This window comes from Halopseudomonas bauzanensis (genome assembly GCF_900114735.1).
Taxonomy (GTDB): domain Bacteria; phylum Pseudomonadota; class Gammaproteobacteria; order Pseudomonadales; family Pseudomonadaceae; genus Halopseudomonas; species Halopseudomonas bauzanensis.
Genome location: NZ_FOUA01000003.1, coordinates 1 through 230686 on the forward strand (window position 1 = coordinate 1; position 230686 = coordinate 230686).

A 230686-nucleotide genomic window follows, 5' to 3' on the forward strand; every position below is an offset into this window, starting at 1 on the left:
TTCGCTTGCCTGTCAACCCTCAAGTTATCGCTAACTTATTGATTGGCCTGGGCTTTTGGAAAAGCTCAGCGACTTGCGAGGGGCGCATTATAGGCCCCTCAGCGATGCCGTCAAGAGGGTTTATCAACTTTCTCGGATTCAGTTGCCGAGGCTTCCCGACGCCGCCAGCGCCAGACGGCCTGAATGGGGCCGGAAACGCTGTAGGCAATGAAGATGAACCACAAGATTCGGGACGGATCGGTAGAGATAATGGCAAATACCAGGACTACCAGCAGGATGACGAAGAACGGCACTCGGCCGCGCATGTCGAGATCCTTGAAGCTGTAGTAACGTACATTACTCACCATCAGCAAACCGCCAAGCGCAGTCAGTACTCCCACCAGGAACGAGATATCGCCGCCATCAATACCGAAGTCGTTGAGCGCCCACACCATCCCGGCCACCAGACCCGCAGCCGACGGACTGGCCAGACCGGTGAAGTAGCGTTTGTCCTCCGAGCCGATATGGGTATTGAAACGCGCCAGGCGCAATGCCGCACCCGCCACATAGATGAATGCGAAAACCCAGCCGACCTTGCCCATATCGTCCAGCGCCCAGGTGAAAGCAACCAGCGCTGGCGCGACGCCGAAGGCGACCATGTCCGACAGGGAGTCATATTCAGCCCCGAACGCACTCTGGGTATTGGTCAGGCGGGCCACCCGGCCGTCCAGCCCGTCCAGCACCATGGCCACGAAGATGGCAATGGCGGCGTGGGAGAAATTGCCATTCATGGCACTGACGATGGCGTAAAAGCCGGAAAACAGGGCTGCTGTCGTAAACAGATTGGGCAATAGGTAGATACCGCGATGGCGCACCTTCTTGCCGTCCGGTCCTGGCATTTCCTCGATATGCTCATCAATCGGCAACAGGGTATGCGGGCTGTCGCCATCGAAATGTGGATCGTGCTGCTGCTCGTCTTTCATATGCTTACCTTGACACTTTGCCGGACTGCACAGTGTGGCAACTTGATCGCCAAATAACCAGTCCCGGCCAGGCCCGCCCATAAAAAAACGCGGCCTTGGCCGCGTTTTTCAAAGAACTGAAATCAGTTCTTGCTCTTATCAACGATCTTGTTGGCAGAGATCCACGGCATCATGCCGCGCAGCTGCTCACCAACCTGCTCGATGGGATGCGCCGCGTTGTTGCGACGGGCAGCTGTCATCGACGGGTAGTTGTGCGCGCCTTCAGCGATGAACATCTTCGCGTACTCACCGGACTGGATGCGCTTCAGAGCGTTGCGCATGGCAGCGCGGGACTCATCGTTGATGACTTCAGGACCAGTCACGTACTCACCGTACTCCGCGTTGTTGGAGATGGAGTAGTTCATGTTGGCGATACCGCCTTCGTACATGAGGTCAACGATCAGCTTCAGTTCGTGCAGGCACTCGAAGTAAGCCATTTCCGGCGCGTAACCCGCTTCGGTCAGCACCTCGAAGCCAGCCTTGACCAGCTCAACCGCGCCACCGCACAGAACTGCCTGCTCACCGAACAGGTCGGTTTCGGTCTCGTCCTTGAAGGTGGTTTCGATGATACCGGTACGACCACCGCCCACGCCGCTGGCGTAGGACAGCGCGACGTTCTTGGCGTTGCCGGAAGCGTCCTGGAAGATCGCGATCAGGTCAGGGATACCGCCACCCTTGACGAACTCGGAGCGTACGGTGTGACCCGGCGCCTTGGGAGCAACCATGATCACGTCCAGATCCTTGCGCGGCACGACCTGGTTGTAGTGAACGGCAAAACCGTGGGCGAAGGCCAGGGTGGCGCCCTGCTTCAGGTTCGGCTCGATCTCGTCACGGTACAGCTGGGACTGGAACTCGTCGGGGGTCAGGATCATGACCACGTCGGCAGCAGCGACGGCAGCCGGTACGTCGGTGACTTTCAGACCATGGGCCTCGGCCTTGGCAATCGAGGACGAACCCGGGCGCAGGCCCACAGTTACGTCAACGCCGGAATCCTGGAGGTTGCAGGCGTGGGCATGGCCCTGCGAGCCGTAACCGATGATGGCAACCTTCTTGCCTTGGATGATGCTCAGGTCGCAATCTTTGTCATAAAAAACGTGCATGTAAATCCCCTTTCTATGCGGGTCCCGCCGGACCACTGCTCAATTGTTTAAATGCTCAGAACCTTTTCACCGCGCGCAATGCCGGACACTCCGGTGCGCACGACTTCCAGTACTGTCGCCGGGCCAACCGCTTCGATAAAACTATCCAGCTTATCAGACGTACCTGCCAGCTGAACGGTATACACACTACTGGTCACATCGACAATCTGGCCGCGGAAAATATCGGTGGTGCGCTTGATTTCGGCGCGCTGAGCACCGGTGGCCTTGATCTTGACCAGCATCAGCTCACGCTCGATATGCGCCCCTTCGGACAGATTGACCAGCTTCACCACCTCAATCAGCTTGTTGAGGTTCTTGGTGATCTGCTCGATGACATCTTCCTGACCGATGGTGGTCAGCGTCAGACGCGACAGCGTCGGGTCTTCCGTCGCCGCCACGGTCAGCGTCTCGATATTGTAGTTGCGCTGGGAAAACAGACCGACCACGCGAGACAGTGCACCGGGCTCGTTTTCCAGCAGTACGGAAATGATGTGTCTCATGTCAGGTACGCTCCGTCTTGCTCAACCACATGTCACGCATGGATCCGCCTGCAATCTGCATCGGATAGACGTGCTCGGCATTGTCCACGCGGATATCCATGAATACCAGCCGCTTGGTCTGGGCGAATGCTTCTTCCATCGCCGGCTTGAGATCATCCAGCTTATCAACCCGGATACCGACGTGGCCGTAGGACTCCGTCAGCTTGATGAAGTCAGGCAGCGACTCCATATAGGAATGCGAGTAGCGGCTGTTGTACTGCATGTCCTGCCACTGACGCACCATGCCCAACGCCTGGTTGTTCAGGGTGATGATCTTGACCGGCAGGTCGTACTGCAGGCAGGTCGACAGCTCCTGAATGTTCATCTGGATACTGCCTTCGCCAGTGACGCAGGCAACCGTGGCATCAGGGTGATGCAGCTGCACACCCATGGCCGCCGGCAAGCCGAAGCCCATGGTGCCCAGGCCACCGGAGTTGATCCAGCGATTAGGCTTGTTGAACGGATAATACTGGGCCGCGAACATCTGGTGCTGACCCACATCGGAAGTCACGTAGGCATCGCCCTTGGTGACATCCCACATGGTCTCGATGACCGTCTGCGGCTTGATGATGGAACCGTCACCCATGTCGTAGGGGAACAGCTTGCCGTCACCACGCCATTCATCGACCTGCTTCCACCAGGCGGCCAGCACATCGGCATTCGGGCGCAGCTTGTGCTCGCGGGAGATGGCCAGCATCTCGGTCAGCACGCTGTCGACCGGACCAACGATCGGAATGTCCGCCTTGATGGTCTTGGAAATGGACGCCGGGTCGATATCGACATGAATGATCTTGGCGTTCGGACAGAACTTGGTGGCGCCGTTGATGACCCGGTCATCAAAGCGGGCACCGATACACATCACCACGTCGGCATGGTGCATGGCAACGTTGGCCACGTAGCTGCCGTGCATGCCGAGCATGCCCAGGCACTGACGATCACTGCCTGGAAAGCCACCCAACCCCATCAGGGTATTGGTGACCGGCACGCCCAGTTCCTTGCCCAGGTCGGTCAATTGCTTGGCCGCACCACCCATGATCACGCCGCCACCGGCATAGATGATCGGGCGACGGGCCTCAACCATCAGTTCCAGCGCCTTGCGGATCTGTCCGGAATGGCCGCGGACCGCCGGATTGTAGGAACGCAGCTTGACCTTCTTCGGGTAGCTGTATTCGAACTTCTCGGCCGGGTTGGTCATGTCCTTGGGAATATCGATGACCACCGGACCGGGACGGCCAGTCTGGGCCAGATAAAAGGCCTTCTTGACGATCTCCGGAATCTCGCGCGGGTCCTTGACGATGAAGCTGTGCTTCACGATCGGCCGGGAAATACCGACCATGTCGGTTTCCTGGAACGCGTCAGTGCCGACCATGTGGCTGGCCACCTGACCGGAAATGACCACCATCGGAATGGAGTCCATGTAGGCGGTGGCAATACCGGTGATGGTATTGGTTGCGCCGGGACCCGAGGTCACCAGCACCACGCCGGGCTTGCCGGTGGCGCGCGCGTAACCGTCAGCCATGTGCGCGGCGGCCTGCTCATGGCGCACCAGCACATGCGTTACATCATCCTGGCGGAAGATCGCGTCATATACATGCAACAGGGCACCGCCGGGGTACCCATAGATAAATTTCACACCCTCGTCACGCAAGGAGCGGACGACCATCTCAGCGCCGGATAAAAGTTCCACTTTTGAATCACCTCTAGCATGCCGTTCACCCCAGGCGAGCGGCAGGATACCTGTTTTACTGCTCGGCAGTGCATTGGCAACGGTGGTTGTCATGCAACAGCTTGACTGCGTGCAATGGAGACACATCCCTGCAGGTAGCCGGACGGTCTCACCCAGCGCGAGGTAGCGCGTGCGGGGCCAGGCCAGGAGCATGCGGGATTCCGCCTCCCGGATTGAGCAACAAAGCGTGCCGCCCCGAATGCCGAGTAGGCTCCGATAACAGCGCGCTTATGAGAACCCCGAATTGTTTACACTCAGCGGCGACAAGTCAAGCCAAGTTGTACAAAAGTCTGACTCGCCCGCATCTTCACAGATGGGCTGTATCGCCCGCCCGGTGATTGGCTATAGTAGCCAGGCCGCTGACCGGTGGATGCACATAACAAGGATGACAATGACATGCAGAGATTATTGACGGCCCTGACACTGGGATTGCTGGCCACCAGCACCATGGCCCAGCAGATGTATCAATGGCAGGATGAACGCGGAGTGATGCAGTACGGCCAGTTGCCGCCGACCGGCAGTAATTACCAGCAGATCAGGGTACAACCCTCGCCACCACCAGGCGGCCAGCTGCGCGCGCCCGCGCCATTGCCCCTGAAAGCCGATACCAGCGCCGCGGATGCTGCAGCCGAACAGCGCCGGCAAGAACGCGCCCGTGCTGAACAACGTACTGCCGCCTGCGAGAAGGTACGCAGCAATCTCGAGACCCTGCTCAACAATCCGCGCCTGCGCCGGACCAATGAGGCCGGCGAAGTAGAGCGAATCGGTGAAGATGAGCGCCAGCAGCTGATCAGCCAGGCGCAGGAAGACCTGCAGGAAAACTGCAGCCGTCAGCCCTGAGCGGCAAGCTCAACGGCCAACTGATCGATGCGCCCCAGGGTCGCCCGCAAACCGTGACCGCGACGGCCGAGCGGAGCGAAAGCTTCTTCACCCATCGGCAGGATGTTGCATCCCGCCGGCATGGGTCCGTTGTTCTCGATAATGCTCAGCATGCGGGGAATGAAGATCCACTGCAGCCACATCTCGAAATCCAGCGTATCGACACAGAAGGGCTGCTGACTGGACAGCGCAGCAGCCGAAGGTGCCTGCGCCGACCACCGGCTCAGTGCGCGCAGCTCCTGCTCGAGTTCCAGCAAGGCGTCCGCCAACGCATGCCATTGATGCATCACAGCGCCACCTTGGCCCGCTCACGCGCCTGGGCTGCACCCGCACTGTTACCCTGACGCTCACGCGCATCGGCCACCAGCCCCCACAGGCTGGCTTGCAACGCGGGGCGCCCCGAAGCATAAGACAAACCGCGCTGGGCCAATTGCTCGGCCTGCGCCGCATCACCCTGCTCCAGACGCACCTGGGCGAGGCGGAAAAGCACCTGGGGCTCGCGCGGAGCGATGCGCAGTGCCCGCTCCAGGCTGGCGGAGGCGCTGCTCAGGTCACCACCGCTTTCCTGTTGCCGGGCCGAGGTCAACAGCGCCAGCACCGGACCGGCCAGTTGCTCGTCCTCCTGCAGCCCCCCGCTCGATGCGGGAGTCTGCGTGGACGGCTGACTGCTTATCGGCGCACTGTCCAGCGGATAAGATTCGACCGCGCTGGAGCCACCCTCACCGTCTGGCACCAATACCACCACACCGCCATCCGTTTGCTGCGGCTGCGTTTGCTGCTGCGTTGGCGCCGGCATGCCGGCGCCGCTCTGCATATCCTCATTGGACACCGGCCGCCCCGAGTCCACCACCGGAATGGAGCCTCCCGAACCGGCACAGCCTGCCAATACCATGATGCAACCAGCCAGCAGTCCAATTCGCTTACTATCCATTGCCTTGCTCCTCATGTTCATTGCAGCCATCCACGGATGACATCCATCACTCGACCAGCCCCCTCTTTCACTGGCGCGGTGTCAATCAGCGGCCGGCAGCCAGGGCCCGGCAGCGGCTCGTAGCCGGCGCGGAAGGGCATCTGTACCGTATCCGGGCAGCTTGGGTCACTGCCCTCGCCCGTCAAGCGGTTGACCCAGGCATAACCGATATCACCCGGTGGCACCTCGGACAGACTGTTCGGATGCGCCTCGGCCATGAAGGCGCTCCATATCTGCAGCGCCCCCGTGGCGCCGGTAAGACGCGTCTGGCCGTTATCATCACGGCCCAGCCAGGCCACTGCCAGCAGATCATCCGAGAAGCCGGCGAACCAGCTATCGCGCAGATCGTTGGTTGTACCCGTCTTGCCCGCCAACCGGATGTCGGACGGTATCTGATTATAGGCCGAGCGCCCGGTTCCTTCCGCCATGACCCGCGACATTCCTTCCTGCATGAGGAAAATAGTTGCCGAGTCGAAGCGCTGCTGCACCTTGAACGGGTAGCGGCTGAGCTGCTCACCCTCGGCGGTCAACACGTTGCGAATCGCCCGCAGCGGCGTATTGAAGCCACCGCTGGCCAGGGTCTGGTACATGTCAGTGACCTGCAGCGGCGTCATCGCCCCCGAGCCCAGCAGCATGGCCGGGTACGCTGGCCAGTTATGCTGCACGCCCATGCGTTCAACGGTCTGCAGCACCTTGTCGACGCCAACGTCGACACCGAGACGCACCGTGGCCTGGTTGTAGGAACGCGACAGGGCCTCATGCAGGGGCACCAGTCCATGGCTTACACGGCTGTAGTTCTGCGGCGACCAGGTTTTGCCCTGCTCCGCTGGCAAGGTAATGGGCGAGTCGTCCACCGGGGTAATTAGCGAATAGCGCTGCGGCTGCTCCAGCGCGGTGAGGAATACCGCCGGCTTGATCAGCGAGCCAATTTGCCGTGACGCATCCAACGCCCGGTTGAAACCGGAGAAACGCGGATTGCGGCCACCGACCAGCGCCAATACCTCACCGGTCTGCGCGCCGGTGACCACCATGGCGGCCTCCATTTCCTTGCCGGCGCGATCACCCAGCCGCTTGAAGGCCGTTTCCACCGCCTGTTCCGCCTTGAGCTGCAGCAACGGATCGAAGCTGGTGAAGATGCGCAGCCCCTCGCTGGTCAGATCCTCGTCCTGATAGTCTGCACGCAACTGGCGCTTGATCAGGTCCATGAAGGCCGGGTAGCTGGTATCCGCCATGGTTCCCCGTACCGTGACATCCAGTGGCTTGGCGATGTTCAGACCCGCCTGCTCCTCGGTGATCACGCCCTGCTCTTCCAGCATCTGGATGACCAGATCACGGCGCTTCTTGGCCCGCTCCGGCTGGCGCCGCGGGTTGAAGAGCGACGGCCCCTTGACCATGCCGACCAGCAGTGCCACCTGGTGCAATTCCAGTTCGTGCAACGGCTGGGCAAAGTAGTACTGACTCGCCAGGCCGAAGCCGTGCACCGCGCGCCGGCCATCCTGGCCGAGGAATACCTCGTTCAGATAAGCTTCAAGAATCGCTTCTTTGGAGTAATGCAGTTCGAGCAGCACCGCCATGATCGCCTCGGTGCCTTTGCGGATCAGACTGCGGTCGCTGTTCAGGTAGAAGTTCTTTACCAACTGCTGGGTCAATGTGCTGCCGCCCTGCACCACACCACCGGCGCTGACGTTGACATAGGCTGCCCGGGCAATGCCCTTTGGCGAAACACCGAAATGCTGGAAGAACTCCCGATCCTCGACCGCCACCAGCGCCTCCACCAGATAGGGCGGCGCCTGGTCCAGGCGAATGAGAATACGGTCTTCGTTGTGCGCAGGATAGATGCCGCCGATCATCAGCGGCTCGATCCGGGCCATCACCACCTCGCCATTGCCCGACAATCCCGTGACCTGCTGACCGCTGAAACGGACGCTGATGCGCTGTGCCGGCTCCGACCCTTCAAAGGACTGGAAACCGCGGGTATATACATCCACCCGGCTGCCGGCCACGGACATCTGCCCCGGTTGCTTGACCGCCGATACCGAGCGATAGCCCAACGCCGACAGCTCGGTCACGAAATCATCGCGACTGAGCTTCTGCCCGGCATACAGCTCCAGCGGCCGGGCAAAGACCTTGGCCGGGACCGCCCAGCGCTTGCCGGAGAATTTCTCCTGCACCACGGCGTCCAGATAAACGGCCAACCCGGCAAACAGTACCAGTCCGACTATCGCCAACTTCCACAGCAGGCCCGACCAGCGTTTCCAGAAGCCAACCTTGCGCACAGCTCGTTTACTGCGTTTTCTACCCATAATTCCCTGATCACTCCACGTCTCGCTTAGCCGCGCCCGCTCCAGCGAACGGCGGCGATGGTTGGCCTCGCTGCGACCAACCCGCATAATGCCCGCATTGCCAAGCCACTACAGGACCCAATGTGAGCCAGACACTGCTGACCGCCCTGCAAAACCCGGCCTTGTACGACCATCCGGTTACCGGTTTCACGCTGATGGAAACCCACATTTCCTGGGTAATTCTCACCGGCGACTTCGTTTACAAGATCAAGAAACCGGTCAATTTCGGTTTCCTCGATTATTCCACCCTCGATAAGCGCGCGCATTTCTGCGCTGAAGAGCTGCGCTTGAACCGGCGCCTCGCCCCGGAACTCTACCTGGACGTCGTTGCCGTCCGGGGCAGCGAAGCTGCACCCCGCCTCGATGGTGACGGCCCGATCATTGAATACATGGTCAAGACCCGTCAGTTTCGCCAGCAGGACCTGCTCGGGAATATGCAGCGTGCCGGTGAGCTGGCTCCATCGCACATCGACTCCCTGGCGACGACGCTCGCCACCTTCCATGGGCAGATCGAGCACGCGCCCCTGGAGTCTGCCTGGGGTCAGCCGGATCAGGTGCATGCCCCGGTGGCCCAGAATTTCGAGCAGATCCGGCCATTATTGAGCGAACCGGCCGATCTGGCGCAACTCGAACAACTGGAACAATGGGCGCATACTACCTTCCAACGGCTGATTCCCCAACTGGCACAACGCAAGGCCGACGGCATGATTCGCGAGTGTCACGGCGACATCTACCTGGACAACGTCACTATATTCGCCGGACAAGTGACCCTCTTCGACTGCATAGAGTTCAATGACGCCTTCCGCTGGACCGATGTCATGGCCGACGTCGCCTTCATGGCCATGGATCTGGAAGACCGTGGCCTAGCCGAGCTGTCCCAGCGCTTCGTCAACGGCTGGCTGGAACACACCGGTGATTATGCCGGCCTCCCCGTGCTCAGTTATTACAAGGCCTACCGCGCCATGGTACGGGCCAAGGTGGCATTGCTGGGCCTCAACCCCGACCTCAGCGACCAGCAGCGCGCCGACGTCATGGCGCGCTACCGGAGTTATACCGCCCTGGCCGAAAGCTACACCGAAATCCCACGCCGCTTCGGGTTGCTCACCCACGGTCTGTCCGGCTCCGGCAAAAGTACCTTGAGTCAGCAGTTGGTCAGCCGTCTCGGTGTGATCCGCGTGCGCTCCGATGTCGAACGCAAGCGGCTGTTCGGCAGCGACCGCTCCGATACGGACCTGTACTCCACCGAGTTGGGCCAGCAAACCTACACCCGTCTGGCCCAGCTGGCTGCGCAGATCCTGGCAGCAGGCTATTCGGTGGTGGTCGACGCCACGCATCTGCAGCGGGCACAGCGCCAGCAGGTGCGCCAGGCAATCGAGGAACAGGGCGCGCCCTGCCTGATCCTGCATTGCCAGGCATCGCTGGATACCATCGAGATCTGGCTGAACGAACGGCAGCGCAAGGGTGGCGATCCGTCCGATGCCGACATTCATGTCGTGCGCCAGCAGCTGCAACAACTGGAAGCACTGGAGGAAGACGAGCTGCAGATTACCCTGACCGTCAATACCGAACAGCGCGACAGCATCGATCAGCTCACAGAACAGCTCCGCGCTCGCATATGACCCTGACGCCGGCTGTACGGATCAGCTGGCGCCCACTACACTGATTTTCGGGAACCAATAAAAAGAAGCCCGAAGCCATGCCAGAAACCAGACCGATGCCGGCCACACCAGCCGGCACCCGTATTGTGCTCATCATGCCCTCCGCGTCCCGGCGTATCGGGAGGTGGTCATGACCGATAATGAACTTCTCAGCTTGCGCAACCTGGGCAAAACCTCCGTTCAATGGTTGCGCGCCACCGGTATCCACACTACCGAGGAGCTACGCCGGCGTGGCCCGGTCGCCGCCTATTGCGCGGTCCGCTCGCGCGGCTTCGGCGCCTCCAGGACATTGCTGTTCGCCATCGCCGGCGCCCTGCAGGATGTGCACTGGAACCAGCTCGACCCCACCTATAAACAACAGTTGTTGCAACAACTGGAAGAGCAGCAGAAGTGATAGCCACGCGAGGATCAGCCAACCGCCGAATTTGCCAACGGCTGCGCGTTTTCCATTGGCAGAAGCAAAAGGAATTGCAGTATGGTAACGACAATTCAGGACTCGCGAAAAAAGGAATTAGTCATGTACCTCATCGGCGACCAGCCCCCCTATGCAGAAAAGCTGATCAGCACGCTGCAACGCATCCCGGCACAGCTGCTCGACGGGCTTGCCCCCTGCGCTGCGCCGATTCGTCTGGGCGCGATCGATGACCTCTACAGCCATGTAGGCAGCAAGAACCTGTACCTGTTGAAAAGCGGCCTGCTGCACGCCCTGATCGATGGCAAGCCGTTGTTCTATATCCAGGAAGGCGATCTCATCGGATTGCGTCAGGGGCTCAATACCGCACCCTGCGTCTACATGAGCGAAGAGCCGCTGGAACTGGTGCCCTATGATCGCGAAGCGCTGTTTCGTCACATCCACGCCAGCAATACCCGCCAGGAACAGTTTACCCAGTACATTCTCGGCCAGGCCGCATTGATGTCCGACGCGCTCGCGCGTAGCAAGCCGCTGGAAGTACGACCGGTCACCGGCTTCCAGCACTTCGCTCCGGGCGATGAACTGATCCGCCAGGGCGATGAGGCCGGCCATGTGTTCATCATCACCGAAGGGCATGCCGAGGCGTTTGTCGAGGGGATCAAGGTAGGTGATGTGCAGCAGGACGAGATATTCGGCGCGATGGCGCTGTTCACCCGGGAGAAACGCTCAGCGACGGTTATCGCCAGTGCGCCGACCACGGTGATGATGATTCCCAAGGAGCAATTTCTGGCGTTGATGCAGAGCAATCCGCGCATCGCCCATAGCCTGATTGAAAGCATGGCGCGACGGATCGACCTGATGAACCGGGAACTGACCTACTACAAACAGCTGGCAGTGAATTAAATTTAGTCAATTTGCTTGACATGCAAATGATAACGATTATTATTAACCACAAGTCGCCGCAAGGTGGCTTGGATAACAGAACGTCGTGAGACGGACGGTTATCTCCTCATCAGGCTAATCACGGATTTAGGCCCGCTCTCTGAGCGGGCCCTTTTTTTGCCTGTCAGCCTGCCACTGCGCATCAGACCGCAACCGCCGGCCTGATGCGAGACGGCCGGTCAGGCCTCCGGCACCGCCGAAGCCGCTGCCGTATCACCCACCTGCCAACCACCGCCCAGCGCCTTGAACAGATTGACTTCGCTGATCAGCTGATTGCGTCGATCATTCACCAACTGCTGCTGAGCCATCAGCAATTGCCGCTGCGCATCGAGCAAAATAAGGTGACTGTCCACTCCGGTCCGGTAGCGCTGCTCGGCTATCTGGTAATAGCTTTCGCTGACTTCCAGCAGATTGCGCTGCGCCTGTACCTGGTCGGCATAGGTCTCGTGGGCCGCCAAACCATCCGCGACGTCGCGGAACGCGTCCTGGATCGTCTGTTCGTATTGGGCGACGCGAATATCCCGGGAGATTTCCGAGTAGTCCAGATTCGCCCGCAGCCGTCCGGCATTGAAGATCGGAACGCTGATGCTGGGCATGAAATTCCAGTAGCCCGTACCACCGTCAAATAGCTCCGACAGGTCATTGCTCGCGCTGCCCGCCGCGCCGGTCAACCGGATGCTCGGGAAGAAAGCCGCCCGCGCCGCGCCGATACTGGCATTGGCAGCGCGCAACTGGTGCTCGGCGGCAATCACGTCGGGGCGCATGAACAGCAGCTCGGACGGCAAGCCGACCGGCAGATCGGCCAGCAGCTCCATGTCCAGCCCACCCATCTCCAGGTCTTCCAGCGGTATGCTTTGGCCAAGCAGCTGGGTCAGGGCATTGCGATCCTGCGCCACCAGTCGGCGATATTGCGCCAATGCCGAGCGCGCGGTTTCCACCGCTGTACGCGCCTGGGTCAACTCCAGCGTCGAAGCCACACCGACATCATAGCTGCGCTGCACCAGCGCCAGACTGTCTTCATAAGCCTTCAGCGTCTGCGCGGTAACGGCGAGCAGTTCGCGGTCTGCCTGCCAGGTCATATAGCTGTTGGCGACGCTGGCGATCAGGCTGATCCGCACACTGCGTTGGGTCGCTTCGCTAGCCAGGAACTCTTCCAACGCCTGTTCGCTCAGGCTGTCGAGGCGGCCAAACAGATCCAGCTCCCAGGCTACGCCCAAGGTCGCGGAATACTGGCCACCCGTGGTCGCCTCACCGGTCGGGCTCAGCCCTTCGGGGGTGCGCGTGCGGTTGCCGCTGCCATCGGCAGTGACATCCGGAAACAGCGCGGCGCGCTGGATACCATACAGCGCCTGGTAGGCTTCCACATTCAACGCGGCGATGCGCAGATCACGGTTGTTTTCCAGCGCAATCCCGACCAGGCGCTGCAGCGCTGGGTCGCGGAAGAAGTCCCGCCAGCCCAGCTCCATCGCCTGGGTTTCCGAGTTCAGCGGGCCATAGGCTTCACCGGTCGGCCAGACATCGGCCACCGGCGATGCCGGGCGCTCATAATCGGGAATCATCGAGCAACCGCTCAAGACTCCCAGCACAGCCAGACACATCAATGAACGTTTCACTGTGCTTCCTCCTTATTGTCGTAACTGATCTTGCGCGAGAACAGCGAAGATACCATTACGTAGAATAACGGTACCCAGAAGATCACCAGCACGGTGGCCGTGAGCATGCCGCCGATCACACCGGTACCAATGGCATGCGAACTACCGGCGCCAGCGCCACTGGCGAGCGCCAGCGGGACCACGCCCAGGGTGAAGGCCAGCGAGGTCATGATGATCGGCCGCAGACGCATGCGACAGGCCTGGATTGCGGCATCGACCCGGGACATGCCCTGCTCGTGCAGGTCCTTGGCGAATTCGACGATCAGAATCGCGTTCTTCGCCGTCAACCCGATGGTCGTCAGCAGACCAACCTGGAAGAACACGTCGTTGGACAGGCCGCGGCCCATGGTCGTCAACAGCGCACCGATCACACCCAGCGGTACCACCAGCATCACCGCAAACGGAATCGACCAGCTTTCATACAACGCCGCCAGACACAGGAACACGACCAGCAGCGACAACGCGTACAATGCCGGTGCCTGGTCGCCGGACAGGCGCTCCTCGTAGGACAGCCCGGTCCAGTCCACACCGATACCGGCTGGCAGTTGCTGGGCCAGGCGCTCGATTTCCGCCATTGCATGCCCGGTACTGTAGCCCGGCGCAGCCTCGCCCTGAATCTCCATGGCCAGTACACCGTTGTAACGGGCCAGTTTCGGCGGACCGTAAACCCACTCGCCGGAGGCGAAGGCACTGAACGGCACCATTTCGCCCTGGTTGTTACGTACGAACCATTTGTCCATATCCTCGGGGTTCATCCGCGCATCGGCTTCGGCTTGCAGGTAAACCCGCTTGACCCGGCCCCGATCGATGAAGTCGTTGACATAGCTCGACCCCCAGGCGATCGACTGGGTGCTGTTGACATCGCTGAGCGCGACCCCCAGCACCTGGGCTTTCTCATCATCAATGATCAGGCGGTATTGCGGCTCGTCATTCAGGCCATTGGGGCGCACGCCAGTCAGCACTTCGCTCTGTGCGGCCATGCCCAACAACTGATTGCGCGCTTGCATCAGCGCTTCGTGCCCCACGCCTGCATTGTCCTGCAGGAAGAAGTTGAACCCGGTGGCGTTACCCAGCGCCATGACTGCCGGCGGAGCAAAAGCCATGACCGCCGCGTCACGGAAGCCGGCAAAATGCTGCTCGGTCCGCTCGACCAGGTCGAAGACGCTCATACCTGCCTCGCTGCGCTCGCCCCACGGCTTGAGACCAACGAAGGCAATGGCCGCGTTCTGGCCACGGCCAGCAAAACTGAAACCGGTCACCGTGAATACCGACTGGACGATATCGCTTTCCTCGGTTAGCAGCTTCTCACGCATGCCGTCCACGGTCTGCTGGGTACGCTCCATGGTCGAGCCGGCCGGCCCCAGAACCTGAACGTACATCACCCCTTGATCCTCATCCGGCAAGAAGGAGCTCGGCAGTTTGCCAAACAGCATGACCATAGCGCCGACGATCACCACGTACAGCAGCAGATACGGTGCCTTGCGCTTGAGAACCGCTGCCACCCCTTTTTCATAGCGGTTGACACCACGCTCGAAGGTGCGGTTGAACCACCCGAAGAAACCGCGCTTCTCGTGCTTATGCCCTTTGGGAATCGGCTTGAGAATGGTGGCGCACAGGGCCGGAGTGAAAATCAGCGCCACCAGTACCGACAAGGTCATGGCCGAGGCGATGGTGATGGCGAACTGACGATAGATCACACCGGTGGAACCACCGAAGAAGGCCATCGGCACAAATACCGCCGACAGTACCAGGCCGATACCGATCAGCGCGCCCTGGATCTGATCCATGGATTTACGCGTCGCCTCCACCGGCGGCAGGCCATCCTCGGCCATTACCCGCTCGACGTTCTCCACCACCACGATGGCATCATCCACCAACAAGCCAATAGCCAGCACCATCGCGAACATGGTCAGGATGTTGATACTGAAACCGAACGCCGAGAGCACGCCGAAGGTACCCAGCAGTACCACCGGTACCGCCAGCGTCGGAATCAGCGTGGCACGGAAGTTCTGCAGGAACAGGTACATCACCAGGAAAACCAGCACGATGGCTTCCATCAGGGTATGCACCACCCCGGTGATGGATTCGGATACCACCGGAGCGGTCTCGAACGGATACACCACTTCCACACCCTGCGGGAAATAGGGCCGCAAGTCGGCGATGGTCTGCTTGACCGCCTCAGTGGTATCCAGCGCATTGGCGCCGGTAGCCAGCTGGATCGCCATGCCGGTGGCCGGCTGGCCGTTGTACAGCGCCCGGAAAGCGGAATTCTGCGCGCCGAGCTCGACCCGCGCCACGTCACCCAGACGCACCTGCGAGCCGTTGTTGTCCACCTTCATCAGGATGTTGCGGAACTGCTCAGGTGTCTCGAAACGGGTCTTGCCGATGATGGTCGCATTGAGCTGCTGACCAGGCACGGCAGGCGCACCGCCCAGCTGGCCACCGGATACCTGCACGTTCTGCGCCGAAATGGCGTTGCGCACGTCGATCGGCGTAAGCTGGAACTTGTTCAGTTTGGCCGGATCCAGCCAGATCCGCATGGAGTAGGCCGAACCGAATACCTGGAAATCACCCACCCCGCTGGTACGGGAGATCGGGTCCTGGATAGTGGAAATGATGAAGTCGGACAGGTCCTCATTGCTCATGCTGTCGTCAGCTGAGATCAGACCGACAACCATCAGGAAGTTGGAGGAAGCCTTGGTCACCCGGATACCCTGCTGCTGCACTTCCTGCGGCAGCATCGGCGTGGCCAGCTGCAGCTTGTTCTGCACCTGCACCTGAGCGATATCCGGATCAACGCCCTGGTCGAAGGTCACAGTGATCCGCATGCTGCCGTCGGAGCCACTTTCGGACCTCATGTAGCGCAGACCGTCGATGCCGTTCATCTGCTGCTCGATGACCTGCGCGACGGTGTCCTGCACGGTCTGAGCCGAGGCACCGGGGTAGTTGACCGCGATGTTGATCGCCGGCGGCGCGATGCTGGGGTACTGGTTGACCGGCAGGCCGAGAACGGCCAACCCGCCCATCAGCATCACCAGGATGGCCAGCACCCAGGCAAAGATCGGGCGATCGATGAAATAGTGTGGCATGGGGGCTTATCCTTCCTGTTCGGCAGTATTGGCCGCACCGGCATTATCGACATTGGCCGCCGGTACCGGCTCAACCTGCATGCCCGGTTGCACCATGTGCAGTCCTTCGGTGATCAGCCGATCACCCACATTCAATCCATCGCTGACCAGCCAACGATTGCCGACGGTACGTTCGGTCTGGATGATGCGCTGCTCGACCTTGTTGTCATCCGTGACCAGCATCGCCACCGCTAGCCCGCGCGGGTTGCGGGTCACGCCCTGCTGCGGCGCCAGGATCGCGTCGCTGCGCGAGCCGGCAACCAGTTGCGCATGCACGAACATGCCGGGCAGCAGAATCCGGTCAGGGTTGGGGAATACGGCGCGCAGAGTCACCGAACCGGTGCTCGAATCAACGGACACCTCGGAGAACTCCAGGCGGCCTTCATGTTCGTACTCGGAACCGTCTTCCAGCTGCAGGGTAACCTTGGCGGCGTTGTCGCCGGCGCGCTGCAACCGACCGGCATCCAGATCCCGGCGCAATGCCAGCAGATCACGCGACGGCTGGGTCACGTCGACATAGATCGGGTCCAGTTGCTGGATGGTGGCCATCGCCTGTGCCTGGCCACTGCTCACCAGAGCGCCTTCGGTCACCGCAGACCGGCCGATGCGCCCGGAAATCGGCGCCAGCACGCGGGTGTAGCGCAAATCGATCTTGGCCCGCTCCAGCGCCGCCTCCGCTTGCAGCCGAGCCGCCCGCGCCTCGTCGTAGGCCTGCTGGCTGACCGCGCGATCCTTGACCAGAATCTCATAGCGGTCGGCCAGGGTGCCGGCGGACAACCGCGTGGCCTCGGCACTTTTCAGAGCAGCCTCGTAGACCGACGCATCGATCTGGTACAACTGCGCGCCGGCCTTGACCTCGGAGCCTTCTTCGAACAGACGCTTCTGGATGATGCCATTGACCTGGGGCCGCACTTCCGCCACCCGGAAGGCCTTGGTACGCCCCGGCAGCTCAGTGGTCAGCAGAAAGTCCTGCGCACTGATGGTAACCACGCCCACCTGGGGGATCTTGGGCGCCTGTGCGGTGGGTTCAGCCGAATCACCGCAGGCACTGAGCAGCGCCGTTACCGTGAACAAGGGGATCAGGGCAGCGCGAACTGACTTGACAGGCATGGGCGGGGCACCTCTACGGAACAATGGGATCAATAGAAAAGACGATGACTAAACAAGAAACCGACTCATTTGGATAACGCACAATAATACTTACATCCACGAATGTTTGTAAGTTGTTTTCACATTGGCTAACATCTTCGCGCTTGCCGGCTTTGCGCATCAGCGGACCTCCCTTGTCAAGCATATTTCCAGTTATTCAGAGGGCTAAATGGCCAGACGCACCAAGCAGGAAGCCCAGGAAACACGTACGCAGATCATCGATGCGGCAGAGCTGTGCTTCTTCAAAAAAGGGGTTTCGCACACCTCACTGGCCGAGATAGCCAAGACTGCCGGAGTGACCCGCGGCGCCATCTACTGGCACTTCGAAAACAAAGGCGAAGTGCTGGATGCACTGCTGCTGCGCGCAAAAACGCCCATCCAGCACCTGGATGAAGCCAGCCGGGCCGATGATGAACCCGATCCGCTGGGGCGTCTGCAGACCATGGTAGCGGAAGTGTTCCGCCAGGCCGAACGCGATCCTTCCACGCGACGCATCAACGAGATCATATTTCACAAGTGTGAATATACCGATCAAATGTGCGATCTGCGTGAACATATGCGCCAGCTGCGGTTGCAGTCCGACCTGAAACTGGAAACTGCGCTGCGCAATGCGATTTCGAAAGGACAGTTGCCGCCGCAGCTGGATGTACTTATCGCCGCCCGCTGCCTGCATGCCTTTGTCGCCGGCATGCTTGATCTCTGGCTATTGCGCCCAGAGGATTTTTCTTTGAGCGAGCGCGCCGACCAGCTTGCCAGCGCGGTCATCGACATGCTGAAAAACGGCACCGCTTTGTCGGCTGGGTCAGCATAACCAGTCGACTGAATCCGCTTGCGCCCTGCCCCCTCTGCGCGCCAGCATCAGCGGCGCCCGGAAAATGCGCCTGGAGATAAAGATGTCGAATCAGCCAACCGACAAACTGCCTGTTGCACTATGCCAACTGGATGACCTCGCCGACCCCGGCAGTCAGGGTTTCGTGGTGCAAGGGCGGCGCATCTTTGCGGTGCGTCAGGGGCAGCGGGTATTTGCTTATCTCAACAGTTGCCCCCACCGGGGCATTCCCCTCGAATGGGTGCCGGACCAGTTTCTCGACAGCTCCGGACGCCTGATCCAGTGCGCCAGCCATGGCGCGCTATTCCTGCCCGAGACCGGGGAATGCGTCGCCGGCCCCTGCAGCGGCGACCGTCTATTGCCTCTGCCCTGCCGCATCGAAGAGGGTCAGGTCTGGCTGCTCCCCTCACCCTGAAGCAGCACCGGTAACTGCCCGGCCACCTCCAGCCCCAGCGGCGTCGGTATTATCGACCAGGCCAGCACCTGCACTCCCGCCGCCACAGCTTCACGCAACAATTGCCCGTACACCGGATCGATGTGATCGGCAGGTCGCACGCAGGCGATACCGCTGTGCATGACACAGAACAGCAGACAGGCTCGCTGCCCCGCCTGCGCCAACTGCGTCAGCTCCCGCAGATGCTTCTGGCCGCGCAGGCTGACCGCATCCGGGAACGCACCCACCCCACCACCCAACGCCAGGGTCACACTCTTGACCTCCAGCACACAACTGCCCGTGGCGCCCTCGAGCAGAAAGTCGAAACGGCTGCCACCCGGCGTCAGGGTGACCTCACGGCGCGCCACCGGATAATCCGTCAACGGCGCAATCAACCCGGCCGTCAGCGCGGCGGCAATGACGCTGTTGGCGCGGGCGCTGTGAATGCAGGCCAGCTCACCAGGAAGGGTTTCCACCAGTTCCCAGGTGCCGGGCAGCTTGCGCCCCGGCCGCTGCTCCAGTTTGACCCAGACTCGGCTACCCGGCTCACCGCAGTTCTTCATCGAACCGGTGTTCGGGCAATGCAGTGTCAGTTCGCGCCCGTCAGCCAGGCGGATATCGGCAAGAAACCGCTTGTAGCGCTGCACCAGCGTGCCGGCGACCAGTGCCGGCTCGTAAGGAATCAGCATCCCGGCCAGCGGTCCAGACCGCGAGCGATACGCTCCACTGCCTGTTCGAGGCGCTCCAGGGAGTTGGCATAGGCAAATCGCACATGTTCAGTGGCGCGGTGGTGGCCGAAGTCCAGCCCCGGGGTGATCGCCACATGCTCGGTTTCGATCAGGTGCTGACACAACCGCTGGCTGTCGGTAGTGAACGCCGTGGCATCGGCATACAAATAGAACGCGCCATCAGGCGTATGCGGAATGCCGAAGCCCAGTTCACGCAGCGCCGGCAACAGAAAGTCCCGACGCCGGTGGAAAGCGTCGCGGCGCGCTTCACAGATGGCCAGGCTCTCCTCGCTGAAAGCAGCCAGCGCCGCCCGCTGCGACAGATGTGGGGCGCAGATGTAGAGATTCTGCGCCAGTTTTTCCAGCTCAGGTACTGCGGCCTCGGGCGCAATCAACCAACCCAGACGCCAACCGGTCATGCCGAAATATTTGGAAAAACTATTCAACACCCAGGCATCCGGGGCCACCTCCAGCACCGAAGTGGCATCGCAGCCATAGGTCAAACCATGGTAGATCTCGTCGACAATCAGTTGTCCGCCCAGCCGTCGGGTGGTATCGGCCAGTGCCGTGAGCTGTGCGCGGCTCAGCACGCTACCGGAGGGGTTGGCCGGCGAGGCGCAGAGTACGGCAGCGCTAGCACTATCCCAGTGCTGCTCGACCAGCTCTGGCGTCAGCTGATAGCCGCTCTGCGCATCCGCCGGGATCAATGTCGCCTGGCCTTCGACCAGCCGCAGGAAATGCCGGTTGCACGGGTAGGCCGGGTCAGCCATCAGCACCTTGCTACCGGGGTTCACCAGCAGGGCGCTGATCAGCAGCAAGGCCCCCGAGCCACCGGGGGTGATCACCACGCGGCGCGGGTCCAGATCGATACCGTAGCGCTGTTGATAGAAACCCGCTACGGCCTCGCGCAATGCCGGCAGTCCCAGCGCTGGCGTGTACTCGGTAAAGCCTGCCGCCAGTGCGGCCTGGCCGGCACGTATGATGGGGTCGGGCGTACCGAAATCCGGCTCGCCGATTTCCATGTGAATGACGTCGCGCCCCTGCGCTTCCAGTGCCTTGGCCCGCTCCAGCACGGCCATGACATGGAAGGGTTCGATCTCCCCGATCCGCTGTGCCCAACGCTGCCCCACCATGATTTCCTCCGCTGCCACCGCAGACAAAAAACCGCCATGATACCTGTGGCGACGGATGCTCGGCCAACCAATTCCCAGCTATGCTGTCGAAGTAGAAATATCTTAAGTTGGCAAAAAGTAGCTTCGCAGATCGGGTTCTGGTAGTTTTGCCCGCTTGCAGGCCACAGGCTGCACCCCCGCCGGTGTCGACCTGGCACAGGATGATTGAGCTAAAAGTGAGGCTGTTCTCATGCCCAGCAATACCAAAGAAAAGAATGCATTGTTGATTCGCGGCTTCGTTCCCTATAAGGAAGAGAAAGGCGAGGAGTATATGAACGAGCGTCAGCTCGAGCATTTCGCCAACATCCTCAATGGCTGGAAACGCGAACTGATGGAAGAAGTGGATCGCACCGTATCCTATATGCAGGACGAGGCAGCCAACTTCCCCGACCCGGCCGACCGGGCCAGTCAGGAAGAGGAATTCAGCCTGGAACTGCGTACCCGCGATCGCGAACGCAAGCTGATCAAGAAGATCGATCAGACTCTGCAGCGCATCGAGGATGAAGACTACGGCTTCTGCGATTCCTGCGGTGTCGAAATCGGCATCCGCCGCCTCGAAGCCCGTCCCACGGCCACCCTTTGCATCGATTGCAAAACGCTGGCCGAAATCAAGGAAAAGCAGATCGGCGGCTGACTGTCAGCGACCCGGTGGCAGACAGCACCTGTCTGCCACAGTCCGATTCACTCGCAAGGCCCTGTCGCCATGCTCTCCCCGTATGTCGGGCGTTTCGCCCCCACCCCCAGCGGTTACCTGCATTTCGGCTCGCTGTTGGCTGCGGTCGCCAGCTATCTGGACGCACGTCAGCATCAAGGCCAGTGGTTGGTCCGGATCGAGGATCTGGACACCCCGCGCAATCTGCCCGGCGCCAGCGAACATATCTTGCGCACCCTGGACGCTTACGGTCTGCACTGGGATGGCGAGATCATCTATCAGAGCGAGCGACTGCCGCTGTATCAGCAGGTAATTGATCACTGGCTGGAAACCGGCCAGGCTTATCACTGCGACTGTTCACGCCGGACCCTTCTCCAGCATGGCGGTGCCTACCCGGGAACCTGTCGTGAGCGTCACCTGCCCGCTGCGCCTGATCATGCGGTACGGGTGCGAGTCGCCGATCAGCCGGTGGTATTCCGGGACCGCCTGCAGGGAGAGTTTCAGCAAACCGCCGATGGGTTGTCCGGTGATTTCATCATTCGCCGGCGCGATGGCATCATTGCCTACCAGTTGGCGGTGGTGGTTGATGATATCGCCCATCGGGTGACTGATATCGTACGTGGCGCCGACCTGCTGGATTCCACGCCCCGCCAATTATGGCTATACCAATTGCTGCAGCAACCAGCGCCGCGCTATCTGCATGTGCCCCTGGTGATGCGCGAGGACGGCGAGAAACTCAGCAAACGACTGGGCTCGACTCCGCTGGAGCCCAGGCTGGCGACCGCCACTCTGCACCGGGCGCTCACGGTACTGGCCCAGGAGCCGCCGCCAGAACTGGCCGACGCCCCGGTCGATGAACAACTCGCCTGGGCTGTGGCACACTGGCAACCGCAGAGACTACCGGCAAAACGGCAGATCCCGGAGCCAAGGACATAAACCATGTACATCTACCGCCTGGTATTGCTGCTGGTCATCGGCATCTACCTGTTCTCACCAGCCATCATGGACTGGTGGATCGAGCCTATGGGCGCCTGGTATCGCCCCTACGTCCTATGGCTCATTCTGATCATCGCCGGCATGCTGTTGCAGAGCCCAAGGGATACCGATGAGCTTTGAACTCAGCCTGCTGATCCTGCTCAGCGTCGCCTACCTGGTCATCCTGTTCAGCGTGGCCTGGGCCACCGAACGGGGATTGCTGCCAAGCGCCGTGGTCCGCCATCCAGCGATTTACACCCTGTCCATCGGTGTATACGCCAGCGCCTGGGCGTTCTACGGTACCGTTGGCCTGGCCTATCAGTACGGCTACGGTTTCCTCACCTATTATCTGGGTATCTGCGGCGCCTTCCTGCTGGCGCCGGTGCTGCTCAACCCGATTCTGCGTATTACCCGCACCTACCAGCTGTCATCCCTCGCCGACCTGTTCGCCTTCCGCTTTCGCAGCACCTGGGCCGGCACCCTGACCACCATCTTCATGCTGTTGAGCATGCTGCCGCTACTGGCGCTGCAGATCCAGGCCGTCACCGACTCGGTGCAGATCCTAACCCACGATCCGCGCCAGCGGCCGGTGGCGCTGGGCTTCTGTCTGCTGATCGTACTGTTCGCCATCCTGTTCGGCGCCCGGCATATCTCGGCCCGGGAGAAACACGAAGGGCTGGTGATCGCCATCGCCTTCGAGTCGCTGGTCAAGCTGCTGTGTCTGTCCGCGGTCGGCCTGTACGCGCTGTTCGTGGTGTTCGAGGGCCCTTCCGGCCTGGAGCTGTGGCTGAGCCACAACCAGGAAGCACTGAAAACCCTGCACAGCCCGCTGCAGGAAGGCCCCTGGCGCACCCTGCTGCTGGTGTTCTTCGCCGCGGCCATCGTCATGCCGCATATGTACCACATGGCCTTCACCGAGAACCTCAACCCCCGTGCCCTTAGCGCGGCCAGCTGGGGATTGCCGCTGTTCCTGCTGCTGATGAGCCTGGCCATCCCGCCCATTCTCTGGGCCGGCCTGTACCTGCAGGTGCCCACCAGCGCCGAGTACTACACCCTCGGCCTGGGCGTCGCCGCTGGCGCCGACTGGCTGACCCTGGTCGCCTTCATCGGCGGGATCTCTGCCGCCAGCGGGCTGATCATCGTGGTTACCCTGGCGCTGTCCGGCATGGTGCTCAACCATCTGGTACTGCCGGTATACCAGCCAAGCGCCGATAACAACGTCAATATCTACCGCTGGTTGTTATGGACTCGGCGCAGCCTGATCGCCGCCATTATCATGGCCAGCTATGGCTTCTACCACCTGCTGGACTCGGACCAGCCGCTGACCAACCTGGGCATCACTTCCTTCGTCGCCACCGTGCAATTTCTGCCCGGTGCGCTTTCGGTGCTGTACTGGCCGCAGGCCAACCATCGCGGCTTCATCTGTGGTTTGATCGCCGGCATGAGCATCTGGGCCTGCACCATGCTGCTGGTCATGGTCACCGGTATCGACACGCTGCACATTCTGGGTCTGCAGGTGACCCTGGATTCGGAGTCCTGGCATATCGCCGCGATCGCCTCGCTGACCGCCAATATTGTGGTATTCACCCTGGTCTCGCTGTTCACCCGGCGCTCGCCCGATGAGGTCAGTGCCGCTGAAGCCTGCCTGGTCGATAACGTCAGGCGCCCCCAGCGCATGGAACTGATTGCCAGGTCGCCCCAGGAATTCGCCCAGCAGATGGCCAAGCCGCTGGGTAACAAGGCCGCCCAGCAGGAAGTCGAGCAGGCTCTGCGCGATCTCAAACTGCCCTTCGATGAGCGCCGCCCCTACGCCCTGCGCCGCCTGCGTGACCGCCTGGAGGCCAACCTGTCAGGCCTGATGGGCCCGGCAGTGGCGCAGGAGATGATCGAGACCTTCCTGCCATTCAAGCTGGCGCGCAACGGCTACGTCACCGAAGACATCCACTTCATCGAAAACCGCCTGGAGGATTACCACTCGCGGCTGACCGGACTGGCCGCGGAACTGGATGCCCTGCGCCGCTACCATCGCCAGACCCTGCAGGATCTGCCCATGGGCGTATGCTCGCTGGCCGAGGACAATGAAGTATTGATGTGGAACCGGGCATTGCAGACACTCACCGGCATCAATGCCGAGAGCGTGATCGGCTCGCGCCTGGAGAACCTGCCGGCGCCCTGGAATGAACTGCTGGAGCGCTTTGTCAGCGATGAATCGGCGCACCTGCACAAGCAGAAGCTGGTCAACCGTGGTCAGACCCAGTGGCTTAACCTGCACAAGGCAGCGATTGACGAACCCGGTAATGCTCGCGGCGGCCTGGTCTTGCTGATCGAGGACCAGACCGAAACCCAGATGCTCGAGGAAGAGCTGATCCACTCCGAGCGCCTGGCCTCAATCGGCCGTCTGGCCGCTGGGGTGGCCCATGAAATCGGCAATCCAATCACCGGCATCGCCTGCCTGGCGCAAAACCTGCGCGAAGAGTCTGCCCAGGCCGAAACCCTGGAAGCAGCTGAGCAGATCATCGAGCAGACCCGCCGGGTATCGCGCATCGTGCAGTCCATGGTCAATTTCGCCCATGTCGGCAGCCGGCACAACAATGCCAACGATGAAGTCGATCTGGTCGCCTGCACCAACGAGGCCATTCACCTCCTGTCACTGAACCGCAAGGGCCCCGAGGTCAATTATGTTAACCTGTGCGATACCGCTCACCGGGTAGCCGGTGATAGCCAGCGTCTGGTACAGGTTCTGATCAACCTGCTAGGCAATGCCCGCGATGCCAGCCGCAGCGGTGACAGCGTCACCATCCACACCGCCGCGGATGAACACCAGATATTGCTGATGGTTGAGGACCAGGGCAGCGGCATCGAACATGAGCTCAAGGATCGGTTGTTCGAACCCTTTTTCACGACCAAGGAGCCAGGTGCAGGTACCGGACTCGGACTGGCGCTGGTGTACTCAATCATCGAAGAGCATTATGGTCAGATTACGGTAGACAGCCCCATCGATGATGTAACTCAGCGGGGAACCCGGTTCACCATTACGTTACCCCGCTATGGCGTCTTTTAGTTACGGCAGCGCCTGACTTCGTCGGACGCTGTCGCATAGAGGTAGATATGTCGCATATTCTGGTTGTTGAAGACGAACCCATCATTCGCACCGCACTGCGGCGGCTGCTGGAACGCCACCAATACCAGGTCAGTGAGGCTGGCGCTGTACATGAAGCCGTCGAGAACCACAATCTGGACGACTTCGCGCTGATCATCAGCGACCTGCGTCTGCCTGGCGAGCCCGGCACAGAACTGATTCGTCGCGCTCCCAATACCCCCGTATTGATCATGACCAGCTACGCCAGTCTGCGCTCGGCGGTGGACTCGATGAAACTCGGCGCCGTAGACTACATTGCCAAGCCCTTCGATCATGAAGAGATGTTGCAGGCCGTGGCCCGCATCATCGAAGCCAGCCAGCAATCGCGCGCCGCAGCGGGTGTCGCTGATCCGGCGCCAGCCGCCGATACCGCCAGCGACAACACCGATGATACCCAGTCCATGGGCATCATCGGCGCCAGCCCGGCGATGCTCACCCTGTTCAAGCGTATCCGCAAGGTCGCCCCGACCATGTCCACGGTGCTGATCCAGGGTGAATCCGGTACAGGCAAGGAACTGGTCGCCCGCGCCCTGCATGAAAACTCACCGCGCGCCCGCGCCCCGATGATCTCGGTCAACTGCGCGGCGATCCCCGAGACCCTGATCGAATCCGAACTGTTCGGCCATGAAAAAGGTGCCTTCACCGGCGCAGTGGCCGGGCGTACCGGGCTGGTCGAAGCGGCGGATGGCGGCACCCTGTTTCTCGACGAAATCGGCGAACTGCCGCTGGAAGCCCAGGCCCGCCTGTTGCGGGTACTGCAGGAGAGCGAAATTCGCCGGGTCGGTTCCGTACAGTCGCAGAAGGTCGATGTGCGCCTGGTCGCGGCCACCCACCGTGACCTCAAGACCCTGGCCCGCCAGGGCCTGTTCCGTGAAGACCTGTACTACCGCCTGAACGTCATCGAGCTGCGCCTGCCACCGCTGCGGGAGCGTGGTGACGATGTCATGCTGATCGCCGAGGCGTTACTCGCCCGGATCGGTCGCAACATGGGCACGCCCGCCCTGCATTTCAGCAAGGAGGCGACCAACTCCATCCGCCATTATCAGTGGCCCGGCAACGTGCGCGAACTGGAAAATGCCATCGAGCGGGCAGCCATTCTCTGCGACGAAGACGAGATTTCCACTGACTTGCTGGGCATCGAGCCAGACCTCGAACAGGAACGCACCTCCCAGGCCACCAGCGCCCTGGAATCCATGCGCTCACCCAGCTCACAGAGCACCGAGCCGGCTGAAGACCTGTCGCTGGAGGATTATTTCCAGCATTTCGTGCTTGAGCATCAAGAGCACATGACCGAGACCGAACTGGCCAATAAGCTGGGCATCAGTCGCAAATGCCTGTGGGAACGGCGTCAGCGCCTGGGAATCCCACGCAAGAAAACCGCCAATTCCTGAATTTGCGACGGCCCTCCTCCATATGGAGGATTCCCCAACAGCTTGGCCAGTGCAAAGTGTTACCTGTTACCTTCGAGAAACTGTTACCCCTCACCCGCAAGGGGTAACACTTTAACGGGACATAAGGTAACGAATCCCTCCCCCACTCCCGCCTCACTTTTCACTGAAAACGCTAACCATCTGTTTTTAAAGACATTTAAAAACATGGCACGGCAAATGCTTTATTACAGACACAACAAGAATAAAAACCAGGCAAGACCCCATAACAAAAACAAGATTCAGCTCCACACCTAACAAAAACAAAACGTGCGAGTGTAGCAAACTGATTTTTTTGGAGAATAGGAAGCACCGCTGGCGAACGTAATGTTCGATTGGAAACCGAGAAGAATAAAAGTTGCCTGAGCAACCGACCGGTACCGATGCCAAGCTTGGCCAAAGCAGCTTCCCGAGCATCCAAAGCAATCCGCTTGCTTTAGGCAACCCGGGATGGGTTTAAACGGGGTGACACTGTCGCCCAGCCCAAAAAAACAAGAAACAGCTCAAATAACAACAACAAAAAACCATTAGGGGGAGTGAATACTCCCCTTGAGCTTTCCCGCAATACTCCCAGCAGTATCTTCCCGCATCGCTTCCCTACAATTTCCCCGCTATTCAAGCTAGAATGGATGTCTGTTGATACAGGCAACACTGTATTCGAAACCGACCTTACGTCTATCCAGTGCCTTGCCCATGACATTCATGTTGACTTCGGGCTTTTTGAAGCCTCTGTAAAATGTAGCTGCCAGGGACATCCAGCGCCGCCGTTTTTCACAGGATTCGAGGTCTGGGTTGGAGACGCCGGTGGACTACCCACTCATATGATTCGCAAGCTACTGAAAAAGATACCCTCTCCCTTCGGGCGACCCGCCCATAGGCGTACCACGCCCGCTATTATTCCGCCCAGCCAGCACGCGTTGCAGCGCCGTCAGATCAGCCGCAACGCGGTGACGGTGGTCGAGCGCCTGCAGCAAGCCGGCTACCAGGCCTTTGCAGTGGGCGGTTGCGTTCGCGATCTGCTGCTGGAAATGGACCCCAAGGATTACGACGTCGCCACCAGCGCCACGCCAGAGCAGGTCCGTGCCACCTTCCGCAATTGCCGACTGATCGGCCGGCGATTCAAGCTCGCCCACGTCTACTTTGGTCGCGAGATCATCGAGGTGGCAACCTTCCGCGCCGGCCATGCCGATGACGACGAAGGCGACCTGGGACGCGAGCAGTCGCTGCAGAGCGAATCGGGTCGGTTGTTGCGGGACAACGTCTACGGCACCCTGGAGCAGGATGCCCAGCGCCGTGATTTCACCATCAACGCCCTGTATTACGATGTCTGTACCGGCAATATCCATGATTACGCCAATGGGCTGCAGGACATTCGCAATGCCCGGGTACGCTTGATCGGCGATCCGGTGCAGCGTTATCAGGAAGACCCGGTGCGCATGCTGCGCGCGGTGCGCTTCGCCGCCAAGCTGGATTTCGAGATCGAGCCACACAGCGCCGCACCCATCGCCGAGCTGGCCGAGCTGCTGTATGACATTCCCGCGGCGCGGTTGTTCGACGAGGTGCTCAAGCTGCTGCTCAACGGCCAGGGCGAACGCACCTTCGATCTGCTGCTGGAGTACGACCTGTTCGCGCCGCTGTTCCCGGACACTGACGACGCCATCGAAGATAACCCCGGCTATACCCTCAAGCTGGTTCGCCAGGCCCTGCGCAACACCGATGACCGTATTCACCAGGGGCGCCCGGTCACGCCGGCGTTCCTGTTTGCCGCGCTGCTCTGGCCGGCATTACCCCAGCGTACCCGCGAGCTGGAGGAACAGGGTATTCCGTTGATTCCTGCCCAGCAGCAGGCGACCCACGAGCTGCTGGCCGAACAGTGCCGTCACACTGCCATTCCCAAGCGTTTCAGCATTCCGCTGCGGGAGATCTGGGATATGCAGCCACGGCTGGAGCGGCGCAACGGCCGCCGCGCCGACCAGATGCTGGAGCACCCGCGTTTTCGGGCCGCCTACGACTTCCTGCTGCTGCGTGAAGAGGCCGGCGAGGATACTGGCGGCCTGGGCCAGTGGTGGACCCGCTATCAGGATGTAGGTGCGGATGAACGGCGCCGCATGATCCAGCAATTGAGCAGCCGTGATCCGGCCGGCAAGCGTGGCCGCCCCCGGCGCAAGCGCAAGCCCCAGGGCGGGTCAGACAATTGATGCAACGCTGTTTCATCGCCCTGGGCAGCAACCAGGCTGATCCCGCCGCGCAGGTCACCCACGCCTTCACCGAGCTGGAGAGGTTGCCGCAGTCGCACTTGCAGGCGTGCTCCTCGTTATACCGCAGCGCCCCCCTGGGGCCACAGGATCAACCGGCCTTCGTTAATGCCGTGGCCATGCTCGACACCAGCCTGGAGCCGGAGATGCTGCTGGATGCCCTGCAGGATATCGAGCACCGTCGAGGCCGGGTACGCAAAGCCGAACGCTGGGGACCGCGCATTCTGGATCTTGATCTACTGCTATACGGCGACCGGATAATCGACACGCCGCGCCTGCAGGTGCCGCATTATCATATGCATGCCCGTTCCTTTGTGCTGTATCCGCTGGCAGAATTGGCAGCGGATCTGACCCTGCCCGATGGCACATCGCTACAACAGCTGCTGGCGGCCTGTCCGCCGACGGACCTGGAACGCCTGCCGGGCAACGCTGCACAAGGTTGAGATATGTATTTTCTGGAGCATCATCGTTCAAGTCAGGAAGACTATACTGCTGAGGCTGTTATCAACCTGAGCAATCGGAGCGACAGACAGTCCGCCTGCCTGCCGATCACAGCCATGTTGCCTCTTGCGAGGCCGAACTACTGGAATCTGCCATGCCTGACATTACCCTGACCACGCTGAACAAGCTCAAGCAGAACGGCGAGAAATTTGCCTGCCTGACAGCGTATGACGCCACCTTCGCCCATCTGGAAAGTACCGCTGGGGTGGAAGTGCTGTTGATTGGTGACTCCCTGGGAATGGTTCTTCAGGGACACGACAGCACCCTGCCGGTGACTGTCGAGGAGATGGCCTACCACACCGCATCCGTCAAGCGCGGCAATCGTGGCGCCCTGATCATGGCTGACCTGCCGTTCATGTCCTACGCCACCCTGGAGCAGGCCATGGCCAACAGCGCGCGGTTGATGCAAGCCGGAGCGCACATTCTCAAGCTGGAAGGCGCCGGCTGGCTGGCGGATATCACCACCACCCTCACCCGTAATGGGATTCCGGTTTGCGTGCATATGGGCCTGACCCCACAGACCGTCAACGTACTGGGTGGCTATAAGGTACAGGGCCGCCAGCAGGACCAGGCCGAAGCCATGCTTCAGGATGCCATTGCCCTGGAGGCAGCCGGCGCCGCCATGCTGCTGCTCGAATGTGTACCCAGCGAGCTCGCCAATGCCATTACCCGTGCCGTGAGCATTCCGGTCATCGGCATTGGCGCCGGCAGCGGCACCGATGGTCAGGTGCTGGTGGTGCACGACATGCTCGGCCTGTCGATCAGCGGTCGCCTGCCGCGCTTCGTGAAGAACTTCATGGCTGGCCAGGCAGATATCGCCTCGGCCATCACCGCGTATGTCAGCGCGGTGAAAGCTGCCGAATTCCCCGCGGCCGAGCACGAGTTCTGACACCATGAACACATTGCATTCCATTGCCCAGCTGCGCGCTGCCCTGGCGCGCGCGCGCCAGGAGAACAAACGCATCGGCCTGGTACCGACCATGGGCAATCTGCATGACGGGCACATTGCCCTGGTGGCGAAAGCTCTGCAGCGTACCGACTATGTGGTGGTAAGCATCTTCGTCAACCCGCTGCAATTCGGCGCCAACGAAGATCTGGACAGCTATCCACGCACCCTGGCGGAAGACCAGCGCAAACTGCTGGACGCCGGCGCCCATCTGATCTTCGCCCCGAATGTCAGCGAAATTTATCCCGAAGGGATGGATGGACACACCCTGATCAGCGTGCCCGTCGTCTCCGAAGGCTTGTGCGGCGCCAGCCGTCCTGGCCATTTCAACGGGGTATCGACGGTGGTGGGCAAACTGCTGAATATCGTCCAGCCGGACCTGGCCGTCTTCGGTGAGAAGGATTTCCAGCAGCTGGCGGTAATCCGCAAGATGGCCCACGACCTGTGCCTGCCGGTGCAGATCATGGGCGCGCCTATCGTACGTGCCGAGGATGGCCTGGCACTGTCGTCGCGCAATGGTTATCTGGGCGAGGAGCAGCGCCGCATCGCACCGCGCCTGTATCAGACCCTGCAGCAGATACAGCAGCAGCTGGAAAGCGGGCGCCGCGATTTCCCGGCCATCATCGAAGAAGCGCGCCTCGCGCTGATCGAGGCCGGCTTCCAGCCTGATTACCTGGACCTGCGCGAGGCCGAAACCCTGCAACCGGTCACCTCAGCAAGCCAGGATATCGTCATCCTCGCTGCCGCCTTCCTTGGTGCCACTCGCCTGATCGACAACCTCCGCGTCAGCCTCGCCTGACGCTTCCCCCAGCCGGTCCCTAGCCGATTGGTGTCTGTCCGACATAGACCAAAGAAGGGTTGAATTGCCCTTCGTTCTGATCAACGCTTGACACAAACAGAACAAGTAGAAACCGCGTGCTCGCGCGCGGTATTTCTAAAGTCGACAATAACAACAGAGGACCACGCCATGTACAAGACTGAGCAACATCAGGTTTCTGAGGCCGCCCGGCGCAATACCCATCTTGATGCCGACGGCTACGAACGACTCTATCGCCAGTCCATCGAGCAGCCGGATACTTTCTGGGCCGAGCAAGCCAATCGCTTCGTCGAGTGGATGCAGCCCTGGAGCAAGGTTCAGGAAAGCAACATGGCGCGCGGCGAGGCGGCGTGGTTCATCGATGGCAAATTGAATGTCAGCGCCAATTGCATCGACCGGCATCTGGCCAAGCGTGGCGACCAGACCGCGATCATCTGGGAAGGCGATGATCCGGGCCAGGACCGGCGCATCAGCTACCGCGAGCTGCACGAACAAGTCTGCCGCCTGGCCAACGTCCTGAAAGCGCGCGGCGTGAAGAAAGGCGACCGCGTCTGCCTGTACATGCCGATGATTCCCGAAGCCGCTTTCGCCATGCTGGCCTGCGCCCGCATCGGCGCGGTGCATTCGGTGGTATTCGGTGGCTTTTCGCCCGATGCCCTGCGCGACCGCATTCTCAATGCCGACTGCCGGGTGGTCATCACCGCCGATGAAGGCGTACGCGGCGGCAAGAACGTGGCGCTGAAAAAGAACGTCGAAAAGGCCCTGAACGACTGCCCCGACGTACATACCGTGGTTACCGTCAAGCGCACCGGCGCGGATATCGCCTGGCATGAACACCGTGACGTCTGGTATCACGAGGCTTGCGCCGCAGTCAGCGCCGACTGCGAGCCGGAGCCCATGGACAGTGAGGACCCGCTGTTCATTCTCTACACCTCCGGCTCCACCGGCAAACCCAAGGGCGTACTGCATACCACTGGCGGTTATCTGCTCAGCGCCGCGCTGACCCACCATTATGTGTTCGATTATCACGACGGCGAGGTCTACTGGTGTACTGCCGACGTCGGTTGGGTAACCGGTCACTCCTACATCGTCTATGGCCCGCTGTGCAACGGCGCGACCACGCTGATGTTCGAAGGCGTGCCGACCTATCCGGACGCCTCGCGCTGCTGGCAGGTTATCGACAAGCACCAGGTGAATGTCTTCTATACCGCGCCCACTGCCATCCGCGCGCTGATGGCCCTGGGTAACGAGCCGGTAAAATCCTCGTCCCGGGCCAGCCTGCGACTGCTTGGCAGCGTCGGCGAACCGATCAACCCGGAGGCCTGGGAATGGTACTACCATGTCGTCGGCGATAGCCGCTGCCCGGTCGTCGATACCTGGTGGCAGACCGAGACCGGCTCGATCATGATCGCCCCCCTTCCCGGCGCCACCAACCTCAAGCCAGGTTCGGCCACCCGCCCGTTCTTCGGCGTCGAACCGGCGCTGTTCGACAATGACGGCAACGAAGTGCATGGTGTCGGCGATGGCAATCTGGTGATCAAGCGCTCCTGGCCCAGCCAGATTCGCACCGTCTACGGCGATCATCAGCGCCTGATTGATACCTACTTCAGTACCTACAAAGGTGTCTACTTTACCGGCGACGGCGCACGCCGCGATGAGGACGGGTATTACTGGATCACCGGCCGGGTGGATGATGTATTGAATATCTCCGGCCACCGTATCGGCACCGCCGAGGTGGAAAGTGCGCTGGTGCTGCATGATGCTGTCGCCGAAGCGGCAGTGGTCGGCTGCCCCCATGACATCAAAGGCCAAGCCATCTATGCCTACGTCATGCCGATGCGTGGTGTAACGCCGTCTGACGAGCTGCTGGTCGAGCTCAAGGCCTATGTCAGCGAGCAGGTTGGCGCCTTCGCCAGACCAGACTTCATCCAGTGGACGCCGGGATTGCCGAAGACGCGCTCGGGCAAGATCATGCGCCGGATTCTGCGCAAGATCGCCTGTGACGAGCTGGACACCCTGGGCGACACCTCAACCCTTGCCGATCCAGCGGTGGTCGAGGAGCTGATAGAGCACCGTCTGAACCGAGCCTAGCGGCACAATGGCGGTTGTTGAATGTGGCGCGGACCTCTATTCTTCCCGCTGTTCCAGATAAAAGCTGAGGAAGTAAGCATGCAAGAGGTCGTGATTGTTGCAGCCACCCGAACCGCCATTGGCAGTTTCGGTGGCCAGTTTGCCAATGTGCCTGCTCATCAGCTCGGCGCGACGGTTATTCGCGCCCTGCTCGAGCAGACCGGTGTCGACCCGGCCAGCATCGATGAAGTGATTCTGGGCCAGGTACTGACCGCCGGCTGCGGCCAGAACCCCGCTCGCCAGGCCGCTGTGCACGCCGGACTACCGCACAGCGTGCCCGCGCTGAACATCAACAAGGTCTGCGGCTCCGGACTCAAGGCGGTCCATCTGGCAGCCCAGGCCATCCGCTGTGGCGATGCCGATATCATGATCGCCGGCGGTCAGGAGTCCATGAGCCGCTCGCCGCACCTCTTGCCGACGTCCCGCACCGGGCAGCGCATGGGCGACAGCAAGCTGATCGACAGCATGATTCATGATGGCCTGTGGGATGCCTTCAATGACTATCACATGGGCATTACGGCGGAGAATCTGGCCGAGCGCTACGATCTCAGCCGCCAGCAGCAGGATGCCTTCGCCCTCGCTTCGCAGCAGAAAGCCGTAGCAGCGCAGGCCGCCGGCCGCTTCGAGACGGAAATTACCCCCGTTGTCATTCCCCAGCGCAAGGGCGATCCACTAACCATCAGCCAGGACGAGCAGCCCCGGGCCTCCACCACCCTGGAATCCCTGGGCAAGCTGCGCCCGGCCTTCAAGAACGATGGCACCGTCACCGCTGGCAACGCCTCCAGCCTGAACGACGGCGCGGCAGCGGTCATGTTGATGAGCGCGGACAAGGCCCACGAGCTGGGCTTGCCGGTACTGGCACGGATCACCGCCTATGCCAGCTCCGGCGTGGACCCGGCGGTCATGGGCATCGGTCCGGTCAGCGCGACCCAACGCTGCCTGAGCAAGGCCGGCTGGAAGGTCGAGGAACTGGACTTGATCGAAGCCAACGAAGCTTTCGCCGCCCAGGCGCTGGCCGTCGCCAGCGAGCTGCGCTGGGATCTGGACAAGGTCAACGTCAATGGTGGCGCCATCGCCTTGGGACACCCCATTGGCGGGTCGGGCTGTCGGGTCCTGGTGACCTTGCTGCATGAGATGCAGCGCCGCGATGCACGCAAGGGCCTGGCCACGCTGTGCATCGGTGGTGGTCAGGGTGTTGCCCTGGCACTCGCGCGCGACTGATGCGGGCAGCTCAGACCAGCTGGAAACGTTCGAGCACCTCGTAGCGCACGCCCTGCTCTGCGCCACCGCTGAGAAACAGGCAAATGTGGTCTACCGTAAAAGCCGGTAGCGACAAGCTCGCATGCCGCTGCAGGAGCGCCTGCAGCGGTAGACCTTGCCGGACCCGCGCCAGGGTGATGTGCGGCGTATAGGGCCTTTCGTCCAGCCGCAGCCCGAGCGGCAGCAGTCGCGCTTCCACGCGCTGCTGCAATCGGTACAACGGCGGAGACTCGGCCACCCCAGCCCAGAATATCCGTGGCCGCTCAGGACTGCCGAAGTAGCCCACTCCTTGCACTGCCAGCTCGAATGACGGGCCGGGCACGCCTGCCAGCACCTGTGCAATATTGCGGGCAGCCTCTTGCTCCACCGGGCCGATGAAGCTCAAAGTCAGATGCAGATGCTCCGGCTCATGCCAGCGCGCCGCGGGATGCGCCTCCCGCACCTCGGCCAGCGCCTGCCTGACCGCTTCCGGCAATTCGATGCCAACAAAGAGCCGCAACATGAACACCTCATGACAAACCGTCGATAGGCTTATAATAGCCCGATGCGACTCGATCGATTCCTAGCCCTGCATACCCAACACAGCCAGCAGACTGCCCGACTGCTGATTGCCGCTGGCCGGGTGTCAGTCAATGAACGGATCGTGCGGGATGGACAACAGCGCATCGACCGCTTTACCAGGGTGCAGCTGGATGACGCTGTGCTGCAACAGCACAACGCGCTGTATTTGATGCTCTACAAGCCAGGCGGCTATCTCAGCGCCACCTGCGACCCGGTTCATCCCACCGTGATGGAGCTGCTTGCGGAGCCGCTGCGCCAGCAGTTGCATCTGGCCGGGCGACTGGACCGCAGCACCACCGGCCTGCTGATTCTCACCAATGACGGCCTCTGGTCCCGCCGCCTGACCGAGCCCGGCCGGCGCATCCCCAAGGTGTATCTGGTGGGCACTGCCGAGCCGATCGCCGCGCATGCCGCTGAATGTTTTGCACAGGGCATTCATCTGGCCCGCGAGGGTGTTGATACCTCCCCTGCGCAGTTGCAATTGCTCGCTCCCTGCCAGGCCCGACTGACCATCCATGAGGGCCGTCACCATCAGGTGAAGCGCATGTTTCACGCCGTGGGTAATCGGGTGACGTCATTGCATCGCGAAAGCATGGGCATCATCGAACTTGACCCGGCGCTGCGTCCCGGCCAGTACCGATTACTGACCCCCGAGGAGATCGCCAGCGTACCCACCGCCGGCAGCCGCTTGGTTTAGCCGCGGCTGGATTGCTATTCTGTGGGGACACAGGCAATCCGCAGGTCAAGCTCATGCATACCATCATTGCGGGACGATATGAACTCCAGGACCAGGCAGATGCCGCTGTGGCGGCGCTACAGCAGGCCGGCTTCCAGCGGGACGCGTTGGCGGCCTTCTATCTCAACCCCAACGGCCAGCATGCCATCTACCCCATTGGCGGAGATGATGAAAGCTCACCCGGTGCCCGCCACTCCGGTACCGGGGCTGCGAAGGCTGGCGCCGTCGGCGCAGTGGTCGGCGCGGCTGCCGGTGCGGCAACGGCCCCCGTCATCGGTCCGGTCGGCATCGCTATCGGCGCCGGCATCGGCGCTTATACCGGCTCACTGATCGGGGCAGTCAGCAGCACCGACCAGGAGTCGGATGTGGATGAACAGACCGGCCAACCCGCCGAGGTACAGCCCAAGGTCACCGAACGGGAACCGGGCGTGCTGGTGGCGGTGCGGGTCGATGACCACTCACGGCAACAGGCAATAGATACTTTCAGAGCCACCGGCGCAGAGGACATCGAACACGCCCAGGGCGAATTGCGCGATGGCCAATGGAAGGACTTCGACCCCCATGCTGTAGTGCAGTGTGTATGACTAGCCAACCAGCCAGGCCAATGCATCAGCTTCCCGCTCGGGCCGGAAGGATCTGACTTCCAGCCCCGGAATGATGGCGCCTTCGATCTCTCCCATCTTCCTGATCCAGTCCTTGCTGCTGATGACCGCACATCGATCGAACTGTCGTGTCAGCCGAAACAGCTCCGGCAGGTTCGACAGCTCCACACCAATCGCGCCTGCAGTAGGCATTTGCAGCTCACCGATACGCATCAGCAACTGGCCATGCTGAATGCCCTGCGCCTGGGTGAAGAGCGCGCGCAAGCCACTGCGCATGCCATCGCTGTCAACTCGCCCGGCGATATCCATCTCCAGCCGGTCATTGCCGATACGCATTACCTGAAACATGGGTATCTCCTCTGCCTGCCCGTGTGCCCATCAGTATAGACAACTCATCGATCCCGGCTGCTGATGATCAAACATGGAATCTTTTTGCCCGCGTCCGGCGTCCATTGCTAAGACAGAGATGCGGAGGTGAATGATGAGTGATGATCAACACGAACCCGACGAGCAGGCGCTGACCGACGCCGCCAGACGACAGGCGGAAGAGGACAACCGCGAGGCCCCCGATGACCGGCCCATGGGCCCAATTGGCAATACTCCTTCCCGCGCCGAGTCCGTGGAGCGGGCTGGCGAAGCCGGGTTGACCGAAGCGTCCATGCCAGGCCAGGGCCCGACCGCTGACGAGGCCACCCCGGAAACGCTCAATCCTGATGATGGCTCTCGCTCGGCCGAGGAAGCGGGAACGGCCGCCACACCTGCCGACACCGAACTCACCGATGTCGGCAAGGCTGGCGCAGGTGGCCGCTACGGCCTGGATGAAGCGGAACTGGGCCGGGCCAAGCCGCTGGACGGCAAGCCCTGGGATGGTGATCCCAACGAGCCTCTGGAGCCGGAAACCGCTACCGACCGCAACCTCACGGCCGATCCCAACAGCGAGCCCGATCGGACCTGAGCAACTGCGGCGCATAAAAAAACCCCGGCTCAAGGCCGGGGTTCTTCATTGCACCGCCGCAAGGACGGTACGACAGGACTCAGACGCCGCTGTTTTCAGCCGCCTCGACATCCTTCATGGACAGCTTGATCCGGCCGCGGTTGTCCACGTCCAGTACCAGTACCTTCACTTCCTGACCTTCCTGCAGTACGTCGGTAACCTTCTCGATACGCTGATTGGCGATCTGCGAGATGTGTACCAGGCCGTCCTTGCCGGGCAGGATGCTGACGAAGGCACCGAAATCAACGATGCGCTCGACCTTGCCAGTGTAGACCTTGCCGATTTCCGCCTCAGCAGTAATACCGTCAACCCGTGCCTTGGCAGCATTGGCGGCATCTTTGCTGGCAGCGAAGATCTTCACGGTACCGTCATCGGTGATGTCGATGGAGGCGCCGGTTTCTTCGCAGATACCGCGGATGGTTGCGCCACCCTTGCCGATCACGTCACGGATCTTGTCGGAATCGATCTTCATGCTGATCATGGTCGGCGCGTTGGCGGACAGTTCCTTGCGCGAGGCCGGCAGCACCTGGTTCATCTGACCGAGGATATTCAGACGAGCATCGTGAGCCTGGTGCAGAGCCAGTTCCATGATCTCTTCGGTGATGCCCTTGATCTTGATGTCCATCTGCAGCGCGGTAACACCCTTCTCGGTACCGGCAACCTTGAAGTCCATGTCGCCCAGGTGATCTTCGTCACCCAGGATGTCGGTCAGGACGGCAAACTTGTCGCCTTCCTTGACCAGACCCATGGCGATACCGGCAACCGGCGCCTTCAGCGGCACACCGGCATCCATCAGCGCCAGGGACGCACCACAGACCGAAGCCATGGAGCTGGAACCATTGGATTCAGTGATTTCCGAGACCACACGGATGCTGTAGGGGAACTGATCCATATCGGGCATGACCGCCTGAATACCACGGCGGGCCAGACGACCGTGGCCGATTTCACGGCGGCCGGTGCCACCCATGCGACCACACTCACCTACCGAATAGGGAGGGAAGTTGTAGTGGAACATGAAGGGGTCTTTCTTCTCGCCTTCCAGGGTGTCCAGCAGCTGCGCGTCACGGGCGGTACCCAGCGTGGTCACGACCAGCGCCTGGGTTTCGCCACGGGTGAACAGCGAGGAGCCGTGGGTGCGATCCAGCACGCCGACTTCGATGTTCAGCGGGCGCACGGTCTTGGTGTCGCGACCGTCGATGCGCGGATTGCCGTTGACGATGCTCTCACGCACGGTGCGGTATTCGATCTCACCGAAAGCGTCCTTCACTTCAGCAGCGGCAGGCTTGCCCTCTTCGTCACCAGCCAGGGCCGCGATAGCCGCATCACGCAGCTCGCCCAGGCGGGTGTAGCGCGATTGCTTGTGGGTGATGGTGTAGGCTTCGCTGATACCAGCGCCGAACTGGGACTTGATGGCGTCCAGCAGCACGGTGTTTTCCGGAGCAGGCTGCCAGTCCCAAGCCGGCTTGCCAGCTTCAGCAGCCAATTCCTTGATGGCCTCGATGGCCGGCTGGAATTCCATGTGGGCAAACAGGACCGCGCCCAGCATCTGGTCTTCAGTCAGTTCCTGCGCTTCGGACTCAACCATCAGCACGGCGTCTTCGGTACCGGCAACCACCATGTCCAGGCGCGAGGTCTTCAGTTGCTCGTAGGTCGGGTTCAGCACGTAGCCTTGCACGTCATCGAAACCAACCCGGGCACCGGCGATCGGGCCGTCGAACGGAATACCGGAAATGGCCAGCGCCGCGGAGGTACCGATCATCGCCGCAACATCCGGATCGGTGGTCTTGTCGGTGGACACCACGGTGCAGACGACCTGAACTTCGTTCATGAAGCCTTCGGCAAACAGCGGGCGGATCGGGCGGTCGATCAGACGGGAGGTGAGGGTCTCCTTCTCGGTGGGACGGCCTTCACGCTTGAAGAAGCCGCCGGGAATACGGCCCGCGGCATAGGTCTTCTCGATATAGTGCACAGACAGAGGGAAGAAGTCGCGGCCGGCGTCGGCGTTTTTTGCGCCCACCACGGTGACCAGAACGCTGACTGCATCATCAATGCTGACCAGAACCGCACCGGAAGCCTGGCGCGCGATGCGGCCGGTTTCCAGGGTAACGGTGTTGTTGCCCAATTTGAACTGTTTGATAACCGGTTTCACGGTGTCTTCTCTCTCTGTTTTTTGCCTTGGGGGAAACTCTGGGCACAGCCGGGTTTCGGACCCGGCCATGTCCAAACGGGGCTGGTCTTAGCGACGCAGACCCAGACTGCTGATCAAGCTGCTGTAGCGGCCGAGATCCTTGGACTTCAGGTAATCCAGCAGCTTACGACGCTGGTTGACCATGCGGATCAGGCCACGACGGGAGTGGTGGTCCTTCTTGTTGTCCTTGAAGTGACCCTGCAGCTTGTTGATGTTAGCAGTCAACAGAGCTACTTGGACTTCAGGAGAACCGGTATCACCTTCACCGCGGGCATACTCGGATACGATTGCAGCTTTTTCTTCAACGCTCAGTGCCATGACAGCTTTTCCTCTGAGGTAACAGGCCGGAACCGGGGTTCCGTGTTTTGAATCGAGCAATGACCGTGCCTGTTGACAGCCACCCTCGTTGCGACCCTCATGGGTCAACTTCCAAGCGGGCGTGATACATCACGCCCGCAAAATCATTCAACCATTGAAACGCATCAGACGCTTGGGTGCTACCCGTGCATCATCAGTCATCTCACCGATACCGATGAACCGGCCTTCGTGGTCGCGCAGCCGGACCATACCGAACGCCGGACTGCCGGGAACCCGCACCGCCTGACCATGATTGAGGTAGAAGGCGGTCTGCTCGGTAAGACTCACCACCGGCCAGTCCTCCAGCCCGCTGTCGATCGGCAGCAACAACTGATCCAGCGCCCCGGCACCGCCCTCGGCATGCATCGCCTCGAGGGTCTCCAGCGTGACCGCCTGACTCAGGTCAAACGGGCCAGCACCGATGCGGCGCAGTTCAGACACATGCGCGCCGCAACCCAGTGCGGCGCCCAGATCCTCGACCAGGGTGCGAATATAGGTACCCTTGCTGCAGTGTACTTCCAGCCGCAGCCGATCACCCTCCAGCCCCAGCAATTCAAGTCGGCTTATGGTAACAGATCGCGCCTTGCGCTCCACCGTTTCCCCGGCCCGGGCCAGCTTGTACAGCGGCTGACCTTCATGCTTGAGTGCCGAATACATGGGCGGGATCTGCTCGATCTCCCCGGTGAAGCGTGGCAGCAGAGCTTCTACCTCAGCCAGGGTGACCTGACAAGGCCTCATCTCCAGCACATCACCCTCGGCATCGCCGGTGGTGGTGGTCATCCCCAGCCGCGCTTCGGTGACGTACACCTTGTCCGCGTCGAGCAGATACTGGGAGAACTTGGTCGCCTCACCCAGGCACAGGGGCAACACGCCGCTGGCCAGGGGGTCGAGACTGCCGGTATGGCCGCCCTTGCTGGCATTGAACAGCCAACGCACCTTCTGCAATGCGGCGTTGGAGGTCATGCCCAGCGGCTTGTCGAAAATCAGTACGCCGTCGATATCACGGCGCTTGCTACGTGGTGCCGACACGTCTACTCCTCACCATCCTCGGAACGCTGACGATCCTGCGCTACGGCGCGCTCGATGAGAGAAGACAAATGCACCCCGCGGCGCACACTCTCATCGTAATGGAAATGCAGCTGCGGAATGCTGCGCAACTTCATCACCCGCCCGAGATGCACTCGCAGGAAGCCCGCAGCATCCTTCAATGCCGCCAGATTGAGCGCGATATCTTCATCACTGGCGTCGCCCATCAGGGTGATGAAGATCTTGGCGTGAGCCAGATCGCGACTGACTTCGGCAGCAGTGACGGTGATCATGCCGACCCGCGGGTCACGCACCTCACGCTGGATCAACACAGCCAGCTCGCGCTGCATCTGATCGGCGACCCGCTGGGTACGACTATATTCTTTGGCCATATATACCTCTGGCTGCACGCTACCAGCTGTTGGCTGCAAGCGCATAGCTGTTCGCTTGCGGCGATATGTTCATGCCTGGCTGGACAGACGACAAACGGCCCTTTCGGACCGCTTGTCACTACCGCCTGGCGCTTGTCGCTGGATTACAGCGTCCGTGCGACCTGCACCCGCTCGAACACTTCGATGCGGTCACCGACACGCACGTCGTTGTAGTTCTTCACGCCGATGCCGCACTCCATGCCGTTACGCACTTCGCCGACGTCATCCTTGAAGCGACGCAGGGATTCCAGCTCACCCTCGTAGATGACCACGTCTTCACGCAGCACGCGAATCGGCCGGTTGCGGTACACGGTACCCTCGATGACCATACAACCGGCCACCGCGCCGAACTTCGGCGAACGGAACACATCGCGCACTTCGGCAACGCCCAGGATCTGCTCGCGGACATCGCTGCCCAGCATACCCGACAGGGCCTTCTTGACGTCTTCGATGATCTCGTAGATCACGCTGTAGTAGCGCAGATCCAGGCCTTCGCCTTCGATCACCTTGCGCGCCGAGGCATCGGCACGGACGTTGAAGCCGAAGATCACCGCGTTCGAAGCCAGCGCCAGGTTGGCGTCGGTTTCGGTGATACCACCCACGCCACCGGAAACGATCTTGACCTGAACCTCGTCGTTGCCCAGCTCGTTGAGCGAGCTCTGCAGGGCTTCGAGCGAGCCGCGCACGTCGGCCTTGATGACGATGTTGAGTGTCTTCTTCTCGCCCTGGCCCATGTTCTCGAACATGTTTTCCAGCTTCGCGGATTGCTGGCGAGCCAGTTTGATCTCGCGGAACTTGCCCTGACGGAACAGTGCCACTTCGCGGGCCTTCTTCTCGTCGGCGACCACAGTCATCTCGTCGCCGGCTTCCGGCGTACCATCGAGACCCAGGATAGCGACCGGAATGGACGGGCCGGCTTCCTTCACCATGTTGCCGTTCTCGTCGAGCATGGCGCGAACCCGGCCATGGTTGAGACCGGCCAGCACCACGTCGCCCTGACGCAGGGTACCGTTCTGCACGAGTACGGTGGCGATCGGGCCGCGGCCCTTGTCGAGGCGCGATTCGATGACCACACCACGTGCCGGAGCCGTGGGCTGGGCGGTGAGTTCGAGTACTTCAGCCTGCAACAGGACTGCTTCGAGCAGCTCGTCGATGCCAGTACCGACCTTGGCCGATACATGCACGAACTGGGTGTCACCACCCCACTCTTCCGGAATGACATCACGCGCGGCCAGATCATTCTTGATACGGTCCGGATCAGCGTCTTCCTTGTCGATCTTGTTCACTGCCACAACCAGCGGAACACCGGCGGCCTTGGCATGCTGAACAGCTTCTTCGGTCTGCGGCATGACGCCGTCATCGGCCGCCACTACCAGGATGACGATATCCGTGGACTGGGCACCACGGGCACGCATCGCGGTAAACGCAGCGTGACCGGGGGTATCCAGGAAGGTCACCATGCCACGGTCAGTCTGCACGTGGTAGGCACCGATATGCTGGGTGATACCACCGGCTTCGCCGGAAGCCACCTTGGCACGACGGATATAGTCCAGCAGCGAGGTCTTGCCGTGGTCAACGTGACCCATGACGGTCACGACCGGCGCGCGGCTGACTTCTTCACCTTCGTGGTGCATGGCCATGACCAGACGATCTTCCAGGTCGCTTTCCTTGACCTGCTTGACCTTGTGGCCCATGTCTTCAGCCAGGATGGTGGCGGTGTCCTGATCCAGCACCTGGTTGATGGTCACCATGTTGCCGTTCTTGAACATGTACTTGATAACTTCGGCAGCCTTCACCGACATTTTCTGAGCCAGTTCGGCTACGGTGATGGTTTCACCAATTACCACTTCACGCACTATGGGTCCTGTCGGCTTCTCGAAGCCGTGCTGATTGCGTTTCTTCTGCGCCTTGAGCTTGCCGGCACCACCGCGACGACGCGACACTGCGTCCTCGTCATCGCCACCGCGTGGCGCACCACGTCCCTTGCCGGGACCGCCAGCGCGCTTGCGGCTGCGTTCGTCTTCCTCGGCGCGGGCCTTGCGACGCTGCTCGTCCTTCTTCTTCGCGGCCGCGGCCGGTGAAGGTGCAGCCTCGACATCGGCTTGAGCAACTGCGGCGGCCTGAGGGGCCTGGGGCGCCGCTACCGGCTCCGCTGCAGCCGGAGCTGCCGGAGTGTCCGGCTGGGCCTTGGCAGCCTCAGCTGCGGCAGCCTGACGGGCCGCTTCTTCAGCCTGCCGTGCCTGTTCTTCCTCAGCCTTGCGCTGGGCTTCCGCTTCCGCGGCTGCCTGACGCGCCTCTTCGGCAGCACGCAGCTCTTCCAGCTCGCGCTGACGCTCGGCTTCCACATCCACTTCGTCGCGCTTGACGTAGGTCCGCTTCTTGCGCACTTCCACGTTGACAGTCTTGCTGCCCGCCACTTTCAGAGTGCTTACGGTTTTACGCTTGAGGGTAATCTTGCGCGGCTCCGAGCTGGAGTCGCCATGGGTGCTCTTCAGGAAAGTCAGCAGGCGCTGCTTCTCGTCGTCCGATACCTGCTGCTCCGCACTGGTGTGCGACAACCCGGCTTCCTGCATCTGTTGCAACAGGCGCTCTACCGGCGTCCCTGTTACCTGAGCCAATTCTTTGACCGTCACTTCCGCCATTCACTTTCTCCTCAGTCGGTACCCTGCATCGCTGCAGGGTGATACTGCCAGCCGACCGGTTTATTCAAACCAGGGCGCCCGAGCTGCCATGATCAAGGCGCCGGCACGGGCTTCGTCGATTCCATCAATGTTCAGCAGGTCGTCCACGGACTGTTCGGCCAGGTCTTCCATGCTGATGATACCTTGGGCCGCCAGCTGGAATGCCAGGGCGCGATCCATGCCCTCCATGTTCAGCAGATCATCCGCAGGCTGAGCTTCGTCCAGTTTTTCCTCGTTGGCGATCGCCTTCGTCAGCAGGCGATCCTTGGCCCGGGACCGCAGTTCATTGACGATATCCTCGTCAAAACCATCAATCTCCAGCATTTCTTCCATGGGCACGTAGGCAATCTCCTCCAGCGAGGTGAAACCTTCGTCGACCAGAATCTGAGCCAGCTCCTCATCCACATCCAGCTCTTCGAGGAAGTTGCGCAGCACGTCACCGGTTTCGGCTTCCTGCTTGGCGCGGATGTCGTCCTCGGTCATGACATTGAGCGTCCAGCCAGTCAGCTGACTGGCCAACCGAACGTTCTGGCCGCTACGGCCGATTGCCTGGGCGAGGTTGTCCTCGGCCACGGCGATATCGATGGCGTGGGTGTCCTCATCCAGAATGATCGAGGCCACTTCGGCTGGCGCCATGGCGTTGATCACGAACTGAGCCAGGTTGTCGTCCCACAGCACGATGTCGACGCGCTCACCGCCCAGTTCACCGGATACGGCCTGGACTCGCGAACCGCGCATGCCGATACAGGCGCCTTGCGGATCGATACGCTTGTCTTTCGAGCGCACCGCAATCTTGGCACGGGAGCCCGGATCACGGGCCGCACCCATCACCTCGATCAGTTCCTCGGCGATCTCTGGAACTTCGATGCGGAACAGCTCGATGATCATTTCCGGGCAGCTGCGCGACAGCACCAGCTGCGGGCCGCGATTTTCGGTGCGGATATCCTTGAGCAAGGCGCGGATGCGCGTTCCGGTACGGAACGTTTCACGCGGAATCATTTCCTCGCGCGGCAACACCGCCTCGGCATTGTTGCCCAGGTCAACGATGACGCTGTCACGGGTGACCTTTTTCACGGTGCCGCTGATGATTTCGCCCAGACGGTCGCGATACGCGTCCACCACCTGGGCACGTTCGGCTTCGCGAACCTTCTGGACAATAACCTGCTTGGCGATCTGCGCGGCGATACGACCGAACTCGACCGACTCGATCTTCTCCTCGACCACGTCACCCTCGTTCAGGGCCGGATCGCGGGCGTGGGCCTGATCCAGGGCCAGCTGCATGCCTGGCTCTTCGAAGTTGTCGTCGACCACCACAGTCCAGCGGCGGAAGGTGTCATAGTTGCCCGTCTGGCGATTAATCGCCACCCGCACATCCACCTCGTCTTCATAGCGCTTTTTCGTGGCCGTTGCCAAGGCCATCTCCAGCGCCTCGAAAATGACTCCGGGCGGCACGCCCTTCTCATTGGAAACGGATTCCACAACCAGCAGCACTTCTTTGCTCATCGTATGCCTCGCCTAACGCCGTCCATTGGGGCCACTGGAGCCCGAAAAATGCTCAAAACCGCGGGATGATGTTACTTTTATCGATGCTATCGATGGGCAGCAGGTACTCGTGGTCTTCCACCTGCAGCACAACCTCATCACCTTCCACACCGCGGATGACACCTTGAAAATTCCGCCGGCCTTCATAGGGCACGCGCAACCTGATCTTGGCCTGCTCGCCGACATAGGCGGCGAACTGCTCAAGCGTGAACAGGGGTCGGTCCATTCCCGGAGAAGACACTTCCAGCGTGTAATCACCACTGATAGGGTCTTCCACGTCCAGCACCGCACTGGCTTGCCGGCTGATCGTCGCACAGGCTTCCACGCTAACGCCATCGGGATGATCGATATAGACGCGCAGCAGGCTATGACGCCCCTGCGACAAAAACTCGATCCCCCAACAACGATAGCCCAGAGCTTCGACAATCGGGACCAACAGGCTCTCCAATTCGGTAACTTTGCCGGACAATTTCACCGCCTATCTTTGATGAATAAAAAATGGGCCTTAAGCCCATCCTTGGTTCCGGCCACTTCAGATGAAGTCCGGAGTTAACAAAAAGCCCCTGAAAAGGGGCCTTTGACTGGTTGCGGGGGCAGGATTTGAACCTACGACCTTCGGGTTATGAGCCCGACGAGCTACCAGACTGCTCCACCCCGCGTCGAATCTAGGGCATGAATTATACGCGCGGCCATCAAACAAGACAACCTGGCATATTGTGCCCGAAAAAAACAAGGGCCTGCGTGCTGCAGGCCCTGTTTGAATGGTGCGGAAGATGGGACTCGAACCCATACACCCTAAGGCACTACCCCCTCAAGATAGCGTGTCTACCAATTCCACCACTTCCGCAAAACTGTTGGCTTACTCTACGACAGGAACATCATCTGCCGCAGGAGCCTGAGGGACCTGCTCTTCAAGCACAGGAACATCTTCACTGATCGGTGCCACCGGCACGCTTTCCAGGACCGGAGCAGGCAGACCTGCATCACGAATCTCGGTCGCCTTGTGACTGGCATAGAAAGCCAGGCCCAAGGAGGTCAGAAAGAATACAGTGGCCAGCACAGCTGTCAAGCGGCTGAGGAAAGTTGCCGAACCCTGGCTGCCGAAAACCGTACCGGACGCACCGGAACCGAAGGACGCGCCCGTCTCCGCACCCTTGCCTTGCTGGATCAGAATCAATCCAACCAAGCCTATGGCGACCAGGAGATGTACTACCACAACTACGGTTTCAATCATTGAGCTTGTCCCGCGGCACGAGCGATCGCACCAAATTCATTCGCATTGAGAGAGGCTCCACCCACCAGCCCCCCATCGATATCCGGCATCTCGAACAGCGCATGCGCATTCTCCGCCTTGACGCTGCCGCCATAGACGATCTGCACACATTGAGCCTGTTCATCATCCAGTACGGCCAGTCGTGCGCGAATCATCGCATGCACGTCCTGGGCCTGCTCCGGCGTAGCTGTCAAACCGGTGCCAATGGCCCAAACCGGCTCGTAAGCCACTACACCCTGGGCCAGACCACCAACACCAAAGGTATCCAGCACGGCCTGCAACTGCCGACCAACCACATCCGCCGTTTCACCCGAGTCATACTGCTCGCGCGTCTCACCGACACAGAGAATGGGGCGAAGACCGCAAGCCAGCGCCGCGGCAAACTTGCGACAGACAACCTCGTCGGTCTCACCGAACAGGCTACGCCGCTCGGAATGCCCCACGAGTACAAATTCACAACCCACATCACGCAACTGAGCTGGAGAAATCTCGCCAGTCAACGCCCCGGACTCAGCCTGGAACGCACAACTCTGACCGGCCAACCGCAGCGGCGAACCCTCAAGGGCTTCGCGGCACTGCTGGACATATAACGCCGGCGGCGCAATCAACAGGTCGACTTCGTCCGGCCAATGCTGCTCATTCAATCCGATCAGCAACTCATCAACGGACTGCCGAGTACCGTACATTTTCCAATTTCCGGCGACCAGCGGACGACGCATGCCTAACCTCTCAGCTCAAGCGGGCGCCAATGTTAACCAAGTTGCCCAACCGACACAACCGCCTTTTCAGTCCGTACCGAACATTTTTTGCACCTGTGCCGCCAGCGCTTCAGCTTCCTTCACAACCTGTTCTGCATCCTGCCCTTCAACCATCACCCGGATCACCGGCTCGGTACCGGAAAGGCGCAGCAGCACGCGGCCGGTATCACCCAGCCGCGCCTCGGCTTCAGCGACGGCAGATTGCAGCGCTGGCGCTTCCAGGGGCGAGCTGCCATTACTCTGGTAACGCACATTGATCAGTTTTTGTGGGCACTTGCTCATACCCTCACAAGCTTGCGCCAGGGTCTTGCCCGACATGCGCAACGCGCGCAGCACCTGCAGCGCGGCAATGATGCCATCGCCGGTGGTGGTGTGCCGCAGGCAAACGAGATGCCCCGAGGACTCGCCACCCAGATACCAGCCGCGCTGCTGCAGCTCGGCCATGACGTAGCGATCACCCACCTTGGCACGGACGAAGGGAATATCACGCTCGCGCAATGCCAGCTCCAGCCCCAGGTTGGTCATCAAGGTACCGGCCACGCCGCCTTCCAACAGGCCACGCTCGTACAGATCCAGCGTCATGATGTACAACAGCTCGTCACCGTCGACCGGGTTGCCCTGTGCGTCGACCATCATCACCCGGTCGCCGTCGCCATCAAAGGCGATGCCCAGATCAGCCTGACGCTCAACCACCGCCTGACTCAGCGCCGCCAGATCGGTAGAGCCGACGCCAGCGTTGATATTCAGCCCGTCCGGCGTCACGCCTACCAGGCTGACGTCCGCACCCAGCTCGGCGAATACGCTGGGCGCGACCTTGTAGGTTGCGCCGTTGGCGCAATCCAGCACGATCTTCAGCCCCTTGAAGCTGGTGCTCGTCGGCACGCTGCTTTTGCAGAATTCAATATAGCGACCCGAGGCATCCTCAACCCGCGCCACTTTGCCCAATTCGCCGGACTCAACCACCTGCATGGGGGTATCCACCAACCGCTCGATCTCATGCTCCAACGTGTCGGGCAGTTTGGTGCCCTGAGCAGAGAAGAACTTGATGCCATTATCGAAATAGGGATTGTGCGAGGCGCTGATGACGATACCGGCATCCGCCTGGAAGGTTCGCGTGAGATACGCAATGGCCGGAGTGGGCATGGGACCCAGCAGGCGCACCTTGGCGCCAGCGGCAGACAACCCGGCCTCCAGCGCTGACTCGAACATGTACCCGGAGATGCGGGTGTCCTTGCCGATCACCACGCTACACTGGCCGTTATGCTTGAAGGCCATGCCGGTTGCCCAGCCCAGCTTGAGCATGAATTCGGGGGTGATCGGGTGAGTGCCAACGTGACCGCGAATGCCGTCGGTGCCGAAGTAGCGCTTTTCCATGTAGGGGTATCCTGAAATTAGATCGCCGAAATTCCTGCGGCAACGACCGCGTCCACCATACGTACCACGTCGGCGGTTTCCGCCACATCATGTACACGGATGATACGCGCGCCCTTGGCCACCGCCAATGCTGCCAGCGCCAGGCTGCCAGACAGGCGCTGATCGACTGGCCGATTCAACGCCTGACCAATCATGCTCTTGCGCGATACGCCGATCAGAATCGGCAGATCCAACGGTCGCAGACGCTCCATGCGGGCAAACAGCTCAAGGTTGTGCTGCAGGGTCTTGCCAAAACCAAAACCGGGATCAAGCACCAGTTTGCTGCGCTCAATACCCGCTTCCAGGCACGCTTGGACCCGCGCTTCGAGAAAAGAGTTCACCTGCTCCAGCACTGATTCGTACGCCGGCGCCTGTTGCATACTCTGGGGCTCACCCTGCATATGCATCAGACAGACCGCCAATCCCGAGTCCACCGCTGCCTGCATGGCACCGGGACGCGTCAGCGCACGGATATCATTGATCAGCCCGGCACCCGCCGCCGCCGAACCACTGATAACCTCTGGAGTACTGGTATCGACGGAGACCACCGTATCGAAGCGCGCCTTCACCGCTTCGACCATTGGCACCACCCGATCAAGCTCTTCCTGAACACCGACCAGCGCGGCCCCGGGGCGGGTTGATTCGCCACCGATATCGATCAGCGTCGCCCCTGCGGCCAGCATTTGCTCCACTCGAGCCAATGCCGCATCGCGGTCGTTGTAGCGACCACCGTCGGAAAAGGAGTCTGGGGTGATATTGAGAATACCCATGACATGGGTACAGGAAAGGTCGAGCACCCGGTCGCCACATGGCAACCGGGTGTTATTACGTGCTTCCGTCATGCTGGTCTCAGTGTTCGCCTGCCGGTCCGCCGATGATGCCATCGTCACGGGGCGCATCCTGCGGGTCGGGCGAAGCATCCGGATCGGATGCTGCCGCGCCGGGGCCACGACGATCATCGTCAGTCCAACCCTTGGGCTCACGGGCAGGCTTGCCGAGCATGATGTCGTTGATCTGCTCGACATCGATGGTTTCGTACTTCATCAGCGCTTCGGCCATCAGATCCAGCTTGTCACGATTCTCTTCCAGCAGGCGCTTGGCGGTGGCATAGCAGCCATCGATGATGCTGCGTACTTCTTCATCGATCAGCCGTGCGGTTTCACCGGAAACGTTGGTGTGCTGGCTACCGGCACTGCGGCCCAGGAACACTTCACCCTCTTCCTCGGCATACATCAGCGGACCGAGCTTCTCGGACAAGCCCCACTTGGTCACCATGTTCCGCGCCAACTGGGTGGCGCGCATGATGTCATTGGAGGCGCCAGTGGTCACACCATCGAAACCCAGGGTCATTTCCTCGGCGATACGACCACCAAACAGCGAGCAGATCTGACTGGTCAGGGCGCGCTTGGACAGACTGTAGCGATCCTCCTCCGGCAGGAACATGGTCACGCCCAGAGCGCGGCCGCGGGGGATGATCGATACCTTGTAGACCGGATCGTGCTCGGGCACCAGACGACCAACGATGGCGTGGCCGGATTCGTGGTAGGCAGTGTTGAGCTTTTCCTTGTCGGACATGACCATGGATTTGCGCTCGGCGCCCATCATGATCTTGTCCTTGGCCATCTCGAATTCGTTCATCTCGACCAAGCGCTTGCCGGCGCGGGCGGCGAACAAGGACGCCTCATTCACCAGGTTGGCCAGGTCGGCGCCGGAGAAGCCGGGCGTACCACGGGCGATGGCAGAAGGCACCACATCATCACCCAGCGGGACCTTGCGCATGTGTACCTTGAGGATCTGCTCGCGACCACGGATATCCGGCAGGCCAACGACCACCTGACGGTCGAAGCGGCCCGGGCGCAGCAGCGCCGGGTCGAGCACGTCCGGACGGTTGGTCGCGGCAACCACGATAATACCGTCGTTGGCTTCGAAGCCGTCCATCTCCACCAGCAATTGGTTCAGGGTCTGCTCGCGCTCGTCATGACCGCCGCCCAGGCCTGCGCCACGATGACGGCCCACCGCATCGATCTCGTCGATGAAGATGATGCAGGGCGCATGCTTCTTGGCCTGCTCGAACATGTCGCGCACCCGGCTGGCGCCGACACCGACGAACATTTCCACGAAGTCGGAGCCGGAGATAGTGAAGAACGGCACCTTGGCCTCGCCGGCAACCGCCTTGGCCAGCAATGTCTTACCGGTACCGGGCTGACCGACCATCAGTACGCCGCGCGGGATATGCCCACCCAGACGCTGGAACTTGCCCGGGTCGCGCAGGAATTCAACCAGTTCGCCGACTTCTTCCTTGGCCTCGTCGCAACCGGCGACATCAGCAAAGGTGGTCTTGACCTGATCTTCGGACAGCATGCGCGCCTTGCTCTTGCCGAAGCTCATCGGCCCGCCGCGGCCACCGCCACCGCCCTGCATCTGACGCATGAAGAACATGAAGATGGCAATGATGATCAGGATCGGGAAGCTGGCAATCAACAGCTGAGTCCAGATGCTCTGGCGCTCCGGCTGCTTGCCTTCAACCACCACATCATTTTCCAGCAGGTCGCCGATCAGGCCGTTGTCCTGGATCGCCGGGCGTACGGTCTTGAATACTTCACCATCCCGGCGCTTACCGGTAATCACGAAGCCATCCACGGTGACGCGCTCAACCTGGCGATCATTCACCAGCTCGAGGAATTCGGTGTAATTCAGTGCTCGCGGTTCGGTAGGACTGCTGAAATTATTCATCACAGTCACCAGCACTGCAGCGATGATCAACCACAGAATGAGGTTTTTCGCCATATCGTTCAAATTGCTATCCTCTTGCCCGCCAACAGGTGGTCCGGGCCTGGCTGTATTCGTCTGTTTATCCGGCCTGCCTACCTTACACCAGAATCCGGCGCGGCGGCAGTTATGCCAGTGTAACGCCCTGTGTCGCCGGCTCCGCCGTCAGCCCTTGAAGCCCCGCGCCAGCAGGTAGGTCTCCCGCGACCTGTCCCTCGACGCTCCCGGCTTGCGCGTCACCATCTTGTCGAAACGGCTACGCATGTCCTTGAAGTATTCGTCGAATCCTTCGCCATGAAACACCTTGATCAGAAAATCGCCGCCCGGACGCAGTACCCGCGTGGCCATGTCCAGCGCCAGCTCGCACAAATACATGGCGCGCGGCTGATCAACAGCGGGCGTACCACTCATATTGGGGGCCATATCGGAAATAACAAGATCAACCTGTCCGTCACCGATGGCCGCCAGGATCGCTTCGAATACCGCGTCCTCGGTAAAGTCGCCCTGGATGAAGTTCACATCCGGAATGCTGTCCATCGGCAGGATGTCGGAGGCAATGATCCGGCCTTTCTCGCCGATCACCCGGCTGACCACCTGCGACCACCCGCCCGGGGCGGAGCCGAGATCCAGTACGGTCATGCCGGGTCGCAGCAGACGATCCTTTTCCTGGATTTCCAGTAGTTTGTAACTGGCACGGGAACGGTAGCCGTCCTTCTGCGCCAGTTTGACATAGGGGTCATCAAAATGTTCTTTCAGCCAACCTTTGCTGGTCTTTGATCTTGCCACGGAATACCTCATGCAGCGGATCGCGCCGCCGGTTATACTAGTTTCCTTTCTCGACATTCATCGAATACAGGAACTCACACGGATCATTATGGCGCTCAGCTCTGAACAGAAGAAAGCCTACAAACGCATTGGCCACCATCTCAAGCCGGTGGTAATAGTCAGCGAGCAGGGTGCCAGCGAAGGTGTGCTGGCGGAACTCGATCGCGCCCTGAATGATCACGAGCTGATCAAGATTCGCATCACCGTCGGTGATCGCGACACCAAGCAGGCACTGATCGACGAGCTGTGTCAGGCCAGTGGCGCAGAATTGGTTCAGGTCATCGGCAAGATGGTCATCCTGTTGCGTCGCAACAAGAAAGCCAACCCCAATCTGTCGAACCTGGCCCGCTTCAAGGACTTCTGACGTCCTGCCAGCCCTGACCGGGATTTCTGTGGAGGCGCCCAAAGTCGCTCCCACAGACTTCCCACCAACAAACCTGATCAGCGCCCGGTAATTTCATCCGGCCGCGGCTGCAGTATCAGCACCAACCCGGCGAATGCCACCACCAGATAGCTGAACATCTGCCAGTACTCGCCGCGCGGCAAGCTACCAACCAGGAAGAACACCGCCGCAGCCAGCAGCACCACCAACAGCAACTGCCCTCGCAGATCCCGCCAGACGGTCCATCCCAACACCAAACCAGCCACCAGACACTGCAATAGTGCGCATACTGCGGCAAAGCCGACCAGCAGTGGCCGCATGAAGCCGCCGATCTCATCGATCAGCAACGGCGCCAGACCGAACCGCTCCAGCGCCGGCAGCATGACGAAGTGCAGCATCCACACGCCGCCGACCCACAACGTCTGGGCCAGCTGCCAGGCTACCCTGCCGCTACGCATTGCCGGCAGAGCAGCAGACTGGCTCACAGGTGTTGAACCTCGACGATTTCATACTCGACGACGCCACCGGGGGTTTTGACTGCCACGATCTCGCCTTCCTCTTTACCGACCAGCGCCCGGGCAATGGGCGAGGTGACGGAGATCTTGCCTTCCTTGATCTCCGCCTCGTCCTCACCGACGATCTGGTAACGCACTTCCTCATCGGTATCCACATTGGCAATGGTCACCGTGGTGCCGAAGATCACCTTGCCTGTACGGGCAATGGCGGTGACATCGATCACCTGGGCATTGGACAGACGGCCTTCGATATCACGGATACGCGCCTCGACCATACCTTGCTGCTCGCGCGCGGCATGGTACTCGGCATTCTCCTTGAGATCGCCCAGCTCACGCGCCTCGGCAATGGCCTCGGTGATCTGCGGACGCAGCACTGTTTTCAGGTGCTTGAGCTCTTCTTCCAGGGCCAGTGCGCCCTGCTTGGTCATCGGATATTTCATGTCAGATTCCCTCGTGCAGTTCCTGAAGGCGGCGCACTGCGCGCTCAGGGCCGAATTTCAATGCCATGCATACCGCCTGACCGCCGGCCAGAGTGGTGGTGGAGTACACCTTGTGCTGCAAGGCATTGCGACGAATGGAATAGGAGTCGGCGATAGACTGCCGGCCTTCGGTGGTATTGATTACCAGCCGGATCTGGTCGTTCTTGATCATATCGACGATATGCGGGCGACCTTCGGTGACCTTGTTCACACGGCGCACCGGCAAACCAGCCGCCTCGATGACCTTGGCGGTACCGGCGGTGGCCACCACTTCGAAACCGAGTTCAGTCAGATCACGGGCCACGTCGGCGACGAAGGGCTTGTCGTCCTCACGCACGCTGATGAACACGGTACCCGAGGTCGGCAGCACCTCGCTGGCGCCCAGCTGCGACTTGGCAAAAGCCTCGGCGAAACTGTCGCCAATGCCCATCACCTCGCCGGTGGATTTCATTTCCGGCCCAAGGATGGGATCCACACCCGGGAACTTGGCGAACGGGAAGACCGCTTCCTTTACCGAGAAGAACGGCGGAATCACCTCTTCGGTGAAGCCCAGCTCCTTCAACGTCTTGCCAGCCATCACCCGCGCAGCGATCTGCGCCAGGGAGCGGCCAATGCACTTGGAGACGAAGGGCACGGTACGCGAAGCCCGCGGATTCACTTCGATTACGTAGATGGTGTCGCCCTGCAGCGCCAGCTGCACGTTCATCAGACCGACCACACCCAGCTCCAGCGCCATGCGCTTGACCTGGTCGCGCATCTGGTCCTGAACCTCGGCAGACAGCGAGTACGGCGGCAGCGAGCAGGCCGAGTCACCGGAGTGCACGCCCGCCTGCTCGATGTGCTGCATGATCGCACCGATGACCACATCGGTGCCGTCGGACACCGCATCCACGTCAATCTCGATCGCGCAATTGAGGAAGTGATCCAGCAGCACCGGGCTGTCATTGGATACCTTCACTGCGTCACGCAAGTAGCGCTTGAGCTCGTCTTCCTGGTAGACGATCTCCATGGCGCGACCGCCCAGTACGTAGGATGGGCGCACGACCAGCGGGTAGCCGATCTTGTTCGCGGCCGTGATGGCCTCGTCTTCGCTGCGCACAGTGGCGTTCGGCGGCTGACGCAAGTTCAGGCGCTCGACCATCTGCTGGAAGCGCTCGCGGTCCTCGGCACGGTCAATGGCCTCGGGGCTGGTACCGATGATCGGCACGCCAGCCTCTTCCAGGGCACGAGCCAGCTTCAGCGGAGTCTGCCCGCCGTACTGCACGATCACACCCTTGGGCTGTTCGACACGGACGATTTCCAGCACATCTTCCAGGGTCACCGGCTCGAAATACAGACGATCGGACGTGTCGTAATCGGTGGATACGGTTTCCGGGTTGCAGTTGACCATGATGGTCTCGTACCCGTCTTCACGCATGGCCAGCGCCGCGTGCACGCAGCAGTAGTCGAACTCGATACCCTGACCGATGCGGTTCGGACCGCCACCCAGCACCATGATCTTGTCACGGGTCGACGGATTGGCCTCGCACTCTTCCTCATAGGTGGAGTACATGTAAGCGGTATCGGTGGCGAACTCGGCGGCGCAGGTATCCACCCGCTTGTACACCGGGAACACGCCGAGCTTCTGGCGCTGCGAACGCAGGTTCTTCTCGCTCACGCCCAGCAGCTGTGCCAGGCGGGTATCGGAGAAGCCCTTGCGCTTGAGGCGGAACATCAGGTTCTTGTCGAGATCGGCCAGGCCCAGCTTGCTGACACGTTCCTCGTCCTTGATCAGATCCTCGATCTGTACCAGGAACCAGGGATCGATCTTGGTCAGATCGAAGATGCGCTCGACACTCATACCGGCGCGGAAGGCATCACCGATGTACCAGATACGCTCGGCGCCCGGCACCGTCAGCTCGCGGGTCAGGTCGGTGGCCGCATCCGCGGCACTCAGATCCAGCTGCGGGTCGAAGCCGCAGGAGCCCACTTCCAGGCCACGCAGCGCTTTTTGCAGCGATTCCTGGAAAGTCCGGCCAATGGCCATGACCTCACCCACGGATTTCATCTGGGTGGTCAGGCGCGCATCGGCATTGGGGAACTTCTCGAAGGCGAAACGCGGAATCTTGGTAACAACGTAGTCGATCGACGGCTCGAAGGACGCCGGGGTACGGCCGCCGGTAATGTCGTTCTGCAGCTCGTCGAGGGTATAACCCACCGCCAGCTTGGCCGCGATCTTGGCAATCGGAAAACCGGTGGCCTTGGAGGCCAGCGCGGAAGAACGCGACACCCGCGGGTTCATTTCGATGACGACCATGCGGCCATCCTTCGGGTCGATACCGAACTGCACGTTGGAGCCGCCGGTTTCCACACCGATTTCACGCAGCACCGCCAGCGAGGCGTTGCGCATGATCTGGTATTCCTTGTCGGTCAGGGTCTGGGCCGGGGCCACGGTGATGGAGTCACCGGTATGCACACCCATGGGATCGAAGTTCTCGATCGAGCAGACGATGATGCAGTTGTCCTTCTTGTCGCGGACCACCTCCATCTCGTATTCCTTCCAACCGATCAGCGATTCGTCGATCAGCAGTTCCTTGGTCGGAGAAAGATCCAGACCGCGGTTGCAGATTTCCTCGAACTCTTCGCGGTTATAGGCGATCCCGCCACCGGTACCACCCATGGTGAAGGATGGGCGAATGATGCAAGGAAAGCCGACCTTGTCGAGGACGCCGTAGGCTTCATCCATGTTGTGAGCGATGCCGGAACGCGGGCATTCCAGGCCGATATCACGCATGGCCTTGTCGAACCGCGAACGGTCTTCGGCCTTGTCGATGGTATCGGCATTGGCACCGATCATCTCCACGCCGAACTTCTCCAGCACGCCGTGCTTTTCCAGATCCAGCGCGCAGTTCAGCGCAGTCTGGCCGCCCATGGTCGGCAGCAGCGCGTCCGGGCGCTCCTTCTCGATGATGCGCGCTACCGTCTGCCACTTGATCGGCTCGATATAGGTGGCATCAGCCATGGCCGGATCGGTCATGATGGTGGCCGGGTTGGAGTTCACCAGGATCACCCGGAACCCCTCTTCACGCAGCGCCTTGCAGGCCTGGGCACCGGAGTAGTCGAACTCGCAGGCCTGGCCGATCACGATGGGACCGGCGCCGAGGATCAGAATACTTTTGATATCAGTACGTTTTGGCATAGTGTGCTTTTAATCCTTGGGATAGACCGACGACTCAGGCGCTCTTGTTCATGGCTGCGATAAACCGCTCGAACAGCGGTGCCACGTCGCCCGGACCGGGGCTCGCCTCAGGGTGTCCCTGGAAGCTGAAGGCCGCCTTGTCGGTGCGCTCGATGCCCTGCAGAGTGCCGTCGAACAGGGATTTATAGGTAGCGCGGACGTTGGCCGGCAAACTGGCCTCGTCCACCGCGAAGCCGTGGTTCTGGCTGGTGATCATCACCACACCGCTATCCAGATCCTGTACCGGGTGGTTGGCACCATGGTGGCCGCTGGGCATTTTCACCGTGCGCGCACCGGAAGCCAGGGCGAGCAGTTGGTGACCCAGACAGATGCCGAGGATCGGGGTATCGGTTTCCAGCAACTCCTGGATGGCCTTGATTGCGTAATCGCAAGGCTCCGGGTCGCCCGGACCGTTGGCCAGCAGCACACCATCGGGATTCAGCGCCAACACTTCCGCCGCCGTGGTCTGGGCGGGTACGACAGTCAACCGGCAACCGCGGCCGACCAGCATGCGCAAGATGTTGTACTTGACGCCGAAATCATAGACCACCACATGGTAGGGCAGATCGGCCGCGTCAATCTCAGGGTGGCTATCAGTGGCCAGATTCCAGGGAGCGGAACGCCATTCGTAGGCTTCTTTGACACTGACTTCCTTCGCCAGGTCCATGCCCTTCAGACCAGGGAAGTCGCGCGCCAGCTCCAGCGCTTTTTCTTCAGTCGCGTCCTCACCCGCCATGATGCAGCCATTCTGCGCACCTTTCTCGCGCAGAATGCGCGTCAGGCGACGGGTATCGATGCCGGCAATGGCCACAGTGCCATTTTCCTTGAGGTAATCCGGCAGCGATTGCTTGTTGCGCCAGTTACTGGCGACCAACGGCAGGTCTCGGATCACCAGGCCCGCCGCCCAGACTTTCCAGGACTCGGCATCTTGCGGCGTGGTACCGGTATTGCCGATGTGAGGATAGGTCAACGTGACGATCTGCCGTGCATAGGAAGGATCGGTAAGGATCTCCTGATAACCGGTCATGGCTGTGTTGAACACGACCTCGCCGACACTGTGGCCGTCGGCGCCGATGGCCTCACCGCGGAAAATGCTGCCGTCGGCAAGGGCGAGAATGGCGGGCTTGGACAAGAAAACCTCCGAAAGACTGACACGTTTTTGCCAAACGCGGGCTGCACAAAAGCGGGAATGATGTGTTTACCACTTCATTCCACTGCAAAGGCATTGGTCAGATACGCGCTGATATAGACTGATTAGCGCGATAGTTTACCGGTTTGATCAGTAAATATCCACACCGACCATCTCGCCCACGACCATTGAACGGGACGATTTCGGGCTCTGTTTCATAATCGCGATGAACATGCTAAAACTGCAGGGGATGAAATCCTTGGCCGCAGAGCCTGGGAAGTTCTGCCGGTACGCGCCTGTCGCGACCGGATCAGGATCAAAAAACAAAAAACAGGGACTCCAGACAATGAAGATGCATCTGAAATACCTCTTGGTTCTGCTGCTGCTCGGCTTCGCCGGCCAGACCCCAGCCGACACCGACGCGCAATTGGCGCAGAACATCCATGAACTGCGCAGCGAAGGCTACCGGGCCGCCACCTACCTGTTGATCGATAACAACCTGTTCGAACGTGTACGGGAGCCCGGCAACCGGGAGACCTACAACGACGCCCTGGGCAACATGGAAAAACTGCTGCGCCTGATGGACAACCCTCAGGATCTGCGCACCCCGTTCAACGAATTTGTCGGCCTGATTCGCGAACTGGAGAACCAGAGCCTGGAAGAGGCCCATTACCACCTGGCCACGGTCAACCGCATCATGATGGCCCATGGCAAGCTGGACAAAGCCGCCGGGGCACAGTATTCCGGCCTCGCTGGCACCATCAGCGAACATCTTCACGCGCTGCATCAGCAGAGCCTGGAGACGAGCCAGATCCTGCTGCTCTACCAGAACAGCATGTTCAGCTCGATCGGCATCTACTTCATCGAACCCGGCGAAACCGTGTTTCAGAATATCGATGCCAGCATTGTCCAGCGCTCAGCCACCCTGAAAACCCTTTTGCCCGAGCTGTCCGGCACACTGAACGACCTGGACAAGCAGTACAGCTTCATCCAGCCGCGCCTGCTCAACCACCGGGCCGACTGGGTACCGACCATTGCGGCCTTCTACCTGCAGCGCAATACCGAGACCCTGAACGACCTGGCACGCGAACAGGTGCGCCAGAACAAGGCCAGCTGAGCCGGCGGGCACAAAAAACCCGGCCTCGAAGGGCCGGGTTTTTTGTTGTCACGCATAATTCAGTCACGCAGCGCCAGCACATCCTGCATGTCGTACAGACCACTGGTGCGCCCACCCAGCCAGATCGCTGAACGCACCGCGCCCTTGGCGAAGGTCATGCGGCTCGACGCCTTATGGGTAATCTCGACCCGCTCGCCTTCGGTGGCAAACAGTACGGTGTGGTCACCGACCACATCACCGGCGCGCACGGTGGCAAAACCGATGGTGTTGCGGTCGCGTGCGCCGGTCTGGCCTTCACGGCCATACACCGCCACGTCCTGGAGGTTGCGACCCAGCGCATCGGCAACCACTTCCCCCATGCGCAGCGCAGTGCCGGACGGCGCATCGACCTTGTGCCGGTGGTGCGCCTCGATGATTTCAATGTCCGCCTCGTCACCCATGACCCGGGCCGCCATATCCAGCAGCTTGAGGGTCAGGTTGACACCCACGCTGAAGTTCGGCGCGAACACCACCGGTACCTGCTGAGCCGCATCGGCAATCTGCTGCTTTTCCGCGTCGGAGAAGCCGGTGGTGCCGATTACCAGGGCCTTGCCCGCCGCACGACAGATATCGAGATTGACCAGGGTGCTGGTCGGATGAGTAAAGTCGATCAGCACATCGAATTCGCTGAGCACCTGATTCAGATCACCAACGATATTCACGCCGAGCTTGCCGACGCCGGCCAGCTCACCGGCATCGGCACCGATCAGACTGCTCTGCGGCCGCTCGATCGCCGCCGTCAGGCTGGCTCCTTCTGCTTGCTGGATGGCCTCGATCAGGGTCTTGCCCATCCGTCCGGCTGCGCCGATTACCGCTATTCTTCTCATGCTTGCCCCGGTCAGAACTTCATGTCTTCAAAAAAATTCTTCACACCTTCGAACCAGCTCTTGGCCCGCGGCGACTGATTGCTGCCCTCGGCCTGCAGCGTATCACGCAGTTCGTCGAGCAGCTCGCGCTGACGTTTGGTCAGGTTCACTGGCGTCTCGACCACCACCCGACACAGCAGGTCACCGGCCGAGCCACCGCGCACCGGCACCACGCCCTTGCCACGCAACCGGAACAGCTTGCCAGTCTGGGTACCGTCGGGAATCTTCAGCTTGACTCGGCCGTCCAGAGTCGGCACTTCCAGCTCACCACCCAGGGCAGCATCGGCAAAGCTGATCGGCACTTCGCAGTACAGATTCTTGCCGTCACGCTGGAAGATCTTGTGCTCGCGTACCGAGACCACCACGTACAGGTCGCCCGAAGGACCGCCGTTGACACCCGCCTCGCCTTCACCGCCCAGCCGGATGCGATCACCGGTATCGACACCAGCCGGCACCTTGACCGACAGAGTCTTGTGCTCTTCGACCCGGCCCTGGCCGTGACAATCCCTGCAGGGATCGCTGATCATCTGACCGGTGCCATGACAACGGGGGCAGGTCTGCTGCACAGAGAAGAAACCCTGCTGCATGCGCACCTGGCCGTGGCCACCGCAGGTGGTACAGGTCACCGGACTGGTGCCCTTCTTGGCACCGCTGCCATCGCAGGTATTGCAGCCCACCAGGGTCGGAACCCGGATGGTTACAGACGTGCCGCGCACGGCCTCTTCCAAATCGAGTTCCAGGGTGTAGCGCAGATCACTGCCCCGCTGCACGCTGGAGCGACCACGCCCGCCACCACCACCGAAGATATCGCCGAATACATCGCCGAAGATGTCGGAGAAGTTGCCGCCGCCAAAGCCGCCGGCACCGGCCCCCATATTCGGGTCGACGCCCGCGTGGCCATACTGATCATAAGCCGCCCGCTTGTTGGCATCGGTAAGAACTTCGTAGGCCTCGTTGGCCTCCTTGAATTTCTCTTCCGCTTCCTTGTCATCCGGATTGCGGTCCGGGTGATATTTCATTGCCAACCGGCGATAGGCCTTTTTCAGCTCGGCTTCACTGGCGCCGCGCTCCACGCCCAGCACCTCATAATAGTCACGCTTGGCCATATATCCTGTTTCCTTTAGAAAGCCTTACGGCACAAACAGCAACGCGGGAATAGCTCCCGCGTTGCCCTGCCGCGATGTGTACCGGGCCTCAGGCAAAGCCCGACACCCGGTCACGCAAGGACTACTTGTTGTTGTCCTTGACCTCTTCGAACTCGGCATCCACCACGTCATCGGCATTGGCATCACCGGCGTCCGCCTGGCCTTCCGCCTGAGCCGACTGCGCCTGCTCGGCGTACATCTTCTGTACCATCGGGCCGGACGCTTCGGACAATGCGTTGATCTTGGCTTCGATCTCGGCCTTGTCGTCGCCCTTGATCGCCTCTTCCAGATCGGCCAGCGCCTTCTCGATAGCGGCCTTCTCTTCCTCGGTGGCCTTGTCGCCCGCCTCGGTCAGGGTCTTGCGAGTGGCATGCACCAGCTGGTCACCCTGGTTGCGCACGGTCACCAGCTCTTCGAACTTGCGATCTTCCTCGGCGTTGGCCTCGGCATCACGCACCATCTGCTCGATTTCTTCATCGCTCAGACCGGAGTTGGCCTTGATCACGATCGACTGCTGCTTGCCGGTGGCCTTGTCCTTGGCGGACACATTGAGGATACCGTTGGCATCGATGTCGAAGCTGACCTCGATCTGCGGTACGCCACGCTGCGCCGGCGGGATGTCGGCCAGGTCGAAGCGACCCAGCGATTTGTTCTGCTGCGCTTGCTTACGCTCACCCTGCAGTACGTGAATGGTCACTGCAGTCTGGTTGTCGTCCGCGGTCGAGAACACCTGCGACTTCTTGGTCGGAATGGTGGTGTTCTTCTCGATCAGCGTGGTCATCACGCCGCCCATGGTTTCGATACCCAGCGACAGCGGGGACACGTCCAGCAGCAATACGTCTTTCACGTCACCGGCCAGTACCGCGCCCTGGATAGCTGCACCCACGGCAACCGCTTCATCGGGGTTGACGTCCTTGCGCGGCTCCTTGCCAAAGAACTCGGCAACGGTCTTCTGCACCAGCGGCATACGGGTCTGACCGCCCACCAGGATCACTTCGTTGATGTCGGAAACATCCAGACCAGCGTCCTTCATGGCCACACGGCACGGCTCGATGCTGCGCTTGATCAGCTCTTCAACCAGCGACTCCAGCTTGGCACGGGTCACTTTCACCTGCAGGTGCTTGGGACCGGAGGCATCGGCGGTGATGTACGGCAGGTTGACATCGGTCTGCTGGCTCGAGGACAGCTCGATCTTGGCTTTCTCAGCGGCTTCTTTCAGGCGCTGCAGGGCCAGCGGGTCGTTGTGTAGGTCAACGCCGTTTTCCCGCTTGAACTCATCCGCCAGATAGTCGATCAGGCGCATGTCGAAGTCTTCACCACCAAGGAAAGTGTCGCCGTTGGTGGCCAGCACTTCGAACTGGTGCTCACCGTCAACTTCGGCAATCTCGATCACCGATACGTCGAAGGTACCGCCACCCAGGTCATATACCACCACGGTGGAATCGCCACGGGCCTTGTCCATCCCGTAGGCCAGCGCAGCCGCTGTCGGCTCGTTGATGATGCGCTTGACGTCCAGGCCAGCGATGCGACCGGCATCCTTGGTGGCCTGACGCTGGCTGTCATTGAAGTAAGCCGGTACGGTGATCACCGCCTCGGTGACGGCCTCGCCCAGATAGTCCTCGGCGGTCTTCTTCATCTTCTTCAGCACTTCCGCAGAAATCTGCGGCGGCGCCATCTTCTCACCCTTGGCCTCGACCCAGGCGTCACCGTTGTCGGCCTTGATGATCTTGTAGGGCACCAGCTTGATGTCCTTCTGCACGACGTCTTCGTCGAAGCGACGACCGATCAGACGTTTGACGGCGTTCAGGGTGTTCTGCGGGTTGGTGACCGATTGGCGCTTGGCGGACTGGCCGACCAGCGTTTCTCCGTCGTTGGTATAGGCGACGATCGACGGCGTGGTACGACCACCCTCGGCGTTCTCGATCACCTTGGCCACACCATTTTCCATGACAGCGACGCAGGAGTTGGTAGTCCCCAGGTCGATACCGATGATTTTACCCATGTGCTGTGTCTCCGAATATGCTGGCCGCTGTTGGTGCAGCGGCGCTGTTTGATCTGTGTATGGACCCTAGATGGGGTCACGGAAAATCTTTTTCAAGCCTGCTCGTTGATCGAACCTGCTGCCCCACCGGCACCCGCCTTACTCACCACCACCATTGCCGGGCGCAGCAGGCGGCCGCTGAGGGTATAACCCTTCTGGAATACCTTGATCACGGTATTGGGCTCGACATTGTCGCGCTCTTCCATGGTCATCGCCTGGTGCAGTTCGGGATTGAAGGGTTCACCGTGGGGGTCGACCGCGACGATCTGATGTCGGGCCAGGGTATCGCTGAACAGCTTCAGGGTGAGTTCCATGCCATCACGCATCGGCTTGATGGCGGCATCTTCGTCACTGGACAGCTCCAGGCCGCGCTCCAGGCTATCAACCACCGCCAGCAGATCATTGGCAAAACGTTCCAGAGCGAACTTGTGCGCCTTTTCCACTTCCTGTTCAGCGCGACGACGGGCGTTCTGCACATCGGCAGCGGCACGCAGAGCCTGATCCTGGGCCGTGGCCAGCTGCTCTTCCAGGCTGGCGATCCGGGCTACCAGGTCCTCCTCCACAGCAACGGTCTCCTGCCCCTGATCGGCTACAGACTCCTCGTCCTGCAGCTCCTGTCTCGGTTCGTCCACCATGTATATCTCCTGTCTGACAAAATAAGGCGACACGGCCCAGCGGCCGGATTGAACTTCACTGCACCCTATATGGGGATCGCCTTCCCAGGTTCAAGGGCAGTTTTTCACAGCGGGTGAACAAGGGGTTGAGGAACCCCACAGCACTACTGTATAAATAACCAGAACAACAATCTTCGGAGAGCGACTCCATGTTGGTGCATCTGGCGGTGAACAACTACGCAATTGTCGATCATCTCGAGCTGGAACTCGATCGGGGCATGACCGTGATCACCGGTGAAACCGGCGCCGGCAAATCCATCATGCTCGACGCACTGGCGCTGACCCTGGGCGACCGCGCCGACAGTGGCGCCGTACGCCCGGGTGCCGACAAGGCAGACATTCTTGCCACCTTCGATATCAGCGAGATCCCCGAAGCGGTCCAATGGCTCAACCAGCGCGACCTGAGCAGCGACGAATCACAGGTCATCCTGCGCCGGGTGGTCACCGCCGAAGGCCGCTCACGCGCCTACATCAACGGCAGCCCCTGTCCGCAGCAGGATCTCCGCGCCCTGGGCGAAATGCTCATCGATATTCACAGCCAGCATGAACACCAGTCGTTATTGAAAGCTGATACCCACCGCCGACTGCTGGATGACTATGCCGGCGCCAGCGACCTGGCCCGCCAGGTCCAGCTCGCTGCGCAGCGTTGTCGGCAGACCGAGCAGGCGTTGCAGCAGGCCAGTGACACCAACGATGAGCAGAACGCGCGCATTCAGTTGCTCAGCTATCAATTGGAAGAACTCGACAATCTGAGCCTGCAAGATGGCGAACTGGAACAACTGGAAGCGGAACAACGTCAGTTGGCGAACGCCGAGCTGATCATGCAGTCCTGCCAGCAGATCATCAATATCTGCAGCGAAAGCGACAGCGGCAGTGTGCTGCAGGCACTAACCTCAAGCCTCAACCGGCTGGGCGGTCTGAAGGAGCATGGCCGCAGCCTCGATGAGGCGCACAACCTGCTGTCCGGTGCGCAGATTCAGGTGGAAGAAGCGGTTGGCGAGCTGACCCGCTATCTGGACCACTTCGAGGCCGACCCGCAGCGCCAGCAGCAGGTCGAAGAGCGGCTCGGCGTGATTCATGACCTGGCCCGCAAACATCGGGTCAACGCCGATGAATTGCCCGCCTTGCAGCAACGCCTGATCGACGAGCTGGAAGGCATCCAGCAGCAGGACGCCGACCGGGAACGACTATCTGAGGAATTGGTAGCCTACCGCGAGCACTTCCAGAGCCTGGCCAGCCGCCTCTCGGACACCCGCCGCAAGGCCGCCACCCGCCTGGCCAAAGCCGTTACCGGCGAGATCCAGCAACTGGGCATGCCCGGCGGCCAGGTCAAGGTGGAGCTGCATCCGCTCAAAGCTGAACAGACGCCGCTGCAGGGTCTGGAGAATGTCGAATTTCTAGTCAGTGCCAACCCCGGCCAGCCGGCCAAGCCCCTGGCCAAGGTGGCCTCGGGCGGCGAACTGTCACGTATCAGCCTGGGCATCCAGGTCATTACCGCCCAGACCTCGCGAGTCTCGACGCTGGTATTCGATGAAGTAGACGTGGGTATTGGCGGGCCAACCGCCGAAATCGTCGGCAAGTTGCTGCGCCAACTGGGCGAACGCGGCCAGGTACTGACGGTGACCCATCTGCCGCAGGTGGCCGCGCAGGGGCATCAACATCTGTTCGTACGCAAGGAGCAGAAGCGCGACTCGACCCGCACCTGTATCGACCGCCTGGATCAGGAAGGCCGCGTGCAGGAAGTGGCGCGCATGCTGGGTGGAGTGGATCTTACCGAGGAGTCCCTGGCCCATGCCCGCAAACAATTGGCGGGCAATCAGCCATGACTGGCTGACGGCTTGCCCGTCAGCCAGCGCAGGTCAGGCGAGTGCCTGACCTGCCGATGCATCAACCTTTCTTCTTCACATACAGCACGAGATTGTGATCCACCATCTCGTAGCCGTGTTCCTTGACGATTTCCTTCTGACGACGCTCGATCTCTTCATCGAAGAACTCGATCACTTCGCCGGTATCCACGCACACCATGTGGTCGTGATGCTCGCCATCTGCCAGCTCGAATACCGCATGGCCGCCATCGAAATTGTGGCGCACCACCAGACCGGCCGTCTCGAACTGGGTGAGTACCCGATAAACGGTAGCCAGACCAACGTCTTCACCCGCTTCCATCAGAGCCTTGTAGACGTCCTCGGCACTCATGTGGCGGTCTTCTGTGTTGTCCAGCATCTGCAGGATCTTGACGCGCGGTAAGGTGACCTTGAGGCCCGCTTTGCGCAGTTCGTGATTTTCAACCATGGTCAGTTTCTCTCTCAACGCTTCGCAGCGCTGGATCAGTCGGGTATGATTCAGGGCCATTCAGCCAACTTTCGATAGTGGATGTTACCACGCGATGCCAAATAGTCTGAACCGTCTCATTTGTATCCTGCTGTTTTGCGCCGCGGGCGCTGGTCTTTCCGGTTGCGGTTTTCCGGGTGTATATAAGATTGATGTCCAACAGGGCAACGTCGTCACCCAGGAAATGGTAGACCAACTGCGTCCCGGCATGACCCAACGGCAAGTACGTTTCATCATGGGCACGCCCCTGCTGCAGGATACCTTCGAGCCCAACCGCTGGGATTACCTGTATAGCCTGCAGGCCGGGCACAGCCCCCGCGAGCAGGAACGCATCAGCCTGATGTTCGAGGACGACCTGCTGGTTGGCCTCGCCGGCGATTTCGTTCCAGGCACCAGCCGGGATGAAGAAATCATGAGCGGCGATAGCGCCACAGAGCCTGCGGCCACCCCCTATCCGATCGATCTCGGCGCACCGCTGGGCACTGGCGAATAAATCGACGGGCGGCGCTGGCGCCGCCCAGATTCAATCCGCTCTGGCTGCCTCCTTGTTTCTGGCCGCCCGCTGCTTGCGCACCTCCTTGGGATCGGCAATCAGCGGGCGGTACAGTTCCACGCGCTCCCCTTCCCTCAGCTCCCGCTCTGCCGGCTGGGCCACCAGCTTGCCGAAAACGCCCATATCGCACGCCTCCAGATCCACTCCCGGGAAATGTTCGGTAATTCCCGACAGCCGCGCCGCCTGCAGAACCGTGGTTCCTGCCGGCACGGTCAGGCGAATGATGCGCTGCTGATCGGGCAGCGCATAGGCCACTTCCACAGTGATGGCCGGCTCACTCACCCGTATAACTCCTGGGCCCGCTTGGAAAACGCCTCAACCATGGTATTGGCCGCGTGATTGAACAGGGGGCCCAGGGTGGCGCGCACCAGGGCTCCAGAATAGTTGAATTGCATGTCCAGAGTAATCTTGCAGGCTTGCTCGTTCAGCGCCTGGAAAGTCCAGACGCCATTGAGTTCAGTGAAAGGACCGTCTTCCAGGCGCATCTCGATGCGCTCACCGGGTACCAACTGATTGTGGGTGGTAAAGGACTGGTGCAGTCCAGCCTTGCCCACCGTCAGCCGGGCCTGCATGGACTCGTCGGTTTCACTGATGACCTCCGCCTTGGTGCACCAGGGCAGAAATTCGGGGTAGTGCTCGACCCGATTCACCAGGTCGAACAGGCGCTCCGCCGGGAAAGGCAGCAGAGCCGAACGCTTGATGTGCGTCGTCATAGGTTATTCACTTGAACAGTTCGGTTATGAATCATCAAGAATATAGCGTACCAGTGAACGACCCACCGGGAACAGGCGCGATTTACCCGCTCCGGCCACACCCACGGCGCATCGATTCGGCGCTTCGGCCACGATAGAGACTGCCAGCCCACCATCAGAGATAGCAGAAGGCAGCGGCAACCCCTATAATACGCCGCCTATGAGCAAGCAAAAGAAACCCCAGGCCAACGGCGGCACCATCGCGCTGAACAAACGGGCCAAGCATGAATATTTTGTCGAGCAACGCTTTGAAGCGGGCATCTCCCTTGCTGGCTGGGAAGTGAAAAGCCTGCGCGCCGGAAAGGCACAGCTGGTTGATAGCTACGTGTTGCTGAAGGACGGCGAAGCTTACCTGTTCGGCGCACATATCACCCCGCTGCAAACCGCCAGCACCCATGTCATTGCCGACCCGATCCGCACCCGCAAACTGCTGTTGCACACCAAGGAGCTCGACAAGATCATCTCCGGTGTCGAGCAGAAGGGTTACAGCTGCGTAGCCATGGCGTTGTATTGGAAGAAGCACCTGGTCAAGTGCGAGATTGCCTTGGTCAAGGGCAAGAAGGAATACGACAAGCGCGAGACGGAAAAGAATCGCGACTGGGACCGTGAGAAACAGCGACTGGTCCGCGAAAGCAACCGCTGACCAATCTGTTGCCAAAGATGTCGCTGCTGTACGCTGGAGAACCTTTGGCGTAGAATAGCCTCTGATGTAATAGCACCAGGGTTTTGGGGCCGATCAGGATTCGACGACGGTTACAAAGCTTGAGGGGCATGCCGAGTTGGTAACAGAACTCGTAAATACACTGTTGCAAACCTATATAATTGCCAATGACGACAATTATGGTGCACAACTAGCTGCGTAAGCAGCCAAGTAGCACTTCTGGTAGCTTCGGCTCCAGCAATCATCAGAGGATGTCTGTAAACTCGAAATGATTGTCATATAGAACAGAATCGCCGCCAAGTTCGCTGTAGACGTAACGGCTAAAACTCATACAGCTCGCTCCAAACACCCTGCCACTCGGGCGGTGAGGAGTTAACTCAATAGAGATGGCTAAGCATGTAGAACCGATAGTGGCGGACTGGCGGACGGGGGTTCAAATCCCCCCGGCTCCACCAAATACACATCTAAGGGCGTCCACGGACGTCCTTTTTTGTGCCTGAAATCCAGTAAATACGGGGCTTTCAGCTCTACTGGTGTCCATGGGCGTCCACCTGCAGCCACGACCTTTGGTATACCAGATGGTATTCCAAAGGTTGATCTGGTATTTTTTGGAATACCAAGACCAGCTGTGGAATACCAAATGCGTGCTCAAGCGATTCGCCTGACAGAAGCCAAGATCAAAAATGCCAAAGCCCAAGAGAAGGACTATGTGATGGGCGATGGCGACGGCCTTCAAATGCGAATACGAATCAATGGCTCTAAGCTATGGAATTTTAACTACTACCATCCCGTAACCAAGAAACGCCTCAACATGGGCTTGGGTGCTTACCCCGAGATATCGCTTTCTCAAGCGCGGAAGATGACGATAGAAGCCAGAGAGCTGATCGCAACTGGGATAGATCCAAAGGAACACCGTGATCAGGTGCGCCAAGAGCAAAGAGCAGCCACTGAGCACACCCTCGAAAAAGTTGCTGAAGCCTGGTTCAACCTGAAGAAAGAAAACGTCACCGTAGCCTACGCTGAGGACATCTGGCGCTCCCTGACCCTGCATGTATTTCCGGATATTGGTGAAACCCCTATCTCCAAGATCACCGCTCCGAAGGTAATTGATCTTCTACGCCCCCTGGAAACCAAAGGCAGCCTGGAGACGGTCAAGCGCGTATCCCAGCGGTTGAACGAGATCATGACCTATGCCGTCAACTCCGGCCTGATACACGCCAATCCGCTCAGCGGCATCCGTGCCGTCTTCAAGAAGCCAAAAAAACAGAATATGGCGGCCTTACACCCAGATGAACTCCCGGAGCTCATGGTCGCCTTGGCAAACGCCAGTATCAAGCGAACCACACGCGCCCTGATCGAATGGCAACTACACACCATGACTCGACCGGTAGAGGCAGCAACCACCCGCTGGTCTGATATCGACCTAGAGAAAAAGACCTGGACGATTCCTGCTGAACGAATGAAGAAGCGCCGACCGCACACCATCCCACTAACCCCACAAACCCTGGCTATCCTTGAGACAGTCAAACCCTACAGCGGACACCGTGAGTATGTGTTCCCCGCCGACCGTAACCCTCGCGATCATTGCAACAGCCAAACTGCCAACATGGCCCTAAAACGCATGGGGTTTGCTGGCCGCTTGGTCAGTCACGGCATGCGCTCCATCGCCAGCACTACCTTGAACGAACACGGCTTTGAGCCAGAGCTGATTGAGGTCGCCTTGGCTCACGTAGACAAGGATGAGGTTCGCAGCGCCTACAACCGCGCTGATTACGTCGAACGCCGCAGACCGATGATGGAATGGTGGAGCAAACATATTCAGCAGGCAGCCACTGGGAACCTCTCGGTAGCTGCTATCGCCGAGGGCAATGAGAAAAAGGTTGTGTCGATTAGGTGATTTAGAGGCAGCTTTCTGCCAAAAGCGGACAGTCATGGCGTCTACGATACTATGCGCGACTCACACAGCACGTCCGCGAACGTCAGGGTAGGGGTAATTGGTGTCAGGTGAACATAACTCGTCTGATCGTCCGCCGTTAACAATTTTTCTGCCTTGATCCGCCTATCGGAAAGGCCATGCCAGCTGCCTGTTTGTCAGAAATTTTCATCTGAACCCAGTTTTGCCGGAAAGGCAGTCGCCCTGCTCAAGAAAACCAATGGTCGGCATGCCCTCGCCAAACAGTGTATTGGCGGCTATCAAGGCGTTGCCACTGTCTTGGACCGGCTATGAACCAGTGCGGCTAGCGGCTCATCCTGACTCAGGAACAAGCTTGTCAGACGACACCAGGACAAGGGGTTGGTACTGCACTCGCCCGCCTCGATGGCCTGTTTAACCGCACCCACATCCACCCGGTTCATATAGCCCACCGCATCATCCATGCGCTCGGCAGTGCCAAAGCCACCTTCAAGCATTTCGGCCATGGCCTGTTCACGACTCCAGCCATCATAAACGATGCGGTACATCGCGCTGATCAGCCCGGTGCGATTCTGGCCGTGCTTGCAGTGCACTAAAACACCACCCTGCTGCTCGCCTGCGCGAATGGCGCGCAGCACGGAAATGACCTGGGTATCGGTAACACGGTCTCCGCGCAACGGAATGTGGATACGACGGATTGCATCGTCACCGAGCCATAACGCATCACTTTGCTGATGAAGATTGATCACGGTGCGGATGCCCCGTTGGTGCAATTGCGCAAGATCGTCAGTTTGCGGCAGCGCACTTCGATAGAGCGAGGGGCTCAACGCATACAGGCGAAAGCCGGCATCCAGCGGAGTAGCCCAGGTTGTCGGTCGCTCCTGTTGTTCGCTCAGCATAGGCGGCGGGACATCAACATGGCTACTGCGTAGTACATCCGGACGCCATAGCGCCACGATGGCCAAAATGCACAGCGGTAACAACAACCAAGCCGCATAACGTAGCGGACGTTTAAACAGCGCCATGCTGAACATCTCCGTAAAGGCTTCTGGAGGCATCAAGGCTCGGCGGTTGCCGGTACAGGATCAGTCGATAGCAAAGCAGACTGATGCACCAGTCAAACAGCAGTGTCCACAGGTTGTGTGACATAAAGTGCGCACCTTGCATGGTGCGGCCGATTGAGAATATCGCCCCCAGCGTCAGCGCCACGATCAGGGCTGTGCGAGCCGCACGGGGACGACGGTCGCGCAGCAAGAAAAACAGCGCCAGCAAGGAAAATCCTGAGGAAGCATGGCCGCCCGGCCAGCAACGTCCAGCCTTGTCGCTCGGCGGGCGCACGCCCAATAATGGTGTGTGCACCTGATCACCACCGTATTGCTGAAGGCTCCAAGGGCAGTGCACATTGGTCAGCGCCTTGAGGGGCGTCACGAGACTGGTGCATAGCGCCATGGCCAACACCAGATAACCAAGCGACCGCCGGTAGACCCGCAGCCGCGTAGGTAAAAGGCTAAGCAGAAACCCCACGATGGCCAACACACCGATCACTATGACCGCCTGCTTGGCGCGGTCATGCAGAATATCCTCCAGAAAGAAACTGTGACGGCCAATGAAGCCCTCTCCTGGCTGATAGAACAGGTTGGAGATGGCCACATCCAGCGGGCCCGGATCAACCAGCAGCATCAGAGTCATCACGATGAACGGTAGCGCCAGCCAAAGTCGAAAATTGAATGGTCTGGAAACCTGTATTTGCGCCTTCATCTCTGGCTGATCCGCGCTTTGGATGCTATCGGTGCATGCCAGGCCAGCAAATCATGCCCGAAGGCATAGCTGGATCCCTCGTAGTAAGCAATGCTCCGCGCGATCAATGGATCGCTCTGGTCGGCCGTACTTTCAAGACTGTCACCCAAGGCGTCGTCGTGCAGACGCATCAATTGACGCGGGCTGAGAATCGCCAGATTCTCGCCATCAAATAGTCCCAGATGCTGATAATTGCCAATCAAGGCGCGCCCCGGCGCGGCATCCTCGCGCAGTACATTGCGGCCAAAGAAGGTCGAGGTGTAATCCATATTCAACAAACCGAGCAGCGTAGGAGCCAGGTCAATCTGACTGGTCAGAGTGGTCACCTCAGCTGGTTTTACCAACTGCGGCGCATAGATGAATAACGGAATGTGATAGCTGCTGACAGGCAGATCTTCCTTGCCGGCACTACCCGCCGTATGGTCCGCAATAAACACAAATACCGTGCTATTAAACCAGGGCTTCTGCCGCGCTGCCCGCAGGAACTCGCCGATAGCATAGTCCGTGTACTTTACAGCGCCTTCCCGACCACTGCCTGACGCAATATCGATACGGCCTTCCGGGTAACTGTAAGGTCGGTGATTGGAGGTCGTCATCAACTGCAGCAGGAACGGGCTGCCCTTGGCAAAGTCGGCATCAGCTACTTTCAGGGCCTGGGTATACAGGTCTTCATCACTCATGCCCCAGGCATTGGTAAAGGTCACTTCACTGTCTGGCACACTGGCCTGATCAACAGTGCGATAACCATTACCCTCAAAGAAAGCGTTCATGTTGTCGAAGTAGCCGCGCCCGCCATACATGAAGACGCTGTCATAACCCTTAGTGGTAAATTGCTGTCCCAGGCTGGCGAAACCGCTTTCGCGACCAACGCGCTTGACGATCGAGCGGCCTGGGGTTGGCGGGATCGACAGAGTAATTGCCTCCAGGCCTCGCGTGGTGCGGGTGCCGGTCGCGTACAGATTGCTGAAATACAGACTCTGCTGACGCAGCGCGTCCAGCTCAGGCGTTAACCCACGGGTATCGCCTTCACTACCGAGGTATTTGGCACTCAGGCTTTCGATGGTCACCAGAATCACGTTCATGGGCAGCGGATGGCCAGGGTTGTCGATAAGCCGGCGAATGCTCAAGGGATTGCTGTCCAAAAACACTGCATTAGGCTCACGCACTTCATCGCGGATGCGTTCGGCGACCTGCTTCAACGGCAGCAAGGGGTAGAACTGTTCGTAATCCAGCTGATTGTTACGGAATGCTGCAAAAAACTGGTAGGGCCCATTGGCTGATAATTCGTGCTGGTAGGCGTTACCACCGGTATTACGCGGAAAGTCCTGTCCCACCATGCTGACACTCAGCGCTAACAACAACGCCCAACTGCCAAGGGCCATACCCCGCTGGCGCCACGACAGCAGAGGCGCCAATGCAACACGGCGCATGGCACCACGCAGGCTCAAGGTGATAGCGACGGCAATCAATGCCAATACACCCAGCAGTGGATAAACCGGATAGGATTCGAGAATGTTGTTGAGCACTTCATCGGAGTACACCAGATAATCGACCGCGATGAAGTTGAACCGCACGCTGAACTCATCCCAGAACAGCCATTCGGATATCGCCGTGAACAGCATGATGAAAATGCTCAGGGTAAGTAAGATCTGCAGCATTAGCTGATTCCAGCGGCTTTGCCAGACCTGCCTTGAACACAACAACAGGTAAAGGGCCATTGGAGCCAGCGCATACAGCAGAAAGACCAGATCATAGACGCCACCCTGGCCGTAAAGCGCCAGGGTGCTGACCACGCCTAACTGCGCCTCATTGAGGTGAGTCGATAGCAACAGGGTGCGAGTTAGGATGAATATTGTCAGCCAGACCAGGGAAATAATGGCGAGATAACGTGCTTGCGCAAACTTGAACAGGTGCATTGTATGATCCGCATTGATGAGACTGGCGCAAGTGTGGGCATACTGCTGTCAGCAGCTCGTCAAAGCGCTGTGAAAAAAGTGTTAGTCAACAGGTTCCATTTAATGAGGCCGATGGATGCGTATTCTGGTAATCGAAGACAATCGTGACATTCTGGCCAACGTGCTGGATTACCTGCAGGGCAAGGGCTACACGGTGGACTGCGCCCAGGACGGGCTGTCCGGGCTGCATCTGGCGGTCAGCGAGCATTACGATCTGATCGTGCTGGATATCATGCTGCCAGGCATCGACGGTTATCAGTTGTGTCAGCGTCTGCGCGACGATGCCCAGCGCGACACACCGATCATCATGCTGACCGCGCGCGACCAGCTGGACGACCGCCTCAAAGGCCTGAAAAGCGGCGCAGATGATTACCTGGTCAAGCCCTTTGCCCTGTCCGAACTGGTAGCGCGCATGGAAGCCATACTGCGGCGCAGCCAGGGCGGCGCCAGACATCGACTACAGGTAGCCGATCTCAGCTACGATTTGGATACCTTGCAGGTAACCCGTCAGGGCAAAGCACTCAAACTCAACCCGGTAGGTCTGAAGCTACTGGAGGTATTGATGCGCAAAAGCCCGGCTGTGGTTCGTCGCCCGGTATTGGAGGAAGCCCTGTGGGGCGAGGAGCTACCCGACAGCGACAGCCTGCGCAGTCATGTGCACCAGCTACGGCAAGTGATCGACAAACCCTTTGCCCGGCCCCTGCTGCACAACCTGCATGGCATGGGCTACTGTCTTGCCGAGCGCAGCAATGAAAACTAAGCAACCACTGGTTCGACGCATCATTATCGCATTTACCTTGATGACACTCATCGTCAGTGGCGGCTTCTCCCTGGGTATTGTGGGGATTGTGCATTTTATTGAAGAACACCTGGTTACCCAGCACATGGCGGAGGAGCTGGACAGTATTCTCCAGAAGGATCTGGCCCAGGGCCTGCCTCCCAGATTGGATGCCAAGACCCGACTGTATGCGTCGCACATACCTGGCTATGAAATCCCAGCGAACTTTATAGGCCTGGAGGAAGGGTTCGTCGAGATCGTCGATGAAACCGGTGACTATTACCTGTTCATCCTTGATACACCCCAACAACGTTTCATACTGGTGCAGGAACAAGCTGAATTCGAGGCGCGCGAGAATGCACTCTTCAACGTCGTCTTTGCAGGTTTCATTCTCAGCGGTCTGGTGGCCTGGCTGCTCGGCTGGATGATGGCACGTACCGTCATAGCGCCTTTGGCACGCTTGGCTCAGCAGGTTCGACATCGCGGTCAACTGCATACCTTGGCACCCAATCTTGCACCAGACTATCCGGATGATGAGGTAGGTCATGTTGCCACCGCCTTTGATGAAACGCTCGGACAACTCCGCAGCTCGCTGGAACGGGAACGCTTTTTCACCAGCGACGTCAGCCACGAGCTGCGCACTCCGCTGATGATTATCGCTTCTTCTGCAGAATTGCTTGAAACCGCTGAGCTGAACGAACGTGAGCACCGTCAGCTGGATCGTATTAAACGCGCCAGTGCAGAAATAAGCGAGCTGGTCGAAACCTTTCTGTTGCTGGCCCGAGCCAACACCAAACAGAACCCATTAAGCGGCAACGCCACGCTTGAGGAGGTCGCGCACGAGCAAGCCAAGCGCTGGGCACCGCGCTTTGCTGACCAGGGTCTGAATTTCCGCCTGATTGTAGAAGAGCCCAACGATATGCTCTTCCATGGAGGGTTTCTCAGCACCGTCATGTCCAACCTGATCCGCAATGCCCTGCATTACACCGCAAAAGGCGAGATACGCTTGCTGCTGTCGGCCAACGGCTTTCGGGTGGAAGATAGTGGCCAAGGGGTACCCAGCGCGCAGCAGGACGATATCTTCAAACCCTTCGTGCGCGGCTCAGAAGCACAAGGCGAAGGATTGGGCCTGGGTTTGTCACTGGTCAAACGGATCTGCGCGCACCAGGGCTGGGAAGTGCGGATGTATTCTTTGCCTACCGAAGGAAGCTGCTTTGAGGTAACACTGAGCTAGCCAGCTTTCACGAAATTTTGACACTCTTTTGACAAGCGCTTGACCGACCTTTGCATATTCTGGCCCGGATAAACCTATCCGAGAGCCCTTCGATGTCCAAAGCCAAAGCGATCAAGCTGGAATTTTCCGAGAAGTACGACCAGCAGCATGCCTATCAGTATCTGCAGAAACACCAGGCCGGCCTGGCTCGTCGCCTTTCGAACTGGCGCGATATGCAGCTGGCGCGGCATGCACTTAAAGATGCCGGCGAGCCTAACCTCGTGCTTGATCTGCCCTGTGGTGCGGGTCGATTCTGGCCGCTACTGGCAAAGGCCCCCAATCGCGTAATACTAGCGGCCGACAACTCTGCTGACATGCTGCAAACAGCGATAGCCGGCCAGCCGCCTAAAATAGTTGAAAGGGTCAAAACATTCCAGACTTCAGCCTTTGACATCGATCTGGGTGATAATTCGGTGGACAGCATTTTCTGCATGCGCCTGATCCATCACGTTGCCGACCCCGAACACCGTCTGGCAATGCTGCATGAGCTTTGCCGCGTCACCCGCGACACGCTAATCATTTCCCTTTGGGTCGATGGCAACTACAAGGCGTGGAAGCGCAAGCGGCTGGAGGCACGTCGCACCGCTCGGGGCAATCGTTCAGAGAACCAGAATCGCTTTCTGGTCAACCGCGACACCATCGAGAGCGAGTTTGAACAGGCCGGCTTCAGCATTCTAAACCACCATGATTTTCTGCCCGGTTACGCCATGTGGCGCGTCTATGTTCTGCGTAAGGTGCGCCCATGAGCAGGGCAACCTGGAAGCCCAGCGGGCTACTTTCCAGGTTCAGTCAGTATGGCTTTGAGCATTGGTGGAGTATGGACGGTGAATGGGTCGAGGAGCCGAACCAGCGCCGCGGCGGTGAGAGTGGTGTCAAGCTGCTCCCTCCGCTACAGCTCGGCCAGCCCCCGCTTTACAGTAAGCGCCAGATCGGCCATCTGTTTCGTTCCTGGCGCCATCCCTTTGGCCTACCTACCGTATTACGTGAGGAGCAAGCACTGATCGCATGCGAGCAGTTGGGAGTCACGGTCCCCAGGCGCGTTTTCTGTGCCGCGCGTAAACAGCATGGCCGGTGGCAGGCACTGCTGATTACCGAAGAGCTGAGTGGCTTTGTCAGCCTGAACCAATGGTATGCCGAGTACGCGCCCAAGTTAGACGACAGCAGTCGTAAAGCAGTGCTTCGTCGGCTCGCGCTGGTACTGCAACAACTGCATCGCGGGCGCAGACAACACGGCAGTTTGTATGGCAAACATATCTACATCAGTTTGACTGCAAATGTGCCGGAAGTGGCTCTTCTGGATCTGGAAAAAAGCCGTATCAGGCTCCTGCGTAGCAAGGCACAAAGCCATGACCTTTCCCAGCTGCGCCGCCGCCGTGGTGAGATGCCTGAGGCTGACTGGAACTATCTGCTGGAGTGTTATCACAACCCGCAACTGGAATGTCAGGTAGCTACACATGAAGCCTGATTCCGTATCCAGCAGCAACGCACTGGCGTTGAAAAGCCGTGGAGGTATCGGTCGGGTGTTCAAAGCCACAGGTTATTCAGTGGCCGGGCTGCGGGCGGCCTTCACTGGAGAAGCGGCGTTTCGCCAGTTGCTGGCGCTGAGCGCGGTACTGGTTCCGCTGGCCGTGGTATTGGACGTCAGCGCGATCGAGCGCGCGATACTGCTGCTGGTGGTATTTGCGGCGCTGATCGTCGAACTGCTCAACTCGGCTATAGAGGCTGTAGTTGACCGTATTTCATTGGAACTGCATCCCCTATCCAAGCAGGCCAAGGATATGGGCAGCGCTGCGCAGCTTGTCTCGCTACTGATGATTCTTACCGTCTGGCTGGTGATATTGATCTAGCCGACAGCGCCTGTTGCGACTCCACCTGAATGGAAATCCCCAAACTCATGCGTACTTCTCTTGGTACCGCTGAGCTGCCTCGGTCGACCGTCGGCCTGCGTAGCCAATTACTCTTTGTGCTTTCGACACTGTTTGCGCTCACCCTGTTACTAACATGCCTGCGTGTGGCATTGCTGGCCTTCAACTGGGTGCTGGTCGCAGACGCCTCCTGGAGGGATCTGGCCGAGGGCCTCTACAACGGCCTGCGCTTTGACATGCGCGTGGTAATGATTGCAGGGGCACCGTTGATCCTGACTTTCCTCAGCTCCAGGCTCATGCAACTACGGACATTGCAGTGTATCTGGCTAACACTGGCAGCCCTGTTGCTGAGTTTGTTGGGTGTGATAGAGCTGAACTTCTACCGAGAATTTCATCAGCGCCTGAACGCACTGGTGTTTCAATACCTGCAGGAAGATCCCACTACCGTGCTGCGCATGCTCTGGTACGGCTTTCCTGTAGTACGGCTGATGCTGGCCCTGGCGATTGTATCGCTACTGATGTACCGGTTTTTCCGCTGGCTTGACCGTCACACCCGCCAGCCAGCAGATGCCAACAGAATAAGAATGACCCAACGGGGTGCGATGACGGCCCAGCTGGGCGTGCTGGTTCTATTGCTGCTCAGCGCTACCGTATTGGCCCGAGGCACGCTGCGCCAGGGTCCGCCGCTGCGATGGGGTGATGCCTTTACTACCGACTCGATGTTCGCCAACCAGCTGGGACTGACGCCCTCCTTGACCCTCTATGGCGCAGCCAAAGCTCAGTACTCGGAGCACCGCGACAACGCCTGGGTCGACTTGATGCCTGCGGAGCAGGCGACTGGAATCACCCGACAGATGCTGCTCGGGGTCCACGACCAGTTGGTAGAACCTGAGCTGGCTCCGGTGCGCCGCGACTATCAACCGCCCGAGGACGCTACCCTGCCGATCCGCAACGTGGTCGTGATTCTGATGGAAAGCTTTGCGGGCTACTACACTGGCGCGCTCGGCTCCTCGCTGCAGATAACCCCCGAGTTCGACAAACTCAGCAAGCAGGGGTTGTTGTTCACCCGTCACTTCTCCAGTGGCACCCATACTCATCAGGGCATGTTCGCCACCATGGCGTGCTTTCCCAACCTACCCGCGTTCGAATATCTGATGCAGGAGCCGGAGGGCGGCAATCAGTTTTCAGGCTTGCCTCAGCTTCTTGGCGCACGGGGTTTCAACGATTTGTACGTCTACAATGGCGACTTCGCCTGGGACAACCAGCGCGGATTTTTCGGCAATCAGGGCATGACACGCTTCATCGGCCGTAATGACTATGTAGACCCGATTGTGTCTGACCCCACCTGGGGCGTTTCCGACCAGGACATGTTTGATAGAGCCGTCATAGAGCTGCGCCAGCTCGATCCCAACCGCCCCTTTTACGCATTGCTGCAGACCCTGTCGAACCACACGCCCTATGCTCTGCCCGATACTCTGCCCGTGGACGAGGTCACCGATCAGGGAAGCTATGCGAACGAGCACCTGAGTGCTATGCGCTATTCCGACTGGGCGTTGGGCCGCTTCTTCGAACAGATCAGGGATGAGCCGTACTACGACCAGACACTGTTCGTCATCGTCGGCGACCACGGTTTTGGTACCCCGCAGCAGCTGACTGAACTGGATCTGCTGCGCTTCCACGTACCTTTGCTGCTGATTGCTCCGGGCATGGTCGAGCGCTTTGGCGAAAAGAACAACGTTGTCGGCACCCAAGTAGATATCGTACCTACCATCATGGGCCGACTGGGTGGCGAGGTTCGACACCAATGCTGGGGCCGCGATCTACTTAGCCTTCCAGCAGACGATCAAGGTATGGGTGTGATCAAGCCATCCGGTGGCGGCCAGACCGTGGGCATCATCCGCGGAGATAACGTACTGATTCAACCGCGCGACGAAGAACCCAGGCTTTACCAGTATCAATTAGGCGCCGAGCCGAAGGCCATGCTGCAACCAGCGGTGCCAAAGCCAAAGCACTTGCAAGAGGAGCTTGAGGCCTATGTGCAAGCTGCAACACAGGCCCTGTTAGATGATAAAGCTGGGGTTGAGGTATCGAAAAACCGAAGCTCAACCGAGGCGACGGTGCCCTAGCGAATGACTTCTATCAGGATCTGCCGCAGACCGGTCATCCTCCATAACGTGCAGGAAAAGCCATGAACACCAATGTTCCTCGTGAACCCTGGAATAAAGGCAAGCTAGTCGGGCAGAAAGCACCGCTTCGGCTCAGAGATATTTGGTCCATTCGAGTAAGGCTTCAGATTTCGGAGAAAACCCGAGATCTAGCTCTTTTCAATCTGGCCATCGACAGCAAGTTGCGGGCTTGTGATTTGACGAAGCTCAGGGTCCGCGACATAGCCCATGGTATGCAAGTGACGCCCCGGGCCATTGTGATGCAGCAGAAAACTCATCGGCCAGTCCAGTTTGAAATCACTGACCAAACCCGGGCTGCGCTTGAGGCCTGGATACATCAAGCCCAGCTGCGAAATGAGGATTTCCTGTTTCCGAGCAGGCTGCACAGGTCAGATCATCTCTCCACTAGACAATATGCTCGGATCGTCAAGGCTTGGGTAACTTCTATTGATCTTGATCCCGCCATGTACGGCACCCACACGCTTCGACGCACCAAAGCGTCACTGATCTACCGTAGGACCAAGAACCTAAGGGCAGTGCAGCTTTTACTCGGCCACACCAAGCTGGAAAGCACGGTTCGCTATCTGGGAATCGAAGTGGAAGACGCTCTTGATATGGCAGAGCATACTGAAGTTTGATCAGCAATAGCGGCGGCTAAAGCCAGGCCGGTGCTATCCCGCCAGAAGCCGCCGGTGAGGAGCGGCTGCTTTTGGCCGGAAGCAGTCACTCTGAATTGCCCTGGGTTGAGCGCAGCCGCATAACAACTTCCAGCATGATAGCCATATCACTTCGATGTTTATTTTAACTGCAAGGCCCGCTTCCACTCCGGCGCCTGCCATTCCCACACGTAAATTTCCTCAAATGTCTTAGGTAGCAACATTCGACCAATCTCGATGCTCACCGACAACGGGATCGCAGGATATATGTGCACCACACGAGCTCCCGCTCCTGTCAGTCGCTGAAGGAAGCCATCGAACTCACGCCGGAAGCTCAATAGGTGTGCTTCCTTACGTATGATGCCGCGGCTTGGCAACTCAGCACGGAACTCGACGACCTCGCGACCAACAGGAAATGCGACCTTACCTGAGATGCTGACGACCACCGAAACCTCGCGCGGCAGCACTTCTGGCACGTCGTAGATATAGCTGGGCTCGGGGCAGGTCACGCTCTTGTCCCAAAGCCAGCCGTCGTTGGGTAGGTCCATGACGTTGGCACGGGTCTTGTCGCCAATCAGTGCGCCAAGCTTCATCAGCATCGGTATCGGCGCAAATCCGGCAATGGTCAAGTGCGTGTCGCCATTACGGTCGATGAGCGCTGGCTGAATACGTCGATCGTAGTGATCGGTCAAAACCTTTTCCGCTCGTGGCCAGAAGTCCAGATCGTTGTCCTGGAAGTCGAAGTCGCTGCGGTTGATGTGGATATAGCTGTCCAGAGGGAACAGCTTATAGTCGCTGTTCTCCAGCATCGCGAAGTGAATCTGCTCCACGTCGATGTTGGTTACGTGCGGACCAATGGGGAACGTCATCAGAACCGGCAAACTTTCAACCACGCCCGTGGCACAGTAGATACGCTGGATACGAGCTTCATGCTCACGCTTCATGGCTTGAAGCTGCGGCGTGGTGAATTTGTTCTTCCTTCCATGCCGGTCGATACGAGCATGGCAGTCATAGCAAGCCAACATCAGGTTATTGACGTCCTTGGCTAAACGCTCCGACTCGCCCTTCACACCCCGTGCGCCTCCAGGACTGTCCGCTATGATGTGCGCGTGCTCGCCCGTGAAGGCCCTTTCCTTGGTCAAGAAGTCACGCCCCACCGGCTTGCAGCAGCCACGGAATTCACAACGACCTGCAGCCGCTATCCAAAGGTCGCGCCGCACATCTACAGGAATACGAGCGCGGTCCTGAGTTCGAGTTTCTTTCGTCTGAGCAGACGCTTTTACCTTCGCGTTAGCCTGTGCCATTGTTTTCTTCGCTGCCAATCTTCTTCTCCAGCTTCAGCTCTCTAAACGTGCCTCGGCGGCTCAGTGTCCAAATACGGATGCTGCGCGTGCCAATGATGGGAAAAAACAGGCGATCGCCTTCAAACGTATCCCCCGACACAGCCTGCTCCCAGTCACGTCGGTCAATAATGCTGGGCGTTGGATCGAGTTCGGGGTGCGTGTGCCATAGTCCGAGGTACGCTGATGTGCTCCCCTGCTCTAGCCAACGCTGGCGCGCGATGCACTCGTGTGTGGACGATCTGAAAAAACTGAACCTACTGCGGCGATCGCTGCTCTGGGGCGTGGACACCTCGTCGACGACCACGTCTTGTGAGTCCAGTAGGTGGCGACCTAGTAGGACGCCTCCCGCCTCGCAGTGCCACCAGCGTCGCTGTGTGAACGCTTGCATCTTCAGTAAAGCATGCTCGACGATGATGAGCTGCTGGGTCGGCGTGACACGGTAAACCAGCCTCATGCCGAGACTTCTGGCGCACGACAGTGGCGGCACGCGCGGCCAAATACTTGCCGCGTCGCGTCTTCATGAAGAGTTGTGCGAGCGGCCTGAAACCAAGGCGTTGTGCGTAGCCCATGCTCGACAGCGACTCGGCCCTCTCCTACCCAAAAGCGATAGGATGGATCTCGGTCTTGATCGCCAGCGGCTACCGCAGTCATCGCCGAAAGGATGTGCTCGGTCGCAAGCAACCCGGTACGCCTAGCCTGGATGGGGCCGAACGGAACGAAAGCACCAGCACAGCCCGTGAGATTGCGTGTGACGGACTGGTTTGACTCCAGAAAGGACGTGCGCGCAGCTAGGGATGGCAGCCCCTCATCGTCACGATAGACACAGTCTAGGCAGCCTTCACCTTGAGTCCACATCAACACTGAGTGCCCACCCAAGTCCAGAGCTTCCAGCCAAGTAAATACGATAGGCAGGTCAAAACGCTTGTCCTTCAGCACTCGCGAAAATGATCGCTCGATTGACGGCGCACCAAATGCGAGAACGATGCCGTCATATTTGCTGATATCGGCAGTTTTGAGCCAGTTTTGAGCTGTAGCGCAGACCGAAGTGATATTTAGACCCGGGTAACGCCGCTCCAGTGCCAACTTTAGCGCTGCCGTTTTGCTAACGTCGATGAATAGGGGCTCCAGAATGTGCCGAAAAACGTTATCTTCCGAATACTCATCGTGGTCTACCACAGTGATATTGCCAACTCCCGACGCCGCTAGGGTATCGACTACGACACATCCGATGGCTCCTGCACCCAATACGAGCACGTGCTTGCCGAGGAAGTCCTGAGACGCGCCACCCCGCTCGCGCATATAGCTGGGAGTATGTCGACGCATGGTCAACGGCGTGACTGGTGATTTCTCGTCAACTATCCCGCGGTGCGCATCAAAGGTAATACCGACCAACGAGCGACCGCCTGCCTGGCGAGGCACGGAAACCAGCAGGGCCAAGCGTTTGGGCGCGTTCTTAGACGGCCCGAACAGCTCGCCCCATAGCTTCAACTGGCCGGGCGACAAGCGCTGATGAACATCTTCGACAAACTCAGTCGTGAGCATGTCTGGCTGCGCGGGCGGCAATGCCAGCGAGTCGACGTGAAGGTACAAGGCCCGCTGCCCCGCGAGCTTGTTGCTACGCACTTCCCAAGGCAACTCAGCGTCTCGCTCCACGAAGTACCACTTCGGCTGGCCAAGTTTTGAATTCACAAACCCTTTGACCATGCGCGAGGTGCCGTCGACCTCGAAGTAGGCGCGAGAGCGCAGCGACCCCGGCAGGTGCAGCCAGTACCCCTCAAGCTCGTTGAAGAACTCCACGTGGCCAGTGGTTGCATCCACTGCTGAGCGCTCTAGCAGGTGATATGCCTTGAGGATTGTGTGCGCCACAATGTCAGCGCGACGGCCAGGGTCAAGCGACAGTCCCTGGCCGTCGTCAATGCACACTACACCGGTGTAGCTAACATGTGCGAGCGGCTCCTTAGGGGGCAGGGTCCAAACCTTCGGCAGGCGCAACTGCTCCTCGTCGCAATCGACGTACACAGGCCAATTGCGCGTTGCGCCGGTGAGCTCGACCCCTAGGCAATTCGGTGCTGATTCGCCTAGGCGAACAACCTTGATGCCGTGCAAGCCGCAAACGGCCTTGACAGCCTCAAATGCGTCCTCGACCTTCGAGGGGGTGGCCGCTTCGATGGAGGGCTCAGTCATGCCGAGTTCCCGGTGCTGATTACTGCAGGAGAGACAGCCCTTGCTGTCTCGGACTTCTCAGGCACCTTGAAGTCGTCGCCGAACTGCTTTTTCAAGTGTTTGCAGGCATCTTCAGGCAGGTCCTCGTCGTAAGCTTTCTGCAGTGCATCGCGCAGCGCTTCGAGCTTCTCCTTGAAGTTCGTCATCTGTGTGGCCGTTCGCATTGCCATCAGGTCGGAATACGGCTCAACCGGCAAGACGACCTTCAGACGCGGGTGTAGGCCATCGTCCTGACTGAATTCGTAGGTGAATTGGCCCAGCATCGCATTGACCCAATCAAGCATCGCTAGCAAGTCGACCGGCTTGCCGGAGGTACCGAAGCTTGGCTTGAACCAGTGAAATGCAGCCATTGTGAGAGCAATGCTCAGCGGTGCGCCGGTGCTCGGAAACTGAACCTGCCGCCAGCGTTTAAGGTAGCGGATGCAACGGCGGTACTGGGCCAGCTTGGCGGAGTCTTCGAACACACTGCAGACTCGTTTGGTCAGCTCCTTCGGGTCGGAGATCTCCCAAATACGGTGCTCCTCGGCCGAGTTCTCCTTGCCCTTCGCCAAGTAAAGCTCGCCGTCATCGCCTCTGGTGTAGACGGCCAAGTCGACGTGGTATGCAATCTCACCATTGCTAATATAGTTGACGGTCACGCACGGCCGACGGATGACTACGGTGCGAAAGTTCGAATTTACCGCATCGCGCACCTTCTTCTTAAGTGTCACCGGGTCGGGGTATTCATCCTTTGTGCAGTCGAAGATGAGGCCGACGTCGATGTCAAAGTTACCATCCAGCGGCACTACACCGGTGTGCATGGAGTAACTGCCCTGATTGAAGCTGACGAATGATGGCACGTCGTCGCCGAGCTTCTCCCTCAGCGCCGTAACGATGGTATCGCGCTTCTCGCGGAGGGTCGCCTTCTCATCATCCTCGTCGAAACAGATGGCGCTGTGAAAATCCTCGAACTGTTTTTGCACTGACGGCATGCGCCCTCCTAAATGATGGCTTGTGGCTGCGTTGGACAGGTGCTTCTGTGGCTTACCTATACGCTTCAAGATTACGTCCACCCGCACACCAAATCAACATATAGATAATATGGTAGTGAAAAACACAACATAATGTGCATTTAGACTACGAGGAGCACACGTATCCGAACTGCTCAGGGTCGGTGCAATACCCATACTTGATGGCGTTCGTAGTTTCGCAACCGTGGACGCCAGAAACCCTGCAAAATGCAGAGTGTTGAAGTGCTAAGACGGCTCGTGAGCCACGGCTGAAGAACGACCGCTTCTGGCCGATAGCAGCCGGTCATGTACGGCTTGGATCCTCACCAAGTCGTTCAGGGCTGGGGTACGAAGGTTGCTGACCGCTTGTCCTGGGATCTGCGTGCCCCGTTTCCTGAGACAATAAGCGTGCAGGGTTTCTGCATGACGAGGATCGATACCAAGGCTGCACACCCACAAGACAGCCCCACCATCGGTCTGCTGCTGCCTAAAAGCAAGAGCAGGTGGCAGACTATGCAGGCCCAACACATAGGAGCGAGCAGTGACCTCTCAAACACTCAAAATCGCCCGTATCTACATGCGTGTCAGCACAGATTCGCAGGATCTTGAACGCCAAGAAAGCCTCATAGAGACGGCCAAATCTTCCGGCTACTACGTGGCCGGCGTTTATCGAGAAAAGGCCTCCGGAGCCCGGCCAGACCGCCCTGAGCTGTCGCGCATGATATCCGATCTGCAATCTGGCGAAGTTGTCGTTGCCGAGAAGATTGACCGGATAAGTCGCTTACCCCTGCCCGAGGCAGAGCTCCTGGTGGCCTCTATCCGTGCCAAAGGTGCCCGGCTTGCTGTGCCTGGTGTAGTCGACCTCACCGATCTGGCGGCAGAATCAAAAGGGGTGGCCAAGGTGGTGCTGGAATCCGTTCAGGATATGCTCCTGAAACTGGCATTGCAGATAGCCCATGACGACTATGAAGACAGGCGTGAGCGCCAGCGGCAGGGAATTGAGTTGGCGAGGAAGGCTGGTAAATACGCTGGCCGAAAGACCAACCATGACATTCACAACCGCATCATCGCACTGCGTTCGGCAGGTCACAGCATTGCAGCGACTGCCAAGCTGGCCGGGTGCAGCGAGAGCCAGGTCAAGCGAGTATGGGCGATGCATCGCAGCTCTGCTCGCCCGAGCAGCGACCGCTAGCCAGTCATCGCAATCAAGTTGGACTTTGGAGCGGAGCATGCAGTCCGACGAGCCCGCGGCGATTTCCTGGCTGCACGAAATTGCGCGGGCGGACCACGCATACCCACCTCCCCCGCTTGATTTCAATTGACGACCGCATGCCACAGGAATACTGTGTTTATATACAGCAACCCCGTGGCAAGAAACATGAACACTGCAATCATTTTAGGCCCGCTCGGTCAGTCGTCCACTGAGCTGCCTTTCTACTCCTACCGTGTACCAGCCGGGTTCCCGAGCCCGGCACAGGATCACATGGAGCAGGCTTTATCGCTCGATGAGTTACTGGATATCCACGCGCCTCACATGTATCTGGTGCGGGCTATTGGCAGCAGCATGATCCAGGCCGGTATTTTCGATGGCGATATTTTGGTGGTTAGCCGTGGCCGGACGGCAGCGCATAACGATATCGTTATTGCGGCCGTCAATGGCGAGACCTGCGTCAAACGACTGAGCAAGCAGGGCGAATCAGTCGTGTTGCTGTCCGAAAACACGAAATTCCCGCCCCGCTATATCATGGAAGGTGATGAGCTGATGATCTGGGGCGTGGTCGTGGCCAGCCTGCGCAGGCATGCAGTCCATGGTTGAGCGTGCCATCGCGCTCATCGACTGCAACAGCTTTTATGCAAGCTGCGAGCGCGTGTTCCGGCCTGACCTGCAACGCACCCCCATTGTCGTCTTGAGCAATAACGACGGCTGCGTCATTGCCCGCAGCGCCGATGCCAAACCATTCATAAAAATGGGCGAGCCTTATCACCAGGTCAAAGACACGCTCCAGCGCCATGGCATCCTCGCATTCAGTAGCAACTACGCACTCTATGGCGACATGAGCCAGCGGGTAATGACGGTTATTGAAGGTATGGTGCCGGAGCTGGAGGTCTATAGCATCGACGAAGCATTCGCCGACCTGACTGGCATCCTGGACCACGAGCGCACCTGCCGGAACATACGGGCGCAGGTTCTACAAAAGACTGGTATCCCAACTGGAATAGGTATCGCTCCGACCAAGACCCTAGCCAAGCTAGCAAATGCAGCAGCGAAGAAATGGCAGACCCAGACCGGAGGAGTGGTGAGCATCTGCGACCCGATCCGCCGCGATAAGCTACTAAAGGTCATGCCGGTAAGTGAGGTTTGGGGTGTCGGCCGCAAGCTGACCGGTCACCTCGAAGCGATGGACATTAAAACAGCCTGGGATCTGGCTAAAGCTGACGCATGGACATTACGTAAGCAATTCAGCGTGGTACTGGAGAAGACTGCCCGTGAGCTGTGCGGTACGCCTTGCCTGGAATTGGAGGTAGCTCCTACTGCGAAACAGGAAATTTGCAGCTCCCGCGCGTTCGGCAAACGTCTTTATGAAATAGAGCCCATCCGGGAGGCTGTAGCGACCTACGTTACCCGGGCATGCGAGAAACTGCGCGCCCAAGGCTCGCTTTGCAGAAAAGTACGCATCAGCATCAGAACCGGCATGTTCAACCCCGATGAAGCCAAGTTTGCCCGAGGCATTGTTTGTCACCTGCCGTTCCCCACCGATGATACGCGGTTGGTTATCAAGGCCGCTCAGAAAGGCTTGGAATCAGTATTTCAGTCAGGGTATGCCTATGCCAAGGCAGAAATCCTGCTCCTTGATTTGTGCCAGCGAGGGGAGTTTACCGATGATCTTTTCGCCGCTGAGCAGCCGGTGGAAGCAGAGCGGGTGATGAGCGTGCTGGATCAGATCAATGCCCGCTGGGGTAAAGGGACCTTGCGGCCTGCCCGGGTGCCGGTGGAGCCTGGGTGGGGGATGCGGCGGGAGTTGATGAGCCCGGGGTATACGACGAGGTGGGATCAGCTTTTCAATGTGTGGTGCCGTTAAAACAACAATCGGGCGCCTAACCAACACTGGTCTCGGCGCCATGATCCTGTTCGTCTCTCTGCTATGAACGGCCGCAATTTGTGCCTGTGCCTACCGTGGTGACAGTCCAGCCTGCTGAGTCAGCATCTTCAAAATCACCAACGCAAACGCCCGGCTCTTTGTCTCGTTATCCAGCACCTCCAGCGACAGCTTCTCGTGGTCGGTCATGGCGTCCAGCACGGTATCCAGCACCCGCTTGGGGAACAGGCCATGCATTACCTGATCGACCGAGTGATTGTTGACCTGGGCCATCACATCCTCCTGGCGGCTGATGCGGTTGGCGATGCCGGTGAGGAACTGCAGCTGGTCTTCATCGCTGACCTCGGCACCGAAGATCTCGTTCAGTGCCTCGATGATCTCGGACAAGCGTTTCTTTTCCGGGTCATGGGCCTTGCCGCTGCCGACCCCAGTGAGCGGATCGAGCGTGTAATCGCCACCCTCGTTATCCAGCCGCAGCTTATGCTCGGCCCGCTTGGTCAGGCGGTAATGACTCAATTGCAGCTCACCCAGATCCACTTCCTCTTCCAGCAGCCGGTCAGCCCGCAGTAGCGGATGCAGGTGCTTGGCATACACGCAGAGTTGTTCCAGCTCGCGGTCTTCGTACGGGATGATCTGTGACAGAAACTCGTACAATCGTACGAAGCTCTGCAGGTTCTTGCGGAACAGGTCGAGCTGATCAATCTGCTCCCCCGCTTCCTTCAGTGCATGTTCGGCGTTTTTCAGGCCGGCACTGTCACCGTTGGCTTCGGCGGTGCGCTTGTAGTCCAGCGCTTGCTGTCGGGCCTCGACGCTGAAGGCATAGCGTTTGGCAAACCGCTCCCGGGCGGGCGCGCAGTAATAGCTGAGTTTGCTGGCCGCTGCCTTGGGATCAAAGAAAGCAAAAGCAAAGGCTTCGACTTCTGACCAGTAATAGACACCCTCGGCGTCCAGCTTCTTCTGCAGATCGTAGATGAGCTGCGGGTCGGTGACGTCGGTCAGTTCCGCTCTGGTGTAGTACGGCAGAAAGGCGTCGAGAATATCCTGAGCGTCATTGAAGAAGTCGAGAATGAACGCCTGTTTGCCGGGGAATATGCGGTTCAGCCGCGACAGGGTCTGCACACAGTCCACGCCTTGTAGCTTCTTGTCTACGTACATGGCACACAACTTGGGCTGATCGAAGCCGGTCTGGTATTTGTTGGCGGCGATCATCACGTTGAAGTCTTGAGTGTCGAAGGCATCCGCCAGATCACGTCCGTTCAGGCCCTGGTTGAGCAGACTGCTACCTTCGGTCACTTCCTCCGGGATCACCCCATCAGGCAGTACGCTACCGGAGAACGCCACCAGCGGGTGCACATCGGTGTAACCCATCTGCTTGACGTAGGCCATCATCGCCAATTGGTAGCGCACAGCCTCCTGCCGGCTGCTGGTGACCACCATGGCCTTGGCCTGACCATCGAGCAGGTGGCGGATGTTGGCGCGGAAGTGCTCGACGATCACCTCAACCTTCTGGCTGATGTTGTACGGATGCAGACGCACCCAGCGGGCGAGTTTCTGCCTCGCTTTCTTTGAGTCCACTTCATCGTCGTCGCCATCCGGGTGGGCGATTTTCCAGGCGGTGCTATAGGTGGTGTAGTTCTGCAGCACATCGAGAATGAAGCCTTCCTCAATGGCCTGGCGCATGGAGTACAGATGAAAAGCCTCAGGTTTGTTGTCAGGGCCACGTGGCTGAGCTGGATCTGGCTCGCGACCGAACAGCTCCAGGGTCTTGGCCTTGGGTGTGGCGGTAAAGGCGTAATAGCTGATGCGCTCGGTGGGTGCCCGTGCGGCCACGGCGGCGTCCAGCAACTCTTCGGCGCTGATCTCTTCCGCATCCGGGGCATCACTGCCGAGAATCTGCTTCAGCTTGCTGGCCGATGAGCCGGTCTGCGAGGAGTGCGCCTCGTCAGCGATCACCGCATAGCGCCCGCTGGCCAGCTGCGGGTACTTGTCCAATGCATCGAACAGTGCCGGGAAGGTCTGGATGGTGACAATGATGATGCGCGTCTGCTCGGCCAGCGCCTCGGCCAACTGCTCGGATTTGCTCTGGTTGCCAATATCCCGGGTGATGCACTTGACCACGCCCTGGGCGTGTTCGAACTGGTAGATGGTGTCCTGAAGCTGCTTGTCCAGCACGGTGCGGTCGGTAATCACAATCACTGAGTTGAACAGCTTCTGACCGTCACCATCGTACAGGGCCGCCAGTTGATGCGCGGTCCAGGCAATGGAGTTGGACTTGCCGGAACCGGCGCTGTGCTGGATCAGGTAACGCTGGCCGGGGCCTTCGGCGCGGGTGGTGTCGATCAGCTGATTAACCACATCCCACTGGTGATAGCGCGGAAAGATCATGGTCTCTCGGGTGATCTTCTTGCCGTCGAAATCCTCCTTCACAGTCTTCTGCAAGTGCAGAAAGCGCCCCAGCACCTTGAGCCAGGCATCCGGCTGGAACAGCTGGTTCCACAAGTAGCCGGTCGCGTACTGACTGTCGTCCGGTGGTGGCGGGTTACCGGCGCCGCCATCCAGGCTGCCCAGGTTGAATGGCAGAAAGAAGGTGTCCTTGCCATCCAGCTTGGTGGTCATCGCGACCTCGCTCTGCCCAACAGCGAAATGCACCAGCGCGCCGCGCTTGAAGCTCAGCAGAGGCTCCGGTTTACGGGTCAGCGGGTCTTTTATCGGGCGGTCATAACGGTACTGACGCTTGGCGTTTTCCACGCTCTGCTTGAACTCGCTTTTCAGCTCCAGCGTGGCAGTGGGGATGCCGTTGACGAACAACACCAGATCCAGACGCGGGTTGTAGCTTTGGCCACTGCTGCCGGCCTCACGGGCATTCGGCGAGTACGACACCTCCGGCACCACGCGCAGGCGGTTGCACTGGTAGCGATTGAGGGTGTCCGGGTTCATGCCGTGGTCGGGTTTGAAGCTGCAGGTCTCGATCTTCACCCCCGGTAGTTTGAAACCATGGCGCAGTACATCCAGGGTGCCGCTCTGATCCAGCTCACGCACCAGCCTCTGCACCAGCACGCCGTCTGGGTTGTTCGGGTTGGCTTTGGCAAACTTCTCCCAGCGTTCTGGCCAGGCGTCTTTGAAGTAGCCGAGAAAATCCTCGGTATACAGGGCTGTGGCGCGGTCGTAGCCGCTGCCCGGGCCGGTAAGCCAGCCTTGGGCGGTCATGGCGGTGATGATGTCTTGTTGGAATTGGGCTTCCTTGCTGTCTGCCATTACACGACCTCTGCTACGGCTGATTCGGGGGCTTGGGTGCTGGCCGGTGGCTGCCAGCCGCGTACGTCGATTTTGCCGGTGACGGCGGCGGAGATCAGGGCGGAGCGGCGTTCAGATAGGAGTCTGATTTGCTCTGAAGCAATCTGGCTAAGAGAGTCAAACTTGTCTTCCATCATCTCAATAAAATCAACAATTTCTTCTTGTTCTACTAATGATGGAAACGGCATTGAGATCCGACCAAGCTCGTCAAAATAAAGACGTAGGCGCATCTCCATAATTCCACGAGACCAGCGCTTAAACTCTTGCTGCGCTGGCTTTCCTCTAAAAATGTAGTGGTAAAACTTCGGTGAAAGGCACCGGGTGGGCCTGAGTATGTCGTAAGCAGGACTTGTTACCCCGTCGTAATCTGAATACCCAACCGCTCCCATCCAAGCTAACAGCTTGTTAACAATGATATCTCCCCTTTTTACCCGCCAATATCCATCTGTTGTAGAGGCCTTGTTTCCTTTCTGCTCCAAATCCTTGCGTGGCCTAACTCCAATTTCGGTATAAACGGAAAGCAACTCAAAGTCGTTGTCGTCAGGAGCTGGGTCAGTAACCATCCTGAAAAATCGCTTGGTAGCCAATACTTCCCAATGCTGTGGCACCTCACCCAGCCACTCCACGCCAGAGTCTTTCATCGGCACCGACGGGTCGAGGCCTTTGGTGACGGCGTGGGAGATAACGGCCTGGCGCTTTTCCTTGAGCAGTTCGATCAGGCGCTGCTGCTCTTCGATCAGCGCGTCGATGCGGGCGGTTTCGTGGTCGAGGAAGCGGGCGATTTGGGTTTGTTCGACTCGCGTAGGAAAGCAAAAACGCTCCTGCAAGTAGGACTCGGCATCAAGATTCTGGATACCAGTAACTTGCTTTACCGAAGGGTAGTTAACCCGGCCTTGGTAAAGATTGCCGAAGGCATAACAAAGAAACTGGCTATCGAATTCCGCTAGCGGTCGCATTCTCGCCACGAAGTTTGAAGTGATAGCGTCAAACTCATGTGTGAACAAAACGACGCAACCAACCAGCGTTTTTTCTCCGCCTCCAGACTTCTCAATCAGCAAATCACCTGATTTGATCAGTCGCGACTGTCTTTCTTTAGGCGTGATGCTTCTGTAGGTCAGCTTATCTAGCCCAACAGTGGAAAAAGAGCGCTCGAAGTCAGCAACCCGAATGACCGCAATGTCATTCTCGCCGTCAGGCTCATCACCCCACAAGCCGTTTACGCACCCATCCACCGTACGTTTGAGCGAGTAAACTGACCAATTTTGCGGCACCTCGCCCAGCCACTCAACGCCAGAATCCTTGTATGCCGGATAGTTTGGAAAACTCATGTCCTCTCTCCCTCACGCGCATTCTTTACCGCCTCGCGCCAAAACGGCTCAGTATCCCAATGTCCGGGGAATCCCATATGAGGGCGGGATACTTGCGGGTACTGATCCAGCAAGGCCACCAAGCGCTCAGTCCACTGGCTGGTAGGTGACACTATCTGCATCAAAGTTTCGATGACCACCAGTTGCAGGTAAAGCCTGCGACGAGGGTCAAGCCGTTGCTCAGGAGATTCATGTGAGCCTGTTTCGATACGATCCGGAATGTTTGGCCATCCGACCGGGGCCTTGCGGGGCATTTCAGGGCGGCTGCCGAACTCGCGATTCCAGACTCGTCCGTGATGGGCGCAGGTGTTGCGTAAATCTGAGAGGCTGCGGAACCATGAGCGCAATACCGGCATCTTTAAACCAAAGTTGCGCTCAATACGCTGGGTATCCTCGGGCAGCCGCAGCTGTGAGAACAGCGTCGACACCTCTTTGAACGTCAGTAGTTCCACTGCCATCCAGATGGGGGGTTGATGGGGGGCAGCGTGATATTTCCGCCGGTAATGAGCAAGGAAAGCCTCCAGCTCACGCGCCTGGCCTGCCCGCTCCAGTTTATCCAGAAGCCAGCAATGGTTGTAGCGGGTATCAAAAATAGCCGCATTCAGATAACCATGGGGACCATGATGTTCGGCAAGGGTATTGCCCAGCTGAGCACGCAGCGCGATTTCTATTCGCTCGATGGCATCCAACAGAAGTAGACGCAGTTCCCGATCAAACACATACAACTGCAACACGTCATCAAAGTGAGTGTTCTGCAGAAACAGGTGGTCCGTTGAACCCGGCTGGTAGAAAGGCCGCGTATAGGCGGAAAACCGGAAATAACTGATATTGGCAAGGTAGTGGCGGGCACGGACTTCGTCGTCGATGACCAGCCCGCGACTGCGAAGCGTAGCAATTTGCTCATCAATGCTATGGGCGGGCTTGTGGTAACCACTCATTCGCGGCCCCCAGAAACAAAAAACCCGCCAAAGTGTGCTTCCGAGAGAGGCATGGCGGGTGTATTGCTGACAAAGGTAGGCAAAAGGAGGGCACATGTCAACTGTCGCAACAACGCCGCGATTTCGGCGTTCGCACTGACCAACAGTGACAGCGGTGCTGACACTTTCTCTGCCGCGAGCGCAAATAGTCTCACCACTGGTGCGACTATTAAGCACTTCCATACCGGCTGGTTCTCTAAACTCATGCCGACAGCCCCTCAATCATCTGCTTGATACGGTCAGTACAGGCTTTCAAGTCGCGGTCGATTTCTTCCAGCGGACGTGGTGGCTGGAACACATAGAAGTGGCGATTGAAGGGAATCTCGAAGCCGACGATGCCGACTTCGCCGTCCAAAGCGTCGGTCTTACTCTCGTCGATCCAGGCATCGGGCACATGGGGTTTAACTTCACGCTCGAAGTAGTCGTACACCGACTCACCCAGCGGCACGTTCTCGTTGTCGCGCAGGCCACTGTCGGCTTCTGGCTTGCCCTTAACCATGCAGATATCCGCCTCGGGGTCTCGCTCGCTCAGGGCATTGAGCAACGCCTTGAGTTCCGGTGTGCCGGGGAAGACGTCATGGTTGTTCAAGGTCTTTTTCAGCAACTTGCTGAACTGCTCGCGGTTGCGGTGCAGCAGACTAGCGTCCATAGACCGCAGCGCGGCAAGCAACCGCTCCTGTGCGGGAGCATCCAGCTTCTGGATGGCCTTTTCCTCCAACACTTTTTCGATGCGCTCGGGGCTGGTCTGGAAGTTCAGCTGCAGCGGGCGTTCCACGGTGATGCGACGGTAACCGAAGGCGTCGATAGGGAAGATCTTGCTCTGCGGGGTTTCCTCAAAGCGGCCGTAGAGCCGCACCAGTTCGTCGATCTGTTCGTCGGTGAGGTACTGGCGCTTGCTGCCCAGAGACTTGCGCATCTTGGCAAAATGCTGGCTGCCGTCGATCAGCTGCACCTTGCCCTTGCGCTCGGCGGCCTTGTGGTTGGACAGCACCCACACATAAGTGGCGATGCCGGTGTTGTAGAACATGTCGGTGGGCAACGCGACTATGGCTTCGACCAGATCGTTCTGCAGCAGGTAGCGGCGGATCTCCGACTCGCCGGAGCCGGCTCCACCGGTAAACAGCGGCGAGCCGTTGAGGATGATACCGATGCGCGAGCCGCCTTCACGGGTATCACGCATCTTGCTGACCAGATGCAGCAGGAACAGCAGGGAGCCGTCAGATACCCGCGGCAGGCCCGGGCCAAAGCGGCCGTCGAAACCCTTCTGCTTGTGCTCATCGGTGATCTGCTTCTGCACTTTCTTCCACTCCACACCGAACGGCGGGTTGCTGAGCATGAAGTCGAAGCGGTTCTCGGCCAGTTGGTCATCGGCCAGGGTGTTGCCGAGCTTGATGTTGGTAACGTCCTGGCCCTTGATCAGCATGTCCGCCTTACAGATAGCGTAGGACTCGGGGTTCAGTTCCTGACCGTGCAGCGATACGGTGACCTTGTCGCTGATGGACTGAATGTATTCATCGCCCTCAGAGAGAAAACCGCCCGTCCCGGCTGTTGGATCATATATGGTGACGATGTTGTTGGGCTTGAGCTTATCGTCCTGGCCGGTGATCACCAGCGAGGTGGTCAGGTGCACGATGTCACGCGGAGTGAAGTGCTCCCCGGCGGTTTCGTTGGAGCTTTCGGCGAACCTGCGGATCAACTCTTCAAAGATGATGCCCATGCCGAAGTTGCTGATGCGTCCGGGGCTCAGATCCGTGGCGGCGAAGCGTTGCACCACCTGATACAGCAGGTCAGCGTTGGCCAGCTGCTGAACGAAGTTCTCGAACTCGAAATGCTCGAAGATCTCACGACCATCCTTGCTGAAGGACTGCACATAGCTCATCAGGTCTTCGCTGGTCTGGGTGTCAGACAGCGTCGCCATGCTCAACGGCGAGGCGTTGAAGAACTGCTGGCCGGAGGCACGCAGTAGAAGACGCTCACGGACCAGGTCGGGCTTGTTACTGTGCTCCTGCGCCTGGGCCAACACCGTGGCCTTGCTCGGCTCCAGTACACATTCCATGCGCCGCAGCAGCGTGAACGGCAGAATGATGCGGCCATACTGGGACTGCTTGAAGTCGCCGCGCAGCAGATCGGCAATAGACCAGAGAAAGGCGGCCGTCTGGGAATGATTTTCCGTGTTCACGCAACAACTCCTAGCTGGGTGGTAAAAGCGAACACTTTAACCCGTGAGAGCCGGTAGGTCAGCCTTATGTAAACTAATGTCCCCATCCGCCAGCATTTCAGATGGCGCTGCCAACCCTGGGCGGATGGGTTGTAATGATCTTTTTGTCCTCACCCTTTAGGCTTCCTGTAATGAACCTTTTCAGGTAAGCCCCTTATCCCTTGTTCTTCCCTTCCCTTATTGCCTTTTGCGCCTTTTGAGGTCCAGCCATCCGAGCTAACCACCGATCGTTTGGACGCCTGAAGCTTTGGCTGCTACCTTTTGGATAATAATGCCCGTAAAGCTCTGGAGAAGGATATGGCCTTCAACATTTACGGCGAGCCCATTCCTGACCTCGCTGCTACCAGTCCCCCAGCGGAGCTGCCACAGCGCGCCGATGGGCAGCCATGCAATATTTTCGGGGAAATCATTGATGATGCTCAGGCCGTTGCAGAGAAAAACCGGCTGCTGCCTGCGACACCCAAGCGGATGCTGCTGACCCAAAGCTCTGTCGATTCAGTCTTAGCGGGCCTTGGTGCATTTGCTAGTCTGATTGCCGCTTCCGGTGACTCTCTAGACATTGCACTTGAAGACCGGGCTCGCGGTTTCTGCCTCGATTACGTTGATCACGATGGTGAGATTAACGGACCTGGAGAGCCTGCATACTTCCTGGACGACTGACTTCATCTCATCGTGCAATGATTCCAAGCTGTTACCGCATTCTTCCCTTGGTCGCTGCGCTGGCTACTGCGCTTGAAGCTGAATCGCCTGCTGTTTTTGTGCTTTCCGCACCCTTGCCCAACTGTTGGCCGAACTGACTGCCCGCTTTAAACCCAGCCCACGCCATTACTGCCATCCAGATCATCGGCAACAGCAAGAACATCGCCCATTCAATCATGACCAACAACGATTTGTCGTACAGGTTGACCAGCCCAAATGCCGTTTCCAGCGCACCTGTGGTTGAAGCGCCGCCACTGTACAGCATGGTAATCAGGTTATTGCTCAGCCACCTGGCCAGTTCCCACCAGAAGGTCAGAAACCAGATGGCAAACAGTCCGAAGGTCGCTGTGCCAGCGACAGTCAAGCTGTAGCCGGACATGACCATGATCAAGGGCAAAGGGATAATCACCGCCATAATCAGGACTGCCTGGACCATAGGCAACGCCATCTTCAGCATATCCATACCGGCTTTTCCTTTGGCCACGTACACGCCGCCGCCTACGCTTCCTACCATGCCAGAAGCGACACCTGTTACTGCATCAATGGCATTCTCCACTCGACCGCCACCGCCGATATCCCGATAGCCTGCCACCGGTCGCAGGTGCCTGCCGTTAGCCGCCCCTTCCCGGGGGCTGACCATACGCCTGATGACGGCCTCTTCGGCAGAGGCGTGCACCCCTACCGCAGCTTGGATACTCGTCCACAAGCTGGGATTGACCTCATCATATAGGCGCTGGCGCAAACCATGGACGCTGTCTGACCACCATTCCGAGCAACTGGGGTAGCCGGGCTGTCCCGGGCCGGTATTGCTTCTGGCAGAATCACGCGCCTCGACATACGGGAAGCCCTGGATAGGTCGAGGCGCATAGAATGAGTCGTATAAGCCAGGCGTATTCAGCAAGTGCTGAGAGCCCAACCATGCGGTGTCCTTGGCCAGAGCGCGGTCCATGTTGGGTTGTTCTCTGAACAGTTTGTTACGCGCAGCGCCGTAACATGCCAGCTGAAACTCGCTGACTTCTAGCTGTAGCACCTGATCCTCGATCTCCTGCAGATCGACTTCGGTAGCGATCGACTGCCAGTCAGGTGTACAAGGGATTGCCGCGACAGCTGTATTGGTCAGCCCCTTTGACAGGATGTGCACAAACGCCCACCAGAGCGGAATGCTTGCGGTTTGTCCGGCCATCGAATTTAGCGTAGCGCTGCCCCATTCACCTTCCCCGACCACCGCGACGGAGCAGACGTTTCCGCTATCGTCGAGCCGAGGAATGTTGTTGGCTGGGTTGATTGAGACATCGAGCAGGGGCAAGCACGTAAATGCGTAACACAACACCATGGCATACAGCCCGGTCTCAATCCGGTTGATTGCCACCTTACCCCGGTTGCCTTCGTCATCACCTTCCCGGCGTGCACGGAACCATTCAGAGACCATCATGGCAATAAAGGGCACTGCTGCCAGCCCGGTCATCATCAAGGTATTCCACAGGGAGTTGTTGACGATCCAGGCCAACAGCAGCAAGGGCGCTTCCATGTAATCGGTGACAACCAGGTTGGCGTTCATGTGTGGCCCCATGCTGCATACAGGTTGTACATCTCAACGACCACGGCGAGCATTACGACGGCGCACTCCAGGCGATGTAACCGAGCCAGGCTTTCAGCCCCACCATCCGCATCCTCCTTTAACCATCGCACGACCCGCTTGCGCAGTTGGCCCATCCACGCCAGTACCAGCAGGGCGTACATCAATAAGCGCCAGGCTAGAAAGGCGGGGGCAGCTGACTTAAGTAGCTGCCCATAACCGTCGATTCCGCCGGCCATCCGCGACCCCAGGTACACCATCATCAAGCCAACGGTAAGCATGACCAGAGTTGCAATGGTCGCAACCAGGGTCAGGCGCTTGAAGTTACCTTTGTGACTCATCAGGGAGTTCCCGGGCTGGGTTTAGGCCGGCCACGACTATCGAGCAGCGAATCAGGCGAGAATGTTTCTGCTTGGCTGGCACCCTCTGATCTGCCAGCTGCGCGCTCAAGCGCGATCATGGCTGTGTTGTTTGCCATCGCAGTACGGATCTCCAGTTCTGTCTTGAGGGCGTCGATATCCCGATCCAGCGAGTCGAACTTTTGGTTCAGCGCCGGCGCGATGGGTGACTGCACGCTGGCCGAAACCTCGGCTATTGCTGGTTCAGTCATTCCGGCCAGTAACGTGCGCCGGGCCCACATGGCTTTGATCAAGGTACGTGACAGTGCCATTTCGCTTGCCAGCCGGTGAGCCAGCAGCTCCGAGTCCGGGTCCGCCCGGATCGCTTCGATGACGCCGCGGGAAACAGCTAAGCCCTCACCACCTGATACCTGTCGCAGGTTCTCGGGGTTGATCTCCAGGGACCCGGCAAGCAGCTGGGTCAGAATATCCAGGATGTTTTGCTGTTCTTCCTCCAGATCCTTGATCAGACCAGTCCCGGCACGGCCCGCTCCGCGCTCGCAGTTATCACAGGTCTGCAGCCGTGTTTCGCCAATAACCTTGGTAATCCAGATCGCTGCATCTTCAGGAGTGCCCCATAAAGTACACATGCCACCCCGGCAGACCCCGGTAGCCGTCGCCACGCTACCTGCCTGGCTGCCACCACCAGGCCAAGAGCCGCTGTTGGTGGGTGCAGCTCCCCAGCCGGTGCCTCCACCGCTGATCGGCTGGGTTTCCAAAGAGCTACGCTCATGCAGCAAGTTATAACCAGCCACCACAACATCGGTGACGACATTGATCGGCTCCTGCCCCTGGCCACCGCGCTTGCTGCCTCCCACCCAAGTAACGCCGTCATTACCGGCCGTTTGCTCCACCTGTGCCTGAGCCTGGACGGGGTCACGAGTGCTCGCTGCCGCATTTGACCAGGCCTCACCCGCAGCGACCTGCTGCAATCTTGAGCCCATCATCCAGTCGCCCATCTGGCCGGCCATGCTCTGGCATGACAGCTTGCCGCGGTCAAAGTCCAGCCTGCCCTGCAACACCCCGTTGCTCAGCAGCTCATACAGCTGTGGGTAGGAACGCTGGATGATCATGGCCGGCAGCGATGCAACGGCCCCCTGGGCGTTCTGAATCACGTTGCCCATCAGATTCTGGAAAGTATTGGTCACGCCATTGAGTGAATTTGATACCGAGTATCCGAGATCAAAGTTGCCGCATGATGCGTCCATGTTCCAACGCACCCCCATGTTGACCAAGGCGGGCGACTGAGGGATGCCGGAGGACGCGGCAATGGAAATCGGGTTGGCACCACCAATGCGGTAGTAGACCTCATCCGCTGCGCTGACAGTCAGGCATGGGGCCAGTAGCGCTATCGCGCAGAACAGGGTTATTCGGCGCTTCATTTCATCCTCCGGTGTGCACGAGCAATACCTGGCCACGCCGCTCACAGCAGCTGTAAGGCCGCCACAACGCCCAAACATAATCACCACTGCCATCGGTACGGTCGCCATACGAGGCCAAAGGCCCGCGATCCGGCCAGACAGAGCAACTGTTTTCGAGGCTGGGCGCCAATGCCTGCCATGTATGAGTAGACGCATCACCCTCCACGACTGCCGATAACGGCGGCCACCAGCCGTCGCGGGCGGCGGGTGTGAGCGGCTGGTAGACATGCGGCGAATTACTACGGGTGACCAGGTCGGCTACGCGCTGTGCTGCCAGCGCCCCGCCGCGATAGTCATCGGATTGAGAAACGAAGCCACTACGCGGATAGATATTTCCCCAGTTATCCCCCAGCCGTCCCAACTCGCGCATACCGGGGATATAAGCCTGGGGATACAGCCGTTCAACCAACGCATGCCGCCAGCCCACAGTGTCCAGCGTGGACAAGAAGTGCGGGTTCATGGAGAAGATGCCCGACGCGCAAATCATGCCCGACATGTTGTTCAGCGCCGAGAACATAGAGGTGGCCGGGTGGCCGATGGCATCAACATTCTTGAACCGCAAAATATCCCGTGCATTGGCATGCCGGCCGGTCATGTTGCCGCCGCCTTCTGCCCGGCCGCTGACGGGCGGACTCATAGCAGCAACATCTGTCCAGGGATTCGCTCCGGTGCTGTTGTAGCTGGAGACCACCAGCTCCGGGACATAATGTTTGACCTTTACTGATGTTCTTACGGTGCAGCCATACGAGCAGAACAGCCAGGCACATATACCAACCGCTTGATAATCCACACAGGCCGGTGAAACCGCTGAAGACACAATCTCCGCCGTGGAGATCTCACCAGCCTGCACCGGTGTTGTCGCCAGCACGGTCAGACAGAGTCCGATGAGTCCGTTAAGAAGCGCTCTACTCTGCATGGGACATGGCCTCCTCAATGAGATAGACGGCACGCGCCACGTCCGTTTCGCCATATACGACATTGCCGTCGACCACCACCGCCGGGATCTTCTCAACGCCTAACACCCAGGCTCGGGATACGGCCAGAGCCGCGTGCTCGTAACGCTCCAGCATCTCTGCCCAGCGCTCGCCCTGCATACGCTCCAACGCAACAGAGCCGGCCTGATCCGGGTTGGCAGGCAGGCCCAGAGATAACACCTCGTCCAGCCCCACCAGGGCATCCAGCTCGACCACCACCGCGTGCGGTGGGACATTGCTCAGCGTCAGGTGTGAGGCGCTGAACACTTCGATACCTGCAGAGGCCGGAGCGGACAGGAGCATACTGATACTCAGGGTATTCAGGGCAATGACCGAGGTTTTGATCCAGCGGCGGGTTCTCATCGACCTATTCCCCGCTTTTCATCCAGGCGCCGGGCTATTTCGATGGCGGCATCCAGTTCAGAACAACCGGCTTCCTGCATGATCCGGCGGCGCTCGGCCTTTTCCTCACCTTCGGTGCCAGCGAGAGCCAGATACAGGCTGGGCGGCACCACCCGAAACAACGATTCAAGACGCCCGCCCAGCACCACTCCTTCGGTATATTTGCGGGTGACCTTGGTCGCCGACTGCACCAGCTTGCGCTGATCCTCCGAGAGCTCCTTGAAACGCATGACCTTGGCCACCTCATCCGGCGGCATGGTCAGCAGCACCCACCACTCAATCATGTTCAGCAGTTTGCTTGCCACTTCCGGGAAGTCTTCCAGGTTCTGTGTAGCCATCCACAGCCAGTGCGATAACTTTCTGCCCATCTTGCCTACGGATACCAGAAACGGGGCCAGCAGCGGATTGGTGGTCAGCAAGTGGGATTCATCGATCACCTGGACAATGGGACGACCATCGTACTGATCGCGCTCAGCCATAGCGGTAATGACGTTGGTGATGGAGATGATGGACAGCGCCAGCTGCGCGGTATATCCGCCGTCAGCGTAATGGGCCAAGTCGATAATGGTAACGTCGCACTCAGGCCACGCTTCTCCAGGCCGGTTGAACACCTCCCCATCAAAGCCATCAACGTAGAGCCCCATGGCTTCGCCCATTTCGTAAGCTCGACTGCGGCCATGCTCAGGTGTATCGGTAAGAAGGGCTATCTCACGAAAAGCGGCCCGGACATCTTCAGTCAGACACTGCCGGCCTTCGCTGACCGCGCTGCGTGCCGCGCGGAAAATCGCATCTCGGACCGTGCGCTGGTCACTGCGGCGAAACAACGCCTCCTCCTTGGGGTCGCCGCCGGTGATCATCAGCCTGGCGGTGATCTCCATTTCACCGAGGATATTGCGCTCCTCCTCCGCCTCTTCGTCAATCTCCAGGTCCGCCGGCTCGTCTTCCAATGCGGCACGCGCCTCAATATCCTTCAGCTGCCTGCGACGCAACTCTTCCGGCTCCAGCAACCGGTGAGCCTCGGCAAAGGGCGGCAGGCGAACACCGCTGCCAGGTGACAAGCGCACTTGATTAACCGACAGTCCGAGGCGCTCAAAATACTGGCCTAACAGCCCAAAGCTGTTGCCCTTCTCAATAATGAACAGGCGGGGCCTGCGCACCGCCATCAGTTGAGCCAGCATGGTATTTAGCGTCGCTGATTTGCCCGCGCCGGTCGGTCCGAAAATCAACATATGCGCGTTAGCCTGCCGATCATCCAGGTTCAGCGGATCAAAGCTCAGGGTTTCGCCCCCGCGATTGAAGAAGCTCAGCCCCGGATTGCCGGTGCCCCGGGCTCGACCAAAAACGGGAGCCAGGTTAGCGAGGTGCTGCACAAACTGAAGCTGGGTGTACCAGCGGTTTTTTCGGTCCAGCTCCGGCTGGAAATTCATTGGCACCCAGCGCAGGTAGCTGTTCAGCGCCGCGACTTCATCTTCCAGTTCGGTCGGTTTGAGATTCGCGTTGATGAGCTGGGTACAGAGCTGCAGCAGCCGGGTATCCAGCTCTGCATCGGTACAGCCACGGACAAAGAACACTAGGTTTCCCTGATACAGCTTGTGGCTCTCGCTCAGCATATCCCGTGCTTTATCACAGTCATGACGAACACTGGCAGCCAGTACCGAGTCGCCAATGGCTTTCTGACGCAAGGCATTGATATGGGCTTCCAGCGGCTCCTGCGGTGTGGCGATAATCGTCAGGCAGGCCACCGTGCCCTCCGGCATATGATCAAACAGAGCATTGCGCGCGTGAGAGTCACCACGGGGTAACTCACCGGTCAAATGTCCCAGTTTCGGCGGCGTTCTCAATTCCTCAACCGGCACTACACAGTGCGGCATTCCATCGAAATACCACAGGCCCGCATCCGCATCACCACGGGGGCTGGACGCCAGTAAACCTTCCGCCAGGTCATATGACCAGGAAGGCTGCTCGGGGTATCTGAAGCAGTCATGGAATGCTCTGGGGTTGTCCGGCGACAGTCGCGGACGCGGATTGAACCAGGGCATCATCCAGCTGTGGAAGTCCGCACCGTTGTAGCGTTTCATACGCAAGCCGGCGGCCCCCAGACTGCCTTTGAGCCGATCATAGACATGGTTTGCGGCCGCCTCGGGATTCAGCGAGCGCTTGCGGTCACCAATGCGCTTTTTGCCTTTTTTGGTGTGCTCCGGCAGCCAGCGATACAGCACCAGCCGAGTTCTTCTCGTATGTCCGCGCCACTCCGCCTGGGTGACGATCTCATCGACAAAAAGACCACCTGGCCGGGAAATAGCCGTCAGGTGCCGCTCCATATTTTCCAGCCAGTCCTGCGTGAAAGGACTCTGACGCACCGCCGGCTTGATGTATGCCTGTATTGCAGCAATATCTGACCGGGGATCGGTATCGTCACTGACATACATCTGCAGCACCCAGGGGTAGTCATCCTCTTCCGGCAGACTGTCCTGCAAGGCAGCCTCAATCTGATCGCGCAGCTGCTCCAGTGATTCCGGCGAACGGCCTTCCGTAGGGATGGGAACAACCTCAGCGACTATTCCCACCGACTTGCCATCTTCCAAGAGAAAGCACCCAGACTCCTCCAGATACTCAACCCATGGGAGTCGACTGGCGAAGCTGGGAGCACGCCGGTACATCCGGCGCAGTGCCTCCATGGTCGTGGGTTTGCCACGTGGCAGTACCAGCCGCTGGTTCGCTTCATCGGTCAGCAGGCCCTCAACCTGGCTCATGTTCACTGAAGCGTCCGGCTCCGAGCGGGCTTCCTGCCGGTCTGTCCTGGACGAGTAGAGTCTCGCCATGATCCCATTCAGTCCGGTCATCAGGGCCTCCTTATCGGGCGGTCGAGTGTATCCATGTCCGGGATGGCCATCTCACCCGGCATGGCGTATTCAGGCATGGTGTACAGTGGAAACACCGTGGAGTAACCCGGTACGGGAACCGGTTCCCCTCCGGCCACGTGAGGAAAGACGTACATGACCAGGTCTGGATTGGGCAGTCGTGCAAACTGACTGTAGATTTCATTTGCCGCATTTCGGGTGTACTGAATACGCTGCTCCACCATAGGCTGATCACCGATGGGGCGACGCAAATCTGACCGGGCATCCAACAGTGCTTGCTGACTCAGATTGTCACCACTATCACCGCCAGCGGATTGGCGCCAGATATCCTTCATTGTCTGGCCACCATGCGGCATCAGCTCTTCCTTGGAGGTGGCGCATCCAGTCAGTGTCACCACCAACAAGATCACGACAAGGCTATTAGGGAAGTTCATTAAAGCCCCCCGCAGGTATCTGATGGCGTACCTTGCGGCCCGCCTGGTCATAGTCGATTTCCAGAGGCTGTTCGATATGCACAGCAACCTGGACGCCGGGCTGTACGTACACGGCGGCGAATGCTTCGCCGTATAACCGGTTAACCCAATCGGAGATGTCAGAGATACCGTTGGTCAACACTGAGGCAGCCGCCTGATTTCCGCTGATAGCAGTGGATACCGAGCCATCAGTGTTAATAGTGGCGACGCCAGTTGACTCATCAATCAGGCTTGATGCGACAGCCGCACCAGCCGCTGTAATCAGTGCACGGCTACCCAGATACTCCTTGGCATTGCTGCGGCGGATGCCACTGACACACGGAATCCCATAGGGATCAGAGATATAACCCAGAACGTCATCACTGGATTGTGTTCGTGAGAGGTTACCCGTAGCCGGCTGGGGAATGGTGCGGACAGTTCCATCCTCAAAGACAAAGGTCATCGAGGTAATGGCTCCTCTCACACACGACAGCGTCCAGTCGCCCGTTGCCGTACCACTGACAATGGCCGAGTGCACCTCGGGAATTTCAATATGGTTTGCCGTGAGGTTATCCTTGCCGATGATCACCTTGAACGGATACGGATCACTGACGGTGCCGTTCACCGGCACGCGACCAATCAATGCCGTCATGCCGAGCGACCCCATCAAAGTGGCGTTGGCCGGTACAGTGTAAACCGGCTCCAGCAGCGCAGCATCAGGCTGGCCGGTAGCCTTGGACTCCAGGCTTGATGCACCTCTACTCACAGAATCGGCGAGCAGTCCTGCCTCGTCAGCGAAGGAAGATGGGAACGACCACTTGCCCTGGTTTCGTCCTGTCTGAGCTTGCTCCCCATCCATGGGTTTAACCCAGACAACCGGGCTTGCTGAACCCTGACCGGTATCATCCCATCCGCTACCAATCGGCATACGTCCATGTTCGCCAGTACCGGCTTCTCTGGAGTAATTGTTCTTCAACTGATCAAATTGCTGCTCGAAACGGCTCAGCAAGGACTGCTCGCTGATACGCTGGGCATCTTCCATCCGACGCCGTTCCTGCTGCATCAGCGTTTCGAGTTTTCGGTCAACATGTCTGTTCTGCTCGGTCAGCTTCCGGTTCTGATCTGCCAATTGCTGGCTTTCAGATCGCGTGCCCTCCAGGTCCTGCTCCATCATCCTCACCCGACCTACGAGGGTGGCGACGGTATCCTGTGGCGTATCACCCTCCACACCCAGCAGTTTCAACTCTTCGGGTTTGAGTTCCAGCGTGGTGTCGGAGAGCTGATGCGACCGCCCTGCGTCGTTATCGCCACCATTGGCCATAACAACGATCAGCAGAACAATCACCAATACAGCCGGAACCAGAATTTTCAGGAAGCCGTTGCTTTTCAGTGCCATGGCCATCTCAATCCTCCTTACCGACAGGCTGGATGCGAGGAAGGTGCAGGCGCTCTGCCAGGGAACCCCGGGTGACGATGATCACGGTAGTCGTATCATCCATCTGCCCATGCACGCCAATGCTTGGATGCATGAACGTCGCCGCCACCAGCGCACCTTGCAGGTAGCGTGGATCAAGGGCGAATGCACGGTGCGGGTCCTGGTTACGCAGTTCAATTGCAGTAACATGCAGCCCGTCCAGGCTCCATGCTGCGATGGGTGTAGCGGCTACAGGCAACGCGGGTAACAGGGTGCTGAGTGACTGCGGCAGCTGCATGGCAACCCGGTTGATGCCCGTTACCGGCTCAATCACTCGCAACGGCGAATACAGTGACTGGGCAGCGAAACGCGTCAACAACACCGGCAGCGGTGCACGTTTTTCTTGAATGGACTTATTATCTTCACCCCGATCCGGGTCAGCGTTACGAGGTTCAGCATTGATCACCTGAATCTGCTCTGCTGAGGCGCCGGCCTTTGCCGTGAGGTCTACCAGCAGGATTTCTCCTGTCGACTCATCTCGTAATTGCACCCGCTGGGTATCAAACGCCTCCTGCGCCCTGAGGTAGAGCACCCCGCCTGTTGACTGCACGCGCAACACATCGCTTTGTGCAATGCTCAGCGGCAGACCAACCGATACGTTTCTATCCAGCACCACCAGCCGTTCAGTACCTACCGGCAGATCAATGGCCAAGGGTGTTCTATCCCACACCATCAGTTCGATAGCATTGGCCATCGGGGAAAGTAGCAATACCCCGCACAGCGCTTTGCTCAACAAGCACCAGGCTTTCATGGCGTGTCTCCCGGCATGGTCAGACGCTGCGGCTTACCCTCAAAGCAATCAATCTGCAGCCCGAATGGGTTCTGCTCGCGATCCATATCCGCGCGCACCACGCGCAGCGGGTAGCGGATATACACATCCCGTACATCCACGCCGCCGTACTGCTCATTGATAACCAGATCCAGATCCGCAACCCAGGTATCCTGCCCCAGGATCTTGATCGCTTCGGCACGGTATCCTCTGCCGGGCACCTCAAAAACGCCCCGGACACGCCCACGCAATTCGCCACGATTACGGCGTGCGTCATACTCGCTGGACAGCGCGATACGGCAAGACGGAGTAAAGAAGGCCTGTAAGCCATGAATGTTGCGCTGATAGTCAACCTCCCCGTTGACTGTCCAGCGGTTGAGCTGCTGCCAGATATAGAAGCTGAAGGCGTACACGGTAGAAGGTGGTACTTCCCACCACTTCTGTGTGGAGCCACTACGCAAATCTGGCGGGATACTGATGGTCAGGTCTTTGGGAGCCTGATACCAACCCCACCACATGGCGGCACAAGCTAGAACAAGTACGGCACAAAGCGCCCTCAGAGTGGTGATATGCGCGTCTCGCGAAGCATTGGCGTTACGGTAGCGAGACATCACAGTTTCCTCTGCCCAGGCTTGAGCGTGGGGTTTCTCCGGATGCTGTAGTTCGTAGAATGCGTGATCAACTTCTCCATCGTTGGAAACCCCTTGCCCGCCAGTTTGAATTGCAGCTGTCGGTACATGAGCGATGTCGGTCTGCCCCGGCGCAACCGCCGCATGATGGTGCCACCGAAGAAGAGCGTCACTCCGGCGCCAAAAAATGCCACGGTAGGCACCATCGCAATAGCGCCCGAGAGCACTGCTGCGATAATGCCCAGTGGCGTAAATACGCCGAGACCAGCCAGTGTCACCGTGACCACTTCCTTCCCGGTCATACCCCTGAACACCACCGGCGCAGCATTCAAACGCTTGGGAACCCAGCTGATGTTATTGGCCATGTTGGTCTCCGGCTCTGTTACTGGGACAGAATGGGCGCTGCTACTGTCGCCAGCCAGACCACCGCAACGATCAACACCACACCAACCATGGCTGTCACTGCAAATTTGCCCCAGGTTTCCCGCTCCCGTGCCTCCTTGAAGGAGGCGACTGAAGATGAGGCCACGACCATGAACGCCACCACACACAAGACCAAGCCAATCAGGATTGCGCCGTCATAAACGTACCCCTGCGCTGTTGCCAGGAGTCCGCCACCACCGACCTGACTGGGTGCATCCATGGTCGGTAAGCCTTGAGCGAAACCCTGGCCCACACCTGCACCAGCCAGAATCAGGCTTTGTGAAACTTTCACACCAACTTGTTTTAATTTTCGGTCAAGTTTCATGAACTACTCCTTACGGGTCGTATCAGAGTTGAAAAAACGATTCTCAAGACAGCAGAATCCAGAACGTCACCACAACGATGAGCGTCGCCTTGATAGCCGCATGCACGGCTTCATCTCCGCCCAGATTGCTCTTGGCCCAGCCACGATATGTAGAAACAAGAATCCAGCCGGCAATCATCAAAACCACGACGCAACCAACGCCAACTATCAGTCCCCAGACATCGACCGAGTTAAAGCCGGAACCTGCCTTGAAGGCCTCCTCAGTGGTCATGGCCGCCTCTCCAGGTAGTTCCCAACCACGTCACCTTCAATAGCGCCGAGGTGACGAGGTGGCATACGCCTGGGTGACAGGTAATCATCCAGTCCACGCTGAATAGCACGCACATCATCGCGAGCCCGCGGTACGTCCAGATACACGTCCACACCCCCTGCCTGGATGGCCTGCCTTGCTTCCAGACGCTCCAGCACAGTCACAACCTGTTCGAGCTGAATCTGGATCAGCGCAAGGTCGCGACGCTGGATCTCGTCATAGGGCTCTGATGCCCAGGCCGGACTGGCCATCGCGAGCGGCGTGGCCAGTAACAGAAAAAACGGTTTGATAAGGGACATGTGCCAAGTAACCCCCGGCGTTATGCTTTGCGACAGTGTCAAAGCTCAGGGGGAGCAATGCGATAGAGAACATTAAGCGCGGAGCAAGGGGTTTTAATGGGAGCCGAAGGCAGTCTGAAGAACACCGGTTTTTCCGGTCAGAGGTATTTCTTGAAGGTGCTGGTCGCAATCGCAATGAGCAGGCCGAACAAGGCGGCGCACGGCAACAGGAACAGGTTGGGGTGGATGGCAAACGGCAGGCTCAGGTAAACCAGCCAGCCGAGCAGAAACACCGGAATCACGGTGCGCTTGGCGTGGTGGTAGATGAAAGCGCTCTCCCGGCCAGCACCGAAGCGCCGCAGATCGCGAAGCACAAGCCCGTCGACCAGCCCCACCAGCGCAGCCAGCAGGAACAGCGGGCTGGTCAACAGGAGAATGACACAGCGGGTCAGGGTCATCAGGGTGACGTACATGGCTGCCAGGGCATACTCCTTGAGCCTGCCAACCCAGCCCGAACTATCAGCATTCAATGCCCACTCGGCTATGCCACTTCGGACAAACAGCCACTCATTCACTGCCGCCAATGCCTGACCGGAAAAGATGACCGGGTCCGACACCAGCAAGGAGCGGGAAAAGTTGCTGTCCAGCCAGCGCATCTCCTGCCGCATCACGTATTCGGCATGATCCGCACCGGGCAAGCTCCACCATGCAAAATAGATCCCGGCCCACTCGATCAGTACCGAGATGAAGATCGAAACCAGCACCACTCCCAGCACCTTGAACGGCAGGGAAAGGGTTCTGGAAAGCAGCCCTGTCCGTTTCTTTTCAGCGGCCCTGACACGCGGGTCGTCAGCCATCAGCCGGGTACTCTGCCGGATCATCCGGCGCGACCTGTTCCCTGGTGCTTTGTACCACTCCCTGGAACAGGCCATGCGTGTCCTGCGGCTGTGGATTGGCTATGGCGAACCCATCGAAAGCCTTGCGTAACTCAGGATCAATTTCCATTGGTGGCGGTGCGACTGCTTCCCACCAGCGCTCACCCGCGCTGAATTGTTTGCGCATGCCGACCGCAATGTCCGACACCGACTGTGGTACATCCTTTCCCTTGTCCGGCAGCGGCAGGGGCATACGGATTTTCCATAGCTGACCGCCTTCCATCAATACGAACGCCTGTCCCTTGGGTAGGTTGACGATGTCGGCAGGCTCCAGCATAGGCACCGCTACGGTGCTGATCCGATCCCCACCCGAGCTGGTGAAGTCCACGTCAGAATCCGGGTTGCTGTTATCCGATGCCATGGAAACCAGCATGCGGGTCTGCACGTTTACCTGGCGTAGCTGGTTGGTCAACAGCTCGGCGGTCTTGTCCTCCCTGACTCGTAACATGATCAGGTTGTTAAAGTTACCTATCACCTGACCCGCCTTGGCAGCGCTACCAATCCTGGCCTCGATGTCCGAGACCGTCTGGGTGTACGCCGTTACCTGGATGCCCGCACCACCGCCCTTGTTTACCAGCGGAATGAACTCGGGCCCCATCAGCTCGTTGAACTCATCGCAATGCAGGTTGATTGCCACCTTACCGCTGACCGGGGCAGGCAATCCGTCATCCACGCCAAATTTATAGATATGCCCAGCCACGCTCACCAGATCGGCAAACATGGAGTTGCCTATTGCTTGAGCTACCTCGAAATCGCTCAATGCATCAAGACCCACATAGACAATGCCGCGCTTTCGGATTACCTGCAGCCAATCGAATATCGGCCGGGTATCTTCGAGATCATCGTAGTCTGGCGATAACAATTCATTGATACGCCCACTGGTCAATTTCTCCAGTAGCGGCAGCAATGACGCCACTATCTTGTCAAAGTAGGTCTTGTCGTAACGCACTGCTGAGAGCAACCCTTCGAGTACAGGGTCCTTGATCGACACGTCTGGCGACTGCAGGTACTGAATGAGGGCCACCACCCGCTTGTCACGGCCAAGCATGTTTCGTGGCCAGTTCCTGTCGTTCAACCGCCCCTCGAACTCGGCCACATGCGCCCATGCCCCGGGCAACGCCGCTTCCAGCCGTTGCTCGGCATACTCCACGAGCAGGCCATCAATATTCACCACATCCGCGAGAATCTGTTCATAGCTTGGCCGGTGCCCAAGGGCATGACGCGCGCGATTGACGATATTCACAAAGCGCCAGGCGAACTCCCTGAAAGCGGCACTATTGCCCTCGTTGGGCAACGCATTGGCAATCCGGGTAGCGACCTCCGAGAGCCGACCGAACCGGCCTACTGCGTTATAGCGCGCCGACAATGCCGGCCATCCGAGATGAAACACATAGAATTCATTCTGGCGTCCCGCGCGAACCGCCTCGATGTACATGCGCACCAGCAGGTCCGCATCCCCTTTTGGATCAAAACAGATCACTACATCCTGGCTGGACCGATGAATATCCTGGGTAATCATTACCTCGGCCATGCGCGTCTTGCCAACCCGGGTCGTGCCCTCCACCAGGGTATGGCCAACGCGCTCACCCAATGGCATCCAGGCGTCCTGCTCTTTCCACTCAACAGCATGTATGGCCGGGTTCCCGCCAACCGGGGGTAACGGCCTGACGGGATTGAGTGGCGAGTCCACCCCCAGCAGGCGAACCAGTAACCGCGCTGCACGATACCGGTCCAGCCGGATTTCCATGCGCCGAGCTAATCGATACCCCCGCCTGGATTGCAGATAAACCTGTGTCTCTGGCTGCTGCGCTTCATGCAAGCGCTGAGTGTGCCTCGCCTCCCAGCGAAATCCCCTGCCAAGCCAAAGGTACCTATTGCTGACCGGGATCTGCTGGCTACGCATGGCAAAGCGCGGCAAGCGACGCATATTCCGGCGATACCGCAATACGACCCATGCTTGTCTACCGCGATGCGCGGCAAATACCAGAAAGCCAGCGGCCATGCCCAAGCCAATTGATGGCGTCAAGGCTACCGACCAGGGCGCCCACAAACAGAGTGCCGCACAACCAATACAAACCCATGCCGTTTGCAGCTCGACTGCCGGGCGCAGCATGGATTCCATTGGGTGTCTCTGTCTCATGCCCTCTCCGCTCCCTTAATGCCATACCGCTCGCCGGTCGAAGCAGCCAAAGCTGCTTCAGCAACAGCCAGACCATGCTGCGCGAGCATGGCCACCAGCGAGTCGAAATGATCGGGATCGAAGTCGCACAAAGCTGTAAGGCCGGTAAGTACAGGGTCGGCCTTGATTGTCGATGCGTGCTTGCCGACGTATAGCTTCAGAGCCGCGATCCGCCGATCTCTGTATTTGAACCGAAGCGGTAATGATGGTGCTGCCAGAGCCTCTGCCGACCGTATTATTTCAGCCCAGGCACCCTCTGCGCGCAAGCTGGACTGGGCGTATTCCAGGCAGAGCTGATCCAGTTTTTCATGTGTATGCACGCGCTCTACGAGTGCGCGAGGCAATACCTGTCGCTCCTCCTTCATTGCGTGCAAGGCAATCCACATCACACGGCATAACCAGAACAAATGGCTGTGTTCGCCAACCACCACCGGCTTGCCCAGGCTTGGTAGTTCCATACTGGAAAACGCATTCACCGGCATCATCAGTCCAACTTGCTCACTCACTGCTCCACCCCCGCATGGGTAATCAACGCCGGGTAATGTGACAGCCCCAGCAAGACGGCCAGGTCGTCGCCTGCGACAGGGTCAATACGCAACCCGGGCACGGCATCCAGCAACAGCTGCAATGTTGCGGCCGACTGCGCATTCACCGCCAGGCCAGTGGCTCCTATCTCCAGCAGGTGTTGGCTTCTTGCGGCCAGCCAGCTGAGGCTCAGCGGATCATCGCCGACAATGAACAGTGGCTGGAAGCCGGCAGGCAGGCTCAGGTCCCTTCGCTCCACTGGCCCAGGGCTCAGGGTTTTTGTCACCACCGGCAACATATCTTCGATGCTATAGGGAGCTGTACGGGCCACCTGAATTCCTTCATGTTCTGGCACCCCTGCGCCGCCAATAGCCACGTAATAAGGACGGGCAGACTCCCCCCCGATATCCGCCACCACTTGCAGCGACATCTGATTGTCCGGAGCGGCTAGCGTTATCTGCGACCAGCCCATTGCCACCACCAGACTGCCTGCAGCCAGCGGCCAAACTGTTCGGCTCATGAAAAACATATCAACCTCCGGGAGTAATCCAGACCATAACCACCGGCTCAATCCAGGAGACCGGCGCTGACTTGAGTGGCTGGGAATGAGGGGAGCGCGAACGACCAGCAGGGCGCTGAACTGAAGCAATGACGGGATAATCCATGCGCGCGGCAACCAGCTCTGTATAGCGTCTGGCAGCATCCCCGCCAGCCGGTCGGTGATAACGGCCAGCGGCGGTCAGCCAGTCACCAGTAGTATCAAAGTGTGCGCGCAAGATAGCTGCTGCAGCGTCCATATTCTGAGCCGGATCCAGTGCAGCGCAAGGGTCCGCAAAGCGTCCAGTGAGACCAAACAGATCCGGGTTCCAGCGGACATTCAGCTGGGCCATACCCACATCTACCAGCGAGGTCTGCCCCAGCGCCTCATTCAGTGCAATGCACGCCTGATCGCGGGTATCGTAATACCGGCCCTTTCCGGCAACGTTCAGTGTCCAGGGCCAAGGCTTGTGCTCGCCCTGGTACGCTCGACCTGACTCAGTGCGAGCCATTGCATAGAGAATTACTGCCGGCACGCCATGCCGGTCTCCGACCGATACAAACAGGTCAGGAGCTTCGGGCTGCGCTGCCAGATCCGGCACCACAGAACCTATCAAGAAGGCTATTGCCATGACTTCTGGAAGAGGCATGCGCATGCGGTTCACCGCGAGCGAACAAGAGGCAGAGTCAGGCCAGCACCTAAGCCCGCACCATGGTTGAGCGTGATCGCGCCGCTGGTAACCCGTTCAGTCGGTATCCCCAACTCAGAAGCCCAGCGCCTGATCTTGCCGTCATCGCCATCACTGTCTGTGACCCAGACATTCAGTTCGCGCCCCTCAGCCACCAGTTCCATCACCGTCTTGCCGCAGGCATCACAGCCAGACAGTGCCACCACGACATCATGTCGTGCCGGCGCGGCGAGGAGGCTCAAAAGCCCAGGGTCAGACTTTCCTGACATGGGCGGCCGTATCGAGAAAGTAGAAACTCGGGGCTGGTCGCCTGCTATGCGCGCTATGGCCTCATCATAAGACCGCTGGTAAGCAAGTTCGCGCTCGATACGCTCATACTCGAACCGGGCCTGCAGCTCTGCATAGCGACGTCGTTCCTGCTCTGTCCGGGCCTCAACACCCAACGCAGTAAGCGGATCCAGGCCAGGCGACAGAATACCCCGCCGCCCCGCCATCAAGGCTTCGTATCGATCCCATTCCAACGCCGAAAGACCCCACTCGCTGGCCCTGACCTCGCTGCGTTCCACTCGACTCTCGACCTGCTCGGGTTGATCAATCATCAGTGCTTGCTGGTTGGTTTGTGCTTCTTGCGCATTGGCCTGTAACACCATGCAGGTCGCCAGCAGGGCTACCAAATATTGGGCCTTCAACAGGTTAATCATGAGACCTCCTATTGCACTGCCAGCTCAACCACACCGCTGTCAGAAATAAATTCCGCAGACCGGTCGCCCACACGGGAAACCCGCCACCCGGCAAAAGACTCACCCTCCTCCAACAGCCGGACCTGATTCAGTGCCTGTGCACCCTGCGACGCCACAGCCACAAAAAGACGCCCGCCACGAAGCTCTATGCCTGTCACATCGAATGAGGGTGCGACCGGTTTGATTGTTGGCACTGAACTGGCTGGCTGGACGCTGCGTCGTACCGGCCTGGATTGAGCGGCCTGTAACTGGTTGATTTGAACCGTCATGCGCGCTACGTCCTCTTTCAAGCCACTGAGCACTGCATCCTGCATCCCTTGCAACGCACCCAGCTCGGCCACCAGCTCCTGCAGAGCCGTCACCTGGTCAACGACGTCGTTATGCTGGCCTCGATATTCCATTGCCAGCTTTCGCAGACTGTTATTTGCCACAACCAGACGTTGATCAACGCCGTCTTTGGCATCCAGCAGTCGAGTTTCCATTTCATCCAGGCGTTCCTGGTGCTCAGCCAGCCGGGACAACAGCATGTCTGTTTCCGAATCTGAACAAGCGCCCAGCGTCAGTACCAGGCACGCCAGCATCGCTCTACGGATCATGGTTAGTCTCCAGCTTGATCCAGCTTGGCAACTCGCAGGCTGAAGCACACTTCCCGTGTCACCGGCTCAACCTGCAATTGATAACTCGGCCCACTGAGCAGCTGAAGTGCGGCCTGCAGCGGCATGGGGCCTAACTCGTAGTGCGCCGCCGGCAATGGGCGGCTGAACAGGGTTTCAATGACCGGTTTCCCTGTCTCTGAACACAGCTGGTAACCGGACCTATCCAAGGTATGTGCAAGCCCATCACCGACAGTGGGATTGAGCCTTGTCGGTATCCTGACCTGGACCATTTGCTGCATCAGATTGCTTTGGCCTGCGTGGGCCGACGTGGACACCAGCGTGTATCGCCCTGTGCGCAGGACTTCTATCGACGTGGGATTGAATTCGTCATTAAGCTCGGCGGCAACAGGCTGGTAATTGAGCAGATCAAGTTGCTGAGAATCCGGATATTGATCTGCCAGGTTGTGCTCAACCGGCTGCTGCACGCAACCGCTCAGAGCACCTGTGGCGCTCACAACAGCAAGCAAAAGAACATGCGGCAAGCGATAAGACATGATGGGTGCCCTCCTGATGAGTCGTTGCGGAGGCACAATGCTGGAAGTCGTACAGGACAGCGATGGAGAATGTTAATTGAGTTCAGGTGTTTTCTGCGAACCCGGCTGGCCTTCCTCGATTGTTGGTCGCGCCACACTCAATGATTCAACGTTGACCGACCGCTGATGCTGTCTGATAATGAAAGCTAACCCCGCTGGCTACTGACGGTTTCAGTAGCGCCCTTTGAGTCCTTGTGGCTCATTGCCCTATAAGTGCCTGCGACTGGTGAAAAGGCACGGCTCAACGTCCAAGACGTCCACGGTGTTGCTACCAGAGCCCAGTCTCCCTGTACGTCGCCCTCTTGGTCGAGGGCCTCATTTTTTGCTTGAGATTGGCCAATCATGACGCTTCTTCGAGGCAACATGATTGGCCAATCTTCAGATAGCTTCACCCCGGCAGGACCCACTGCCTGAACCCTGGGCTCCCTTTGTGCGGGAATCGTGCATACATACTACCGAGACACGCTGCAATCAGACTCGGGTACGACACGACGCATGGCTTGCCGGACATGCATGGCGTATAGCAGCTTTCATACTCATGCTACCTGGCCCATAGCCTCCCATTACGCTCAAACTGCTTTCACAAAGAAAACAACGCCAGCTTTGAAATCGCTGGCGTTTTTTATTTGGGTATACGGATTTAATGGTTGATGGGGCACCTTCACCCCATCAATCTGATACCACCCTCAAATGGTTGATAGATCGACCCCGTAGTTGAGTTTCTCTGCAAAGTCCGGCAGTCCGTAACCGATGGTTTTCTTGTAGAAAGGAGAGTCTTTCGTAGTCGGTGCCTTCTTCTTGTGCTTCGTGGTGTAGAGCATTCGTGCCCGCATCACCTCGAAGGAGTAACCGCGCCCTTCACGGTTCTTATCCTTGGCCAGTCGGCTGATGGACTCCGTGTAAGCGTTGGTGACGGGTATGTCCGTCTCGAAGTAGGTCATGATCTCTTCGCGCCAGTTTTCCCACTGCCCTGACCAGATCGCTCCAGACTTTCTTTTGGCCCTTCCGGATGGTGGCTATCCACTCGTCCAGGGCGGCTTCTGCCTGGAGCCGTGTGGTGGTATCCCAGATGCCGTAGAAGCACTCCTTGTGCTCGTAGGTGGCCAGCAGTTGCGGAAACGCGCCTGTCCAGGTCTCCATGATGAGGCGCTCCCGGTCTGAGACTTCGTGAGCGCGTTTCAACAGGATTTCCCGGTCTCCCTTGAGAGTTCGGCTCTGGGACGGTTTCAGCTCCTTTCTGAGGCCCTTGCGCACCCTTTCTATCGCATCGTTGGCCATGCGCAACTTATCGACCACGATACGGGTTTGGGGCAGCACAGCCTTGACCGCTGCCTGGTAGGGCATACGGCGAGAGCTTTTTGCCAATAATGAGCATTATTTAACCCTTCAACGCCAGAATGCGTCTGGCACCGTTAAGTACAATGACCCCCGCGATGGTGCCGATAATCAGATCCGGATAATTGGACCCGGTCCACGCGATCAGGGCGCCGGCGGTGATGACCCCCAGGTTGATCACCACGTCGTTGGCCGAAAATATCCAGCTAGCCTTCATATGAGCTCCGCCCCCTCGATGTTTGGATACCATCAGTAGACAGGCGGTATTGGCAATCAATGCGACGAATGCGATGGCTATCATCACCAGCGATTCAGGCTCACTACCGAATACAAAGCGCCTCACGACCTCTACGAGTACGCCAACAGCCAAAACCAGTTGGACCACACCAGCAACGTGCGCAACACGGACCTGCCTTTTCACGCTATGCCCAACCGCATAAAGAGCGAGTCCGTACACTGCCGCATCGGCAAAATTGTCCAGGGACTCTGCAATGAGGCCAGTTGACTGAGCCATCAGACCGGCAGTAATTTCCACCACGAACAGAAGTGCATTGATGCCGAGCAACCAGCGCAGGGTCCCGGATTCTTGCTCAGCAGAAGCTGCCGAGAACTCGGCGGCCTTGATGGTCTCCGGATTTGCAGCAACGCTTTCCTGAAGCGCGGCTCCTAGCCCCAAGGTCTTCAGTTTCGATGTGACGGGCTCGACCTCGCCGTCATGCACGACCTTCAGCCGGCGGTTCGACAAGTCGAAGGACAGCGCTCGAATCTCCTCAAAGCCGCTCAGGGCTAGGCGAATCATTCGCTCTTCTGACGGACAGTCCATCTTCGGCACGGCATAAACGCTGACCCATCTCCCCGGCACTTCGGAGGAGGTCTGTATATCGGTATCCGCTGCGGACGTAGCATCACCGCCACGGGCGCCTCCACAGGATTTGCTCATGATACGACTCCACTTGAACAATGTTGTGGCACCATTTAAATCTATAAAGCTACTATAAGGTCAATAGAGTAAAGAATCCGTTGGGGGAGGAGGCTGATGCGTATTGGTCAGTTGGCGCAGTTGGTAGGGGTCGAAACACAGACGATCCGCTTCTATGAACAGCAGGGCTTGTTGCCGCCGCCTAGTCGGCAGGACAACGGTTACCGTGTCTATACCGAGAAGCATGGTGAGGGGCTGGCCTTCATCCGTCGCTGCAGAATCCTGGGCCTGTCACTGGCTGAGATTCACAAACTACAGAGCTATCAGGACGACCCTCATCAGCCTTGCACCGCCGTCAACGCCTTGCTCGATGATCACATCTCTCATGTGCGGTCGCAGATAACCGCTCTGCAGGCGCTTGAGAATCAACTTGTTTCACTGAGAGCGAGTTGCAACGATGACCGGGAAATTGAGGCGTGTGGGGTTCTTACTGGAATTAGCGAAGGAAACACGCATCCAGCAGTAGGTGAAACATCAACCATTTAATCCGCTTACCCTTATATTTATGGGCGTACGGCCATGGGTTGAAGCTCTGCACAATCTCAACCCTGTATGTTCTGTCGTTTTTCTTTAATTTGGAAAGACAAGTAGTGCTTACTTTCCACTCCTTTCAGCCATCTAGCGCAGGGCGCGTTGGTGATCAGCAGAGGGAATTCCTTTTCCTTTCCTCTGATAAGGGTTTTTACCTCGCGGAGTGTTACGAAATTCAGTTTGATCCCCATCTTGTCCAAGTGCGCCAATGTCGGGCGTGTCCACTGGGTCGGTTTGCCGGCTAGAAGGTTTTCAGTGAACCGTTGCAGCCACTCCAGTGCCGACCGCTCTTGCTGTGTTAATCGCATAGTCATCACATCTGTCCTCTATGTTTGCTGCCCCCAGACGCAAAAACGCTTTATGCATGCGTAACAACCCATCAGTTGATTAACCGGTGTTGGGGATACCGTTAGCATTTTCAAACGACGCCTTGCACTTCGGAAACCCACTGCAGGCCCAGAAGTCATAAGCCCCTTTCCTGCCCGTCCCAATTCGATGCAGCAAGGGCTTGGTGCATTTCGGACAGGCATGCGCGCTCGGTTCCGGCTGCGGGGTGCGTGCTCTGGCTTTGCCCGGTTTGCCCTTGGCATCCGGCAGTGCGGTTTTGCACTCCGGATAGCCCGAACAGCCCCAGAAGAAGCCTTTGCTACCCTTGCGACGCCGTAGCGCTGAGCCGCATTGCGGACAGGCATGCTCGGCTGCAGGCAAACTAATCTGATTCTGCCGCAGACCTCCCAGCTCCTTGTCCAGCAGTGCCCAGGTCTGACTGATAACCTGGTCATAGGTCATACGTCCCTCGGCGATCAGATCCAGCTGGTCCTCCAACTCGCGGGTGAAATCCAGATTGGCAAAGGCAAAGGTGCCCACCAGCGCATCCCGGATGAGCTCGCCGGTCGGTGAAGGCGACAGAAAGCCCTTGCTGTCCTCCAGCAGATAAACCCGACCGGTGATGTTCTCTAGAATGGCCGCATAGGTACTTGGCCGCCCGATGCCCTGTCGCTCCAGCTCCGCTACCAGAGTGGATTGCTTGAAACGCACCGGTGGTTTGGTCACCTTATCCAGGACCCGCGCATCCACCGCCTGAATATTCTTCCCCACGTCCAGCCACGGTATCGGATTGACCGGTTCGGCCTGCGCGCCGTCCTCCGGATCATCCTGCCCATAGACCCGCATCCAGCCGGGATCGACCAGCTTGCGGCCACGACCGATAAAGCGCACCGGCAAACCCTCAGCATCCCCGGTCAACAATACCTTGCGCACCGCATAGCGCGCATCGGCCAGCTGCGAGGCAACCGCCCGCCGCCAGATCAGCTCATAGAGTGCCTGCTGGCTCGCATCCTCACCCGCCTGCAACGCCGCGACATCCGCAGGCCGGATTGCTTCATGCCCCTCCTGCGCACCCTCCTTGGCTTTCCAACTGCGTTGTTTCTCGGCCAGCTGCAAGCCCGCCGACAAGGCATACGCTCGAATCGCCTCGATGCCCGCAGCGTCCAGATTGGGGTTGTCGGTACGGTGGTAGGTAATGGCGCCCTGCTCATACAGCTTCTGCGCCAGATCCATCACCCGCTTGGGCTTCATCTTCAACCGTTTGCCGGCCTCCTGCTGCAGCGTGGAGGTGGTGAAGGACGCGGCGGGTGCGCGGTTGGCGTAGGCACTCTCGAACCGTGCCACCTGCACATCCCGCACCTGCGCCACCCGCTCGGCCAGAGCCCGGTCGAGCAGATACTCTTCACCTTTGAGCAGATGCGGGCGGGTATCCCATTGAGCCCGCCAGAGCGCTTTGGGGTTGTCCGGCCAGTGTCCGGGAATCGGCAGGGACAGCTCCACGCCAAAATGGGTGACCGCCTTGAAGTTGGCAATTTCCCGCTCACGATCCACCACTAGCCGCACAGCAGGGGACTGCACCCGACCAGCGGAGAGCGCGTGACCGGCGCTATTGGACAACGCCGGGCTGACCTTGTAACCCACCAGCCGATCCAGCACTCGCCGCGCCTCCTGAGCGCGCACCCGGTCATGATCGATGGCCCGCACCTGCGACAGCGCCTCGCGGATCTTGTCTTTGGTGATGGCAGTAAAGGTGATGCGCTTGGGCTGCTTCAGCCGCAGGGCATCGGCCAGATGCCAAGCAATGGCTTCGCCTTCACGATCCGGGTCAGTCGCCAGAATCACCTGATCAGCAGCCGCCACCTCCTTGCGCAGCTTGGCCAGCACGCCCTTGCCCCGGTCGGTCGGCACATAGGTCGGCTTGAAACTGGCCGGATCCACACCCAGCTCACGCCCGGGCAGATCGCGGACATGCCCGACACTGGCAACCACCTTGTAGCCGCGGCCCAGGATCGAGCTGATTTTCTTGATTTTGCCCGGCGACTCCACGATCACCAAGGTCGTCATATGTCTCGCCCCCAGGGCCGCTCAATGGATTGCGTAAATCAATAGCCACACGGCCAGATCGTTTAATGCCTGGCTGTCAGCGCAGAGCATCATTTGCTACGCGTTCGACACGCTGCATCACGGCCGGCACGCTCGGCCCCTCATTGCGGCCATACACGCTATAGGTAAGCAGAACGTCCGCTCCGCTTTTGCCTTTGCTCACCAAAGTGGTCAGGCTTCCATCGAAATAGACACGTGTCATCGAGTATGTGGTGCCAGGAACCGCGCTGAATGTGTAGCCACCACCGTTGAACATCATACCTCCCGCCATGGTCCCGTGCTGAGCCACAGCCTCTTGTGGTGTCAGGTAGCCAAACGCATTCTTGAGCAGCGCCGCTGCCGAATCCACATCTCCGGAGTAACTCATGCGTAACTCATCCCGTTCACTTACACCCGGAAGGGTGGCCATCCCTGCATCCGCTCCCGATGTTCTGGATGCCACTGGCCGAGAGCTGTCCATGGCCCCTGCAGGCAGCGTATCTGGGTCATAGTTAACCGGTTCCCCGGTCATGGGATTATTCATGCAGCTAAGGCATTTCCCCTGATAGTAGACGTGTTGATCGTTCGCACAGCCGACCAGAATGAACGCAGCAAGGCCAGCAGTCAGCAAGGTAATGTTCTTCATGTGTTTTCTCGTTGTCATGGTGATGGCATACCCAACAAGAGGGCTGATAGAAACCTTACGCCCTTGCGCAAGACCATTCCGGAACAAGGTCTCATTCAGACGTCAGACAGCTACCCTCATTTTCCATGAAGGAGTCTTCCGGTACAGCAGGTTCGAGTGGCTCTGATGGCTGCACGACCTGATCAGACACGCTCGACTTCTGGGCCATGACCACATCGTCAATTCGATACGGCAAGATACCAACGGATCGCGCGCGCACCTTCATTGCAGACCGCTCTTCATTGTTAACACCGGTCCATTGGTCGCGGATCATTCGGCCCGCCACCATCACGCGCATACCTCGCTGATAGAGCTGTGACCACTGCTCACAGGTATCAGCATCACGGGAGATCTCAACCGGTGCCCAGAAACCGCCTCGATCTTCAAAGTTGCCTTCGCCAACCGCGACTGGATTATCAAAAAAGACATTCAAGCGCAGAATGCCTCTGGGTGGTGAGTTGTCACTGGTGGGGAATACCTTGACCTGCGGATCAGACCCAATATTACCTTCACCTTCGAAATGTGTACTCATGAGAAGCGCTCCACTTCTTGCTATTGTGAGTACACACTGCCGCAGACAGATCGAGCTTGAAACGCTGAATCAGATTTCAGACTGACAGGTATTCTGCGACAGCTTGCCCCTGTCTAAGTGAACACCTATCCCAGTCGGTTTGTGAGCTCATCAATATGTTCCAGCGACTGCAATGTTGTTCGTAACCTGCGCATGGTTGCGTTCACTGTGCCTGCCTGGTTGTTGATCAAACAGCGCTCCACCTCAATGTCATATAACACTCGGCGCTCTCCCTCCGACTGCACCTGGTTAAACACCTGGTCAAACTGCGCCATGCCCATCGACCGGCTACCTACACTTCTCCAGCGCACCATCGGCACTCGATCACCTCGTTTGGATTCGGTGTGCGGGGTAAGGACGATCCGGTATGCCTTCAGTAATAGATTGTGCTGTTGGGCAAAATCATGAGCAGCCTGCTCCAGGTGCCGTGCGTAGACTTCGATCTCAGCCATATACTTCAGCAGCCCCCCCTTACCCTTAAAGGGGTAAAGGCCCTTTACCCTTTGGTAACAAGTTCGTGGCAAGTCGCAGCTGTCTGGTGGTAGACGCTCAACGGTCACAGTTGGGTTCTTTCGCATACCACCTCGACTCCTCTTGACCCTGATGGCACTGCCATCACTGCGTGACTAAAACCCTCGATCCAGTCATCCGTTGATGGCACTGCCATCACTGCGTGACCAAAACCCTCGATCCAGTCATCCGTTGATGGCACTGCCATCACTGCGTGACCAAAACCCTCGATCCAGTCATCCGTTGATGGCACTGCCATCAAAATGAGAAAACCAACCTAGACCTCATCCGCACCCAACAGACCACCTCCTGCTACAGGCTCTGGCTTGGTCGCCTGGTCTATTAACTGCTCCAGGTTGTCTGCATCCGGATCTTCATGAGTGTTTCTATCTGCAACACCATCACGCTGTCGAAGGGGCGGTGCGTAAGGGCTTCGGCGAATGCCGCTCAGTACATCGGGTGCAAGTTCGCCATATTTCGCTACGGCATCACGGGCACGGGCATTGGCTGCTGCAAAATCATCACGGGTAGCACCGCTCAGCCCCGGGTATCGCTGCGGAGCAGAACAGAGTCCGCGAATGGCATTTGCGCTGATGCGCAGCGCCTCATGAGCATCACTTCTCACGATCATGGCGATATGCTGGGCAAGCAGAATGTTGCGCACTATTCGGTCATAGCGAATCAGCTGATGGATTCCCTGCCAGCCCTGTTGTCCACCCGGGTACACGCCCGTGCGAAACGGCTTCTGTGAGATGTTCTCAGCGATGGACAGCTCTTCAGGAACCGAAGCCAGCAGTGCTTCGGACTTTGCATACATGGGGTCCAGGATGTTTTTGACGTCATGCAATTTGGCGTCGATGCGCAACATCCAGTCGTCTGAATAGGGGTCATCTTTGGCGGCGTTCTGCTGAATGCGGCCTACCAGAGCCAGGAACTGACGCATGCCGATAATCTGGGGTTTACCGGACTCAACGTCTCGTCCCCACCAGGTCCGCGTTGCGTGGTAAGTATGCAGTGTCAGCTCTATTTTGCTGCGCAGCGCTCCAACATCTATATCAGCCATGGCATCCAGCTCCTCAACAGTTCATCTGTGGTCAGGAACTCTGCGCATCTGGCTGGCTTCAGGACATAGATAATAAGAATCCCGGCGGGGATTGTTTCGTGTTTATCTCATTAAAGGATCAGCGTCTCAGACCTAACGAGTCGAGCAATTTTTTTCTGCTCGCTGCGGCTTGAGCTTGCGTTAATTGCGTCGCCGGTTGGGATAGTCCTTGCCCTGCCATCTCAGAACCGTGTCGTGCTTCGACCTCAAGCCCTATCGCAACACCCTCGCCACAACGCATGTCGCGTATGTTTTCGGCGTAACGAGTGATAACGAACTCACCTGCCTGAGCGCTTTTGATCAGGGATCGCAACAGACCCTTCGGTGTACGAACTTTACCTGCCAACACTCGTCCCGCCGTTTCATCGAGCACAGCTTGAGCAACCTCTGAGCCTAGGCGTTGAAGAACGGCCAAGAGCTCTTGGCGCTCTTGCGGTTCTATCCGCAATTGCTCATGCCAGATCAATCCTGGATCCGCCTCGGTACCTGTACTTGTTTTTAAATAAATACCATTACGTACTGGTACTGTATTCGCTTGGTTCTCAGAGCGAACTTGGCTAGATCTTCCGTAAACCATTGATTTACCACTTAGTTCTCTCTGCGAACTTGGGCGGTTCTCCGTTTGGCTGCTACTTGGTTCTCTCCCGAAACCCGGTATTACTGGGGAGTTCTCTGACGGTGACTGATGGTTCTTTCTGTCTTGCTTGGTGCTGCCACGCCGCTGGTCACGCATTTCAACAAAGCGTTGGGCTCGCTGATTGAGGCGCGTTTGCTGCCCTCCACTCTCCATCGCCGAATGAACGCGCTCAGCTACAAACCGGACTGAGCTGTTGTTATGCGACAGGCACTGGACTACGAACGCGTTGTAATCCGAATCGAGTAATGCCGCTTCTTCAAAGCTCAACGGCTCATCATGCAATGCATAGACATTGCCCATGATGCGTCCGGTATCATGACGGGCCTTATGACATAAGCTCATCCAGCGGGTGAGCCTGAGTACGGCAATCACCCGCGCTACCGTCCCGCGTGACGCTGACGTTCCAGGCGAAGCTCGCAACAACGGTTGCAACTGGTCGTATGTTGGAAAAGCGGTGCTGCGATCAGCCTCGGTCATCAGGCGGATCATTTGCCACCCCAGGACATCCACAGCACCAAGATACTCATCAAGTAGCAGGCCTCTGGGTACTGTTTCGTGGGGGTTTCCGAAAAACAGTAATCCATCCAGTTCGCCCGCATGTGAAAGCTTGCTGTCGGAGAATCTCTGGGTAATGGAGGACGTTGCACGCCCAACCAGTACCTGCCAGTCCTCTATCGAGCGCATACCTTTCTCCCATCAGCCAGCTGGAGCTTGCTGCGAGAGCTGGAGCTGACCGTTTGCGCCCAAGTCTTTACCAGTTGCCAGACCACGCCCAAGGGTATGCAGGTTTCCTCACAGAGCACGATCATGCCTTGGATGTCATCCGCGGCATCGGGTGCGGTGGGAGCGGCGCTGATATCTTGCCAACGCCGAAAGGCATCATGCTCTTCTGTTTCCGTCGGCATCGCCACACGTCCCTGACGGGATTCCAGTCCAAGCAGTGCACGCCGGGTCGAGCAATCGTTTCCTGTCAGCCCAAAAAACGAAGACATCATCTGAACAGACGCTCCGAGCTCCAGGCATCGATCAATGGTCTTCTCGCGATCCATGTCAGAACTGAGCCGGCGAAATACTCCGCCCAAAAGATCATGATCAACTGAAAGGCGGCACACCACAGGATTGCTGGTGGCGAGCGCATCAATATCGGTCGCGCTAAGCCGACGCAGTTCGCGAAGCTCGTCATCATTGAACCCGAGAGCTCGCGCCCTGCGCATATTTCCTTCGCGGACATAGGTTATGGCCTGACGAAGGATCGCTAATGTCACAACAGTATCCATATCAGCTATCTCCCCTGGTGGATTCCTGGGTGCGTAGAACACGGACCAGCCGGATCAGCCTGAACAGGCGAATCAGCACCTCATCCGGCAAGTGCTCGGCTTCACCTGCCGTGCCAAGCAAATCACCAATCAGGCTGATATCGGATGGGTAAGCCGGTTGCACTTCGCCAGATAGAGCCGCCAGCAACTGCCAGACTTTTTGAGCGGCAGGGTCCTGCTCAAGATCTCCAGACAGAGGCTGCAAATGATATCCCAACCCCTCTTCCTGATTGAGCTGCAATGGAGCTGGATACAGTTCCGTGTCCGAAAGCGGGAATCCAGCCCACTGGCCTAGTGACTGGGCAAGGCGATAAATCACATATCGGAGTTTCTTTGGTGTCTGTACATGGGCGTCGACCCACCAGATGTCGGTGACAGGTGTCAGCGGCCCAGCCGACATCAGCGGTATGGATTGGACGGCAAAGTCCTGAAAATCACCTGCCTGGCCTCCGTGCATGGCGGCAACGGCGTGACGTAGCTTACGCTTGCCTTCCGGCTCATCAATCACCGACAAGGTCAGACTGTTGATACGTTCTTCGTCCGTTCGCAGGTCAGCTTCTTCTTCCGCCTCCGGGATTGCCAGATCATCATCTGAACGCAGCACGGCAATGCTGTCCTGATCGGTTACCTGTTCATGCTCATTAATAGGTAATACCGACTCTTCAGAGGCAACGGCGGCCTGCCTGCCTTCAAGGAGTTTGCGGTTCTGTGCCCGCAACGCATTAAGCTCCTGACGTAGATAGCTGTTCTCATCACTAAAGGTTGGCTGGTCATCTGTGGTACGGGGTGGGCTTTGTGATGGACCCGAGGGTTCGAATTCAAGTGGCTCGCTGGTATCAACCTCCTGCCGAGGCCTGCGCTCGCGCTTCGATGGCTCGTCCTCTTCACCCGGCAGAGGCGGGTAAAACTTCAATGGGTGGGCTTCTGGATTACGAACCCGTTCCATTTCTACCTGCAGGGGCTGCCATATTTCCGGGTCATCAATGTCCTGCCGACGCTGACGATACTCAAGGACCCGCTTCAGACACCAGTCCAGGGTATGCAGGTGCGCGCCGCTATGATCCTCAAGCATGCCGAGCAAGCGATCTTCCACTATCGACCAAGGCAGCTCCGTCTGCTCCTCATAGTCAAACTGCGATACGACGTCATGCCAGGCTACAGAGAAGTCAGCCTCCTGCCTGGAGTTACAGCGCTTCCATATCTCCAGACATGCCTCGCGATACGCAATCAGCTTCTTGATCTGCGGTTGTCCAATACCACTTCTCAGCGTTGCCGGTAATGTCGGCCAGAAATGCTCAACCGTATAAAGCATCCTACTGATCTGGCTTTGACTGACTGAAAAACCCAGCTCACTGAAACGACGGGCCAGTTCGCGCTGGGAAAGCACCTCGCCTTCATGCTCCTCCAACAATCGTTTCAGCTCTGCCACACCCAATGCCTTCTCGATCCAACTGAGATCCGCACGGTTTTCGTTCTCGGACAAGTGCCCTGCCAGCACCTGTTCCTCGGTTACCCATGGCCGGTAAACACACCAAAACCGATAAAATCGGTCGTCGCCGGTTTCCTCATACAGCTCGTTGAGAATTGCCAGCCGGGTGTTTCCGCCGTCACTGATCATGAACTTGTCGTCACCGGGACGCTGGGTTATCGGTGGCGAATGCTTCAAGCCAACCTGGCGGATGGACTCCTTGATTTCATCGTATCGGGGGTTTCGTTCCGTTCGCGGGTTGTGGTCGTACGGCCGCAGCTGGTCCAACGTGACCTGCATGCCCATCTCGGCCAGCGGCGCAGTCATCTTGTCGACACGCTGGCTTCGTAGAGCAGGCCCCGGCTTCTGCAGCTGCGCCGTCATTTCGGCGATCGAAAGGCTACGCTTGCTCATGACTCCCTCCCCCCGTGCCGTGTTGGGTGCGGCGCAGTTTTGCACGTGCATTCAATGATGAACGGGGATCGCTGGGCGTGGATGACGTGTAAACCGGCGGGTAGCCCGGCTTGGTGAAACGTATGTGACCGCCGCTGGTGCGGCTGATGCTCCAGCCATGCCTGGATGCGTACTCGGCCAGATCCTGAAGGGGCTTCTTGAGCTTGCCAACTGTGCTGATACTGTTCATGCGCGCACCTCCCTGCCGCAGCTTTCCAGTGCATCAAGCCAGACATGTAGCACCGCGGCCCGTTGCTCTATAACGCGGGGCCGGGCCTCTGCGACTCTGGCAACGAGCGAATCGAATCCTGCTTGAACGTCGCAGTCGTCTAACTCATAAACGATGTAGTCCTGAACGCTGCGAAGAATCTCAATCGCCATATTTCTTACTTCATACTGCAGAGATGCCTCAGCTGTTTTCCATGCGGACGGAGCCTGTCTGGCCTGTGCAATCAGCTTCGCGGAGAACTCCTCTGCAGGGTAAAAACCTTTCATCACTTGGAGCTGGTTCAAGATCAGCGCGACACGGACAACCTCAATACACTCGGCAGTGGAACCTGTCGGCAGCGTAAATGCATTCTTTGCAATGCGTAAGGCTGACTTTGCCCGAGCATCCAGATTCGCTTGACGCTGTTTCTCATCGCGCTGTTTTTTTTCCTTTGCTGTGGCGACTCGTAAATTCACCGCTCCGACTATCCCGGCAGCGCTGCGCAGTAACTCTTTTTCCTTCTCGCTCAAGAGATGGCTGTACACAGCGGTGTCGGCGAGTTTAATCAACTCACCCTTGGCTGCGGTCAGCTTTGTCTGGACGGACCTGAGGTTCTGCGAACTAAGGAAGCGGGTATTGTCGAGGACCTGCTGGGTGGTAATGGATTTCGATGTCGTTAGCCTGGCCATGTCAGTTCCCCTGCGACTGTTTGAACTCAAGGGAGTCGAACCGGGTACAACGGCCATTGAAGGCCAGCCGCACCACTCCGATAGGGCCGTTGCGCTGTTTCCCAATAATGATTTCTGCCACGCCCTTGTCAGGACTGTCGGTGTGGTACACCTCGTCCCGGTATACAAACATGATTACGTCGGCGTCCTGTTCAATGGCACCTGAGTCGCGGAGGTCGGCGTTAGAGGGGCGCTTGTTGGGGCGCTGTTCAACCGATCTGTTGAGCTGCGATAGCGCGACCACCGGCACTTGCAGCTCCTTGGCCAGTGATTTGAGCGCCAGGCTGATTGACGCAATTTCGAGGTTGCGATTATCTCGGCCAGGCTCCTGAAGCAGTTGCAGATAATCCACCATGATGATGGAAGGCTGACCAAACCGCCGTGCCAACCGGCGTGCTCTGGCTTTCAATGCAGTAGCCGAGATACCAGCCTCATCTTCAATGATCAGACGATCATCCAGCGCCTTGATCTGCGCAGCCGCCAGGGTCAATTTTGGCCAGTCCTCATCCTCTATATCACCGTTGCGCAATCGTTGAAGATCCACCCGGCCAATACTGGCGAGCAGGCGCATGACCAATTGTTCCCGGGGCATTTCCAGGCTGAAGAGGAAGGCAGGCCGGTCGTCCCTGGCACGCAGTGCATTTTCGACCAGGTTCAGCCCGAAGGTGGTCTTGCCCATGGAAGGTCTGCCCGCCACGATGATCAGGTCAGAGGGCTGGAGCCCCGCTGTTTCCTTGTCCAGATCCGCGTAGCCTGTGGAAAGGCCGGTGACGCCTTCGGAGTTAAAGGCGATGTCAATCTGATCGATCGTTCTGGCCAGCGTTTCCGAGACGGGGATATAGTCCTTACCGCGTAGCTCGACCAGCGCACAGAGTCGCTTTTCCGCCTGCTGCACCAAGGCTTCGCCCTGTGCTCCGTCACTCAAAGCCTCGTGATTCAGATCTGCGCCGATGAGTGAAAGCTGCCTGAGCTGATAGCGATCCCGCACGATCTGCGCGTACACCCGGATATTGGCCACCGAGGGCGTGTTTCGGGCCAGCTCACCCAGATAATCGAGGCCGAGAAAGTTTTTCTCCTCTTCCGAAAACTGGTCGGCTACCGTCACCACATCGAATGGCAGGCTTTTAGTACTCAGAGTCTGAATCGCTTTCCAGAGCACTCGATGGGCTGGGACGTAAAAAGCGTCAGCACAGGTAACCAGCTCGCAGATATCGTCCCAAGCTTCGTTAGCGAGCATGACTCCACCCAATACCGCCTGCTCTGCCTCCACGGAGTGGGGCGGCAAGCGCCCAACTTCCTGAGCGCCGGTAATCGCTTTCTTAATGGCAGACATGGGCGGCACCCTCCCTGAGCTGAGGCTGCAGGATGGATACCCACATGGGATTCAACTCCATGGCCACCGCCCGTATCTGATCAGCGCCGGCAGGTGATTTGCGGCCTGCAGGTTTGACTGGCTCGAAACGGTGAATAGGCAGCCCAAGCGCAGCGGCCTGCCGGAATGCTGTGAGGTGCCGAAGGTGGGCGGACATAACAGAAACCCGCCTGTTATTGCCGCCTTCAGGGAACATCTGCCGAAGACTCTCTGCTACGCCATTGGCATCTCGGGTTTCATCCAGCCGATTGATCAACAGCGACACCCGGGGAACAGTCAGGTTGGTGTACTGAGTGAGAGCTTCCAGCTCTTCGAGCATGCCCAATGTGCCGCGCACAAACTCTCTGGCCGACAACAGCTCAGGTGTTATGGGTGACAAGGCCTGGTCGGATGCCAGGACTGCGGCTTCGAGGGTGATGGAACGGGCGCCCTGGGTGTCCATGATGACCACGTCGTAGTCATTTTCGAATTGACGTATGAGATTGGATAACCTGAAGCGGCCATCCGGGGCAGACAGCAGCAGCTGCGGTAGGTGGGCGTTGTAGTCATTGGACACGATGATGTCCAGACCCTGGATCACGGTACTGGATATCACTTGCTCCGGCCGGGTCTGGTTGAGCGCAATCAGCTCATAGATGCCGCCAGGGGCTTCGGTCTGGATCTGGTAATAGCTTGAGAGGGTGGGTTGGTTATCAAGGTCGATCAGAAGGACTCTGAGACCCGCATCGGCGAGAAGACCACCGAGATGCGCGCAGGTAGTGCTTTTTCCTACGCCGCCTTTCGTCGAAATAACAGTGTATGTGTGCATGTGACACGTACTCCATGGGGGTGGATGGTGTACGTGGATCTGTCAGCTGCGAACACATTTAAGATGGTGCCGGCACCAAGAGTCGAACTCGGGACCTACTGATTACAAGTCAGTTGCTCTACCAGCTGAGCTATACCGGCATGGGCACGCATTATATAGGGATGGGCAATTCTGTAAAGCACTGAGGGGAAGCGAGGCATGAAATTCTTTTTCTCCGGCCTCAAAAAGCCCTTCTGTCACTTGTGAATTGTTTCTCTCGCTTCACTTGACATTGCGCTCCTAACTCCTTGTTTGTATGAACTTATTCACGCTGTACATTTTTTGACCTGATCTCTGGAGGCCGCGCCACAGAAGGTTCCCGACCACTTGCCAAGGGGTCATCAACATCTTTATGCACAGCAGTCGGGGATAAGTGTGAACAACCGATTCCTGTGGATAACTCTGTGCGCAACCCGTTCACAGCATGGGTGTGCTTTGTGGGCGGATTTTTTCTGCGGTCAGCAGCAGGTTGCGCGGAGTGAGCTGGTATTCACAGAAGTGGCCAAGGCGAACCTGGTAACCCGCCTCCTGGAGATAGAGTGCACGATCCAGTAGCAGCCAGATTTCCAGCGGGCGGCGGAACAGGCCGGGCAGTAGTTCCAGATTGCGCACCTGGGCCAGGCGCTGCCAGCCTCGGCGCTCCAACTGCTCCCAGCTCGCGGGATCTGGAAGCTGCAACTGATGATGTGCCGCCAGGTCCCGGCAGAAATGGGCGATGCCTTGGCTCAGGGCGCTTTCCGGACGCGAAGGGGTGGGCAGATAGTGATCGACACCGCGGGTTTCGCGCTGCCAGAGGTCGAAGGCCAGTCGCCAGGCCATGGATTGATCGCGCAGACGGCGCACCCGTTGGCCGGCGGTGATGCTTTCCTGAAGGGGCAGACCGAGATCGTCCCGTGTCAGGCGCAGCTGGGCGTACCGAGCCGCGGTCGACAGCGGTTGGTATTCCCGGCCCTCAATACGGTTGTAGCAGCAGGGCGAAATGGCTATTTGTGCACAGCCCTGGGCAGCGGCTTGCTGTAGCAGGGTCATGTGCAACTGCCCACAGGCATGCAGTGCCACCACGCTGTGCTGCGGCTGCAGTCGTTGCCAGGCGGCTGGAGTCAGTACATCGGCATCCACATGACGACTGCTGATACCGACCTCTGCTCCCAGGACTTCCCCTGCCCGGTTGAGCGCGGCATCACGCTCCAGGCAGAGCAGCGACTGACCACCCTGCCAGGCCAGCAGGCGCCCCAGGTGGCCCTTGCCGGCGCACCAGTCCAGCCACTCGCCGGTGGGCTGCTGCCACTGGCGGGTGGTGCAATCCGCGAACCGGGTGATCTGCTGCCATTTGCGTCCGGGAATATGTCGCGTCAGCCGCTCTGGAATCTCTGCCGGCCCTGCCCCGCTCCAGTCCGGCAAACGGGTCAGCTCGCGCGCCTGCCGGGCCAGATTGGCAAATGGCTCGGGCGCGTTCAACAGCTGAGGGTGATTGTGCGCCGCCTCGGCTTGTTCCAGAGTGCGTGCACGGAGCCAGGCGGCCAGTTCCGGCAACTCGGCTTCCCAGGGCAAGACTGGAGTGGTAAAGGGTTTGCCGCGCCAGAGCGCCTGATGTTCATGCAACCAGGCGTCCAGCTCGGCGAAACGGGCAGCGTAATCGATGCCCGCTTCAGCGGTTGCGGCTGGCATCCACTTTCAGCCAGCGTTCGACCAGCTTGAACAGCTGGGTAAATAGCAGGGTGATGACCAGGTAGATCAAGCCGGCGATGAGGAAGAACATCTCGTACTGGTAGGTGCGCGCGTTCAGGGTACGCACCACGCCCATGATGTCCAGCAACGTGACGGTATACACCACGGCGCTGGCCTTGAGCATGAGGATGACCTCGTTGCCGTACGCCGGCAGGCCGATGCGGATCGCCCGCGGCAGGATGATGTGCTGCAGCGCCTGGCGCTTGGACATGCCTAGCGCCCGGGCCGCCTCCACCTCACCCGGCGGCACCGCCTGGATCGCGCCCCGCAGGATCTCGGCAATATAGGCCGCGGTATGCAGGGTCATGGTGATCAGCGCGCACCAATAAGGCTCACGCAGGTAGGGCCACAGAACACTGTCACGCACCACTTCAAATTGCGACAGGCCGTAATACACCAGAAACAGCTGCAGTAGCAGGGGCGTACCGCGGAAGAAGAAGATGTAGCTGTAGGGCACCGCACGGATGTACCAGTGCCGCGACGCTCGACCCAGGCCCAGCGGAATGGCGAAGAACAACCCGACCAGCACGGCAATGCCGACCAGTTGCAGGGTAACCAGGGTGCCGTCCCACAGCATCGGCGCCCAACGGACGATCAATTCCCAGCGTTCGGCCCAGCTCACAGTTCGGTCCTCACGTAGCCACGGTTGGCGCGGTGTTCAAACCAGTGCAGCGCCCCCATGATGATCACGGTCAGGCCGAGGTAGATCAGTGCCGCCATGAAATAGAAAGTGAAAGGCTCCTTGGTCGAGTTGGCCGCCACCTGCGCCTTGCGCATGATCTCTTCAAGGGAAATCAGCGACACCAAGGCCGTATCCTTGAGCAGGATCAGATACAGGTTGCCGAGCCCCGGCAAAGCCACGCGCCACAGCTGCGGCAGGGTGATGCGCCAGAATATCCGCAGCCGCGACATACCCAACGCCAGCCCGGCCTCACGCTGGCCCGGCGGAATCGACAGCAACGCGCCACGGAAGACCTCGGTGGCATAGGCACCAAAGCACAGCGCCAGGGCAATGGTGCCCGCGGCGAAGGGGCTGAGCGTCAGATAGGGGTTGCCGAAATGACTGCCCAACCAGTTCATGATCGAGGTGGTGCCGTAATAGGCTATCAGCACCCAGAGGGTTTCCGGCACGCCCCGCACCACCGAGGTGTAGAAGCCGCCGACGCCGCGCAGTGCGATGCTGTTGGAAATCTTGGCGCTGGCACCCAGCAGGCCCAGCAACAGCCCCAGGGCCACCGAGGCCAGGGACAAACGTATGGTCATCCAGGTCCCTTCAATCAGGGCTGGACCGAATCCGTGCAAATCGAGCATGAGGGTCAGAGTCAGTTGGTCAGCGCAACCGGGCCCCGCAGGGCCCGGTCAGTCATCAGTAAATGCTGAAGGGGAAGTATTTGGCGTTGATCTTCTCGTAGGTACCGTCTTCGACGATTTCCTTCAGCGCCTTGTTCAGACGCTCGCGCAGCGGGTCGCCCTTGCGCACGGCAATACCGATCTTGTCATCATCGAATACCGGGTCACCCTTGAACTCGAAATCGGAACCCGCGTCGCTCTGCAGCCACTCGTACTGGACGAAGACGTCAGCAAGTACGCCATCGATGCGGCCGGAGGCCATATCGAGGTAGGCGTTCTCCTGGGTGTCGTACAGGCGGATGTTGACCAGATCACCGATGTCTTCTTCCAGCCACTGCCCGGCGATGGTCGCGCGCTGGGCGCCGATGGTCTTGCCCTTCAGGTAGTCCTTGTCCACCTTGAAGTCGCTGTTCTTCGGTGCGACGAACTGCAGCTTGTTGGTGTAGTACGGGTCAGTGAAGTCCACCGCGCGCTGGCGCTCCTCGGTGATCGACATCGACGCGACCAGGAAGTCGAAGCGACGGGTGTTCAGTGCCGGGATGATGCCGTCCCAGTCGGAGGTAACCACGCTGCATTCGGCGCCCATCTTCTCGCACAGGGCATGGGCGATATCCAGATCGAAACCCACGGCCTTGCCGGTGTTGTCGATTTCGTTGAAGGGAGGATAGGCTCCCTCGGTGCCGATGCGCAGCTTATCCGCTGCAACTGCCTGACCGCCGAGGAGAACGGCGGTCAGTGCCGCCAGGAGAACTGCCTTGTAGCTTTTCATCGATACTGCTCCTTCTTGTGGCTGGACATGAACTGTTTGCAGCGCTCGGAGTTGGGGTTGTCAAATACCTGCTCCGGCGTGCCAATCTCTTCCACCTGTCCCTGGTGCAGAAATACTACCTGACTGGACACCTGACGGGCGAAGCCCATTTCGTGGGTAACCAACAGCATAGTACGTCCTTCGTCGGCCAGCGCCCGAATTACCATCAGCACCTCCTGGACCATTTCCGGGTCCAGGGCCGAGGTGGGTTCGTCGAACAGGATGACCTGTGGCTGCATGGCCAGGGTACGTGCGATGGCGGCGCGCTGTTGCTGGCCGCCGGACAGCTGGGCCGGGAAGGCATCGCGCTTGTCGGCGATCCCGACCTTCTCCAGAAATACCTCGGCGGCGGCAACGGCATCGACCTTGGACTGGCCCAGCACCCGGCGCGGCGCCTCGATGATGTTGTCGAGAATGCTCAGGTGCGGCCAGAGGTTGAAATTCTGGAAGACAAAGCCGACCCGGGCCCGCAGGCGGTTGATCTGGGCGCTATCGGCCGCGACCAGGGCACCATCGCGACCGGACTTGAGTTTGATTTCCTCACCGGCGACCAGAATCTGGCCGGCATGCGGGTTTTCCAGCAGGTTGATGCAACGCAGCAGGGTGCTTTTGCCGGAGCCGGACGAGCCGAGGATGGAGATCACGTCGCCGTCGCGGGCGACCAGATCCACACCCTTGAGTACCTCCAGGTCACCATAGCGCTTGTGCAGGTTGCGCACTTCGAGAGCAGGGGGTGTCACGTATCGTTATCCATTTTGAAGCAATTCGGCAAAGCTAGCACAGCCGTTGGGTTCGACCAACAATCCGTTATGCCGACCCGACCAACACCATCGGCTCTGCCCGATTGCATGTCACCGACCAGATCTCGACAGACAACGAAGCTCGTCTGGCCGACTGGCCGCTGACAGGGACGGTGTCCGGACAGGCCTGACTGGGCGGTCACCGCAACACGCCAATAAAAAAGCCCGCTGGTGTAAGCCAGCGGGCTTGAAATAGTGGTGCCCGGGGACGGAATCGAACCGCCGACACGGGGATTTTCAATCCCCTGCTCTACCGACTGAGCTACCCGGGCAACGGGGCGCTATTAAACGATTCGAGGCCTTGCATGTCAAGCACCGGCTGAAGATATTTTCACTTTTTTCAGCCGCTTAGGCGGAAGGCCGGATTTTCAGGCGCTGGGTGGAACGTAACCATCGGCCTGGGCGTATTCCTCACCGGCCAGGAACTTGTCCATTTCCTGCTGCAAGAACTTGCGGTCCTCGGCATCCATCATGTTCAGACGGCGCTCGTTGATCAACATGGTCTGGTGGGCCTGCCACTCATCCCAGGCCTTCTTCGAGACATCCTTGAAGATGGCGTCCCCCTTCGGACCGGGGTATGGCGGCCGTTCGAGGCCGGGCAGTTCCTGCTTGTACTTGCGACACAACACCATGCGTGACATGGACTTCTCCTCTCAGCAATCGAGAATCTGTTCTGCCCGCTTGAGCAACTTGCTGACCGGTGCGGCCAGCCCCAGGCGGGAAGGTTGGCGCAGGTTATACCAGACCTGCCCGGCTTCGGCCACGCTCGGTGTCGGGCTGACCCGCACCAGCAGCGGCTGGATGTCCAGATGAAAGTGGCTGAACGTATGCCGCAGCGGTGCCAGCGTTTCGGTCGCCTGCACCGGCCAGCCCAGCCGTTCGAGCAGCTCTTCCAGCGCCAGATGGTCATCCAGCTGCGGCGGGCACCAAAGCCCACCCCAGAGGCCGCTGTCGGGCCGCCGCTGCAGCCAGATGTCCCCTTCCGGGTTGACCATCAGCGGCATCACGCATTGGCGCACCGGCAACGCCTTGCGCGGCTTGGAATGTGGATAGGCGCTGGGCGTGCCCAGGATGCGCGCAGCGCACCCCGCCTGTACCGGGCATAGCAGGCATGACGGCTTGCTGCGCGTGCACAGAGTCGCACCCAGATCCATCATTGCCTGGGTGTAATGATCGAAGCGCTGCTGCGGCGTATAGCCCTCGGCGATCTGCCACAGCCGATCATGCACCGCCTTCTCACCGGGCCAGCCTTCGACCGCGTGATAACGCGCCAGCACCCGTTTGACGTTGCCATCCAGGATTGCCGCGCGCAGCCCCATGCTCAGGCTGGCGATGGCACCGGCAGTGGAGCGGCCGATACCCGGCAGCGCCTCCAGACCTTCGATACTGGCCGGAAACACGCCAGCATATTCGCTGACGACGATCTGCGCGGTCTTGTGCAGGTTGCGCGCCCGGCTGTAATAGCCAAGCCCGGTCCACAAGTGCAGTACCTCGTCCGGATCGGCCGCCGCGAGCGCATGAACATCCGGCAGTGTGTCCATGAACCGCTGGTAATAGGGAATCACCGTGGCGACCTGGGTCTGCTGCAGCATGATTTCCGAAACCCAGACACGATAGGGATTCATATCCTGCTGCCAGGGCAGGTCCTTGCGGCCATGCTGGTCGTACCAGGCCAGCACGGCGCTGGCGAAGGAGTCATTACTCACCGGCCGAACAGCCCCTTGAGCGCATCGCGCACCGCCGGGGCCTTGTCGCCGAACTCTTCCTCCAGCTTCTCGCCAACCTTGTCCTGCACCTTGCGTTCGGCCTCGTTGCGCAGCAACTGACCGGCGATCCGGGTCACGCCTTCGGTATCCACTCCGCAGCTCTTGGCAGCGTTGTGCAGATAGCCGTCACAACGGATCGGCCATTCGATGCCGACATAGCGCTCGTTCACCTGACAGGCCGGGTCGGGCATGTCGCTCTTGTCACCATCGAGCAGCAGGCCAAGCCGATAGTCCAGACGCTGTTCCGGCAGATTGATATCGCCATTGCCCTTGGCTGCAATGCCCGGCAGAGCAGCGATCAGGTCGCGATTGTTGATGTTGCCATTGACGATCTTGAAGCTGCCGCCCAACTGAGTAAACGGCGTATCCGCGCCGCCATGCTCGGCGCTCAGCGGCTTGCGGTTGGCCAGAGCGATGGCCTGACACAGCTTCTGCTCCAGATTGACGCCGAGCAGCGCGCCGTCAGCCACATCGAACCGCACATCGCCGTTCAGTCCATTGATCCACTGGCGCATGCTGTTGCCGCGGGTCGTCAGGTTCATGTTCAGATCCAGGCCGCCGCGAAACTGCTCGGCCATCTCGTAGGCACGCTGCAGCGCCAGCGAGTCCATGTCATCCAGCTTGCCGTTGAGGCTCAGGGTCGCCGGCGAGCGGGTAGTGTTGATGGCTGCAGTGGCGGCGAACTGCCCGCCGAACACGCCACCCTCGAACTGCGTGAGGCGCACATTGCCGTCCACCGCCTCGACTGCGGCTTTGAATGGGCTGATGGTCTGGCCGGTCAACTGCACCTGCTGCAGGTCCAGGCTGCCGATCACGTTCAACCCGGCCAGGGTCTCCAATGGCAGCACGGGGTCATTGCTCCAGGCTTCCGGTGGCTGTCGTGAGGTGCTGCCGCCCTGGCCGCCCGCTGCCGCTGCCGGCTTGTCTTCCGGCGGTGGCAGGTAATGATCGATGTTCAGGCTGTTGCCGCGCAGGTCGAAGCGCAGGGCCTGGCGCTCGAAATCGGCAAGGCCCAGATTGCCGTTCAGCTCGGTGCCATCAACGATCAGCTTGAGATTCTGCAGCATCAGGCTGTTGCTGCTTCCGGCCAGCTCGGCATTCAGTGCCACCTTGCTCAGGGCATTGTTCTGCGCCATGGACGGCAGGCTCTGCCCCAGCGCATGGGCCAATGCACGGGCGTCGAATTCCGCCACGTTAATGACACCGGCCAGCTGGGGCTCACTGTCCAGCTGACTGACGGTCAACTGGCCGGTCGCCCGCAGATCCGCCAGGGACAGGCGCAACTGCTTCAGCTCAGCCACCTGCTGTTGCAGGTCGATCACGCTGTCCCCCTGCAGTTGCATGTTCACCGCACGACCGCCGAAGGGGTCGCCGCTGGCATCCAGCTTCAGGTCGAAGCCGTCCAGTTGGTACCGCTCTTTGTCCAGATCGAAGCTGGCCACGGTGTTCAGATCGATGCGCATGCGCATGGCCGGTTGGCCGGTGACCAGCAGGCCGAGAAATGCCACATCGAAGGGCTCGTTCTCGATCAGCGCGCCAGTGGTCAGGTTCACGTCTTCCAGCGACACCTGCTGGGCAGTGCGGCGGTCGGTATAGCTGATATCGGCATTGGTGATGCGCACGCTTTCCACTGCCACATCCAACCGACCATGCTCTTCGGCTTCAGCCTCGGCTTCGGCACTCGCCCCGGTATTCCCTTGCGCGCCGGCATCGGCCTCGCTCTGCGGTCCGATGCTGGACCAGTTGGCCACGCCGTCTTCGTCGATTTCCAGGTTCAGGCTGATATTGTCCAGAATCACGTCGCTCATGCGCAGCTGCTTGCGCAACAGCGGCAGCACTTCGACACCCAGCCCCATGCTGCCGATACTGGCCAGGGTCTTTTCCGGATGCTCGACCGGCGCCAGCCCAACCTGCTTGAGCTCGATGCCCAGCCAGGGAAACAGCGACCAGCCAATATCACCGCCCAGGGTCAGCTCGACATTGGCCTGCTCCCGGGCAGCCTGGCGGATCTGTTCCTTGTAGTCATTGGGATCGAACATGCGGGTCAGGAAGAACAGCACTCCGACGCCCAGAACGACAAGGGCCAGCACCACCAGACCGATGATCTTGGCTAGTTTTTTCATGATTACTCCCGTAATTCCGTGTGATCTGGAAACATTAAAGCTTGTCCAGCGATGTTGCCACCTCTTCGGCCAGCGCCAGGCTCGCGGTCAGCCCCGGCGACTCGATGCCGAACAGGCTGATGAAACCAGCAATGCCGTGGGTGTCAGGCCCGTGAATCAGAAAGTCCGCCGCCGCTTCACCCGGCCCGCTGAGCTTGGCCCGCACGCCGGTATAACCCGGTTGCAGGCGCTCGCTGCGACAGTCGGGCCAATAACGCCGTATCGCCCTGGCGAAAGTATCGGCCAACCCGGGGTCGACCTGGTAATCCAGCGCCGCCGTGTAACGAACATCCGGGCCGAAACGCAACTGGCCCTGCAGGTCCAGAGTGGCATGGATGCCCAACCCGGCGGTACCCGGCTCCGGCATGGGATAGATCAGATGTCGGAACGGCGAGCGCCCGGCATAGCTGTAATAGCGCCCCTGGCAAGGATACAGCGGCGGTATCGAGGCAGCCGCATAGCCCTCCACTCTGCCGGCCAGCTGCTGGGCAAACAGCCCTCCGGCATTGATCAGATAGCGACAGCTGACGCTGAAACTCTCCCCTGCGCTGACGCCGTGCACGCGCAGTAGACTCGGTTCGCGGCGCACATGTTCCACCCGGGTGTTCAAGCACAACTGCCCGCCGTAGTGGAGCAGCATCGCCTCGAAGGACTGCATCAGGGCGTGACTATCGATGATACCGGTGGTCGGCGAGTGCAATCCGGCCACCGCCCGCAACTCTGGCTCCAGCCGGCGAAGCTGTTGTTCATTCAACGGCTGCAGCTCGACGCCATTGGCCGCGGCATTGGCCCGCAGTTTCTCCAGTGCCGGCAGCTCGTCGGGGCTGGTGGCGACCAGCAGCTTGCCGATCCGCTGGTACGGCACCTGATGCTCTTCGCACCAGCGGTACAGCAATGCCTGGCCTTGCCGACACAGCAGCGCCTTGCGCGAGCCGGGCGGGTAATAGAGCCCGGCGTGAACCACCTCGCTGTTGCGGCTGGAGGCATGTTGGCCGAGCCAGTTTTCCTGCTCCAGCACCAGCACCTCGCGCCCGGCCGCGGCCAGCCGCTGGGCAACGGCCAGGCCAATTACCCCCGCTCCCACCACAATGATCTCGGTATCCGCCAAACCCTGCCCCTCTCAGTCATCTCGCTCCATTCTGCCGAGCGATCAGATGCATGGGAAGATGAACCATCCCCCTTCTATAGCCCCCGAGCGCGGGCTGCACGTATAATGCCCGCCCTTGAATGACATATTGTGGAGAATTGCCATGACGCAGCGCAGGGCGAGTGTCGAGCGCAACACGTCAGAGACGCAGATCAAAGTGGAAATCAACCTGGACGGTACCGGCCAGGCCCACTTTGATATCGGCGTTCCCTTCCTCGAACACATGCTGGACCAGGTCGCCCGGCATGGCCTGATCGATATGCATATCGAATGTCGTGGTGACCTTCACATCGACGACCACCATACCGTGGAAGACGTCGGCATCACTCTCGGCCAGGCTTTTGCCAAGGCCGTCGGTGACAAGAAGGGCCTGCGCCGCTACGGCCACTCCTATGTGCCAATGGACGAAGCGCTGTCGCGCGTGGCGCTGGACTTTTCCGGCCGCCCCGGTCTGCAGATGCATGTGCCCTTCACCCGCGCGGTGGTCGGTCGGTTCGATGTGGATCTGTTCCAGGAATTTTTCCAGGGCTTCGTCAACCACGCGCTGGTCACCTTGCACATCGACAACCTGCGTGGCGTCAACACCCACCACCAGATCGAGACCGTGTTCAAGGCCTTCGGTCGCGCCCTGCGCATGGCCGTCGAAATCGATCCACGGATGGGCGACCGCATTCCCTCGACCAAGGGTTCGCTGTAGATGAGCTCGGTAGCCGTCATCGATTACGGCATGGGCAACCTGCATTCCGTCGCCAAGGCGCTGGAGCACGTCGGTGCCCGTCAGATCATCGTTACCAGCGATGCGCAGCAGATTCTCGACGCTGACCGCGTGGTGCTACCCGGCGTCGGCGCGATTCGTGACTGTATCAATGAGCTGCGCCAGCTGGGACTGGATCAGGTGGTGCGCCAGGTGGCCAGCGAGAAGCCGCTGCTGGGTATCTGCGTCGGCATGCAGATGCTGCTGCAGCGCAGCGAGGAGAATGGCGGCGTTGACGCACTGGGGCTATTCCCCGGCACGGTGAAGTACTTCGGCGACGACCTGCGTGAAGGCGATGTGCGCCTGAAAGTACCGCACATGGGCTGGAACCAGGTCAAGCAGAGCGCCGACCACCCGCTGTGGCACCGCATCGAACAGGATGCGCGCTTCTACTTCGTGCACAGTTATTACGCCAGCCCCGAGCGCACCAGCCAATTGGCCGGGCGCTGCCACTACGGCGTGGATTTTGCCGCCGCACTGGCCCAGGACAATGTATTCGCCACCCAGTTTCACCCGGAAAAGAGCCATACCAATGGCCTGCAGCTGCTGCAGAATTTTCTGGCCTGGGACGGGCGGTGGTAAACCGGAGCTGCAAGCCCTCAACAATCGGCTGCAAGCACACCCGTTAAAGGAACAAGACAATGCTGATTATCCCCGCTATCGATCTCAAGGACGGCGCTTGCGTGCGCCTGCGCCAAGGGCTGATGGACGATGCCACGGTATTTTCCGATGACCCCGTGGCCATGGCGGCCAAGTGGGTCGAGGCCGGCTGCCGGCGGTTGCATCTGGTGGACCTGAATGGCGCCTTCGAGGGCAAGCCGGTCAATGGCGAGGTGGTCACCGCCATTGCCAAACGTTATCCCGACCTGCCGATCCAGATCGGCGGCGGCATCCGTTCGCTGGAAACCATCGAGCATTATGTTCGCGCCGGGGTCAGCTACGTGATCATCGGTACCAAGGCGGTGAAGCAGCCGGAGTTCGTCGGTGAAGCCTGTCGCGCCTTTCCCGGCAAGGTCATTGTCGGCCTGGACGCCAAGGACGGCTTCGTCGCCACCGACGGCTGGGCTGAAGTCAGCAATGTCCAGGTAATCGACCTGGCCAAGCGCTTTGAAGCAGATGGTGTCTCCGCGATCGTCTATACCGACATCGCCAAGGACGGCATGATGCAGGGCTGCAACGTCGAAGCTACCGCCGCGCTGGCCAATGCCACCTCGATCCCGGTCATCGCCTCGGGCGGCATTCATAACCTGGGCGATATCCAGAGCCTGCTGAACGCCAACGCCCCTGGCATCATTGGCGCCATCACCGGCCGTGCCATCTATGAAGGCACCCTGGATGTAGCTGAAGCCCAGGCGCTGTGCGACCAGGCCGTTCCACGGTAGGAGCGGCGCCTCGCCGCGAAGATTGCACTCGCTGTTACCCTTGATCTGGAGCCGCCCATGAGCCTCGCCAAACGCATCATCCCCTGCCTCGACGTGGAGAATGGCCGCGTCGTCAAAGGCGTGAAGTTCGAGAATATCCGCGACGCCGGCGACCCGGTGGAAATCGCCCGCCGCTATAACGAACAGGGTGCCGACGAAATCACTTTCCTCGACATCACTGCCACCCATGAAGGCCGCGACACCACCCTGCACACCGTCGAACGCATGGCCAGCGAGGTATTCATTCCGCTGACCGTGGGCGGTGGTGTGCGCACCGTGCAGGATATCCGCAACCTGCTCAATGCAGGCGCCGACAAGGTGTCGATCAACTCCGCCGCAGTGTTCACGCCGGAGTTCGTCGGCGAGGCTGCCGACCGCTTCGGCTCCCAGTGCATCGTCGTCGCCATCGATGCCAAGCGGGTGTCCGCACCCGGCGAGCCGGCACGCTGGGAAATCTTCACCCACGGCGGCCGCAAGCCCACCGGGCTGGATGCGGTCGAGTGGGCGAAGAAGATGGAGGCGCTGGGCGCCGGTGAGATTCTGCTGACCAGTATGGATCAGGACGGCGTGAAGAGCGGCTACGATCTGGGCGTGACCCGCGCCATCAGTGACGCGGTCAATGTGCCGGTAATCGCCTCCGGTGGCGTCGGCAATCTGCAGCACCTGGCCGACGGCGTCCTGCTCGGCGGCGCCGATGCGGTACTGGCCGCCAGCATCTTCCATTTCGGCGAGTTCACCGTCGGCGAAGCCAAGGCCTACATGGCCGAACGCGGCATCGAGATGCGGCTGTAACCCCAGCCGCTCCCACAATTCGAGATCAATTCCGGTACTTGCGCGCCAGCAACGCCTCCAGACTGACCACCTTTACTCCCTCCTCACGCTGCAGCTCAGGCAACCGCTGCTCCAGATATTCCAGCGTCTGCGGATAAGGGTGCCCGATGATCAGCGCACTACCCTGTTTGCGTGCCAGCGTCAGGGCGTGCTGGAAAGCGGCGTCGATGGCCTCAAAGGTGCGCTCATTGTCGAGAAACACGTCCCGCGACAGGTGCCGCACGCCCGCCGCCTCGGCAGCGAAGGCAGCCTGGGTTGCCGCCGAGGTGCGGCTGTCGATAAAGAACAGCCCGCGCGCAGCCAGCACCTGCATCACCCAGTCCATCGCCTGACGGTCGCTGGTCAGGCGGCTGCCCATATGGTTGTTGACCCCCTGAATGGGCACAAAGTTGTTGAGGTTGGCCTGCAGGGTTTGCTCCAGCTTGGCTCTGTCCATATCGGCATACAGACCGCCTGGCCCAATCGCCAGCGCCGCGCCGTTCTCCATGGGCTGATGGAGTATCACTGTCTTGCCGGCGACGGCAGCTTCACTTGCCAGCAGTTGGGCCGCCTGCGTGTGGGGCAGGATAGCCAGTGCCACCGGGGCCGGCAGGGCGATGATGCGCCGGCCGCGGCTCAGGCTGTGCCCCAGATCGTCGATGATGATCCCGATGGCAGGCGTGGATTCCGGCTCGAGGACCGCCACCGGCAGCTCCGAAACCGGCTCCGGTTCCGCCGATAGCGGTGCTTGCTCAGGATCAGCATTGTGGGAGCCGGGGCTTGCTGCAGCGCTTCGCTCGGCATGCTCCAACGCAAACCAGCGCGCCCGCAACTCGTCGTAATAGGCGTCGTCCTGCTGGATGACCGCCGTAGCCGGCCCTGCCACCTCCACCGCCGGCGGTTCAGCAGAGGCGGGAACTTCCGGCTCGTCCGAGTCGCCGCAGGCGGCCAACATCAGCGTCAGCCATGCGGCCATCAATAGACGCGCGGCGGGCCACCGGCCGGGCAAGCGCCTCATCGACGGCGGGTAATATTCAGCCCCTTGAGCAGGTTCAAGGCCTGATTCAACTGGTAGTCGGCATCACGCTCGGCCGTGGCATCCGTAGGGGGTGTACGCAGGGTCGGGGTTTCTTCGCCATTGATATTATTCAGATGGCCGAGCAGATCCGCCTCGCGGTAGCTGGCTTCTTCATCGTTGCGGGTCAGCTGCGCCCGCTCCACGCGAATATCCGGCACGATGCCCTGGGCCTGAATCGATCGGCCATTGGGCGTGAAATAGAGCGCTGTGGTCAGCTTCAGCGCACGGTCATTGTTCAGCGGCAATACCGTCTGCACCGAACCCTTGCCGAAACTGTCGGTCCCCATGATCACCGCCCGCCCACGATCCTGCAGCGCGCCGGCGACGATCTCCGAGGCCGAGGCCGAGCCGCCGTTGATCAACACCACCATGGGGATATCCTTGCCGGGGTTGGCCGAGGAGGCATTGAAGCGCATCTCGGTATTGGGCAACCGACCCTCGGTGTAGACGATCAGCCCCCCGGTGAGGAAGGCATCAGCCACTTCCACGGCGGACTGCAGCACACCACCGGGATTGTTGCGCAGATCCATCACGATACCCTTGAGCTCGCCCTTGTCGGTCAGGGTCTTGAGACTGCGCCGGACCTCGTCGCCCGTATTGTTCTGGAACTGAGTGATACGCAGGTAGGCATAGCCCGGCTCGAGCGTTTCGGTGCGCAAGCTCTTGACCTTGATCACCGCGCGTTCCAGCTGCACATCGAACGGCCGGCCGGCGCCACGTACCAGGGTCAGGGTAATCTTTGAGCCCGCCGGCCCGCGCATTCTGTCGACCGCGTCCACCAGGCTCATGCCCTTGACCGGATGATCATCGATCTTGACAATCAGGTCCCCTGGCTCGATGCCAGCGCGGGAGGCCGGGGTGTCATCAATCGGGGAGATGACCTTGATGAAACCATCTTCCTGTCCCACCTCGATACCCAGCCCGCCGAACTGGCCACTGGTGGTGTCCTGCAGCCCCTGGAAGGCTTCGGGTTCGAGATAGGCCGAGTGCGGGTCCAGCCCTTCGAGCATCCCGCGGATGGCATTCTCCAATAAGGTGGCATCGTCCACCGGCTCGACATAGGAGGTACGAATTCGCTCCAGCACCTCGGTAAAGGTGCGCAGTTCATTGAGCGGAAGCGGGGCCGCAGCTTCCCTGTCCTGAGCCTGTACGGGCATGAAGCCGAGCATGAAGCTCACGCAAGCGATGGACATTTTCTGCACAGCGGTCATCGAATTCTCCAAGTCAAGACGTTGGATCCGTAAAAGATTCCAGCCAGGCCGGAATTTAACTGATGACTTCCGGCCGCACGAAGTCACTCAGCGAACCCCACCACCCCGCAAAGCGCAGCGAGACACTGCAGCATGACCGAGCCCAGGGGATTTTTCAAAGCGTTCTCAACTGGAAAGCATACACCAGGCAGCCGGATCCAGAGCCTGCCCGCGATGACGGATGGAGAAATACAGCGCTGCCTCGCCCAGCCCACCGCTGTTGCCGACGGTGGCAATGGCCTCGCCCGGCTGCACCCAACTGCCGACATCCCGCAGCAGACTCTGGTTGTGACCGTACAGGCTCAGGTAACCGTTGCCGTGGTCAAGAATGAGCAGCAGGCCGGAGCCGCGCAGCCAATCGGCAAAGACCACGCGCCCGCCATGCACAGCGTGCACCTGCGCGCCTTCCCGCGCGCCGATCAACAAACCATCCCACTTGAGCCGGGAATCGGCGCCCCGCTGGCTGCCGAAGCGTGCCCGGATAGGCCCGCTCACTGGCATCGGCAACTTGCCCTTGGCCTGGGCGAAGGGCAGGCTACCGGCCGGCGCCGGGATGCTGGTGATGGCTTCATCGAGCTTCTTGATCAGGGCCGCCAGTTCGGCCCGCTCGCTTTCGCGCCGGGTAATCTGCTGTTGCCGCGACTGGCTGCGCTCACGCAGCCCGGCAAGCACCTGGCTACGCTTTTCACGCTCGGCTTCCAGTTCACCCTGGCGCGCTGCCAGGGCCTGACGGTCCTGCTGCAGCGCGGTCTGCTGGCTGGCGATTTGCGCACTGGCTTCGCGGATCTGCTCAATGGTGTCACTGTAGCGCTCGATCTCTTCGACCCGCGCGCGGCTGACATAGCCGTAATAACGCAGCATGCGGGCAACCCGCGAGGGGTCGTCCTGATTGAGCACCATCTTCAGATAATCCTGCTGCCCGGCCATGTAGGCGGCCCGGACCTGCCGGGCGATCTGGTCCTGCTGGGCCTCGAGCGCCACCTGCAACGCCTCGGCCTGCTGCTGCAGATCCTGCAACCGGCTTTCGCCTTCGCGAATCTGCTGTTCCAGCTCGCCGCTCTCGCGGCGCAATCGGCCGATCTCGCTCTCGCTGTTCTGCAGCTCCTTTTCCAGACCGGAGGCTTCCTGCCTGATCGAGCCGAGCAGCTTCTTCAGCCGGACGATTTCCTGCTCGGCCTGCTTCAACTCCGCCCGGGCCTTTTCCGCATCAGCCGGCTGCGCCGCGGCAGGCAATGCCGGCAGCAGCATCAGGCACAGCAATAATCCCGCCCATGACCGCATGCCCATGGCGGCGTTCAGTTGTGCAGACTGACGATGGAGCGGCCGGTCATTTCCACCGGCTGTTGCAGCCCCAACAGAGTCAGTACCGTGGGCGCCACATCGGAGAGAATGCCGCCATCGCGCATGCTCACCCGGCGCGGGCCAACATACACGAAGGGAACCGGTTCGCAGGTATGCGCGGTGTGAGCCTGGCCGGTGCTGGCATCAGCCATCTGTTCGACGTTGCCGTGGTCAGCGGTGATCAGGGCTTCGCCACCGACCTTGGCCAGTGCTGCCTCGATGCGGCCAATGCAATGATCCAGGCACTCGACCGCCTTGACCGCTGCCTCGAATACACCGGTATGGCCGACCATGTCGCCGTTGGCGTAGTTGACGATGATGGCGTCATAACGCTGCTGTTCGATCGCTTCGACGATGCGGTCGGTCACTTCCGGTGCGCTCATCTCCGGTTGCAGGTCATAGGTAGCGACCTTGGGCGATGGAATCAGGATGCGCTCTTCGCCCTCGAACGGCTCTTCGCGGCCGCCGGAAAAGAAGAAGGTAACGTGGGCGTACTTCTCGGTCTCGGCAATGCGCAGCTGGGTCTTGCCCTGGCTGGCCAGGTACTCACCCAGCACGTTGGTCAGTGCGGATGGCGGGAAGGCGCAGGGCGCCGGAATGTCAGCAGCATATTGGGTGAGCATGACGTAGCCCGCCATGTTCAGCGCGCGCTGGCGAGCGAAGCCATCAAAGTCCGGCTGGACGAAGGCCCGGGTCAATTCACGGGCGCGGTCGGCGCGGAAGTTCATGAAGATCACCGCATCGCCATCCTCCACTCGCACCGGCTCGCCGATGACCGTCGCCTTGACGAACTCGTCGCTCTCGCCGCGCTCATAGGCAGCTTCCAGGCCGGCGGCGGCGGTGGCAGCGCGGAATTCACCCTGACCTTCGGTAATCAGATTGTAGGCAGCCTGGACCCGCTCCCAGCGATTGTCCCGGTCCATGGCGAAATAGCGGCCGATCAGGCTTGCGGTACGGCCCTTGCCCAGACGCTGGTAGGCCTGTTCGAGCAGGACCAGCGACGGCGCAGCGCTTTTCGGGGGCGTATCGCGCCCATCGAGAAAGGCATGCACCTGAATCTGCTCGGCACCGCGACGGGCAGCCAGCTCGACCATGGCGACCAGCTGCTCCTCATGGCTATGCACCCCGCCCGGCGACAGCAGCCCCATGACATGCACGGCGCGACCGGCCTGTACCGCTTTGTCCACCGCCTGACAGATGGTTGGATTGTCGAAGAATTCTCCGTCGGCGATAGCCTTGGTGACCCGGGTGAAATCCTGGTACACCACGCGGCCGGCGCCCAGATTCATGTGACCGACCTCGGAGTTGCCCATCTGCCCGTCCGGCAGGCCGACATCCATGCCCGAACCGGAAACCAGAGTGTGCGGAGCGTTCGCCCATAGACGATCCCAGACAGGGGTGTTGGCGGCCATGATGGCATTGGACTCAGGTGATTCACTGTGTCCAAAACCATCCAGAATCATCAATACCACGGGTTTGGGAGTTGCTGTCATCCGATTAGACTCGCTGTATGAAAGAGGCATGAGAGTGCACTGCCGAGCCCCGGCAGGCGCGCTGGCGCCAGTTTACTTGGCCGACCGCGGTGTGTCATGCACACCGGGAGGTTCTGCCGCCCGACCGGGCTGTGTATACTGGCGGCCTTCAACGGTTCCGGAATCATACATCCATGCAGTTTCTACAGCACCTTATCGAATTCATAGGCAACCATTATTGGCTGACTAGCGCCTTTCTGGTTGTACTTGCGCTGTTGATCATCACCGAAGGCCGCAAGGCGGGCAAAGCCATTACCACCCAGCAGGCCACGGCGCTGATCAACCGGGAGAATGCATTGGTCGTCGATGTGCGGTCGAAGAAAGACTTCGCTGCCGGTCATATCGTCGATTCCATCAACATTCCACAGGATAGCTTCGCCAAACGCATGGTCGAACTGGAGAAGCACAAGGACAAACCGATCATCCTGGCATGCGCCAACGGCCAGCATGCCGGCGCCCTTTCCAAGCAGCTCAAGGCCGCTGGCTACACCCATGTGCACCGCCTGGCACAGGGCGTGGGTGGCTGGCGTTCGGACAACCTGCCTCTGGTAAAGAGTTGACGATATGACTGATATCACCATCTACAGCAGTAATTACTGCCCTTTCTGCATCCGCGCCAAACAGTTGCTGGACAGCAAGGGAGTCAGTTACAACGAGATCCGGGTGGATGGCAAACCCGCAGTGCGTGCCGAGATGGCGCGCCTGGCCGGCCGCACCTCGGTGCCGCAAATCTGGATCAACGACGCGCATGTCGGTGGGTGTGATGAGCTGGTAGCGCTGGAACGCTCAGGCAAACTGGATACAATGCTGGCGGGCTGACTGCCTACCCAAGACCACTGGAATAAAACAAGGACCGAACATGGCTGACGAACAACAGAACAACGCAACCGCCAATGGCGCACAGAGCAACCAGCCTCAGGTGCAGTTCAATCTGCAGCGCATCTACGTCAAGGACCTCTCCTTCGAGTCGCCCAAGGCGCCGGCGGTGTTCCAGAGCCAGTGGAACCCCCAGGTCAACCTCGACCTGAATACCCGCCACACTGAGCTGCAGGATGGCATCCACGAAGTGGTATTGAGCCTGTCGGTCACCGTCATCAACGGCGAACAGGACGTTACCTTCATCGCCGAAGTACAGCAGGCCGGCATCTTTGCCATCAACGGTCTGGACGAGGCTGGCATGCGCCATACTCTCGGCGCCTTCTGCCCGAACATCCTGTTCCCCTATGCCCGCGAAGCGATCGACAACCTGGTACTGCGTGGCAGCTTCCCTCCCCTGATGCTGGCCCCGGTCAATTTCGATGCACTGTTCGCCCAATCCGAACAGCGTCGGGTCGCCGAGGCAGCCGAAGCCGAGGCCTGATTGTCCACTCGCCGGCCCGCTCGCGGCCGGCGACACCCCTTGTCAGCCACCCTGCCATCATCTAAGGTATCTGCCGCTTTCTCCCATCTATGGATGTGCGCATGACCTTGCCCGCTTCACGCCCGCTCTACCTGCTAGCCTTCATTGCCTGCGTGCTGCTGTTGGCGGCGGCGTACTACATGGAATACGTCATGGGGCTGCTGCCCTGCCCACTGTGCATCGTGCAGCGTTTTGCAATCCTGCTGATCGGCCTGCTTTGCCTGGCCGCAGTACTGCACAATCCGCAGCCCAGAGCCAACCGCAAACGCAGCTTGGCGACCCGCTTCTATGCCGCAGGCGTGCTGCTGTTCGCGATATTCGGTGGTGCCACCGCCAGCCGGCAGATCTGGCTGCAGCATCAGCCTGCCGACCAACTACCGTCCTGCCTGCCCAGCCTCGATTACATGATCGATGTGCTGCCGGTGGTAGAGATGCTCACCCTGTTATTCAGCGGCACCGCCGATTGCGCCAAGGTAACCTGGACCTTTCTCGGCCTGAGCATTGCCGAGTGCACATTGCTGGTGTTTATCACCATGGGCCTGTTCGGTCTGGTACAACTGTTGCGCCGCCAGGACTGACGGCCTACCCCCTACCTCGTAAGTCTTGATACCGCGGCACGGACTGGCCTATTCTGTTGCTCCACGGGAACAGCAATCCCAATCCCGGCTCACAAGGCAAGACGAGGTGGATCATGCTGGAAAGGTGCACAACAGCCCAGGAACGCTGGGGTGGCGTCGACAAGCTCATCGACCGCTGGCTGGCTGAGCGCAGTAAGCTTGTAGAGCACTACATTGCTCTGCGCGACCGCCAGGATCCCGATATCAGCACGCAGCAATTGCTCAATAACTTTTGCAGCTGTCTGGTCGACTATGTATCAGCCGGACATTTCGCCGTTTATGAACAACTCGTGCGCGGCGCCGAGGAGGCTGGTGACGAGCGCGCTTTGGGCCTGATCCGTCAGGTCATTCCGCGCATCGAGACCATCACCCAGTTCGCTGTCATATTCAACGACTATTATGGCGCCAACACCAAGCGCACGCTCAAGGTGGACGTCATGCACTCACGTCTGATGAAATTGGGCGGCCTGCTGCTGGAGCGCTTCGAATTGGAGGATTGCCTGATCGAAGTGCTGCACACCGCCTATCGCAACACCCACGTCACCGAGACAATGGAGTAATACGTGACCGGTAGAACCGAAGACCAGAAGTCCGCGCGCGTACCAACCCCGCTGCATCTGCTGCAGGTATTGGCACGCACGCTGAACGAGCACCTGGCCGAAGCCTGCACCCAGGCCGAGGCCGATGCCCACAAGGCGCTGGAAAAGCTCGACCGCGAACAAGTGAAGCTGCAAGAGAAGCTCACCGAAGCCCAGCAGAAACTGGCAGCCCGCCAACAGGACGGCGACAAGCCGGTGGAAAAGGTCACCGCCAAGATCGAGGAATTGACCACGGCCATGGCGGCCCTGAGCCAATCCCGCGACGAAGCCCAGGACTACATCCGCCAGTTGCAACAGGACGTGCGCCAGACCCTGCGCCTGGCCAAGGGGCTGGATCGGATCGACCTGCAGGTCACCCAGGCCATCGAAAAGCGCGACAATCCCACCCCCGCGCCCCGCTCCGGCAACCGCCAGACGCCGCGCCGCACCCGCCGCAAGCCCGCTGCAGCGCCAGCTGCGGACCCTGCCGAGTAACGATGCAGTGTCACCGCCGGTTAACCACCGGCGGCGGCATTCTTCTCCATCGATATCACCAACGCCGCCAGGGCATCCAGTCGTGCCTGCTGTTCCGTCCCCGCATATAACAGTAAGTGGGCCTGGATAGCCGGTTCCGGCGGCACCTCATCCGGCACCAGCGGCTCGCAGCACTGCTGCAGTCGAGCCAGTTGCTGCCACTCCGCTGCCAGCTCGCAATCCTTCACCTGGGAGCGCAACGTGGCGGCACCGGCATCACCAGTCAAGGCGCGCCGCACCTGGCGCAGCGGCTCGATTACCCGTTCGCGCCACGGCGCCTGCCGATCACGCAGCGATTGCCACAATGGCGCGTCCGCACGGACCCCGCGTGCGCCCAGCCAGCAGGCTACCAATAGCAGCAATACATCTTGGCCACCCTCATCCTGCAGCTCCAGCAACAGGGGCTCGACGCCAGGCTGGACGTACAGTCGACCCGCGTATTCGGTCAGCGACAATCGGCCCATCGAAGTCCTCTCCTGTGCGCGGCACACTGATATACTCCGCGCCATGATAAAGATCGAATCCCTGACTTTGCAACGCGGCCCGCTGCGGCTGCTGGAAAACGCCAACCTGACCCTGCACCCCGGCCAGAAAGCCGGCCTGCTCGGCACCAACGGAGCCGGCAAGTCCAGCCTGTTCGCTCTGCTGCGTGGCGAACTGACGCCCGACGCCGGCGACTGTTCGCTGCCGGCGGACTGGCGTATCTCCCATATGCGTCAGGAGATCGAAAACCTCGACCGCCTGGCGGTTGATTATGTGCTTGATGGCGACCAGCGCCTGCGGGCGATCCAGCGCCAACTGGCTGAAGCCGAGCAGCAACAGCAGCCCACCCGCCTCGGTACCCTGTACGCCGAACTGGAAGCCCACGATGGCTTCAGCGCCGATAGCCGCGCCCGCACGCTGCTCGCCGGACTGGGCTTCAGCTCGGCACAGTGCGAGGCGCGCGTCGGGGACTTCTCCGGTGGCTGGCGGATGCGCTTGAACCTGGCCCAGGCGCTGATGTGTCCCTCCGACCTGCTGCTGCTTGATGAGCCGACCAACCACCTCGATCTGGACGCCATTCTCTGGCTGGAAGATTGGCTGAAAAGTTATCAGGGCACCCTGCTGCTGATCTCCCATGACCGGGATTTCCTGGATGCAGTGGTCGAGCATATCGTGCATGTGGAGTCACGCAAGCTGACGCTCTATCGCGGCGGCTACAGCCAGTTCGAGCGCACCCGTGCCGAACGTCTCAGCCAGCAACAGGCGGCCTTCGAGAAGCAGCAGGCCCAGCGCGAACATATGCAGAAATACATCGCCCGGTTCCGCGCCCAGGCGACCAAGGCTCGTCAGGCGCAAAGCCGTCTCAAGGCATTGGAACGAATGGAGTTGCTGGGCCCGGCGCACGTCGACTCGCCTTTCAACTTCAGCTTCCGCGAGGCGGACAGCCAATCCAGTCCGTTGCTGGATCTGCATGACGCCACACTGGGCTACGCCGGCACGGCCATTCTGCAGCATGTCAAGCTGCAGCTGGCCCCAGGCGCGCGCATCGGCATCCTTGGCCCGAACGGGGCCGGCAAATCGACGCTGATCAAAACCCTCGCAGGCAGCCTGCCGCTGATCGCCGGCGAGCTGAAGACCGGCGAACACTTGGCTATTGGCTATTTCGCCCAGCATCAGTTGGACAGCCTCGATCCGGAGGCCAGCCCGCTGCTGCACCTGGCACGCATCGCGCCGCAGCAGCGCGAACAGGAGCTGCGCAACTTTCTCGGCGGTTTCGACTTCCATGGCAGCCGCGCCGAAGAACCAGTGCTGCATTTCTCCGGCGGTGAAAAAGCGCGTCTGGCCCTGGCGCTGATCGCCTGGCAGAAACCCAACCTGTTGTTGCTGGATGAGCCCACCAACCACCTGGACATGGAAATGCGCCATGCCCTGACCGTGGCGCTGCAGAATTTCGAGGGCGCCATGCTGCTGGTGTCCCACGACCGGGCGCTGATCCGCGACACCACGGATGAACTCTGGCTGGTGGCGGACGGCCGACTGACAACCTATGCCGAGGACCTCGACAGCTACACCCGCTGGCTTGCTCAGTTCCGCCAGCAGCAGGCGCAAGCCGGTGCCGATAACGCATCGCAAGCTGCGCCCAAGGTGGATGCCAAGGTTCAACGCCGGCTGGCGGCAGAGCAGCGCCAGCGCCTTGCACCGCTGAAGAAGGCAGCCGACAAGCTGGAGCAGCAGCTCGAAGCCGCCCAGCAGCAGATGCAGGAAATCGAAACCGCACTGGCCGACACCGAGCTCTACAGCGATGCCCACCGGGGTCGACTCAAGGAACTGCTGGCGAAGCAGGCCGACTGCCGCCAGCGTATCGACGACCTGGAACTGCAGTGGCTCGATGCCCATGAAGCACTGGAGCAGCTGCAGGCGGAGTTGGCCGAATCATGAGCAAGCAACCATGACCCTGTGGATCGATGCCGACGCCTGCCCTCGCCCGGTACGCGACGTCATGCTGCGCGCAGCCCGGCGCCGGGAGCTGCAGCTGGTACTGGTGGCCAATAGCGCGCTGGGCCTGGCGCCTGCGCCGGGTGTGCGTCAGGTGGTGGTGCCGGGCGGCGCCGACGTGGCCGACCTTTATATCATCGAACATGCCGAGCCCGGGGACTTGGTGGTTACCGCTGACATTCCCCTGGCTGATGGCTTGGTCAGCCGCGGCATCACCGCAATCAATCCGCGCGGCGAAATCTATGACCAGAGCAGCATCGGCGAACGCCTCGCCGTGCGCAACCTGATGGATGAGCTACGCGGCGCCGGCCTGGCCGGTCGTGGCGGGCCAGCCCCGTTCAGCGACAAGGACAAGCAATCCTTCGCCAATGCCCTGGATCGGTTGCTGGCCAAGGGGCTGGGCAAGTAGCGCCCCGTCCTACTCTTTCAATTCACACAGACAAGCCACCGTATCCTGCTGGGTGATATTCACCGACCGCCCTTGCAGCAGCGCCCGTATTACCGGCTCGACGAAACTGCTGTCGCTGTTGCAGCTGGCGCCATCGCTATAGGGACCGACATAGGCCAGCTTGCCCTCGGCATCCCAGATCGCCAGCGCCGGGCCACCCGGCCAATCGGACCAGCCCTCTGGCATCGGCCAGAACGGCAACCCAGCCAGCACGCTACCCTCAACGGCTGCCCGACTGCCGCTGCGGACAAAACGCACCCCCTGGGCACTGAACCGTCGAGTCATGTCCGCGATATAGGCCTCATGCCCGGCATTGCAGGGACACCCAGCCTGCCATACATGCATCACCTGGATCCGCCCCGGAGCAAAGGGCGGACTCACCTGCGCCGCGGCAAAATGCGCCGGCCTTTCAAAGGTACGATTGTGATAACCGTCGAACCACCACCAGGCCCAGACCAGAGCCGCCGCCCAGGTCATTCCCAAGACTGCCAGCAGTCCCCGTCGCAAAAAAACCATGCAACCCTCTCATCGCTGCCTATACTCCGAACCGAGGATGAATAGTGGCGTATAGCTATTCCGGTTCTGCCAACCTACGCACATCCTGCGAAGGTCGCACTTTAACCTATTCCCGGGGCACATTAATCTGCGTAGTTCACGCAGGATAACCTCCGGATTGGGACGGTCCGCATCGCGGACAAGGATCATCCCGCTTTATGCAAACCGACATGAACACATTTTCCCTGGCTCTGGCGCTGGTGCTGGTCACGCTGGTAATGACCCTGGTGCTGATCATGGCCGCCTGGCATTCCGGTAGTGGACAAGGATTACGGCACTGGGCGCTGGGCAACCTGGCCCTGACCATGGGGTTGGTGCTGGACATCGGCCAAGGTTTGCTGCACCACAATATTTCGCAGATCCTGGCTGCCGGCTTGATGGTGTTGGGTTTGGGGGTGATCTGGCTTGGCGTGCGTGCGTTCAAAGGCTTGAGCCAGCCCCAGGCCGGGCCGATCCTGTTGGCACTGCTGATGGTGCTGGTACTCGGATACTTCCACTACGTGCACGACAGTGTTGCCGCCCGGCTGACAGCCACCGGCCTCTGCCTGGGCGGGCTCTGTCTGCTGTCAGCGCGCGAGCTGCTGGTGGCGGCGGCCACACCGCTGCGCCGGGCTTACTGGTTCACCGGCGGCATCATGCTGTTGAGCGGTCTCGGCCTGCTGGCGCGTGCCGCCACCGGCTTGCTCGGCCCGCTGCTGCAAATCGATGTCAGCGACGAGATCATCCAGCCGGTGACCCTGCTGGGTGTCATGGTGGGACAGATCGGCATGGCCGGCGGCTTCATCCTCATGACGCACTACCGCACGATCATGGCGCTGCAGCAACTGTCCGAGCACGATGCGCTGACCGGCACGTTGAACCGCCGCAGCATGCACGACCAGGCGCAATGCCGGCTCGATGTGTTGCGCCAACAGGGTCAGCCGGCCACCCTGATCATGATCGACGCCGATCATTTCAAGCGCATCAATGACGAGTTCGGCCACCAGACCGGCGATGCAGTGCTCTGCCACCTGGTGACGCGCATCCGTCTGCACATGCGCAGCAATGATCTGCTGGGCCGTTTCGGTGGCGAGGAGTTCGTGGTGTTGCTGCCCGGGCTGAATGCCAAAACGGCGGCCGATGTGGCCGAGCGTATCCGCCTGGCGGTCAACAACCACAGCGATCATATTTCCGATCAGCCGGTGATGCTCAGTATCAGTCTCGGCGTGGCCGGCACCGATCTGCAGGGCCACGATTACACGGCACTGGTGGCGGCAGCCGACGCGGCGTTGTACCGGGCCAAAGCGCTGGGTCGCAACCGGGTCGAAGTATGCACCGAAGCCGATGCCCCTCAGCGCGACAAGATGGCCCTACGTTTACTGTCCCAATTCCGTCATAATCTCGACGTATAAGGAAGGCCTGAGCATTCATCGGGCTGGACCTACCGCACCCGCCCAGGTCCGCCCGTCCCGGTCTTCCAAGTCACTCATCAGACCGGTGTTCCGACACCTTGGGAGTTACAGTGAACCAGCCCGTCAATCGTCCCTTTCCCTTGTCCCGCATGCGCCGCTCGCGCAAGGATGCTTTTTCCCGCCGCCTGATGCGCGAAACCCGGCTGAGCACCGATGACCTGATCTACCCGGTGTTCGTGCTCGAGGGCGCTGGCCAGCGCGAGCCAGTGGCCTCCATGCCGGGTGTCGAGCGGCTATCGATCGACCTGTTGCTGGAAGAGGCTGCCGAGCTGGTCGACCTGGGGATCCCGGCGGTGGCACTGTTCCCGGTGACCCCCACCTCGGCCAAATCGCTGGACGCTGCCGAGGCGTGGAACCCGGAAGGACTGGCCCAGCGCGCCACCCGAGCGCTGAAACAGCAGTTCCCGGAACTGGGCGTAATCACCGACGTCGCCCTTGATCCCTTCACCACCCATGGCCAGGACGGCATCATCGATGAACAGGGTTACGTGCTGAACGACATCACCGTCGAGGCGCTGGTCAAGCAAGCGTTGTCCCATGCCGAGGCTGGTGCCGACATCGTCGCACCTTCGGACATGATGGACGGGCGTATCCGCGCGATTCGTGAAGCGCTGGAAACAGCCGGTCAGATCAACACGCGCATCCTGGCCTATTCAGCCAAGTATGCGAGCGCCTATTATGGTCCGTTCCGCGATGCGGTAGGCTCGGCCAGCAATCTGGGCAAGGCGGATAAGGCTACCTACCAGATGGACCCGGCCAACAGCGACGAGGCATTGCATGAGGTGGGCCAGGACCTGGCCGAGGGTGCCGATATGGTCATGGTCAAGCCGGGCATGCCCTATCTGGATATCGTTCGCCGGGTCAAGGATGCGCATCAGGTGCCGACCTTCGTCTACCAGGTCAGCGGTGAATATGCGATGCATCAGGCCGCAATCGCCAACGGCTGGCTCAGCGAGGCGGTCATCATGGAATCGCTGACCGTTATCAAGCGCGCCGGCGCCGATGCCATTCTCACCTATTACGCAAAATATGCTGCGCAACAACTGCGCGGGCAGAAATAATCTGTAGAGGACATCATGCGGGACACCAACGAGACCGAATTGCCGATCGAATCCACCGCCGGGGAGCCTACCCCGATCACCGCGGCCCGCCGTCCAGCCGCAGTGCCGGCTACCATCGCCCCACCGGAGCCGGTGGAAGAGACCGTGCCAGCCGCGGATATCAACATACCCGAGCTGTATATTCATCGCGAGTTGTCCCAACTGCAATTCAACATCCGGGTGCTGGAACAGGCGCTGGATGAATCCTACCCGTTGCTGGAGCGGCTCAAGTTCCTGTTGATCTTCTCCAGCAACCTGGATGAGTTCTTCGAGATCCGCGTCGCCGGCCTGAAGAAACAGATCACCTTCGCCCGCGAGCAGACTGGCCCCGACGGGCTGCAGCCGCAGCAGGTGCTGAGCAAGATCAGTGAGATCGCGCACCAGGAGGTCACCCGCCAGTATTCGATACTCAACGATATTCTGCTGCCAGAGCTGGCCCGGCAGAAGATCCGCTTTATCCGGCGGCGCCAGTGGACACCCAAGCAGACGCTCTGGGTGCGCCGCTTTTTCCGTGATGAGATCGTACCGATCATCAGCCCTATCGGACTGGATCCGACACATCCTTTCCCGCTGCTGGTGAACAAGAGCCTGAACTTCATCGTCCAGCTGGAGGGCATCGATGCCTTTGGCCGTGATTCCGGTCTGGCGATCATCCCGGCACCGCGCTCACTGCCGCGCCTGATCCGCGTCCCCGATGAGCTCTGCGAGGACGGCGACAACTTCGTGTTCCTGTCGTCGATGATTCACGCCCATGCCGATGATCTGTTCCCCGGTATGAAGGTGCGCGGTTGCTACCAGTTCCGTCTGACCCGCAACGCCGATCTGATCGTCGATCCCGACGAAGTGGATGACCTGGCCCGCGCCCTGCGCGGCGAGCTGCTGTCGCGCCGCTATGGCGATGCAGTGCGCCTGGAGGTAGCCGACAACTGTCCCAAGCCGCTGTCGGACTTTCTACTCAAGCAGTTCGGCCTCAGCGAATCGGAACTCTACGAGGTCAACGGCCCGGTCAACCTGACCCGTCTGTTCTCGATCACCGGCATGGACAGCCATCCCGAACTGCAATTTCCGCCGTTCAGCCCGGGCATCCCCAAGCTGCTGTCCAGTGCCGACAACCTGTTCCAGGCCATTCGCAAGCAGGACATCCTGCTGCTGCACCCCTACGAATCCTTCAGCCCGGTGGTGGATCTGCTGCGTCAGGCCGCCCAGGACCCCAACGTGCTGGCGATCAAGCAGACGCTGTACCGCACCGGTGCCAACTCGGAGATCGTCAACGCGCTGGTCGAGGCCGCGCGCAACGGCAAGGAAGTCACCGTGGTGATCGAGCTGCGGGCGCGTTTCGATGAAGAGTCCAACCTGCAACTGGCCAGCCGCCTGCAGCAGGCCGGCGCGGTGGTTATCTACGGCGTGGTCGGTTTTAAGACCCACGCCAAGATGATGTTGATCCTGCGCCGTGAGGACAAGGACCTGCGCCGCTATGTGCACATGGGCACCGGTAACTACCACGCCGGCAATGCACGTCTGTACACCGACTACAGCATCCTGACCTCGGATCTGGCGATGACCGAGGACGTGCACAAGCTGTTCAACCAGCTGATTGGCATGGGTAAGGCGCTGCGCATGAAGAAATTGCTCCAGGCACCCTTCACCCTGAAGAAGCGCCTGCTGGAGTTGATCAATCGCGAGGCGCTGGCAGCCCAGGCCGGCAAACCGGCGCACATCATCATCAAGGCCAACGCCCTGACCGACGCCAAGGTGATCAAGGCGCTATACAAGGCATCGCAGGCTGGAGTGAAGATCGAGTTGATCATTCGTGGCATGTGCTGCCTGCGCCCGGGCATTCCCGGGGTCTCACATAACATCAGCGTACGCTCGATCATCGGCCGCTTCCTGGAACACAGCCGGGTTTACTATTTCCTGGGAGAGGGCAACGAGCAGGTGTGGATGTCGAGTGCCGACATGATGGAGCGCAACCTGGACCACCGGGTGGAAACCTGCTTCCCGCTGGAAGGCAAGAAGTTGATCACCCGCGCCCGGCAGGAGTTACAGGTGCATCTGGCTGATAACACCCATGCCTGGATACTGCAGCCCGACGGCAGCTATACCCGCTGCACTCCGACCGGAAACCAGCTGTCCCGCAGCGCGCAAAGCACGCTGCTGGAGAAGCTGGCCAACTCGCCTCAGCGTACCGTCAGCGTATAACCGATCTTCGCCCAGTACCGCGCTTCCTGAGCGAAGTCGGCCTGGGTGAGCGGGTTGGCCTTCAGCCAGCCCGCCGGGAAGCGCAAGGTCAGCTGCTTGGCTCTGGCGGTCACCTCCAGCTCCGGCATCTCCTGATACCCGCGGATATGGTGATAGAGGATCGCCAGCCGCAGCAGCATGCACAGACGCCGCAGTGGCGGGCCTTCCTCACCCAACTCGGTCATGCGGTCCTCGCCTGGCAGGTTACGCCGGTGGCCGCGCACCAACAGGGACATGTGCAACTGTTCCTGTCGCGAGAAACCGGGCAGGTCAGCGTGTTCGATCAGGTAGGCGCCATGCTTGTGGTACTGGCTGTGGGCAATGTCCATGCCCACCTCATGCACCCGCGCCGCCCAACGCAGCAGGTCGGCATGCTTGCTGTCGGTCAGATCCCAGGATTCGGCAACCTTGCCCAGCAGACTCAACGCCTTGCTCTCGACCCGGGCCGCCTGTTCAGTATCCACATGACAGCGCTCGACCAGGGCGGTCAAGGTCCGTTCGCGTACGTCTTCATGCTCCCGCCGGCCGAATATCTCGTACAGCACGCCTTCGCGCAGCGCGCCTTCGGAATGTTCCATGCGCTGCACATCCAGGGCATCGAACAGGGCTTCGAGGATCGCCAGCCCCGAGGGCAGGATGGGGCGCCGGTCAGCCTTGAGACCGGGCAGGTCCAGCTTATCCACCTGATTGGCCTTGAGCACCTTGCGCTTGAGCCACTGCAGCCCCTCGCGGGTCACCTCGCCGTCGGTCAGGCCACCACCACGCAGGCATTGGCCGATGGCGCGGATAGTGCCGGAGGCGCCCACCGCTTCCTGCCAGCCCAGGCGCTGGATGCTCTGCTCGATCGGCATGAGTTCAAGTCGCGCGGCGGTATATGCCCGGGCATAGCGGGCGGGAGAAATGCGCCCATCGGCAAAGAATTGCTGACCGAAGGAAACGCACCCGATATGAAGGCTTTCACGCAATATCGATTCGAAGCGCTCGCCGACAATGAACTCGGTACTGCCCCCGCCGATATCCACCACCAGTCGCTTGCCCGCATCGTCGGCCAGCGTATGAGCCACACCGAGATAGATCAGTCGGGCTTCTTCGCGCCCGGAAATAACATCCACCCGGTGCCCGAGCACGTCCTTCACCCGGTTGATGAAAACATCACGGTTGCGCGCCACCCGCAAGGTATTGGTCGCGACGATACGCACCGCACCGGCCGGCAGCCCATTGATCAACTGGGCAAAGCGGCGCAGACAATCCAGTCCGCGCTGCATGGCTTCTTCGTTCAGAATGCCCTGCTCATCCAGGCCGGCCCCGAGTTGCACCTTCTCGCCGAGCCGTTCGAGTATTCGTATCTCGCCGTGGTCCACCCTCGCCAGCACCATATGGAAGCTGTTGGACCCCAGATCAATGGTCGCTACCAGCGGAAAATCCCCGAGCTCTGTCTGCGCCATGCATATCCCCTGTATGTCGTAGGGAGAATTTTACCTGCCAATCGCTGGTATGTCCGCATGCTGCGACAACATGGTGGTGATCACGCGGAGGCGACCACGCGTTTCACAGTTGCGCAGGGTGATGCTATCATCCTTTGCATTGCACCTAGCGAACCTTTCCCTGGAGAAACTCATGAGTGATTTGATCGTGCACGTCACCGACGGCAGCTTCGAAGCCGAAGTGCTGAAGGCCGACGGCCCCGTTCTGGTTGATTATTGGGCTGAATGGTGTGGTCCGTGCAAGATGATTGCCCCCGTTCTGGACGATATCGCCCGGGACTACGAAGGCAAGCTCAAGATCTGCAAGCTGAATATCGACGAGAACGCCAATACCCCGCCGAAATATGGCGTACGCGGTATTCCCACACTCATGCTGTTCAAGGACGGCAATGTGGAAGCCACCAAGGTGGGCGCCCTGTCCAAGTCCCAACTGGCCGCTTTCCTCGACAGTAATATCTGAGCTACCCGGCATCCCCGGTCTACCGGGGATGCATTTTTCTTTCCCCTGGTTATAGACGTCACCGCGCAGCGGTGCTAGATTTGCATTCCAACTCCCTGTCGCACCCTGCGGCAATTGGCTTCCCTACTTGCCAAATTCATCGCCCCATCCCATATGGCGGCTGTTTACTAACCCCGTCCTGCCGAAAGACGCCACAACTCACCGAACCTATGAACCTGACTGAACTCAAGCAAAAACCTATACCCGAACTGCTGGAAATCGCCGACCAGATGGGCCTGGAAAATATGGGCCGATCGCGCAAACAGGATGTGATCTTCGGCATTCTGAAGAAGCATGCCAAGAGCGGCGAAGACATCCACGGCGACGGCGTGCTGGAAATTCTGCAGGATGGTTTCGGTTTTCTGCGCTCAGCCGATTCGTCGTACCTGGCCGGCCCCGATGACATCTACGTGTCGCCCAGCCAGATTCGCCGTTTCAACTTGCGCACCGGCGATTCCATTTCCGGCAAGATCCGCCCACCGAAGGATGGTGAGCGCTACTTTGCGCTGTTGAAGGTCGACTCGATCAACTTCGACCGCCCGGAAAACACCAAGAACAAGATCCTGTTCGAAAACCTGACCCCCCTGTTCCCTGATGATCGTCTGAAGATGGAAGCCGGCAACGGTTCCACCGAAGACCTGATGGCGCGGATCATTGATCTGTGCGCCCCGATCGGCAAGGGTCAGCGCGGTCTGCTGGTAGCACCGCCGAAGGCCGGTAAGACCTTGATGTTGCAGAACATCGCCTCGAACATTGCCCGTAATAATCCCGAGTGCCACCTGATCGTCCTGTTGATCGATGAGCGCCCGGAAGAAGTGACCGAAATGCAGCGCACCGTACGCGGTGAAGTGGTTGCCTCGACCTTCGATGAGCCGCCGAGCCGTCACGTACAGGTCGCCGAGATGGTGATCGAGAAGGCCAAGCGCCTGGTTGAGCACAAGAAAGACGTGATCATCCTGCTCGACTCCATTACCCGCCTGGCTCGTGCCTACAACACCGTCATCCCCAGCTCCGGCAAGGTGCTGACCGGTGGTGTCGATGCCCACGCCCTGGAAAAGCCCAAGCGTTTCTTTGGCGCTGCGCGGAACATCGAGGAAGGCGGTAGCCTGACCATTATCGCCACCGCACTGGTCGATACCGGCTCGAAGATGGATGAAGTGATCTACGAGGAATTCAAGGGCACCGGCAACATGGAGATCCACCTGGATCGCAAGATTGCCGAGAAGCGTGTCTTCCCTGCCATCAACATCAACCGCTCCGGCACCCGTCGCGAAGAATTGCTGACCAGCGAAGACGAGCTGCAGCGCATGTGGATTCTGCGCAAGATCTTGCACTCCATGGATGAAATCGCTGCTATTGAATTCCTGCTCGACCGCCTGAAAGATACCAAGACCAACGACGAATTCTTCCTGTCGATGAAGCGCAGCAAGAACTGACCCGGCTGGAAGCGGCACGTTGCAAACGGCAAGCCGGCCTCGCAGGCTTGCCGTAGTTCCACTGCCTGCAGCACCCAGCAGTCGGATGCCGCACTCCACACCCCATTCACGGGCGGCGGCTGGGTATCCATCAGCTCGCCGCTTGAAGCTTGAGGCTTGAAGCTGCCATGCAATATTCCGATCTTCGTGATTTCATCAAGGGCCTGGAACAGCGCGGTGAACTGAAGCGCATCCAGACACCCGTCTCCCCCATCCTGGAAATGACCGAAGTCTGCGACCGTACCCTGCGCAAGGGCGGCCCGGCGCTGCTGTTCGAAAACCCCACCGGTTTCGACATGCCGGTGCTCGGCAACCTTTTCGGCACCCCCGGGCGGGTGGCACTGGGCATGGGCGCCAATGACGTCAGCGAGCTGCGGGAGATCGGTAAACTGCTGGCCTACCTCAAGGAACCCGATCCGCCGAAGGGGCTGAAGGACGCCTGGTCCAAGCTGCCGCTGGTGAAGAAGGTCATCTCCATGGCGCCCAAGGTGGTACGCGACGCGCCCTGCCAGGCCACCGTGATCGAAGGCGATGACGTGGACCTGTCGCAGATCCCAGTGCAGACCTGCTGGCCCGGCGATGCCGGTCCGCTGATCACCTGGGGGCTGGTGGTTACCCGCGGGCCGAACAAGGATCGACAGAACCTGGGCATCTATCGCCAGCAGGTGATCGGCCGCAACAAGGTAATCATGCGCTGGCTGAGCCATCGGGGCGGCGCGCTGGACTTTCGCGAGTGGTGCGAGAAGCACCCCGGCGAGCCCTTCCCGGTAGCGGTAGCGCTGGGCGCCGACCCGGCGACCATCCTCGGGGCGGTGACGCCGGTGCCTGATACCTTGTCCGAATATGCCTTTGCCGGCCTGCTGCGCGGTCAGCGTACCGAACTGGTCAAGTGCCGTGGCTCCGAGCTGCAGGTACCGGCCGGTGCGGAAATCGTGCTCGAAGGGGTGATTCACCCCGGCGAGATGGCCGACGAAGGCCCCTTTGGGGATCACACCGGTTACTACAACGAGGTGGACAGTTTCCCGGTGTTTACCGTGGAGCGCATCACCCAGCGGGAAAAACCGATCTATCACAGTACCTACACCGGCCGGCCGCCAGATGAACCGGCAGTGCTGGGCGTGGCGCTGAACGAGGTGTTCGTACCGATCCTGCAAAAACAGTTTCCGGAGATCACCGACTTCTACCTGCCGCCCGAGGGCTGCTCCTACCGCATGGCGGTAGTGTCCATGAAGAAGCAGTACCCTGGCCATGCCAAGCGGGTGATGCTCGGCGTGTGGAGCTTCCTGCGCCAGTTCATGTACACCAAGTTCGTCATCGTGGTGGACGATGATATCAATGTGCGCGACTGGAATGACGTGATCTGGGCTATCACCACCCGCATGGACCCCAAGCGCGATACCGTGATGATCGACAACACACCGATCGATTACCTCGACTTCGCCTCGCCGGTCTCCGGCCTGGGCAGCAAGATGGGCCTGGATGCCACCAACAAGTGGCATGGCGAAACCACCCGCGAATGGGGCACGGCGATCACCCAGGACCCGGCCGTGAAGCAGCGGATCGATGCCATCTGGTCGGAATTGGGAATAGATTGATGAAAGTGACTCTTCAGCCTTCGGGGCATGTAATCGAGCTGTTGCCCGGCGAGCGCATCATCGATGCCGCCCGCCGCCTGGGCTTCGATGCACCGCAGAGCTGTCGCAACGGCAATTGCCATATCTGCACCGCCAACCTGATCAGCGGCCGGGTACTGCAACACGGCACCGAGCGCCGCGGTGGCGAGCTGTTCACCTGCATTGCCGAGCCGCTGGAAGATTGCGTCGTACAGTGGGACAACGTCCTCGCGCCGGACGAGCTGCCGCTGCGCAGCCTGGCCTGTCAGGTGCTGGATATCCAGGATCTGGGCGGCGATGTCTGCCGGCTGCTGCTGCGCACACCGGCCGGCAAGCCCCTGCGCTACCATGCCGGGCAGTATCTGCTGCTGGAGCGCTTCGATGGCGAGCTATCGGCCTTCTCCATCGCCTCGGCGCCCCATGAAGAACGGCTGCTGGAATTGCATATTCTGGTTCGTGAGCAGAATACCGTCACGCTGGTGGAGCATATCCGTCAGCAGGGCATCGCCCGCATCAAGGCGCCCTTGGGTGACAGCTGCCTGCCGCGCCTGCCACAGCGCCCGCTGGTGCTGATTGCCGCCGGTACCGGTCTGGCGCAGATACAGAGCCTGACCCAATACTGCCTACAGCAAGGCTTCATCCAGCCGATTCACTTGTACTGGGGAGTCCGCCAGCCCGAGGACTTCTACCAGGCGCCGCATTGGGATCATTGGCAGCAGCAAGCCAATGTCTATCTGCACAAAGTAGTCAGCGATGCACCGGACTGGAGCGGTCGCCAGGGCATGCTGCCCGAGGCAGTATGTGAGGATCTGGCCGAGCTGGGGGGTTACGAGTTCTTCCTGTGCGGCTCGCCAGCAATGGTCTACGGCACGCTGGATGCTCTGCTGGCTGCTGGGGCAGTGGAGCAGCAGATCCATTCGGATGTGTTTGCCTATGCCCCGCGCGAGGCGTTGCCGGTATAGCCGAACTAACTCGCCGGCAGCTTTTCGGCCAGGGAAGGCAAGACCGAAAAGCTTCGCGGCCAAGGCCGCTCCCACAAGAAGCACTCCGTTACAACAGCGCTTTCCCCGGCTGCGGCAGTTCTGGCAGATCATTCACCATCAGCGCAAACCCCTGACGCAGCATCTGCTGGCTGGCCTGGTGCTCACCCATGTGCTCCAGCAGCCTGACCAGCTCGGCGCAGGTCTGAATATCCCGGCGGCTGGCGAAGCTGGCTTCCAGATACTCCCGCGCCTTGCCCCACAAGCTGTTACGCAACGACAACCGCCCCAGCGCCAGTAGCAGGGTGGCGTCATGGGGATGATCCGGCAACCATTGCTCTGCGGCAGCCAGCTGGCGCGCCGGGTCGGCACCGCGTACCAGGCCGTAGATATGCACCAGACGATCGTTGTAGCTGTGCGTCAGCGCTTCGCGCAGGGTCTTTTCCGCATGCACCTCAGCCCCGGAAGCACGCAGCTGCAAGCAATAGGTCTCGATCAGCGCCACATCCTGCCGGTGCGGTTTGGGCAAACGCTCCCAGACACTGCTGACCGGGTTGGCTTCCCCGTCGGGCAGCCGCTGGCCACGCTGCCCGGCCTGGCTCAGCAGGGCGATGTAGACCTGACGCTCCAATGCCTGCTGATCCGCCTCACCGTATAGCTGGTGCCGACGTAGTTCCGGCAGCAGCTGTTCCAGCCGCTCCCAGTCTTCCAGGCGCAGATACAACTGGCCCATCAGTTTCAGCGCATACAGATGCTTGGGATGCTCCTTGCGGACCCGGGTCAGGGTTGCCAACGCCTGCTCCAGCTGACCGCGCGCCATCTGCAGTTGCGCCTGGGTGACGGCAATGGCGACATCGGCGTTGGGGGTGGTCTCATAGGCTTCGCGCAGCAGGTTATCGGCTTCGCGGTAATCTTCCAGCTCGTGGGCCGCGCGTGCCGCCGCCAGATAATTGATCAATGGCTGTTCGGCATGCGGCGCGGCGCGGCGCAACAGCCGCAGACTGTTGGACCAGTGGCCTTCGGCAAACTCCAGCAGCCCACGGGTAGTCACCTGGCTGGCACGGCGACTGCGGTTGCGCCGGGACCAGGGATTGACCCGGCGACTGGAGGCGTTGATCAGCCGCACCAATGCGCGCAGCAGCGCCAGCAGCAGCCACAGCGCCAGCACGAAGGCCAGGCCGACCCAGATGCTGGTCTCGATGGACATGTTGCGCCAGGCAATCAGCAGATAGCCTGGGTCCTCGGCAACCGCCATACCCAGCAGGGCGGCGATCAGCACCACTACCAGCACGGCGATGTAGCTTTTACTCATCAGCGCTTTCTCCCCTGCTGGCGGGCGCATTGCGGCTCTGGATATAAGCCGCCAGACCCTGCTGCAGCGGCGCCAGATCCGGCGCGATGATGGTGATGCGCTGCTCGGCCAGTTGCTGCAGCCGGTTCTGCATCGCCCGCACCTGCGGGTTGTCCAGTTCGAAGAACTGCTCCAGCATGCCGCTGGCGTGTTCCAGGCTGTCGCGGTAGATATCGCCCTCGCCGCGCAGCACTGCCCACTGAGCTTGCTCCAGCGTCAGTTGCAGGGTGCGGCGGATACGCTGCATCTCCGCTTCGTCAAGCAGCGGGGTGATGACCTTGCCGCGCTGGAAGTCGACCCGCACATAGCGCTCCAGGCGCATCAGCATGCGTTCACCGCGGGTGCGGCGGGCCAGGCGATCCTCGAACTCCTCTTCGGGCGTCACCTCATCAGGATCGAATACCGGCACCGGCAACGCGGTCAGATTGGCCACCTGGTCGTGCAGCGCCGCCAGCTTGAGATATAAACCGGAGCGGTCCACCACCGGCAGTGCCTCCAGTTCGGTCTGGTAGCGGGCCAATTGTTCGCGCACGGCAAACACGCCGCTATCGGGCTGGGCCTGCAGGATATGATCCACCGCTTCCAGCAACTGTCGCGCCGAGGTCACGTCCTGGGCCGCCAGCAGCCGCAGGGAGGCCAGGCGCAGCAGATACTCAGCCTCGGCCAGCTTCCAATCCGCCCGGGCATCACCCTGCAACGTATCCAGCCGTTGATTGAGGGCCTGCTGGCTGCGCTGCATGTCTGCCGTCAGACGCCGCAGCTGTTGCCACTCCTCGCTCGTCGGCAGCCCGGCCAGCCGCTGTTCAGCGCTGCGCTGATCCTGGCGCTGGGTATTGCGCAACTCGGTAAGCTGGTTATTCAACTGCTGCTGTTGGCCCTGCGCCAGCTGCTGGGTCTGATACCACTGCCAGCCGGACAGGCCCAGGGCAGCCAGGCCCACCAGCAGCGCGAGTATGGACACACCGCGCCCACCACCTTTGCCCGAGCCATGCTTGTCTCGCGAACGCGGCGAGGTCGGCGGTGGCGTCGCTCCGCTGCCGGTCACCTGGTCGCGCTTGTCCGATGTGCCGGCGCTCGTTTGTACCGGCGGCGTCACGGTAGTGTCGGTGGCAGGTTCGCCGGTGCCCTGATTATTGTCTTTAGTCGGTTCCACGCGTTTCCCCTTATGGCGTGAGCGGATGCGCCGTCACAGCTGCCAATACACTGTCATCATCTGCCCCTTGGCAAACGATAACATCTGTACAGCCCAGCTCGCGGGCCAGTCTGGCCACCCGCGCTCCCGGTACCCAGCATCGCCAATGGCGCTGCTGTTCCCATGTCGTTCCGGCCGCGCGCTGCCAATGCTGCAGCGCCTGACCACTGAGTATCACTATTGCCCTCGCGCCCTGCTCGGCCGCCACGGCAAGATCCTGCGCCAGCGTCGCTGGCATGTTGCGCTCGTAAAGCTCCAGCAGATCCACCCGGCCACCTGCGTCACGGATGGTTGCCGCCAGATGCTCACGCCCGCCTACCCCGCGCCAGATCAGCACACGCAGATCCGGCAGACTCAACAATCGCTGCCAGGCCGGCAGACGCAGCAGCGCTTCACTGTCCTGGCCATCCAGCGGGATTTGCACCGGCAGGCCGTAATCTTCCAGCACCGCCGCGGTTCCCGCGCCCACCGCAAACCACTCGATGGCGGCTGGCGGTTGCGGCCACAGCGCATCCATTCGCTCCAATCCCAGCCGCGCTGCGACCGGGCTGACCACCATCACCGCGTGGTAGCGGTCCAGTTCCAGCATCAGGCTGCGCTGGGCGCCGGTTTCCGCCTGCGGATCGATCTGCAGCAGTGGCAGGCTGACGGTGGTAACGCCCTGTGCCTGCAGACGCCCGGCGAGGCGGCGATTGTCGCTATCCGAGCGGGTCAGCAGCAGCGCTGCGCTCACTGCCCGTCCGCCTCCCGGTAGACCGCATCCAGAATCTCCTGCGCGCCCTGGCGCAGCAAGTCTTCCGCTACCGCCACGCCCAACTGCTCGGGTTCGGCCTCTGGACCACGGGCTTCGGCGGTCAACAGGCGCTCGCCGTTCGGATCACCCACCAGTCCACGCAGCCAGATTTCGCCATTGGCGCGCTCGGCATAACAGGCGATCGGCACCTGGCAACCGCCGTTCAGATGGTTGTTCAGCGCTCGCTCGGCGCGCACCCGCAGGGCGCTGTCGAGATCATTCATCGGTACCAGCAATGCTTGCAGTTCGGTGTCGTCGCTGCGGCATTCGATACCCACGGCGCCCTGGCCGCCGGCGGGCAGGCTCAACTCCGGCGGGATGCAGCTGCGGATGCGCGCATCGAAACCCAGCCGCTTGAGCCCGGCCGCGGCGAGGATGATGGCGTCGTATTCGCCGGCATCCAGCTTGGCCAGGCGGGTGTTGACGTTGCCACGCAGAAAGCGGATCTGCAGATCCGGGCGCCGGGCCATCACCTGGGCCTGGCGACGCAGGCTGGACGTGCCGACCACGCTGCCCTGGGGCAGTGCGTCGATGGATTCGTAGGTATTGGAAACAAAGGCGTCGCGCGGGTCTTCCCGCTCGCAAATGACGTACAGCCCCAGCCCTTCGGGAAACTGCATGGGCACGTCCTTCATGGAGTGCACGGCCAGGTCGGCCTCGTTCGCCAGCAGTGCCGTCTCCAGCTCCTTGACGAACAGGCCCTTGCCGCCAATCTTGGCCAGCGGGGAGTCCAGCAGCTTGTCGCCGCGACTGACCATGGGGACCAGGCTGACGGTCAGCCCGGGATGCAACTGTTCAAGACGCGCCTTCACATACTCGGCCTGCCACAGGGCCAGGGCGCTCTTGCGGGTGGCGATTCGCAGATGTCGACTCATGGGATTCTCGCTGTCTACCAACAGGCATGATACGCGATGCCCCGTCCATCATCCACGCGGGGTAGTGACGCAGGCCCGTCACAATTCTTCCATCAGCTTGCGCAATCCCGGTACGTGACGGCGACTGACCGTCAAGGTCTCATCCGGCAGCCCCTTGAGGTGCAGGTGAAAGTGCCCCATGGAGCTGCGCTGCAGCCGGCCAATACGGTTACGTGCCACCAGTGCATTGCGGTGGATGCGTACAAAATGGCTGCCGAACTCGTCCTCAAGGGCCTTGAGCGGCTCGTCCAGCAGCAGCTCTCCCTCGCTATGACGCAGGGTCACATATTTGTGGTCGGCTACGAAATACAGCACATCCTCGATCGGTACCAGCTCCACACCCTTGCGGGTGCGGGCGCTGATATGGCTGCGTGCCTGCTGCGTCTCGCTGGCGATACCAGCCTTGCCCAGGCTGGCCAACTGCAGGCGGTTGAGCTTCTGCGCCTTGCCCAGCGCATCGGCCAGGTCCTCGCTGCGCACCGGCTTGAGCAGGTAGCCAACAGCGCTGACGGCGAAGGCTTCCAGGGCATATTCCCCATGGGCGGTGCAGAACACCACCGCCGGCGCATCGGTCATTTCGCATAGCCGCGCTGCTGTCTGCAGGCCATCCATACCCGGCATGCGGATATCCAGCAGGACAATATCGGGATGCAGTTTCTCAACCAGCTCCAACACCTCATGCCCGTTGCTCGCCATGTCCGGCAAGACGGTATACCCCGGCAGGGCCGAGACCTGTCTGGCCAGGCGCTCTCGGGCAAGAGGCTCATCATCGGCGATAAGTACTTTCATGCCTGAATGACTTCCTGTTAAGTGGACGGTTGCCTACAAGGATAGACCAGCCTGCTGAAGTAGCGCGGCCCATCCTGCCACGCCTCCACCCTGGCGGCGGGTCCGAACAGGGCAGCGAGGCGGGCGCGGATATTATTCAGCGCCATGCTGGCTCCTCGATGCTCTGATTGCTGTGGACAGCTGTTGGATACCAGCAGTTCAACGCAGCCCTCACGATAGTGCCCTGCGACGATAATATCGCCACCCTGGATGCTCGGCTGCAGGCCATGCAAAATGGCGTTTTCCAGAAGTGGCTGCAGGGTCAACAGCGGCATCGGCAGGCTTTCCGGCAGATCGTTCAGTTGCCAGTCGATGCGCAAGCGTTCGCCCAGGCGGTACTGCTCGATGCGCAGATAACCACGACACAGGCGATATTCCTCGCCCCAGGTTGCCAGCGCTTCGGTGTCGGCCAGGTTGGCGCGGAACAGATCGGACAGATCAAGCACGGCGGTTTCTGCCTTGTGCGGCTGGCTGCCGATCAGGCTGACGATGCTGTTGAGGCTGTTGAACAGAAAGTGGGGCCGGATACGCGATTGCAGCGATTGCAGGCGCGCCTGCAGGGCAGCCTGATTGTGCAGCTGCCATTGCTGCTGCAGATAGAAATAGCGCAGCAGCATGCTGGTCATGATCAGCGCAATCAGCCCATGGCGCAGCAATTGATCGCCATGCAACGGCGGCACACCGACCATCCCCTGATAGAGCACCCAGTCGGCCACCACGGTGAACAGCAGCGCCAGCCCAACCACCACCGTATAGCAACAGGCGATCGCCAAGCCCAAGGGGCGGCGGCGCATCCACGGCCGCAGGCGGCATAACAGCGCCGCGGACAGCAGCACTATCCATTGTACGAATAACGATGCCATCGCCAGCTGCAACCAGTCGAAACCTGCCGTGGCTGGCTGCGCCAACACCCACACCAGAACCATGAGTTCTGCCAGCACCACCAGGGTGAACACCGCTACCGATGAGCACAGATCGGGGAGAAAGAAATCCTCCCCTGCCTGGGGCTTGCTCAATAATGTCCAGAATCCATTCTTCATCCGCGCAGTCTCCGCCAGCCGGGCGCCATGGTGCAAGTACAAATGATATCCTATGCGTCTTCTTTCCAATTCTGCAGCGGAACCATCCGACCCATGAGCCAAGATCAGACTACCAACCAATCCTGGGGCGGCCGTTTCAGCGAACCGGTGGACGCCTTCGTCGCCCGTTTCACTGCCTCGGTCGATTTCGACAAGCGCCTGTACAAGCATGACATCCAGGGCTCCATTGCCCATGCCACCATGCTGGCGAAGGTTGGCGTGCTCAGCGACAGCGAACGCGACAGCATCATCGACGGGCTGCGTGCGATCCAGGGCGAAATCGAGGCCGGACAGTTCGATTGGCGGGTGGATCTGGAAGATGTGCACATGAACATCGAGGCACGGCTGACCGAGCGCGTCGGCATCACCGGCAAGAAGCTGCACACCGGCCGCTCGCGCAATGATCAGGTCGCCACCGATATCCGCCTGTGGCTGCGCGAAGAGATCGACATCATCGTCGCCGAACTGGAGCGCCTGCAACGCGGTCTGCTGCAACAGGCCGAGCAGCACGCCGAGGTGATCATGCCCGGCTTTACCCACCTGCAAACCGCCCAGCCGGTCACCTTCGGGCATCATTTGCTGGCCTGGTTCGAGATGCTCTGCCGCGACCGCGAACGTCTGCTCGATTGCCGCAAGCGGGTCAATCGCATGCCGCTGGGCAGCGCCGCCCTCGCCGGCACCACCTACCCGATCGATCGCCAGCTGACCTGCGAGCTGCTGGGTTTTGATGCGGTGTCCGGCAACTCGCTGGATGGCGTGTCCGACCGCGATTTCGCTATTGAATTCTGCGCCGCCGCCGCGCTGGCCATGATGCACCTGTCGCGCTTCTCCGAAGAGCTGGTACTGTGGACCAGTGCCCAGTTCAACTTCATCGAGTTGCCTGACCGCTTCTGCACCGGCTCCTCGATCATGCCGCAGAAGAAAAACCCCGATGTACCCGAGTTGGTACGTGGCAAGTCCGGCCGCGTTTACGGCCACCTGATGGGCCTGCTGACCCTGATGAAGAGCCAGCCGCTGGCGTACAACAAGGACAATCAGGAAGACAAGGAGCCGCTGTTCGACGCTGCCGACACCCTGCGTGACAGCCTGCGCGCCTTTGCCGACATGATCCCGGCGATTCGGCCCCGCGTGGACGTGATGCGCGAAGCGGCCCGCCGCGGCTTCTCCACCGCCACCGACCTGGCTGACTATCTGGTACGCAAGGGCCTGCCCTTCCGCGACTGCCATGAGATTGTCGGCCATGCGGTGAAATACGGGGTGGACAGCGGCAAGGATCTGGCAGAGATGAGCCTGGACGAACTGCGCCGCTTCAGCGACCAGATCGGGCAGGATGTGTTCGAGGTGCTGACTCTGGAAGGCTCGGTGAATGCCCGCGACCATATCGGCGGCACCGCGCCGGCCCAGGTCAGAGCGGCCGTACAGCGTGGTCGCGAGTTGCTGGGCGACAGCTGAACGAGTCCCTCCGTGGAGGGCCTCCCCCGGCGGCGATACTGACCGCAGGGGGGTGCCCTTTCATTCAGAGTGCTGCGCTGACCGACAGCACAAAGTTGCCGGTGCCCTGGTCGCCGTAGGTACTGTTGATCAACTGATACTCACCCGCTCCCAGATACAGCTCCAGCTGGGCATTGGTGCCTCCGGCGCTGTCATCATCCTGCTCTTCCAGCCCCTGTCCCTGCAAACCCAGCATTGCGTCAAAGTCCGATGAGCGCAGGGTAATCCGGTAGCGTCCGGGTTGCTCGATTGGCAAAGCGACGGTCGTCGGCTGCCCCTCGCTCAGGCGCCCCACGCGGGTTTCGCCCGGTGCGATGCGACCATCCAGCTGCGCCACTTCGGTCAGCTCCGTACGCAAGGTGAATACGCCTTCACCGTTGCCATGCTGAGCGGCATTGATACGGTAGGTACCCGGCTCGACCACCACGCTCAGCAGCGCATCATGGCCGCCACCGCTGTCATCATCACGCGCGTTGACGCCCAGGCCAGACAGCTCCAGCAGGCTATCGATATCATCCGACTGCATGCTCACCTGCAGCAAGCCAGACTGTTCAATGGTCAGCCGGTAGGTCTGCGGATGCCCGGTCAGCATGCCAGTGGCATCGACGCCCAGGCGCAGCTCATCGCCATCACCGAGGGTGACTCCTTCGGGCATCTCCCAGCGTTTGAAGCTCAGGCTGTAGACCCCTTCGACACTGGTATCGATGCCGCTGGCTATCAGCTGATAACTGCCTTCGGGCAGCATGGTCAGCATCCGGGAATCGGTGCCGCCAGCGCTATCGTCATCCGTCCGGTTGATGCCATTGCCCCGCAACTTCAACACGGTATCGAATTCGGCTGAGCGCATGACCAGCTCATACAGGCCTTTTTCTGCCACCTGCAGACTATAGTGATTGCCGTTGTTCGAACTGCCGGCCCGCAGCCGCCCCAGGATATCCGCCTCCGGCTGCAGCTCACCGTCGTTGGTGAGTTCACCGGTGCTCAGCTCGACACGGAAAGGGCCATAATCGCTGGCACTTCGGCCGCTGACCGCCAGGCGGTAGCGACCATCCTTCTCCGGCTGCAGGAACAGGCTCTCGTTCCGCGGGCCGCTGACCAGTTCGCCCTGCTCCGACAACAGCAACAACACCGGCTGGCTCAGCGCACCGCTGCTTTCCACTCGGTACAGGCTGCCACCCTGCAACTGCAAGTCGAAGCTCTGCGTACGCGAGCCATCGTTCAAGTTGATCGGGCTCTGGCTGGACAGCTCGCCAGTCAGGGTCGCGGGCACTTCGCTCACGACCGGAGTAGCCGTCGAGGCGGTCGGTTCTTTACAGCCAGACAACAGGATCGCAAAGCCCGCCAGCGGCAGGGCGAGAGCACGGTGTGTAAACGGCATAGAGCATCCTCAGTTTCAGCTCATTGACGAAAAAACGCCCGACAATCAAAGCATTGCCGGGCGCAGAGCAGAGACTATAAAACGTATCCCAGGGAATGGGCAGCGGAATATTCAGGCGGCGGGCTGTTGCTGGGTAATGCAATGAATATTGCCGCCACCCAGGAGAATCTCACGTCCGGGCACCATCACCACCCGGCGCTCGGGAAACAGGGATTCAAGTATGGCCTGCGCCTGGGCGTCCTGCGGATCATCAAATGCAGGCGCGACAACACCACCGTTGACGATCAGGAAGTTGATGTAGGAACCGGCCAGGCGAACGCTGGGCGAACGCGGCTGACTGCCTGGTACCTGATCCACCCCTGCGCATTCCGCCGTGGTGGCGTGAATCGGCCCGGGAATCGGCATCCGATGTACTGTCAGTTCCCGCCCCTGTGCATCCCGGCTGCTCTCCAATACGCGCAATGCTGCCTGGCATCGGACATGGTTGGGGTCAGTCGGGTCATCGGTCCAGGCCAACAAGACCTCACCGGGGCGCACGAAACAGCAGAAGTTGTCCACATGGCCGTCAGTTTCGTCGTTGTATAACCCTTCCGGCAACCAGATGACCCGCTCGATGCCCAGATAATCCATCAACATCCGCTCGACCTCATGGCGTTGCAGGTGCGGGTTGCGATTGGCATTGAGCAGGCATTCCTCGGTGGTGATCAGGGTGCCCTCGCCGTCCACATGAATCGCCCCGCCCTCCAGTACGAAGCCGTCGGTACGATAACGCGGGCAGCGCTCCAGGCCGAGAATCTTGTCGGCCACCTGATCATCCCGGTTCCACGGCCAGTACAAGCCGCCATCGAAGCCGCCCCAGGCATTGAACACCCAGTCGACACCGCGCACCCCGCCCTGGCCATTGGTAACGAAGGTCGGGCCGGTATCACGCACCCAGGCATCATCGCTGCTGATTTCCACTACCCGAATGGCCGGGTGGTCCAGCTGCAGACTGGCGTTGGCATATTGCGCGGCAGATACGCCGACCGTGACCGGCTCGAAGCTGGCAATCGCGCGCGCTACCTCGGCAAAGGCGGCCTGGGCTGGTTTGGCTCCGAGCCGCCAGTTGTCCGGGCGTTCCGGCCAGAGCATCCAGGTCTGACTGTGCGGTGCCCACTCGGCGGGCATGGCGTAACCGTCGGCGCGGGGCGTACTGTGCAAGGTGTACATGAATCAGGACTCCAGCGAACCATCCAGGGTTTTCAGCGGACCATACAGATTCGGCCGGCGGTCACGGAACACGCCCCAGGCGGCGCGGATATGCTCCAGCTGGTCCAGATCAAATTGCTGCACCAGCACGGTTTCGTCGCTGTCATTGGCTTCCTGCACCTTCTCGCCGAACTGGTTGGCGATGAAGGAGGCGCCGTAGAAGGTGATGTCATAGCCGTCCTGCTCTTCCAGCCCAACCCGGTTGCTCGCCACCAACGGCATCAGATTGGCCCCGGCGTGGCCCTGTTGCACCCGCTGCCAATGATCCTTCGAGGTAATGGAGGAGTCATGCGGCTCGCTGCCGATGGCGGTGGGATAGAACAGGACTTCCGCGCCTTGCAAGGCCATGGCCCGGGCGCTTTCCGGGAACCACTGATCCCAGCAGATACCCACACCGATAGTGGCAAAGCGGGTCTTCCAGACCTTGAAACCAGTATCGCCGGGGTTGAAATAGTACTTTTCGTGATAGCCGGGGCCATCCGGAATATGACTTTTGCGGTACACACCCAGATTGCGCCCGTCGGCATCAATAATGACAACGCTGTTGAAGCGCGCCCGGCCAGACAACTCGAAGAAGCTGATCGGCAATACCACCTCGAGCTCCTTCGCCAGCTTGCTGAAATGCGCAATGGCAGGATTGTCTTCGACCGAGGTGGCCAGCTGCAGATATTCGGGATTGGGCTTCTGGCAAAAATACGGGGTTTCGAACAGCTCTTGAATCAGAATGATCTGCGCGCCCTTGGCAGCGGCCTGCCGTACCAGTTGTTCGGCTTTGGCAATATTGGCCTGGCGGTCCCAACTGCAACTCATCTGGGTGGCGGCGACGGTAACGAGGCGGGGCATGGCGGTTCTCCGGCAAAGTGAGCATGGGGTACAGCATAACCCATGACCACTCTCGCGGCAGAAAGTGGCGCCGGAAGAGCGCCGCCTTTTCTCAGAAATTCCCCAGACAAAAAAGACGGCCGGGGCATCAAGCCCCGGCAGCGCAACTTACTCGATTGCGGGGAACGCATCATCCAACCCGGTCTCCACCGTCGGCTGTTGGGTAATGCGCAGGTAGGTATCGTTTTGCGAGGTATAGGCTGGCCATTCCTGCCCCTCGATCGATGGATTGCCGGTGCGGGCGAAGTTGGCCCACATGGCGCGCATATTGTCGGTGACGGCCACGTCGTTCGGGTTCCAGCCCGGGTGGTTCATGGCAAAGCCCTGCGGCGTTGGGGTATCGCCGCCGACCGGGTCCTGCAGGCCGGTCAGCCCCAGCAGGTAGTGGGAGAGGAAACTGCCGGGGTAGTCGAACACGTACACCAGCTCAGCACCGTGGTAGGCCAGCGCGCCCTGGCTGGACCAGTTATCCGGCAGGTGATCGAACACGTAGACGAAGGTGTCCGCCTCGTTATTATCGGCCATCCACGGCATGTACCACTTGAGCCCATCAATCAGGCCAGGAGTATCGCCTTCGTTGGCACCAGCGATGATCGGTACGTCGTTGTGCCGCCCAGCCTCGAAGCTGTCGCGGATGCCATCGAGCATGTACACGCCATCCACATTTGGAGAAAACACCCGTCCGGAGCCGTCCGCGGCAGCAACCAGCTGTGGCCAGGGAACTGCTCGCAAAGCGGCGGCCACGTCTTCGGCATTCTGCACATCCAGCGCCTCGGCGACGGCGACACCGTCCTGCTCCTCGGCCGCCAGCAGATTCTCAACCGGCATCAGCTGGTCATCCGGACCGGCCATGCCGCTCTGTACAATGGCCTTGTGGAACAGGCCGCTGGCCATGGGAGAATTGATCAGCGACAGCACCTTGCCGCCGCCGCCGGACTCACCAAAAATGGTGACGTTATCCGGATCGCCACCAAAGGCTTCGATGTTATCCCGCACCCATTCCAGCGCGGCGATCAGATCCAACTGGCCGTAGTTGCCCGAGGTCTCGTTCGGCGATTCGGCGGTTAGAGCGGGATGCGCCATATAGCCCAACGGCCCGAGGCGATGGTTGACCGTGACCACGACCACGCCTTCCTTGGGCAAGGAGGTATTGTTGAACGCCTTGGTGTTGCCGGTAAGGATGGCGAAGCCGCCGCCATGGAACCAGACCATCACTGGCAACTTCTCGCCGTCAACGCCATCCGGCACGGTGACGTTGAGATACAGACTGTCCTCGCTCATGCCACCTTCGCCAAAGGCCACATAGGCCGGGTTCTGCGCCGACTGATCAGCCCAGCCGGTAGCCCAGCGCACGCCCTCCCAGGCGTCCGGTTTGACCGGTGGCTGCCAGCGCAGATCGCCCACCGGCGGCTTGGCGTAGGGCACGCCATACCAGGCCCAGGTACCGTCATCATGCTGGAAGCCGGACAGCTTGCCGTATTCGGTATCTATGATCTTCTGCGGTGCCAGCGCGCGGGCCAGGTGTTCCTGCGCATCGGCTGCGGCAACTACCGCTCGCGGCCCGGGGAAAGTATCGGTGAATACCGGCGGCTCGGCGTTGTTCAGATCATCCAGCAGGTCGGTCAGCGAGGCGGCGAATGCCGTGTAATCCATGTCGAAGACCAGTCGGTCGGCGTAGACCGAAACCTGCTCGGCAATCTCCGGTGTAATGGTAATGCCATTGCTGGTATTACCGTCCTGATCGAGGGTCTGCAGCAGCACGGCGATATTGGTTACCGCATCATCGGTGTGCTCTTCGGCACCCGCAACCAGATCCAGCGGCGTTAGTATTTCAGCGCCCTCAGCTTCGCCGAGCTTGAGATCACCGAGATGGAAAGCAACGGTTTCGCCGCCGCGATAGGCAAAGCTGCCCTGCTCGTCCGTCGTGCCCTCCTGGCTATCGGTCTGGTAGCGCAGGCCGGCGACGGGGCTGTCAACGAAGGTACCGGTATGCGTGCCGGGCCCCTTGCTGCTACCACCGCCATCAAAACAGCCCGCCAGCGTCATGGCGAATGTGCATATGAGGGGCATTGTTGTCAGGCGGGCTGCCCGACTGGAAAGTGGGATTCGCGTCATTGTCTGCCTCATTGTTGTTGTAATAAGCGGGCCGGGGAAATTCCCCGGCTCTACAACAGATAGACAATAATGTGAAATGCATCAACCTAGGAACATTACCAACTATAGACTCACATCCCCAGCCACTCCGGTAGCGCCAGAGAGATCGCCGGCACGTAGGTGATGATGGCCAGGAAGAACAGCAGCAACATCAGCCACGGCATCGCCGCGCGAATCACCGAGCCCACCGGCATACCGGTCACCGCCGAGGTGACGAACAGGTTCAGGCCCACCGGCGGGGTAATCAGTCCGATCTCCATGTTCACCACCATGATGATGCCCAGGTGGATGGGATCGATGCCCAGTTGTATGGCAATCGGGAACAGGATCGGCGCGAGGATCAGGATGATCGCCGACGGCTCCATGAAGGCACCGGCAATCAGTAGCATGATATTCACCGCCAGCAGGAACATCCACGGCGACAGTTCCATCGCCGTTACCCAGGCGGTGATGGCCTGGGGGATCTGCTCGGTGGTCAGGACGTGGGCGAACAGCATGGCGTTGGCGATGATGAACATCAGCATGATGCTCAGCTTGCCCGACTCCAGGATCACCTTGGGGCATTCGCGCAGGGTCATGTCTTTATAAACGAATACCGCGACAAACCAGGCATAAACCGCTGCTACAGCCGCTGCTTCGGTGGGCGTGAACATGCCGGAGTAGATGCCGCCCAGGATGATCACCATCAGCAGCAGGCCCCACAGCGCCTTGTGCGCGGCCGACAGCCATTGGCGCACTGATGCCCGGGGCATTGCCGGCAGGTTCTTTTTCACCGCGATGATATAGATCGCCGCCATCAAGGCCACGCCCAGCATCAGGCCGGGAACCACTCCGGCCATGAACAGTTTACCCACCGATTGCTCGGTGGCAGCGGCATAAACCACCATGACGATCGATGGCGGGATCAGAATACCCAAAGTACCGGCGTTACAGACGATGCCGGCACCGAACGCCTTGGGATAACCCGAGCGCACCATACCGGCAATGGCGATGGAGCCCACCGCCGCTACCGTCGCCGGCGAGGAACCGGACAGCGCGGCAAATAGCATGCAGGCCATCACTGCGCCGATCGCCAAGCCGCCACGAATGTGCCCGACGCTGGCATTGGCGAAGTCGATCAGCCGCCGCGCCACGCCACCGGTGGTCATGAAGGCGCCCGCCAGCAGGAAAAAGGGAATGGCCAGCAGAGTGTAGTGCTCGGAGGTCTCGAACAGCTTGACCGCCAACCCGCTCACCGAATCGGGACTGAACAGGATGATGGTGAGCGAGCCGGCGACGCCGAGGGACACGGCGATCGGCACACCCAGGAACATCAGGACGAACAGAGCCAGGAACAGGAAAGGAATAGTCATGGGCGGCGATCCTCACTGTCGGCCAGCTTGGCGGCTTCTGCCGCCTCGTCAGCCAGCCCAAGGCCGGTCTGCTGATGGCGCAGGATACGAATCAGGATTTCCGCGAAGCGGATGAACATCATGGTAAAACCCAGCGGTACGATCAGCGCGACATGCCATTTGCGGATACCGAACTGATCCAGGTCATCGGCGTAGATGGCGTTGCCGAACAGAGCCACTACCCACTCGAAACTGGCAACGCTGAGCAAGCCCGCATAACCCAGACAGATCATGCATGCGAGGATGCCGATGCCCCATTGGATGCGCTGGCTGGTCAAACGCACCAGAGCGTCGACCCCAATATGCCCTGCGGTACGCACACCGTAAGCCAGGCCGAAGAAGATCAACCAGGCGAACAGCGCCTTGCTCAGCGCATTACCCCAGGTCATTTCCTGGGCCAGGTAGATAATGAAATCCCCGATGGCAAAGAAAAACGCGCTGATGCCTGCAGCACCGCGTATTTCGAAAAAGTCGCCCAGCAGGAAGAACGGGTTGTAGAGATTGTTGATGATGACGTAGACAAAGGTCACCAGGGTCATCGCTGTCAGCAGAAAGACGATGACGCCCTCCTCGAAATGATCCCAGGCAAGACGCAGAGCATGCATGGTGGATTCTCCGGAAATTAGAAAACGGATAGCGCCGCAACCGGCATTACCAGCTGCGACAAGGCAGGTCAGTTCACGGGCTGCTGGTTGCTGGCTTCGGCTGCAGCAATCAGGTCCGCGCCAATCTGGTCGGCGAACTTCTGCCATACCGGACGCATCGCCTCGCGCCATTCGGCGCGCTGTTCGGGGGTAAGGGTGATGATCTCAGTGGCTCCGGATTCAGCAATTCGGGCGCGGGCAATGGCGTTGAGCTCCTCGGCCTGGCGATTCACTTCGACGCTGACTTCCGCCAGGATATCTTCCAGTTCGCTGCGGATGTCCTCGGGCAAGCCATTCCAGAATCGCGCATTGGCGATCACCATGTAATCGATCAGGCCATGATCGGAGGCGGTCATGTACTTCTGGACTTCATGTACCTTCTGGCTTTCATAGTTGGACCAGGTGTTCTCGGTGCCATTGACCACGCCGGTCTGCAATCCCTGATAGACCTCGGCAAAACTCATCTTGCGAGGAATGGCGCGCAGCGCCTTGAATTGCTCGTCCAGCACCGCCGACGCCTGCACCCGGAATTTCAATCCGCGGGCATCGCGTGGCTCGCGCAGGGGCTTGTTGGCGGACATCTGACGCATGCCGTTGTGCCAGTAGGCCAGACCGAGAATGTTCTTGTGCAGCATCGACTGGAGCAACTCCTGACCGTGTTCGCTCTGCTGGAAACGGTCCACCGCCGCCATGTCATCGAACAGGAAAGGCAGGTCATAGACCTGCAGTGGCTTGGCGTAGTGCTCGAATTTGGACAGCGACGGCGCCAGCATATGCACATCGCCGAGCATCAGCGCGTCCATCTCCTTGCCATCACCGAACAGGGACGAGTTGGGGTAGACCTGTACCTCGACTCGACCCGGCAGGCGCTCCTCGGCCAGTTTCTTGAACAGCAGGGCGCCCTGCCCCTTGGGCGTGTTGTCTGCCACCACATGGGCGAACTTGATGATCACCGGCTCGCTCGCCTGGGCCAGGCCTGCCAACAACGGCAGGGTACAGATCAGTGCCTTGATCAGGTGTTTGAACATGGGGTCATTACCTCTTGTTGTTATCGTGTTTGTTCTTGTCTGGGTCGGCCGCGAGGCTCAGCCCGGCGGTTGGCCGGCACGCTGGAGCACGCGCCTGGCGTGGCCGATCACTGGCGCATCGACCATCTGTCCATCGACCACGAACACACCATCACCAGCAGCGCCGGCGGTCATGACCCGCTGCGCCCAGCTCAACTCTTCGGCGCTCGGCATCAGGGTGTCGTGCACAACTTGCACCTGGCCGGGGTGGATGCACAGCATTCCACCGAAGCCCATATCCCGGGCATCGGCGACCATCTGGGACAGACCGTCGGGGTTGTTGATGTCGGGGAAGACGCTATCCAGTGGCGATGCCAGTCCAGCCACCACGCTGTTCAGCAGGATGGCGTAACGCGCCTGGTCGAGCATCCGCCCGGCTGCGGCGGTGCCGCTGGTCAGGCCCAGAGCCAGACCCAGATCCAGCGCGCCGAAGCTCAGGCGCTCGACGCCTTCTGCCTGGGCAATGGCAGGCAGCGCTTGCAGCCCCAGCGCGCTTTCGATGATTGGCCAGACGGAGCGGCCACTGGCAGCAGCCAGCGCTATCTGTTCGGCACTTTCTACCTTGGGCAGCAAGACGCCCACCACACCGGCATGCCGCCGGCACAGTTCCAGATCCGCCGCCTGCTGCGGATGCCGGGGAGCATTGATACGCACCAGTATCCGGGCTTGGGGGTTCTCGGTCAGGAAGGTATCCAGATTGGCCCGCGCTTCGGCCTTGAGGTTCTCCGCCACGGCGTCCTCGAGGTCGACGATGACCCGGTCGGCGCCACAGGCCAACGCCTTGGGAATGCGATCGGGGCGGGTCGCCGGTACGAACAGCGCCGTGCGGATGATGGTCGTATTCATACCGCCCCCTGCTGTCGCAACTGTGCGATATCCGCCGCGGCGTAGCCCAGCTCGGCGAGTAGGCTGTCGGTATGCTCACCGAGCGAAGGCACCGCGTCCATCCGCGGTTCGAAGGCAGCATTACGCCCTGGCGGCAGCAAGGCCGGCAACGGGCCCGCCGGGCTTCCCACCTCGCTCCAGCGCTGACGCGCCTTGAGCTGCGGGTGAGCCCAGACGCCGGCCATGTCGTTGACATGGGCGTTGGCGATGGGCGCCGCGTCGAGTCGTGCAATCACCTCATCGGCGGTCAGCTTGCCGAATGCCTCGACGATGATGGCACGCAATTCGGCGCGGTTCTCCGAGCGCCGAGAGTTGGCCGAGAAGCGCTCATCGGCGGCCAGTGCCGGCTGCAGCAGCACCTTGTCGCAGAAAGACACCCACTCGCGTTCATTCTGCAGGCCGAGCATCACGGTACCGCCATCACCGGTGGGGAACGGGCCGTACGGGTAGATGGTGGCGTGGGCCGCGCCGGCACGGGGCGGCGGCGTCGCTCCCTGGTAGGCGTAGTACATCGGAAAGCCCATCCATTCGACCAGGCTTTCCAGCATGGATACATCGATACGGCTGCCGATGCCGGTCTTGTCCCGCAGCATCAGCGCCGACAGCACGCCGGTGTAGGCATACATGCCGGCGGCAATATCCGCGATGGAGCAACCGGCCTTGGCCATCTGGTCGTCACCCGGGCCGCCGGTGACCGAGAGAAAGCCGCCCTCGCTCTGGATCAGCAGGTCATAGGCCTTCTTCTGTTCGTAGGGGCCACCTTCGCCGTAGCCGGAAATATCGCAAACGATCAACTGCGGAAAGCGCTCGTGCAACGCCTCAAAGGAGAGCCCCATGCGCGCCGCAGCGCCGGGCGCCAGGTTCTGCACCAGCACGTCGGCCTTGGCCAGCAGTTGCTCCAGCACCTTGTCGGCGCCAGGCTGCTTGGCATTCAGGGTCAAGCTTTCCTTGGAGCGGTTGGTCCAGACGAAGTGCGAGGCCAGACCATCGACACGCTCGTCGTAACCCCGGGCGAAGTCACCGGAGCCAGGGCGCTCGACCTTGATCACCCGCGCACCAAGATCGGCCAATTGCCGAGTACAGAACGGCGCGGCAATGGCATGTTCCAGACTGATCACGGTAATCCCATCCAGGGGACGGGGTTTGTGGTTCTGCTCACTCATGATCTTTCCCTCCAACCAGGCTGACCTGGCTCATATCCGTCTGCTCACGCAGTGCCCACACCCGGGCCACCAGTGCTTCGGCTTGGTCGGCATTGCAGGCGCCAGAGAAGGCCACCAGCCGGCGGAACTTGTCCTCCAGCTCGGCCCGGCTCAGGGTGTTGCCCGGATCGCCCTTGGGTTCATCGATACTGCCGTGCAGCGTGCGGCCGTCCACGGTGGAGACCTCGACTCGGCCCAACCAGCGCTGTGGGTAGGCGCCGTCGACTTCCGGATCCAGCTGCATGCTGACTTTCTCGCGGAAGACGCCAATCCGCGGATCGACCAGTGCATGCTCATGGAATTCCGGCAAACCGGCCTTGCGATAGAGGGCGATCAGACCCAGCACGGTACCCATGGAAAACTTCGCCTGGTGTACGCTCTGCGGCACCACGACCCGGCCGAGCACGTCGATGGCGCCCTGATGCACACGGGTAACCACGCTGGCGATGTCGTCGGCCTGCAGCTGCTCGCGCTGCATCAGGTCCAGCAGCGCATCGGCCGCTGGATGGGTGTGCCGACAAGAGGCATGGAACTTGAACGAGGTTTCCGGCAACGCCCAGCGACTGCCCAGCCGGTCGGACAACTTGCTCGGATCAGCATCGCTGGACATGCCAGCCGCCATGCCCTGCTCGCCTTCGAGAATATTCTGAGCCCCGGTCAGGCCATCTGCGGTCAGGTAGGCTGCCAGCAAGCCATCAGCAGCAGCCTTGGCGGTATGCAACTGCTTGGAGTCGGCGGCGTCACGCAGGAACTCCCACAGTCCAGCAGCCTGGGTGCCGGCGCTGCCCAGCAGATGAGTGAACTGCTGCTGGTCGAAGTCCAGCAACTTGCCCACCGCGACGGCGGCGGCCAGGGTGCCGACGGTCGCCGTGGTATGGAAGATGCGGTAATGCGAGCGGCCGAGAAACTCACCGATGCGGATGCCCGCCTCATAGCCGGCCACCGAGGCCAGAATCAGCTCTCGGCCGCTCTTGCCCAGATCCTGCGCCGCGGCCAGTGCCGCAGGGAATACGACCGTGGCCGGGTGCAACACCGAGCTGTTGTGCAAATCATCCTGCTCGACCAGATGCGAGCTGGCGGCATTGACCAGCGCGGCGAAATAGGCCGAGCTGGACTGGCCGTTGACCAGAATCTGCGCCGGCCCGCTGGCCGGTCCCATCTTCTGCGCATAGCGCTCGAACAGCGGAATCGGGTGGGCACCCTGACTGGCCAGGGCCGAAGCCAGCCAATCGAGGAACAGGTCCTCGGTACGACTGATGACCGCTTCAGGCAGTTGCTCGTAACTTAGCCCCGCGAGAAATTCGGTAAGCGCCTGGGTGTGCTGACTCATGTTGTTTTCCTTTGCTTATCCAGTGGCGCTCAGAAACTGCGCGGTAGGCCGAGGATGTGCTCGGACACGTAGGACAGGATCAGGTTGGTGGAGATCGGCGCCACCTGGTACAGCCGGGTCTCGCGGAATTTGCGCTCGACGTCGTATTCGTTGGCGAAACCGAAGCCGCCGTGGGTCTGCAAGCAGGCGTTGGCCGCCTCCCAGGACGCCTTGGCCGCCAGGTACTTGGCCATGTTGGCCGCCGCGCCAGCGTTACGCCCGGCGTCGTATTCCTCACAGGCGCGCCAGCGCATCAGGTCCGCCGCTTCGATCTCGATATGCGCCTCGGCAATCGGGAACTGCACGCCCTGGTTCTGGCCAATCGGCCGGCCGAACACCACGCGATCGCGGGCATATTCAGCGGACTTCTGGGTGAACCAGTGCCCATCACCGATACATTCAGCGGCGATCAGCGTGCGCTCGGCGTTCAGGCCATCGAGGATGTAGCGGAAGCCCTTGCCTTCTTCGCCGATCAGGCTCGATTCCGGGATTTCCAGGTTATCGAAGAACAGCTCATTGGTTTCGTGGTTGACCATGTTGGCGATCGGCTGCACGGTCATGCCATTGCCGATGGCTTCACGCAGGTCGACCAGGAAGATCGACATGCCGTCGGCCTTCTTCTGCACCTCAGCCAGCGGTGTGGTGCGCGCCAGCAGGATCATCAGGTCGGAATGCTGGATCCGCGAGATCCATACCTTCTGGCCATTGATCACATACTTGTCACCCTTCTTCACCGCCGTGGTCTTGATCTTGGTGGTGTCGGTGCCGGTGGTTGGCTCGGTCACACCCATGGATTGCAGGCGCAGCTCGCCGCTGGCCAGTTTGGGCAGGTAGAAGCTCTTCTGCTCTTCGCTGCCGTTACGCAGCAGGGTGAACATGTTGTACATCTGCCCGTGCACGGTGCCGGAGTTGCCACCGCAGCGGTTGACCTCTTCCAGAATGATCGACGCCTCAGCTAGCCCCAGCCCGGAACCGCCGTATTCCTCGGGAATCATCGCCGACAGCCAGCCCGCCTGGGTCAGCGCCGTGACGAACGCCTCGGGGAAGCCCTTGGCTTCGTCGATCTTGCGCCAGTATTCGCCGTCAAACTCGGCGCACAGGGCGCGCACGCCTTCACGGATGGCGTTGTATTCTTCGTTCAGGTACGGGTTCATCTCGGTTCCTCTGGTTCAGGGGCGGCCCCGGCGCGCCATGGCTGCCGCGGGCGTCGGATTCTGTCGATGGAGAGTCAGTCGAATTGCACTTCGGCTTGTTGGGCGATGCCGTCGCCGTTACCGGCCCACAGCTCGGCCTCGCCAGTGCCGCTGCGGCGACCGCCCACGACAAAGTTCTGCGGCGCAATCAGCGGCCGCAAGCCGCGATAGGCGAAACGACGCAGGCGCGCCTGCGGGTTGGCCCGGCAGAAGGCCCGCAGATTCAGCGTGGCTATCAGCGGCCCGTGCACCACCAATCCCGGATAGCCTTCGATCTCGGTGACATAGGGCCAGTCGTAATGGATACGGTGTCCGTTGAAGGTGACGGCGGAATAGCGGAACAGCAGGGTCGGGCTGGGCGTGACCGGCTCTTGCCAATCGCCCTCGGGCAATGCTGCGCCAGTGGCCAGTTTTGGCGGGCTGGGCTCGCGGTAGACGATATCCTGTTCCTCGCGGATCGCCAGTTCCCCGTCCTGCAGATAGTCGTGCTGGACGGTGACGAACAACAGTGCGCCGGTGCGACCGTGCTTCTCTTCAACCTTGAGAATGGTGGAGATGCGCTTGGCATCAGCCCCGGCCCGCAGCGGCTGGTGGAACTCGATACGACCACCGGCCCACATGCGATTGCGGTTGTCCGCCGGCGGCAGGAAGCCACCACGGGCTGGGTGACCGTCACCGCCGAGCCCGGCTTCCACTACCGCCGGTTGGAAAAAGCACCACTGCCACAGCGGTGGCAAGGCACCACCGGCCTGTGGCGCCGGCTCGCCCAGGGTGGCGGCGATGCGCTGAAGCAGGGTCAGGCTGAGGTGATCATGAACTTCTTCGCTGCGTCCGATCCAGGCGGATAATACTGATTCGCTCATCGGTTGAATCCCATGGCTTGCTTGTATTTTTCAATATCATTGCCAAGGGGCTACCGATCTGTGAATCTACATTTCGGGAAGGGGGCGTTCGGTTTTACTTAACGCCAACGCCGCACGTCAGCTTTTTCGCGGGATACAGCTCAGCATGCATTTCGATTTATCAGACCTTCGTCTATTCATTCATATCGCCGAGTCACCCAGCCTGACTCAGGGCGCACGCAAGGCGTTCATCTCACCCGCCGCCGCCAGCGCTCGCATCAAGAGTCTGGAAACCGAGGTCGGCAACCGCCTGCTCTACCGCGACAGTCGCGGCGTGGAACTGACCCCGGCCGGCCAGCTGTTTCTGCAGCATGCGCGGTTGATCATGCGCCAAGTGGATTACTTGAAAAGCGAATTCACCGAATATGGCACCGACGCCGCCGGGCATATCCGAATCTTCGCCAACACCACTGCGGCCACGGAGTTCCTGCCAGAGATTCTCGGCGACTTTCTGGCTGAGCGCCCGGGTGTAACGGTGGACCTGCAGGAACGCCTGAGCCGGGATATCGTGCGTGGCGTATTGGATGGTTCCACCGACCTGGGCATCATCGCCGGGCCGGTCAAAGCCGAGAACCTGCAAGTGATTCACTTCAGCACCGACCGGCTGGTGCTGGTCACCCCCAAAGATCACCCGCTGGCCGGGCGCCAAAGCATCAGGCTGGCGGAAACCGCGGGCTATCCCCATATCGGCCTGCATGAAGGCACCACCCTGCTGCGATTTCTGCAGGAGCAGGTCGCCGAGAACGGCAACAGTCTGAACATGCGCATCAAGGTCTACAGCTTCGAGGCCATGTGCCGGCTGGTCGAATCCGGGGTCGGTCTGGCGGTGATGCCGGATTCTGCCGCCCGCCGTCACCAGCGCACCATGAACCTCGCGGTGATCGAGCTGAATGAGCCCTGGCGCGTGCGTGAACGCAGCATTCTGTTACGGGATCTGGAGGCTTTGCCGAAGGTGATCCGAGCTCTGATCGACCGATTGCAGACCTACGGTCTTGAGGACAGCGGATCCTGACGGTAGAAACCCGTCAGGTGTCGATACACCGCGGGCCAGGCTGCCTGCAGCGGCTCGGGTTGTTCGAAGAAGGTTTCCGACAGCACGGCGAAGAATTCCGCCGGGTCTTCCAGTGCGTAGTCATCCACCGGCAACGGCTCGTCGTTGTCGGCCCTGCGCGCCAGATCATTCCAGGCCGCGGCAAAATCATGCTGCCAGGCCGCCGCATCCATGCCGGGATGCAGCGGCGGCGCGCCATTGGCGCTGGCGCCGCGCATATCCAGGGTATGCGCCAGTTCGTGGATGACTACGTTGTAACCATCGCCCTGCCCCGAATGACAAACATCCTCCAGCGACAACACCACCGGCCCGCGCTCCCAGGCTTCGCCACTACGCTCACTGGTTTCCTGATGGACGATGCCATATTCATCCTCCCAGCTGTGCTCGGCAACGAAAGGCCCGTCGTAGAGGATCAGGGTCTGCCAACGGTCGTACCAGTCCAGCCCCAATTCCAGTACCGGCACCACTGCCATCCCGGCGATGCGCAGACGCAGGCGATCATCCAGTTCGGCGCCGTTGACCGCCACCAGATGCTTGCGCAGCAGCAGGCGCAGCGCCAGTTCCTGAATACGGCGCTGCTGCTCCGGCGAGTAACGCCGGTAAACCGCCCAGTCGCCCAACGCCTGCTGCCATTGCTCGGCGGATACGGCCAGCCGGCGCAACTGTCGGTCTTCACGCCAATGGCTCAGGCGTTGCCACCAGCTGCGTCTCTCGCGACGTGTGGCCTGTTTGCTGATAGCAATTTCTCCAGTGCAGGGGAACTCTGAATCCGTTTTCCAGCCATGATACGGCATCCGATCGCAGGGTGACCTACCAAGGGAACCTGATGAGCGGTTCAGCGCCTCATACAGTCGGTTGATGGCGCCTACTCGTTCAATCAGATTTGTGTCTACAGTCTGTATACACAGCGACGACACGCTTCCCCGAGCAACCAGTGCACATCCAGCTGCAAAGCGGCATACCGCTCCAGCCATCGCTAACTGACGTGGCGTCAGACCTGCCACTTTGCCAAACACAAAAGCCCGAGCAATGAATCCTCAAACCGCGCCGTGCGCGGTGAGGTTGCAATACTGTCCTTTGAAATACAGGAGTGGCTGCGCAGCAGCAGCTTCTTGCAGGTTTAACGCTTTCACTTCACCAACCACGATCAGGTGATCACCTGCGGCATGTTCAGCGTGAATTTCGCAATCAAGCCAGTCCAGGCTGTCGGCAATGATCGGATTCCCCAGCGGCGATGCCCGCCATTTGATTCCGTGCCACTTGTCCGTGCCTTGCCGAGCGAACTGGTTAGAAATATTGACCTGTTCACCTGACAGGATATTGACTGCGAATCGACCGGCCTGGCGAATTCCAGGATAGCTGTACGAGCTGGACTTGACGCTGAATGACACCAGCGGCGGACTCATCGACACGCTATAGAATGACTGGCAAGTGAAGCCAACCGGCTCGCCACCAATGTGTGATGTGATCACCGTGATACCGGATGCGTAATGCCCGAGCGCTTTGCGAAAGCTCAATGGCTCGATAGCTGTACAGGGAAGCGTCATAGTAGGTCCTGAATATCGGGTGTAGCTCGAAGGTGTTGAGGAAGGCTTGACGTAGCTCGGTAACTTTCAAGTTACCGAGACAACCTCCCCGCCCCCATTCCAACGTCAGTTCAGCCCTGGCTCGAGAGCTCTCTTCGGACGATGTCCGCACCTGCGCTTAACGCATTCAGCTTGCCTCTTGCCACTCGCCGAGGTAATGGCGCCATGCCGCAGTTGGTGCAAGGATAGAGCTTGTCGGCATCTACAAACTGAAGCGCTTTGCGCAGGGTACTGGCAACGTCTTCTGGTGTTTCAATCGCATGGTTTGCCACATCAATGGCCCCTACCATGACTTTCTTGCCTCGAATGAGCTCAATGAGGTCCATCGGAACATGAGAGTTGTGACATTCCAGTGAGACTATATCGATACTGGACTTTTGCAGCTTGGGAAAAGCCTCTTCATATTGTCGCCACTCTGACCCCAGGGTCTTTTTCCAGTCTGTATTGGCCTGGATGCCATAGCCGTAGCAAATATGCACAGCCGTTTCACATTGAAGGCCTTCAATCGCCCTTTCCAGAGTGGCAATACCCCAATCATTCACCTCATCAAAGAAAACATTAAATGCGGGCTCGTCAAACTGGATAATATCAACACCCGCGGCCTCTAATTCTCTGGCTTCTTGATTGAGAATCCTGGCAAACTCCCAAGCCAGTTTTTCGCGGCTTTTATAATGATTATCATACAGCGTATCGATCATAGTCATGGGACCTGGCAGAGCCCATTTTATGGGTTGCTTGGTTTGCTGACGTAAGAACCTGGCATCTTCAACAAAAACCGGCTTTTGCCGCGTAACAGCACCCACGACCGTCGGTACGCTCGCATCATAGCGATCACGAATTCTAACGGTTTCACGTTTTTCAAAATCAACGCCGCTGAGGTGCTCAATAAAGGTAGTGACAAAATGCTGGCGCGTTTGCTCACCATCACTGACAATATCAATACCTGCTTGCTGCTGTTCTTGCAACGACACACGTAAAGCATCTCGTTTCCCCTCAACCAATCCTTCCTCGTGCAATTTCCAAGGAGACCAAAGTGTTTCAGGTTGTGCCAACCAAGAGGGTTTGGGTAAGCTGCCAGCCGTTGATGTGGGCAACAATTTTTTCATAATAGATGACCTTTGTTGTTGATTAGTCAAAGAGCGTAATTAGCGGACCACTGCTCAAGAACAGCCCGGTGTGGCTTGATAAAGTGCTCCTCAACAAACCTTCCCTGCTCAATAGCCAGTCGGCTGCGCTCCTCTCGGTCATAAACAATTCGCGTTAACGAATAATCCTGGTTATCCAAACGGGGTTGATAGGATTTTCCCGCTGCAGAGTTCGCATTATATATCTCAGGCCGGTAGATCTTTTGGAAAGTATCCATCGTGCTGATGGTACTGATAAGCTCAAGATTGGTGTAATCAACAAGCAAATCACCAGAAAAATAGAAAGCCAAAGGCGCAACACTATTTGGGGGCATGAAATAGCGAACCTTCAACCCCATTTTCTTGAAGTACTCATCAGTTAACGAGTATTCATCTTGTTGATACTCCACGCCCAATACAGGGTGCTGATTTTCAACCCGATGGTAGGTCTTGCTACTCGAAACACTTAAGCATATAACCGGCGGCTTGTTAAAATTCTCTTTGTACGCATTTGAGTTAACGAAACACTGGAACAGTTTGCCATGCAAATCGCCAAAGTCATCTGGCGTACTAAATGCGGACCGACTCTTATTGTGCTCCTGTAAAAGCACACTGAAGTCATAATCTCGCACATACGAGGAGAAATTATTCCCTACAACACCATCAATGCGCTCGTCAGTTTTCCGATCAACAACACTCGCCTTCAATATCTCAATCAGTGGGAGCGCATCACCACTTTTTTTAGCATCAACATTCATCTCAACAGAGATAATTTCAAGCTCGACAGTATAACGATCGCCTTTGGGATTATCCCAATGCGCCAGCGCATTAAAACGATTGTCAATCATGTTCAAGGTGTTACGCAAATTCTCTTGGCGACTCTCCCCTCTAGCCAAATTAGCAAAATTGGTTGTGGCACGCGTATTGGCTGAGGGCTGGTAGTTCTCATCGAAACAAATGCTTTTAACAGTAAATGCAAACTCTTTACACATGGTAATCTGAAACCCTGATTTTCGAGACAAACCAGATCTCTGGCTTTTTTTCTCGCAGTAATCTTTATACTTCCTATCGTTGGGACATATCTTATGCTGTGCCCTTGCTCTAGTAACAATGAAATGATTTCACTACGTCTTTAGTCATATTCATGATGCGCCGCGTTCGAAAGGACGGTTCCCCTTTGTTACTGAATCACCGGAGCCCAGGCACAAAAAAGCCAGGCTGCTTTTGACAGCAGCCTGGCTTGATATCGCTATTACAATCTCAGAAGTTGAGCGTCGCGCCATCTTCCGGAATTTCAACGCGATCCGCGATACCCTTTTCCTGCACGTATGACTGCAGCTCTTCGCGGGTCAGAGCCATGTGGTTGATGGCGTCCATGTGCGTGGCAACGATGGTGGCATCCGGCGCTGTCTTGGCCGCCCGCAGTACATCTTCCTTGCCCATGATGATCGAGCCATCAAAACCATTCATCATTGCATAGCCTGCGTTGATCAGGACGATCTGCGGGGCGTAGTCTGCAAGCGCCATATCCACTTCATCGCGCCAGACGGTGTCACCTACCAGATACAGCGTGTCGTGGCCTGGCGACTGGAATACCACCCCCATGGCTTCACCGAGAGCAGTAGCAACTTCTGCGACAGCATACATTTCGTCAGTGCCGTGCTGGCCGCCAATCTGGCTCAGGGTCACGCCCTCGAACTCGGCTTTGGAAAGGACGCGAACGTTGGTAAAACCCTGTCCACGGATCATCAACGCATCAGCCAGGTTCTGCACAAACAGCGGGATATCCTTCGGCAGCAACTGCTGGGCAGCATCGTCCCAATGATCAAGATGGGTATGGGTGATGATCACTGCGTCGACGTCTGCAATAACGTCCTTCTCGGACATGGGCAGGTCTACCAGCGGGTTGCGCAGGTTGCTGCGATAGGTGTTGTCGAAGCCGGGATAGGTGCCTTTTTTCGACAGCATGGGGTCGATCAGGAAGGTGGTGTCGCCGTAGGTGATCTTCACCGTGGCATTGCGGATCTGCTGCAATTGCACAGCCTCGTTAGTAGCGGATGCGCTGGTAGCAGAAGTAGCAGGTTGTGCATGGGCAAATGTCGCAGCGATGCTCAGACTCAGGGCCACAGCGAGCGAGCTGGCAAGGGTTTTCATGGTCATGTGTTTCTCCAGGGATAGCCAGTGAAGGTGCTGCCATTGTCGGCTCCCTCAGCAATCAAAAAAAGTGGCCTATATGACAATATTCGATATAAATGGGCCACCCCTGCAGCTGCCATCCAAAATAGCCGCTTTGACCCGATACCCTATATAGGATAAATTTGGGCAACCCGTTTTCCACCCGCTGCTACTTCGCTCGAGAGGTAATTCCATGTCCGACATCAGTGTAGTCGTACTGGCCTTTGACGGGGTCAGTCTATTCCACCTTTCCGTCCCCGGCATGGTCTTCGGTGCGGATGAAGGGATCGCTCCTGCTCGCTATGAGGTGCTGTATTGCACGCAGAATCCGGGCCGGATACGGAGTGATCAGGGTGTAATGATCGATGTGCCCCACGGTCTCGATGCCATGGCAAAGGCCGATATCATCATCGTGCCGGCCTGGAGTGATCCCGGGGAGCTCACCTCTCCCGAGCTGACAGCAGCACTGCAACAGGCCCACGAGCAGGGCAAATTGATCGTGGGCCTGTGCCTGGGTGCCTTTGCGCTGGGCCATGCGGGCTTGCTGGATGGCCGCGAAGCTACTACTCACTGGGCCGCGCGCGAGATGTTTGCCAAGCGCTTCCCGCGCACCCTGTTCCGGCCCGACGTGCTCTATGTTGCCGACAGCAATATTGTTACCTCTGCCGGCACGGTCGCGGCCATCGATTGCTGTCTGCACCTGCTGCGCGAGCGCCATGGTTCCGAGGCGGCCAACCATGTCGCCCGGCTGCTGGTCACCCCGCCGCACCGGGCCGGCGGCCAGGCGCAATACATCGAGCGGCCGGTGCCACGCTGTGCCAACGATGACCGCCTGCCCGGCGTACTGGAGTGGGCACGGGCGAACCTGGCGCAACCGCTGTCACTCGACGCCCTCGCCGAGGTGGCAAAAATGAGCCGGCGCACCTTTACCCGGCGCTTCCGGGAGGCCACCGGTACTACCGTCACCAAATGGTTGAATGCTGAACGGGTGGCCAGAGCTCAGCAATTGCTGGAGACCACCGATCTGTCGATCGAGCGCATTACCTCGGCGGTGGGCTTCGGTACGCCGCTGGCGCTCCGTCAGCAGTTCGCGGCGCAGCTGGGCACGTCACCGTCCAGCTATCGGCGCACCTTCAACAATCAGGTAAACGCGACAGCATCATCAATGACCTGACTTCATCTCACGAACCAGCCGCCGAGCAGGCCGGCCGAAGATGGCGGCCTGCTCGGCCCTGGGGTAAACAACCGGCCCGATCTCAACCATGCCTGACTGGGTTACTGGCGCCCGCTATACGGTGTGCAAGTACCACATGTATTCCAGATCCGAGATGGTCTTCTCGAACTCCTCCAGCTCGCTTTCCTTGCACAGCACGAAGACGTCGAGATATTCCTCGCCGATGTATTCCTTCATCACCTCGGAGCCTTCCAGCTCACGCAGGGCGTCGCGCAGGTTGGTCGGCAGCGATTGTTCGTGCTGTTCATAGGCATTGCCTTCGGTCATTGCCGGCGGCTCGATGCGGTTACTGATACCGTGGTGGATGGCCGACAGCAGCGCCGCCATCAGCAGGTAAGGGTTGGCATCGGCGCCGCCGAGACGGTGTTCGATGCGCATGGCGTCCGGCTCGCCGCCCGGTACCCGGACCGCCACGGTGCGGTTGTCGATACCCCAGGTCGGGGCGCAGGGCACGAAGAAGCTCGGGCTGAAGCGGCGATAGGAATTGACGTTGGGGCACAGGAAGGCCATGTATTGCGGCAGGGTCTCCAGCAGGCCGCCAACGGCCCAGCGCAGATAATCGGACAAGTTGCCGTCGGCATCCGGGGCGAACAGGTTGCGTCCATCACGCTCCAGGCTGATATGCACGTGCATGCCGTTGCCTGCCTGGTCGTGGTAGGGCTTGGCCATGAAGGTGGTATCCATCTCGTGGTCGTAGGCCACGCTCTTAATCACCCGTTTAAGCAGCACGCTGTAGTCACAGGCCTTGACTGGGCAATCGACGTGATGGAGGTTGACTTCGAACTGGCCGGGAGCCGATTCGGCGACGATGGCGTCAGCGGGGATGCCCTGCTCGTGGGCAGCCTCGATGACGTCCTCGAGAAACTCCGCGTATTCGTCCAGGTCGTCCATGGAGTAGACCTGCACCGAATTGGGGCGTTTGCCGGAGATCGGCGAGCGCGGCGGCTGCGGCCGGCCGGTAATATTTTCCTGATCGATCAGGAAAAATTCCAGTTCGAAGGCCGAAACCGGTTTTACGCCCAGCTCAGTGAAGCGCTCCACCACTCGTTGCAACACGTACCGCGGGTCGGCGAAGAACGGCGTCTTGCGATCCAGCTCGTACATGGTCATCAGCAGTTGCCCGGTCGGGCGCTTCTGCCAGGGCTCGATGCAGAGGGTGCCGGGGATCGGCAGGCAGATGCGGTCGGCATCGCCGATTTCCACACCGAGACCGGTTTCCTCGACGGTGGTGCCCTGGATGTTCAGGGCGAATACCGAGGCTGGCAAGGCAATACCGCGCTCGAAGGCCTTGACCAGGGCCGAGCGGTCGATCCGCTTGCCACGTACGATGCCGTTCATGTCGGCAATCAACAGATCGATGAAATGGACTTCCGGATACGCCTCGAGAAAGGCTTCGGCTTCCTGCACCGAGGCCGGAACGATGTTCCCAGCGTCAAGGGCGATGACCTCGGCGGGCTCGGTACCGACGCCCGTGACATCGGCTTGAAAGGACATGATGGCCACCTGTTATTTGTAAAATATATCAACCATGACTCTTGAGTTGAGAGTAAATCCGAAAGGCTCCAGTGAGTCAATAGAACCCCGACCGCCCCGAAATGAGGCATGGCTGCACCCTTTACGATCCATATCGGAGACCTGCGGGCCGACTTTTGTCCGCGCTTGTCAGCAGAACATCATCATTTTGTGGTTAGTATTTTTTGTTGCTATTGTATGAAAAATTGAACAACAACCCTTCAGAGTCGTGAGCCGCACAGGCGTTATCATGTCCGCTAACCGCAAGCCATTGATCGGCATATCCTGCTGCACCACCCACTTCGGCCCGCACCCCTTTCATATGGCCGGCGAGAAATACATTCGTGCGGCGCTGGACGCTGCCGGTGGCCTGCCCCTGCTGATTCCAGCCCTGGGCGATGAGCTATTGATCGACCAGTTGCTCGATACCTTCGATGGCCTGCTGTTCACCGGCTCGCCCTCGAATGTCGAGCCCCATCGCTATGCCGGCCCGGACAGCGCTCCGGGTACCCAGCATGACCCGCAACGCGATGCCACCACCCTGCCGCTGATCCGCCTGGCAGTCGAGCGCGATATTCCGGTGCTGGGGTTGTGCCGGGGTTTCCAGGAAATGAACGTGGTCTTCGGTGGCAGTCTGCACCAGCGCCTGCATGAGGTGCCCGGTTTTATTGAACACCGGGAAGATACCGAGCAGCCAGTCGATGTGCAGTATGGTCCCGCCCACGAGGTGCGCATCGAACCGGGAGGTTTGCTCGACCGCATTGCTGGCTGCAGCTCGGCACAGGTCAATTCCCTGCATACCCAGGGTGTGGACCGTCTGGCCCCCGGCCTGCAGCCTGAAGCAACGGCGCCCGACGGACTTATCGAGGCTTTTTCCGTTACCGCAGCCACCACTTTTGCCCTCGGCGTACAGTGGCATCCAGAATGGAAGGTAATGGAAAACCCGTTCTATATACGTATATTCAAGGCGTTTGGCGACGCCTGCCGGGCCCGAGCCGCCCGGCCCAAGAGGACTGTATGAACAAGATTGAAGCTTTTCTCAGGGAACACAGAATCACCGAGGTCGAATGCATGGTCAGCGACCTCACCGGCATCGCCCGGGGCAAGATCGCGCCGACTGCCAAGTTCATGTCGGAAAAGGGCATGCGCCTGCCCGAGAGCATTCTGCTGCAGTCGGTCACCGGCGATTACGTGGAAGACGATGTCTACTACGATCTGCTCGACCCGGCGGATATCGACATGATCTGCAAGCCGGATGACGAAGGCATCTATCTGGTGCCCTGGGCCATCGAGCCCACCGCGCAAATCATTCATGACGTTTACGACAAGCACGGCGAGCCGATCGAGATGTCGCCGCGCAACATGTTGAAGAAGATCCTGCGGTTGTATGCCGACAAGGGTTGGAAACCGCTGGTGGCGCCGGAGATGGAGTTCTATCTGACCAAGCGCAACGAGGACCCGGACCTGCCGTTGCAGCCACCGGTCGGTCGCTCCGGGCGCCAGGAGACCGGTCGTCAGTCGTTCTCGATCGACGCCGCCAACGAATTCGACCCGCTGTTCGAGGATATGTATGACTGGTGCGAGGCCCAGGGCCTGGATCTGGATACGCTGATCCACGAGGAAGGCACCGCGCAGATGGAAATCAACTTCCGACATGGCGACCCGCTGCACCTGGCCGACCAGGTGCTGGTGTTCAAGCGCACCATGCGCGAGGCGGCGTTGAAACACGATGTGACTGCCACCTTCATGGCCAAGCCCATCACCAACGAGCCCGGCAGCGCCATGCACCTGCACCAGAGCATCATCGATGCGAAAACCGGCGAGAATATCTTCGCCAATGCCGATGGCAGCATGAGTCAGCTGTTCCTGCATTACATCGGTGGCATGCAGCGCTACATTCCCGAAGTGCTGCCGCTGTTCGCGCCGAACGTCAACTCGTTCCGCCGCTTCCTGCCGGACACCTCGGCTCCGGTCAACGTCGAATGGGGCGTGGAGAATCGTACCGCGGGCCTGCGCGTGCCCGACTCCACACCGCAGAACATGCGTCTGGAAAACCGCCTGCCGGGGGCCGATGCCAATCCCTATATCGCCATCGCTGCCAGCCTGTTGTGCGGCTATCTGGGCATGGTCAACCACATCGAGCCGACCGCACCGGTGCAGGGCCGGGCCTATGAGCGTCGCAACCTGCGCCTGCCCTTCTCCCTGGAATCGGCACTGGAGCGCATGGAGCAGTGCACCGATGTGCAGTCCATCCTCGGCGAAAAATTCTGCCGCGGTTATATCGCGGTCAAACGGGTGGAGAACGAAAACTACAAACGCGTCATCAGCTCGTGGGAACGGGAGTTTCTCTTGCTGAGCGTATAGCGACCGGCGGCGCGCTCCCCGGTCAGGCAGTGGATCACAGGAGTACCGGCAATGACGACAGCAGGCAAACTGACTACCGCTGAACTGCGCGCACTGGATGCAGCCCACCATCTGCATCCCTTCAGCGATCACAAGGACCTGGGCGTCCGCGGCACACGCATCATCGAGCGGGCCTCGGGCGTCTATCTCTGGGACAGCGATGGCAATCGCCTGCTCGATGGCATGGCCGGCCTCTGGTGCGTCAACATCGGCTATGGCCGCACCGAGCTGGCCGACGCCGCCTATCGGCAGATGTGTGAGCTGCCCTACTACAACAGCTTTTTCCAATGTACCCATCCGCCAGCGGTGCAACTGGCCAGCGCCATTGCCGAGCAGGCGCCGGCGCACATGAATCACGTGTTCTTCACTGGCTCGGGCTCCGAAGCCAACGACACCGTGGTGCGCATGGTAAGACGTTACTGGGATCTGCAGGGCCAGCCAGAGCGCAAGACCATCATTGGCCGCATCAATGGCTATCACGGCTCCACGGTGGCCGGCGCCAGCTTGGGCGGCATGGCACCAATGCACGAACAGGGCGACTTACCCATCCCCGGCATAGTGCATATCGCCCAGCCGTACTGGTACGGCGAAGGCGGCGACATGCACGAGGACGAGTTCGGCCTGTGGGCAGCCCGGCAACTCGAAGAGAAAATTCTCCAGGTCGGTACCGACAAGGTGGCCGCCTTCATTGCCGAGCCCATCCAGGGCGCTGGCGGGGTCATCGTGCCGCCCGCCACCTACTGGCCGGAGATCAAGCGCATCGTCGAGCAGTACGGCATCCTGCTGGTGGTCGATGAGGTGATCTGCGGCTTCGGTCGCACCGGCGAGTGGTTCGGCAGCCAGTACTATGACCTGCAGCCTGACCTGATGCCAATCGCCAAGGGGATGACCTCCGGCTACCTGCCCATGGGCGGGGTGATCGTCGGTGACCGGGTCGCTTCCAGCCTGATCGCCGACGGCGGCGAGTTCTTCCATGGCTATACCTATTCCGGCCACCCGGTGGCAGCGGCGGTGGGCCTGGAGAACCTGCGAATCCTGCGCGATGAACAGATCGTCGACTATGCTCGTAACGAGGCAGCGCCCTACCTGCAGCGCAAGATTGCCGCGCTGGCCGAGCATCCGCTGGTCGGCCAGGTGCGCGGTGTCGGCATGCTCGGCGCCTTCGAACTGGTCAGCGACAAGGCCAGCCGGGAACGCTTTCCCGGCAAGGGTGCCGCCGGCAGCCTGTGCCGGGATCTGTGCATCAGCAATGGCCTGGTAATGCGGGCAGTGGGTGACAGCATGATCATGTCGCCACCGCTGGTGATTCAACCGGAGGAGATTGACGAGCTGTTCGAGAAGGCCTGGCGCAGCCTGAACATGGTTGCGGAGCAGCTGAGCTAGGGGTGTAAACGGCAAAAACTGGCACAATGCCGCGCGGGGTCTATCCGCCTGCCGCGCGCTTGCATACACTAGCCACGCCGACGGCAACGTCGGGCAGAAAAGACATGGAATAGCCGCCCAGAACCGCTCCGGGCGGTGACAGATCAACCGCTAACGGCTGGCGTTACCGGCCAAACCAGAAGCAGCAGGCCGCCTCGACATGGGCAGCGTCTGCAACAGGAGAAGACATGAAACTTACAATGCGCAAGACATTGCTGGCCATGGCCGTTACCGGGTTGTTCACCAGCGCAGCGTATGCCAACGGCGAGTTGAAGATCTACAACTGGTCCGACTACATCGCCGAGGACACCATCGCCAACTTCGAGAAGGAAACTGGCATCAAGGTGACCTATGACGTATACGACTCCAACGAGGTGCTGGATGCCAAGCTGCTCACTGGCCGCTCCGGCTTCGATATAGTCGTGCCGTCCAATCATTTCCTGACCAAGCAGATCGAGGCAGGTGTATACCAGCCGCTGGACCACAGCAAACTGCCGAACATGAAAAACCTCAACCCGGCGCTGATGGACCAGATGGACAGCATCGACCCGGGCAGCCAGTACTCGATTCCCTATATGTGGGGCACCAACGGTATCGGCTACAACATCGACAAGGTCCAGGCCATCCTCGGTGAGGACGCCCCGCTCGACACCTGGGACCTGGTCTTCAATCCGGAGGTTGCCGCCAAACTGGCCAGTTGCGGCATTTCCATGCTCGACTCCGGTGACGACATGCTGACCTCCACCCTGCAATACCTGGGTCTGGACCCCAACAGCAATGATGCTGACGACCTGAAAAAGGCCGAAGAGCTGCTGATGAGCGTGCGTGGGCATGTGACCTACTTCCACTCCTCACGCTATATCTCGGACCTGGCCAATGGCGAGACCTGCGTTGCTGTCGGCTTTTCCGGGGATGTATTCCAGGCCGCAGCCCGGGCCGAGGAAGCGGATAACGGAGTGAATATCGGCTACAGCATTCCCAAGGAAGGTACCCAGCTGTGGTTCGACATGATGGCCATCCCCAAAGGTGCGCCGAATGCCGACAACGCGCATACCTTCATCAACTATATCCTGCGCCCGGAAGTAGTCGCGCCGATTACCGACTATGTGGCCTATGCCAACCCCAACCTGGCGGCCAATGAATTCGTTGACCCGGACGTGCTGAACGACCCGGCGATCTATCCCACCGAGGAAGTCATGGCCAAATTGTTTGTGGCCAAACCGCGCCCGCTGTCATCTCAACGGATCATTACCCGCGCCTGGAACCGGATCAAGTCAGGGCGTTGAACCTTCCCGGGGCCGCTGTTGCGGCCCCAACTGACAGGAGAGCTATATGGTGGGTGCCGCAGGGGCCATGAAACAGGCCATGGCCAAGGCCGAGCCGGTCGAGTTCGTCAAGATCGAGCGCATCAGCAAACAGTTCGATGACGCCCTGGCCGTGGATGACGTGACCCTCACCATCAACCGGGGCGAGATCTTCGCCCTGCTGGGCGGTTCCGGCTCGGGTAAGTCTACCCTGCTGCGGATTCTCGCCGGCTTCGAAAAGCCCAGCGAAGGCCGGGTACTGCTCGATGGCCAGAACATCACCGACCTGCCTCCGCACAAGCGGCCGATCAACATGATGTTCCAGTCCTATGCGCTGTTTCCACACATGACCGTGGAGCAGAACATCGCCTTCGGCTTGAAGCAGGACAAGTTGAGCAAGACGGAAATCAACGAGCGCGTGGCTGAAATGCTCAAGCTGGTGCATATGGGCAAGTATGCCAAGCGCAAACCCCATCAGCTGTCCGGCGGCCAGCGTCAGCGCGTGGCCCTGGCCCGGTCGCTGGCCAAGCGGCCGAAACTGCTCTTGCTGGATGAGCCCATGGGCGCGCTGGACAAGAAACTGCGTTCGCAGATGCAGCTGGAACTGGTGGAAATTATTGAGCGCGTCGGCGTGACCTGCATCATGGTCACCCACGATCAGGAAGAGGCCATGACCATGGCCCAGCGCATCGCCATCATGGACCAGGGCTGGATTGTCCAGGTCGGCACCCCGGTGGACATCTATGAAAGCCCAGTGAGCCGACATGTGGCCGAATTCGTCGGCAGCGTGAACATCTTCGAGGGCGAGATCACCGCCGACATGGAAGACCACGCGATGATCCACTGTCCGCAACTGGACCGGAACATCTATGTCGGCCACGGCATCACCACCCGTGCCCAGGACAAGAGTGCCATCTACGCCCTGCGGCCGGAAAAGGTCTTTGTTTCGACCGAACAGCCGGAACAGGAATACAACTGGGCTCACGGCGAGGTGCATGATATCGCCTACCTGGGTGGCCATTCGGTGTATTACATCAAGCTCGACAGCGGCAAGATGGTGCAGGCGTTCTTCGCCAACTCCGAGCGCCGGTTGCCACGCCCGACCTGGGAAGACAAGGTCTATGTAAGCTGGGATGACGACGGCGGTGTGGTGTTGCCGTCATGAGAAAGCACCTGCGGCTGCCCAGCGGCAAGGCGCTGGTCATCAGCATCCCCTACCTGTGGATGTTCCTGTTCTTCCTGCTGCCCTTTGTCATCGTACTGAAGATCAGCTTCTCCCAGGCGGCGATTGCCATCCCGCCCTACGAAGCGATCTTCCAGTATGCCAACCAGGCGCTGACGGTTGTCCTGAATATGGGCAACTACATCTTCCTGACCCAGGACAGCCTGTATTTTGCCGCTTATCTCGGCTCGCTGAAGATCGCCCTGGTGGCGACGCTGGTCTGCCTGGCGCTTGGCTACCCGATGGCCTATGCCATCGCCCGGGCGCCCCGTGAGCGGCAACTGATCTATCTGCTGCTGATCATGATGCCGACCTGGACCGCCATCCTGATTCGGGTCTATGCCTGGATGGGGATTCTCAGCAGCAACGGCCTGCTCAATTCGGTCTTGCAGAGTATCGGCCTGATCGACGCGCCATTGCAGATTCTCAACACCAATACCGCAGTCTATATCGGCGTGGTCTACGCCTACCTGCCGTTCATGGTGCTGCCGCTGTATGCCAATCTGGTCAAGCACGACGAGACGCTGATCGAGGCCGCGACCGACCTGGGTGCCAGTCGCATCAAGGCGTTCTGGAAGGTAACCGTGCCGCTGTCCCGCTCAGGCATCATCGCCGGCTCCATGCTGGTATTCATCCCGGTGGTCGGTGAGTTTGTCATTCCCGAGCTGCTCGGCGGGCCGGAAACCCTGATGATCGGCAAGGTACTGTGGCAGGAGTTCTTCAACAACCGTGACTGGCCGGTGGCTTCGGCGCTGGCGATCGTGATGCTGGCGATCCTGCTGATTCCGATCACCTTGTTCCATTACAACCAGGCCCGGGAATTGGAGAAAAAAGCATGAGGCGTCCCGACTTTTCCAGCGTCGTGCTGTGGCTGGGTCTGGTGTTCATCTACCTGCCGATGATCATTCTGGTCATCTATTCGTTCAACGCCTCGCGGCTGGTGACGGTGTGGGGCGGCTGGTCGATGCATTGGTACGTCGGCCTGCTGGATAACTCCCAGCTGATGAGCGCCGTCAAACGCAGCCTGCAGATCGCCTTTTACACGGCGACCGCAGCGGTAGCGCTGGGTACCCTGGCGGCTTTCGCCATGAGTCGCTTCCAGCGCTTTCGCGGGCGAACGCTGTTTTCCGGGATGGTCACCGCGCCGCTGGTAATGCCCGAGGTGATTACCGGGTTGTCCCTGTTGCTGCTGTTCGTGGCGCTGGCGCAGATCCTGGAATCGCTGTTCGGCGTGCTGTTCGACCGCGGCATGCTGACCATCTGGATTGCCCACACTACCTTCTCGGTGGCCTACGTCGTGATTGTCGTGAGCAGTCGCCTCGGCGAGCTGGACCAATCCATCGAAGAGGCCGCGCTGGACCTGGGCGCCCCACCATGGAAGACCTTTCTGCAGATCACCGTGCCGATGATCGCACCCTCGATCCTCGCCGGCTGGCTGCTGGCTTTCACCCTGTCGCTGGACGATCTGGTCCTGGCCAGTTTTGTCTCCGGCCCCGGTTCGACCACGCTGCCAATGGAAATCTTCTCCGCCGTACGCCTGGGTGTGAAACCGGAGATCAATGCTGTTGCCAGCGTGATCCTGTTCGCCGTGTCGCTCCTGACCCTGCTGATCTGGTTCATCGCCCGTCGTGCCGACAAACGCAGTCGGATGCTGCCGCCGGATGACGAACTGGCCGGCTAAGCCGGCGGCAGCGCGCACAGACCATGTAGTCCATTTTGTGGGAGCGGCCTTGGCAAACGACTCCAGCAAGGTTATTCTCTGAAAACCGAATGAACATTCATTCAAGTACAAAACAACATCAGGAGAATTACCACCATGAGTCAGGGTAACGTTGAAATCTACGATCTGATGGCGTGCAACGTGTATATGGATTTCGAGAACACCGGGCTGCCCAAGGAGCAGCACAAATTCCTGATCGCCTTTCATCCAACCAATGGCGCGCCGGTTCACGAGTTGATCGACAGCATCACCGCCCGCGGCCCCGACGGCTATGTGGTAGAGGTAGCCAACCAGCCATTCACCATCACCAACCTCAACGGCCACATCTTCGACCGCACCACCAATGCGCACTGGTACATGGTGAACCTGGCCACCGGGTTCATGACGCCCGGCGAGTACACCATCGAGGTCAAGTGCAAGGACGGGTCGGTCAAGAGTATTTCCCGGCTGCAGAACAACGAGCCGTCCGATCGGCTGATGGCGGCCTATCACAAGCACCGCGATACGCTCAAGGCCAGCTATAGTCCCGGCCAGGGCGAAAAACTGCCCGCCGGGACATCACTGGAAAAGGTCGCCATCGACTGCGCCTCGTTCAAGGAGCTGACCGGCGAGGACGCCTGGTACGTGTTCCGTATCTGCGAGGCGGCCAACAGCAAGGAGTTCGATCCACAGAACCTGTACTGGTGGGACAACATATTCCTCGAGCGCTTCACCAATCCGGACGCCGGCAAGAACCGCAATCATCTGGTGATCGGTAATGCGCTGAAGCAGAACACGGCGTTCACCTACTTCACCGAGCTGACCGATGGCAACACCATGGGCGGCACCAATATCTGCATCTTCCAGCCATACCAGACTTTTTACACCTGAACGCTGTACGAACAGTCGGAAGCGGTTAGAATGCAGCGATGAACAATCATTCCAAAACTGCCAACAACAAGGCACAGGCCCCGGTCAGAGCGGCTCGGCCGCGGATCAAGGACAAGCGCAGCGCCATCCTGCAGGCGGCACTCAAGGTGTTCGCCGAGGGGGGCGTCAATGGCGTACCCATGCCGGTAGTGGCGCAAGAGGCCAATGTCGGCACGGGCACTATCTATCGCTACTTCGAGAGCAAGGAACTGCTGGTCAACGAGCTGTTCCGCGAGCAGAAGATAGCGATAAACCAGCGCCTGTATGGCGATCTCGATCTGCAGCGCCCGACCCGGGAGCTATTCGATGAGGTCTGGCGCCGCATGGTGCTGTTTACCCGTGAAGCGCCGCACGCCTACCGCTTCATGGAGCTGCAGGACCATCGGCCCTATCTCGATGAGGCCAGCCGCCAATTGGAGCATGAGGCGCTGGCGCCTATCCTGGCGCAGTACCGGGCATTGCAGAAACGCGGCGTATTCCGCGCTGATCTGCGGGCCGAGGTACTGATGACGCTGGTATGGGGCGCCTTCGTCAATCTGATCAAGGCCGAGCGCGATGGCCATATCAGCCTGAGCGATGCCGATATCGATGCTGCCAGGGACGCCTGCTGGAGCCTGTGCACTGGTTGACCCGACTGTTCGCATTACACCACACACCCTAGGGATGAATGACATGCGAACAATGACTGCAACACTGGCCGCCCTCGGCCTGACTACCCTGCTTACCGGCCACAGCCTGGCCGCGGATGCAGAACAACAGTGGCTGGAGATGATCGCCAGCGGTGAAGCCTATTCGGCGGAGACTCTGCTGCCGCTGTTCAAACAGCTCGAACCGGTGGATACCGACTTCATGGTCGGCACCTGGAAAGGCGGCAAGTTCGATGGCGGTGCCGAGCCGGACCCGATCAACTGGTACGGCAAGCGTTTCACTTCTCCCACGGATGTGGAGCCGCTACTGGTGACCAATGCCGAGGGCGAGGTCGTCACCTACGACCGCCTCGGCGCTGCGCAAATGCGCCAGGTGGTGTTTGATGGCAAGGCGTCGGCCGCGCTGATCTACGACAGCCAGCCGATCATGGATTACTTCCGCAAGGTCAACGAGAACGTGGTCATCGGTCTGGGCGACATCAAGGGCAAGCCCACCGACTTCTTCTTCCACCTGACACGGCAATAAGCCGTACTTGCAATCGCCCGGTATTGGGATAGGGTTTCAGAACGGGCCGGCATCACACCGGCCCACCCTACCCTGTAAGGAGATTGCCCGTGTCCAGCCTGGTTCCCGCTGTCGATCCCGACGGCTTGCTTGAATACTCAGTGGTATTCACCGATCGCTCGCTCAATCACATGTCGGCAGCCTTCCAACAGGTGATGCGTGATATCTCATCCAACTTGAAAGACGTCTACAGTGCGCAAGGCGTAGCCCTGGTGCCCGGTGGCGGGACCTATGGTATGGAGGCGGTAGCCCGGCAATTCGCCCGGGGCAAACGCTGCATGGTGCTGCGCAACGGCTGGTTCAGCTACCGCTGGTCGCAGATCTTCAGCGCAACCGAGTTACCCGCCGAGGAAATCGTACTCAAGGCGCGCCAGATCCACAGCGGTGATCAGGCCCCCTTCGCGCCGGCACCAATCGAGGAAGTGGTCGCAGCCATTCGCGAAAGCAGACCCGACCTGGTATTCGCACCCCATGTGGAAACCGCTTCGGGCATGCTCCTCCCGGACCATTATCTGCAAGCCGTCGCAGCGGCGGTCCATGAGGTTGGCGGCCTGTTCGTGCTCGATTGCGTGGCTTCCGGCACCCTCTGGGTGGATATGCAGGCCTGTGGCGTTGATGTGCTGATCAGCGCGCCGCAGAAAGGCTGGAGTTCATCGCCCTGCTGCGCGCTGGTCATGTTCAGCGAACGCGCCCTGGTGCGCATCGAGCAGACCACCAGCAATAGCTTTGCCGGAGACCTGAAAAAATGGCTGCAGATCATGCAGGCCTACGAGAATGGCGGTCATGCCTACCATGCAACCTTGCCGACCGACGCATTGCAACGCTTTCGCGACACCATGCTGGAGACGCGTGATTACGGTTTTGCGCGGGTAAAACAGGAGCAACTGGAGCTCGGCCAGGCCGTACGCGCACTGTTGAGAGAAAAAGGTTTTATCAGCGTGGCAGCGGACGGTTTCGAAGCAGCCGGCGTGGTGGTCTGCTATACCGCCGACGACCGCATTCACAACGGCAGCGGTTTCATCAGCCAGGGCTTGCAGACCGCCAGCGGCGTGCCGCTGATGTGCGATGAACCCGCCAGCTTCAAGACCTTCCGCATCGGCCTGTTCGGCCTGGACAAGTTGCATAACCGCGAGCGCACGGTGGATAACCTGCGCGCGGCGCTGGAGGCGCTTTAGCAATCCAGCAAACAGCTGGATGCTACTTCTTGTCCGCCTGGCTCACCGCCATGATTTCTTCCATTTTCAGCCCGGTCAGACCATGGATGGTCCGCCACAGGTAGAACAGGATGCCCATCATCATGATCATCGAAGGAATGGCGATCATCGGGTAGCTGACCAGGGTCATGCGACCCAGCTCGGCATTGAATGCCTCAGTGCCGGCCGGGCTGACCACTATCCACTTGGCAACGATGTAGTTCATGACCGAGGAAAAGAAGAAGGTCCCGGCCAGGAAATAGGTAGCCTTGAGCAAGCGCTGTTCGAATATTTCATGCAGCCCGCGCTCCTGCAGACGTTCATCGACGCGCTGCACATTCAGCACCTTGTCGTTGTACAGCAGGGTGCGGATCAGCGGATAACGGGTGCGGGTGGAAAACAGCACCGCCAAGCCGATAACGCCGGGCACAGCTGCTTCCTTGATGGCCAGCCACTGCGGGTCGAGTTCCAGCAGACCGATGCCGCCGGTGAGAAAGACGCTGATCACGCCCAGCACCGCAATGAAGTTGTACTTGCGGTAGCGGATCAGCTCGAACAACCCCCAACCCAGTGGAAAGGCCAGCGCCAGGATCAGCGCCTGATGCGGACCAAAGTGCGCCTCGCCGCTGAACTTCATCAGGATCACCGAGGGGATCACGATGCTGACCAGCAGGTCGATCATCGGGCGGGGTTTGTGTTGCGGGGTCTCGCGCAGAGCTTCATTCATGGTATCGGGTGGTTCTCGTCTTCGTTGCACATATCATACACGCAGCGGCTGACTGGCGCAGGAACGCTGAACCGGCCAACCGCTGGCCGCTTCAGGCGGCGGCAGCCATGGCGGTCCATACCAGCAGGCCGGTGTAACCACAGAAGACCGTCAGCAGGCCTGCGCCTTCCACTCTATTGATCCGCCCGGGTCGGCCACGCCAGGCAATGCACATCAACAACAGGGCTACGGTCAGGCCTGCCATCAACGCCCAGTCACGTGTCAAGGCCTCCGGCGGCGCGACCAATGGATTGATCACCGCGGCGAGGCCGACCACCCCGAGCGTGTTGAATAACCCCGAACCGATGATGTTACCCAGCGCCAGGTCATGTTCGTTCTTGCGGATGGCAGCCAGCGAGGATGCCAGCTCAGGCAACGAGGTACCTATCGCAACAATGGTCAGGCCGATGATCATGTCATTGATACCCAAGTCGCTGGCGATGAACACCGAGCCCCAGACCAGCAGACGTGAGCTGACGATCAAGAGTATCAGCCCCAATACCAGCCACATGATTGCTTTGCCCAGGGGCATGGTATCGGCCAGGTATTGTTTGCGGATTTCATCGGCAACCACATCGTCCCGGCTGCGCATACCATCGCGAATCGAGAGCGCCAACAACAGGGCGAAGACCACCAGCAGCACGATACCATCGACACGGCTGAGGTCACCGTCATACACCTGCCATCCGGCCAGTGCGGTGATGCCCAACAGAATGGGCAGCTCGCGCCGCACTACCTGCCCGTGGACGGAAATCGGACTGATCAGCGCAACCAACCCGATGATCAAGGCAATATTGGTGATGTTCGAACCCCAGGCGTTCCCCAGCGCAATGCCTGAATTGCCTTGCAATGACGACAATGCCGAGACCGACAGCTCGGGGGCAGAGGTACCAAAGCCGATGATCAGCATGCCAATCAGCAACGGTGGCATACCCCCATGTACGGCGGCCGCGGAGGCGCCTTCAACGAAGCGATCGGCACTCCAGACCAGCACAACAAGACCAACAATGATGGCGGCAATGGCAAGCAGCATGTCTGTTTACATTCCAGTCGATAAGAAAGGCGCAGTATGAGTTAAAGTTCTGGCGGTCGCCAGCCGACACAACCCGCAGATCAACAATATTCCTCCAACGCCCATCCACACCCGTGTGCTTCTCCGGGGCGTTGTCGTTCCTCTTTTTCGATGGGATTTACTGATGGTACTCAAGTCCTCCCTGCGCCGGCAGAGCCTGGCGCTGATCATCGGCAGTCTGTTGCTGATGCTAGCCGTAGCCCTGGTCAGCGTGTTCTCGCTGGTCCAGGAGCTGCGCAACTATCGATCGTTGATGGAAGGCCCCCAGGCCACCGCCGGACTGATCAACGAGACCAACCTGACATTCAAGACCCAGGTCCAGGAATGGAAAAACGTGCTGCTGCGAGGCGGTAAGCAAGCCGATCTGGACCGCTATTGGCAACAGTTCCAGCACAGCGAAAAGCAGGTGCAACGCCTATTGGGACAGATCCTCGAGCTGGAGCTGTCGCCGGCTTTCCATGAGCGGGTGTCTTCGTTGAAAAAAGGGCACCTGACGCTGGGTGCAGATTACCGTGACGGCCTGGAGCGGTTTCTGGCCGCCGGTCGCGACCCGGTGGCCGGCGACAATCTGGTCCGTGGTATCGACCGCGATACCAGCGATCAGCTGGAGCAACTGGTGACGAGCCTCAACCAGCATGCCGCCAGCGAGATCGAGCGCATCCGCGCGGCCACCCTGCGTACCGTCTGGCTGTCGATATTGATCATGGTCACCGCCACGCTTTTGATCGGCGGTCTGGCCAGCTGGCTGATCAGCACCCAGTTGATCAACCCCATCACTCATCTGATCCGGCAGGTCGAACAACTGAGCCAAGGCCGCTTCGGCGAGCAGATCAGCAGCCAACGCCAGGACGAGCTGGGGGTACTGGCCCGGGCCGCCAATCAACTGCGCGGCTTCCTCGCCGAAACGGCGGAAGGTTTGCGCCATGGCACCACCGAACTCGACCGCGCCAGCGGCGGGCTGAATACCGTCGCCACCCGTATGGCCCAGGGCAGCCGGGAGCAATTCTCCCGCACTGATCAGGTCGCGGCTGCGATCCAGGAAATGTCCGCCACCAGCGCAGAGGTCGCCCGCTACGCAGCCGATGCCTCCAGCGCCGCGGATGCCGCCGACGATAATGCCCGCAATGGCCGCGTGGTGATGACCGAGACCATCGATTCCATGCAGGCACTGCTGCGGGAGATCCAACGCACTGCCGAGGTGGTTCACCAACTGGAAAACGATAGCCTGCGCATCGGCAAGGTGCTGGAGGTGATCCAGAGCATTGCCGAGCAAACCAACCTGCTGGCTTTGAACGCCGCCATCGAAGCCGCCCGCGCTGGCGAGGCCGGGCGCGGTTTTGCCGTCGTTGCTGATGAAGTGCGCACCCTGGCCAAGCGCACCAGTGAGTCCACCACGGAAATCCAGACCATCATCAACAGCGTGCAGAACGGTGCCGAGGAAGCTGGCCGAGCTATCGAAGCAGGCAGGAGCCGCAGCGACACCAGCATGCAACAAGTCACCCTGGCCGGCGATAGCCTGCAACAGATCGCTCTGGCGGTCGAGTCCATCCGCGACATGAACCGGCAGATCGCCACCGCCGCCGAGGAGCAGACCAGCGTGTCGGAGGATATCTCGCGCAACATCACCGAAATCACCCAGATTGCCGCCACCAATCAGGAAGAAGTTGATCACACTGCCCACGCCAGCGCCGCGCTGCATGAGCTATCAACCGAATTGAATCAGTTGGCCGCCCGGTTGCATGCATGAACCGGGGCTCACCCATAAAAACAATAACCAGCTATACCCTTTTTCACACACCGGAGAGCAACATAGATGAAAAGCTGGTTTGACAACCTCAGTGTCAACCTGAAACTTGGCATGGGCTTCGGCCTGGTTTTGCTGTTTACCCTGGTCCTCTCAGTGATCGGCTGGCGCAGCCTGGGCATCCTGATCGAAGATGGTAACCAGGCGGGCGATGTCGCCAGACTGGAAAACTCCTTGAGCAAACTGCGCATCATGCGCATGCAGTACTTGGCGGCGAACGGCGACGAGACGATCGCCAATCAGGTTCAAGGCCAACTGGATGCATTTGGCGCAGAGCAGCGCCACCTGGCCAGCGGGCTGCCCCATACCGAGGACCGCAATACCGCGCAGCCCCTGCCGGGCATCATCGATGCCTATCAGATCTCGCTGAATAGCATGCGAGCCGCCTTTGCCAGCCGCAACGCCGCGCTGCAGGCGATGAATCAACAGGCCAGCCAACTGGCCGAAGTGCTGGCTACAATGCAGAACCAGGCCAACCGCAATGAAGATGCGCAGCTGATGCAGGCCATTGACGCTTTTACCACCAGCTTTCTGCAAGTACGCTTCGATAGCCTGATAGTCAGGGCCGAAGGCGGCGCCGAGGCAGAGCAGGCGTTCAACCTTGCCGTGGCAGCCGCCGCCAGCGACCTGGAGCAACTCGATCGACTGCTGCTCGGAGGCCAACAGGATCTGCTGAGTCGGGCGCAACAGATACTGAGTGACTACCTGGCTCAGCATCAACGTTTCGAGGCCGGCACCAGCCAGATCGCCCAGGCTCGCCAGGAAAATGCCGTGCAGGGCGCCGATATCATGCGCATCACCGAGCAACTGCGGCAGACACAGCTGGAGCGTGGCGATAGGCAGGCAACCTCCGCCCGCGCATTGCAGGTCACCATGGCCGTACTGGCCCTGCTGATCGGTGGTCTGAGCGCCCTGCTGATCACCCGTCAGATCACCGGCCCGCTGAATGAAACCCGCCAGACCTTGCAGCGCATTGCCGAAGGCGATCTGACCCATAACCATACCGTAACCCGCCGCGATGAGTTCGGTGAGCTGCAACGGGGCGTGCAACGCATGGCAGACAGTCTACGCGAGCTGATCGGCCGGATTCATGAAAGCGTCACGCAGATTGCCAGCGCTGCCGAAGAGCTGTCCGCCGTCACCGAGCAGACCCGCGTCGGCATCAATAGTCAGAAGGAAGAGACCGACCAGGTGGCAACCGCCATGCAAGAAATGTCGGCCACCGTCCATGACGTGGCGCGTAACGCCGAGCAGGCCTCACTGGCGGCCACCAGCGCCAACGGCGAAGCCCGCAACGGCGACGCGGTGGTGAACGAAGCCATCAGCCAGATCGAACGTCTCGCCGAAGAAGTTACCCGCTCCACTGAGGCTATGGAGCTGCTGAAGCAGGAAAGCAGCAAGATCGGTACGGTGATGGATGTGATCAGGGCAGTAGCCGATCAGACCAATCTACTGGCTTTGAACGCCGCCATCGAAGCCGCCCGCGCCGGGGAAGCAGGGCGCGGTTTTGCGGTGGTGGCAGATGAAGTGCGCTCCCTGGCCCAGCGCACCCAGCAGTCCACCGAAGAAATCGAAGCTCTGGTAGCTGCTGTACACAGCGGCACTCAACAGGTCGCCAGCCGGCTGAGCAGCAGCCACACCCTGGCCGGCAACAGCGTGGAACTGACCCGCACCGCGGGCGCAGCGCTGAGCAGCATTACCGAGAGCGTGTCCAACATCCAGTCAATGAACCAGCAGATCGCCGCGGCGGCCGAACAGCAGAGCGCGGTAGCCGAAGAGATCAGCCGCAGCGTGGTCAACGTGCGCGACGTGGCCGAGCAGAGCGCGACCGGTGGCGATCAGACCGCCGCCTCCAGTATCGAACTGGCGCGGCTGGGTAATGAGCTGCAGGTGCTGGTGAGCCGGTTCCAGGTGTAGGCCGGGGTTTACCTGTCCGTAGTAGCGTCCGGCAGGCGGCGCGCCAGTTCCACCGCCTGCTGGTCGCCCGGATCGCGCTCGAGCAACGCATCGACGAACTCTCGGGCCAGCCCCGGTTGACCATGCCGGAGGCTGAAGCTGGCTCCCGCCCATAGCACGTCACGGTCAGTGGGATGCAGTCGGCCGGCTTGACGCAGGATGGTCAGCGCCTCCTCCGGCGCGGAAGGCTCCACCGCCACCGCTAACACGTAGCCGGTACGCGGGTCGTCAGGCTGCAGCGCCCAGGCGCGTCGCAGGTGTTCCAGCGCCGCTTCACGCTGCTGCTGACGCACCAGTGACAGCCCCAGCGCATAATGGAGCATGCCTTCGGCTGGCAGTATCACCAACGCCTCGCGCAAAAGCCGCTCCGTGGTTTTCTCCCGCCCCTGGGCGCGATACAAGTCAGCCAGGTTCAGGTAGTTTGCCGCGTCCAGCGGCGCGGCTTCGATCGCCTGGCTCCAGGCCTGCTCCGCCTCTCCCGCGCGCCCCTGTCGCAAACGCAGCAGGGCCAGTTGGCCAAGGTGGCTGGAGCGTTCGGCATGCAACGCCAGCTCTTCTTCATATTCGCGCAGCGCGCGCTCAAAAGCCGGCTGTGTGTCGGGCGGCAGATCGACATCCGCCAGCTGACTGGCAGCCAGCGAGCGCAGGCTACGCAGCGGGTCAACCAGCAGCGGCGCCAGATAACGCTGACGCAGCGCCGCAGGGCTATCCTCCAGCGCACGGATGCTGCCCAGGCGTACCAACGGATCGGGGTCTTGCAACCCCTTGGCCACAGCCTGCTGCTGGACCTGACCGAGCTGCGGTTGCAACCGCTGCGCCGTGCTGCCGCGCACTATCGGCGCCAGTTGCGGATCGTTGACCAGGGTCGCGAGATCCTGTTGCGCTGCCGGCAGTCCCTGATCGGCGGCGGCGATGGTGGTCGCAGGGGATGTCTGGTGCCAGAGACCCTCCGGGAACCAGCCGGCAATCTGCTGCGCGGCCCAGTCCGGCTCGCGGTCGGTATGACAACCGGTGCAGGCGTCTGGGGTACCCAGCTGTCGGGCCAGGTCGGGGCGCGGTACCGCAATGTTGTGATCGCGGCGCGGGTCGATGACCATATAGGTACGCTCCGGCATATGACAGCTGACACACTGGGCGCCACTCGAATCGGCAGCATGGAAATGATGCGTGGGCCGATCAAACTCTGTCGGCAGGTGGCAGCTGCTGCACAGTGCATTACCCTCGGCACGCAGCGCCTGGCTGTGCGGCTGGTGACAATCACTGCAGGTAACGCCGGCGGCATGCATCCGGCTCTGGGCGAAGCTGCCGCTGATGAATACTTCCTCGCGCTGCTGGCCATCGGCAAAGTACAGCGGGTCGCTGAGCAGTTCGGGGCGGTAGAAATCCAGCAATGGCAGGCCGGCGTGATACCCCTCGGCGGTCGCACTGCGCAACGAGTGGCATTGGGCGCACACCTGCTGTTCCTTGTCCGTGCTCAGCGGCACGCTACGCTGCGCCGTTACCCGCTCCAGTTCATGCAGCCAGTGCATGTCCTGGCGCTCATCCAGCAGCAGTGTCAGCCCCTTGCCTGGCCATTCCTGCCCCTGGGTCCATTGCAGATGCCGACTGCCAGGCCCATGACATGCTTCACAGCCCACCCCCAGCTCCGACCATTCGGCGGCGAAGCTCTGCGTCTGCGCGTCGAAGCCCTTGCGGTAATCGGTAACGTGGCAGTCGGCGCACATGAAGTTCCAGTTCTGCGCCGGGCCAGTCCAATGCAAGGGGCTGTCATGCCGCACCTGCTCATCCGGATACAGATGGAACCAGCGCTGGCCTCCCGCCGCGTGCGGCCGGGTATCCCAGGCGATAGACAGGGCCTGCAGGCGGCCACCGCCCAGATCGACCAGGTACTGCTGCATTGGGTCCAGACCGAAGGTGTACAACACCTCGTATTCGGTCAACTGTCCGTCGGCACCGTCGGTGGTGACGAAGTAACGCCCGTCGCGCTGCTGGAAACGCGAAACGGTGCCGGCATACGCGAAGCGGCTGTCATTGAAGTCCGCCAACACCGTCTCGGTACTGGCATGCGCCATGGCATGGGCATGCTGGGATTCCTGCCAGGCCTGATGCTGCTCGGAGTGGCAGCCGGCACAGCTGGCGCTGCCGATGAAGTCTGCCGGCGTCTGGTTGCGGACCACTGGTGGTGCAGGCGTTTCAACCGGGACGGCCGCGGCTGGCTTGGCGGGACGATACTGGCTGGCAAAGTAGCTTGCCAACGCCAGCAGCAACACGGCGACAGCCAATGCCAGCCAGCGCCATTTGCGAGAGGTGTGTTCGGATACTGCCATGGTGCGGCCCGATTATTATTGGATTGGGCGAATATTGCTTGCCCGGCAGCCCCGTGGCTACCCCTGGCGCGTAGAAACCTGCGCACAACCGCCAGTGTTTGCCCGCACCAGATAGTCGAACCCGCTGGATTCAGGCCGTCGCCGCTCTGGCCCGCTCCTCATCAACCAGTTCCTTCTTCGACAGCTTGCCCACCGGCGTGCGCGGCAGCGCATCACGGATTTCCATCGCTGCCAGACGCTCGTGCTTGCCCAGGCGCGGTTCGAGGAAGGCCTGCAACTGGGCGAAATCAAAGGGCTGGGCGCCAGCCTTGAGCTTGATAAAGGCCTTGGGTGCCTGGCCGCGATAGATGTCATCGATACCGATCACGGAGACCTCCTCGACCGCCGGATGCTCGTAGATCGCTTCCTCGATCACCCGCGGATAAACGTTGTAGCCACTGCACAGGATCATGTCCTTGGTACGATCGACGATGTACAGCCAGCCCTGCTCATCCATATAGCCGACGTCCCCGGTGCGCAGGAAGCCGTCCTCGGTCATCGCCTCGGCGGTAGCGTCAGCGCGCTTCCAGTAACCCGCAGTGACATTCGGGCCCGCGATGCATACTTCACCGCGCTCCCCCGGCGCCAGACTGCCGGCCGAGCCATCCAACGGCGCAATGCGGATGGTCGAGCCCGGCACCGGCATGCCGCAAGAGCCGGGGCGCGGCTCGGCGTCCTTGGGCGTGAAGGTGCCGGTGGTGGTGGTCTCGGTCATCCCCCAACCTTCGCGCAGGGCGCAGCCGGCCACGTCCGAGTATCGCTGTTGCACCTCCAGCGGCAACGGTGCGCCACCAGAGTTGCACAGCTTGAGCGAGGTCAGGTCCAGCTGCGCAGTCAGCGGGTGGGCTAGCAGGCCGATGAACATGGTTGGCACACCAGGGAAGGTAGTGATGCGGTTGTCATGAATCTCCCGCAACACCGTCTCGGCATCGAAGCGCGGGTGCAGGTAGACTTCCGCGGCCATGCGTATGCTGAACAGCATATTGATCATCAATGCGTAGATGTGAAACGGCGGCAGCACCGCCAGGACCCGCTCCTGCCCCACCTGCAGCGACTCGTCCAGGATCGCCTGCAACTGGGAGCAACTGGCGGTGAGATTGGCATGGGTGAGCATGGCACCCTTGGGCGCGCCGGTGGTGCCGCCGGTATATTGCAGTACCGCCAGGGTCGCGGCAGGATCATCCAGTGGGTGGGCGACGAAGTTACCATCGTTCTCCAGCAGGCTGGCAAAGGATTTGGTGCTGGCGTCCCATGCAACCGTCGCCGCAGGGCCTAACTGGCCGGCTTGCGCCGCGCTGACCGGCCCGCAGAATTCCGTCAGTTGACCGACAATCAAACCCTGAAGACGGCTGCTCTGCACCAGGCCGGCCATTTTCGGATATAGAGCGGCCAGGTCCAGGGTCAGCATGAAATCGGTCTGGCTGTCTTCAATCTTGTGCGCCAGCGTACGCTCGGCGTCCAGCGGTGAATAGTTGACGACCGTGCCACCGGCACGCAGCACACCGAGAAACGCGATGAAGTAGTGTGGGCAATTGGGCAGATACAAGCCTACATGCACACCCGGGCCGACACCCAGGCGTTGCAGACCGCAGGCGGCACGCTTGACCAGGTCATCCAGCTGTCGGTAGGTCAACTTGTGGCCGAGGAAGTCGATCGCCGGACGCTCGGCAAAGGCTGCAACAGCCTGGTCCAGCAAGGCCCATACCGGGCCTGTCGGCAATTCGGCATCCCAGCGCATGTTGTGGGGGTAGGAGTCCAGCCAACGTAATTGCGCACTCGCGTTCATCACACGCCTCCTCGGCTTGATTGTAATTATTGAAGCCCCAAACCTAGCGCCATAACACGCTTGCGCAAAGGCCAATCCAGCAGATATATACGCCGCCATAGATTGCCGAGGCATTTGTGATGAACCTCACAGATTGATTCTTTCGGCCTTCGATCTGCGGTAACCCGCTCATCCAAATCAGTAATCAAATTGCAATAAGCGAAGCGGATTGCTAGATTCTGAAACTTCTTCATACAAACGGAAAAATGTCATGAAACGGATCCTGCTCGGTTCCCTGCTTGCTGCTGCTTCGCTCAACGCTTTCGCCACCGCACCGGGCGGTCCGGGTTGCGGCTGGGGCAACATGCTGTTCGAAGGCCAGCGCGGCCTGCCGTCCCACCTGGTGGCGTCCATCACCAACGGCACCTCCGGCAACGCCACCTTCGGCATGACCTCGGGTACCAACGGTTGCGATACCAGCGGCGCCCTGGCCTATAACGGCAAATCGATGATCGTTCTGAGCAGCATCATGAACGAGCTGTCCGAAGACATGGCCCGTGGCGAAGGCGAAGCTCTGACCACCTACGCCGTGGTACTGGGTGTGCCCGCCGAAGATCGCGCGCATTTCGCCGCCGTGACCAGCCAGCATTTCAATGACATCTTCAGCTCCGCCGATGTCACCGCCGAACAGGTCCACACTGCGACTCTGGCCGTGATGAAGCAGGACGCGGTTCTGGCCAAGTACGCCGACCAGGCCTGATCCCTGCATCACCATCCGGGCCGGTGCTTGCGCCGGCTACGGATACTTTCTCCCGGTGTCAGCTGACATCGCCGCTGCCCACTCCGGTCCTGCATGTCCATACGTTTGTTTCCCCTGTTGCTGAGCTTGCTCGGCACTGCCGTACAGGCGGCCCCGCAAGCTGACCCAGCCACACTGCAGACTCTGGCGGAAGATCCCTATTGGATTTCGCTCGGTCATTACGAGCAGCAAACCTTCGGCGGCTGGCAAAGCTATGTCGATGATGCTGATTTTTTCTTGGCCGTGGACGGTGAGCGCGCGCCGCTGGCGGAGCTGCAAGCCACGCTGCAAGCTCTGTATGCCGACCCGGAGCTGGCAGATGCCCACCCGCAATGCCGCTTCCCTTCGCGCACCCGCTGGCTCCGACAGCAATTACCGCTGGAGGACCTGCCCATCGTGGAGTGTGCAGAGTTCGCTGCCTGGTATGCCGATATCGACCCGCACACCACGGTGCTGGTGTTCCCCGATGCCTACCTGAACAGCCCCTCATCCATGTTCGGGCACACCTTGCTACGCATTGATTCAGCGGCCAACGAGGGCAGCGGCACCGCCCTGCTCAGCTATGCACTGAATTTCGGCGCCATGGTCGAGGGCATGGACAATAGTATTCTCTATGCCTGGAAGGGCCTCGCGGGCGGCTACCCCGGCCAGTTCGCGCTGCTGCCCTACCGCGAGAAACTCAGCGAATACAGCAGTCTGGAAAACCGCGACCTATGGGAATACCGCCTCGATCTGACACCCGAGGAAACCGGCCGCATGATCGAGCATGTCTGGGAGTTGCGGCAGATCCGCTTCGACTACTTCTTCTTCGACGAAAACTGCTCGTATCGGCTGCTCGAACTGCTGGAAATCGCCCGCCCGGGCCTGAAACTGATCGACCAGTTTCCGCTGACCGCCATTCCCGCCGACACGGTGCGGGCGGTGAAAGATGCCGGTCTGGTGCAAGATATCAACTACCGGCCCTCACGAGAGAAGGAGCTGCTGGCCCGCGCTGCACCGCTGCAGCCCAAGGAAGTAAGCTGGGCCCAGGCGCTGGCTGCCGATACCGGGCTGCTCGAGGATGCCGCGTTCCAGACCCTGCCCGCTGAGCGTCAGGCGCTGATCCAGGAAACCGCCTACCGCCTGCTGCGGTATCAGGCGGCCGGCCAGGAACGCGACGCCGGCAATGCGGCGCGCAGTTTCCGCATGCTGCAGGCGATCAATCAGAACCCACCACCGCGGCTGGAAATCACCACGCCGACGTTGCCCGAAGACGGGCATGAATCACGTACCTGGCAGCTGGCGCTCGGCAGCCAGGATCACCGCGCCTTTGCCGAGTATGGCCTGCGCATGGCCTACCACGACCTGAACGACAACCTGGCAGGCTTCCCGCTGGGTGCGCAGATCGAGCTGGGCAAATTGCGCGTGCGTCAGTATGAAGGCAATCACTGGCAACTGGAGGAGCTGGGGCTGGTCAGCATCCGCTCGCTGACACCACGCAACCAGTTGCTCCAGCCCTGGTCGTGGCAGGTGCAAACCGGGCTGGAACGGGTCGCCGGCAAGGATGGCCGGCAGCGGCTGGTGGGGCATCTGAATGGTGGCGCAGGCTTTACCTGGCACCTCAGCGAGGACGTACTGGGTTATGCGCTGGCGACCCTGCGTGTCGAACACCATCGGGACTTCGCCGCCACCCTGAGTCCGGCAACCGGTTTTGACAGCGGCCTGTTGTGGCGCAATCGCGCCGGCAATCTGCTGCTGGAGGCCCAGGCCGATTATTTCCACAATGGCGAGGTGCGCCGCAGCCTGGGCCTGACCCAGCAGTTGGAGCTGGGCCGCAACCTCGGCCTGCGGCTGACCGCCCAGCGCGAGTTCAGCCACTGGGGCGCACCGCAGAATGAAGTGATGTTGCAGCTGCGCTGGTATCACTACTGAGTTTGCGCTTCGGGGCGCGACAACCCCGAAGCGCTCAACCCCGCCGCAGCCGCTCAGCAGCGCCGCGCAACATCCGCTCGGTCCCATCCCATCCCAGGCAACCATCGGTAATCGAAACACCGTAACGCAGCTCACCCGACAGCGGTTGATTGCCATCAAACAGGTGACTTTCCAACATTACCGCCCGCAGGCTGGCATCGCCGGCCAGCCGCTGATCAACCACATCTTCCAGCACGGCCGGCTGACGTAGCGGGTTCTTGCCGCTGTTGGCGTGACTGCAGTCGACCATGATGCTCGGCTCCAGCCCGGCGTTCTCCAGGGCTGCCCGCGCCATGGCGACGCTCATCGCATCATGATTCGGGCCCCGGTTGCCGCCCCGCAGCACCAGATGGGTGTCCGGGTTACCCAGCGTTTCCACCAGTGACGGCCGGCCCAACTCGTCGATACCGAAATGCTGATGCCCATGGGCTGCCGAACGCATGGCATCGATAGCGATGCCCATGCTCCCGTCCGTGCCGTTCTTGAAACCCACCGGCATATCCAGACCGCTGACCAGTTCCCGGTGAATCTGCGACTCACTGGTGCGTGCACCAATCGCCGCCCAGCCCAGCAGATCGTCAATGTAACCCGCCACCAGCGGCTGTAGCAGTTCACTGGCCAACGGCAGGCCCAGATCGATCATCTGCAACATCAGCCGGCGCGACAGCTCCAACCCCGCCGCCATATCGCCGCTACCATCCAATTGTGGATCGTAGACCAGCCCTTTCCAGCCAACCGTGGTACGCGGCTTCTCGATATAGGCTCGCATCACCAGCAACATCTGGTCCTCAACCTGCGGTGCCAGATCGGCCAGGCGCTGGGCATATTCCAGCGCCGCGTCGGCATCATGAATCGAGCACGGTCCAACCACCACCAGCAGGCGCTGGTCGTCGCCATTGAGAATATTGCGGATGGCCTGGCGCTGGGTCTGAACCTGTTCGGCCTGCCGGTCGTTCAGTGGCAAGCGCTGACGTAGTACCGCTGGGCTCGGTAACGGGCGGGTGCGACGCTGGGCATGCTGGATAAGGCTCTGGGCCTGCTCGGGGCTGGGTACAACGGAAAGCTGCAGGGCGGATACGGAAGAATTCATCAGTGCTGTCCTCAGCTGCGCGGTTCAGTCCGCGCAGCGCTCTATCGTGTTAGTCGTTGCAATGTCTGTGGATTCTGGGCGCGACCACTAAATCGCCAGCTGCAGTAACGGTAGGAGTAGGTAAAGTGATTGCTCATGTCTGAATCCTCTCAATGCATTGGCCGTTATTGGCCGAAAAAACAAAACCCCCGGTCGGGTGGCCGACCGGGGGTTGCTGAGTAGTGCGGTGGGCGGCCCGTCTGGAGTGGGCCGCCTGGTATCAGGCCAGCCCTTGGCTAAACCAATACCCATAAAAATAAGTGGAAACACCCGAGCTTGCATCACAGACAGCAGCAGCCACGGCATTTGCCGGGGTGCGATGGTGCTGAATGGATGTGCTGACTGACATGGGTTTCTCCATTGAATGACAATTAACTTACTGCATTAGCGGGTGCTATTCAACCATTGCGTCAAAGCATGGCAGACCGCGATGACGACAGAATGACACTAGCGGCGCATACCGCACGGTTGCCTGCCTGATGCCCCTGTCGCCACCTCTTGCCTACTGCTTCACCGTATCCAGCGTCTTGGTAATCGCTGCCACCGCAGACCCGATATTACTGAGTTCCGCCGGCAGAATCATGGTGTTATTAGTCTTGGCCAGCTTGCCGAACTCGTTCACGTACTGCTCGGCTACCCGTAATGCCACGGCGTCCTTGCCGCCAGGTGTGGTAATGGCATCGCCCACCAGGCGCAGGCCTTCCGCCGTGGCCTGGGCCACCAGTTCGATCTGCCGCGCCTTACCCTCGGCTTCATTGATCTGGCGCTGTTTGTCCGCTTCGGAAAGGTTGATGGTTTCCTGCTTGATACCTTCCGAGACATTGATCTTGGCCTCGCGCTCACCCTCGGACTGAGCCACCACCGCACGACGTTCCCGTTCGGCACGCATCTGCTTTTCCAGAGCATCGAGAATGGTCGCCGGCAACTCGATATCGGCGATCTCGTAGCGCATCACTTTCACTCCCCAGGGCCGCGCCGCTTCATCCAGCGCAGCGACCACCTGCGTATTGATTGCTTCACGCTCTTCAAAGGTCTTGTCCAGGTCGATCCTGCCGACTACCGAGCGCAGAGTGGTCTGCGCCAGCTGGGTAGCGGCATAACGATAATCGGCAATGCCATAGCTGGCGGCCTTGGGGTCGACCACCTGCAGGTAGATCACACCGTTGACCACCACCTGGATGTTGTCCTTGGTGACGCAGGCCTGGCGATCCACATCGATGGCCTCTTCCTTCATGGTGTGCCTATAAGCGATGCGGTCAACGAAGGGGATCAGCAGATGAAAGCCCGCCTCCAGAGTCTTCGCATATTTGCCCAGCCGTTCAACCACATAGGCCGAACGCTGTGGCACGATCTGTGCCGTCTTGGCGATGGTAATGACGATGAACGCCAGTAGTGCCAGTGAAAGCATTGTTGCGATTTCCATTGCGCGTTGCTCCAGTTATTTAAGTGAATTCAGATCGATCGGTCGGGACGTGAGGTGCTTACGCGCAGCACGATACCATTGATGGCAATGACCCAGGCAGTTTCACCGGTGCGCAGGGGCTCATCGGACTCGGCATCCCATTTGGCACCATTGAGCTGCACATCACCAGTGCCATCGAGGAAATCAGTCAGTACGGACACCCGGCTGCCGACCACGCCAACATCATCCAGGTCCGTTTTCGCCCGGCCGCCGACGCCACCGCGTAGCCAACGCGTGCAGTGACGCCGCAAGCCGAACAGGGCAACCAGACTGATGACGCCGAAGCACAGCAACTGCAACGCCAGACTGTCGATTACCCCCATCAGTGTCAGCAGTCCGACCGTCAGCGCACCCACACCGAAGAAGACCGCCACCAGGCCGGGAATGAAAAATTCGGAAATCAGCAGCGCAAAGCCGAGCAAAAGCCAGAAGGCATATCCATTGAGAAAGCTGTTCAATAACATCGCTTCATCCTTGTGGGGCCCGCTCTCGGGCATCAAAGCGCCAGACTAACAGATCAACGCGGGAAAGCGGTAAGGCACACGCTGCATCGCGACACCTGTCACAAATGATGGCTCTTTGCCTTTTTCATACCGCTCATCGGATAGATTTGGTGAATAGGATAGCGCCAGAGCGGGTGACCCAGTGGTCAACCCGCGCCCGGCAGGTCCGCTGCTATCGCGACTCGTCGGTCGCTCGCAACACACCTATGCTCAGCCGGTCTCTATCAGGCCTCACCGCCTGTGCAGTCAGAGCCCACAAGCATAAAAATAATCGGCCAAGGGTAATCATATGAAACACAATCGCCTTTCACTGGCAGTCGGCCTGGTCGCCGCGCTGGGCGTCACCAGCCAGGTCCAGGCATCCTGGTTCAGCTCCTCCAACTACACCAAGACCCAATATCCCATCGTGCTCGCCCACGGCATGCTCGGCTGGGACAGCATGCTGGGTATCGATTACTGGTATGGCATCCCGCAGGCACTGCGCAAGGACGGCGCCGATGTCTATATTACCGAAGTCAGCCAATTGGACACCTCCGAAGCCCGGGGTGAGCAATTGCTGGAGCAGGTCGAGGAAATCGTCGCCATTTCCGGCAAGTCCAAGGTCAATCTGTTCGGCCACAGCCATGGCGGGCCGACCATCCGTTATGTCGCCGCGGTACGTCCTGATCTGGTCGCCTCGGTCACCAGCATCGGCGCACCGCACAAGGGCTCGGCGTTAGCTGATTTTCTGCGGGAGATGCCGGAAGGCTCGGCCGGCGAAGCCATTGTCGCGGGTCTGGTGAATGCGGCGGGCAAGATGATCAACTTCCTCTCTGGCAGCCCAATCGATACGCCAATGAATTCTCTCGGTTCGCTGGAATCGCTGCATTCGGCAGGCGCTGCGCGGTTCAATGCCAAATTCCCCCAAGGCATTCCCACCACTGCCTGCGGCGAGGGTGATTATCAGGTCAACAACGTGCGCTATTACTCCTGGAGCGGCACCAGCCCATCCACCAACCTGCTCGATCCGTCTGACCTGATGATGGTCGTGGCCGCGCAGACCTTCCCCAAGGGAGAGGCTAATGACGGCATGGTCGGACGCTGCAGTTCGCGGCTGGGCATGGTCATTCGCGACAATTACCGGATGAATCACCTGGACGAGGTCAACCAGATCCTGGGCCTGACCAGCCTGTTCGAAACCGACCCGGTGACGGTGTACCGGCAACAGGCCAACCGGCTGAAACAGGCCGGCCTGTAATCATGACGGGCCCCGCGACGGGCCCGTATCACCTTGCCCGACGGTAGCCATCGTATGAAAGCAGTTATCTATCTGCCATTGCTGGGCAGCATCCTGCTGCTCGGCTGGTATTTCACCGCGGACCGGCAGCCCGCCCCGCGCTCGACCGCGCCCATGGTCAGCGCCGCACCCACCACGCCAAGCCCAACGCCAGAGGCGCAGCAGTTGCCCGCCGCTGTCGACACCATCGCCGCCCCATTACCAGCCAGCGTTCGCGGCACCGAGGTGGATGGCCGGTTGGAGGTGGATGCCCGGGGCAATCTGCTGATCAGCAGCCAGATTCGCCATCTGTTCGATTATTTCCTGAGCCTGATTGGTGAGGAGTCCCCCGCCGTCACGCACCAGCGCATCCGCGACTATCTCGCGCAACAGTTGCAGCAACCGGCACTAGGCCAGGCACTGGAACTACTGGATAGTTACCTCGCCTATCAACAGCAACTTGTCGACCTGGAAAGCCGTTTCCCGGTCACCGACAGCCTGGCGGATCTGTTCGCCCGGGAACAGGCAGTGCAACGCCTGCGCGCTACGCTGTTCAGCCGCGAGGCACATGAGGCGTTCTTTGCCGGTGAGGAGATCTACAACAACTTCACCCTGGAGCGGCTGGCCATCCGCCGCGACAGCGCACTGGATGAGCAGGAAAAGGCCCAGGCTATCGAAGCATTGCGCGAAAGCCTGCCGGAGGAAATGCAGCAACTGCTGGTACCGCAGATTCATCAGGAACTACGCCAACAGACGCTGGCACTGCGCGCAGCCGGGGCCGACGAGAGGCAGGTTCGTGAGCTGCGCATGGAACTGCTCGGGCCAGAAGCCACCGGCCGGCTGGAGGCGCTCGACCAGCAGCGCAGCCAGTGGCGTCAGCGGATAGCCGCCTTTAATGCCGAGCGGGAGACGATTCTGGCGCAGCCAGGGTTGGCAGAAGCCGACCGCCAGGCCGCGGTGAACGCCCTATTGCAGGAACAGTTCACCGAGACCGAACGATTGCGGGTGATGAACTGAGCGTTATTTCTTCATCCACACATCGTTGACCATGATGTACTGCCCGGTGGGAGTGCGCTCCAGCGCCTTCTTGCCGGCCATGGACTCCACATCTCGTAGCTGGATGTTGTTTTCCCGGGCGAGGCGCTGGTATTCATCGCGCCGGGCCTGGTTGATCTGCTGAGCGATTTCGGCAGCGTTGCCACCGGCTGCCACCACGCCCAGATAACCATCGGGCTGTTCACCCAGCTGACCGGCCGCCTTGGCCGCCGGCAGGGCCGACATCGCCTGGTTCAGCGACAGTGCCAGCGCAGGTGCACTCAGTAACAGGGCCAGCAACAGTCCGCCCAATCGGATACTCATACGCATGTCATTCTCCTTGTTCAGAACAGCCCGCTGGATTCACTGAACAGCTCGTCCAGCTCCCTGTCGACCTTGATGTAGATCTCGTGCTGGATCTTCACATTCAGGTTGATGTTGATCGGTTCGCTGGGCGCGGCCAGCTGCACCTTGGGCGTACAAGCGGTCAGGATGCCGACCATCACCGCCGTTATCGTCAGACGCCAATACATATTTACTTCTCCTGTCATGGACTGCGTCGCTGCAAATAGAACTGCTCAACCCGCTTGCGAATGACCTCGTTCACCTTCCCGGTCAACTGCAGACTGGTCAGCAGGGCCGGAATGTCTTCTTCCAGGCGAATGTTCAGGTGAACCGGCCGCCCCTGCTGAAATGCCGGGTTGCTCCCTTCCAGCCGCAGACCGAGTACCAGCACGCCCTGCTCATCATAGGACAGATCACTGGCCAGTACCTGATACTGAAAGTTATCCAGCGCCACGGCCAGCTGTTCCAGGTTGGGGTTACTGGCTGCCAGCTCGCGTAATTGTTCCGCCTGGTAACGCAGCACACCGGGTTCGCGGGCCTGCAGCCGCCCATCGGCAATCAGCAGATTGCCGTCCACCAGACTGATGGGGAAACGCCCGTCCAGCGTGCCCTGCCCACTCAAGCCTTCCGCGGGATAGACCTCGAAAAGGCGGGCCAGTTCGACGCCTTCCACCATTGCTACCAAGGTCTGCCGTGCCTGCCCCAGATCCAGGGTGGCCGGCTCCAGTATTATCTTTCCATCCAGCACACCGAGGCTGGCGCTGCGCAGGTCAAGCGCACCTGTGGTCGGTTCATTGAGCGTGGCGCGATAACGGCCGCTGGCCTGCAGTGGTCCCAGCGGCAGGCCAGGGTCCAGACTGGTGATGCGCAATGCGTCGGTGTCCAGCTGCAGCTGCTCGTTCTGTAGCATTATCTCCAGCGGCAATGACAACCCGGTGAAGCTGGCGCGATCGTAGATACCCTGACCGCCACTCAACGACAGTTGGCCGGTGAGACGATCCAGCCCGTCTCGGCCGGTCGCCTGCAGCTGACCGGTGATGCGCCCACTGGAGAAACTGAGCAGCGCCGGCCAGTCAGTGAAGGTGCCCATCAGCGGATCGGCGGCGCGTAGAAATATCTCCTGCAGGGTCGCCTGCAGCTGCCAGGGCTGACCGCTGGGCCAGTTCATTCGCAGGTCGGCATTCAGCCCACTGAGCGCGGCAAGGCTGCCATCCAACGTCAGTCCGGTCGGTGATTGCTGGAGTCTGCCGTTCAGGTTCCAGCCCTGGGGTTTGAGCGCGGCATGCGCCAGCCGGGTGGCACCGATCCGCAGCGGCGTATCCAGTTGCAGCTGATCAGGCGTTGCCAGCGGAACACTCAGACTGGCCCCGCCAACCTCCGCGCGCAAGCCCGTCAGTTGCAGACCAACGTCCGCCAGCGACAGGCTCTGCGCCGTTACCAAGGCCTCTTTGCCAAGCTGCAGATTTAACTGCTGCTCGCTTATGTGCCCGAGAAACGGCCAGTCGAGTCGCACCGTCCGCGCCTGCAGGCCGGCCATCGCCAGCTTTGACGCATCCAGTTGCAAGAGCCCGTCCCGCAGCCGAGCCTGCCACTGCGGCTGGCTGCTCAGCTCCAGTTGGGTATCCAACTGCCCGCTAATGCCCCCCTCAAGCGCCATGTGCATGGCCAGCGGAATCGTATCCCGCCAGCTCGCCAGACTGCCCGGCTGCGGCGTGACCTGCAGAGCCATGGCGTCTGGCCGCAGCTCCGCCGGCAGGCTGGCCAGCGCCTGCAGCTCCGGTCGCGCCAATCGCGCGTCCAGCTGCCCCGCATGCAACAGCCATTGATCACCACGGTTTTCCAGATCGATATGCAGATGGCCACTGAGCTGCCCCAGCCCGGCCAGCGGCAGCGGTTGCGGCAGTTCCAGCTCGGCCTGCAACAGATAGGCGCCGGCATCCTCGCGCAGTTGCAGCTGGCCCTGCACATACTGCTCATCAGCCTGGAGCGCCAGCTGGGCGGCAATTACCAAGGGCTGCTGCTCGGCGCTTACCTGCAGCTCGCCCTGCAAGCGGCACCATTCGTCCTCACAGGGCAGTTGCACCAGCAGGCTGCGCACCGCCAGCTCCCGCGGCAGCCAGGACAGCGGCCCGGCCAGTTGCTCCAGGTCTGGAAACTGCCACTGCGTCTCGGTCTCGCGTTGCGGCAGTTGCTGCGCCGACTGCCAGACCAGCTGCAGCTCATCGATCAGCAACTGCTCAATCCGCGGGCCATCGCGCCAAGTCGGCTGCAGGCGAATGCCATCCAGACGGAATCCCAGGCGACCCTGCTCCGTTACCTGTACCCCGCTGGCCTCGCCCAACCACAGCGCGCCATCAGTCCAGCGTAACTGCTGCCAGTGCAACTGTTCGAGCCCGGCGGCCGTGAGGGTGCGCTGCAGCCACTGGCCGGTCAGCACGGCGGCGAGCAGCAACACCAGTAATACTGCCCCGGCACTGACCACGGCTTTGCGCATTCACCCCTCCACAAGACAAGCACCCGGCATCAAGGTTAGCATGCGGGATCAACCCGATCATGAAGGCAGGTATATGGATATTCTCCGCCGGGTCAATCGCCGCAAACGGCGGCCCAGACCGTTGCGCCGACTGGCTCTGCTGTTCTTGCTGTTGTGGATCGGCATGGGCCTGTTCGAGGCCAACCGACCCATGCCGGAAGGATTGGCGGTCAGCCAGCCCTGGCGACCCGCCACCGACGTGCAACTGTTGCTGGATCAGACCTGGCAGACTGGTGATGGCGAGCGGATCAGCCAACAGCAGATCTTTGACGAGGCACTGGCGATGATCAACGGCGCCCGGCGGATGGTGGTCGTGGATATGTTCCTGTTCAATGAGTTTGCCGACGAGAACAGCTTCCGTCCCCTGTCTGCCGAACTGACCCAGGCGCTGATCGCTGCCCGGCAGCGGCGGACCGCACCTGAGGTCATACTGATCACCGATCCCTTCAATACCTTGTATGGCGGAGTGAACAACCGCCAACTGCAAGCCCTGCAGCAGGCCGGCGTGCGGGTGGTGCTGACCCCGCTGGAGCAGTTGCCCGCCTCCAACCCCCTGTGGTCCGGCCTGTGGAATCTGTGTTGCCGCTTCGTCGGCAACAGTACCGAGGGCGGCTGGCTGCCCAACCCGGTGGGCGATGGCAAGGTTACCCTGCGCAGCTATCTGCACCTGGCCAACTTCCGCGCCAATCACCGCAAGACCCTGGTAGTCGATGCCGGCGACAGCTGGTCGGCGCTGGTCACTTCGGCCAACCCGCATGATGCCAGCAGTCGTCATTCCAACCAGGCGCTGCGTTTCAGCGGCCCGGCGGCGCTGGA

Annotated in this window: 214 protein-coding genes, 4 tRNA genes, 1 other RNA gene and 3 pseudogenes (1 of these 222 cut by a window edge); 79 read left to right on the forward strand and 143 right to left on the reverse strand. The window is 60.0% G+C overall.

The genetic code is table 11. The features are described from left to right. Nucleotides 1-110 precede the first annotated feature (110 nt). From pssA to BM267_RS08360, 4 genes are all read right to left on the reverse strand, one after another. Entirely contained in the window at nt 111-962 is an 852-nt protein-coding gene (gene pssA, locus BM267_RS08345; RefSeq protein WP_036993067.1) for a CDP-diacylglycerol--serine O-phosphatidyltransferase, read from the reverse strand. A gap of 122 nt (nt 963-1084) precedes the next feature. After that, a complete protein-coding gene (gene ilvC / locus BM267_RS08350) occupies nt 1085-2101 on the reverse strand; it encodes a ketol-acid reductoisomerase (RefSeq protein WP_036993068.1) in 1017 nt (338 codons plus the stop codon). 47 nt (nt 2102-2148) lie between these two features. Beyond that, nucleotides 2149-2640: an acetolactate synthase small subunit gene (ilvN, locus tag BM267_RS08355; protein ID WP_036993070.1), complete on the reverse strand. Its 492-nt coding sequence runs from the start codon at nt 2638-2640 to the stop codon at nt 2149-2151. Nucleotide 2641: 1 nt separating this feature from the next. Further along, complete coding sequence (locus BM267_RS08360; RefSeq protein WP_074779289.1) at nt 2642-4366, reverse strand: acetolactate synthase 3 large subunit; 1725 nt, start codon at nt 4364-4366, stop codon at nt 2642-2644. Between the two features lie 435 nt (nt 4367-4801). Between BM267_RS08360 and BM267_RS08365 the strand changes: the two genes are divergently transcribed. Next, entirely contained in the window at nt 4802-5245 is a 444-nt protein-coding gene (locus BM267_RS08365) for a DUF4124 domain-containing protein (RefSeq protein WP_074779292.1), read from the forward strand. Here BM267_RS08365 and BM267_RS08370 read toward each other — a convergent pair. Genes BM267_RS08370 through mrcB form a run of 3 tightly spaced genes read right to left on the reverse strand, consistent with a single transcriptional unit; the run spans nt 5236 to nt 8557 of the window. Beyond that, nucleotides 5236-5571 (reverse strand): YqcC family protein, encoded by a 336-nt coding sequence (locus tag BM267_RS08370; protein ID WP_036993073.1) that lies wholly within the window; start codon nt 5569-5571, stop codon nt 5236-5238. The genes BM267_RS08365 and BM267_RS08370 overlap by 10 nt on opposite strands. After that, nucleotides 5571-6215, reverse strand: a complete 645-nt coding sequence (locus BM267_RS08375) for a tetratricopeptide repeat protein (RefSeq protein ID WP_036993075.1) — start codon at nt 6213-6215, stop codon at nt 5571-5573. The genes BM267_RS08370 and BM267_RS08375 overlap by 1 nt, the downstream gene beginning before the upstream one ends. Nucleotides 6216-6232: 17 nt before the next feature. After that, the gene (gene mrcB, locus BM267_RS08380) at nt 6233-8557 is read right to left on the reverse strand and encodes a penicillin-binding protein 1B (RefSeq protein ID WP_036993077.1); all 2325 of its coding nucleotides are present in this window, start codon (nt 8555-8557) and stop codon (nt 6233-6235) included. Between the two features lie 122 nt (nt 8558-8679). On the opposite strand from mrcB, the gene BM267_RS08385 reads away from it, so the two are divergent. The 3 genes from BM267_RS08385 to BM267_RS08395 all read left to right on the forward strand — a co-directional run bounded on the left by BM267_RS08385 (nt 8680) and on the right by BM267_RS08395 (nt 11569). Then, complete coding sequence (locus tag BM267_RS08385; protein ID WP_074779294.1) at nt 8680-10215, forward strand: bifunctional aminoglycoside phosphotransferase/ATP-binding protein; 1536 nt, start codon at nt 8680-8682, stop codon at nt 10213-10215. 169 nt (nt 10216-10384) lie between these two features. Then, nucleotides 10385-10648, forward strand: coding sequence for a TfoX/Sxy family protein (locus tag BM267_RS08390; RefSeq protein ID WP_036993081.1), 264 nt, complete (start codon nt 10385-10387; stop codon nt 10646-10648). Nucleotides 10649-10771: 123 nt separating this feature from the next. Next, complete coding sequence (locus BM267_RS08395; RefSeq protein WP_036993083.1) at nt 10772-11569, forward strand: cyclic nucleotide-binding domain-containing protein; 798 nt, start codon at nt 10772-10774, stop codon at nt 11567-11569. 218 nt (nt 11570-11787) lie between these two features. On the opposite strand, the gene BM267_RS08400 is transcribed toward BM267_RS08395, so the two are convergent. From BM267_RS08400 to BM267_RS16795, 4 genes are read right to left on the reverse strand one after another with little or no spacing between them, the layout of a single operon-like run. After that, nucleotides 11788-13221 (reverse strand): efflux transporter outer membrane subunit, encoded by a 1434-nt coding sequence (locus BM267_RS08400; RefSeq protein WP_074779296.1) that lies wholly within the window; start codon nt 13219-13221, stop codon nt 11788-11790. Further along, nucleotides 13218-16349 (reverse strand): efflux RND transporter permease subunit, encoded by a 3132-nt coding sequence (locus tag BM267_RS08405; RefSeq protein WP_036993088.1) that lies wholly within the window; start codon nt 16347-16349, stop codon nt 13218-13220. The genes BM267_RS08400 and BM267_RS08405 overlap by 4 nt, the downstream gene beginning before the upstream one ends. 6 nt (nt 16350-16355) lie before the next feature. Then, entirely contained in the window at nt 16356-17498 is a 1143-nt protein-coding gene (locus BM267_RS08410) for an efflux RND transporter periplasmic adaptor subunit (RefSeq protein WP_036993090.1), read from the reverse strand. Nucleotides 17499-17511: 13 nt separating this feature from the next. Continuing rightward, nucleotides 17512-17658, reverse strand: a complete 147-nt coding sequence (locus BM267_RS16795; protein WP_177173394.1) for a hypothetical protein — start codon at nt 17656-17658, stop codon at nt 17512-17514. Nucleotides 17659-17706: 48 nt separating this feature from the next. Between BM267_RS16795 and BM267_RS08415 the strand changes: the two genes are divergently transcribed. Both BM267_RS08415 and BM267_RS08420 read left to right on the forward strand, forming a co-directional pair. Next, a complete protein-coding gene (locus BM267_RS08415; protein WP_074779298.1) occupies nt 17707-18348 on the forward strand; it encodes a TetR family transcriptional regulator in 642 nt (213 codons plus the stop codon). Between the two features lie 82 nt (nt 18349-18430). Further along, nucleotides 18431-18781, forward strand: coding sequence for a Rieske (2Fe-2S) protein (locus tag BM267_RS08420; protein WP_036993094.1), 351 nt, complete (start codon nt 18431-18433; stop codon nt 18779-18781). On the opposite strand, the gene sfsA is transcribed toward BM267_RS08420, so the two are convergent. Together sfsA and BM267_RS08430 are read right to left on the reverse strand one after the other, a co-directional pair. Then, nucleotides 18754-19482 (reverse strand): DNA/RNA nuclease SfsA, encoded by a 729-nt coding sequence (gene sfsA / locus BM267_RS08425; RefSeq protein ID WP_074779733.1) that lies wholly within the window; start codon nt 19480-19482, stop codon nt 18754-18756. The genes BM267_RS08420 and sfsA overlap by 28 nt on opposite strands. Then, nucleotides 19482-20660, reverse strand: coding sequence for a pyridoxal phosphate-dependent aminotransferase (locus tag BM267_RS08430; RefSeq protein ID WP_036993096.1), 1179 nt, complete (start codon nt 20658-20660; stop codon nt 19482-19484). The genes sfsA and BM267_RS08430 overlap by 1 nt, the downstream gene beginning before the upstream one ends. 229 nt (nt 20661-20889) lie before the next feature. Here BM267_RS08430 and dksA point away from each other — a divergent pair, with 229 nt between their 5' ends. The 11 genes from dksA to BM267_RS08480 all read left to right on the forward strand — a co-directional run bounded on the left by dksA (nt 20890) and on the right by BM267_RS08480 (nt 34762). Next, entirely contained in the window at nt 20890-21333 is a 444-nt protein-coding gene (dksA, locus tag BM267_RS08435; protein WP_036993098.1) for an RNA polymerase-binding protein DksA, read from the forward strand. A 69-nt stretch (nt 21334-21402) separates the two neighbouring features. Further along, entirely contained in the window at nt 21403-22287 is an 885-nt protein-coding gene (gene gluQRS / locus BM267_RS08440) for a tRNA glutamyl-Q(34) synthetase GluQRS (RefSeq protein WP_074779300.1), read from the forward strand. Between the two features lie 3 nt (nt 22288-22290). Beyond that, nucleotides 22291-22467 carry a hypothetical protein gene (locus BM267_RS16710; RefSeq protein WP_036993100.1) on the forward strand — a complete coding sequence of 59 codons (177 nt, stop codon included), beginning with the start codon at nt 22291-22293 and terminating at the stop codon, nt 22465-22467. Beyond that, the gene (locus BM267_RS08445) at nt 22457-25387 is read left to right on the forward strand and encodes a sensor histidine kinase (RefSeq protein ID WP_036993102.1); all 2931 of its coding nucleotides are present in this window, start codon (nt 22457-22459) and stop codon (nt 25385-25387) included. The genes BM267_RS16710 and BM267_RS08445 overlap by 11 nt, the downstream gene beginning before the upstream one ends. Before the next feature lie 47 nt (nt 25388-25434). Next, nucleotides 25435-26856, forward strand: coding sequence for a sigma-54-dependent transcriptional regulator (locus BM267_RS08450; RefSeq protein WP_036993103.1), 1422 nt, complete (start codon nt 25435-25437; stop codon nt 26854-26856). Between the two features lie 857 nt (nt 26857-27713). Further along, a complete protein-coding gene (locus tag BM267_RS08455) occupies nt 27714-29090 on the forward strand; it encodes a polynucleotide adenylyltransferase PcnB (protein ID WP_036993104.1) in 1377 nt (458 codons plus the stop codon). Then, nucleotides 29090-29590, forward strand: coding sequence for a 2-amino-4-hydroxy-6-hydroxymethyldihydropteridine diphosphokinase (folK, locus tag BM267_RS08460; RefSeq protein ID WP_036993106.1), 501 nt, complete (start codon nt 29090-29092; stop codon nt 29588-29590). The genes BM267_RS08455 and folK overlap by 1 nt, the downstream gene beginning before the upstream one ends. Nucleotides 29591-29742: 152 nt before the next feature. Beyond that, nucleotides 29743-30537, forward strand: a complete 795-nt coding sequence (gene panB, locus BM267_RS08465; RefSeq protein ID WP_036993107.1) for a 3-methyl-2-oxobutanoate hydroxymethyltransferase — start codon at nt 29743-29745, stop codon at nt 30535-30537. Between the two features lie 4 nt (nt 30538-30541). Continuing rightward, nucleotides 30542-31393, forward strand: coding sequence for a pantoate--beta-alanine ligase (gene panC / locus BM267_RS08470; RefSeq protein ID WP_074779304.1), 852 nt, complete (start codon nt 30542-30544; stop codon nt 31391-31393). A 168-nt stretch (nt 31394-31561) separates the two neighbouring features. Next, on the forward strand, nt 31562-33502 hold the full coding sequence (gene acs, locus BM267_RS08475; RefSeq protein ID WP_036993110.1) for an acetate--CoA ligase: 1941 nt from the start codon (nt 31562-31564) through the stop codon (nt 33500-33502). Between the two features lie 78 nt (nt 33503-33580). After that, the gene (locus tag BM267_RS08480) at nt 33581-34762 is read left to right on the forward strand and encodes an acetyl-CoA C-acetyltransferase (RefSeq protein WP_036993111.1); all 1182 of its coding nucleotides are present in this window, start codon (nt 33581-33583) and stop codon (nt 34760-34762) included. A 10-nt stretch (nt 34763-34772) separates the two neighbouring features. Here BM267_RS08480 and thpR read toward each other — a convergent pair whose 3' ends face one another. Then, nucleotides 34773-35303: an RNA 2',3'-cyclic phosphodiesterase gene (thpR, locus tag BM267_RS08485; RefSeq protein ID WP_074779306.1), complete on the reverse strand. Its 531-nt coding sequence runs from the start codon at nt 35301-35303 to the stop codon at nt 34773-34775. A 42-nt stretch (nt 35304-35345) separates the two neighbouring features. Between thpR and BM267_RS08490 the strand changes: the two genes are divergently transcribed. Both BM267_RS08490 and BM267_RS08495 read left to right on the forward strand, forming a co-directional pair. Continuing rightward, nucleotides 35346-36059, forward strand: coding sequence for a pseudouridine synthase (locus BM267_RS08490; RefSeq protein WP_074779308.1), 714 nt, complete (start codon nt 35346-35348; stop codon nt 36057-36059). 53 nt (nt 36060-36112) lie between these two features. Continuing rightward, nucleotides 36113-36682, forward strand: a complete 570-nt coding sequence (locus BM267_RS08495) for a hypothetical protein (protein ID WP_074779310.1) — start codon at nt 36113-36115, stop codon at nt 36680-36682. Here BM267_RS08495 and BM267_RS08500 read toward each other — a convergent pair whose 3' ends face one another. Then, nucleotides 36683-37048 carry a SpoIIAA family protein gene (locus tag BM267_RS08500; protein WP_036993117.1) on the reverse strand — a complete coding sequence of 122 codons (366 nt, stop codon included), beginning with the start codon at nt 37046-37048 and terminating at the stop codon, nt 36683-36685. It abuts the gene before it with no gap. 133 nt (nt 37049-37181) lie between these two features. On the opposite strand from BM267_RS08500, the gene BM267_RS08505 reads away from it, so the two are divergent. After that, nucleotides 37182-37655, forward strand: coding sequence for a hypothetical protein (locus BM267_RS08505; RefSeq protein WP_074779312.1), 474 nt, complete (start codon nt 37182-37184; stop codon nt 37653-37655). Between the two features lie 79 nt (nt 37656-37734). Here BM267_RS08505 and pnp read toward each other — a convergent pair whose 3' ends face one another. The 15 genes from pnp to rlmE form a co-directional block, all read right to left on the reverse strand. Then, entirely contained in the window at nt 37735-39843 is a 2109-nt protein-coding gene (pnp, locus tag BM267_RS08510; RefSeq protein WP_036993119.1) for a polyribonucleotide nucleotidyltransferase, read from the reverse strand. Nucleotides 39844-39930: 87 nt separating this feature from the next. Continuing rightward, entirely contained in the window at nt 39931-40200 is a 270-nt protein-coding gene (gene rpsO, locus BM267_RS08515) for a 30S ribosomal protein S15 (RefSeq protein ID WP_036993120.1), read from the reverse strand. A 147-nt stretch (nt 40201-40347) separates the two neighbouring features. Next, nucleotides 40348-41268, reverse strand: coding sequence for a tRNA pseudouridine(55) synthase TruB (gene truB, locus BM267_RS08520; protein ID WP_074779314.1), 921 nt, complete (start codon nt 41266-41268; stop codon nt 40348-40350). Between the two features lie 2 nt (nt 41269-41270). After that, a complete protein-coding gene (rbfA, locus tag BM267_RS08525; RefSeq protein ID WP_036993123.1) occupies nt 41271-41657 on the reverse strand; it encodes a 30S ribosome-binding factor RbfA in 387 nt (128 codons plus the stop codon). A 143-nt stretch (nt 41658-41800) separates the two neighbouring features. Further along, entirely contained in the window at nt 41801-44338 is a 2538-nt protein-coding gene (gene infB, locus BM267_RS08530; protein ID WP_074779316.1) for a translation initiation factor IF-2, read from the reverse strand. 60 nt (nt 44339-44398) lie between these two features. Then, nucleotides 44399-45880: a transcription termination factor NusA gene (nusA, locus tag BM267_RS08535; protein ID WP_036993126.1), complete on the reverse strand. Its 1482-nt coding sequence runs from the start codon at nt 45878-45880 to the stop codon at nt 44399-44401. Nucleotides 45881-45932: 52 nt separating this feature from the next. Next, nucleotides 45933-46388: a ribosome maturation factor RimP gene (gene rimP, locus BM267_RS08540; RefSeq protein WP_036993255.1), complete on the reverse strand. Its 456-nt coding sequence runs from the start codon at nt 46386-46388 to the stop codon at nt 45933-45935. A gap of 113 nt (nt 46389-46501) precedes the next feature. Beyond that, nucleotides 46502-46578, reverse strand: a tRNA-Met gene (locus BM267_RS08545). A gap of 103 nt (nt 46579-46681) precedes the next feature. Further along, nucleotides 46682-46766: transfer RNA gene (locus BM267_RS08550), tRNA-Leu, on the reverse strand. A gap of 12 nt (nt 46767-46778) precedes the next feature. Beyond that, on the reverse strand, nt 46779-47153 hold the full coding sequence (gene secG, locus BM267_RS08555; RefSeq protein WP_036993128.1) for a preprotein translocase subunit SecG: 375 nt from the start codon (nt 47151-47153) through the stop codon (nt 46779-46781). Next, nucleotides 47150-47911: a triose-phosphate isomerase gene (gene tpiA / locus BM267_RS08560; RefSeq protein ID WP_074779318.1), complete on the reverse strand. Its 762-nt coding sequence runs from the start codon at nt 47909-47911 to the stop codon at nt 47150-47152. Before tpiA ends, secG begins: the two co-directional genes overlap by 4 nt. A 66-nt stretch (nt 47912-47977) precedes the next feature. Then, on the reverse strand, nt 47978-49324 hold the full coding sequence (glmM, locus tag BM267_RS08565) for a phosphoglucosamine mutase (protein WP_074779320.1): 1347 nt from the start codon (nt 49322-49324) through the stop codon (nt 47978-47980). 17 nt (nt 49325-49341) lie between these two features. Next, nucleotides 49342-50205, reverse strand: coding sequence for a dihydropteroate synthase (gene folP / locus BM267_RS08570; RefSeq protein WP_036993256.1), 864 nt, complete (start codon nt 50203-50205; stop codon nt 49342-49344). A 7-nt stretch (nt 50206-50212) separates the two neighbouring features. After that, entirely contained in the window at nt 50213-52150 is a 1938-nt protein-coding gene (gene ftsH, locus BM267_RS08575) for an ATP-dependent zinc metalloprotease FtsH (protein WP_074779735.1), read from the reverse strand. A gap of 147 nt (nt 52151-52297) precedes the next feature. Continuing rightward, nucleotides 52298-52918 carry a 23S rRNA (uridine(2552)-2'-O)-methyltransferase RlmE gene (rlmE, locus tag BM267_RS08580; RefSeq protein ID WP_036993258.1) on the reverse strand — a complete coding sequence of 207 codons (621 nt, stop codon included), beginning with the start codon at nt 52916-52918 and terminating at the stop codon, nt 52298-52300. Between the two features lie 88 nt (nt 52919-53006). Between rlmE and yhbY the strand changes: the two genes are divergently transcribed. Continuing rightward, nucleotides 53007-53321, forward strand: a complete 315-nt coding sequence (gene yhbY, locus BM267_RS08585) for a ribosome assembly RNA-binding protein YhbY (RefSeq protein ID WP_036993259.1) — start codon at nt 53007-53009, stop codon at nt 53319-53321. 77 nt (nt 53322-53398) lie between these two features. Here yhbY and BM267_RS08590 read toward each other — a convergent pair whose 3' ends face one another. The 5 genes from BM267_RS08590 to BM267_RS16800 form a co-directional block, all read right to left on the reverse strand. After that, a complete protein-coding gene (locus BM267_RS08590) occupies nt 53399-53797 on the reverse strand; it encodes a DUF4149 domain-containing protein (protein WP_074779737.1) in 399 nt (132 codons plus the stop codon). Between the two features lie 23 nt (nt 53798-53820). Further along, nucleotides 53821-54294 (reverse strand): transcription elongation factor GreA, encoded by a 474-nt coding sequence (greA, locus tag BM267_RS08595; protein ID WP_036993135.1) that lies wholly within the window; start codon nt 54292-54294, stop codon nt 53821-53823. Nucleotide 54295: 1 nt separating this feature from the next. Next, nucleotides 54296-57511 (reverse strand): carbamoyl-phosphate synthase large subunit, encoded by a 3216-nt coding sequence (carB, locus tag BM267_RS08600; RefSeq protein WP_036993136.1) that lies wholly within the window; start codon nt 57509-57511, stop codon nt 54296-54298. Between the two features lie 34 nt (nt 57512-57545). Then, nucleotides 57546-58682, reverse strand: coding sequence for a glutamine-hydrolyzing carbamoyl-phosphate synthase small subunit (carA, locus tag BM267_RS08605; protein WP_036993137.1), 1137 nt, complete (start codon nt 58680-58682; stop codon nt 57546-57548). A 147-nt stretch (nt 58683-58829) separates the two neighbouring features. Further along, nucleotides 58830-59006: a hypothetical protein gene (locus BM267_RS16800; RefSeq protein ID WP_169304636.1), complete on the reverse strand. Its 177-nt coding sequence runs from the start codon at nt 59004-59006 to the stop codon at nt 58830-58832. Nucleotides 59007-59025: 19 nt separating this feature from the next. Between BM267_RS16800 and BM267_RS08610 the strand changes: the two genes are divergently transcribed. Further along, entirely contained in the window at nt 59026-59796 is a 771-nt protein-coding gene (locus BM267_RS08610; RefSeq protein WP_074779322.1) for a hypothetical protein, read from the forward strand. A 59-nt stretch (nt 59797-59855) separates the two neighbouring features. Here the strand turns inward: BM267_RS08610 and dapB are convergent, their stop codons facing one another. The 4 genes from dapB to grpE all read right to left on the reverse strand — a co-directional run bounded on the left by dapB (nt 59856) and on the right by grpE (nt 64522). Continuing rightward, nucleotides 59856-60662 (reverse strand): 4-hydroxy-tetrahydrodipicolinate reductase, encoded by an 807-nt coding sequence (gene dapB, locus BM267_RS08615; RefSeq protein ID WP_074779324.1) that lies wholly within the window; start codon nt 60660-60662, stop codon nt 59856-59858. 11 nt (nt 60663-60673) lie between these two features. Next, a complete protein-coding gene (gene dnaJ / locus BM267_RS08620; RefSeq protein WP_074779326.1) occupies nt 60674-61807 on the reverse strand; it encodes a molecular chaperone DnaJ in 1134 nt (377 codons plus the stop codon). A gap of 121 nt (nt 61808-61928) precedes the next feature. After that, nucleotides 61929-63887 (reverse strand): molecular chaperone DnaK, encoded by a 1959-nt coding sequence (gene dnaK, locus BM267_RS08625; protein ID WP_268873970.1) that lies wholly within the window; start codon nt 63885-63887, stop codon nt 61929-61931. A gap of 53 nt (nt 63888-63940) precedes the next feature. After that, complete coding sequence (grpE, locus tag BM267_RS08630) at nt 63941-64522, reverse strand: nucleotide exchange factor GrpE (protein WP_036993146.1); 582 nt, start codon at nt 64520-64522, stop codon at nt 63941-63943. Nucleotides 64523-64710: 188 nt separating this feature from the next. Between grpE and recN the strand changes: the two genes are divergently transcribed. Beyond that, nucleotides 64711-66387, forward strand: a complete 1677-nt coding sequence (recN, locus tag BM267_RS08635; protein WP_074779328.1) for a DNA repair protein RecN — start codon at nt 64711-64713, stop codon at nt 66385-66387. 61 nt (nt 66388-66448) lie between these two features. Here recN and fur read toward each other — a convergent pair whose 3' ends face one another. Then, nucleotides 66449-66853, reverse strand: a complete 405-nt coding sequence (fur, locus tag BM267_RS08640) for a ferric iron uptake transcriptional regulator (RefSeq protein WP_036993260.1) — start codon at nt 66851-66853, stop codon at nt 66449-66451. Between the two features lie 94 nt (nt 66854-66947). Here fur and BM267_RS08645 point away from each other — a divergent pair, with 94 nt between their 5' ends. After that, a complete protein-coding gene (locus tag BM267_RS08645; protein WP_074779330.1) occupies nt 66948-67385 on the forward strand; it encodes an outer membrane protein assembly factor BamE in 438 nt (145 codons plus the stop codon). 30 nt (nt 67386-67415) lie between these two features. Here the strand turns inward: BM267_RS08645 and BM267_RS08650 are convergent, their stop codons facing one another. Next, nucleotides 67416-67727: an RnfH family protein gene (locus BM267_RS08650; RefSeq protein WP_074779332.1), complete on the reverse strand. Its 312-nt coding sequence runs from the start codon at nt 67725-67727 to the stop codon at nt 67416-67418. Continuing rightward, nucleotides 67724-68158 (reverse strand): type II toxin-antitoxin system RatA family toxin, encoded by a 435-nt coding sequence (locus tag BM267_RS08655; protein ID WP_036993149.1) that lies wholly within the window; start codon nt 68156-68158, stop codon nt 67724-67726. The genes BM267_RS08650 and BM267_RS08655 overlap by 4 nt, the downstream gene beginning before the upstream one ends. 199 nt (nt 68159-68357) lie before the next feature. On the opposite strand from BM267_RS08655, the gene smpB reads away from it, so the two are divergent. From smpB to BM267_RS08670, 3 genes are all read left to right on the forward strand, one after another. Continuing rightward, a complete protein-coding gene (gene smpB / locus BM267_RS08660) occupies nt 68358-68840 on the forward strand; it encodes an SsrA-binding protein SmpB (RefSeq protein WP_036993150.1) in 483 nt (160 codons plus the stop codon). 85 nt (nt 68841-68925) lie between these two features. Then, nucleotides 68926-69313, forward strand: a transfer-messenger RNA (tmRNA) gene (ssrA, locus tag BM267_RS08665). Nucleotides 69314-69498: 185 nt separating this feature from the next. Continuing rightward, nucleotides 69499-70755 (forward strand): integrase domain-containing protein, encoded by a 1257-nt coding sequence (locus tag BM267_RS08670; RefSeq protein ID WP_074779334.1) that lies wholly within the window; start codon nt 69499-69501, stop codon nt 70753-70755. A gap of 296 nt (nt 70756-71051) precedes the next feature. On the opposite strand, the gene BM267_RS08675 is transcribed toward BM267_RS08670, so the two are convergent. Genes BM267_RS08675 through BM267_RS08685 form a run of 3 tightly spaced genes read right to left on the reverse strand, consistent with a single transcriptional unit; the run spans nt 71052 to nt 74483 of the window. Then, nucleotides 71052-71795 (reverse strand): phosphatase domain-containing putative toxin, encoded by a 744-nt coding sequence (locus tag BM267_RS08675; protein ID WP_074779336.1) that lies wholly within the window; start codon nt 71793-71795, stop codon nt 71052-71054. Then, nucleotides 71782-72528 (reverse strand): phosphatase PAP2 family protein, encoded by a 747-nt coding sequence (locus BM267_RS08680; RefSeq protein ID WP_036993153.1) that lies wholly within the window; start codon nt 72526-72528, stop codon nt 71782-71784. Before BM267_RS08680 ends, BM267_RS08675 begins: the two co-directional genes overlap by 14 nt. Beyond that, nucleotides 72525-74483, reverse strand: a complete 1959-nt coding sequence (locus BM267_RS08685; RefSeq protein WP_074779338.1) for an LTA synthase family protein — start codon at nt 74481-74483, stop codon at nt 72525-72527. Before BM267_RS08685 ends, BM267_RS08680 begins: the two co-directional genes overlap by 4 nt. Before the next feature lie 115 nt (nt 74484-74598). On the opposite strand from BM267_RS08685, the gene BM267_RS08690 reads away from it, so the two are divergent. The 7 genes from BM267_RS08690 (at nt 74599) to BM267_RS08720 (ending at nt 81241) form a co-directional block, all read left to right on the forward strand. Next, nucleotides 74599-75282 (forward strand): response regulator transcription factor, encoded by a 684-nt coding sequence (locus BM267_RS08690; protein WP_036993156.1) that lies wholly within the window; start codon nt 74599-74601, stop codon nt 75280-75282. Next, the gene (locus BM267_RS08695) at nt 75272-76534 is read left to right on the forward strand and encodes a sensor histidine kinase (RefSeq protein WP_074779340.1); all 1263 of its coding nucleotides are present in this window, start codon (nt 75272-75274) and stop codon (nt 76532-76534) included. Before BM267_RS08690 ends, BM267_RS08695 begins: the two co-directional genes overlap by 11 nt. Before the next feature lie 92 nt (nt 76535-76626). Next, a complete protein-coding gene (locus tag BM267_RS08700) occupies nt 76627-77319 on the forward strand; it encodes a class I SAM-dependent methyltransferase (RefSeq protein WP_074779342.1) in 693 nt (230 codons plus the stop codon). Further along, nucleotides 77316-78038, forward strand: a complete 723-nt coding sequence (locus BM267_RS08705; protein ID WP_074779344.1) for a lipopolysaccharide kinase InaA family protein — start codon at nt 77316-77318, stop codon at nt 78036-78038. The genes BM267_RS08700 and BM267_RS08705 overlap by 4 nt, the downstream gene beginning before the upstream one ends. Continuing rightward, the gene (locus BM267_RS08710; protein WP_074779346.1) at nt 78028-78420 is read left to right on the forward strand and encodes a diacylglycerol kinase; all 393 of its coding nucleotides are present in this window, start codon (nt 78028-78030) and stop codon (nt 78418-78420) included. The genes BM267_RS08705 and BM267_RS08710 overlap by 11 nt, the downstream gene beginning before the upstream one ends. Before the next feature lie 29 nt (nt 78421-78449). Next, the gene (locus BM267_RS08715; protein ID WP_083392461.1) at nt 78450-80564 is read left to right on the forward strand and encodes an LTA synthase family protein; all 2115 of its coding nucleotides are present in this window, start codon (nt 78450-78452) and stop codon (nt 80562-80564) included. A gap of 62 nt (nt 80565-80626) precedes the next feature. Further along, complete coding sequence (locus BM267_RS08720) at nt 80627-81241, forward strand: tyrosine-type recombinase/integrase (RefSeq protein ID WP_074779350.1); 615 nt, start codon at nt 80627-80629, stop codon at nt 81239-81241. Nucleotides 81242-81399: 158 nt separating this feature from the next. On the opposite strand, the gene BM267_RS08725 is transcribed toward BM267_RS08720, so the two are convergent. The 4 genes from BM267_RS08725 to BM267_RS08740 are packed head-to-tail and all read right to left on the reverse strand — an operon-like array spanning nt 81400 to nt 85796. Then, complete coding sequence (locus BM267_RS08725) at nt 81400-82581, reverse strand: SAVED domain-containing protein (protein ID WP_143063049.1); 1182 nt, start codon at nt 82579-82581, stop codon at nt 81400-81402. Then, nucleotides 82550-83056 carry a Mov34/MPN/PAD-1 family protein gene (locus BM267_RS08730; protein ID WP_074779354.1) on the reverse strand — a complete coding sequence of 169 codons (507 nt, stop codon included), beginning with the start codon at nt 83054-83056 and terminating at the stop codon, nt 82550-82552. Before BM267_RS08730 ends, BM267_RS08725 begins: the two co-directional genes overlap by 32 nt. Then, entirely contained in the window at nt 83053-84786 is a 1734-nt protein-coding gene (locus BM267_RS08735; protein ID WP_074779356.1) for a ThiF family adenylyltransferase, read from the reverse strand. Before BM267_RS08735 ends, BM267_RS08730 begins: the two co-directional genes overlap by 4 nt. After that, the gene (locus BM267_RS08740) at nt 84783-85796 is read right to left on the reverse strand and encodes a nucleotidyltransferase domain-containing protein (RefSeq protein ID WP_074779359.1); all 1014 of its coding nucleotides are present in this window, start codon (nt 85794-85796) and stop codon (nt 84783-84785) included. The genes BM267_RS08735 and BM267_RS08740 overlap by 4 nt, the downstream gene beginning before the upstream one ends. A 595-nt stretch (nt 85797-86391) precedes the next feature. Between BM267_RS08740 and BM267_RS08745 the strand changes: the two genes are divergently transcribed. From BM267_RS08745 to umuC, 3 genes are all read left to right on the forward strand, one after another. Beyond that, entirely contained in the window at nt 86392-87006 is a 615-nt protein-coding gene (locus BM267_RS08745) for a recombinase family protein (protein ID WP_074779739.1), read from the forward strand. A 186-nt stretch (nt 87007-87192) separates the two neighbouring features. Continuing rightward, complete coding sequence (locus BM267_RS08750; protein WP_074779361.1) at nt 87193-87630, forward strand: LexA family protein; 438 nt, start codon at nt 87193-87195, stop codon at nt 87628-87630. Next, entirely contained in the window at nt 87623-88894 is a 1272-nt protein-coding gene (umuC, locus tag BM267_RS08755) for a translesion error-prone DNA polymerase V subunit UmuC (RefSeq protein WP_074779363.1), read from the forward strand. The genes BM267_RS08750 and umuC overlap by 8 nt, the downstream gene beginning before the upstream one ends. Before the next feature lie 90 nt (nt 88895-88984). Here umuC and BM267_RS08760 read toward each other — a convergent pair whose 3' ends face one another. The 4 genes from BM267_RS08760 to BM267_RS08780 all read right to left on the reverse strand — a co-directional run bounded on the left by BM267_RS08760 (nt 88985) and on the right by BM267_RS08780 (nt 96729). After that, a complete protein-coding gene (locus BM267_RS08760) occupies nt 88985-92167 on the reverse strand; it encodes a type I restriction endonuclease subunit R (RefSeq protein ID WP_074779365.1) in 3183 nt (1060 codons plus the stop codon). Beyond that, nucleotides 92167-93534, reverse strand: coding sequence for a restriction endonuclease subunit S (locus tag BM267_RS08765; RefSeq protein ID WP_074779366.1), 1368 nt, complete (start codon nt 93532-93534; stop codon nt 92167-92169). The genes BM267_RS08760 and BM267_RS08765 overlap by 1 nt, the downstream gene beginning before the upstream one ends. Continuing rightward, nucleotides 93531-94511, reverse strand: coding sequence for an Abi family protein (locus BM267_RS08770; protein ID WP_074779367.1), 981 nt, complete (start codon nt 94509-94511; stop codon nt 93531-93533). The genes BM267_RS08765 and BM267_RS08770 overlap by 4 nt, the downstream gene beginning before the upstream one ends. A 241-nt stretch (nt 94512-94752) precedes the next feature. Then, nucleotides 94753-96729: a type I restriction-modification system subunit M gene (locus BM267_RS08780; protein WP_074779370.1), complete on the reverse strand. Its 1977-nt coding sequence runs from the start codon at nt 96727-96729 to the stop codon at nt 94753-94755. Nucleotides 96730-97065: 336 nt separating this feature from the next. Here BM267_RS08780 and BM267_RS08785 point away from each other — a divergent pair, with 336 nt between their 5' ends. Next, nucleotides 97066-97428 (forward strand): hypothetical protein, encoded by a 363-nt coding sequence (locus BM267_RS08785; RefSeq protein WP_074779372.1) that lies wholly within the window; start codon nt 97066-97068, stop codon nt 97426-97428. 31 nt (nt 97429-97459) lie between these two features. On the opposite strand, the gene BM267_RS08790 is transcribed toward BM267_RS08785, so the two are convergent. The 24 genes and pseudogenes from BM267_RS08790 to BM267_RS08910 all read right to left on the reverse strand — a co-directional run bounded on the left by BM267_RS08790 (nt 97460) and on the right by BM267_RS08910 (nt 118828). Next, complete coding sequence (locus BM267_RS08790; protein WP_074779374.1) at nt 97460-99025, reverse strand: conjugal transfer protein TraG N-terminal domain-containing protein; 1566 nt, start codon at nt 99023-99025, stop codon at nt 97460-97462. After that, nucleotides 99022-99384, reverse strand: a complete 363-nt coding sequence (locus tag BM267_RS08795) for a hypothetical protein (protein WP_044498938.1) — start codon at nt 99382-99384, stop codon at nt 99022-99024. The genes BM267_RS08790 and BM267_RS08795 overlap by 4 nt, the downstream gene beginning before the upstream one ends. Next, entirely contained in the window at nt 99384-100823 is a 1440-nt protein-coding gene (locus BM267_RS08800) for a hypothetical protein (RefSeq protein WP_074779376.1), read from the reverse strand. Before BM267_RS08800 ends, BM267_RS08795 begins: the two co-directional genes overlap by 1 nt. Before the next feature lies 1 nt (nt 100824). Further along, the gene (locus BM267_RS08805; protein WP_083392463.1) at nt 100825-101778 is read right to left on the reverse strand and encodes a TIGR03756 family integrating conjugative element protein; all 954 of its coding nucleotides are present in this window, start codon (nt 101776-101778) and stop codon (nt 100825-100827) included. Beyond that, a complete protein-coding gene (locus BM267_RS08810) occupies nt 101768-102199 on the reverse strand; it encodes a TIGR03757 family integrating conjugative element protein (RefSeq protein ID WP_083392464.1) in 432 nt (143 codons plus the stop codon). The genes BM267_RS08805 and BM267_RS08810 overlap by 11 nt, the downstream gene beginning before the upstream one ends. Further along, the gene (locus BM267_RS08815) at nt 102196-105081 is read right to left on the reverse strand and encodes a conjugative transfer ATPase (protein WP_074779378.1); all 2886 of its coding nucleotides are present in this window, start codon (nt 105079-105081) and stop codon (nt 102196-102198) included. The genes BM267_RS08810 and BM267_RS08815 overlap by 4 nt, the downstream gene beginning before the upstream one ends. Next, on the reverse strand, nt 105081-105533 hold the full coding sequence (locus tag BM267_RS08820; protein ID WP_074779380.1) for a TIGR03751 family conjugal transfer lipoprotein: 453 nt from the start codon (nt 105531-105533) through the stop codon (nt 105081-105083). Before BM267_RS08820 ends, BM267_RS08815 begins: the two co-directional genes overlap by 1 nt. After that, nucleotides 105520-106953 carry a TIGR03752 family integrating conjugative element protein gene (locus tag BM267_RS08825; RefSeq protein ID WP_235818260.1) on the reverse strand — a complete coding sequence of 478 codons (1434 nt, stop codon included), beginning with the start codon at nt 106951-106953 and terminating at the stop codon, nt 105520-105522. Before BM267_RS08825 ends, BM267_RS08820 begins: the two co-directional genes overlap by 14 nt. 1 nt (nt 106954) lies before the next feature. Then, complete coding sequence (locus BM267_RS08830) at nt 106955-107776, reverse strand: TIGR03749 family integrating conjugative element protein (RefSeq protein ID WP_044498943.1); 822 nt, start codon at nt 107774-107776, stop codon at nt 106955-106957. Next, nucleotides 107773-108405 carry a PFL_4703 family integrating conjugative element protein gene (locus BM267_RS08835; RefSeq protein ID WP_074779382.1) on the reverse strand — a complete coding sequence of 211 codons (633 nt, stop codon included), beginning with the start codon at nt 108403-108405 and terminating at the stop codon, nt 107773-107775. Before BM267_RS08835 ends, BM267_RS08830 begins: the two co-directional genes overlap by 4 nt. Continuing rightward, nucleotides 108405-108788 carry a TIGR03750 family conjugal transfer protein gene (locus BM267_RS08840; RefSeq protein ID WP_044498946.1) on the reverse strand — a complete coding sequence of 128 codons (384 nt, stop codon included), beginning with the start codon at nt 108786-108788 and terminating at the stop codon, nt 108405-108407. The genes BM267_RS08835 and BM267_RS08840 overlap by 1 nt, the downstream gene beginning before the upstream one ends. Before the next feature lie 17 nt (nt 108789-108805). Further along, nucleotides 108806-109171, reverse strand: coding sequence for a TIGR03745 family integrating conjugative element membrane protein (locus BM267_RS08845; RefSeq protein WP_074779384.1), 366 nt, complete (start codon nt 109169-109171; stop codon nt 108806-108808). A 43-nt stretch (nt 109172-109214) separates the two neighbouring features. After that, nucleotides 109215-109442, reverse strand: coding sequence for a TIGR03758 family integrating conjugative element protein (locus BM267_RS08850; RefSeq protein ID WP_074779386.1), 228 nt, complete (start codon nt 109440-109442; stop codon nt 109215-109217). Next, nucleotides 109439-109780: an integrative conjugative element protein, RAQPRD family gene (locus BM267_RS08855; RefSeq protein WP_074779388.1), complete on the reverse strand. Its 342-nt coding sequence runs from the start codon at nt 109778-109780 to the stop codon at nt 109439-109441. Before BM267_RS08855 ends, BM267_RS08850 begins: the two co-directional genes overlap by 4 nt. A gap of 137 nt (nt 109781-109917) precedes the next feature. Next, nucleotides 109918-110616 carry a TIGR03747 family integrating conjugative element membrane protein gene (locus BM267_RS08860; protein ID WP_044501487.1) on the reverse strand — a complete coding sequence of 233 codons (699 nt, stop codon included), beginning with the start codon at nt 110614-110616 and terminating at the stop codon, nt 109918-109920. Then, on the reverse strand, nt 110609-112834 hold the full coding sequence (traD, locus tag BM267_RS08865; RefSeq protein ID WP_083392465.1) for a type IV conjugative transfer system coupling protein TraD: 2226 nt from the start codon (nt 112832-112834) through the stop codon (nt 110609-110611). The genes BM267_RS08860 and traD overlap by 8 nt, the downstream gene beginning before the upstream one ends. Next, the gene (locus BM267_RS08870) at nt 112831-113379 is read right to left on the reverse strand and encodes a hypothetical protein (protein ID WP_143063050.1); all 549 of its coding nucleotides are present in this window, start codon (nt 113377-113379) and stop codon (nt 112831-112833) included. Before BM267_RS08870 ends, traD begins: the two co-directional genes overlap by 4 nt. Further along, nucleotides 113376-113918, reverse strand: a complete 543-nt coding sequence (locus BM267_RS08875) for an integrating conjugative element protein (RefSeq protein ID WP_074779747.1) — start codon at nt 113916-113918, stop codon at nt 113376-113378. Before BM267_RS08875 ends, BM267_RS08870 begins: the two co-directional genes overlap by 4 nt. 10 nt (nt 113919-113928) lie before the next feature. Continuing rightward, on the reverse strand, nt 113929-114591 hold the full coding sequence (locus tag BM267_RS08880) for a transglycosylase SLT domain-containing protein (protein ID WP_083392467.1): 663 nt from the start codon (nt 114589-114591) through the stop codon (nt 113929-113931). A gap of 5 nt (nt 114592-114596) precedes the next feature. Further along, nucleotides 114597-115325: a TIGR03759 family integrating conjugative element protein gene (locus BM267_RS08885; RefSeq protein ID WP_074779393.1), complete on the reverse strand. Its 729-nt coding sequence runs from the start codon at nt 115323-115325 to the stop codon at nt 114597-114599. A gap of 8 nt (nt 115326-115333) precedes the next feature. Beyond that, on the reverse strand, nt 115334-115891 hold the full coding sequence (locus tag BM267_RS08890; protein WP_143063051.1) for a hypothetical protein: 558 nt from the start codon (nt 115889-115891) through the stop codon (nt 115334-115336). Nucleotides 115892-115962: 71 nt separating this feature from the next. After that, nucleotides 115963-116514, reverse strand: coding sequence for a PFGI-1 class ICE element type IV pilus protein PilL2 (gene pilL2, locus BM267_RS08895; RefSeq protein ID WP_074779395.1), 552 nt, complete (start codon nt 116512-116514; stop codon nt 115963-115965). A gap of 725 nt (nt 116515-117239) precedes the next feature. Further along, nucleotides 117240-117894, reverse strand: a pseudogene (locus BM267_RS08905) (transposase); the annotation flags it as partial. A 37-nt stretch (nt 117895-117931) separates the two neighbouring features. Continuing rightward, nucleotides 117932-118828 carry a cation efflux transmembrane domain-containing protein gene (locus BM267_RS08910; RefSeq protein WP_074779399.1) on the reverse strand — a complete coding sequence of 299 codons (897 nt, stop codon included), beginning with the start codon at nt 118826-118828 and terminating at the stop codon, nt 117932-117934. Between the two features lie 96 nt (nt 118829-118924). On the opposite strand from BM267_RS08910, the gene cadR reads away from it, so the two are divergent. Continuing rightward, nucleotides 118925-119353, forward strand: a complete 429-nt coding sequence (gene cadR / locus BM267_RS08915) for a Cd(II)/Pb(II)-responsive transcriptional regulator (protein ID WP_074779401.1) — start codon at nt 118925-118927, stop codon at nt 119351-119353. Nucleotides 119354-119409: 56 nt separating this feature from the next. On the opposite strand, the gene BM267_RS08920 is transcribed toward cadR, so the two are convergent. The 24 genes and pseudogenes from BM267_RS08920 to BM267_RS09035 all read right to left on the reverse strand — a co-directional run bounded on the left by BM267_RS08920 (nt 119410) and on the right by BM267_RS09035 (nt 141426). After that, nucleotides 119410-119712: a hypothetical protein gene (locus BM267_RS08920; RefSeq protein ID WP_074779403.1), complete on the reverse strand. Its 303-nt coding sequence runs from the start codon at nt 119710-119712 to the stop codon at nt 119410-119412. Nucleotides 119713-119785: 73 nt separating this feature from the next. After that, nucleotides 119786-121789, reverse strand: coding sequence for a type I DNA topoisomerase (topA, locus tag BM267_RS08925; RefSeq protein ID WP_074779405.1), 2004 nt, complete (start codon nt 121787-121789; stop codon nt 119786-119788). A gap of 76 nt (nt 121790-121865) precedes the next feature. Further along, complete coding sequence (locus BM267_RS16720; RefSeq protein ID WP_074779407.1) at nt 121866-122453, reverse strand: hypothetical protein; 588 nt, start codon at nt 122451-122453, stop codon at nt 121866-121868. A 91-nt stretch (nt 122454-122544) separates the two neighbouring features. Further along, nucleotides 122545-123024: a single-stranded DNA-binding protein gene (locus tag BM267_RS08935; RefSeq protein WP_074779409.1), complete on the reverse strand. Its 480-nt coding sequence runs from the start codon at nt 123022-123024 to the stop codon at nt 122545-122547. Between the two features lie 125 nt (nt 123025-123149). Then, complete coding sequence (locus tag BM267_RS08940) at nt 123150-123515, reverse strand: DUF3158 family protein (protein ID WP_235818261.1); 366 nt, start codon at nt 123513-123515, stop codon at nt 123150-123152. A gap of 335 nt (nt 123516-123850) precedes the next feature. Beyond that, nucleotides 123851-124636 carry a PFL_4669 family integrating conjugative element protein gene (locus BM267_RS08945; RefSeq protein ID WP_074992205.1) on the reverse strand — a complete coding sequence of 262 codons (786 nt, stop codon included), beginning with the start codon at nt 124634-124636 and terminating at the stop codon, nt 123851-123853. Between the two features lie 118 nt (nt 124637-124754). Continuing rightward, nucleotides 124755-125996: an STY4528 family pathogenicity island replication protein gene (locus tag BM267_RS08950; RefSeq protein WP_074779415.1), complete on the reverse strand. Its 1242-nt coding sequence runs from the start codon at nt 125994-125996 to the stop codon at nt 124755-124757. Continuing rightward, nucleotides 125984-126589 carry a DUF2857 domain-containing protein gene (locus tag BM267_RS08955; RefSeq protein WP_044498958.1) on the reverse strand — a complete coding sequence of 202 codons (606 nt, stop codon included), beginning with the start codon at nt 126587-126589 and terminating at the stop codon, nt 125984-125986. Before BM267_RS08955 ends, BM267_RS08950 begins: the two co-directional genes overlap by 13 nt. Before the next feature lies 1 nt (nt 126590). Beyond that, nucleotides 126591-128510, reverse strand: coding sequence for a ParB family protein (locus BM267_RS08960; RefSeq protein WP_052508722.1), 1920 nt, complete (start codon nt 128508-128510; stop codon nt 126591-126593). Next, complete coding sequence (locus tag BM267_RS08965) at nt 128497-128739, reverse strand: type II toxin-antitoxin system HicA family toxin (RefSeq protein WP_074779417.1); 243 nt, start codon at nt 128737-128739, stop codon at nt 128497-128499. Before BM267_RS08965 ends, BM267_RS08960 begins: the two co-directional genes overlap by 14 nt. Next, nucleotides 128736-129446, reverse strand: coding sequence for a hypothetical protein (locus tag BM267_RS08970; protein WP_074779419.1), 711 nt, complete (start codon nt 129444-129446; stop codon nt 128736-128738). Before BM267_RS08970 ends, BM267_RS08965 begins: the two co-directional genes overlap by 4 nt. A gap of 1 nt (nt 129447) precedes the next feature. Further along, nucleotides 129448-130827: pseudogene (gene dnaB / locus BM267_RS08975) on the reverse strand (replicative DNA helicase); the annotation flags it as partial. Then, nucleotides 130805-131665 carry a ParA family protein gene (locus BM267_RS08980; RefSeq protein ID WP_074779423.1) on the reverse strand — a complete coding sequence of 287 codons (861 nt, stop codon included), beginning with the start codon at nt 131663-131665 and terminating at the stop codon, nt 130805-130807. The gene BM267_RS08980 and the pseudogene dnaB, both read right to left, overlap by 23 nt. Before the next feature lie 64 nt (nt 131666-131729). Continuing rightward, a tRNA-Thr gene (locus tag BM267_RS08985) sits at nt 131730-131805 on the reverse strand. Between the two features lie 316 nt (nt 131806-132121). After that, nucleotides 132122-133372: a methyltransferase gene (locus tag BM267_RS08990; protein ID WP_074779425.1), complete on the reverse strand. Its 1251-nt coding sequence runs from the start codon at nt 133370-133372 to the stop codon at nt 132122-132124. Beyond that, nucleotides 133353-134009: an ABC transporter permease gene (locus BM267_RS08995; RefSeq protein WP_036990141.1), complete on the reverse strand. Its 657-nt coding sequence runs from the start codon at nt 134007-134009 to the stop codon at nt 133353-133355. Before BM267_RS08995 ends, BM267_RS08990 begins: the two co-directional genes overlap by 20 nt. 41 nt (nt 134010-134050) lie before the next feature. Then, nucleotides 134051-134743 (reverse strand): ABC transporter permease, encoded by a 693-nt coding sequence (locus BM267_RS09000; RefSeq protein ID WP_074779427.1) that lies wholly within the window; start codon nt 134741-134743, stop codon nt 134051-134053. A 55-nt stretch (nt 134744-134798) separates the two neighbouring features. Further along, nucleotides 134799-135551, reverse strand: coding sequence for an ABC transporter substrate-binding protein (locus tag BM267_RS09005; protein WP_074779429.1), 753 nt, complete (start codon nt 135549-135551; stop codon nt 134799-134801). Beyond that, nucleotides 135548-136330, reverse strand: a complete 783-nt coding sequence (locus BM267_RS09010) for an ABC transporter ATP-binding protein (RefSeq protein ID WP_074779431.1) — start codon at nt 136328-136330, stop codon at nt 135548-135550. Before BM267_RS09010 ends, BM267_RS09005 begins: the two co-directional genes overlap by 4 nt. A gap of 256 nt (nt 136331-136586) precedes the next feature. Beyond that, a tRNA-Phe gene (locus BM267_RS09015) sits at nt 136587-136662 on the reverse strand. A 96-nt stretch (nt 136663-136758) separates the two neighbouring features. Continuing rightward, nucleotides 136759-137031, reverse strand: coding sequence for an oxidative damage protection protein (locus tag BM267_RS09020; RefSeq protein WP_036989067.1), 273 nt, complete (start codon nt 137029-137031; stop codon nt 136759-136761). 12 nt (nt 137032-137043) lie between these two features. Then, nucleotides 137044-138096 carry an A/G-specific adenine glycosylase gene (gene mutY / locus BM267_RS09025; protein ID WP_074779433.1) on the reverse strand — a complete coding sequence of 351 codons (1053 nt, stop codon included), beginning with the start codon at nt 138094-138096 and terminating at the stop codon, nt 137044-137046. Next, nucleotides 138093-140279: an AsmA family protein gene (locus BM267_RS09030; protein ID WP_074779435.1), complete on the reverse strand. Its 2187-nt coding sequence runs from the start codon at nt 140277-140279 to the stop codon at nt 138093-138095. Before BM267_RS09030 ends, mutY begins: the two co-directional genes overlap by 4 nt. Before the next feature lie 34 nt (nt 140280-140313). Further along, a complete protein-coding gene (locus BM267_RS09035) occupies nt 140314-141426 on the reverse strand; it encodes an NAD(P)/FAD-dependent oxidoreductase (protein WP_074779436.1) in 1113 nt (370 codons plus the stop codon). 142 nt (nt 141427-141568) lie between these two features. On the opposite strand from BM267_RS09035, the gene hisB reads away from it, so the two are divergent. From hisB to hisF, 4 genes are read left to right on the forward strand one after another with little or no spacing between them, the layout of a single operon-like run. Then, a complete protein-coding gene (hisB, locus tag BM267_RS09040) occupies nt 141569-142162 on the forward strand; it encodes an imidazoleglycerol-phosphate dehydratase HisB (RefSeq protein ID WP_036989062.1) in 594 nt (197 codons plus the stop codon). Beyond that, a complete protein-coding gene (gene hisH, locus BM267_RS09045; RefSeq protein WP_036989061.1) occupies nt 142163-142801 on the forward strand; it encodes an imidazole glycerol phosphate synthase subunit HisH in 639 nt (212 codons plus the stop codon). A 59-nt stretch (nt 142802-142860) separates the two neighbouring features. Beyond that, nucleotides 142861-143601: a 1-(5-phosphoribosyl)-5-[(5-phosphoribosylamino)methylideneamino]imidazole-4-carboxamide isomerase gene (hisA, locus tag BM267_RS09050; RefSeq protein WP_036989059.1), complete on the forward strand. Its 741-nt coding sequence runs from the start codon at nt 142861-142863 to the stop codon at nt 143599-143601. Nucleotides 143602-143658: 57 nt separating this feature from the next. Beyond that, entirely contained in the window at nt 143659-144432 is a 774-nt protein-coding gene (gene hisF, locus BM267_RS09055) for an imidazole glycerol phosphate synthase subunit HisF (RefSeq protein WP_036989058.1), read from the forward strand. 25 nt (nt 144433-144457) lie between these two features. On the opposite strand, the gene BM267_RS09060 is transcribed toward hisF, so the two are convergent. The 4 genes from BM267_RS09060 to gpmI all read right to left on the reverse strand — a co-directional run bounded on the left by BM267_RS09060 (nt 144458) and on the right by gpmI (nt 149612). Further along, entirely contained in the window at nt 144458-145426 is a 969-nt protein-coding gene (locus BM267_RS09060) for a divergent polysaccharide deacetylase family protein (protein WP_074779438.1), read from the reverse strand. A gap of 38 nt (nt 145427-145464) precedes the next feature. Beyond that, nucleotides 145465-146739, reverse strand: a complete 1275-nt coding sequence (locus BM267_RS09065; protein WP_074779440.1) for a S41 family peptidase — start codon at nt 146737-146739, stop codon at nt 145465-145467. Nucleotides 146740-146904: 165 nt separating this feature from the next. Then, entirely contained in the window at nt 146905-148065 is a 1161-nt protein-coding gene (locus BM267_RS09070) for a murein hydrolase activator EnvC family protein (protein ID WP_083392469.1), read from the reverse strand. Between the two features lie 8 nt (nt 148066-148073). Beyond that, on the reverse strand, nt 148074-149612 hold the full coding sequence (gene gpmI, locus BM267_RS09075) for a 2,3-bisphosphoglycerate-independent phosphoglycerate mutase (protein WP_036989055.1): 1539 nt from the start codon (nt 149610-149612) through the stop codon (nt 148074-148076). Between the two features lie 173 nt (nt 149613-149785). Here gpmI and BM267_RS09080 point away from each other — a divergent pair, with 173 nt between their 5' ends. The 6 genes from BM267_RS09080 to BM267_RS09105 all read left to right on the forward strand — a co-directional run bounded on the left by BM267_RS09080 (nt 149786) and on the right by BM267_RS09105 (nt 152740). Next, nucleotides 149786-150211, forward strand: coding sequence for a rhodanese-like domain-containing protein (locus tag BM267_RS09080; RefSeq protein ID WP_074779442.1), 426 nt, complete (start codon nt 149786-149788; stop codon nt 150209-150211). 4 nt (nt 150212-150215) lie between these two features. Further along, on the forward strand, nt 150216-150470 hold the full coding sequence (gene grxC, locus BM267_RS09085) for a glutaredoxin 3 (protein WP_036989053.1): 255 nt from the start codon (nt 150216-150218) through the stop codon (nt 150468-150470). 40 nt (nt 150471-150510) lie between these two features. After that, nucleotides 150511-151011 carry a protein-export chaperone SecB gene (gene secB, locus BM267_RS09090; RefSeq protein ID WP_074779444.1) on the forward strand — a complete coding sequence of 167 codons (501 nt, stop codon included), beginning with the start codon at nt 150511-150513 and terminating at the stop codon, nt 151009-151011. A 101-nt stretch (nt 151012-151112) separates the two neighbouring features. Further along, the gene (locus tag BM267_RS09095; RefSeq protein ID WP_036990138.1) at nt 151113-151628 is read left to right on the forward strand and encodes a disulfide bond formation protein B; all 516 of its coding nucleotides are present in this window, start codon (nt 151113-151115) and stop codon (nt 151626-151628) included. Between the two features lie 113 nt (nt 151629-151741). Then, a complete protein-coding gene (locus tag BM267_RS09100; RefSeq protein ID WP_036989051.1) occupies nt 151742-152227 on the forward strand; it encodes an Rsd/AlgQ family anti-sigma factor in 486 nt (161 codons plus the stop codon). A gap of 3 nt (nt 152228-152230) precedes the next feature. Continuing rightward, a complete protein-coding gene (locus BM267_RS09105) occupies nt 152231-152740 on the forward strand; it encodes a hypothetical protein (protein ID WP_036989050.1) in 510 nt (169 codons plus the stop codon). Nucleotides 152741-152760: 20 nt separating this feature from the next. Here the strand turns inward: BM267_RS09105 and BM267_RS09110 are convergent, their stop codons facing one another. Further along, nucleotides 152761-153243 (reverse strand): TIGR02444 family protein, encoded by a 483-nt coding sequence (locus BM267_RS09110; protein ID WP_074779446.1) that lies wholly within the window; start codon nt 153241-153243, stop codon nt 152761-152763. A 43-nt stretch (nt 153244-153286) separates the two neighbouring features. On the opposite strand from BM267_RS09110, the gene BM267_RS09115 reads away from it, so the two are divergent. Together BM267_RS09115 and BM267_RS09120 are read left to right on the forward strand one after the other, a co-directional pair. Beyond that, nucleotides 153287-155200, forward strand: coding sequence for an ATP-binding cassette domain-containing protein (locus tag BM267_RS09115; protein WP_074779448.1), 1914 nt, complete (start codon nt 153287-153289; stop codon nt 155198-155200). Nucleotides 155201-155210: 10 nt separating this feature from the next. After that, nucleotides 155211-155666: a YaiI/YqxD family protein gene (locus tag BM267_RS09120; protein WP_036989046.1), complete on the forward strand. Its 456-nt coding sequence runs from the start codon at nt 155211-155213 to the stop codon at nt 155664-155666. Nucleotides 155667-155675: 9 nt separating this feature from the next. On the opposite strand, the gene BM267_RS09125 is transcribed toward BM267_RS09120, so the two are convergent. Next, nucleotides 155676-156221, reverse strand: coding sequence for a DUF6436 domain-containing protein (locus tag BM267_RS09125; RefSeq protein ID WP_074779450.1), 546 nt, complete (start codon nt 156219-156221; stop codon nt 155676-155678). Nucleotides 156222-156430: 209 nt separating this feature from the next. Here BM267_RS09125 and BM267_RS09130 point away from each other — a divergent pair, with 209 nt between their 5' ends. From BM267_RS09130 to ppk1, 3 genes and pseudogenes are all read left to right on the forward strand, one after another. Then, nucleotides 156431-157651, forward strand: coding sequence for a GGDEF domain-containing protein (locus BM267_RS09130; RefSeq protein WP_051610755.1), 1221 nt, complete (start codon nt 156431-156433; stop codon nt 157649-157651). A gap of 110 nt (nt 157652-157761) precedes the next feature. Then, nucleotides 157762-158772 (forward strand): porphobilinogen synthase, encoded by a 1011-nt coding sequence (gene hemB / locus BM267_RS09135; RefSeq protein ID WP_036989042.1) that lies wholly within the window; start codon nt 157762-157764, stop codon nt 158770-158772. Between the two features lie 126 nt (nt 158773-158898). Further along, nucleotides 158899-161010: pseudogene (gene ppk1, locus BM267_RS09140) on the forward strand (polyphosphate kinase 1); the annotation flags it as partial. Here the strand turns inward: ppk1 and ppx are convergent. Further along, on the reverse strand, nt 160989-162494 hold the full coding sequence (gene ppx, locus BM267_RS09145) for an exopolyphosphatase (RefSeq protein ID WP_074779454.1): 1506 nt from the start codon (nt 162492-162494) through the stop codon (nt 160989-160991). The pseudogene ppk1 and the gene ppx overlap by 22 nt on opposite strands. A gap of 172 nt (nt 162495-162666) precedes the next feature. On the opposite strand from ppx, the gene trxA reads away from it, so the two are divergent. From trxA to BM267_RS09165, 4 genes are all read left to right on the forward strand, one after another. Then, a complete protein-coding gene (gene trxA / locus BM267_RS09150; protein WP_036989038.1) occupies nt 162667-162993 on the forward strand; it encodes a thioredoxin TrxA in 327 nt (108 codons plus the stop codon). Nucleotides 162994-163202: 209 nt separating this feature from the next. Further along, entirely contained in the window at nt 163203-164468 is a 1266-nt protein-coding gene (rho, locus tag BM267_RS09155) for a transcription termination factor Rho (protein ID WP_036989037.1), read from the forward strand. A 167-nt stretch (nt 164469-164635) separates the two neighbouring features. Continuing rightward, nucleotides 164636-166102, forward strand: coding sequence for a 4-hydroxy-3-polyprenylbenzoate decarboxylase (ubiD, locus tag BM267_RS09160; RefSeq protein WP_074779456.1), 1467 nt, complete (start codon nt 164636-164638; stop codon nt 166100-166102). Next, nucleotides 166102-167082 (forward strand): 2Fe-2S iron-sulfur cluster-binding protein, encoded by a 981-nt coding sequence (locus BM267_RS09165; protein WP_074779458.1) that lies wholly within the window; start codon nt 166102-166104, stop codon nt 167080-167082. The genes ubiD and BM267_RS09165 overlap by 1 nt, the downstream gene beginning before the upstream one ends. An 88-nt stretch (nt 167083-167170) precedes the next feature. Here BM267_RS09165 and BM267_RS09170 read toward each other — a convergent pair whose 3' ends face one another. The 6 genes from BM267_RS09170 to BM267_RS09195 form a co-directional block, all read right to left on the reverse strand. Then, nucleotides 167171-168412 carry a heme biosynthesis HemY N-terminal domain-containing protein gene (locus BM267_RS09170; protein WP_036989033.1) on the reverse strand — a complete coding sequence of 414 codons (1242 nt, stop codon included), beginning with the start codon at nt 168410-168412 and terminating at the stop codon, nt 167171-167173. Then, nucleotides 168405-169604 (reverse strand): uroporphyrinogen-III C-methyltransferase, encoded by a 1200-nt coding sequence (locus BM267_RS09175; protein WP_051610753.1) that lies wholly within the window; start codon nt 169602-169604, stop codon nt 168405-168407. The genes BM267_RS09170 and BM267_RS09175 overlap by 8 nt, the downstream gene beginning before the upstream one ends. Nucleotides 169605-169614: 10 nt before the next feature. Beyond that, nucleotides 169615-170376 carry a uroporphyrinogen-III synthase gene (locus BM267_RS09180; protein ID WP_074779460.1) on the reverse strand — a complete coding sequence of 254 codons (762 nt, stop codon included), beginning with the start codon at nt 170374-170376 and terminating at the stop codon, nt 169615-169617. Further along, nucleotides 170373-171311 carry a hydroxymethylbilane synthase gene (gene hemC, locus BM267_RS09185; protein ID WP_036989031.1) on the reverse strand — a complete coding sequence of 313 codons (939 nt, stop codon included), beginning with the start codon at nt 171309-171311 and terminating at the stop codon, nt 170373-170375. The genes BM267_RS09180 and hemC overlap by 4 nt, the downstream gene beginning before the upstream one ends. A gap of 78 nt (nt 171312-171389) precedes the next feature. After that, nucleotides 171390-172139, reverse strand: coding sequence for a LytR/AlgR family response regulator transcription factor (locus BM267_RS09190; protein WP_036989030.1), 750 nt, complete (start codon nt 172137-172139; stop codon nt 171390-171392). A 17-nt stretch (nt 172140-172156) separates the two neighbouring features. Next, on the reverse strand, nt 172157-173218 hold the full coding sequence (locus BM267_RS09195; RefSeq protein ID WP_074779753.1) for a sensor histidine kinase: 1062 nt from the start codon (nt 173216-173218) through the stop codon (nt 172157-172159). 93 nt (nt 173219-173311) lie between these two features. Between BM267_RS09195 and argH the strand changes: the two genes are divergently transcribed. Further along, nucleotides 173312-174709 (forward strand): argininosuccinate lyase, encoded by a 1398-nt coding sequence (gene argH, locus BM267_RS09200; protein WP_036989027.1) that lies wholly within the window; start codon nt 173312-173314, stop codon nt 174707-174709. A gap of 64 nt (nt 174710-174773) precedes the next feature. Here the strand turns inward: argH and BM267_RS09205 are convergent, their stop codons facing one another. The 12 genes from BM267_RS09205 to BM267_RS09260 form a co-directional block, all read right to left on the reverse strand. Continuing rightward, nucleotides 174774-176126, reverse strand: coding sequence for a hypothetical protein (locus BM267_RS09205; protein WP_074779462.1), 1353 nt, complete (start codon nt 176124-176126; stop codon nt 174774-174776). A 111-nt stretch (nt 176127-176237) separates the two neighbouring features. After that, entirely contained in the window at nt 176238-177335 is a 1098-nt protein-coding gene (gene aguA / locus BM267_RS09210) for an agmatine deiminase (RefSeq protein ID WP_074779464.1), read from the reverse strand. A gap of 3 nt (nt 177336-177338) precedes the next feature. Continuing rightward, the gene (gene aguB / locus BM267_RS09215; RefSeq protein WP_074779466.1) at nt 177339-178217 is read right to left on the reverse strand and encodes an N-carbamoylputrescine amidase; all 879 of its coding nucleotides are present in this window, start codon (nt 178215-178217) and stop codon (nt 177339-177341) included. Between the two features lie 147 nt (nt 178218-178364). Beyond that, on the reverse strand, nt 178365-180326 hold the full coding sequence (locus tag BM267_RS09220) for a carboxylesterase/lipase family protein (RefSeq protein ID WP_177173395.1): 1962 nt from the start codon (nt 180324-180326) through the stop codon (nt 178365-178367). A 155-nt stretch (nt 180327-180481) separates the two neighbouring features. Then, entirely contained in the window at nt 180482-181762 is a 1281-nt protein-coding gene (dctM, locus tag BM267_RS09225; protein ID WP_036989023.1) for a C4-dicarboxylate TRAP transporter large permease protein DctM, read from the reverse strand. Then, entirely contained in the window at nt 181759-182406 is a 648-nt protein-coding gene (locus BM267_RS09230) for a TRAP transporter small permease (protein ID WP_036989021.1), read from the reverse strand. Before BM267_RS09230 ends, dctM begins: the two co-directional genes overlap by 4 nt. Nucleotides 182407-182474: 68 nt before the next feature. Then, nucleotides 182475-183473, reverse strand: a complete 999-nt coding sequence (locus BM267_RS09235) for a TRAP transporter substrate-binding protein (protein WP_074779470.1) — start codon at nt 183471-183473, stop codon at nt 182475-182477. Nucleotides 183474-183530: 57 nt separating this feature from the next. Continuing rightward, nucleotides 183531-184358: an HpcH/HpaI aldolase/citrate lyase family protein gene (locus tag BM267_RS09240; RefSeq protein ID WP_074779471.1), complete on the reverse strand. Its 828-nt coding sequence runs from the start codon at nt 184356-184358 to the stop codon at nt 183531-183533. Continuing rightward, nucleotides 184355-185560 (reverse strand): CaiB/BaiF CoA transferase family protein, encoded by a 1206-nt coding sequence (locus BM267_RS09245; RefSeq protein ID WP_074779473.1) that lies wholly within the window; start codon nt 185558-185560, stop codon nt 184355-184357. Before BM267_RS09245 ends, BM267_RS09240 begins: the two co-directional genes overlap by 4 nt. Further along, a complete protein-coding gene (locus BM267_RS09250; RefSeq protein ID WP_074779475.1) occupies nt 185553-186929 on the reverse strand; it encodes an MmgE/PrpD family protein in 1377 nt (458 codons plus the stop codon). Before BM267_RS09250 ends, BM267_RS09245 begins: the two co-directional genes overlap by 8 nt. Nucleotides 186930-186958: 29 nt before the next feature. Continuing rightward, nucleotides 186959-188122 carry an acyl-CoA dehydrogenase family protein gene (locus tag BM267_RS09255; RefSeq protein ID WP_074779477.1) on the reverse strand — a complete coding sequence of 388 codons (1164 nt, stop codon included), beginning with the start codon at nt 188120-188122 and terminating at the stop codon, nt 186959-186961. Nucleotides 188123-188196: 74 nt separating this feature from the next. After that, complete coding sequence (locus BM267_RS09260) at nt 188197-189024, reverse strand: HTD2 family dehydratase (protein WP_074779479.1); 828 nt, start codon at nt 189022-189024, stop codon at nt 188197-188199. A 145-nt stretch (nt 189025-189169) separates the two neighbouring features. Between BM267_RS09260 and BM267_RS09265 the strand changes: the two genes are divergently transcribed. Then, on the forward strand, nt 189170-190075 hold the full coding sequence (locus BM267_RS09265) for a LysR family transcriptional regulator (protein WP_036989013.1): 906 nt from the start codon (nt 189170-189172) through the stop codon (nt 190073-190075). On the opposite strand, the gene BM267_RS09270 is transcribed toward BM267_RS09265, so the two are convergent. The 5 genes from BM267_RS09270 to BM267_RS09290 all read right to left on the reverse strand — a co-directional run bounded on the left by BM267_RS09270 (nt 190048) and on the right by BM267_RS09290 (nt 194984). After that, nucleotides 190048-190908, reverse strand: a complete 861-nt coding sequence (locus BM267_RS09270) for a M90 family metallopeptidase (RefSeq protein WP_083392476.1) — start codon at nt 190906-190908, stop codon at nt 190048-190050. The genes BM267_RS09265 and BM267_RS09270 overlap by 28 nt on opposite strands. A 243-nt stretch (nt 190909-191151) precedes the next feature. Further along, entirely contained in the window at nt 191152-191661 is a 510-nt protein-coding gene (locus BM267_RS09275) for a flavin reductase family protein (RefSeq protein WP_074779481.1), read from the reverse strand. 110 nt (nt 191662-191771) lie between these two features. Next, nucleotides 191772-192806, reverse strand: a complete 1035-nt coding sequence (locus BM267_RS09280; protein ID WP_074779483.1) for a methionine synthase — start codon at nt 192804-192806, stop codon at nt 191772-191774. Nucleotides 192807-192832: 26 nt separating this feature from the next. Further along, nucleotides 192833-193816, reverse strand: coding sequence for a DUF1852 domain-containing protein (locus tag BM267_RS09285; RefSeq protein WP_074779485.1), 984 nt, complete (start codon nt 193814-193816; stop codon nt 192833-192835). 268 nt (nt 193817-194084) lie between these two features. After that, entirely contained in the window at nt 194085-194984 is a 900-nt protein-coding gene (locus BM267_RS09290; RefSeq protein WP_074779487.1) for an MBL fold metallo-hydrolase, read from the reverse strand. Nucleotides 194985-195192: 208 nt separating this feature from the next. On the opposite strand from BM267_RS09290, the gene BM267_RS09295 reads away from it, so the two are divergent. Further along, the gene (locus BM267_RS09295; RefSeq protein WP_074779489.1) at nt 195193-196173 is read left to right on the forward strand and encodes a GlxA family transcriptional regulator; all 981 of its coding nucleotides are present in this window, start codon (nt 195193-195195) and stop codon (nt 196171-196173) included. A gap of 114 nt (nt 196174-196287) precedes the next feature. Here the strand turns inward: BM267_RS09295 and BM267_RS09300 are convergent, their stop codons facing one another. Next, on the reverse strand, nt 196288-197727 hold the full coding sequence (locus BM267_RS09300) for a glutamine synthetase family protein (protein ID WP_083392477.1): 1440 nt from the start codon (nt 197725-197727) through the stop codon (nt 196288-196290). A gap of 268 nt (nt 197728-197995) precedes the next feature. Here BM267_RS09300 and BM267_RS09305 point away from each other — a divergent pair, with 268 nt between their 5' ends. The 11 genes from BM267_RS09305 (at nt 197996) to BM267_RS09355 (ending at nt 209112) form a co-directional block, all read left to right on the forward strand. After that, nucleotides 197996-198766, forward strand: a complete 771-nt coding sequence (locus tag BM267_RS09305) for a gamma-glutamyl-gamma-aminobutyrate hydrolase family protein (RefSeq protein ID WP_074779491.1) — start codon at nt 197996-197998, stop codon at nt 198764-198766. Then, nucleotides 198763-200109 (forward strand): glutamine synthetase family protein, encoded by a 1347-nt coding sequence (locus BM267_RS09310; protein ID WP_074779493.1) that lies wholly within the window; start codon nt 198763-198765, stop codon nt 200107-200109. The genes BM267_RS09305 and BM267_RS09310 overlap by 4 nt, the downstream gene beginning before the upstream one ends. Before the next feature lie 51 nt (nt 200110-200160). Beyond that, a complete protein-coding gene (locus BM267_RS09315) occupies nt 200161-201531 on the forward strand; it encodes an aspartate aminotransferase family protein (RefSeq protein WP_036989003.1) in 1371 nt (456 codons plus the stop codon). 227 nt (nt 201532-201758) lie between these two features. Further along, nucleotides 201759-202856, forward strand: a complete 1098-nt coding sequence (locus BM267_RS09320; RefSeq protein ID WP_074779495.1) for a polyamine ABC transporter substrate-binding protein — start codon at nt 201759-201761, stop codon at nt 202854-202856. A 46-nt stretch (nt 202857-202902) separates the two neighbouring features. Beyond that, nucleotides 202903-204039 (forward strand): ABC transporter ATP-binding protein, encoded by a 1137-nt coding sequence (locus BM267_RS09325; RefSeq protein ID WP_036989000.1) that lies wholly within the window; start codon nt 202903-202905, stop codon nt 204037-204039. Continuing rightward, complete coding sequence (locus BM267_RS09330) at nt 204036-204935, forward strand: ABC transporter permease subunit (protein WP_036988999.1); 900 nt, start codon at nt 204036-204038, stop codon at nt 204933-204935. Before BM267_RS09325 ends, BM267_RS09330 begins: the two co-directional genes overlap by 4 nt. After that, nucleotides 204932-205777 (forward strand): ABC transporter permease subunit, encoded by an 846-nt coding sequence (locus BM267_RS09335; protein WP_074779497.1) that lies wholly within the window; start codon nt 204932-204934, stop codon nt 205775-205777. The genes BM267_RS09330 and BM267_RS09335 overlap by 4 nt, the downstream gene beginning before the upstream one ends. Before the next feature lie 135 nt (nt 205778-205912). Next, nucleotides 205913-206686: a hypothetical protein gene (locus BM267_RS09340; protein WP_074779499.1), complete on the forward strand. Its 774-nt coding sequence runs from the start codon at nt 205913-205915 to the stop codon at nt 206684-206686. Nucleotides 206687-206724: 38 nt separating this feature from the next. Further along, nucleotides 206725-207354, forward strand: a complete 630-nt coding sequence (locus BM267_RS09345) for a TetR/AcrR family transcriptional regulator (RefSeq protein ID WP_083392478.1) — start codon at nt 206725-206727, stop codon at nt 207352-207354. Nucleotides 207355-207397: 43 nt separating this feature from the next. Next, nucleotides 207398-207898 carry a DUF4334 domain-containing protein gene (locus tag BM267_RS09350; protein ID WP_177173396.1) on the forward strand — a complete coding sequence of 167 codons (501 nt, stop codon included), beginning with the start codon at nt 207398-207400 and terminating at the stop codon, nt 207896-207898. Between the two features lie 89 nt (nt 207899-207987). Continuing rightward, entirely contained in the window at nt 207988-209112 is a 1125-nt protein-coding gene (locus BM267_RS09355; protein WP_074779501.1) for an aminotransferase class V-fold PLP-dependent enzyme, read from the forward strand. A gap of 22 nt (nt 209113-209134) precedes the next feature. Here BM267_RS09355 and BM267_RS09360 read toward each other — a convergent pair whose 3' ends face one another. Both BM267_RS09360 and BM267_RS09365 read right to left on the reverse strand, forming a co-directional pair. After that, the gene (locus BM267_RS09360; protein WP_036988995.1) at nt 209135-209857 is read right to left on the reverse strand and encodes a VC0807 family protein; all 723 of its coding nucleotides are present in this window, start codon (nt 209855-209857) and stop codon (nt 209135-209137) included. A 91-nt stretch (nt 209858-209948) separates the two neighbouring features. Beyond that, a complete protein-coding gene (locus BM267_RS09365) occupies nt 209949-210929 on the reverse strand; it encodes a calcium/sodium antiporter (protein ID WP_074779503.1) in 981 nt (326 codons plus the stop codon). Between the two features lie 163 nt (nt 210930-211092). Here BM267_RS09365 and BM267_RS09370 point away from each other — a divergent pair, with 163 nt between their 5' ends. Together BM267_RS09370 and BM267_RS09375 are read left to right on the forward strand one after the other, a co-directional pair. Beyond that, a complete protein-coding gene (locus tag BM267_RS09370; RefSeq protein ID WP_074779505.1) occupies nt 211093-212715 on the forward strand; it encodes a methyl-accepting chemotaxis protein in 1623 nt (540 codons plus the stop codon). A gap of 66 nt (nt 212716-212781) precedes the next feature. Then, nucleotides 212782-214689: a methyl-accepting chemotaxis protein gene (locus tag BM267_RS09375; protein ID WP_074779507.1), complete on the forward strand. Its 1908-nt coding sequence runs from the start codon at nt 212782-212784 to the stop codon at nt 214687-214689. Between the two features lie 8 nt (nt 214690-214697). Here the strand turns inward: BM267_RS09375 and BM267_RS09380 are convergent, their stop codons facing one another. Further along, the gene (locus BM267_RS09380; protein ID WP_074779509.1) at nt 214698-217055 is read right to left on the reverse strand and encodes a multiheme c-type cytochrome; all 2358 of its coding nucleotides are present in this window, start codon (nt 217053-217055) and stop codon (nt 214698-214700) included. Between the two features lie 130 nt (nt 217056-217185). Further along, nucleotides 217186-218880, reverse strand: coding sequence for a long-chain-fatty-acid--CoA ligase (locus tag BM267_RS09385; RefSeq protein WP_074779512.1), 1695 nt, complete (start codon nt 218878-218880; stop codon nt 217186-217188). Between the two features lie 250 nt (nt 218881-219130). Here BM267_RS09385 and BM267_RS09390 point away from each other — a divergent pair, with 250 nt between their 5' ends. Continuing rightward, nucleotides 219131-219619 (forward strand): DUF3015 domain-containing protein, encoded by a 489-nt coding sequence (locus BM267_RS09390; RefSeq protein WP_036988988.1) that lies wholly within the window; start codon nt 219131-219133, stop codon nt 219617-219619. 93 nt (nt 219620-219712) lie between these two features. Beyond that, a complete protein-coding gene (locus BM267_RS09395; protein ID WP_074779514.1) occupies nt 219713-221569 on the forward strand; it encodes an Lnb N-terminal periplasmic domain-containing protein in 1857 nt (618 codons plus the stop codon). A gap of 34 nt (nt 221570-221603) precedes the next feature. Here the strand turns inward: BM267_RS09395 and BM267_RS09400 are convergent, their stop codons facing one another. The 4 genes from BM267_RS09400 to BM267_RS09410 all read right to left on the reverse strand — a co-directional run bounded on the left by BM267_RS09400 (nt 221604) and on the right by BM267_RS09410 (nt 224663). Then, a complete protein-coding gene (locus tag BM267_RS09400) occupies nt 221604-222698 on the reverse strand; it encodes a 3-deoxy-7-phosphoheptulonate synthase (protein WP_074779515.1) in 1095 nt (364 codons plus the stop codon). A 259-nt stretch (nt 222699-222957) separates the two neighbouring features. Further along, nucleotides 222958-223086 carry a hypothetical protein gene (locus BM267_RS16920; protein WP_268875378.1) on the reverse strand — a complete coding sequence of 43 codons (129 nt, stop codon included), beginning with the start codon at nt 223084-223086 and terminating at the stop codon, nt 222958-222960. Nucleotides 223087-223239: 153 nt separating this feature from the next. Continuing rightward, nucleotides 223240-224160, reverse strand: coding sequence for an SPFH domain-containing protein (locus BM267_RS09405; protein ID WP_177173397.1), 921 nt, complete (start codon nt 224158-224160; stop codon nt 223240-223242). A 29-nt stretch (nt 224161-224189) separates the two neighbouring features. After that, on the reverse strand, nt 224190-224663 hold the full coding sequence (locus BM267_RS09410) for an NfeD family protein (protein ID WP_074779517.1): 474 nt from the start codon (nt 224661-224663) through the stop codon (nt 224190-224192). Nucleotides 224664-224991: 328 nt separating this feature from the next. Here BM267_RS09410 and BM267_RS09415 point away from each other — a divergent pair, with 328 nt between their 5' ends. Further along, entirely contained in the window at nt 224992-225939 is a 948-nt protein-coding gene (locus tag BM267_RS09415) for a triacylglycerol lipase (protein WP_074779520.1), read from the forward strand. Between the two features lie 54 nt (nt 225940-225993). Next, nucleotides 225994-226974, forward strand: a complete 981-nt coding sequence (locus BM267_RS09420) for a lipase secretion chaperone (RefSeq protein ID WP_074779522.1) — start codon at nt 225994-225996, stop codon at nt 226972-226974. Between the two features lie 3 nt (nt 226975-226977). On the opposite strand, the gene BM267_RS09425 is transcribed toward BM267_RS09420, so the two are convergent. The 3 genes from BM267_RS09425 to BM267_RS09435 are packed head-to-tail and all read right to left on the reverse strand — an operon-like array spanning nt 226978 to nt 229831. Next, nucleotides 226978-227322 carry a YdbL family probable chaperone protein gene (locus BM267_RS09425; RefSeq protein ID WP_074779524.1) on the reverse strand — a complete coding sequence of 115 codons (345 nt, stop codon included), beginning with the start codon at nt 227320-227322 and terminating at the stop codon, nt 226978-226980. A gap of 14 nt (nt 227323-227336) precedes the next feature. Continuing rightward, nucleotides 227337-227525 carry a YnbE family lipoprotein gene (locus BM267_RS09430; protein ID WP_036988981.1) on the reverse strand — a complete coding sequence of 63 codons (189 nt, stop codon included), beginning with the start codon at nt 227523-227525 and terminating at the stop codon, nt 227337-227339. A 14-nt stretch (nt 227526-227539) separates the two neighbouring features. Next, complete coding sequence (locus BM267_RS09435; protein WP_074779526.1) at nt 227540-229831, reverse strand: intermembrane phospholipid transport YdbH family protein; 2292 nt, start codon at nt 229829-229831, stop codon at nt 227540-227542. Between the two features lie 73 nt (nt 229832-229904). On the opposite strand from BM267_RS09435, the gene BM267_RS09440 reads away from it, so the two are divergent. Next, nucleotides 229905-230686, forward strand: the 5' portion of a protein-coding gene (locus BM267_RS09440) for a phospholipase D-like domain-containing protein (protein WP_083392480.1). The gene runs 679 nt beyond the window's last position; only the first 782 of its 1461 coding nucleotides appear in the window; the start codon lies at nt 229905-229907; its stop codon lies beyond the right edge, outside the window.

Excerpts from the sequence above, each read along its gene's own strand:
- dapB (WP_074779324.1), bottom strand. The coding sequence starts at position 60,662 with ATGAGAAGAATAGCGGTAATCGGCGCAGCCGGACGGATGGGCAAGACC.
- BM267_RS08490 (WP_074779308.1), top strand. The coding sequence starts at position 35,346 with ATGCGACTCGATCGATTCCTAGCCCTGCATACCCAACACAGCCAGCAG.
- BM267_RS08710 (WP_074779346.1), top strand. The coding sequence starts at position 78,028 with ATGAAGCCTGATTCCGTATCCAGCAGCAACGCACTGGCGTTGAAAAGC.
- pssA (WP_036993067.1), bottom strand. The coding sequence starts at position 962 with ATGAAAGACGAGCAGCAGCACGATCCACATTTCGATGGCGACAGCCCG.
- grxC (WP_036989053.1), top strand. The coding sequence starts at position 150,216 with ATGACTGATATCACCATCTACAGCAGTAATTACTGCCCTTTCTGCATC.
- BM267_RS08855 (WP_074779388.1), bottom strand. The coding sequence starts at position 109,780 with ATGTCCCTTATCAAACCGTTTTTTCTGTTACTGGCCACGCCGCTCGCG.
- rpsO (WP_036993120.1), bottom strand. The coding sequence starts at position 40,200 with ATGGCACTGAGCGTTGAAGAAAAAGCTGCAATCGTATCCGAGTATGCC.
- BM267_RS08450 (WP_036993103.1), top strand. The coding sequence starts at position 25,435 with ATGTCGCATATTCTGGTTGTTGAAGACGAACCCATCATTCGCACCGCA.
- BM267_RS09120 (WP_036989046.1), top strand. The coding sequence starts at position 155,211 with ATGACCCTGTGGATCGATGCCGACGCCTGCCCTCGCCCGGTACGCGAC.
- BM267_RS08825 (WP_235818260.1), bottom strand. The coding sequence starts at position 106,953 with ATGGCCATGGCACTGAAAAGCAACGGCTTCCTGAAAATTCTGGTTCCG.
- BM267_RS09290 (WP_074779487.1), bottom strand. The coding sequence starts at position 194,984 with ATGACCATGAAAACCCTTGCCAGCTCGCTCGCTGTGGCCCTGAGTCTG.
- BM267_RS08750 (WP_074779361.1), top strand. The coding sequence starts at position 87,193 with ATGAACACTGCAATCATTTTAGGCCCGCTCGGTCAGTCGTCCACTGAG.
- BM267_RS09300 (WP_083392477.1), bottom strand. The coding sequence starts at position 197,727 with ATGTCCTTTCAAGCCGATGTCACGGGCGTCGGTACCGAGCCCGCCGAG.
- BM267_RS09250 (WP_074779475.1), bottom strand. The coding sequence starts at position 186,929 with ATGAGTCAGCACACCCAGGCGCTTACCGAATTTCTCGCGGGGCTAAGT.
- BM267_RS09060 (WP_074779438.1), bottom strand. The coding sequence starts at position 145,426 with ATGGCCGCATGGCTGACGCTGATGTTGGCCGCCTGCGGCGACTCGGAC.
- BM267_RS09380 (WP_074779509.1), bottom strand. The coding sequence starts at position 217,055 with ATGGCAGTATCCGAACACACCTCTCGCAAATGGCGCTGGCTGGCATTG.
- BM267_RS08375 (WP_036993075.1), bottom strand. The coding sequence starts at position 6,215 with ATGGATAGTAAGCGAATTGGACTGCTGGCTGGTTGCATCATGGTATTG.
- BM267_RS09370 (WP_074779505.1), top strand. The coding sequence starts at position 211,093 with ATGGTACTCAAGTCCTCCCTGCGCCGGCAGAGCCTGGCGCTGATCATC.
- BM267_RS08410 (WP_036993090.1), bottom strand. The coding sequence starts at position 17,498 with ATGCCTGTCAAGTCAGTTCGCGCTGCCCTGATCCCCTTGTTCACGGTA.
- BM267_RS08890 (WP_143063051.1), bottom strand. The coding sequence starts at position 115,891 with ATGCTGTTGTCCCGGCTGGCTGAGCACCAGGAACGCCTGGATGAAATG.
- BM267_RS08935 (WP_074779409.1), bottom strand. The coding sequence starts at position 123,024 with ATGAGTACACATTTCGAAGGTGAAGGTAATATTGGGTCTGATCCGCAG.
- BM267_RS08840 (WP_044498946.1), bottom strand. The coding sequence starts at position 108,788 with ATGGCCAATAACATCAGCTGGGTTCCCAAGCGTTTGAATGCTGCGCCG.
- ubiD (WP_074779456.1), top strand. The coding sequence starts at position 164,636 with ATGCAATATTCCGATCTTCGTGATTTCATCAAGGGCCTGGAACAGCGC.
- BM267_RS08920 (WP_074779403.1), bottom strand. The coding sequence starts at position 119,712 with ATGACTATGCGATTAACACAGCAAGAGCGGTCGGCACTGGAGTGGCTG.
- BM267_RS08765 (WP_074779366.1), bottom strand. The coding sequence starts at position 93,534 with ATGAGTTTTCCAAACTATCCGGCATACAAGGATTCTGGCGTTGAGTGG.
- BM267_RS08390 (WP_036993081.1), top strand. The coding sequence starts at position 10,385 with ATGACCGATAATGAACTTCTCAGCTTGCGCAACCTGGGCAAAACCTCC.
- BM267_RS08405 (WP_036993088.1), bottom strand. The coding sequence starts at position 16,349 with ATGCCACACTATTTCATCGATCGCCCGATCTTTGCCTGGGTGCTGGCC.
- BM267_RS08370 (WP_036993073.1), bottom strand. The coding sequence starts at position 5,571 with ATGCATCAATGGCATGCGTTGGCGGACGCCTTGCTGGAACTCGAGCAG.
- BM267_RS09365 (WP_074779503.1), bottom strand. The coding sequence starts at position 210,929 with ATGCTGCTTGCCATTGCCGCCATCATTGTTGGTCTTGTTGTGCTGGTC.
- secB (WP_074779444.1), top strand. The coding sequence starts at position 150,511 with ATGGCTGACGAACAACAGAACAACGCAACCGCCAATGGCGCACAGAGC.
- BM267_RS08955 (WP_044498958.1), bottom strand. The coding sequence starts at position 126,589 with ATGGATACTGTTGTGACATTAGCGATCCTTCGTCAGGCCATAACCTAT.
- folP (WP_036993256.1), bottom strand. The coding sequence starts at position 50,205 with ATGACGGAAGCACGTAATAACACCCGGTTGCCATGTGGCGACCGGGTG.
- cadR (WP_074779401.1), top strand. The coding sequence starts at position 118,925 with ATGCGTATTGGTCAGTTGGCGCAGTTGGTAGGGGTCGAAACACAGACG.
- ilvC (WP_036993068.1), bottom strand. The coding sequence starts at position 2,101 with ATGCACGTTTTTTATGACAAAGATTGCGACCTGAGCATCATCCAAGGC.
- BM267_RS09420 (WP_074779522.1), top strand. The coding sequence starts at position 225,994 with ATGAAAGCAGTTATCTATCTGCCATTGCTGGGCAGCATCCTGCTGCTC.
- BM267_RS16710 (WP_036993100.1), top strand. The coding sequence starts at position 22,291 with ATGTACATCTACCGCCTGGTATTGCTGCTGGTCATCGGCATCTACCTG.
- BM267_RS09320 (WP_074779495.1), top strand. The coding sequence starts at position 201,759 with ATGAAACTTACAATGCGCAAGACATTGCTGGCCATGGCCGTTACCGGG.
- BM267_RS08810 (WP_083392464.1), bottom strand. The coding sequence starts at position 102,199 with ATGAGAACCCGCCGCTGGATCAAAACCTCGGTCATTGCCCTGAATACC.
- glmM (WP_074779320.1), bottom strand. The coding sequence starts at position 49,324 with ATGGAAAAGCGCTACTTCGGCACCGACGGCATTCGCGGTCACGTTGGC.
- BM267_RS09385 (WP_074779512.1), bottom strand. The coding sequence starts at position 218,880 with ATGAACGCGAGTGCGCAATTACGTTGGCTGGACTCCTACCCCCACAAC.
- BM267_RS08990 (WP_074779425.1), bottom strand. The coding sequence starts at position 133,372 with ATGCCAGCCGCAACCGCTGAAGCGGGCATCGATTACGCTGCCCGTTTC.
- argH (WP_036989027.1), top strand. The coding sequence starts at position 173,312 with ATGAGCCAAGATCAGACTACCAACCAATCCTGGGGCGGCCGTTTCAGC.
- BM267_RS09220 (WP_177173395.1), bottom strand. The coding sequence starts at position 180,326 with ATGCCCCTCATATGCACATTCGCCATGACGCTGGCGGGCTGTTTTGAT.
- BM267_RS09240 (WP_074779471.1), bottom strand. The coding sequence starts at position 184,358 with ATGAATACGACCATCATCCGCACGGCGCTGTTCGTACCGGCGACCCGC.
- BM267_RS08790 (WP_074779374.1), bottom strand. The coding sequence starts at position 99,025 with ATGAACGCCAACCTGGTTGTCACCGATTACATGGAAGCGCCCTTGCTG.
- nusA (WP_036993126.1), bottom strand. The coding sequence starts at position 45,880 with ATGAGCAAAGAAGTGCTGCTGGTTGTGGAATCCGTTTCCAATGAGAAG.
- BM267_RS08505 (WP_074779312.1), top strand. The coding sequence starts at position 37,182 with ATGAGTGATGATCAACACGAACCCGACGAGCAGGCGCTGACCGACGCC.
- BM267_RS08715 (WP_083392461.1), top strand. The coding sequence starts at position 78,450 with ATGGAAATCCCCAAACTCATGCGTACTTCTCTTGGTACCGCTGAGCTG.
- BM267_RS09285 (WP_074779485.1), bottom strand. The coding sequence starts at position 193,816 with ATGTGTAAAGAGTTTGCATTTACTGTTAAAAGCATTTGTTTCGATGAG.
- BM267_RS09100 (WP_036989051.1), top strand. The coding sequence starts at position 151,742 with ATGCTGGAAAGGTGCACAACAGCCCAGGAACGCTGGGGTGGCGTCGAC.
- trxA (WP_036989038.1), top strand. The coding sequence starts at position 162,667 with ATGAGTGATTTGATCGTGCACGTCACCGACGGCAGCTTCGAAGCCGAA.
- BM267_RS09115 (WP_074779448.1), top strand. The coding sequence starts at position 153,287 with ATGATAAAGATCGAATCCCTGACTTTGCAACGCGGCCCGCTGCGGCTG.
- BM267_RS09065 (WP_074779440.1), bottom strand. The coding sequence starts at position 146,739 with ATGACCGCTGTGCAGAAAATGTCCATCGCTTGCGTGAGCTTCATGCTC.
- infB (WP_074779316.1), bottom strand. The coding sequence starts at position 44,338 with ATGGCGGAAGTGACGGTCAAAGAATTGGCTCAGGTAACAGGGACGCCG.
- BM267_RS08850 (WP_074779386.1), bottom strand. The coding sequence starts at position 109,442 with ATGACCACTGAGGAGGCCTTCAAGGCAGGTTCCGGCTTTAACTCGGTC.
- BM267_RS08500 (WP_036993117.1), bottom strand. The coding sequence starts at position 37,048 with ATGTTTCAGGTAATGCGTATCGGCAATGACCGGCTGGAGATGGATATC.
- BM267_RS09335 (WP_074779497.1), top strand. The coding sequence starts at position 204,932 with ATGAGGCGTCCCGACTTTTCCAGCGTCGTGCTGTGGCTGGGTCTGGTG.
- BM267_RS09305 (WP_074779491.1), top strand. The coding sequence starts at position 197,996 with ATGTCCGCTAACCGCAAGCCATTGATCGGCATATCCTGCTGCACCACC.
- BM267_RS08420 (WP_036993094.1), top strand. The coding sequence starts at position 18,431 with ATGTCGAATCAGCCAACCGACAAACTGCCTGTTGCACTATGCCAACTG.
- grpE (WP_036993146.1), bottom strand. The coding sequence starts at position 64,522 with ATGGTGGACGAACCGAGACAGGAGCTGCAGGACGAGGAGTCTGTAGCC.
- BM267_RS09265 (WP_036989013.1), top strand. The coding sequence starts at position 189,170 with ATGCATTTCGATTTATCAGACCTTCGTCTATTCATTCATATCGCCGAG.
- greA (WP_036993135.1), bottom strand. The coding sequence starts at position 54,294 with ATGAAATATCCGATGACCAAGCAGGGCGCACTGGCCCTGGAAGAAGAG.
- BM267_RS09000 (WP_074779427.1), bottom strand. The coding sequence starts at position 134,743 with ATGCTCGATTTGCACGGATTCGGTCCAGCCCTGATTGAAGGGACCTGG.
- traD (WP_083392465.1), bottom strand. The coding sequence starts at position 112,834 with ATGAGACAGAGACACCCAATGGAATCCATGCTGCGCCCGGCAGTCGAG.
- rbfA (WP_036993123.1), bottom strand. The coding sequence starts at position 41,657 with ATGGCCAAAGAATATAGTCGTACCCAGCGGGTCGCCGATCAGATGCAG.
- BM267_RS09020 (WP_036989067.1), bottom strand. The coding sequence starts at position 137,031 with ATGTCACGCATGGTGTTGTGTCGCAAGTACAAGCAGGAACTGCCCGGC.
- BM267_RS08820 (WP_074779380.1), bottom strand. The coding sequence starts at position 105,533 with ATGAACTTCCCTAATAGCCTTGTCGTGATCTTGTTGGTGGTGACACTG.
- dnaJ (WP_074779326.1), bottom strand. The coding sequence starts at position 61,807 with ATGGCCAAGCGTGACTATTATGAGGTGCTGGGCGTGGAGCGCGGCGCC.
- BM267_RS08770 (WP_074779367.1), bottom strand. The coding sequence starts at position 94,511 with ATGAGTGGTTACCACAAGCCCGCCCATAGCATTGATGAGCAAATTGCT.
- BM267_RS09400 (WP_074779515.1), bottom strand. The coding sequence starts at position 222,698 with ATGAATTCTTCCGTATCCGCCCTGCAGCTTTCCGTTGTACCCAGCCCC.
- BM267_RS09260 (WP_074779479.1), bottom strand. The coding sequence starts at position 189,024 with ATGAGCGAATCAGTATTATCCGCCTGGATCGGACGCAGCGAAGAAGTT.
- BM267_RS09230 (WP_036989021.1), bottom strand. The coding sequence starts at position 182,406 with ATGCATGCTCTGCGTCTTGCCTGGGATCATTTCGAGGAGGGCGTCATC.
- gpmI (WP_036989055.1), bottom strand. The coding sequence starts at position 149,612 with ATGACAGCAACTCCCAAACCCGTGGTATTGATGATTCTGGATGGTTTT.
- BM267_RS08455 (WP_036993104.1), top strand. The coding sequence starts at position 27,714 with ATGATTCGCAAGCTACTGAAAAAGATACCCTCTCCCTTCGGGCGACCC.
- BM267_RS08745 (WP_074779739.1), top strand. The coding sequence starts at position 86,392 with ATGCGTGTCAGCACAGATTCGCAGGATCTTGAACGCCAAGAAAGCCTC.
- BM267_RS09110 (WP_074779446.1), bottom strand. The coding sequence starts at position 153,243 with ATGGGCCGATTGTCGCTGACCGAATACGCGGGTCGACTGTACGTCCAG.
- mrcB (WP_036993077.1), bottom strand. The coding sequence starts at position 8,557 with ATGGGTAGAAAACGCAGTAAACGAGCTGTGCGCAAGGTTGGCTTCTGG.
- hisH (WP_036989061.1), top strand. The coding sequence starts at position 142,163 with ATGAGCTCGGTAGCCGTCATCGATTACGGCATGGGCAACCTGCATTCC.
- BM267_RS16720 (WP_074779407.1), bottom strand. The coding sequence starts at position 122,453 with ATGAAGAACATTACCTTGCTGACTGCTGGCCTTGCTGCGTTCATTCTG.
- BM267_RS09375 (WP_074779507.1), top strand. The coding sequence starts at position 212,782 with ATGAAAAGCTGGTTTGACAACCTCAGTGTCAACCTGAAACTTGGCATG.
- carB (WP_036993136.1), bottom strand. The coding sequence starts at position 57,511 with ATGCCAAAACGTACTGATATCAAAAGTATTCTGATCCTCGGCGCCGGT.
- BM267_RS08815 (WP_074779378.1), bottom strand. The coding sequence starts at position 105,081 with ATGACCGGACTGAATGGGATCATGGCGAGACTCTACTCGTCCAGGACA.
- BM267_RS08830 (WP_044498943.1), bottom strand. The coding sequence starts at position 107,776 with ATGAAAGCCTGGTGCTTGTTGAGCAAAGCGCTGTGCGGGGTATTGCTA.
- BM267_RS09435 (WP_074779526.1), bottom strand. The coding sequence starts at position 229,831 with ATGCGCAAAGCCGTGGTCAGTGCCGGGGCAGTATTACTGGTGTTGCTG.
- BM267_RS09315 (WP_036989003.1), top strand. The coding sequence starts at position 200,161 with ATGACGACAGCAGGCAAACTGACTACCGCTGAACTGCGCGCACTGGAT.
- secG (WP_036993128.1), bottom strand. The coding sequence starts at position 47,153 with ATGATTGAAACCGTAGTTGTGGTAGTACATCTCCTGGTCGCCATAGGC.
- folK (WP_036993106.1), top strand. The coding sequence starts at position 29,090 with ATGCAACGCTGTTTCATCGCCCTGGGCAGCAACCAGGCTGATCCCGCC.
- BM267_RS09340 (WP_074779499.1), top strand. The coding sequence starts at position 205,913 with ATGAGTCAGGGTAACGTTGAAATCTACGATCTGATGGCGTGCAACGTG.
- BM267_RS08945 (WP_074992205.1), bottom strand. The coding sequence starts at position 124,636 with ATGGCTGATATAGATGTTGGAGCGCTGCGCAGCAAAATAGAGCTGACA.
- BM267_RS09280 (WP_074779483.1), bottom strand. The coding sequence starts at position 192,806 with ATGAAAAAATTGTTGCCCACATCAACGGCTGGCAGCTTACCCAAACCC.
- BM267_RS09080 (WP_074779442.1), top strand. The coding sequence starts at position 149,786 with ATGCAGTTTCTACAGCACCTTATCGAATTCATAGGCAACCATTATTGG.
- BM267_RS08670 (WP_074779334.1), top strand. The coding sequence starts at position 69,499 with ATGCGTGCTCAAGCGATTCGCCTGACAGAAGCCAAGATCAAAAATGCC.
- BM267_RS08880 (WP_083392467.1), bottom strand. The coding sequence starts at position 114,591 with ATGCGCATGCCTCTTCCAGAAGTCATGGCAATAGCCTTCTTGATAGGT.
- BM267_RS09095 (WP_036990138.1), top strand. The coding sequence starts at position 151,113 with ATGACCTTGCCCGCTTCACGCCCGCTCTACCTGCTAGCCTTCATTGCC.
- BM267_RS08835 (WP_074779382.1), bottom strand. The coding sequence starts at position 108,405 with ATGTCTCGCTACCGTAACGCCAATGCTTCGCGAGACGCGCATATCACC.
- BM267_RS09170 (WP_036989033.1), bottom strand. The coding sequence starts at position 168,412 with ATGAGTAAAAGCTACATCGCCGTGCTGGTAGTGGTGCTGATCGCCGCC.
- rho (WP_036989037.1), top strand. The coding sequence starts at position 163,203 with ATGAACCTGACTGAACTCAAGCAAAAACCTATACCCGAACTGCTGGAA.
- BM267_RS08590 (WP_074779737.1), bottom strand. The coding sequence starts at position 53,797 with ATGCGTAGCGGCAGGGTAGCCTGGCAGCTGGCCCAGACGTTGTGGGTC.
- ilvN (WP_036993070.1), bottom strand. The coding sequence starts at position 2,640 with ATGAGACACATCATTTCCGTACTGCTGGAAAACGAGCCCGGTGCACTG.
- BM267_RS08675 (WP_074779336.1), bottom strand. The coding sequence starts at position 71,795 with ATGGCGCTGTTTAAACGTCCGCTACGTTATGCGGCTTGGTTGTTGTTA.
- BM267_RS08960 (WP_052508722.1), bottom strand. The coding sequence starts at position 128,510 with ATGAGCAAGCGTAGCCTTTCGATCGCCGAAATGACGGCGCAGCTGCAG.
- BM267_RS08700 (WP_074779342.1), top strand. The coding sequence starts at position 76,627 with ATGTCCAAAGCCAAAGCGATCAAGCTGGAATTTTCCGAGAAGTACGAC.
- BM267_RS08720 (WP_074779350.1), top strand. The coding sequence starts at position 80,627 with ATGAACACCAATGTTCCTCGTGAACCCTGGAATAAAGGCAAGCTAGTC.
- BM267_RS08845 (WP_074779384.1), bottom strand. The coding sequence starts at position 109,171 with ATGAAACTTGACCGAAAATTAAAACAAGTTGGTGTGAAAGTTTCACAA.
- BM267_RS08995 (WP_036990141.1), bottom strand. The coding sequence starts at position 134,009 with ATGCTGTGGGACGGCACCCTGGTTACCCTGCAACTGGTCGGCATTGCC.
- BM267_RS08795 (WP_044498938.1), bottom strand. The coding sequence starts at position 99,384 with ATGAGTCACAAAGGTAACTTCAAGCGCCTGACCCTGGTTGCGACCATT.
- BM267_RS08910 (WP_074779399.1), bottom strand. The coding sequence starts at position 118,828 with ATGAGCAAATCCTGTGGAGGCGCCCGTGGCGGTGATGCTACGTCCGCA.
- BM267_RS08480 (WP_036993111.1), top strand. The coding sequence starts at position 33,581 with ATGCAAGAGGTCGTGATTGTTGCAGCCACCCGAACCGCCATTGGCAGT.
- BM267_RS09325 (WP_036989000.1), top strand. The coding sequence starts at position 202,903 with ATGGTGGGTGCCGCAGGGGCCATGAAACAGGCCATGGCCAAGGCCGAG.
- BM267_RS09130 (WP_051610755.1), top strand. The coding sequence starts at position 156,431 with ATGAACACATTTTCCCTGGCTCTGGCGCTGGTGCTGGTCACGCTGGTA.
- BM267_RS08965 (WP_074779417.1), bottom strand. The coding sequence starts at position 128,739 with ATGAACAGTATCAGCACAGTTGGCAAGCTCAAGAAGCCCCTTCAGGAT.
- BM267_RS09395 (WP_074779514.1), top strand. The coding sequence starts at position 219,713 with ATGTCCATACGTTTGTTTCCCCTGTTGCTGAGCTTGCTCGGCACTGCC.
- hisA (WP_036989059.1), top strand. The coding sequence starts at position 142,861 with ATGCTGATTATCCCCGCTATCGATCTCAAGGACGGCGCTTGCGTGCGC.
- BM267_RS09330 (WP_036988999.1), top strand. The coding sequence starts at position 204,036 with ATGAGAAAGCACCTGCGGCTGCCCAGCGGCAAGGCGCTGGTCATCAGC.
- BM267_RS08415 (WP_074779298.1), top strand. The coding sequence starts at position 17,707 with ATGGCCAGACGCACCAAGCAGGAAGCCCAGGAAACACGTACGCAGATC.
- ppx (WP_074779454.1), bottom strand. The coding sequence starts at position 162,494 with ATGGCGCAGACAGAGCTCGGGGATTTTCCGCTGGTAGCGACCATTGAT.
- BM267_RS09410 (WP_074779517.1), bottom strand. The coding sequence starts at position 224,663 with ATGTTATTGAACAGCTTTCTCAATGGATATGCCTTCTGGCTTTTGCTC.
- BM267_RS08740 (WP_074779359.1), bottom strand. The coding sequence starts at position 85,796 with ATGCCGTCAGTGCAAAAACAGTTCGAGGATTTTCACAGCGCCATCTGT.
- BM267_RS09030 (WP_074779435.1), bottom strand. The coding sequence starts at position 140,279 with ATGAAAAAACTAGCCAAGATCATCGGTCTGGTGGTGCTGGCCCTTGTC.
- BM267_RS08685 (WP_074779338.1), bottom strand. The coding sequence starts at position 74,483 with ATGCACCTGTTCAAGTTTGCGCAAGCACGTTATCTCGCCATTATTTCC.
- BM267_RS09360 (WP_036988995.1), bottom strand. The coding sequence starts at position 209,857 with ATGAATGAAGCTCTGCGCGAGACCCCGCAACACAAACCCCGCCCGATG.
- BM267_RS09425 (WP_074779524.1), bottom strand. The coding sequence starts at position 227,322 with ATGCGTATGAGTATCCGATTGGGCGGACTGTTGCTGGCCCTGTTACTG.
- BM267_RS08980 (WP_074779423.1), bottom strand. The coding sequence starts at position 131,665 with ATGCACACATACACTGTTATTTCGACGAAAGGCGGCGTAGGAAAAAGC.
- BM267_RS09405 (WP_177173397.1), bottom strand. The coding sequence starts at position 224,160 with ATGGAAATCGCAACAATGCTTTCACTGGCACTACTGGCGTTCATCGTC.
- BM267_RS08690 (WP_036993156.1), top strand. The coding sequence starts at position 74,599 with ATGCGTATTCTGGTAATCGAAGACAATCGTGACATTCTGGCCAACGTG.
- recN (WP_074779328.1), top strand. The coding sequence starts at position 64,711 with ATGTTGGTGCATCTGGCGGTGAACAACTACGCAATTGTCGATCATCTC.
- BM267_RS08495 (WP_074779310.1), top strand. The coding sequence starts at position 36,113 with ATGCATACCATCATTGCGGGACGATATGAACTCCAGGACCAGGCAGAT.
- dksA (WP_036993098.1), top strand. The coding sequence starts at position 20,890 with ATGCCCAGCAATACCAAAGAAAAGAATGCATTGTTGATTCGCGGCTTC.
- yhbY (WP_036993259.1), top strand. The coding sequence starts at position 53,007 with ATGGCGCTCAGCTCTGAACAGAAGAAAGCCTACAAACGCATTGGCCAC.
- BM267_RS09255 (WP_074779477.1), bottom strand. The coding sequence starts at position 188,122 with ATGAACCCGTACCTGAACGAAGAATACAACGCCATCCGTGAAGGCGTG.
- ftsH (WP_074779735.1), bottom strand. The coding sequence starts at position 52,150 with ATGGCGAAAAACCTCATTCTGTGGTTGATCATCGCTGCAGTGCTGGTG.
- BM267_RS09345 (WP_083392478.1), top strand. The coding sequence starts at position 206,725 with ATGAACAATCATTCCAAAACTGCCAACAACAAGGCACAGGCCCCGGTC.
- dctM (WP_036989023.1), bottom strand. The coding sequence starts at position 181,762 with ATGACTATTCCTTTCCTGTTCCTGGCTCTGTTCGTCCTGATGTTCCTG.
- acs (WP_036993110.1), top strand. The coding sequence starts at position 31,562 with ATGTACAAGACTGAGCAACATCAGGTTTCTGAGGCCGCCCGGCGCAAT.
- BM267_RS08885 (WP_074779393.1), bottom strand. The coding sequence starts at position 115,325 with ATGATTAACCTGTTGAAGGCCCAATATTTGGTAGCCCTGCTGGCGACC.
- BM267_RS08950 (WP_074779415.1), bottom strand. The coding sequence starts at position 125,996 with ATGCGCTCGATAGAGGACTGGCAGGTACTGGTTGGGCGTGCAACGTCC.
- BM267_RS16795 (WP_177173394.1), bottom strand. The coding sequence starts at position 17,658 with ATGCGCAAAGCCGGCAAGCGCGAAGATGTTAGCCAATGTGAAAACAAC.
- BM267_RS09310 (WP_074779493.1), top strand. The coding sequence starts at position 198,763 with ATGAACAAGATTGAAGCTTTTCTCAGGGAACACAGAATCACCGAGGTC.
- BM267_RS09390 (WP_036988988.1), top strand. The coding sequence starts at position 219,131 with ATGAAACGGATCCTGCTCGGTTCCCTGCTTGCTGCTGCTTCGCTCAAC.
- BM267_RS08695 (WP_074779340.1), top strand. The coding sequence starts at position 75,272 with ATGAAAACTAAGCAACCACTGGTTCGACGCATCATTATCGCATTTACC.
- BM267_RS08365 (WP_074779292.1), top strand. The coding sequence starts at position 4,802 with ATGCAGAGATTATTGACGGCCCTGACACTGGGATTGCTGGCCACCAGC.
- BM267_RS08655 (WP_036993149.1), bottom strand. The coding sequence starts at position 68,158 with ATGACGACGCACATCAAGCGTTCGGCTCTGCTGCCTTTCCCGGCGGAG.
- BM267_RS08680 (WP_036993153.1), bottom strand. The coding sequence starts at position 72,528 with ATGAAGGCGCAAATACAGGTTTCCAGACCATTCAATTTTCGACTTTGG.
- pilL2 (WP_074779395.1), bottom strand. The coding sequence starts at position 116,514 with ATGTCTTATCGCTTGCCGCATGTTCTTTTGCTTGCTGTTGTGAGCGCC.
- BM267_RS08860 (WP_044501487.1), bottom strand. The coding sequence starts at position 110,616 with ATGGCTGACGACCCGCGTGTCAGGGCCGCTGAAAAGAAACGGACAGGG.
- BM267_RS08970 (WP_074779419.1), bottom strand. The coding sequence starts at position 129,446 with ATGGCCAGGCTAACGACATCGAAATCCATTACCACCCAGCAGGTCCTC.
- umuC (WP_074779363.1), top strand. The coding sequence starts at position 87,623 with ATGGTTGAGCGTGCCATCGCGCTCATCGACTGCAACAGCTTTTATGCA.
- BM267_RS09270 (WP_083392476.1), bottom strand. The coding sequence starts at position 190,908 with ATGCCGTATCATGGCTGGAAAACGGATTCAGAGTTCCCCTGCACTGGA.
- BM267_RS08705 (WP_074779344.1), top strand. The coding sequence starts at position 77,316 with ATGAGCAGGGCAACCTGGAAGCCCAGCGGGCTACTTTCCAGGTTCAGT.
- BM267_RS09275 (WP_074779481.1), bottom strand. The coding sequence starts at position 191,661 with ATGACGCTTCCCTGTACAGCTATCGAGCCATTGAGCTTTCGCAAAGCG.
- hemC (WP_036989031.1), bottom strand. The coding sequence starts at position 171,311 with ATGAGTCGACATCTGCGAATCGCCACCCGCAAGAGCGCCCTGGCCCTG.
- gluQRS (WP_074779300.1), top strand. The coding sequence starts at position 21,403 with ATGCTCTCCCCGTATGTCGGGCGTTTCGCCCCCACCCCCAGCGGTTAC.
- BM267_RS09295 (WP_074779489.1), top strand. The coding sequence starts at position 195,193 with ATGTCCGACATCAGTGTAGTCGTACTGGCCTTTGACGGGGTCAGTCTA.
- smpB (WP_036993150.1), top strand. The coding sequence starts at position 68,358 with ATGAGCAAGCAAAAGAAACCCCAGGCCAACGGCGGCACCATCGCGCTG.
- BM267_RS09205 (WP_074779462.1), bottom strand. The coding sequence starts at position 176,126 with ATGCCGTTTACACACCGTGCTCTCGCCCTGCCGCTGGCGGGCTTTGCG.
- BM267_RS08395 (WP_036993083.1), top strand. The coding sequence starts at position 10,772 with ATGTACCTCATCGGCGACCAGCCCCCCTATGCAGAAAAGCTGATCAGC.
- tpiA (WP_074779318.1), bottom strand. The coding sequence starts at position 47,911 with ATGCGTCGTCCGCTGGTCGCCGGAAATTGGAAAATGTACGGTACTCGG.
- BM267_RS09165 (WP_074779458.1), top strand. The coding sequence starts at position 166,102 with ATGAAAGTGACTCTTCAGCCTTCGGGGCATGTAATCGAGCTGTTGCCC.
- BM267_RS08760 (WP_074779365.1), bottom strand. The coding sequence starts at position 92,167 with ATGGCAGACAGCAAGGAAGCCCAATTCCAACAAGACATCATCACCGCC.
- BM267_RS08785 (WP_074779372.1), top strand. The coding sequence starts at position 97,066 with ATGGCCTTCAACATTTACGGCGAGCCCATTCCTGACCTCGCTGCTACC.
- BM267_RS08800 (WP_074779376.1), bottom strand. The coding sequence starts at position 100,823 with ATGAAGCGCCGAATAACCCTGTTCTGCGCGATAGCGCTACTGGCCCCA.
- panC (WP_074779304.1), top strand. The coding sequence starts at position 30,542 with ATGAACACATTGCATTCCATTGCCCAGCTGCGCGCTGCCCTGGCGCGC.
- BM267_RS08610 (WP_074779322.1), top strand. The coding sequence starts at position 59,026 with ATGAAGATGCATCTGAAATACCTCTTGGTTCTGCTGCTGCTCGGCTTC.
- BM267_RS08730 (WP_074779354.1), bottom strand. The coding sequence starts at position 83,056 with ATGAGGCTGGTTTACCGTGTCACGCCGACCCAGCAGCTCATCATCGTC.
- BM267_RS09195 (WP_074779753.1), bottom strand. The coding sequence starts at position 173,218 with ATGAAGAATGGATTCTGGACATTATTGAGCAAGCCCCAGGCAGGGGAG.
- fur (WP_036993260.1), bottom strand. The coding sequence starts at position 66,853 with ATGGTTGAAAATCACGAACTGCGCAAAGCGGGCCTCAAGGTCACCTTA.
- BM267_RS08445 (WP_036993102.1), top strand. The coding sequence starts at position 22,457 with ATGAGCTTTGAACTCAGCCTGCTGATCCTGCTCAGCGTCGCCTACCTG.
- BM267_RS09245 (WP_074779473.1), bottom strand. The coding sequence starts at position 185,560 with ATGAGTGAGCAGAACCACAAACCCCGTCCCCTGGATGGGATTACCGTG.
- BM267_RS09005 (WP_074779429.1), bottom strand. The coding sequence starts at position 135,551 with ATGAAAAGCTACAAGGCAGTTCTCCTGGCGGCACTGACCGCCGTTCTC.
- BM267_RS08940 (WP_235818261.1), bottom strand. The coding sequence starts at position 123,515 with ATGGCTGAGATCGAAGTCTACGCACGGCACCTGGAGCAGGCTGCTCAT.
- thpR (WP_074779306.1), bottom strand. The coding sequence starts at position 35,303 with ATGTTGCGGCTCTTTGTTGGCATCGAATTGCCGGAAGCGGTCAGGCAG.
- hisB (WP_036989062.1), top strand. The coding sequence starts at position 141,569 with ATGACGCAGCGCAGGGCGAGTGTCGAGCGCAACACGTCAGAGACGCAG.
- BM267_RS08875 (WP_074779747.1), bottom strand. The coding sequence starts at position 113,918 with ATGAGCCGAACAGTTTGGCCGCTGGCTGCAGGCAGTCTGGTGGTGGCA.
- BM267_RS08645 (WP_074779330.1), top strand. The coding sequence starts at position 66,948 with ATGCCAAATAGTCTGAACCGTCTCATTTGTATCCTGCTGTTTTGCGCC.
- BM267_RS09430 (WP_036988981.1), bottom strand. The coding sequence starts at position 227,525 with ATGTATTGGCGTCTGACGATAACGGCGGTGATGGTCGGCATCCTGACC.
- BM267_RS09350 (WP_177173396.1), top strand. The coding sequence starts at position 207,398 with ATGCGAACAATGACTGCAACACTGGCCGCCCTCGGCCTGACTACCCTG.
- BM267_RS08430 (WP_036993096.1), bottom strand. The coding sequence starts at position 20,660 with ATGGTGGGGCAGCGTTGGGCACAGCGGATCGGGGAGATCGAACCCTTC.
- topA (WP_074779405.1), bottom strand. The coding sequence starts at position 121,789 with ATGACGACCTTGGTGATCGTGGAGTCGCCGGGCAAAATCAAGAAAATC.
- BM267_RS08735 (WP_074779356.1), bottom strand. The coding sequence starts at position 84,786 with ATGACTGAGCCCTCCATCGAAGCGGCCACCCCCTCGAAGGTCGAGGAC.
- BM267_RS09235 (WP_074779470.1), bottom strand. The coding sequence starts at position 183,473 with ATGTTCAAACACCTGATCAAGGCACTGATCTGTACCCTGCCGTTGTTG.
- BM267_RS09415 (WP_074779520.1), top strand. The coding sequence starts at position 224,992 with ATGAAACACAATCGCCTTTCACTGGCAGTCGGCCTGGTCGCCGCGCTG.
- BM267_RS08805 (WP_083392463.1), bottom strand. The coding sequence starts at position 101,778 with ATGCAGAGTAGAGCGCTTCTTAACGGACTCATCGGACTCTGTCTGACC.
- aguB (WP_074779466.1), bottom strand. The coding sequence starts at position 178,217 with ATGCCCCGCCTCGTTACCGTCGCCGCCACCCAGATGAGTTGCAGTTGG.
- BM267_RS09125 (WP_074779450.1), bottom strand. The coding sequence starts at position 156,221 with ATGGTTTTTTTGCGACGGGGACTGCTGGCAGTCTTGGGAATGACCTGG.
- aguA (WP_074779464.1), bottom strand. The coding sequence starts at position 177,335 with ATGTACACCTTGCACAGTACGCCCCGCGCCGACGGTTACGCCATGCCC.
- BM267_RS16920 (WP_268875378.1), bottom strand. The coding sequence starts at position 223,086 with ATGTCAGTCAGCACATCCATTCAGCACCATCGCACCCCGGCAAATGCC.
- BM267_RS09070 (WP_083392469.1), bottom strand. The coding sequence starts at position 148,065 with ATGGGCATGCGGTCATGGGCGGGATTATTGCTGTGCCTGATGCTGCTG.
- BM267_RS09190 (WP_036989030.1), bottom strand. The coding sequence starts at position 172,139 with ATGAAAGTACTTATCGCCGATGATGAGCCTCTTGCCCGAGAGCGCCTG.
- panB (WP_036993107.1), top strand. The coding sequence starts at position 29,743 with ATGCCTGACATTACCCTGACCACGCTGAACAAGCTCAAGCAGAACGGC.
- hisF (WP_036989058.1), top strand. The coding sequence starts at position 143,659 with ATGAGCCTCGCCAAACGCATCATCCCCTGCCTCGACGTGGAGAATGGC.